A 230,686-nucleotide genomic window follows, 5' to 3' on the forward strand; every position below is an offset into this window, starting at 1 on the left:
GTTTTCAAAGGTCTACATCATTGCCTCGCAGCAACTTTTATATCTTATCAAATCTCCGATAAGATGTCAACTCTTTTTTTGAAAAAGTTTTAAGTTGATGGAACTCGGCAATCCGTTGTTGTGTTTCATAACAACTGTTTCAGTTTATCAGCTTCTTTGTTATTTGTCAACAACTTTTTTGCTGATTCAACAAGTTTTTTCTTCTCTCTGGATGTTATTCTATCCAGCTGTCTGAAAGTCATTGTCTCGTCTTGCGACATGTAATAATATATCAAGTTTCAACGCTTAGGTCAATCAAAATATTGCATTTTTTTCAACTTTTTTCATTACCGATTGTTCGTTATATTTCTTTCTTTATCGTTCGCATTTTCATCTCATTTTTCAGTTTTGTTTCTATTTATAATCGACATTCTAAGGAAAATGCTTTTCACCTACTAAAGTCTTTAACAGCTCTTTTTAATTTAAGATAACCAATCTATATATTTTACTATTTTGGCTTGTCCCAGTTTCGTTATAAAAATAAGGAACTGTGACAAAGTCTACTTTGACCGTCACAATTCCTAAGTTCCATTGCAGCTAATCACTTCTGAAATTAGCAGATTTTTGATTTTTTAACGCATCGTCGGGAATAGAAGTACATCTCTAATTGACTGAGCATCTGTCAACAGCATTACCAAGCGGTCAATACCGATTCCCAGTCCACCGGTTGGCGGCAGGCCATACTCCAAAGCCTCAATGAAGTCTTCATCCACACCATGAGCTTCGTCATTCCCTTGTTCACGCTCTTTTTCCTGATCTTCAAAGCGTTCTCTTTGATCAATCGGATCATTTAGTTCTGTAAACGCGTTGGCAAATTCTTTACCAACAATAAACAGCTCGAAACGGTCAGTAAAGCGAGCATCCTCAGGATTTTTCTTTGCAAGAGGTGATACTTCTACTGGATGACCGTAAATAAATGTAGGCTGCAGCAGTGTTTCTTCTACAAATGTTTCAAAGAACTCATTTAAGATATGACCGACAGTCATATTATCGTTAATTTCTACTTTGTGTTCTTTAGCAAAAGCACGAGCCTCTTCCACGGTCATTTCCTGCCAGAAATCTACACCTGTTTGCGCCTTGATAGCATCTACCATGTGAACACGACGGAACTCGGAGCCTAAGTCTACTTCTTTTCCATCATAGGTAATTGTTGTAGTCTTCAAAACCTTTTCTGCGGCATTCCGAATAATACCTTCAGTTAAATTCATGATGTCTTTAAAATCAGCATAAGCAGTATAAGCTTCCAGCATTGTAAATTCAGGATTATGAGTTGTATCGATTCCTTCATTACGGAATACACGTCCAATTTCATAGACCTTTTCCATTCCCCCAACAATCAGCCGTTTTAAGTGAAGCTCCAAAGCAATACGTAAGTATAAATCTATATCTAGAGCATTATGATGTGTAATAAACGGACGGGCAGCTGCTCCGCCTGCTTCATTATGCAGGACAGGTGTTTCAACTTCTACAAATCCCTGACCGTCTAAATAACGGCGGATTTCACTGATAATTTGACTGCGCTGCATAAAGCGGTCAAAGCTCTCTTTATTGCTAATCAGATCCAAATAGCGTTGGCGGTATCTTTGTTCGATATTCGTTAAACCATGGTATTTATCTGGAAGCGGACGTAAGGATTTAGTCAACAGGACAATTGTCTTCGCCTTAACAGTTACCTCGCCAGTATCTGTTTTCATAATTTGACCTGTCACGCCGAAGAAATCCCCTAAATCAGCATGTTTGAATAGTTCATAGGCCTCATCACCTACTTGGTCTTTTCTTACATAGATTTGAATCTGACCTTCACGATCCTGCAGATGGGCAAACCCGGCCTTACCCTTTCCACGCTTTGTCATCATACGGCCAGCAACGCTTGCTGACAGTTCTTTTTCGTTTAGTTCTTCTTTCGTTTGGGCATCAAATGCTTCATGAAGTTCAGCAGAATTATGGGTACGGTCAAAACGTTTACCGAATGGATCGATTCCTTCTTCACGTAGTTTTTCCATTTTTTCGCGCCGCACAAGCATTTGATCATTCAAATCTGCGACTTGAGATTGTTCTTCAGCCACTTTGTTTCCTCCATTCTTAAATAAACATATACTTATAATGCCACAGCAATTCCAAAAAAAGCAAGCCGAATTTTATATTCGGCTTGAATTAATCGGTTAGACAACTTCTTCAGTTTTTTCTTTATCGATTTTTCCAATAAATGCATCCATCAGATCTACGATTTCTTTTTGTGTATCCGCCTGATTAATGGCTACTTTCACTTTAGCTGCTCTCGGAATCCCTTTTAGGTAATAGGAGGCATGCTGCCTAAATTCTCTGGCCGCTACAAACTCGCCTTTCAAATCAACTAGTCTTTGCAAATGAACCTTGGCGGTTTCTACTTTATCAAACGGCGTTGGTTCTGGAATCAGCTCACCAGTTTCCAAATAATGCTGCGTCCGATGAATCATCCACGGATTGCCTAAAGCAGCTCTGCCTATCATTACCCCATCTGCACCAACGTATTCAAGCATTTTTTTTGCATCTTCCGGCGTACGGACATCCCCATTCCCCATAAAAGGAATCGTCAACTGACTTTTAACTTCCTTAAGAACATCCCAATCTGCTTTTCCTTCGTACATCTGAACACGGGTTCTGCCGTGCATCGCAATAGCCGAAGCACCGCCTTTTTCAGCTGCCAATGCATTATCTACAGCAAAAAGATGCTGCTCATCCCAGCCGGTTCTCATCTTAACAGTTACCGGTAAATCAACAGCTGAAGAAACGGCATGAACCATTTCATAAACCTTATCCGGATCCAGCAGCCAGCGGGCACCTGCTTCGGCTTTAATCACTTTATTCACGGGACAGCCCATATTAATATCAATAATGTCAGCTTCCGTATTCTCTTGGACAAACTGAGCCGCTTCCACCAGCGTCTCTTTATCTCCGCCGAATATTTGTAGGCTTAACGGATGCTCTCTTTCATCTATATACAGCATTTCCAATGTTTTTTTATTTCTAAAATGAATTCCTTTATCACTAATCATCTCACAAACGACTAGTCCTGCACCAAATTCCTTCACAGTAACCCTAAAGGCAGCATTACTGATACCAGCCATTGGTGCAACGACCACTCGGTTAGGAATTTCTACATTTCCGATTTTCCACATCGCTATTCCCCCTGATTGTTCTGTGTATTCCTAATTGCTTCTTCTTTAAGCTCAATTAAATCCTCTTCACTATAATGGTACTTATTTCCACAAAATTGACAAACTGCTTCTGCTCCATGATCTTCTTCAATCATTGCATTGATTTCTTCAAGCCCTACTGCAATAATTGCTGTTCCAAACTTCTCTTTTGAACAATCACATTTGAATTGGACCGGCATTTTTTCGAGAATATCAACCTCGCCTTCTCCTAGTAAGCGTTCAAGAATCTGCTCTGGTGCTTCTCCTTCTTCAAGAAGGCGGGAAATCATCGGAACCTCCGTTAAACGCTGTTCAATAAGGTCAATAGTTTTCTCATCAGCTCCAGGCATTACCTGAATCATAAAACCGCCGGCTGCTTTCACCTGTTCATCGGTATCTACTAGCACACTTAATCCAATAGCTGAGGGTATTTGCTCTGACACAGCCATAAAGTATGTAAAATCCTCACCAATTTCTCCAGATACAATCGGTGTTTGTCCAGAAAAAGTCTCCTTTAAGCCTAAATCCTTAATGACAGTAAAAATCCCTTCAGTCCCGACAGCTCCACGCACATCAATTTTGCCATTGTTATTTAGAGGCAGACTAATATGAGGATTCTTGATATACCCCTTAACATCGCCGCTGCCATTACTATCTACAATAATAGATCCTGCTGGTCCATTTCCCTGAACCTTAACAGTCAATTTATCTTCACCTTTGAGTGTTGCACCCAATAAAAGCGCACCAACCATTGTTCTACCAAGCGCTGCCGTTGAAGCACTCCATGAATCATGTCTTTTCTGCGCCTCTGCAATTGTGTTTGTTGCACAAAGTGCATAGGCTCTAATTGAACCTTTATAACACAGGGCTTTAACTAAATAATCTTCCATTGTTTTACTTCCTCATCTCTTGTGCGTTTTCATTCATTAACAGATAATACTAGGATTTATTCTTTTTTTCAACTAAAGAATTCTAACATTGTAATTATTGAATGCTAGTTTGGAGCACAAACGAAGGCTTAAACGTTTTTTCACGAGTACTCGATTGTGCAGCGAGGTCAAAATAGTTTTTCTAATCTCTTTGCCAACAAAAAGACAGCCGCAGAGGAGCACCTCCGCAGCCGTCTTCCTTCATTCCAGCATAATCTCATTTAATCGTTTACTGATTATCATCCGTATCATCAGAAGATTGATTTTCATCTTTTTTATCAAGCTGAACTTTCTTTTCTGCTTCATCGGCTGCAGTTTTCACTTCTTTCGATTCAGCATCCAGTTCTTGTTTATCTTCATTCACTGCCAGCTTCTCTTCTGCTTGTTTTTGTGCATCTTTTTCTTCCAATGCACGTTTTGCTTCTTCAAAAGTTTGAGCTTTTTCGCTTGGAAACTCAGAAGGTGTTCCAGCAGGCATTTCCCCTGTTTCAAACAATGATTTAATTGCCTTAGCATCCAGAGTTTCATACTCAAGCAGCATTTCAGCAATTAGTTTATGTTTGTCACGATGCGTCTCGATGATTTCGCGCGCTTTTTCGTGGGCTTCAAACAAGATCTTGCGTACTTCCTGATCAATTTCAAAGGCAACTTGTTCAGAGTAAGCTTTTGTCTGACCGTAATCACGACCAACAAAGACCTGATGGTTCCCTTCGTATTGAACTGGGCCAAGCTTGTCGCTCATTCCATATTCAGTAACCATGCTGCGAGCTAAGCCTGTTGCTTGCTCAAAGTCATTAGATGCGCCTGTTGACTGAACATTAAAGACGATTTCTTCTGCTGTACGTCCGCCAAGCAAACCAACTAACTGCTCAAACATATCTTCTTTTGTCATTAGGAATTGATCTTCTTTTGGAAGAGCAATCATGTATCCGCCTGCACGACCGCGAGGGATAATCGTTACCTTATGCACAACACGGGCACGGCTTAGGACTAAACCAACGATTGTATGTCCAGCTTCGTGGTAAGCCACCATTTCCCGTTCTCTCTTGCTGATAACACGGTCCTTTTTAGCAGGTCCGGCGATTACACGATCTTCTGCTTCATCGATATCGGAAGCATCAATCTTCTTCTTGTTTCTACGTGCAGCAACTAGGGCTGCTTCATTCAATACGTTTTCTAAATCTGCACCGGCAAAGCCTGGTGTTTGTTGTGCAACGACTTTCAAATCTACATCATCTGCCAAAGGCTTATTACGAGCATGTACCCGTAAAATAGCTTCACGTCCTTTAACATCCGGACGGCCAACTAAAATCTGGCGGTCAAAACGACCTGGACGAAGCAGTGCTGAATCCAGTACATCTGAACGGTTCGTTGCTGCAATGACGATAACTCCTTCATTGCCGTCAAAACCATCCATTTCTACTAGCAACTGGTTCAGCGTTTGTTCACGTTCATCGTGTCCGCCGCCCATACCAGCTCCACGCTGACGACCAACAGCATCAATTTCATCAATGAAGATAATTGCAGGTGCATTTTTCTTCGCAGTTTCAAATAAATCACGTACACGGCTGGCACCGACCCCTACAAACATCTCTACAAATTCAGAACCAGAGATAGAGTAGAACGGTACACCTGCTTCCCCAGCTACAGCCTTAGCAAGCAAGGTTTTACCAGTTCCGGGAGGTCCTTCCAGCAGAACGCCTGCCGGAATACGTGCACCTAGTTCAACAAATCGGCGCGGATCTTTAAGAAATTCAACAACTTCTACAAGCTCTTGTTTTTCTTCTTCTGCACCGGCTACATCAGTAAAGCGTACACGGCTGGCTGTTTTATCCGCTTCTTTGGCTTTTGACTTACCGAAGTTCATTACTCGGCCGCCGCCACCTCCACCGCCGCCTTGTTGTCCCATCATCATATAGAACATAAAGAACAATAAAATGATTGGCAGGAAGCTAAAGATTAGAGAAATCCATGTTCCGCTTGTTGACTGTTCCTTAACAGTCAGTTTTACTTCTTTTTGCTGCGCAGCATTTTGAATCTCCGTTAAAGTTGTATCTGTCGGCAATACGATGGTTGAGAATCTCTTGGTTGTCACACCAGAAGAGCCCCACAAAGATAAACCGCCTTCGTTTTCAACTTTCTGTTCTTTTTTGTATTCTCCGACTACTTTAAACACACCATTTGTCGGCTGAATTGTCATTGTTTTAATGTCTCCGTCGTTTAACTGCTGATTAAAAGTGGAGTATTCGATATCAGGGGATTGAGAGCCGTTGTTTCCAAAAATAAAGCTTCCAACCATGATCATCGCTAAAATGACTAATACATAATATAGGCCGTTTTTCATGCCGCCACCTTTTTTATTCATGCCTGTCCTCCTAGCATCATTTGTTAACAATTATTAACATGTCTTAGTTTTATCAATTCTGACCTTTATATTGTAACATACCCGTTTCAAAGAGAGATATTAATTTGATTCATAAATTTCCGGTTTAAGAACACCAACGTATGGCAGGTTCCGATATGCCTCAGCATAATCAAGTCCGTAACCGACAACAAACTCATTAGGAATGTTAAAACCGACATAATCTGCGTCGATATCAACAACGCGTCCTTCAGGTTTATCCAAGAACGTAACAATTTTTACAGAAGCCGCTTTTCTATATTTGAATAAATCAACTAGATACGCTAACGTACGTCCGCTGTCAATGATATCTTCCACGATTAAAATGTGGCGACCTTCAACGTTTGTATCCAAATCCTTAACAATTTTCACTTCGCCGGATGAAACAGTTGCATTTCCATAGCTGGAAACATCCATGAAATCCATTTCTAGATTAATATCCATTTCACGAACGACATCAGCAAGGAATGGTACTGCGCCTTTCAGAATACCTACAACTAAAGGTGTTTTTTCTTTGTAGTCCTCTGTCAGCTTTTTCCCAAGCTCAGCTGTTTTTTCAGTGATTTGTTCTTTTGTAATCAAAATATTCTTAATATCCTTCTCTAGCATGATGCTCTCCTCTCAATTTACTCCTTTGTTATGTAAAGGAGCCTGTAGTGTATTTTATCAGTTTCTTGTGGAATACTCAAATAGGAATTTGCAAAACCAGGCACCCAAATCAGCTCCTGATGATTGTTAAAAATCAGCCATGCTTTTTCTCTGAGACTATCGGGAACCTTACGATCGATAAACAAACGGTTTACACGTTTTGTCAGCTTCTCGGTCAATGCAATCCGGTCGCCATTTTTTCTCCGGCGGATGGTCAGCGGGCCCGTTAGCTGACTTGAGACAGCCAGCTCCTTCGTCTGCCATTCTTTGACCTTTTTCGGAAACTCCAACAGCTCATCCGGTGTCTCAAATCCCAGCCATTCAGTTTCAGAAAGGAAGATGCCTTGTCCTTTTTCAAGAAAATAAACCTCTTCTGCAGCTTTCACCTGTGTTCTTTTCCGTAGATAGCCTTGACTATACTCTTTAATAAACAGCCAGTCATTTTCAAACGACAGTTGTTTTTGCGGCGCCTGCCCTGAAACTAAATCAACTAACCTCTCCAGCTGCTCATGCTTTATCTCAACTTTTTCTGGAATTAACGTTTGCTGCAGCAGATTTTGAAAAAAGAAATACTTAAAAGCGCGGCTTTTGTTTTCGAGCATCTTCAGGTCGAACCGCCAGCCATCTTGAATTTCTTGGACACCCTGAGCGTAAACTCCTTTTACAACTTCCTCAATCAGTTCAGCTGCATACTGCACCTGACAGCTGAAATCAGCCGTATGCTTAAGAAATCCGGCATTTTCTTCTTTTAACTTGGGTATTACCTGATGGCGAATCCTATTTCTAAAATACCAGTCAGAAAAATTTGTACTATCTTCAAAATACACAATTCTCCGTTCTTTTGCGATCAGTTTCAGCTCATCTTTAGAAAAAATCAATAAAGGTCGAACTAAACGCCCTTTACCAAAAGACCGGCTGGATTTAATACCAGACATATTCAGTAAGCTGCTTCCCCGTGTTAATTTCATAATAATCGTCTCGGCCAAATCATCTCCATGATGAGCCGTCATTAGCATAGAATACTTGTCACTTCTCATAACCTCTTCAAAAAAATTATATCTGAATGCTCTCGCCTCAGCTTCCATTCCCTGAACAGGCGTTTTGATACCCCACCTTTTACTATAGAAAGGAATCTTTTTTTCTTCGCAAAACCGGCTCAGCCATTCTTCCTCGTCAAAGGATTCTGGTCGAAGCTGATGATTGACATGAGCTACACCGATTACACAGCCGCTTTTTTCAGCTGCTGCCAGCATCAGATGCAGCAATACCATTGAGTCAACGCCTCCTGAAACAGCCAACAGAATCCGTTCGCCCGAATGCCAGAAGCCTTGTTTCAGACCTTCCTGATAAAATCCATCCAGCATCATCCTTCCTCCTCCTGTAATTGGTTCTCTATTTTCCAACATAAAACAAAAGAGCCGGGAAAAATTCCAGACTCTTCTGTCTCAAACAACATAATCGAAATCAGGCAAGTGGATATAAACACTGCTTTTTTTCGAATGATTGCTGTTTTTTCTTCAAAACAGCTGTTTCACAAATTTTTTTTGCTCATTGTCAGATTAATTGCGGCGTCCGCCTCGTCCGCCTCGTTTTCCTTCAGTGTTTCTACGCAAGGAAGACAAACGATCATCACTATCCTTTAAAAAGGAGCTCATCAGCGTGTCAAAATCCTGTTTGCTGTTGTTATTGAAATTATTATTATTCATCGGCTTGTTAAATTGTTTTTTAGGTGCAGAATGATGCCCTCTGTCCTGATTTTCCTGATGATTGCGACGTTGAAAATTACTCTTAGGTGCTTCAGCGTTTTCCTGCGCTTTACGAATAGACAAGCCAATCTTGCCATCGTCTCCTACAGAAGTAACCTTTACTGTCACTTCATCTCCAACAGTTAATATATCATTGATATCTTTAACGAATCCGTTTGATACCTCACTGATATGGACTAAACCAGTCTTCCCTTCACCTAAATCGATAAAGGCCCCAAAATTAGTAATTCCTGACACTTTTCCCGGCAGCTTTGCTCCTACTTCGATTGACATAAAAAATGTGTTCCTCCTATTTTCACCCTATATAATTATATATTCAGCCGTCATCTGATTATTCTTCAGATGATTGAGGCTGTGATTGACTGCTTTCTGCAGTAGACTGCGTTGTCTCTTTGTCTTTATCTCCGCTGAGTGCTGAATTAAATTCCAGACCAGGGTAGATTTGTTCACCTTCTTTAGATAGAAGATAACGGTTTCTGGCTAGCTTAGCAACATAATTTGGATCCTTCAGTAAGGCAACATCCTGATCCAGGCGTCCCAGCTTTTTATCCATTTCTGCTGACTCTGCTGCAACTTCAGATTTTTGCTCTTTAAAAGCATTCAACTCATGATAATCCTTAAGCAGCTCAAAACCGGAAATCGAGAACACTACGACGGCTAATAGAAAAATAACCGCAAGTCGGCGACGTTTAAAAATCAGCTGTTTCTGCTGTTTTTGGAATTCAGCAAACTGTTCTTTGGTATAATCATTGTCCAGCGCAGCAATTTTATTGACGTTTTTATCCTTTTTCTTCATGTTTTCCGCTCACTTTCGTATGTCCGCTTTATTATACCAACATCTTCAAAGGTTGTCTAATCTAAATCGCTGGAATTATCAACTCTTGTTTCAGAAACGATTGTGTACATTTTATCAGCATCTTCTTTTTTCGTTGAATCATGGAGTTCTTTGACTGCAACCTCAAGAATTTTGTTGCCAAAACGAATTTTCACCTGATCGCCTATCTTAACACTACTGGAGGATTTTGCCAAAATCCCATTAATTTGGATTCGGCCTTTATCTGCAACTTCTTTTGCAACTGACCTTCTTTTAATGATACGTGATACTTTCAGAAATTTATCTAAACGCATATTACTCCCTCTTCTTCGTTCTTAAAATTTTCTTGCCAAATGGCAGCATCAGCCATTCACGAACGGTGAACAGCCGCAGCTGAATGACAGCAAACACAAATACTGCCGCGCCCAGCCCAACGCCAATTAGCGCATATAGTAACGCTTGTCCCCGATGATCTGCTACACCAAAGAACAAATTAAGCAGTCCTTGATAACTAATCAGAACTATACTCATTATACCTAAGCTTGCCAATAATTTCTTCAAAAAGTTTCGTTCTGTCCAAAATTGATTCAAGCTGTTGTCAGCTAAAAGAAACAAACAGAACAATGTTCCAGCTAAAGAAAGAATTGTAGAAAGACTAGCTCCCGCCGTTCCCAGCCTTTCTGTCAGACTGGCAGTCGTCAGAAATTTAATCAAAATTCCCAATCCAGCCGCCAGAAACGAGGATTTGAAGCTATTCCGACTTTGCATAATGCTTTGATATGCTTGAATAACCGCCATAAAAACTAATGAAAAAATGTAAATGCCTAATACACCATTTCCTTGATAGTCTTTAAATAGGGCAAAATTGATATACGGCAGCAGTAATACCAGCCCTATGGCTGCAGCCGCAGCAACCGTTGTCGTCAGACGCAAAAACATCTTCGCTGCCTCGACAAACTGCTGCTCCTTTTTAGCAACAAAATATTTAGTTAGCGCTGGTAAAAAAGTTGAGCTTAAAGCCAGTGCCACGACAAGACCAAGTTGTACGAGAGGCTGCCCACGATCATAAACGCCTTTATCAACCTTGGCCGCATGATTAGACAGCCCAGACAGCACTAATGCATTCTTTACAAAAAAGGAATCTGCCAGTTGAAAAATGATTAACAGCGCACTATAAATGGAAACTAGACCACCTTCAATAAATAGACGCTCAAGTAGTTTTTTTCCTTTTGAATCAAGCCGCCAGCGATAGAAATAGTCTGAGCTGCCCGGCTGAATTTTCCGGTCGTAATACCATAGAATAGCTGCCGCTGCAGCACCACCTAAAATTGCACCACCCATTGCGGCTGTTCCTGTTTTATAAATATCCCATGCCAGCATTTTGTAGCAGGCCGCTGCAGCTAAAATGACACCGACGCGAATCAGCTGTTCCAGCACCTGAGAAACAGCACTGGGCGTCATAAGCAGATGCCCCTGAAAGTTTCCCCGATAAAAAGAAAGCACTGGAACCAACACAAAGGTTACCGACACCACTCGGATAAGTGAACCCAGCTGCTTGTCACCCATTAGTCCCGCCAGCCAATCACTGCCGAAGAAAAAGAAGGCAAATGCCAAGAGGCTAAGGACCAGGACATACGGGAACAGCCGCTGAAGTACAGAGCGTTTTTCACTAACGTCCTCCTGCTCTGCAACCACTTTGGAAATAAACTGCGGCAGTCCAGTTAAAGCTAACGTCATCGCTATTCCATAGATTGGATAGACCTGCTGATAGACGTAAAAGCCTTCATCTCCAACTAGATTTTGGAAAGGTACTCGGTAAACCGCACTTAGCAGCTTAGCAATAAAAGACGCAACTGTAAGCATAAGCGCTCCTTGAAGCATCGTACGAATCTCTTTATGAGCCATTCGTTTCCCTCCCTGCTCAATCCTCTTCCAGCATATTTCTCTTTTTATATTTTTCCTGACGCAGCGCTGCAACAAATGCTGATACTTCCTGCAGCCACGCCGCTGATTTCATTCCTTTGTAAAGCTTCAAACGAATACTCATCTTTTCATTGTCAACAGCTAAATCCGCCTTCAGAGAGGTTGCTGACAGAGCTTCAAAAATTTGTTCCACTGTATATGCTTTTGTCCCCGCTTTACTAAGGGTAAAGGTGATATCCTGCTGATGTTTGCGAATCGTTTCCAGCAGTGCCCGGTCGCCGTCCATTTTAATTAGTCCTGTCGTTAGCAGGTAGGCTACTTCATCTGGATACTCGCCAAAGCGATCTAGTAAATCCCCTTCCAGCTCTTCGTACATTTCCATATTTTCCAGTTGTCGAATCCGTTTATAGATTTCAATTTTCTGACGTTCATCCGAGATATACTCATTTGGAAGATACGCATCAATTCCTAAATCAATTTCTACAGATGTTCTCTGATCCACTACTTTCTTTCCTTGCTTTCTGGCCACGGCTTCTTCCAGCATTTGTGAATACATGTCAAACCCAACTGAATCGATAAATCCATGCTGTTGTGCTCCAAGCAAATTCCCGGCTCCTCGAATTGATAAATCCCGCATAGCGATTTTAAACCCTGAGCCCAGCTCAGTAAAGTCCTTAATTGCTTCCAACCGCTTCTCACTGACTTCGTTTAGAATCTTTTGAGGCTCGTACATGAAGTAAGCATAGGCTACCCGATTGCTTCGTCCGACCCGTCCGCGCAGCTGGTATAAGGTAGAAAGTCCCATATAATCCGCGTTTTCTACAAAAAGAGTGTTTGCATTAGGAATGTCTACACCTGTCTCTATAATCGTCGTAGTAACTAAAATATCATATTGTCTCTCGATAAAATCAAACAAGGTGTTCTCCAGTTGAATTTCTGTCATTTGCCCATGAGCATACGCGATTCTGGCCTGCGGCACTAATGCCTGCAGCTCCTCCACCTTCTTTTCAATAGTGTCTACCCTGTTATAGAGATAAAATACCTGTCCGCCGCGTGCCAGCTCCCGCTCTATCCCCTCTCGAATAGCACCTGGATTGCTTTCCATTACATAGGTTTGAATCGGGTAGCGGTTTTCCGGCGGTGTTTCGATAACAGATAAATCCCGGACACCCAGCATAGACATATGGAGTGTTCGGGGAATAGGCGTGGCCGTCAATGTCAATACGTCCACCTGAGCACGAAGCTGCTTCAGCCGTTCCTTATGCTTAACACCAAACCGCTGCTCTTCGTCAATAATCAGTAGTCCTAAATCACTAAAAGCAACATCCTTGGACAAAATCCGATGGGTTCCTACTAAAATATCTACCTGTCCTTTTCTCGCCTGTTCTATCGTTTCATTCTGCTGCTTTTTCGTTCGAAAACGGCTGAGCAGGCCCACTTCTACAGGAAAGCCTTCAAAACGATCTTGAATTGTCTCATAATGCTGCTGTGCCAGAATAGTTGTCGGAACTAGAAATGCAACCTGTTTTCCTGCTGCTATTGCTTTAAACGCTGCCCGCAGTGCTACCTCGGTTTTTCCAAAGCCCACATCCCCTACTAGCAGACGGTCCATCGGCCGACTTTTTTCCATGTCATGCTTGATTTCTGCAGTACTGCGCAGCTGATCTTCTGTTTCAGAGTATGGAAAAGCATCTTCAAATTCCTTTTGATAGCCGTCATCCGGTGGAAAAGCAAATCCTTTTTCTGATTCTCTCACTGCATACAGCTGAATTAAATCGTCTGCAATATCTTCAATTTTAGCAGATACCTTACGTTTCGTTTTCGTCCATTCACTACCGCCAAGCTTGTTGATTTTCGGCGTTTTAGATTCTGCTGCCACAAACTTCTGGATTAGATTCAGCTGTGTAACAGGAATAAACAGCTTGTCATCATTTTGGTATAAAATTGTGATGTAGTCCTGATGAACACCATCGACTTCCAACGTCTCCATACCGATATATTTCCCGATTCCGTGATTCACATGAACAACGTAGTCGCCTTTTTTCAAATCACTGTAGCTCTTTAAGCGTTCTGCATTAGAAATTGTCTGACGGCGAGCCCGCTTTTTAGTAACCGTATGGAAGATTTCCTTTTCCGTGATAACTACCAGCTTTTCCGAAGGCAGTTCAAAGCCGGACTGCAGCTCTCCCAAGACCAGCTGAATACGTCCATCCAGCAGCTGATCTCCGCCAACTGCAGTACTGGAAATATCAAAATCCCGAAACAGACTTTCTACTTTCTGAGCCCGCTCCTTTGTTGGTACAAATACTAACACTGTCTGCTCCTGCTTTTGCCAGCGGTCCATCTCCGCTTTTAGCAAGGGCATTTGCCCGAAAAACTGTTGCATGGACCGATATTGAAAGTTGTGAATCGCCTGAAACCGGAGATTCCCCATTCCTTTTTGGAATAACGAAAAAAAGGTCGCTGCAAACCGCTGCTTACGCAGCTGATCATGGGCGTTGATTCCAAAAGTTTGTTCTGCAAATACCCGATTTTCTTCCAGTTTCAGTGTGTGCCACTCTGCTTCTTCACGACTAATCTCTCTTTCTGTTTCCAGAATCCGAGCATAGTCATCAACTACCAGCAAGCTGTCTTCCGGCAGGTAGTCAAGGATTGTAACTGGCTCCTGATAGAGCATATCTACGTAGTAACGCGCCTGCTCAGTCGGTATTCCAGCTTCCCAGGATGAAATTATTTGACCAAAATACTCTTCTATAAATGTCTTGTCCGTTTGCTCTTTGGTCACAGATAAGCGTTTTTCCAATGCTTCCTGCAGCCGGACAATTCCAGCTTCCAAATCTTCTGCTGAAAAGATAGTATCGGTAACAGGAGATAAAACCACTGATTCTATTGTCTCTACCGAGCGCTGCGTATCTGCTTCAAAATATCTTAAAGAATCAATCTCTACATCAAAAAGCTCAGCCCTGACAGGATACTGAGTATTTAGCGGATATACATCGACAATACTGCCCCGAATACTAAATTCTCCTGGCTTTCCAACTAGAGACTGACGTTCGTAGCCCATTAGCACTAATTCCTGAGCCAGCTTTTCCAGTTCTATTTCTGTTCCTATCTCCCAATGAAGCTGAGCTTCTCTCCATGTCTTCTTGGAGGGTAAATATTTTCTTAGACCAGCAACCGGCACTACCACTATTCCTATTTCATCAGAGGATAAAAAATTCAAGCTTTCGATTCGATCTGCTCTTGCTTCCGGTGATGAAAAAGCCATCTCTGCAGACAGCACTTCATCAACTGGGAATAAATGGACCTCTTCATCTACAAGGAAATTTCTTAAATCTTCTACTAATTGATTCGCATAATATAAATTGGGAACAGCAACGAGCATTTTCTTTTTCTTCTCTTGATATCCACTGACCATCAGCAGCGTTTTAGCTGAACCAGCCAATCCGGTAATCAGCTGCCGCTGATTGCCATCCAGCTTTTCAAACCATTCCTTCACAAGACTGCTTCCGCTTATTCGCTTGATAATATTCATCTCGTTGACCACCTCATTGTTTACTTTCCATTAAATTGGTTCATTGTGTCGACAAAGGTATGTCCTTCGCTAGCATAAATTGCTGCATCTGCCGCTTTTTTGACAGCAATCAAAATATCTTCATGAACAGCTTTGGGGAATTTACTCAGTACATGCTGAACCACCGTTTCATTTCCCTGAGGACGCCCGATTCCGATTTTGATTCGGGAAAATTCATTCGTACCTAAATGAGCAATCAGACTTTTCATCCCGTTATGTCCACCTGGACCGCCTTTTTCCCGCAAACGAATCTTGCCTATTTCTAAATCAAGGTCATCATAAATTACAATTAATTCCTGATTTTCAATACCAAAATAGGTCATCAAAGGTCCTACTGAACGTCCGGATTCATTCATAAACGTCAATGGCTTAACCAGCATGATCTTCTCTGTTCCTATAAAAAATTCTGCAATATCTGCTTCAAATTGATTTTTTTTAAAGACCGCGTTGTAGCGGCTGGCAATTTCATCTACCGTAATAAAACCTACATTATGCTTGGTTTCCTGATATTTACTGCCTGGATTGCCCAATCCTACAATCATTTTCATTCTCTCTATCTCCTTTATCGCTATAAGTGAAGCTGCATGCCAAAAGACGCAGCTACAAACAACGCATGGTTAATTTTTACTTTTTAGTCGTTCAAGAAACGGAGTCTGGGATATAACTAAATTCCCAAACTTTTAGTATGCTTAAAACCGAATAAACGGTGAGAATAGAAACAACTTCTTCGGCAATAAGCAGGTATTTAACAACAATTTGTGGAGCACCAGGTAGGAATCAGTCAACATCGAATGATTTACCTTCGTGTTTCCTGTCATTTTCATAAATCCCTGCTTATTGCTTGAAGCTAACCGTTTCTGTCTCAACCTCAACACAAAATAGCCGAGCAGCATATTTGCGGCTCAGGTTCTGTCTCAATAGTATAACACAGATTTTGCTGTTCCAATATATATGAAAGTTTAAAAAAACAATAAACCTATCCTTCAAGAGACCAAACCTTTGAAAAAACTTAAAAAAACAAGAATAGTGAAATACCGAGCATGTAAGAGCTTGCAATTATAACAGCGATAAAAACTGTACTATTTTAAAGTTAAAATGCGTGACAAAGTTCTTAGACGGTGGTACTATCATTGTAATAAACAAACCTACGAAAGGAATGGTACACATGACTGCAGCTGCAGATAGAAAAGATCACCAAAAAGTTATTTTAGTAGGGGACGGTGCTGTCGGTTCCAGCTATGCTTTTGCTCTTGTTACTCAAAACATCGCTCAGGAAGTTGGTATCATCGATATCAATACGAAAAAGACTGAAGGAGATGCAATGGATCTTTCTCATGCTTTAGCTTTTACTTCTCCTAAAAAGATCTACGCTGCTACGTATGACGACTGTCATGATGCAGATCTTGTTGTACTAACAGCGGGTGCTCCACAAAAACCAGGAGAAACAAGAATTGATTTGGTTCATAAAAACCTGAAAATCAATAAAGAGATTGTAACCCAAATTGTTGACTCTGGTTTTAATGGTATTTTCCTAGTCGCTGCAAATCCAGTAGATATTTTAACTTATTCTACATGGAAGTTCTCAGGTTTTCCAAAAGAACGCGTTATCGGTTCAGGAACTTCACTAGATTCAGCCCGTTTCCGTCAGGCTATCGCTGAACTAGTTGATGTTGATGCACGTAATGTGCATGCCTACATCTTAGGAGAACATGGCGATACAGAATTTCCTGTTTGGTCTCATGCCAATGTTGCCGGTTTGCAAATTTACGAATGGGTGAAAAACAATCCAGATGTCGACGAAGAAGCAATGGTTAATCTGTTTTTCAGTGTTCGTGATGCTGCCTATTCTATTATTGATAAAAAAGGAGCAACCTTCTATGGGATTGCCGTTGCACTAGCACGTATTACTAAAGCAATTTTGGATGACGAAAACTCTGTCTTCCCATTATCCGTGTATTTGGATGGTGAATACGGACAAAATGATATTTTCATCGGTGCTCCAGCAGTCATTAATCGTCAAGGAATTAAACAAGTCATTGAAATTCCGTTGACAGATTCTGAAAAAGACCGGATGAACGCTTCTGCATCAGCACTAAAAGAAGTTATTCAATCCGCTTTTGAAAAGTTTGAAGCTGAAGAAAAATAAACAAAAAAAGTACGCCGGCTGGCGTACTTTTTTCTATTTATTTCACTAAGTATTCCAACATAACATCCATATCTTCTACTGCTACATTTCCTGCATAATTTGGCGTAATTAGAGAAATTCCCCCATTGTTATTATAAAAAACATACATATTCCCTTCAAGATTGATACCATTTCCATCTTCTACCTTTGTTCCCATCACTAGTTCTGTATTCACACTTACCGTACGAATTCCATTTGCACCTTCACTAAAAATTCTAATTGTCTTTGTAGGTATTTGTTGATAGGCTGCTGAATAGACTGTAGTGAACATTGCATCTGGGTTGGCCTGCTCAAAAGTGATTTTCCCATTAGATTCATTGGTAAAATTTACGCCTATCGTTTGCGGAACATTCATTCCTCCATTTGCAAACACAATATTTTGAATAGCTGTAACGGGAACAGTATAAGGATAATCAGCATCAACACTTGAAGCGTCACTTGTAACAGATTCACTTCCTGAAATTGTCTCATCTGTAGCTTTACTAGCTGTTTCTTTCGTAGTAGACCTACTTACAGAGCTGCTATTACTACTTTCTGTTTTTGTCGATTCAGTTTCTTTACTCTTTCCTGAACATCCAGCTAGCAAAACTACAGCAATGCCTATTAATACAAATTTCTTTTTCATTCTTTTGCACCTCCTAATTTTAACCCTTCATCTTCTGTAATGATATTGTAACACAAAAGAAACTCAACAGCAATGTTTTTGTAACATTTTTATTGTATTTTACCACAAAAAAAGAAGGAAGGTGTTTCCTTCCTCCTTCATTTCATAAATAATATGAGTTATAGCTATTTTTAACTTCTTACTTTCAAAGGAATATACATCTCAGTCAAATACTCATTTGGCGGCTGACTTTCATCATTTAAATAATGATAATAAATACCACCTGTTGTTATAAAGTCTTGTTCCGTTATCCAGCTCATCAGCGCTTCCAATGTTGGATCCTGCGCTTCATAGGGACCTCGGTCAATGGTCACTGCCACTGTCTGAACTGGTAAAACAGCAAACACAGCTTCTCCTTTTGCGGAAATAGGGGCAGAAATCTCAAAGCCTATTTCTAAATCGAGTGCACTCAAATCGACATTATGAAAACAGACAATCGGACCGCTGGCAGGCAGTAAACCAGCTTGTTGAATCTGCTTCATCAATTCTTTGATTGTTTCCCCCATAAATTCCGCATATTCTCCAAAAAAGTCAATCGTGCGGCGAATCGCCAGCATCTTTCTTTCCGGCAGCTGTTTCAATGTAATTTCAGCAATTTGCGTCATAGTCATGTACCTCCAAGTATTCTTAATAGCTATACTTTAGCATATGTCCAGCTGCACTATTTGACCGGGAATGCTCTTTTTTAGAATGCTCTGAATGATTCCTTAACGTACTACTCTGTAATTTTATAAATCGTTGTTGAACGAAACGGGACATTCGGCTGAATTTCAATGGTCCCAAAATCTTCAAAGCGTTCTGAACCAGGTGCGGTCTGAGTTTCAAAGGTAATTCCGCCGTGATCTGTTAATTTCTTTCCACGAATCACAGGACCTGCACCATTGAAATTCGCAGTAAATACAACAACTGCTGGGCAATCCGTCAATACCTCTACCTGAACCGCTTCATCTGGACTTGTCAACACTGCGCTAACATGTTCAATCGAAGGTTTATTCAAGAAAAATGGATGGTCAAATCCGCCTACAGCCTTTACTTGATCATCTTGACTATTGAAACTTGTTTCCAGCTTTCTAGCCTTTCTAAAATCAAATGCTGTATCTGTGACTGAGCGCTTTTCTCCCGTTGTAATCACTGCCTCATCAATGCAGGCAAATTGATCAGAATCAATAAACAGCTTATGGTCGTCAATTGCTTGCTCTACATCCCCTGAAAGATTGAAATATACATGATTCGTTGGATTAAACAACGTTAGCTGGTCAGTATGTGCTTCATAATCCACACACCATTCATTGTCTTCTGTTAACGTATAAGAAACTGAAACCATCAATTCACCTGGAAAGCCATGCTCGCCAGCTTTACTTTTTAGAGAGAAAATCACAGTACTTTTCTTTTCCGACTCTTCCAGCTTCGCATCCCAGAGCTTTGCCTCAAAGGAAGGTGCTCCTCCGTGAAGCGTATGCAGCTCATGATCATTTTTATCCGTCTGATAAGTCTGACCACCCAGTGTAAAAGTTCCATCTTTAATCCGCCCAGCTACTCTGCCGATTGTTGCTCCAATATACATATCCTGTGCCAAATATTCCTCAACAGAATCAAACCCTAAGACAATATTTCGTTTTTCTTTTTTTGTAGGTACAAACAAATTAACGATTCTAGCACCAAAATTGGTTACTTCCAGTTGAACACCATTTTCATTTTTTAATGAATACAGAGTTGCTCCCTGTCCAAAGTCTCTTTGTGTAATTTTCATATGTTTTCCTCCTTAATCTGATTCTTTCAAGCCCCTTATTCTCTTTTGGCCAACAGAGAAAGCAGCTCTATATAGCATTCTGATAGCTTCTCTTAGTCAATCACAAGAGATGTAAGCAGTTACACTTTCGATAAATATTTTACTAAATTTTTTACTCAAGAGCAAGGATTGTTCTGTTTTCCTTAAATTGTTTGCTCTACAAAAAGTATGCAGACTGCGCAATTGGCAGCCTGCATACTTTTTATTTAACTATACAGTCCATCTGTCTCATCTTTTGTGACAATATAGATATTCTTCATTTGAGTATAGGCATCCAGCATCGATTTATGCGTCTCCCTGCCGATACCAGATTTCTTATACCCGCCAAATGGTGCACCAGCAGGAAGCTGATTGTATGTGTTGACCCACATCCGGCCTGTCCGTACGCCCCGGGCAACTCTTAGTGCGGTATTAATGTTTTGAGAGAATACTGCGCCGCCTAGACCATAATCAGATTGATTGGCCAGATTGATGACTTCCTCTTCCGTTTTAAATTTGATGACTGTTGCAACAGGACCAAAGATTTCTTCCTGAGCAATACACATAGAGTTAACCGCATCTGCCAATAAAGTTGGCTCTAAAAAGGCGCCCTTATCCAGACCGTCACGTGTTACACGTTTCCCTCCAGTAAGAAGTGTCGCACCTTCCTTTACACCTATATCTACATATTTTAAAATACCTTCCAGCTGATGCTCATTAACCTGAGCACCCATCTGCGTATCTTCTTCCCAAGGAAAACCAACTTTGATTTTTTCAAACTTTGCTTTTAGCTCAGCAACAAAACGGTCATAAATTCCTTCCTGTACAAATACCCGGGAACCTGCACAGCAAACCTGCCCCTGATTAAATAGAATTCCCAGCTGCACACCCTCTAGCGCTCGTTCCCAATTTGCGTCATCAAAGATAATATTGGCCGATTTTCCACCTAGCTCTAATGTCGCAGGAATCAAGCGGTTAGCTGCAGCTTTAGCTACTGTATAACCCACCTCTGTAGATCCTGTAAAGGCTAGCTTGTCAAAGCCCTCATGATCCAGCATGTAATTGCCTGAATCAGAGCCTTTACCTGTAATCAAATTGACTACCCCTTTAGGCAGCACCTGATCGAATAATTTAAATAGTTCCAACAAACTTAATGATGTGGTAGATGATGGATGGATAACTACTGTATTTCCTGCTGCCAAAGCAGGCGCCAGCTTCCACGCGCCCATCAGCAATGGGAAATTCCATGGAATAATTTGACCAACCACACCAATTGGCTCCTTAATAACCAAGGATAACGTATCCTTATCAAACTCTTTAAGGGTTCCTTCTTCTGCACGAATCACACCTGCAAAATAACGGAAGTGATCTGCACTTAGGGGAACATCAATGTTTCTCGTTTCATTGATTGGCTTGCCGTTATCCAATGTTTCAGCCAATGCCAGCCGCTCACTGTTGGCATCAATCAAATCAGCAATTTTCAACAAAAGGCTACTTCTAGTCGCTACATCAACATCCTTCCACGTGGTGAAGGCTTCTTGCGCTGCTGCTACGGCCTGATCTACATCCTCATGTGTTGCATCAACGAATTCTGCCAATGACTCCCCGTTACTTGGGTTATAACTGGTGAGCTTTCTATCTCCCGAACCAGCTGTCCACACACCATTAATGTATAACTGATAATTAGCATCTACTGCTTCCCGAATGTCTATTGTCTTACCCAAAAAAATCCCACCTTTCTTTTTTTGTTTACGCTTTCAATTATAAAGGACTAAATAAAAAAGTAAAGGAAATCTCTAAAAACAGTACATTTCTATCTGTTCTACACATAATTGGTATAGTCTGATTAAACATGAATCCGTAAACAAAAAAATGGGAGAGGTAATTAAATATCCAGACTCTGACTTCTTTAAAATCTGAATAAATGAGAGGTCAGAAGCAACTTTCTCATCATTTCCTATTTTTTTGTAATTGTCTATGACTTTTAATCGCTGTCTGCTGCTCTTTAAATTCTATAAAATAGAAAAATAGCCCGCCTCCTCCAAAAAATAAAACTGCTAGAAAGCTGAGTACTTTATTTCCTGTAAAAATTAACATCAGTGCAGAAGCAGCTGCTAAAATCAGACAAATGACTAAAACAAAGATATCTGAAACTAATTTTCTATAAAGAGAAAAGGCTGTTGGTTCTTTGATACCTTTAGCAGCTTCACTCGTTACCACCGGTGTATCTAAGCTATCAACCAGCGATTCATATTTTGCCGATAAGCTTTCCGAAGAATGATGTGACCACCGATCTCCTCCAATAGTCGTTCCTAGAGGATCATTTTTATCTATCCAGGTAGTTTTTTCACATGAAGAAATTGAATCAAATAGTACTTGAATCTCATTATAGACCTCTGATGCAGAGGTAAAAAAGTTAAGATATTCTATATAGGAAATTTCAATCATTTCATGCTTTTGTGCTTCTTTTTTTATTATCAGTTTAAAATCTTCATATAGCGGCAGCAGTTCAGGATAAAGCTTAGATACGTAGACGGTATGATGGTCAAGATTTTTTTGATACTCATTAAATGACATTCGGGTTACTGCTTGAAACTCCCCGTCTGTCTGCTGCTTTTGGAAAATACTTTCCAACTGCTGATGAATAAGCGGCAACTGGGCATTGCTTAAGCCCATCAGCCAGAATACAGGAAAGGAATTATTTGATTCAAAAATTTGTGTTGCTTCCGAGTTCAAATAACAGCGATTTCCCATACAAATCACCCCACTCACTTTTTGGTAAAGGAAACACCATACGTACTTTCCTGCACCTGATAGTTCAACTCCTCCATCTGCGCAGTATAGCTGTCTATATATTTTTTAAAGAGCTGTTTCAGCTCTAAATAATCCTGCTCTTCCTTGCAAAAAACATCACAGCCCCGGTCATCGTATACATGTAAAAGAATTTTCTTCGTTTCATTCACAAGGATAATTTGATTATCCAGTCTAGTAAAGGTATCGCTATAGGGTTTGAAGTCCTGATAGATTCTTCCCATAACCAGCTTATGGAGCAGCCCAATATTCTCTATCTTGCAGGTTAATATTCTCAAAAAACGCTCTTCAACAGGCAAATTTACATAGTAGTCGTCGCTTATAGCTGTTTTTTTTATGAATTTCATTAGCTGACCTGGCTGATTGATATATTGAATGATTCCTGCTCTGCTCTCATTTTTGAAGACTTCATCCACTAAACGATTCGCTACATTTATTGTTTTCTTTAGCGTTTGCTCATTAATTCTTTTGTAAAAATAGGATAAATTCATTCTAAAATGATAACACTGCTCACCGTTTAATTTTAAGTAAGGCTTTCCATTTGCATACTGAGAGATGTAATTTTCCTGCAGCTGCGTGACTACCTCTTGATAAAGTTCTTTCATACTTATCCGTCCTATCTACGCTTCAATCCATAAGCTTTCTATTGATTTTTCAAAAATAAGGAGATGTGACAACCCTATGTCTCCATCTCCCAAAACCGATTAAACGATCTGCCAACAATCCTGAACGCTGCCATCACAGCCTCTCGTTCTCAATTGTGAATTTCGTATACAGTATGAAAAATACTCAATACTTGTCTAGCAACGTTTCTAAAAACATCTGATTGATAAACAGCCCCGCAGTCCGCTAGATTCAGCTGCTTAGAATCAGTTTTTGCCTGATTAATTCTGATAGAGAATTCCTTTACGTGCCAGCTCTTCCTTGACAGCCTCCACCATTTGCTGGTTTTCACAGCGAATGGTGTGCAGATGAATCCCGCCAGTCAGCTCCGACAATAGGGAGGCACGGCTTTTTTTATAGGCTTTAATAAAATCCCCAACATCTTTCTGCGATTTAATCCGCAGATTGCCCGTCAGTTCCCCGTATATCGGATGCTCCACAATTACATCCAGTACTTCGCCGCCTAATTCAACAATGGCAGTCAGCTCTTCCTCTGTCTGTTCCGGCTGATGCTGACAGGCAATCTTTACTACTAGCCCATTATCATCCTGCTGCTCCAAAAGATAGCCTCTTGCTGTTGCAGTTACCTCCAAACCAGCCGCTCTTAATAAAGCAATATCTCCGACTATAATTTGGCGACTGACCGAAAAACGCTTCGCCAATCGACTGGCACTGACTGGCTTCTCCGCTGTTTTCAGCACTTCCAGAATTTCTGAACGTCTTGTCCCACCGTCCATAGCTTTCACCTCATTTACTACTTGTTAATTTTCCCAGTCTGATACTCTTTGGAAACCGCCATAATTTGCTGATAGGTCTTCAACAAAGCCTCTTTGTACTCTTCCTTTTTCACATAAGAACCGATTTTTTTCAGCACTTCCTGCTCTCTTTTTTCATCCAAAACTGCAGTCCCTTGTTCTTTCTTGATTTCAGCAATTTTCTCTACTGCCTGCATTCGTTTTTCCAGCAGCTCCACCATTTCTCTATCAATAGAATCAATCGCTTTACGCTGTTCTTCCAGACTATTCTGCTTTGTTTCCTCTTCATCAATCCGCTTAATGATTTTAGCAGGATTTCCTCCTACGACACAGTTGTCCGGAACCGATTTAGTAACAACCGCTCCCGCTGCCACAACGACATTATTTCCTAATTCAACACCGGGAACAATCACCACGCCTCCGCCCAGCCAGACATTATCGCCAATGGTAATTGGTTTGCCAAATTCCAACCCGCTGTTCCGTTTGCCTGGATTTAACGGATGAGAAGCTGTGTACAATTGCACATTGGGTCCAAACATACAGTTATCACCAATACGAATTGGACAAATATCGAGGAAAATACTGTTAAAATTCACATAGAAGTTTTTACCAACATGAATATTGAACCCATAATCAAAACTGATTGACGGCTCTACATAAACACTTGTACCCGCTGAACCGAAGGTTTCTTCCACCAGCTGTCTCCTAACTTGACGATCTGTCTCGTTATTAATCAGCTTCATTTGATCTCGTGCATGTCTACGGGCAGCACTTAATTCAGGATCTGCTGCAAAATACAATTCCCCATCAATCATTTTCTGTTTTTCTGATTTAAATGTTTCCATGCTATCCATCCTTTACTTTCCTTCAATTTTATTAAACACATTCATCGCATCGGTTTCTATATAAAAATATTCTCCTCTTAGTCTTACCGGTGTTTGGTTAATCACCAGCAACTTGGCATCGGGGCGAGCATACGCAGCCAAATCACAAAATGGATGTACCTGAAAGCTGGTACCTACAACTACAAGCAGCTCTGCAGCAACTACAGCCTTCACAGCTGCAGAAATCGTCTGATCATCGAAGCCTTCTTCATAAAGGACAATCCCCGGCCTCAGTTGGCCTCCACATCCTTCATGCCTGTCGTTGACTAAATATTGTTCAGCCGATACATGCTGCTTACAACGTTCGCACCAGCAGTCATATAAATTGCCATGGAAATCAATCCGATTCCTGCTGCCGGCTTTTTGGTGCAGCCCATCGATATTTTGCGAGACCACCCAAACTTCTTTTTGTTTCTCCATATCAGCCATCGCCAAATGAATCCGATTAGGCTCTGCATTAGGATGATACAGCCGCTTTACAAAGTCATAAAACTTTTCCGGTTCACGCAGCAGGCAGCTTCGGCTTAATAAATACTCTGGCGCTTCTATTCCTTGATATACGCCTGATAAAGAACGATAATCCGGGATGCCTGAGGCAGTTGAGACCCCTGCACCAGTTAAAAAGGTGATTGCCTTTGATTCTTTCATTATTTGAATGCCGTCTTCCGGGCTAATAATCTTCATAGTTTCCAACTCCTATGCTTTCTATTATAGACGATAATGTCTATTCAATACCAGACTGCAGAGTCATTTGCTCAGTCATTAATAGCTAAAATGACTTGAATATAGTACCTGATAATTCTAACGATCCTAAGCAGCTCACAACTGATTTCCCAGCTGAAAATAGATGACAGCTCACGTTAGCAGTATCCACTCCCACCAGGGGAAGTGGGACTGGCGCTCAAAGACTTGATAGCCAGCATTACACTTTTTGCATTGAACCCGATAATAATCGACATAGGAACTATCAGGGTAAGCCACTGTTTCCAGCAGAAAGACATTTCCGTTTTTTTGCTCATCAACAGGGTTGGACAGCTCATCAAATAAGCAGCAGGAACAGCTCTTGTTTTCCTGATAAAAGCTGATTGTTTTAATCGCTTTATCAACGAAGCGCTGGTTTGGTGCCAGATATCCGCCTAGAGCAACACCCCTTGTTCCTTTTTTTATTTTATCTAAAAAGGGAAGCAGCTTGTTGATTACCTCTTCATCCTGCCCAAAAGAAATGATGGCACAGCTGGCCGCCCAAACCTTTTGAGGATCTTTTGACAGTATATCTTCTAAAATTTCCTGAACCGTTTTTGTACTTTTAATCATTAGTAGATTCCCTCCCTTTTTAGCTTGTATCGAATCGCTCAAAATGAACAGCTTCAATTTCTATTTTAGAAATTTCATTCTCTTGTCTTTAAATCATACCATTTTTCAGTAACATTAGACGCTCTTTTTTTAGCTAGCCTCGCTAAAAGAACGGGGGAAATAAAAAAGGAGCAGCAGGATTTTTTTCCTTCTGCTCCTGATATCGTTAGCCATCATAAAAGCCAAGGACGGCAATTCCAATCATAATCACCAAAATTACAGTGTACTGTTTAACACTAAGCTTTTCCTTTAGAAAAATCCGGCCAAGCAGCACCGAAACAATGCTGTAGGAAGCAATCATCGGTGCTACTATAATTGCATTAGAGGCAATTGCTCCAACATAGAAAAACTGACCTAGCGTTTCAAACAATGCTGCGAGTCCCTTATCTTTTTCTTTAAAGACTAAGACATGTTCTTTTTTTATCAGCTCCAGATAGCCCCACAAGACTAAAGCGACTATCAAGAAGGTTAACTCATAGCTCATATTGGCCTGATCTTCAGGCATAATTTGCTTATACTCCAAATAATAACCATCAAGAAAGGTACCCAATCCGTCAATCACGCAATATAAAATGGGAAAGATAATAGCAGCCGCTCCGATTCGATACTTCTTTTCCACTATGGTTCCCTCTTCTTTGAGTTCTTCATCAAACTCCTGCTTTTCAATAATAGAGAGAAGTAGGATTCCTAGTGAAATTGCTGCAATTGCTCCAAACTGTACCCCATCCATTCTGCCTCCCAACAAAAAATAAGTCAGCAGAGCAGAAACCGCACCAGAAGAATTGCTCACGGGCGAGGATATCGATAATTCAATATAGCGCAGCCCAAAATAGCCAACTGCCATTGACAGGATATACATGAAAGAAACAGGCAGATACAAAAACAGATTTCGCCAATCGTAAGCAATGCCAGCATAAATCACATAATAAAACAAAACGTGAAGCCCCATCACTAAACCAACAATAATCGTTGTCTTGGTTGCACTAAAGCGGTCCTTGACGTTGTTTCCTTTTTTATAAAATAAATCCGCCGATCCCCATGCCAACACAGTAATCAACGCTGGTAAAAACCACATAAAAATCCTCTCCAATCAAACAAACTATCTGAACTCTGCCGCCTTTTTCATTCCCTGACAGCATACTGAGCATAACACCATTACTTTTACAAAATTGACATATCTTAATAAACGTACAGGAAAGAAGTTAAAAGGTCAACGGTGAACCCATTCTTCACATAATAAATAACAACTATTGGAGCTTCAACGGATTGGTTACTGTTGAAAATGACTAGATACGATTTTTCCAAAATAATGCTACCATCTTCTTTCGTATATATTATCCATTAAAGACAAGTCCTATTCAGTGATTCAAAAATTTATCAGCAGACTTTGGATCAGATTCCTCCTTCGTTTAAAAATATTTGAAAAATACCATGATAAAATACGAGCTATCTTATAGATTGAGAAGATATTTGACACCTTTTACGATTCATAGAGAAATCATATTGAGCTTTTTCAGGACTTTGACAAGTAATATAACTATTGAGAATCTATATAAACTTGACGAAAATGCTACTTAACAGCATAAGCAGTTTCAGATAAAAAACTATAAAATCAATACATTCACTACTTCCCTTAAATATTTAGACGGTATTATTGTTGAGAAAAATTCCAAGCAAAAGAAAAAGCTCAGCAGATTTACGTAATGAGTCATTGATAAATTAGTTTTTTACAAAGGAAATAGTACCTATAACTTTTATTCATCTAGCGTTTCAAAGATTCTACCGACAGATGAACATTCAAAAAAATCATAGACTTGCTAATGATTGACCTATAGCAAAGACCATAATTAAAGTATTTATAAAAACAAATTTTATTCATTCTTATTGTCTACCTACTCATTCTTATGATAAGATTTTATCAAAATAAAAAAAGGAGGTCAGTATTATAATGAATGGAGTATCAAGTGATTCAATTGTTGCTAGACAACTAGCAACAGCAATTGCCAGCTCGTTGGATGGTGCCAATAGTGGGGATGCGATTCTCACAGACACAAAAACAACAGTTGCTGGGAATACAAATGCGCAAGACGCAATTCAATCCATGCTAAGTGCTCAAAATAAAATTATCCAAGCAATCGGACAAGCTTCAACTAATCTTCAAACAGTTGCCAGTGAGTTTGAGGCAGCCGATCGAGCAACAAGGCAGTTAATGGCTGCCCACTCTCTCCCATCTCCAATGGGAGGTGAAAAAAAATGACGAATACACTAGAAAAGATCCAACAAGAAGAGTTACAATTAGAACGTGACTTGGAGCAGCTTGAAGATGAAGAAAAGCGGTTAAAACAGCTTGAAGAAGAGTATCATAATTTTTTCCATCACACGTCTTCAATCTATGCTGAAATGGAAGAACAATTTCTTACGAATGACTTTGGTTGGCAGTTAAGATACCAGTCGGAGACTTTACGACAACATAATTTCACTATCTTTTCTGAGTTAGAAGAGGAGCAACAGCGAAAAAGCTTCATTGGAAGATAAACAAAATGATCTTTTCTATCAACGTAAGACTTTGCTTGCTAACGAGGAGGACCAAGCAGATGGGCATTGATATGTTTGTTGGTTCGTCTCAAAGCCAAGCAAGTAGCACCTTAGCAAAAAGTCAATCTGATCAACAGGCTTACCAAACAATGATTCAAGCTTTGCAGCAGTTTGTTGGTGAAAATCGTCTTAATTCTACTGCTTACAACAATGGAAAGGCATTCTACAACACTGTCTTAATTCCACTAGTAAAAGCTGGAATTTTGTTGTCAGAAGCAGTTGGAGAAGCCTGCCAAAAGTTTGTAAAGGATTATCAATCAACTGTAGATAGCGGCGATTTAAAGTCCGATGAGCTTGAGGAAAGAATTCGGCAGCTTGAGTCCCAAATCAACAACTTAGACGTCATTCGTTCTACGATTGAGAGTAAAGATATCGCCGATAATTTTAAAATACGACAACTAAATCAGAATAGTCGTGCTAGAGAACTACTGGTCGATTCAAAAAAAGTTTTACAAGATAAATTGGAAAAACTAAAAACATTTCATGCTAATTCTCCTGAAATTTTTTCTTCTATTTCAGAATTGGAATCTATCGTAAATCAAGGGGCAAGCCAAGCGGGAGCTGCCTGGACAGGCAGCAGCTTTTCGATTCCCAAAGACCTCAGATGGACAACCACCGTTTCAGAAAAATGGCAAATTAGAGCGGATAATATCAAGCAAAAAGAAAAAGAATTTCATGAGAAAAAAATCAAAGAACTTGAGAAATACACTATCTATGCTTGGCCATATGAAGACCCTGTCACAAAAGAAATAAAAGTGAATTGGTTCATTGATAAAGATGGTGTCCGTGTTTTTGATGATGAACTTCAGAATTATGTTGAAAAATACGGCAAAAAATTAGAAGGTATGTATGAAGTTGTAGGCTGGGAAAAAATTTATGAATTAGATTTAGCTGCTCGGCGAAAAGGTAACGGTAAAAACTACTTAACAAAACATCAAGTACCCAAAGGCTGGGAATGGTACAGTCAAGCTGGTGCTCACGTAGAATCTGCTTATTGGATGGCGAATAAGACTGGATTATTAGATTTAGCCTTGCTTGCTGGACTAACCTATGCGGCAAGTAAATCACAAACCAAAGTAACGACCTCCACTAATGTGGCAAATGTTATGGATGACTTAGATGATTTAGCCATTAAGAAAGCCAATAGAAGTAATGTTCCAAAACTTTCTACTTTAACTGAGGCAGAGCAGTTGAAGCTAGCCAATCAATATAAGAAAAAATCTCCAATAAATATTCCAGAAAATGCAAATATAAAAGCTCAATCTAAAAATGGGTATGAACAAATATCTTATAAGTGGAAAGAAAATGGAGAGACAATTGAAGTGCGTTGGCATACTAGAACACCAGGAGCACCAGAAGGACAAGGAAATACATTTGTTGTTGAGAAAAAAATCCATGGAACTCCAGATGGTAAACAAAAGGTACAACAGATAATGGTTGGCAAAGATAAGTGGGTTAGCAAAAATGAGTGGCAAAAAGCAATAACTGATAGAAAAAATGGTGTCAGTACACCTGAACAAGATAAAATGTTAACAGATGGTCACTGGAAAGAATAGAAAGGAATACGATATATGGATAATTATTATGAAGGATTTGAGGGAAACCCTGAAATTGATATTTATACTTTTTCAGAAAATGAAAAAGTGGGTATCGAAATGTGGGATGGATATTTTGATGAAATAATGAGAGCGATACAACCTGTGGATGGTAAATGGCAGTCTTTAGCATATTATTATAATTTAGATGAGGGTTGGTATGATGAAAGTCCTTGGGAAATCCCAAACAATCAAGAAGCATTAAAACAATTTGAATCAATTGATAAATCAACGTTAGGCAAAGTTTCCCAAGATATATTGACAAAAATAATAGAATTATTAAAAAACAATTCAAGTAACAGTATTTTTATAGAATACACATAAAATAAAAAAGGCACTTTACTATCTGATTGACGTCAGTTAGTAAAGCCTAGACTAGTAAGTTAGAACTCACTAATCAAGTTGCCAGTAGCTAACAAAAAACTATCTATAATATATGATACAAAAATCCAAAGAAGTCTCCTACTAAAATGTATAATTTAGATCTCTAAATATGAATTAAAAAACGGTATTAGTGAATGTTCAATCATTGATACCGTTTTTTTGTCTATCATGATAAAATTTAGTGAGGAAACATATACCTATTGAAAGAATGGCTTAGCTACACAGGCTGGGAATGGTACAGTCAAGCTGGTGCTCATGTAGAATCTGCTTATTGGATGGCGAATAAGACTGGATTATTAGATTTAGCCTTGCTTGCTGGACTAACTTATACGGCAAGGAAATCTCAAACCAAAGTAACGACCTCCACTAATGTGGCAAATGTTATGGACGACTTAGATGATTTAGCCATTAAGAAAGCCAATGGGGCTAAATCTAATCCTAAAGAAATTAATATCCATGGAAAACTTAATACAGAGTTAGATGAAGTGGATTTAGTTAACAAAGTTATTTATGAAGATAAGTCTGCTGCTAAACTATACATGGAAAATCCTGATTTTCCTCAAACTGAAAAACAGTGGGCTCAGAAGCATATATTTAAGAAGGGTTCTAACAGATTAGATGCTTTAAACCAAAAAGATATTAGTATATCCGGAGGCGATAGTGGATTGGTTTCTTCCGTTGATGAAATAAAGAATATAAAGGATTATACATTTAGAATTGACGCGGATACTCCAGCACTACGTGAAGCTGTTCAAGAGCAAATTAGCATTTTACAAAAGAAATATCCTGATTATAATTTTAGTGCAATATATGGAGGTAAGAAATAATGTCAGTAGGGCTATTTAAATACGATGGTGATATTTACAACGAAAATTCCAAAGTGATATTGAGTGAGAATATCTCTTCTGAATCTTTTTATGAAAAGTTTTGGGAGAAAGCTATAGCAGAATTAAATATTAAGTATATACAAGACGGAGCAGAATTTAATAAAACTAGTCTAGATATTGTTTTAAAAGAATTGGGTTTATTAAAAGAATGGGCTATAGCGAATCTTCATGGGGAAGACAGAGAATATATGAGAAGTAGGATAGAGAATCTAGAAAAAGTAATTCCAACTGCATTTACTTCAGAACAAGATATATTATATATTTTTTAGAAAATAAAAAGGCACTCAATCACAAGACTGGTAATAAAGTGATCGAGTCTTGATAGTAAGGATTAATCTCACTAATCAAGTTGCCAGTAGCTAACAAAAGCTATAGTTGATAGAATTACATTTATAAAATAGAAGAGTGATTTAATCGTGAAAATAAAATGTTTATGTGGAAATGTGCTTAATGATGAGAATTTGGAAACAACGAATCCTTTAATTATTTTTCCAGAGAACGAGTATTATGATGTGTTAGAGTCAAATCCGAAAACCGTAGAAGAACTTGTGGATAATATGCCTTTAGGGTCAATGTGGGAGTGCAGAGTTTGTGAAAGACTTTTCTATTTTAAAGAAGGAAAATTTAATATTTATAGTTTAGAAAAAGAAGCGTTTGACAGTAATTAAAGATTACTAGATAAATTAAAAAGGCACTCTATCATTCAACGGGAATCGAAAAGATAGAGCCTTGACTAGTAAGCTCGAACTCACTAATCAAGTTGCCAGTAGCTAACAAAAGCTGTCGCTACAGATTGAGAACAAAAATACTTGTGCTGGACATATCTTTTTGTAATCCTGACGAATAGAAGCTACAGATATTCAAACTTTTTTTCATTACCTTTTCATGACAAAGAATAAAGAACGTGATAGAATACTACTGAACAAAGTGAGGTGAAAATTGTGGTCGCATTTATTATTTATTGGGCAGCAATCCTAGTATGTATTGCATGGGGTGTGTTGAGTCTTGGTTTTTCTGTTTTTTATCTATCGCGCAAGGAAAACGGAAATCTTTGGGCTTTTGCTCTATTCAACGTATTAGCAGGTATCGTATTAGCTATTGTATTAGTTATTTATAAAACTTGGGATTTCGATATCACAACGTATTCAAGTCTGATTTATGCTGTTCTAGCATCATATGGTGTGTTAACAGTCCTGCAGGCTATCTTAGGTCGTGAACCGAAAGCACCTGCAAAAGCTTAATAGCAACAAAGAGATTGAGAGGGGTCACTGAAATTGAGTGCCCCCTCTCATTTTTTACTTAGCAAGACTGCTAAACTCCTTTTTCTAATCTATATATTCGTCTTTTTTCCCTTTTATTGTCCATATCTGGTGCGTTCGATTTCATAGATGAATTCCAGATTGTCGTTAACAGCTGCTTTTAACTCAATACCGTGTCCTTGACCATAGGTGTAATCCTCGTTTGTAATCATTACGATACTATCTAAATTCAAATCATAAACAAAGCTTGTTTTCAGAGTTGTTCCATCAGAGTAGATAACCCGGTGCTGCTCCAATTTATTGGTATAATCAGGATGCTCAACCAGCAGCCATTCTTCCGACTCTAGATAAGCTGCCCCGCCCTTCATTTGCTCAAAAAGGGTTATTTCTTCCAAACTAAGCTCAGCCTTTCTTCTGTTGACATAGTAAGGCCCCGGTTCAAAGAGCAGGCCATAGCTGTCAGCCTCAGCTTGAACCTCATCGTGACTGCTATTATGATTTTCTACCATAGTTGTTGTCGGTGCTTCATAGTATAACCCCGGCGGCAGACCTTCTTCTTCAGATGCTTTATCCTGCATCTCCTGATATTTTTCCAGATAGCTAAAGTTATAATCTCCTATTTTTTCAACTGAATTATTAGGTTGTCCTTCTTGTCTCTGTTCCTCTTTACTTGGTTCCGTCGCATTATTTCCCGCTGAGCTAACAGTACTACTTTGTGTCGTGTCATTTTTTTGATTAGCTAAGGAACTTGCAGATGCATACTTGGTAATAAGCATCACACCTGTTCCCCCAACAACAATAATTGAAGCGATATTCAGCAATATACTTCTTTTATTTTTCTTCAATAGGATTTCGATCCTTTCTTTTATAGGATTTTTGGAAAAATGAGGGTGAACCCGCATCATTTTTGCTTCTGAACGATTCCACTTAATGAGTGTATGCGCATACTTCTTTTTAAAATTGTTTCCTAATTTAGCTAGTGTAACTTTGTCACACACGATTTCTAAATCACAGCTATAAAAATAATACATCAGCCAAACCAGCGGATTGAACCAATGCAGCCACAAAACAAACAGCAGACAAATCTTCCTTAAGTTATCCCAGCGCTGAATGTGCACCATTTCATGTGTTAGAACAAGCAGTATGCTCTCTTCATCTGAATACTCAAAGTCAGAAGGAAGCAATATTTTGGGTGAAAGTATTCCTGATGTCATAGGAGAATAAATTCGATCCGATTGCTGAATTTTTAGCGAACGAAACAGTTGCTTCTTATATTTTTTTTCTAAATTACCAATCCTAAGTCCTCCTATAGGAAGAGCTTGCTTAGCAATCTTTTGGCTTCTATAGTAGCCAATGAGAATCAGTAACCCAAAAATTATCAGACCGAGTAAATATAAGCCAAGCAGTAGATGATTCGACGTGATTGCGGTCTTTAATACTGGTTGAGAAACCGCTGCCTGTGTGTGCGTTTTAACTAGCTGAATCGGCTGATTAATTACCTGTCGGATAAGTACAGTCTCCTTGATTGGATTAGCAACGGGCTGGGGAATGCTTACTGTTATAGGAAAAATCAACACAAGGCAGGCTCCTTCCCACAGCATCAAAATAATTTCTCTCGTCATTCGGTTAGCAAGAAATTTTCTGAAGAGCAGGATTAAAAGAATCAGGACTGAGCCATTGATTGTCATAGATAAAATTTTATCCAAAATAATCATTGGTCTTCCTCATCTTTATACTCATTAATCAATTTTTCTAAAAAGTGAACATTCTCCTCAGATAATTTTTTTCCTGACACAAATGCTGCAAAGAAATTATCAATAGATCCATCAAACACATCTTTAATCAGCTCATCTGCTTTTTCCCGTTGAACCTCTTCCTTAGAAATTAACGGAACACAGATATAATGCGGGTCTTTTTTCATTACAATTCCTTTTGAAATGCATTTCTTTATTACTGTATAGGTTGTTGTTTTTTTCCAGCCGACCTTTTCTTCTAAAATCATGGCTATTTCTTTTGCAGTTAGCTCCCCCTCTTGCCAAAGAAGCTTTAGTATCTGCATTTCAGATTCAAATAGCTGCAAGATAACCCCTCCTTTTTATTCTATTGCAATAGAATAATTTCATTCTACTACGATAGAACAAAGTTGTCTACTGAATTTTTCAGCTAATTGCTATAACTCTAAAAATATGCTTCTATGTATCTCTCAAAGACACTCTTCTTCCCTTACTTAACTTTCTCTTAGCAAAACATCTGTCTAAATAGCAAACAAAAAAAGACAAATCCGGCTGTATCAGCGAATTTGTCTTTTTTTCCTGTTTAGTTGCTTCATTTCTTAGTTGTTTTTTATTATCTCCGAGTAGAAACTTTTCCACCTGACAACCAACGGAAAATAACGTAGATGATTGCACATGGGATAAGTAACTTAATTGCAAAGCCGATTAGATTTCCTAAAACACCTAGTAACGAGATACCAATAATAATTACCAGTGCGATAACAAAAATATTTTTAATTGTACTATTGTTTTTATTCATTTTCCTGTCCTCCGTCTATTTGAATTAATCTTACCAGTTTTTCTAATGCCTGACGTCCATCGGAGGTCTGATTATTCTTGGACTTTAGACTGATATCGCATGCTGATGTATTCTCTTTATTTATTGGAATCACATCTTCATTCACTGCAAATAAATATTAATTTAACACCTGCTGATAAGCATAACGTTCACCGTCAGGAACATCCAGTAAAATATTTCCCCGCCATTCAAAGCCCGCCTGCTGAATGACCTTCTGCATAATTTTATTTTGGGGATGGGTATCAATACGGATATCCGTAAACCCTTGAAGTCTGGCGGCTGTGATTAGAAAACGGATAAGACTGACAGCGAAAGCTTTTCCCTGATGCTGGTCACTGACTGCTATTCGATGAATTGACACATAGCGGGGTGCTGTAGTATCCCAGCCTCCTTCCTGAATTTCTTCATACGCCGGATCTTCAGCAGTTAAAAGTGCACCGGTACCAACAATCTCGTCCTCCAACATCAGTACATAACTGACTGTGTCTGACATATCTTTTTTTACTATTTCGCTATTTGGTCCAGTTCCATCCTGCCATTGAGGAATTCCTTGTAACGCTAGGCCCCTTCGTGCGCCTTCAATAATCGCCATGATTTCATCTAAATCAGCGGCTGCTGCCTGTCTCATATACAATTTCATTGCCCATCTCAGCTCCTCTTGTTTATACAGTTTTATTTTACTATACATCCAATCAAAAGAAGTCCGTTTTGCTATTTTTTAGCTCCTAAAATCAATCTAAACTTTAAGGGAGACTTTTCTCTTTAAGTAAAAAAACAAGTATAAGAGAACGCTAACCTGCGTTTTCCTATACTTGCTTTTTGCAGACCAGCGATTAAACAGCTTCCGATGGTTCATCGTTGTCGCTTTCCCCTTGTCCCTGCTGGTTATTATTGTTGCCATATTGCTGAGCTCCGCTAAGATTCCCTAGACTTACATCTAGATAAACGGTAAAGTTCAGCGGAAGGTATTGATTGCGGGCACTCATATCCACCACAGTTCCTTTGGCTTCCGCTGAATCCACATAACGGATTTGGTAATTAATGTTTGCTCCTTTTGACTGAAATTCATCATAAAAAAGTTTTTGTAGATCACCTTCCACAGTACCCCGTAAATCTTTGAGATAAGGCTGTCCGGCAGAGTAAACTACTTTGACAGCAGCTTCATCCTTACTGGTCAGCTCTGTTCCGGCAGCAACACTTTGGGAAACAAGTTGCCCGTAAGACATGTTTTCTGTATAGAGTGTTTTTACTTGAATATTCAGCCCTTCTAACGCAGTGGCTGCATCTTCAAGAGTGTATTGAGCAAAGTCCGGTACAATCATCCCTTTGCCAAGAGAGACCGTTACAGTCATTTTATCTTTTTTAGCAATTTTTTCGTCTTTGGCGATATTCTGAGAAATGACTGTATCCAGTGGAACATCATTCGAGCTGACTTCTTCAAAGATCAAGTCAATCTCATTATTTTTTGCCCAGTTCTCTACCTCCGATTTAGTCTTTTTCGTAAAGTCTGGAACTGTAATGCTCTTTGTATATGTCTCTTTTCCTTTAGAATAATAAAGCTTCAGCTTATCCTTACGACGGTAATTTTCCTTTGTCACTTCACCATTGGTAAATTCCATCCGTAAAGCTTTCCCTGCCGCTTCGGTTTCATGATACTCTTCAATAATCGAGATATTATCTGTTAGCTGCTCTTTGATCCATTTCTCAGCTTCAGACTTAGACATTGCCATAAAATTCGGCAGCGCCAGCTGTTCCTCCGGGTCTGCTCCTAAGCTGGTTGTTAGTTTAAGCTTAGAGCCTTTTTTCACTTTGGCATTTGGTTTAGGATTTTGACCCAGCACCTGATTGGCTGCTGTTTTATTGTCATATTTTTGCTCCAGCTCTATCTTCATACCATTCTCATTAGCCCAGCTTCTGGCTTCTGCAGCTTCCTTACCTGTAAAGTCAGGCAACTTGATATGAGTCATTTGATAGTAGAAAAAAAATCCTAAACCACAGAGGATAATACTTCCCAGAATAATCATCCGTTTTTTCTTATTTTGTTTCTTTTTATAAGTGGGATCAAATTCAGTTTCTTCCTCTTTGCGCCGGCTCCCTACATTTGGTACTGACGGTGGCGGCGATGATCGTTCACTTGATTGAAGCTCCTTTGTTACCCGCTCCCGCAAGGTTGACTGATCAGACGACTGATTTTTTTGCTGACTTCCCGGCTGCTGCTTCCTGTTTGTCTCGGCCCCGTTTCTATTTGCTTCTGGTTTTCTTTCAGAAGCGGTTGACTGCGGTGCTTCTGCAGATCTTTTTTTCTTTTCCGGATCATAATTATCCTTATTGAAGCTTGACAGAAAATCACTCATGCAGCATCAACTCGCCTTGCTTTAAATATAAGGTTTGGTCTGAATGTTTGGCGATTTCATTGGAGTGAGTGACTACTATTACACATTTATTATGAACCTTAGCCAAATCTTTGAAAATATCGATAATTTCCCGTTCCATCCCCTCATCAAGATTTCCCGTAGGCTCATCGGCTAGAATAATATCTACATTAGTCGCTAATGCTCTAGCAATTGCTACACGCTGCTGTTCCCCACCGGAAAGCTGGTTAACCAAACGGTCAGCTTTGGATTTTGTAATGCCAATATAATCCAACAAATTATAGGCAACATCCTTTGGAGAATCCGGCAGCTGATTATCAGTCACTGACATCGCCACCATCACATTTTCCAGAGCAGTCAGATAAGGAACCAAATTGTAGCTTTGGAAAATAATACTGATATCGTCTCTGCGGTAATTTTCGTAGCCAATCTCCTTGATGTTTTTGCCCTTATAAAGAATTTCTCCTGATTTTGGTTCGTCCAATGCACTAATCAGTGATAAAAAAGTCGTTTTTCCTGAACCTGATTGTCCTAAAATTGTATAGAAACGCCCTTGTTCAAATGATGTTGAGGTTTCTTCTAAAATTTTTCTTCTGCGGTCGCCGTCCTGATAAAAATAAGTTACTGCTTTCGTTTCTAAAATTGCCATCGTCATTTCCTCCTACATCATGATTTTCTTGGGATTCAAGCGTAAAATATACATCAGCGGAAGAACTGCAGATGCTAATATGGTTGCCAGTCCTGCTACCAGGAAAGTCACGATATAGCTTAGAGAGAACTTCACTGCATAAGCTTCTGTAATGTCTTCCAGACTGATTGACGGTGTGTTGCCCATTCCCGCAATGTAGACCATGCCGCCATTCGCTGATGAGTTAGCCGTATCGCCCAGCATGTCGCTGCTCAATAATGAATTGGATACCATATCGCCAAGCAGATTGCCCGTAATCAATGAAATGCCCATGGCCAGTATACTGATTGCCAATAATTCGATGACTACTTGAGAAAGAACCCGGTTTCTTCTTTCGCCAAGCGAAAGATAAATACCAAATTCATGTCTCCGGTCTCTAAGGAATAAGACCACAATTAGAGAAATGATGACTAATGTAGCCACAATTGCAATAATAACAACATAGCTTGAAATTTCAGAAAGCTTTTTCATACTTCCGCCAACTTGCTCATATTCATCGGTAGAGGCACTTAGTTTAAAGAATTCAGGAATCAGCGGTTCTGTTTCCTCTTTAAACGCATCTACATCATCTGGATTTTTTAAGATGTAGGTTGGTGTAGCGGCATTCATTGTTTCTTCTGTGTAATCCTCCGTGTAATTGTCCGGAACCAAACGTTTTCCAGAAGCATATTCTAGTGAATTAATCGCTTTAACTGCATTGTTCGGCATATAAATAGTGTTGAACTGATCGGTTGCCATAATTTCACTGTTAATATCCTTTTTCGAGCCGTCATCATTAGCTTTTTTCTCAACCGTTTCAGGCTTAAACAGACCGATAATCTCTACAGGATGATCGTCGCCTTTCATCGCTTCCGACATTCCGCCGTCATCTGTATAGGAATAGTGGTTACCGTCCAACACCATTTGATCGCCCACGCCTACACCATTTTTCTCAGCCAGCTCTTCAGAAATAATAGCAACCGGTTTGTCCCCTTCAATCTCTTCTTTTGTAAAAGTCCGTCCTTCTGTTAGCTTCAGCTTTTTACTGGAGAAATCCGGTGGCGTCTCTAAGTTTGTCCCTTTTAAAAGCACGGCTTTCGGAGCGTTGATTGAAAAAGAGCCGCCCTCCATCTCTAACTCATAGGTCTTTAGATTTTTCACCTGAATGTAACCGCCTGTACTATAGTCATATTCCTTAACATATGGAGAGCTGCCGATTTTTTTTATCTCTTCTTCAGACAGTCCTGTTGGCGCCTGAAAAGAATTACCGGGGTTCTCAGCCATAATTTTTTCGTAATCCAAATCGACAGTTGCGGTTGCCCCTAATTCGCTCTTAATTTTCTTTTCCACATTCTGAGTAGACTGCTGAATCGCAATCGCTCCTGCAATTACATTTCCTAATATGAAAATAACTGCAAATAAAATAATTGATTTTCCTTTTCTTCTGGTGACACTTCGAATGGCACGCTGGAAATAATTCATACGGATTCTCCTTTTTATCTTGACTTGATAAAAGAAAGTCTCCCACGATTTAATCCCCAAACCTCATCTGCATATTTTCCTAAAAACTGTTCCTCTGTCAAAATAACGATACACACATCTTCTTCATCCGCCTGTGTTCTTAAATAGTCCATTAGGCATTCTTGTCTAGGAAAGCCTACTCCTGAAAATAAATGATCCAATACTAAAAGCTTGGGTCTGCAAGCCATTGCTTTTGCAAGGCAATACTTTTTCTGAATAAACAGACTACTTTTTACGAGAGGAATTCCCGCTGACTTTTTGTCAATTCCAAAAGCGGCAAGATAGCTTAGGCACTCTTTTTTTCTTTTTGGCTGCTTGATTATCTGCTGATAGTAGTAAATATTTTCCAGCGGTGAAAATTCAGGAATAAAGTTATCCTGTTGAAACACCGTACCAATCTGATCTACAGCTAGTTCGCCATCGTTCAACAACAGAGAATGATAGCGAAGTTCGCCAGAGGTTGGCTTTTCTAAACCAGCCAATACAGCAGCAAATCCACTTTTTTCTATACCTGAGTCGCTTAAGATTAAATAGACACTGCCGCTTTCCAGCTGAATTGTGATCCTTTCAAATAACGCTTCTGCTTTCTCTGCTAATTGATAGCTCACTTCGGTCATTTTTACAATTTCCATCACTTCAGCTCCCCTTTCAACAGTCGATTCCGCAGTTGAAAACGGCCGATTGTATATAGTCCATAGCCACAGGAAAGCATCAAAGCTGCTAAAAAGAACCAGATTTTTTCTGCTGCAATGGAAACTAGGATCACAGCTTCACTGATTGGTTCATCAACATCTGTGTAAACAACCATCTCTGTACTTAGTGAGAAGCTGCTGCTTCCAGATGCAGCTTTTCCAGCAGCGCTGGTTAACAACAGGTCGCCTATAACAGGTGCTAAAAATAGAGAAAGGACTGTACTGATTAATGCAGCTGCAAGTACCAGTAAAAAATTTTCAACTACGCAAGCAATCAATTGCTTTGCTTTTTTCACTCTCAAGGTAGTCAAGTAGCCAACGGCTGACTGCCGTTTATTTTTCTCCAGCAGTGTCAGCCAATAAAGGCTGATTCCGCCAAATATCGATAAGGTCAATAGATAGCTCTTTGCTTGCTGCAGTCCCTGTTTCAGCCAAACTACTTCGTTGTTGTAGGCTTCTGCGTTGCTTTCTACCAAATATTGATCAGACAAACCTTTTTTCTTCAGTTCAGCTGTAAAATCGGAGAGCTGATTCTTATCCTTCAATAGGTAGACCGCACTCCACTGAACCTCTTTTGAGAGCTGCTGGCTAATTTGAGTCAAAGCCTCTGTTGTTGTGTAGATTTCCTCAATTGCGTAGAGGTTTTCTAATTGTTCATAAATCCCCTTAACAGTCAGTAAAATCTCATGGCCATTGGATTGAAAAACAGCCGTATCGCCTATAGACAGCTTGTTCATCTTACTATAATTGCTGCTGATTAAACACTCATTGTTGCTTAATAAATATGTACCTGCTGTCAGCTTGTTTTTCAATTCCTGTTCCAGCTGTTTTGATTCAAAGCCTAAAAGATTTACTGAATTATACTCGGAAACTACTGTTTCTGCTGGAGTTGTTTCGTTCTCTATGTCTTGTGTAGGTCCAAAGAAAATATTGCCTTCAACCGCAACAGAGGATAAGTAATTCGATTCACCAAACCTTTTCAGCTCTTTAATTGTCAGCTGATTAGCTGCTTCTTTTGTTTTTGGAATGATTAATACCTGTTTGCTATAAGAGCTTCTGCTAACTTCAATTTCTCTATCGAAGCTTTTAAGACTGTCGATAAGACTAAATGCTGCTGTTAAAAGAAAAACCAAAAATAAAAATTTACCAAGTGTGTGTATTTTATTTAGTTTTAGGTTGAAGTATGCATGTTTAAGACTTTGCATAATCGAGGGGTACTCCTTTCTGACTCTTACTTTATCAAATTGATTGTTAACTGAATGTTAACTGTAGAAAAATAGTTCCGGTGAATCACAAGGACTCACCGGTAACGGATGGAAAACTCAAATAGAATGTTGACCCCTGATCTCTTAGGCTCTCAACATAGACTGAACCTCTGCACAAGCTGCAAACATGTTTTACAACAGACAAGCCGATACCGTAACCATCCTGCTTCAGACCGTTCACTCGATACTTATGCTCAAAAATCTGCTGCCTTTTTTCTTCATCTAAGCCATAACCATGATCTTCGATAGCAACAACTATACTATTTTTTTCAGCAGAAACTGAAACATTAACGGCTTGGTTGCAGCCATATTTCACCGCATTATCCAGCAGGTTGGACAGCGCTCGATACAACCAGCGTTCTTTACCGAGAATCTCAAGGGGCTGATCCTCTGCAAATGTAAAATGTAAATCTGGATAAAATTTACGATAGGTGTCGCAAACCTCCGCACAAATCAACGAAACATCCACGATTCCGACTGCTTCATCTTCACTTCCGGCCAAGGTCAGAATATCATCCACCCCATCCGTCAGTCGTGAAAGAAGACGCAAATCATCTTCTGTATCCTCCTGTTGTTCCAGATTTGTTTTTAATACTGCAATTGTATTTTTCTGATCATGGGTCATGTAGCTGCTCAATCGTTTGTAGTCCTCCAGACTAGCTGCATAGTTTTCCCGCAGCGTATCTAGAGCTTTTTGGATGCCATTGTCCAAGTTTTTCAATTGAGAATCTCCATCAATCATCCTCAGCTCTTCAATAATCGAAATGGTCTGTTTGGTTTGAATTCGCTTCAAAATCATCCATAAAATCATTGTGGACAGAATCAATATACCGCAGATAACCCCAACGATTATCGGCAGATTCTGAGAAAAAGACTGAATATAAAAATCATTTAACTCAGCAGTACTGATAATAGATGCCGCATTGACATCTATTACTTCATTTTCTAGTGCACTCACCTGTTCCTGATTACTCATCACATACACGCTGCTCCCTAAAGCCGTTCCTGTGTCTACTGAATTTAAGGATTCCCGCCACATATAAAAGCCGCCGACAATCGCCCCTGTGATAACTAGTGAAAATATACCAATGACTATTCCTATTTTCATGTTCATTCGCATAATTGATACCCCTTCGCTCGAATTGTTTTCAATAATTCCTTACCGGCAGATGCTGCCAGTTGTTTCTTTAGCCTGGCCATATGAACCCGTAGAACAGAGGAAAAGGGATCGAAACTCTCATCATAGATATGCTCGGCAATTTCCTCCATCGAAACAACTGCTGGTGATTTCTGTGCAATATATAATAGAATATCAAACTCTTTTGGCTTCAGTACGACTGTATTGCCCTTAAAGGAAACCTCCCGTTTTACTGTATTGACTAAGAGACCGCCAATTGAAATATTTGGTGACGTTCGGCCGTGAAAACGCCGAACAACTGCCCGGATACGCGCCATCAGCTCTACGAGTTCAAACGGCTTTACTAAATAATCATCTGCTCCGTTATCCAGTCCCTTTGCCCGTTCTTCAATCTCGTGACGGGCAGTGACGATAATAACAGGCGTCTCAACACCTGCTTCCCGTAGAAAAGACAAAACAGACAGTCCATCTTTTCCAGGTAAATTCAAGTCCAGTAAAATGGCATCATATTCTGTAATATAAGCTTTCTCTTCTCCTTCTTCACCTGTAAATGCTAAATCTACTGAAATGTTTTCCTTCACCAAACTTTTTTTTACTGACAGCGCCAGTTCTCGATTATCCTCAACAATTAGAACCCTCATTATAGATTCCTCCCCTAGTTTACTCACATTCATTTAACCAAAAATTAAAAGTGTTTTGTGCCTTTTTACACAAAATCTCTTGATTATTCACAAAAAAATTACAATTACATACTATAGCCAGCAGTCTATAAAACAGTTATTAAAGTATTTCATTTTTTGACAGCAACGTCAATGCATCCTTCTGTTCAAACCTCGAATCTGAAGGTTTATTCCTGATTATCTAAATAAGATAATCAGGAATACAGAGGTTTCAGCAGCAAAAATATTAATAACCCTGCTATTTTTATTTTTCTTTAGTTTTCAGCTTGACACATGAACGTATATTCATATATAATAAGCATGAAGATATGAACGATTATTCATGTAAGTGTAATCATTACTATTTATTAACTGAAAGGATGAGGAATCATGGAACACACACATACAAAAGAACATACACATGAACAAGGCGGCTGCGATCACGAACATAGTCATGGCAATATGCCTGTTGTATTATTTTTTGCAGGATTGGCTGCCTACTTGGCTGCCTTCTTAATTCCTGAAGAAAACCTGCTGCGGACTCTTTTATATATTTTCTCTATGTTGTCAGCGGGGCAGCATGTCATCATCGAAGGCTTTGGCGATACTGTGAAAGACAGCTTGAAGCAGAAGAAGTTTCTGCCTAATGTGCACATCCTTATGACACTTGCTGCGCTGGGGGCATCAATCATTGGGGACTTTGATGAAGGAGCTTTATTAATTTTGATTTTCGCCGGCGCTCATTTCCTTGAAGATTATGCCGAAGGAAAAAGCAAACGGGAAATTACTAACCTTTTAAAGATGAATCCAACTGAAGCACGCCTGATTCAAAAGGATGGGACAACCATTTCCGTTGCTGTGGATACATTAAAAATCGGTGACACGCTTCAGGTCCTGAACGGCGATCAGATTCCAACCGATGGCGTAATTGTTTCAGGAACTTCAGTTGTTGACGAGTCATCCATCAACGGAGAGAGTATACCAAAAGAAAAATCAGCTGGAGACTTCGTATTCGGCAGCACGATAAACGGCAACGGCTCTTTTACAATGGAAGTTACTAAAGATAGTCAAGACACTGTTTTTGCAAAAATTATTCAATTGGTGAAGCAATCTCAAAATAATATGTCTAAAACAGCTACTAAAATCAAGCTATTGGAGCCTAAATATGTCACTGCTGTTTTGATTATTGTTCCTTTATTCATTCTGACAGCACCTTTCATTTTAGGCTGGAGCTGGGAATTAAGCTTTTATCGCGGCATGGTGCTTCTCATTTCAGCTTCTCCCTGTGCACTAGCTGCTAGTGCTGTACCAGCAACACTTTCTGGTATTTCCAATTTAGCAAAGCGCGGGGTACTTTTTAAAGGCGGTTCCTACTTGGCTAATTTAGCAGATATCAAAGCTGTGGCTTTTGATAAAACTGGTACGTTAACTGAAGGAAAACCAGTGGTTACAGATTACTATTTCCATACGGAAAATGCTCAGGTAGAAAAGGACTGGATCCAAATACTCTCTTCTATGGAAAAAACAGCGAACCATCCCTTGGCCGCTGCGATATTGGCTAAATTCCCAGCTGGGAATGATTTATCATTGGAGGTCTCTAATGAAATCGGTAAAGGTTTAACTGCTGAGTATGCTGGTCAAACCTTTAGAGTGGGTAAGCCTGAATTGTTCGAAAATACTCCTGTGATTATCGAAAGAAAAAAAGAACAGTATGCGTTGGAAGGAAAAACCGTTGTCTACTTTGCTGAAAATGCAGAGGTCGTCGGACTGATTGCTATGATGGACGTGCCAAATCAGCAGGCTGAAGAAGTCATTAACTATCTGAAGGCACAAAATATCCATACTACAATGATTACTGGTGATGCAGAAAAAACAGGACAAGCTGTAGGCAAACTTATCGGTATTGATGAAGTTGTCGGCAATGTACTTCCAGAAAACAAATCACAGATTATTAAAGAACAGCAGCAGCAATATGGTATGACTGCCATGCTGGGAGACGGCGTCAATGATGCTCCCGCCCTAGTCGCCGCTGATATCGGCTTTGCGATGGGAGACGGCACTGATATTGCAATTGACGTGGCTGATGCAGTATTAATGAAAAATGATTTGAAAAAGTTCAGCTATGCGCACAAAGTAGCAAAGCGTCTAAATAAAATTGTCTGGCAAAATATCATCTTTTCAATGTTGATTGTTGCCATGCTGGTCATTTTGAATCTTCTAGGAAAGATGGATATCGCTATTGGTGTTATTGCCCATGAAGGCAGTACCTTGCTAGTCATCCTAAATGGTCTGCGCTTGTTGCTTCCAGTAAAAGAATAGAAAAAGCTAAAGAGCCAAACAAAACGGATGATTCGTTTTGTTTGGTTCTTTTCATTCAAATAAACACTACAGAGAAAGTACTGCTTATTGGGTCTCACCTCAACTTAGCTTTTCAGTATAGTATGCTTATTTCCAAGAATATCAACTCTTCGTACTTTATTACCTAACCATTGCAGATAGCTAAACATCACGTAAAGGGCTGCGGTTTGGACAGCTACCGACTTAGAAGCTATTCAATACTTTCAGTATTTCATAACGGTTTTATCTTCGATGACCACCGGTTCTATGACCGCCGCCATGGTTCATTCCATGACCATAGCCTTGTCCCTGAGTAGCTGTTGCCCCTGCTTCAGTGTTGCTGTTTGACTGATCCGTCGTGTTCGGCTGGTTCTGTCCCCAGTTAATACAGGTTCCGTCACAACGGTTGTTATAGTGACCGGTTCCATCACACAAGCCTGCACCTTGAACGTTATTAGCCCAGCCATTCGTTTGCGCTCCTCCGTCATTGACACATGAACCGTCACAGATACCATTTTGATGCAGACTACCATTACAATTTCCTACAGAATTTACGGTTGCTTCAACTGGAATAGTCGCTGTTTGTTCTTCGTCAACTGCACGGCTGCGGGTAAGCGTAACACCTACCTGTTCTCTACAATAAGAAGCTTTTCCAGCCTGAGGTCCTTGCTTCGTTACTCTCCGGATTGTTCCACAGTGCCATTCAGAAATACCCGCTTCAACGACATTGGAAACAGCTTCTGTTTTTGTGGGGATACCACCGGCAATCCCAACTATCAGCATACCCAATATGCCTGAAATCAAGACTTTCTTCCAAAGCTTTTTCACTTTTTTTCACCTCGTTTCTTTCTCTTTTATTAAGTATAAAAAGAAAGTATGGCAAAAATGTGACAAAGTTCCTTTTTCTGACAAATTCGCTGCTACTCTTTTATCGGCAGCCAAATAGTTACCGTCACCTTATTTCCCCCATGAGGGTTCAACTCAATTTGTCCATGATGCCTGAGGACAATTTGTTGACAAATAGCTAAACCTAAGCCAGTTCCCTCTTCCGGCTTTCTATTGCCTCTGTGAAAAGCTTGGAACAGCTCCTCTTTCTTTAAAGCAATATCTGAATTACTTGTTTGATTTTCAAACCTAAAACAAAGCATGTTTTCTTCAGTGCTAATTGATACCTCTATGCTAGAATCTTTTTTCCCGTATTTATGTGCATTATCCAATAAATTCTTAAACAGCTGGACTAAGCGGATGTGATCTCCTTCAAGATAAACTGGCGTTTTCAATCGATTATCTACTACCAGCTGCTGGTTTTTCTCTGCCATTTTTCTGCGGTAGCCTCGAATACTATCTTCAATAACTTCAAGAGGATCAACTATTTCAAAGGTCAAGGAGAATTCAACAGACTGCAAGCGGCTCAATTCCAGCAAATCATTAACTAAATGCTCTAGATAGCCCGCTTCCTTCAATAGCTGGCTGTGATACATTTGTTGTTCCTTCGGAGAAGTTATCAGTTCGTCTGCCAATGCTTCTAAAGAGCTTTTCATCACAGTAACCGGTGTCCGCAATTCATGGGAGATTTGTGAAAGAAATTCTTTTTCACTTTGTTCTTTGTCCTTACGTTCCTGTTCGGCTTTCTCTAACCTTTGACTTAAAATAGACAGCTTATCTGCCAACTCATTTAATTCATCCCCAGTTTTGATTGTCAGCGGCGCGGGATACTCCTCTGCAATTAGTTGCCCTGTGTAATGCTCCATTTCTTTTATGGGAGAAACGAAGCGTTTTGCGAGCTGAACGGATAACAGAATACTTGCTGCTAGAGCAATTAACAAGCTAAACAATAAAATTAAATAGCCATTTATTTGATTTTGATGAATATTGGCAACATCTGAGACAACAACCACTACACCAGCAAGCTGGTTATTTACAAGAATTGGAAACGCACTAGCTACAGATTTCAACTGGAAAAAACCGCCGCTTTTGACTACCTGCTGCTGCTTATCTTGAAGAACCTTTTCGGCCAACGCCCTACTTTCCGGCGACAGCTCTTTCTCAGCAGCTGCACTATTATGATGACCACTACTAGTCAAGCTGTTAAGCTCTGCATCCAAAACCCAGACACTATCACCAGCAATTTGATTGATAAAATTAAGGTAGGCACCATATCCCATCATGGCACCATGCTGATTCCTTCGATTTCCTGTAGATTGGTTGCTCTGATTCTCAGAAAAATAGTCCGTCATTGTTTGCTGAATGATTTCGCCCCTGTGGGTGACCTCTTCTACATGAAGATCTTCTGTCTGCTTTGAAAAAATGACGCTGAATAAAATACCAATAATCACAGTCATCATAATCAGTAGAAAAGAAAACAAGAGCACTAGACGCTTGAAAATTTTCTTTTTCATTGCTCCACCTCTAATGCATAGCCTGCACCCCAAATTGTCTTTATCCGACAAGAGGATGTCCCCTCATTCAGCTTAACCCGCAATCGTTTGATATGACTGTCAACTGTTCGGGGATCACCGAAATAATCCAACCCCCAAACGCTGTCCAATAGATTTTCTCTTGAAAAGACCTTCTTGGGAAATTTAACAAATAACACAAGCAGCTCAAATTCCTTTTTCGTTAATCTCAACCTCTGTTGGCCTATGAAAACTGTCTTTGTATCCAAATCTATCGTAATATTGCCGTAGCAGATTTGTACTTCCTTACTCCCTTTTTCAAAATCAATTCTGCGCAGCAGTGCGTTAATCCGGGCGATGACTTCCTTTGGTGAAAACGGCTTAACAATATAATCATCTGCCCCAATTTCCAGACCTAAAATCCGATCAGCATCTTCTGTTTTTGCGGTAATCATAATAATCGGAGTAATAGATGTCTCCCTTATTTTTTTACAGATACTGTAGCCGTCAACATTAGGCAGCATAATATCCAAAAGGACCAGCTCAAACGTATCCGAATGAAATGCCGCTAGCGCCTCAGCGCCATCATATACATGAACACAGCCGTACCCGGCCTGTGTCAGATACTTTTCCAGTACATCAACAATTTGACGATTGTCCTCAATGATTAATACTTTCTGCATAAATTCTCCTTTAATTGCAAACTTCTCATGCTTTAATTTTTTTTCATCTTATCTAAGTATATAAGAAAGTTCAGCAACTATCAGCACTTTCCCACAAGAAATAGTTTTCATCTCAATTTTTGTACCTTGACTTTCTTATCAAAATAAGGTAACCTTCTACCGACAGACAGTCTATGAAGGAGGCACTCATTATGCGAGTTGTTAAGGATCCAGAAATACGAAAAAATGAAATTTTAGATGCTGCCGAAGAACTTTTTGAAACCCAGGGATTTGATGGAACCAGCACAAATCAGATATTAGAAAAAGTAGGAATTGCCCGCGGTACCCTTTATTATCACTTTAAATCAAAAGAAGATATTATGGATGGGCTGATTCAGCGTTACAACACCCGAATTATGGATAAAGCAAAAAAAGCTGCCGGCGATAAGAAACAGCCTGTTTTTCAGCGAATCCTTCAAGTTATTTTAGCATTAAACGTGAATCAGGATGGTGTCAGGGAACACCTTCACAAACCTCAAAATGCTCTGATGCATCAGAAAATCCAGAAAATGCTGATTAGCAGTGTCACACCAATTCTCGCTGAATTGGCTGAGGAAGGAATTAGCCAGAAGGTGATGGAGAATCCTTACCCATACGAAACGATGGAAATGGTTTTGGTCTACGCCAGCGCTGCCTTTGACGACGATGATACAGTAGCTATGACTGAGGAAGAACGGCTAGTTCGTGCCCATGCGATGGTCTTTAATATCGAACGCCTTTTTGCTGTAAAAGATGAACAGCTCAGTAAGCTTTTAATGCAGATTTTCACTAAATAAACAAGCATAAAGGATGGGATAAGATGAAAACAGCAGTAATTACCAGTAGTGTAGACTTGACAGAGGGCGGCTGTAACGCCTGCGGTATCGTAGAATGTGTTTCCTACACACTTACAATTGATGGCCGGGAAATTCCTTTAGATGAGCTTTCTGTCAGTTCCTTAGTTATGACCGTCGTTTTAAAAAACGGCTTTAAGCAGGAAATGAAAATGGATGTGCTGGATGACTACCTTTCGTTTACTAAAGAAGGTTTTGAAGTGAGTCTATTTGAGGAATACGATGAGTTAACTTATAAAGGACCAGAAAAAGAAATTCGCACACCTGATAGAATCGAAGATACCAAAAAGCTGACGGAAAGAGTCAACGAAATTCTCAAAACTATTTTCCAATTAGATGAGTTAAGCTTTGAGTATTAATCTCACTGACTGAATAAATGAAAAAAGAGCGCACATGTTTTTGTCGGTATACGGGAAAAGCCGGCGGTGACAACTAGGAAAAGGTTTAAAAAATTATTTTTGTTTTTATCCTTATTTCGAAAAGCACTGCTTCTATCCTCTATCGTCCATTCACCTATAAAAAAATAGATGTTCGGAATTTTAATCATGAGGATGGGACAGAAGTGTTTAGTCCCCAGAAATAAGGAAAAATTTACGGAATTGACAGGAAACACGAATGTGAGCCAGTCGATATTGACTGATTCTACCTGGTGTTCTTCAAATTTTGTGACTTTCGGCTTATTTCCGAAGGTCTTGCTCCTGCGGTTACTCGTCGCAGCTAAGTGCTTGGCGCGTGCTACTGCGGTTACTGTATGTGCTACTGCTCCCACCGCTTATCCTACTCACTATACAACTCTTGTTAAAAATTTTATTCCTCACCTGTTCCACTGCTTCGAATTTCTAATTTTATTTTCCCGTTCAGCTGGTGCAAAAGCATATAGCTACATATTGATCCTTATTTCAATGCGATTTTTTGAAAGATTTGCTCACGCTTTTCAGTAAGATGACTGACAGACCAAATTCTTATGATTTTTTGAAAATGAGCAGAAGCCGTCAAACCAGCGGTGCCGCATCATGGTAAGCTTGTTTTAAGGAGGTGCTGATTATGCACGCATGGGAAGCCATACAAAAAACTGTTGACTACATTGAGAAGAATTTGACAACCTCACTGCCTATTGAAGAACTGTCTGAAATAGCTAATCTCTCGCCCTTTTACTATCAGCGGCTTTTTTCCAGACTTGTAAGAAAACCAGTAAAAGAATATATCAAATACCGGCGTTTAGCTGGTGCGGAAAAAATGCTCAAAAACAAACAACTGAGAATCATTGACGTTGCTTTAGAGCTAGGATTTAACAATCATGAAACCTTTACCAGAGCATTTAAAGAAGCTTATAATATGACTCCTGAAGCATACAGAGAGAATCCTGTAATGCTAAACCAGTTTGATAAACCGGATCTTGTCTTGAACTATGTGATGGTTGATGAAGGTGTCCCTCTAATCAGCGATGGTCTAATTTTAGAATTCAACAGAAAAACGCTTGAAAAACCTATTCATTTTCTAGGTTTTGAAGGATATGTACCCATCCAAGGACAAATGCCGAACGGCGAAGCTACAGGAGTGGATATTCCCGGAGAAGTTTGGGGAACCTTCCATAAAAATAAACAAGATATTCCTCGAATTACTAACGGACGGGAGATTGGTGTTGCTTACGCAGGAAATGCTCCTGAAGGACATTTTACTTATTATGCCGGCGCTGAGGTTGGAGAAGATGTCACAGACAGCCGCTTTCAGAGCTGGCAGCTGCCTGCCAGAGACTATATTGTCTGCGGCTTTGAAGCTGAAAACTTTGAGGAGCTTGTCACGGTTGCTATTAATAAAGCCGTTAAATATTGCGGATTTTGGCTGGAGAAACATCATTTGACCATGGAGACCTATTCTCCAGAGCTTTATTATGACAGCTCTCCAGAAGCCTCTTATATGGAATTTTGGCTGCCGGTTATTACACTGGACAAATAATCAACAGCTCTTGCTAAAAACTCCCAGTTCAACTTTATTCTCCAAAGAATGTTTCATTAAGCTTTCTTAATGTAGTGAACTATTTATTCTCACAGCCTATGAGTCAGGAAGCAAGAGATGGGAGAATACAACAAATAGAAGAAACCACCCTTCTAACAAATTATAGTTGGGGTGGTTTCTTTTTTTATCTATTATCGTATTGGTTCTAGCTCTATGTTAGATCGTTCAATAGGTTGTGACAGAAATGGTCAGCTTCAAGCACCAGGTAGGTACTTTTCAGCATCTGTTCTGCTTAAAAGAGCAATCACAGTGATTCTAAGCAATACGGCAGAAATTCTGAAAATGACAGAAAACACGAAGGTAAGCCATTCGGTGTTGACTGATTCCTACCTGGTGTTCCACAAATGTTTGAAAAATACCGGCTTATTGCCGAAGAAATTGCTTCTGCGATTACTCGTCGCAGTTAAGTGTCCGTATGTGTTACTGCCATACCCTTTATTTGATTTCAAGAATACTAAAAGTCTGGGAATTTACTTAGGTCACAGACCATTTCAGTATACTATAGTCTATTTTTAAAGACATACCTTTGAATTACTTTTATTAGCGGGTTAGAAGTAGAAAGAGCACAAGAATGATTATATCTAGCCTCTTTCTACTCATCAGTTCAACATGATAATGAATTGCTTACTTATACATTTCGATTGTTTAGTACTAAATCTTTTGATATTGGTCGGTTAATTATAGGGAAATTACACTACACTCTTTTTTTACCAAAATATATAAGGAAAGCCACTACCAAGAAACAAATTCCCCAAATGATAAAGCTGCTGTTTGATATAATCCCTGTCCTTGGAAGTGTGTTTCTCGTCTGCTGCTTGGTATTGTTTGTCCAATTAGTATTTGAATTTGTTGTGCCAATCGGTGTATTTTTCTTCGCTATTTCTTTCTTGTTTGATTGACTATTTTTTACTTCAAATTTGATTGGTGTTGCATCTAATTGATAGCCAGTTGGTGCTTTCGTCTCAATCAATTCATAGATTCCATCACTAAGACCTTGAATTAAAACTGTTCCAGTTTCATCTGTAACGATTCTCTCTTTGATAACCTCTCCACGTTCATCAACTAGTTTAAATTCAGCATTGGACAATGTCTTACCTGTCTTACTATCAACTTTTTTTAGTAGTATTTCTCCTGTTTCTGCTTTTGTTTTAGGCTGATAGCTATTCTTAAAGACTGGTACTTCTCCTGCTGGTACATTTTTGTATGTGACTTTCGCTTCCAGCTGTCCGCCTTTATCCGCTACTGTTACAGTCGCTTCATAGATTGCTTGGTCATAGCTCATTCCGGTTTCCTTCGTATCCGGAATCACTTCACTGATGGTATATGTGTAGATACCGGCGGTATCATACTTTATCTCATCAAACGCTACTAAGCCTGTACCGTCATTCTTTTTCCTCTGGTTCACACTGTCTTCATTACCAGTCAGTCGGAACTCGAACTCATCTGCTTGCAGCGCGCGACCGCTCAGCTCTTTCTTCGCTTCCAGTTTTGCACTTCCTGCCAGTGCCTTATATTCATTTTTGAAGGTTGGTACTTCTCCTGACGCTACATTTTTGTATGTGACTTTCGCTTCCAGCTGTCCGCCTTTATCCGCTACTGTTACAGTCGCTTCATAGATTGCTTGGTCATAGCTCATTCCGGTTTCCTTCGTATCCGGAATCACTTCACTGATGGTATATGTGTAGATACCGGCGGTATCATACTTTATCTCATCAAACGCTACTAAGCCTATGCCGTTGTTCCTTTTCGTCTGGTTCACACTGTCTTCATTACCAGTCAGTCGGAACTCGAACTCATCTGCTTGCAGCACACGTCCACTCAGTTCTTTCTTCGCTTCCAGTTTTGCAGTTGTTTCAACAACTTTTTTCTTATTTTCCAAACTAAACGTATATTCAACTTGGTTTTTAGAAATAGTAAAATCATGTTGTGCGGCATCTTTTTCGTAGCCATCTGGTGCCTGACTTTCTATGATGGCGTAATCTCCATAACGAAGATTTGAGATAGAGTCAATCTCTGTCCCGTTAATAATGATTTTATCTCCTTTAACTTCTATATCCTGCATTAATAATGTCAACACGCCATTACTGTCTCTACGATACAAATCAAAAAATGCTGAATCTGAAGTTATCAAGTTATTGTTTTCATCAATTTTTCTAAATATTAATGATCCATTTTTACCACTAGAAGTTCCTACTCCATCAGTAGATTTAACAGTTACTACTTTTGTCGTTTCCTCTATTTGAATATCTTTTCCAGAAAGCACTGCCTTATTGCTAATAATCTCATTGTTTCGAATTCCTGGGTCAAGAATCGTTTGATACTCTATAATGTAAGGAGAATCAATCATATCTCCTAATTTGATATTCAATGTTTGTGTTCCTGCAGCGGCATCTAATGTCACCACTGGTTTATCTGCCTCATCAAATACAAGGGCAGCACCATCTTTGACAAAGTTACCAGAAGGATCTTTTTTAGCTTTATAAATGCTAACAATTACATCTTTAGAAGCATCATAAACAAAAGACTGTTCACTGATATTTACAGTATCCGTAACTATTGGATTATGAATAGTATGACTATCCTTGTTCATAACAACTGACCAATTGACCAGACGATGATTTCCACCATCTTGACTGCCGTCTTTATCAATCCAGTCATTCTTCTCGCTCTTTTCAGCAAATCCTTCCACCTTTAATTGATTGCCAATCAAAGTATCCATGAATGCTATGTTTTTGTATTTATAGACATCAGCAGACGCATCCGCTGAGACATAGACTGCAAAAGCCTGCGTGCGTTCACTCAGCAGTGTGATGACTGGTACCCCATTGTCCATTGTAATACCATAGTCCGTCCCCAGCTGCCATTCTTTGTCTAGGCTTTTGACCTTAACACCAGTTGCATCCATTGTTACGTCATAGATTTTAATATCTCGAAGCGTCTGTCCCTCGCCCAATTCTTCTCGTATCGTGGTTCCTATCGGAATTTTAGTTTGCCAGGTATTAAGCAAAACAGTCCAATAAACACTGTCTGTTGGTGCGATTGCTTCAAACGGATTTGGTGCAGGTTTTAATGCATTGGCTACATCATCATTCTTAGCTACATAAGTCCCATATTTCACACCATTATAAGAAAGAGCCAAATCTACCCAAATAGTGCTTTCACTTCCATCAGTATAGGTATTGCCGTCTTCCCCTGTATAAGAAATAGTAACGGAATTGGAAAAGCGGTTTACAGGTAAGCCATCCATCCCTATTATTTGCTCATCCATATGATAGTGAGTTCTATATTTAATCGTAATTGTATCTGTCGTTGATGCGTAACTGTTCAACAATTTAATACGGAATCCTTTTTTATAGGTTGGATCACCAGCTAAAGCTTCTAAAACATAATCCTTCGCAGCACCCATTTCCAAAGTCTTTGTTGTCGTTCCATCATCAGCGGTTACTTCCAAAGTAGATGGGATAAGCTGTAAAGCACTTGGATAAGCACCTTCCAAGGTCTCAAACTTGTCAGTAATTACAGCATTGTTCATTTGGATACGGTTTTCATTGATTTTTACTAGCCAGCCAGCACTATGATCGGTTTGAGTTGAACCGGTACTCAGCTTTTTAACCCCCAGCTTAGAATCAAGCTTCACCGTCTCACCAGCTGATAATTCTTCTCTATTACTGCCATCAATTACTGTAGCATAATTAGGAATTGTCGTATTTGGTCTTACAGGCAAATCAAAGGCTTTTGTTGTATATTTTATCAAGTAAGTTCCTTTATCAACAAAATTCAAAGTAAAATGAACAAGTTCTCCATTCTTTTCTGCATAGTCTCCATTTGTTTGAGCAAGAGACCATTTGTCACTACCAAGAAGATTTCCTGATTCATCATAAATTTCAAGCGTATTTTTCAGTAAATAGTGCAAAGAAATACTTGGATCACTATTTTTCGCATACAACCAATCTTTGAAGCTTCCGCCTGCCTCTGTATATGTGGCTTTAACCTCCCAATTGAAGGTACCTTTATCTAAATCATAAGCAAGGAGACGTTTGTAATTGCTATTGTCGGCATAAGAAACACTGGCTTCACTAGAATTTCCCAAGAAATTATCCCCAGTTATAGTTGCTTTATTAACAAATTCTGTTTTATTTTTATCGGTAACCCTCATTCTGATTTCAAGCTTTACCGGTTCATCTAAAATTTCATTATTTGGGAATGAAAAAGTGATTGTGTTGGCTCCTGTCTGCAGCAGCTGAGTGAAACCAGCTGGAGCACTCACCCACTCCCCATTGCCATTTTGAACAAAAGCACTAGCGTAATGATAGGTCAGACCTTCTGGTAAATAGTCGGTAATGACCACATTTTTTAACGCCTCACGCTTTTCGTTGATAACTATTGTCCAGACTACAGTGTTATCATTATTGATGACACCTGTTTTAACGATATCGGCTTTTACTACAGGAAACACAATGGTAATTTCTTTTCCATCATTATCAGTAATACCGGTTTCGATTGTAACCACTTCCTTTTCTGATGTGATATTCAGCTCTGTGGTCAAATCAATTGTTCCTTGTCGCTCGCTTAGGTTCTCACCTACACTGTTAAAGGTAACTGTCAACAGGCCATTCAAATCGACAGAAAAATTACCCAAAACTTGGTTAGTTGCGTTCTTCAATTCTCCAGAAACCAAATTATGGATAGAGAAATAGTCCGGAAGTTGATAAGTATAATAATCGCCAGCTTTGATTTCTTCCAAATCATCCAAAACCCAGTCAAAATGAATTTTTATATTTGCATCTTTCAAAGCGGGATTACTTGGAGAGAACTCTTGGCCATTAAAATCTGTAATTTTTACATTAGTAAATAACTTTACCCCTCTACTATTTAGATTGGATTCATGAGCTCTAGCTTCTCTCATCTCTAATTGGTCATTGCTTTTTAGTTCTTCTTGTCCATCTATTGATTCTTCTATTAACAGCGAATTTTCTTTAGGGTCTTCACTTTCCTCAGAAGATTTTATTGTCTCTTCATTTACTTGTTTATAATATAACGGCTTCACAACGTTATTCCCAAAATCAACAAACTCTTCTTGCTGATTTTTATCACTTGTGGAAGCAATCAATTCAACTTCACCTTCATAGAAGACTACACTGGAAAAGTCAGGAATCTGTTCATTTTCCTGTGAAGACACGTAATTTTTATTAAGCAAAAAAGATAAGCGCTGATTGGCCACATAATAACTGCCCATATTGTTTGCCAACATCCCGCTTTGTTCACTGAAATACAGGTTCTCCGGTAAAGCTATTCCAATTGTCTGCCCCTGCTCTATCAACCCGGACTTATCCAGAGACCACTTCAGTTTGACATTGATCTGATCTCCTGCATTGATTCGCTGCTGTTGATTGATTTCAGCCCTAGAATAATCGGTCAAGCTAGCCTCATTAATCTGTATGCCTACTCCATCCACTGTTTCTGCTATTGCCTGTATCGGTAGAAAGCCGAGCAGTATGCTCAACACCAATGTTACTGACCATATTTTTCTTATTCTAACCATTACTATCATCCCCTTAAAAAATCATATGTTCACGATAATTCTGTTCCTCTGAACGTGTTCCATAAAGAACAGTACCAGACATTCTAGAAAGCATGTGAATTAACTCTCCTTCTTCTTTTTCGACATCTGGCAGCCAAGCTGGCAGTTGATTGATTTTGTGTTCAAGTGCTGCAAAATAGGCGCGTTCTCCACTTCTTTGATTTTCCTGAACCGTATTCGGCAGTGCTTGCTCATCATCAGACTGCTGTGCCCTTTTCTTTTCAACTACTGCTTCTCGATCACTGTCCATCCCTTGTTTAACATCAGCTTCTTTAGAAGGCTCTTCTTCTATCCGCTCATTTGAAACAATCAATGTATTCCCAGATTCTTCCATATCAAAAACAATGACTTTCTCTTTTTCTGCTAGGCAGGCACTGATTACAGCTTCACTGAAAGATGCTGTAATAGTCGTTTGATGGAAAATCATCGTTGGAAGCACAAAAGCCATCAACACATTCTTATTCATAGCTTTCACCTTTAACCTTTAGTAATATTTTGCCAAACTCTGCCCAATCCTCTGGTGTTGGGGGACGTTTCCAAATAATTTGATGGCACGGAAGTTTATCAATCAAAAAATCTGACAAATACATCTGTGTGCGTGTACTCAAACGCTCTTCATACTGGATATGAGCGCTTTGCAACGATCCTAGCATCATCTTGATATAGTCGTTGTAGTGTTTACCATGTGAAAAATCTATGCAAATATAAACAGCCTCCTCCAGTTTTTCCACAGAAATTTTTGTTATCAAAAAGAAAAGATAATCATAATAAAGCTTATTTTTCTCTTGAGCTGATTCAAACAATTGACGTTGTTCTATCTGCTGGATAAATTGTTGAATCATTTTATCCAGTTTGGGATTAATTTCTTGAAAGTAACGTCTTTGAACTTTTGTTACAAAAGTAGATTCCCTAAAATGATAGTTGAGCCACTTGCGATTGATTGCCAATAATCCCTTTGTTAAGTCGTTATCCTGTAATAAGATATCTATCTCAAAAGAAGAATTTTTTGCGATAAACAGCAGCAGCTCTTCAGTGATCTGTCTAGCCTCTATTTCCTGTTTGCTTTCTAAATAAGTAATCGGTTCATCTAATTCTTCATACAATGTTTTAAGGAATAGAAGCAGATAAGTACGTTCTTTTTCCATAATCCCCTCTTCAAGGGAAAAATGCTTGTTTAGCCATTTTGACAAATAATTCACAAGTTCGCTGTCACCAACTGAAATATACGCATCACTTACAAAGTGCCCATGGCTTAGACGAATTAGCCACAGTTCAATCATAAATCTCAGTTTATGTTCTTTAGTTTTTGGCAATACTAGATTTTTGTAATGAACCAAGTGCTGAAACAGCTCTCTACTCAATTGCTTAATTTCTTCAGGAAACGGATCCTTTAGCCCGTTGAACAACTCATAGTAAATACCGAACAAAAAGCTTCGCAAGCCAAATTCTGATCCGACCAATCTGTTTTTCTTTATCTGAATATTTTCTTCTGACAGCTGATTTTTTAGCTTTTGATACAAGCGATAGGTACTGGAGCGGCTAACATGTAATGCCTCAATCTGCTTATCAAGACTGACTTCCTTCGTTACATAACGATGAAATATCTGAAATGACAAGCTTCGTTCAATAAATAATACACGCATTTTTTTCACTGTTTTGTGAGATAAGTCATGGACTACTATCTCACCCGTATCCATTAAGTCGATTATGTCAGTAAATTGAGCATTATTCATTTCTTCTTTAAGCTCATGAATGTATTTTTCTATCTTATATCGGGAGATTTCCAACAAATCGCAGATTTGATCAAGAGAGCAATAAAAGCTTTTGTTTAACTCTAAATATTGAAGTATGTACCACTTATAGCGATCATCCTCCATCAATAAATCATTTAGTATCATTATTTATTCCCTTCCACTAAAATAGCCTTCTCATCAAATTTATTTCATTATAAATGTTGAGATGGATATTTTAATCCTCTAAATAAGTAATTTTGTCCTGTTTTTTTCTCAATAAAAAAAAACAAAGAGATTTTTATAAAAAAACCCTTAATTATGGTAACATATTCGAAAACATTAGATAGGGCTGTATGCAAAATTAAAGCAGTCTATATAAGAGAAAAAAGGCACATAAACCTTATTTTAAAAAGGTTTATGTGCCAAATAAAATTATTTTATCAATATTTGATTATATTTTGAAAAAAATTGATTTGCAAAGTACGACTTTTTTTAAGCAGAAATAATTTTCTCTGCCTCACTTTTCTCCTTGAGTGTAAAAATAATCGTAGCACACAAGCAATTTTCATCCAAATTAAAAATGAAACTCCATGGTTTCATTAATAGCATAACGAAACCGCTTTCCATTAAAATATTCAAATCAAAAATCGCACCTTAACTTTATCTTTTTAATGTTTTAAGAAAACCATTTTTAATCCATTGATTCCAGTCCAGTATACTTTATGTCTACATTTTCCCCTGACTTGCCAGACATCCCAACGCTGAAATTTTAAAGCACACAAAAAATTAAAACTATCATTTAATATTTTTTATTAGTCAAAAAAATTAGAATAAATATACTAAAAAAAACAGAAAGATGGAACAGAAACGGTTAACTTCAAGCACCAGGTAGGTACTTTTCAGCATCTGTTCTGCTCAAAGAGCAATCACAGTGATTCTAAGCAATACGGCAGAAATTCCGAAAATGACAGGAAACACGAAGGTAAACTATTCGATGTTGGCTGATTCCTATCTGGTGTTTCACAAATGTTTGCTGAATGCCGGCGTATTTCCGAAGAAGTTTCTCCTGCGATTACTCGTCGCAGTTAAGTGTCTGTATGTGTTACTGCCGCACCCTTTATTTGGTTTTAAGCATACTAAAAGAGGTCGAGACAAAAGTGTTTAGCTTCGAGAAATAAGACGAATTATCCGAAAATAGCTTTTCATATTTTTGAGATAGTTCGGCTTATTTCCGAGAACTTCAACTCTTAGTGCTTTTAGCACTTAGAAGTTGATGCTATCGGAACAAAGTGTAGTGAGCTACTTTTGGAACGCCGTTTATTCGGATTTTAGACAAAAAAGAGTTCGGGCATTTACTTATGTCCCAAACTCTCCTAGCTTTTTCTTTGGGATTAAGTAGCTTCATCCCAATACTATTTGTTATAATTTTTTAGTTTCGAATCATGTAATCAAACGCACCTAAAGCAGCTGTTGCTCCTGAACCCATTGAAATAATGATTTGCTTATAGGCACTGTCTGTACAGTCGCCAGCTGCAAACACACCAGGGACATTGGTTGCACCATGTTTATCTACAATGATTTCACCCATTCGTGTACGCTCCAGAGTGTCACCCAACCAGTCAGTATTCGGCACTAAACCAATTAAAATGAAGACTCCTTGAACATCCAGATGAACTTCTTCACCAGTTTCACGGTCAGCATAGCTAATACCGTTTACTTTATCTGTGCCTGTGATTTCCTTCGTTTGAACATTCGTCAGTACAGTGACATTTGGAAGAGAATGCAGACGCTCTTGAAGCACCTTATCTGCTTTTAGCTCTGTCATAAACTCTAATACAGTTACATGTTTAACAAGACCGGCAAGATCAATCGCTGCCTCAATCCCGGAATTTCCGCCGCCGATAACCGCGACATCTTTTCCTTCAAATAATGGACCATCACAGTGCGGGCAGTAAGCCACCCCTTTGTTCTTGAATTCCTGCTCACCAGGAACGCCAACATTCCGCCAGCGGGCACCAGTCGCTAATATCGCTGTTTTACTCTTCAGAACTGCACCATTTTCAAGAGTAACTTCAACAAGCTCTTTTTTCTCTAGTTTAGCTGTACGCTGTGATTTCATAATATCCACAGGATATTCCTTCACATGCTCTTCAACCTGAGCCATCAGCTTAGGTCCCTCTGTATATTTCGTTCCAATTACATTTTCAATTCCTAAAGTTTCCAGCACTTGACCGCCAAATGTTTCAGCAACCAGTCCAGTTCTAATTCCCTTACGTGCAGCGTAGATTGCCGCACTCGCACCAGCAGGTCCGCCACCGATTACCAGTACATCGTATGGCTCTTTATCTTCAAATTCAGAAGCATCTGCCGGACCAGCAGCTTTTTCAAGAATTTGTTCGATTGTCATACGTCCGCTGGAGAATTCTTCACCGTTCAGTAAAACAGTTGGTACAGCCATAATTCCTTTGGCATCAACTTCTTCTTTAAACATTCCGCCTTCAATCATAGTATGGGAAATCTTTGGATTCACCACGCTCATAATATTTAGGGCTTGAACGACATCAGGACAATTGTGGCAGGTCAAGCTGACATATGTCTCAAAATGAAGTTCTTTATCAATTGTTTGAATCTGCTTAATAACACTCTCATCAACCTTAGGCGCTCGTCCGCTAACCTGCAGCAGTGCTAAGACTAAAGAAGTGAATTCATGTCCCAATGGCAGTCCAGCGAATACAACACCGCTCGTTCCCTCTACAGGATCTACAGCAAAGCTCGGTGTCTTTTCAAGCTGTACCTGCTCCATTGTAATCTTTGGAGACATCGATGTAATCTCTTCAACCAGCTCCAGAACCTTTTGTGAATTCTCGTCAGTTCCTACGCTCGCCTTTAAGATAATATCATTCTCCAGCAGCTCAAGGTATTGAGCCAGCTGCCCTTTAATTTCTGCATCTAATCCCATACGTACGCTCCTTAAATTTTTCCTACAAGGTCAAGACTTGGCTTCAGTGTTTCTTCGCCTTCTTTCCATTTTGCCGGGCAAACTTCACCTGGATTTTTGCGAACATATTGTGCAGCTTTGATTTTATCTACTAAAATACTTGCATCACGGCCGATACCGTCCGCATTGATTTCAATTGTTTGAACAACGCCGTCTGGATCGATGATGAATGTTCCACGTTGTGCCAAACCTTCTTCTTCGTCTAAAACATCAAAAATACGAGAAATGTTGTGGTTTGGATCGCCAATCATGATGTATTCGATTTTACCAATAGCATCCGAATGATCATGCCAAGCTTTATGAGTGAAATGAGTGTCTGTTGATACTGAGTAAACCTCAACATCCAGCCCTTTCAATGTGTCATATTGACCCTGCAAATCTTCTAATTCAGTGGGACAAACAAACGTAAAGTCAGCTGGGTAGAAACAAACAACGCTCCATTTACCTTTTAAATCTTCAGACGAGACATCGATAAACTCACCTTTGTGGTACGCTTTTGCTTGAAACTCTTCTACTTCTTTTCCGATTAATGACATATAAAATTCCTCCTAAAAGTAATTAAAATTTTTCTTAAAATAATATCGTGCAATTTCTTCTTGAGGTTTTCAAAATGAAAGTACAATTAAAATTATCAAGGTTATCTTAAAGAAAGTCAAGGAATAATTATAATTGTTAAAAAATTGTAATGATTCTAATCTAACAAGGCAAATCTATTGGTATAGAGGCTTTGTGAAATATTTCTCGATTTCATTTACTACTTAAAATTCTCAATTACTCTATTTTTTTCTCTTTAGTAATTTCTCATGTAGGAGCTGTCAGAACTTAATTGATGGTTAAAATGATGTCTTCTCCAGCTGTTTCAGGTTCTTTGAGAAGTTTTATTCCAAATTGTTTAGGCATTCGAACAAATTCTACATCCTCTTTAAACCCGTACAGCAACCCAGCTGCCGCAGTCAGTAAGCAAGAACAAGTCCAGGAAAAATCGTCTCGTTCAGCTGATATAATAGTCTCAAAGACGACGGTCCGTTTCTCAATAGAATAAATCAGCTTTGGGGAATGCAGCCGGGTTTTTGAGCTCCAAAATAAAACAGTATTTGAGGAACTTTGCAGCAGGTCATAATAGTGCCTGCTGTCTTCAATTAGCGGCTGGCTATGGATAAACTTTCTGTCTTTCACATAAATATAATGGGGATTTTTGTATAGCTGCTTCTCTAATTCAATAAGCAGGTCTTTGTACTTTCCTCGATTGGGGTATGCAGGAGTCAGCATTGGGTTCCCCTCCTTTTCTACTTCTTAACTGTAACAAATTTTCTATCTAAAAGTACATTGTTTATTCAAAAATCTTGAAAAGGATGTGGTAAACCTCTCTGCCTTTTCTTCAAGAAATTGTTTTTCATTTTCATTCATGAAACATGAAAAATCACTGAAACAGCGATTGACTGTTTTTAAACCTTGAAAGTCCGCAGTTTGACTAGTTTTAGTTCTTCAAATATTTTTCTGTCGAGTCAAATTTATAGCGTTCTAGCCTGCTTCATGCCAAAAAAAGCTTCCGAAAAATGATGATTCGGAAACTCTAAAGGAGTGATTTTCTATCAATCAGTTAGACAGCTAAGCAGCATTGTATTTTTTCAGTTTGTTATCTAGGATAGTTACTGCCTTCTGGCGATTTTCCCACATCGAGTCTGTATAGGTATCTAAGGTCAGTTTAATTGATGTATGACCTAAAAGCTTGCTAAGAGTGGCAATATCAACACCTGCCTCTACACAACGGGTCGCGAAGGTATGTCTTAGTACATGAAAATTAACTGACTCCAGACCAGCTTTTTTCAACAGCCGCTTAAATCTGTAATTAATTACCCGAGGTTCAGCAAAGCTGTCTTTACAAGAAACAACATAGATTGATAACGATTGCTTTTTTTTATTCAATAGATAGCGTTTCAAATTTTTTGCCAAAGGAATAGCTCTTATGGAGCTGCCTGTTTTCGGCTGACTAATAATGACCTTGGTTTTGCTTGTCTCACCATCGGAAATCATTATTCTCTGCAGCGTTCGCTTCACTGAAATTATATTATTGTCAAAATCAATATCTTCCCAGCGGAGTGCACTGATTTCACCAATCCGCATCCCTGTCGCTAAAGAGAGAAGAACTGCAGAGCATTCTGCCTCTTTCCACGCTGCTTCCTCAAGCAGACTTTGCTGCTTGCTGGTCAAAGCAGAAACAGCTTTCTTTTGTGTTCTCGGTAAAATAATCCCTAAGCAGGGATCTTTCCTTAGGTAGCCGTCAACGAAGGCTTTGTGGAGGGCTGATTTCAATATATTAACGATAGAATGAATCGTTTTTGCTGAAAATTTTAATGAAATTAAATAATGAATGAATGCTTCTATCGTTGAGGTATTTAGCTCCACTAGCTTGATTTCCCCCATAAAGGGGAATATATGCTTATCCAGCTTGTTACGGTAGTTTGAATACGTAGAGGGTTTGATTTTTTTTGCAGTTAGATAATCCAGCCAATAGTTCAGCCATTCTTTCACAGTCCCTTTATAAAGAATTATATCTTCATCTATATAAGTGTATTCTGCTTTTTTTATCGACAGTTTTTTTCTCAACTCGCCGTATTTTTTTGCATATACATAACCAAAAGTAATTTTCCCCTGATGATCTCTGGCTTTGATATATCGTCCTTCCCAGCGTCCATCCTTACGTTTATATATATTTTCTCCTCTTCTCGCCACAATATACACTCCTCATACAATATTTACCAATTCAATTAACTTCCTATTGATTACTCCTTTTTACCATATTAAGTGTTTCTGCTTCCCACGATACTGAAACTTTTTGATCTTGTCTTTGAAAAAACAAATTTATTATAAAAATATACGTTTTTTATACTGTTTCTCTATAGACAAAACTCAGGTTTTAAGTCGTTCCACACAAGACATTTTTATTTAAACATACCACTTAATCCTCCCATCTTATACGCTTTACTCCTTTATATAATTTATCCTATCTCATTATTATAATTATTTTTTAAAATAAAAAAAACAAGAACTAGTCAAGTTATTTTTTTGAAAAAAATAGCAGGCCGCTTCACTCCAAGAGAATGACACGGTCTGCCGTCAAGCAAATAACTATTCTATTATATTTTTGCTGAGTAAGAGACTGATTCCTAAGAAGATGACACCTGTCAAAAATAGAACCACCACTTCAATCCAGGTTCCTTCTGCAAATGAGAATAAACGGAATATTCCCAGTAGTTCTGCTTTCCCCATCAAATTATAGAGATAATATAAAAACGCCACCATTAAACCAGCGATAGGCTGACGGGTTATTCTATAAACCAATGCGGATAATCCGCCAAGAAAGAGCATCACTGCTAGTCCCCTTACTAGAAAATAAGTAAAAGGAAACGTACTGCTGCCGGCCTTCATAATAAGCAACAGGGAAACCAGCAACAATAAGCCGTACATGATTTCAACGAAAAGTCGAATCAGTACAATCCAGCTGTAGGAGGTTCTTTTGGACCGAATGACGCTTAAAGCCGCATAATCAGTATCTGGAATGTATAAGGGAAGCATCATTAGCATACCGATAAGAGAGAAGCAATATTCAACAACCTTTGCACTGCGGTACACATCCAAATTTTCCATTCCTGCAGCCATAGGTAAAAACAAGAGACTAACAGCCCCGCCAATCATATAGGTAAAATAATGGCAGCGGACAAATACTACAGCTGTTTTAAATGCTTTTTCCAAGGATTCGTCCTCCCTTGCGTTTATAATCAAAAACAAGAATGGTTACTCCGAGAAAAATGATTCCTAATCCGGCATAGAATAAACGATTCCAGATAAGCTCTTGAACAATCTGTTCAAAAACTTCCGGCAGTCCTACCGTATTAAAACGAGGGATTAGCTTCCAGCCTACACTACCGTTCAGTGTATCTGTGCTGGAAAATAGAGCGAAAAACCAAAAAATGATTTGAACAGCGATTGCCGTAATACCGCCAAATAGCTCAGTCATTAAAAAGCCAAGTCCTGTCACAAAAAGAATCGTCGGCAAAGTCCAGCCAATAATATATTGGTAAAACAGCAGCAAACTGCCGGTAGCATTCAATTTATCTGCAATCACTAAGGATTGTACTGCCGGCATCAGACTAATTAGCAGTACAGGAATCAGCAAAAGCAATACCGTACTACTATACCGGCAGCCGACAAGCCGGATTGAAGCAACTAATCTAGAGTAAATAATTGGAGCAGCCTTTGCCCGTCTATCTCTCAATGCTACAGTTGCTGCCAAAAATACCGGAACAATTGCTAAAATAATGCCCAGATAATCACAGACCATCCGTGCATAGGCACCGGTTACCTTGTCCTTTTCTACAATTTTCCGGTACTGCTTACGCGCTTGTTCATAAGTCATCGGTTCTTCTGCATCATTCATATAGCTATTCTTTTCATAAGCAGAACCCTTTCCGATAAACCCACTAACTTCTTGCATGTCCTCCTCAAACTGGGAAAAAGCATGACCTTTGACTAACGGGAAGGTGTAAGAGCTGTTTTCCATGACTGCCTCCCCCGGATTACTTTGTGCTGCGGCCTCTATTTGGGCTGTATAGTCTGCGGCTAGCTCTTCGATTGTTTTTCCAGCTGCTTTTTCAAGTATCGTTCTGATAGTCTGTTCTTCTTTACTATCAAGCTTTACTTCTTTATAGAAACCGAAAGGATAGGCTTGATAGCTCTCTGCCTGATATTCCAGAAATAGAGCTCTGTATGCCTGCTGCTGAATAAGCTCTTTGTTTTCTGTACGAATCATCCCATAAGAACCGTCTTCTCCCGGCTTTGGTTCTTGAATTACCCGCAAGCTCATCCCTATTTGGGTCATAATGAAACCAAAAATCACACCTATAACCAGCCAATAGGTCAGGCTTTTGGCTGTCAGCTTAAGCTCTTTTCCTAATAACTTAATACTCATGGCTGAACACCTGCCCTCTGCTGCAAAATATAAAGGTAGGCATCTTCCAGCGTAGGCGGAACTGCTAGCAGCAAGGGATGCGCCATAATCTTCTCCCGCTCATTTCCAATAAAACGAACTTCAATATTGGCCCCTTCCTGATAAAGATTGATAACCTGGACCTGCTGCTTAATTGCATTAAGCTCTGTTCTTGGAATCCGAACAGTAAAAATATGATTTTCGGCCGTTTCCAACAATTCTGATACAGTACCGGTATAAGTTACCTTCCCTTGATCAATAATAGCCAAATTTTCTGCTACAGCTTCAATATCACTGGCGATATGTGTGGAGAGGATAACAATTCGTTCCGCTGCAATTTCAGCTAATAAATTTCTAAAACGAATCCTTTCTTCCGGGTCTAAGCCAGCTGTTGGTTCATCTACTACCAGTATTTGCGGATCATTCAGCAGCGCCTGAGCAATCCCCAGTCTGCGTTTCATCCCGCCGGACATGGCTTTGACCTTTAGCCTGCGATGAACAGTCAGGTTTACCTGTTCAAGTACAGCCTCTATTCTTTTTTTTCGGACAGGAGTAGCCATATCTGATAAAACGCCTAAATAATCCAGGGCCTCATACGCAGTCAGATTTTGATACATGGAAAAATCCTGCGGCAAATAACCAATTATCGATCGAATTTCTTTTTGCCGTTCAATCGGTATTTCATTCATCGTTATGCTGCCGGATTTGCAGGGAAGCAGTGTTACCAGTGTTTTCATCAGCGTTGACTTACCAGCTCCATTTCTTCCCAGCAAGCCAAACATGCCCTTTTCAATCGTTAGATTCACCGAATGAAGAATTTGCTTCTTCCCATAATATTGATTAAGTCCTTCAATTTTAATACTCATAATTTATCTACGCTCCTTTATTTTCTATTGTTAATAATAGAAAATAAATATCTATAAATTCACTACATGGTATTAAATGCAGCAGATATGACTGCACCGCCGTTAACGCCATTTGACAAGCGAAGAATGCCTCCGTGTTTTTTAGTCAGCGTCTTACAGATAGTCAGCCCCATCCCGAAATGTTCCTGCTTATCTTTTGAATAGTAGGGGGTTGCAGCGTGCTGGATATCTTCTTTTGAAAAGCCTGCTCCATCATCCTGTACAAACAGGTATAAAAAGTCTGCATCAAACTGTATTGTTAGACTTACTATATTTTTTGCAAACCGGTCGGCGTTTGTCAGCAGATTCTCAACAACCTGCATAATCAAGGGAAGATCACAATTAATTTTTTCAGGGAATTGGCTGGAAACTATTAAGCGAAATTCTTTTGTTACTATAGCATTACCAGTTTCCTGAATCGTTTGAATCATTGTTTGTGTATGCTGCTGCCGCTTATTCAAATCTATTTCATCCAGCTTTTGAATCTCCTGCATGGTAAAGGTAAAGTCATTAAGACGCTGGACATTACGCCCAATCTTATCCAAAGAGTCATTCAATGCTTGCTCCGTCAATGTTCCAAGCGGATGGAATTTACGAATCAGCTCCACATTGCTCTGAATAACTGCCAAAGGTGTTCGAACATCATGAGCGAATATTGAATTAAGCTGGCGCTGCTCCTCGTGTGTTCGTATAATCTGCTGCTGGTCCTGAATCAGCTGTACTCTCATCTGATCCAGGCCTGAACAAATCCTTTCAAACTCATCGCCGCTTTTATAGTAGCAGGCGATCGACAAATCTTTACGGCTGATTCCCTCAATCGTTTCATTCATAATAATTAACGGCTGTAGAATTTTGTCCTTGTAAAACTTTCTGCTAATCCAGACAATCGCCAATACAGCATACAGAATAACTGAAAAATGACGAATCAGCTGCAAAATAGTGACTGGCACTACCAGCTGCTGAGGAATCCCGGCATTATGGGAATAAAAAATCATTTCAATATAGCTGTCCATAGAATCTGCTTCATCCAGCAGCAGTTTTTCCCACCCCACACAAATACTAACTGTAACCATATAGGCAAAAACAGCCAGAATAATTCCTGTGAAAATATAAAGGCTCAAGCTGGCTGTCAGTTTTTTATTTGTCAGACGGATTCTCTGAAGCTGCTCATCTAACCAATCCATTTATAGCCCAGCCCCCAAACCGTTTCTATTATTTCTTCCGGATACACCTTTCCTATTTTTGCCCGAATCCGCCGAATATGCTCTGTTATAATGCCGCTGTCGCCTTCTTTATCAAAGCCCCATAAATGTTCATAAATTTGTTCTTTGCTGAATACCTTGCCTTTTCGAAGAGACAGGTACGCAGCGATTTCAAATTCTGTTCTAGTTAAAGGAATTATTTGATTCCGGCAGCGAATCTCTTTTCGCTGATACAGAACAGCTAATTGTCCAAAATAAGCAACCGATTCCTCTCTGCCTCCTCGTGCTTCCCGCCGCAAATGAGCTTGTATTCTTAGTCCTAGCTCCTCCATACTAAACGGCTTCAGCAGATAATCATCCCCTCCGGCAACCAATCCTTCCATCCGACTGGTTTGGTCTACTCTGGCTGAAAGGAAGATAATCGGAACATGGATAACCTCCCGGACAGCTCTGCAAAAATCCAACCCATCCATTTCCGGCATATTGACATCAAGGAGAATTAAATCTGGTTTCTTATTAAGAAGCTGCAGTCCTTCTGCACCATTGCCAGCTGTGTAAACCAGATAACCAGACAACTCAAAATAACGCTTCAAGGTTTCTACTAAATCTATTTCATCATCGATGATTAGAAGCTTTTGCTTCATACGCCCACCTCTTTTTCTTATTGCTGCACATATCTCCTATTATACTGGTCATTTCCCTATACTTTCACTATAAACATGAAAGAAAAGTAAAATTACTGATAGCTAACTTTAGGTATTTCTTTGTCAGCCGCTTTAGCAAATGCTTACAATCCCTTAATGGATATGATAGACTGAAATTATTCAACAAAGAAGAGCGAAACGGTGGATACGCTATGACTGGCAGTTCACAGTATCCATTTCATATAAGAATAAATTTATGATAAATGAGGTGTACAATCCTTGAAACGACAAGAGTTACAAGCTATTTATCCAAACGCCAGCTGGCACACACATCCCGCTGACAATCAAAAATATCTTTCTTTTCCAGATAAAGACGGTTTTCTTTGGATTGAAAAAGAAAAACTAACTGAAAATGAACAAGCCCTATTGAAGCTTTTAACAGCTGAAGCATCTATTGATTTAAATACAGAAAGTCTCTGGTATCAGTTTCTCTTTCAAAAAAAAGATTACAGCAAAACCGGACGTTTTCGGATTATTCAAATTCAAATCCAGTCTCCTGAGGAATTTCAGGCTGATATCTGGAAGGAACATGTTGAAGGAATTTTTTCTAACACTGAAGACTTTTTCTTTTTAACGCCTAATCAGGCCATATTAGTAGAAAAACAAACAAAATACGCGCTTTCAAAAGAAGAACTTGAAGGAATTTTTCTTACCTTAGATGATGACTTCAGCACGCTCAGCCGTTTATTTATTGGACAATTTCACGAGAGCTCAAAAGAATTTCCAAAGCTTTTTGAAGAAGAGCAGGAGATATTTAGAGAAGAGGTTCGGCTAGTTAAACGGAAAAAGGTTTTTGGAATTTCAGATGTTGCCCTTCACTATTTTACAAAAGAGGCATTGGCCAAAAGTGCTCTGACTCAATCGATGAAGGAAGAATGGCATATTGACGAAGAGATGAAGGAGATTATTCAGGCTCTCTGGACAAATCAGGGGAATCTCAGTTCAACAGCCAAAGAATTGTTTATGCACCGTAACACCCTTCAATATCGTCTGGAGAAATTCCAGGAACAAACTGGGATGAATTTAAAAAATACGGATGAGTTAATTCTCTGCTTCCTGCTGCTAAACGACTAGCGCAGATCAGAGGGTTAAGAGCAGACCTGAATGCCGTTAATTCGGTTTTAGAATAGAGAGAGACTGGACTTTAGTAGGTTCCCGTCTCTCTTTTATTTTTCGTCCATGAGGAATATTCCAGTAGTTTATAGCCCTTTATTCCCTTCGTTTTTTGCGCCAAACTATTGTCCTGAAAAACGCTTTCGGCAATATGCCGAAATTTCAGATTGTTTCTTGGGCAAAATACCATTGTTGCAAGACACCGCTTTCATATATACTGAACTCATCAAAATAAGAGAAAAGAGGAACTGTAATGGTAGAAATCGCTTTAAAACACGTTCATAAAAAATATGACAATGCTGAAAAATATTCAGTAACGGACTTTAATTTAGATATCGCTGACCGCGAATTTATTGTATTTGTTGGTCCTTCCGGCTGTGGAAAATCAACAACTCTTCGTATGATTGCCGGACTGGAAGATATTACTGAAGGCGACTTGGTTATTGGCGATAAGGTAATGAATGATGTTGCACCAAAAGACCGTGACATTGCCATGGTTTTCCAGAACTATGCCTTATATCCCCATATGACTGTTTTTGATAATATGGCTTTTGGTTTGAAGCTGCGTAAATATGATAAGGAAGAAATCAGAAAGCGTGTGGAAAATGCTGCAGACATTTTAGGTTTGACAGAATATTTGAAACGTAAACCAGCTGCCTTATCTGGTGGTCAGCGTCAGCGTGTGGCATTGGGACGTGCCATCGTTCGTGATGCAAAAGTCTTCCTGATGGATGAACCACTATCAAACTTAGATGCAAAATTACGTGTTGCCATGCGTGCAGAAATCGCTAAGCTTCACCGCCGTTTAGAAACTACAACTATCTATGTAACCCATGACCAAACCGAAGCGATGACGATGGCAGATAGAATTGTCATTATGAAAGATGGCTTTGTACAGCAAATTGGTTCTCCTAAAGAGGTTTATGACACACCGAATAATGTCTTTGTCGCTGGATTTATCGGTTCTCCAGCTATGAACTTCTTCAACGTAACACTAAATAATGGTGTTATCAGTGATGGTAAAGACTTTAATTTGACACTTCCAGAAGGTCAAAATAAAATGCTTGTTCAAAAAGGCTACGAAGGAAAAGAAGTTGTCTTTGGGATTCGTCCGGAAGATATCCACAGCGAACCAATTGCTTTGGAGGCTGCTCCTGAAACTGTTGTCCGCTCAGAAATCGTTGTATCCGAGCTTCTAGGTGCAGAAACAATGCTGTATACAAAAGTTGGTAATCATGAATTTGTATCCAAAGTTGATGCGCGTGAACTGCACACCCCAGGTGAAATGATTAATCTGGCATTCAACCTTAATAAGAGTCATTTCTTTGATAAATCAACAGAAGAAGTGATTAAATTACCATAGTAAAATTAAAAAAGGGTGTGATATTTGTCAATTTGACAGTGTCACACCCTTTTATGATTGATAGATTCTACAAGAATTTGGCGTCCGTCTAGTAGAAAAGCCTTTATGTCATCCACCATTGAAATTTCAGCATGACAATACCCATGGAAGTATAAAACTATTCTCAGCTGCATTTCTAGACTGGTGCTAATTTATAACAGTAATTTTCTTCAGCAGCTTTTCTATTCGCTTTTTTTGTGCAGTGGTAAGCTCCGGCTTCCTTTTTTCTAAAACGTCAATAAATAGATGCTTATTATGGCTAGATATACAGAGAGCTACTCTCTCACTATGCTGTGCCACTTCTTTCGGACGACAGGTCGATAAATGAGTGAGCAGCAAAGGAAACAGCTCTTTCTCATATTCTTTGTTCACCTTACACAGCTTAGCAAAAACGGATATGCTGTTATCAACAGTAATTACACTGCCATTTTCATAGGCATACAGGACTTTATCAATTTGTTGGTGGATAGCCTCTGCCTTCTCCTCGGCTATAGTAGCAAGTGCGGTCATAGCTCCCCAAACCAAACGATTATTTTTGCTAGCCAAGCAATCTAATAACTCAGATACGTAGGCTGTAATTAACGATGGATTTTGCTCACCGACTTCATACAAAACCTTGATACAATCATTTGCAATGGCCTTTTTCTGCTTCAATCCCTGAACGATTTCAAAAATTCCCTTATCATCCTGATTCTGCACTAATAGCTTTGCTACCTCTACATTTTGAGTTTCGGTCTGTTGATTCAAATTCGATGCTAATTTTTCTATATACATAGTAACCGCCTTTCTACTATTTAATGTATTCTAAGTCAGTAAATTATTGGAAATAGATAAGATAAATAACATTAAATTAATGATTTTTCTATCTCATACGTTCAATGCAGATGCTCTAATCACATCAGGGTGCTCAGCTCTTCTATTGCACTTTGCGTTCCAAAAGGACGTACTGTGACTTATCCTCAATAAATTCACCCCAGTAGCGTTCAGTCACTTTGCCGCTTTGAATAAAAACACCTACACTTGCGGCTCCTCGACGATAGAGCTCTTCCATGATTTCATGAGCAATCCCCAGGCCAACACCTAAATGACTATTTAACACGCCCAAATATGAGAGAATATAGCGCTTCGCTTTTTTCTTTGTCCGCAGAAAGCGAAAGAGCTTGACTGGCGTCATCCTGCCATAGAAGGAATTACCATAATCAGGGATACCGATAAAGAATGCAACCGGCTGTCCTTTATAATAAGCCATTTTTACCATCGATAAATCTAAAACGATTTTGTACCTCGCAAAATAGGCCTGAAAATCTTCTTGAGAAATCTCCTTGAACACTGGAAAATCAGCATACAGCTCAATCAGCAGCTGATAGACCTCGCCAATTACCTGCTCCCACTCCTGTTTTCTCGGCGAAACAATCTGATACCCCTGCTTTATCAGCCGTTGATTGGCACGCAGGTAAGAGCTGGGCTGCTGATTTTTCATCATAGCAGGATAGCTATTTGAAACATACCTCTCCGTAATTTCAAATTGATTCTCCAAAAAGTAATCCAGATAATACGCATGATGATAAGGTTCTGTGATGTAGGGGGCCCGTTCAAAGTGGTTTGTTTTTAACCGGTAGCGAACCCAAAAGGAGCAGTCGACAGGTCCGACAAGCTTTTTTAAGCCTTCTGCTGCAGCTGTTTCAGCTGCCCAATCGAATAGCTGCCGGCTGCAGCTCTTATCTTCTATTGTTTCAAAAAAACCTAAGTACCCAGTGTGGTCATTGGGGTAGATAGTCAAGACACAACGACCGCAGACATTTCCTTGTTTGTCATAAACCAGAAGCTTCCGCAACCGGAAATAGCTGCTTAAAAGATGTGTGCCGCTTAGTAAAGCCTGTTCTTCCTCCATGTCCTGCGTCAGCTGAGCTGATGTGTAGATTTTCTTAGGCAAAGATAGAAAGTCAGTAATTTTTTCTGCTTCAGAATCAAACTCAATTAGCTGATACATTTTCTTTTCCTCCCACTAGAATCTCCCCAGTATTTCCATTCAAGGTGACTAAATCGCCAGTTTTCAGCTGACTGACTGCGTTCTTTACACCAACAACTGACGGAATCTTTAATTCTCTTGAAATAATGGCTGTATGAGAAAGAAGAGAGCCTTTTTCTGCAATAACTCCAGCTGCTTTAGCTAATAAGAAAACCCAGCCAGGATCTGTCATCTTCGTCACTAGAATTTTTCCTTCGCTGTTTGAAACCTCATGAGGGTTTTCTATAACAAGAACCTCAGCAGTTATAATCCCCTCCGAACAGGGGATTCCCCTCAAATCATCTGTTCCATCATCAATCCTTACAGAATTAATCGTCTGTGGATACTTATTAAATTCCTGTTTAGCGTATATTAATCGTGTATATGCAGGCAGCTGCTTAAACTGCTGATACTCCCGTTTCCGCTTCTCAATCCGCTCAAGAAAATTAATTTTCGGTGCTTCTTCTCTGTTTACTTCTTCAAGTTCTTCAATTGTCAGATAGAAAATATCTTCCGGCTGTTTTAAGAGACCTGTATCACTCAAGTTATGGCCCATAACTGTAAATAAGCTGCGCACCATGCCGTATAAACGGCTTCGATTCAGACGGGATATTTCCCGATTTTTTATTCCCAGCATTGCTTTGCTGCTCAGCCGTTCCAGCTTTTTTTGCTGTCGCTGACTAGTCTTCTTTTCTGCTAACAGCCGCACTGCTGTTGCTTCCGATTCTGTCAGTTTTCCCAGTAGCTTTTCTAGTATTTCAGGATTGGCTGCATAGCTCTGCAGCTCCTGAAACAGCTTGAGCGGCTTGGCTCTAAATGTGCCTGTTTCCAGCTTCAGCTCCTCCGGCGAGCGGTCGCCATATAGCTGAATGTATTCTTTAACTGCCAGAAACATTGATGTTTGAGGATTTTTCAAACCAGTTTCAGCCTGATCAGCTGTTTGTATTGAAAATAGCTCTTCGGTTTGTCCACTGTCCACAAGCTTTTGAGCAAGATGCAGAAGCGCCAGCACCGGCTTCATACTTTCCAAATCTGTAATACCGGAAATAAACTCGTTCGTCTGCTGTTCATAATTCTCACTGTTCAGCTTTTTCAACTGACGCTTAAGCAAACCTGTATAAACAAACGCATATAAATCATTCAACAATGTAATATCCCAATCTGCAAGCACCTGATCCTTGATTTCCTGATACAGTACAAAAATTTCCTGATTCGTTAGCTTTGTATGAAATCTGTTCTGAAATAATTCTTCAATTTCAATAAAGGAGCAATTCAATGCAGCCATCCCTTTGGGGATTTTTACTGCTTCACGTACAACCTGGAAATAGGTTCTCAGCCGTTTGTGCAGCGGCATAGCCACCAATCCTTGTGACGGCGCCTCCTCCGTAATTCCCAGCATTTCCTCCCATACCGGAATAATTCTACGGGACATAGGTAAGAAGCTAAGCAGCGTATACCAATTATTGAGCCTGTAATAGACACGGCCATTTACACTTGCCAACATTTCTTCAAAGATATTTTCATAGGCAGCCACAAAACGCCGGTCTGGAACACAGCGCAAAGCCAATCCGCGAAACACACCGAAATAAGCCTGTTTAATAAAAGAAAAGGTTAACGGCAATGTGATTCCCGGATAACTCTCGACAATATTGCTGTTGTCTAATACTATTGGGAAGTCTTTTCCGAATGTTGTAATCGGACGAAGCTGCAGCAGATAAAATTGTTGATTAGAGCAAGTAAATTCTATATCCAGCTCCTGCCCCATTGTTTTTTTTAGTTCCTGCCCAAGCATAATTAATTCTTGAACAGCTGCTTCCTCCAGAAGGGGACCTTCTGCCTGCTGTTCATAATAATACAGCTGATCTGTCGTTTGATAGTAATAGCTAGTTGTATCCACACGATCTTCGACCACTAGATTTCCGGTCCCTTTTCCTACAACGAGTACTGATTCATTCAGCAATCCCTGCGGATTTGCCGTAAACAAAATACCAGAATATTCTCCCGGCACCATCACCTGAATGATGACGTTTACTGAAAAAATCATTGCTTCCAGCTGATAGGCTCTCTCCCTCATATAGCTGAGTACATTTGGCTGAAACTGAGAAACAATACATTGAACGACTGCCTCCGGAATCTCCTGTTCAGCAAGTGAAAGGAAGGAAGCAAACTGACCGGCAAAGGAATCCTCTGTTCCATCTTCTATCATGCCGGATGAACGAACTGCAAATAGAGACTCACCTGGAAAGCGTTTAGAAATCAATTTCGGTAGGTCGTCTAGAATAGCAGTTTCTGACAGCGCTTCTCGAACAATATCCTGAAGCTGTCTACTCGTCTCTTGTAGTGAAGCTGCCGATTCATAATCTATACAGCCAATCAGTCTGCGAATTTTTTCAAATGTTTTTTCCGTGATGCTCTTTTGAAACAGTTCAGCTGAAAGACAACATAAATCGGGTACTCTGTAGCCCATCTTCTGGAGCTGAAAAAGACGTGCAGCTTTTCCGCCAACCTGATGCTCCTGATAGTTTTGATAATCAATTAACATACTCATAAGCGGCCCAGTAGAAGATATCCGATTACTACAAGTATCATCATCGTTTCCAGAATATACGTATAACGCTCTACCTTATCCACAATTTTAAATTGCGTCGGATCAGCAGAGAATTTCCGGCATTGAAGAGTAAACCATAATAAGTTGCCCAGAATCAACAAAACAGCAAAACGGTTTAAGCGATAGGTCAGCAGAATATTCGTTACCACATCTACTGCTGTCAAAATCAGTACAAAACGTGTCGCCTTTTTATAGCCAAAGATTCTTGAATACGTGACATACTCCGTCTCATCCTTTGGCGCACGAATCTTTCTGGAGATTTCCCAAATAAGTGCTGGAAAATATAAAGTAAGCAAAACTAGAAAACTCGTCCAGGAAACCAAAGGCAAGTCATATTTGTAGCAGGTAAAAGAAATAATGTATGCATTCATCACCAGCTGGACAGGATTGTGAGTGACAAGAGCCAGCAGTAAATTTGGCTGAATCTTGCTCTTTTGAAAGAACCAGAGCGACATCAGGGTGCCGTAAATAAACAAGAACGCAAAAAACGGCAGATTGTTCATCCAGATGATGTTGCTGACAACCGCAATAACAATCACTACTACAGCAACCTTGATTAAATCCTGTTTATATACCCTTCCCGACGGCAGCGCCCGATGAGGGAACAGCCTCTGATCAGTTTCATAATCCTTGAAGTCATCAGCAATTCTTAAAATCATTAGAAAAATAAAAATTGTTAGACTGCCGACAATTTCGCCCATGCCAATGGCCAACTGTTCGACCTTTACACCATAGTTCAGCAGCAATAAAAAATAAATCTCGAAAAACATGATAACCCCGACAAATAATCTGGGAATCAGCGGGAACATTTCTTTATAATACGTATTTAATCTAGATAACATTTTTCCCAACTCCAATCTTTTCACCTAATTTTACGGTACATTCTACTCCTCTTTGTGTCCATTGCCATAGCTCCGAATCAACCGTTATCTGTCCTTCTTTGAACAAAAGAATAATTGTTGAGCCGCCATAGCTGAAATAACCTTTTTCTTCCCCGCGGGAAAAGTTTTTTTTCGAATGATTCGTTATGCGCCCAACCAAAAGGGCACCAACCTCTACTTGAACAACCTCGCCAAAATTCTCTGTCGCCAGTACTGTCCATACCCGACTGTTCTCAGCATATACTTCATGAGCAGCTAAGGAGATGGGACTAACTGTGTGCAGCCGCCCTTTGACCTTTTGACTTTCCTTCGTCCGTCCTTCATCGATATAGCAGTAGCGGTGATAATCAGTTACTGTTAGACGAAAAACCAGACAACAGCCCTTGCGGTATTTTTCAGCCAATTGGTCATTTTTCAGCAACGACTGTACCGAATACTGACTATTTTTTACTGTAAATGTCAAATCATCAGTAATAGGATACGCCATTAATCGGGCATCTGCCGGCGCACAAAGCTCTGCCGGCTGTGGGCTGAAGCCTCTAGCTTCCGGTTTGATCCGCCGTGTAAAAAAAGCATCGAAATTTGGATAGTCTTCTTCCTGAAACTCACTCATATCAATTTGGTAGCGTTCAATAAATGGCAGAATTTTCTTTTTTGAACGACGGCTTTTTACCGAAAACGCATAGAATCTTGAGAACAACGGTGTTGAGATAAACAGCTTTAGCAAAATTCGACCGGAAAGTGTCCCGTATAAAAACTTTAGCAGCCCCGCCTGATATTGTCTTTCCTCACGAAGCTGTTTATGCTGTCGGTCATAAATTTGGATTTTATCGCCAGCATTCATGATACAGCGCCTCTAAAGGTTAGAATAAAATACGAAACAAGCACCGCCAACACAGCAAAAAATATATACGCTGCTCCTCGCGGCTTTGGAATTTTTACGTCCAAGACAAATAGAACACCAACACACAAGAACGCCAGAGAACACAGCATATCTCGCAAATCAGGCATAAGCCAACTGCTGATTAACCAAACAAGTGGAAAAATTAGTGCACTGTACGTAACAGGCAGTCCTTGAAAGAAGCTAGGTCTTTCAGTCTCAGAGGCAGTCTTTGCCATTACGTTAAAATGCGCCAGCCGGGTAATTGCTGCTAATGAATAGAAACCAAAAAGAGGAATATGCCACCAAGCATTCAGCCCTGCCATATAAAATAAAACGATAGGAAAGGCCGCAAAATTAATCATATCCCCCAACGAATCAATTTCAACACCAAAGCTTTTTTCATACTCATTTCTTTTAAAGATTGCTGCAAAGCGCCCGTCAAACAAATCACAGATTCCCGCAGCAATCAGGCAAATCAAACTATACTGAATCGCTCCCTTGATTGCCTGAACCATACCAACGATAGATAAAATAATTCCAATATAAGTAATTAACACCGTCTTATTATAACTTCCAATCAACATTGTGTGATACTCCTTTTTAATTATCAAGTATGCGAATTTCTCCTGTTCCTCCATTGATTTCCAGAAGCATACCTGTTTCTATTTTTTGCGTTGCTTCTTTGGCACATACGATACAGGGTACGCCATATTCACGAGCACAAATTGCTGCATGGCACAGGACACCGCCTGTTTCTGTCACAATTCCTTTCAGAATAGCAAATTTACTGGTCCAGCCTGTATCTGTAAACCGGGTAACCAAAATCTCGCCAATCTGCAGCTGATTCATAGATGCAGTATCTTTGATGACACGAGCCCTGCCAGTGACGATTCCCTGATTACAGCCCACTCCTGCAAGTCCATCTCTATCCAGCTGTTTCTCTTCATGAGCTTCTTTCTGATAAACGGAACCGATGTCTCCTGCTGGCTGAAACTGTCGAAAAGAAAGATAGTACGAGCGACCTATTTCCAGATAGTCCTGCAGCTCTTCTTCGCTAATCTTTCCATCAAGAAAGCGAATGATTTCTTCTGTCCTTAAATACCAAATATCCTCCGGCTGTTGAAGTATTCCTTTAACCGTCAAGCTTTCTGCCAGCTTCAGTGTGTATTGGCGAATCAATGCATAATAACGAGTAGAAAAATCCTTGAACTCTTCCCGCCACCACAACAGTGTCCGAATTTGTGTTATTTTTTTGGTCAGCCTTTTCATTTTTCCTGCAGATACTTTTTGAGTCAGTTTTTCTTTTATTGACAGATACGCTTGATATTGCTGCTGATTCGTTGTCTTTGGCGAAAAAGCTTCATCCAGCTGCAACAGGTTTTGAATCTGCTGAACGACAGGCAGCGGCTGCTCCTCATAGGAGGGATAGGCAATATTCAATTCCCGCTCTGAATGATAGCCAAAGGTCAACAAATATTCTGTTACTCGATTTTTTCCCGGAAAATCGCCATCCTTCTGCAAATCGGCAGCGATTTCTTCAGCCGATTCCTGCTGCCAGTATTCCAGAATCGCAGCATCTGCCAGTATTTCTCTGCTGATTGTCCACATGCTCTGATAAGGAAGTGTGTGGGAAATTTCTGAAAGCCCCCCAAGCAGCAGCAAGTATTCCTGATAGTTTAAATATTTCAGCATCTGATCCTTGAATAGCGTCTGCTGTACAGTGTTTAAGTACACCTGCTGAAAATAAGTGACTTCGCTAAATATATAGGTTTCTTCTACTAATTTTTTCCACGTATTGAACAGCTCAGCCTCGTCTTGTATTTCCAGCTTTTCCCGAAAGTCATTGTAAGCCTCCAACAGCTGCTTCCGTTTTTTTGGGGCCTCTTTTAGACAACGGCTAACTTTTCCTTTTTGAGCAATAGCCATACGGATAATCGGCCACAGCAACCCCAGCTGTAAACCAGTCTTCTGACCCGCTCCTGAATAACTTATTTTTATCCCCAACTCATTGTCGAAATCCTTTTCAACATACCCGGGAAATTTTGCCATCGCCTGTTTGACTACTCCTACATTCCAATAAGGGCGTCCATAGCTAAACCGCAGCAGATTCGAAAATTCTTCCTGCTTAAATATTTTACCTGTAACTAAAAAATCTCCCAGCGCCAAATCCCAGACAGAATGATATAGACTCCACATAAAGGGGGTGCAAACCTCAGAAGAAACACCGCCGTCCTGAAAATTGGCGGTTGTCCACTGTCCATGAATTCCTTCAAAGGAATACGAAGTAATCGGTCGAACCTGTAAAAAATGCAGCTGTCCGTCTTTAAGTGCGAATTCAATGTCGCAAGGGTAGCCAAGCCAGCGCTGAACAGCTAGAAAACGGGTGATACACGCCTCCAACTGCATACGTTCCGTTGGTTCTTCCGGACCAGTCAGCCACTCCTTCATCTTCCAGTCATACCGATAAGCAGTTGCGGTGACAAAGCCCCCCACCAGCTGGTCTCCTCTGCCAGCAGCAATCTCCAACACCAATGTTTGATCATTTCCAGTTACCGGATCAAGGGTGAAAGCAACGCCACTGTAGTCAGCAGCGATATATTCCTGAATAATCACAGCCATCGACAGCTCAGAAGCTGCCATTTCCCGATTCAGCAGGTAGCTGAGATTTTCCACACTGAACATCGACTGGTAACACGCCTTGATGCTTGCTAAGACAGCCTCAACACCTTGGATTTCAAGAAAGCTTTCATATTGTCCTGCAAAGCTGGCTGCTTCCAAGTCCTCTTTAATCCCGCTGCTTCTTACAGCATAAGCTGTTTGCTCATCAAGAAATTGCTCTAACTCATCGATGAATGACGTGGAAAAATGAATCAATTGAAGCTGCTGCTGAATAGTCCTACTAATCTCTTCGATGTTGGCAGCAGACAACTGCTCAAGCTGCTGTCGAAGCTGTTGATCAATCCCGTTTTCTTTTATTGTTTTCTCGTATACTGACTGCTCCACAATGATACCTTTAGGAACAGAAAATCCCTGTCGGGTCAACTGGCTCAGCATCGCCCCTTTGGCGCCAGCCTTTTTCTTGTCTACGTTTTGCTCTATCTTTTTTATCATATCGGTCGCCCTCAAAAAATATTCTTTCTTAGATGTAATTTGTAAAGAATCACATTGATTCCTATGTGTGTGAATCCGCCCAAAATGACAAACAAGCTATAAAAAGCTGCGCTCATCGGATACACAAGGGTTAACACCCAAACACAGCCTAACAGGGAATCTATTTGGTCTAATAGAAAGAACAACAACTGAACTTGCCCTTTTGCCGGTTTACCAGGACGAATTCCTGCTCTTCTCTTTAAAAAGCTGTTGGGCAGCTCACAGATTGCATAGGCTGCGCCAAAAGCCAGACCCATTAACAGATTATACGGTACTTGATTTGCATGATACGTATATAAATAATTATGGGCTTCTAAATAGGGAAGCAGCTGATTAAACCAACCCCAGACAAGACCACTGACACTTCCCCAAAGCAGATAACCGCCAAAGCCTTTCCAGGTTTTATTCTCTCCGAACAACCGCTGCCCATCCTTTAATACTTTGCCCTGATCGATTGGTACAGCAGCGTTTTTAAGAATGCTGCTTTTGCACCAGACCATATTTAAAATGCCGGCAAGAATAACCGGCATCAGGGTTATATACATTTGTAAAACAACAACCATGTTTTTCTCCTTTTTTTTGTGATGGCTCAATTTTATCATATCTTAGAGTACTCCACCAAATGTCCGGAAATCTGTGATTACTGCTGAAAACAGCTATTATTTTTTAAATTGGTCAAACTGACGAAAATCAGCGCTTCTTCTTGTGCACTCTACCATTGCCCCTAGACAACGCTTTCATATATACTCAATTCAGTTAGTAATTACGTGTTATCTTGGCTTTAATAACTTTGGGTCCCCTAGACCCTTTCGCTTCGGCGGAGGGTCTGTTTTTAAGTAAATGACGGCAGGCAGCTCGTCTTTTCGGTTGAAAAGATGAGCTGCTTGTTTTTTCTTATCATCAGCAAGAGAAGAAAAAGGGTGATAAGCGGTACATGATTTGCAGTAACCAGCTTTTTCCATAGATATAAAAATCTTGAACGCATTCCTAACTCTATCCCGATACCATAACCTAGAGAAATGTCTTCATCATTTTTAGTTGGAACAAAAAAAGGGTTTGGGACAACGAACTGTCTCCAAACCCTAAAATCGAATAAACGGTGTTCCAGTCGTCCGTGCTTCGACGTTATCAACGTAGTGAGAACCTTAGATAAGCGTGTAGGAACTTAACACTTTACTAAAGTACTAAACGTTAAAGCTCTCGGAAATAAATCGAACCATTTCTAGCTGTTTCTCAAGTTAGAACACTTCTGTCACGCCTTCTCTTTGCCGCCATTTTTCATTAATCCTGGAACAGGCAGTCTTTAGCTACAGTCTATTATAGCCTTGTTTCTCTGACTATAATTCCTCTCCATTTGTTTCAATTACTTTTTTATACCAATAGTAGCTGTCTTTTTTATAACGTGTCAATGAGCCGTCCTGCGTTTCATCCTGATCCACATAAACAAACCCGTAGCGTTTTTGATAGCCATTCAGCCAGCTCAACAAATCAGTATAAGACCATGTGCAATAACCAAGAACGGTCGCTCCATCTGTGATGGCTTCCTGAATGGCACTTACGTGCTGTTTCAAATAGTCGATACGGTATTCATCATGAATAGCCTTATCTTCAGTCAGCTGGTCATATTCACCTAAACCATTCTCAGTAATCAGAATTGGCATCCGGTAACGGCTGGTTAATCGTCTCAAACCAATACGCAATCCTTGAGGATCAATTTCCCAATCCCAGTTTGTTCGTTCAACGAATGGATTTTCTACCCGCTTAAACACGCCAGGTGTTCCAGATTCTTCTGTAGAGCCTTTCTTGCCGGTAGTGTTCATTTTACCCATACCTACACCATCCAGCGGATTAAAGGCTACTGTACTCGTTTGATAATAATTGATGCCGATAAAATCTGGTTTTCCTGCTTTCAGCAGCTCAATATCCCCAGCTTCAATCTCAGGTGCTACGCCCTGTTCAGCCAAATATTTCAAAGCAGCAATTGGATATTCACCAAACACATAGACATCCAGCCAAAGATGAGCATTTAAATCCTCGGCGTCCTCTGAAGCCAGCACATTTTTAGGATCGCTGTTTATCGAATAGTTTGGACCATAAGCAAAGCTCGGTCCAATCATACCCGGCATTTTCAGCTCATGGAATTTACTGATAACTGCTGCATTTGCCAAATTTGCATAGTGGTTCGCCTGATACATCCGTTTAGGATCTTGAACTGCCGGCGGATGACTTGCCATTAGATAACCATGTGTGATAAAAATATTCTGTTCATTCAAACTAACCCAATACTTCACCTTGCCTCTGAAGGCTTCAAATAGAACAGCAGCGTAAGCAGTAAAATCCTCTACAATTTTGCGGGATTCCCAACCCATATATTCATCCTGCAGTGCTTTCGGCAAGTCCCAATGATACAACGTCAATACAGGTTCAATCTCATTTTCCAGCAGCTCATCTACTAAATCAATATAAAACTGCAGACCTGCCTGATTGACTTCTCCCCGACCTTCAGGAAAAATCCGTGTCCATGCTACTGAAAAGCGGTAGGCCTTTAGCCCCTGCTCCTTCATTAAGGCAACATCTTCTTTATAACGGTTGTAATGATCAACAGCCACATCTCCATTTGTGCCTTTAAATGTTTTCCCGGGAATTCGGACAAATTCATCCCAGACAGAAACCCCTTTACCATCGGCTTCCCATGCGCCTTCTACCTGATAGGCAGCTGAAGCTGAGCCCCATAAAAAATCTGTTGGAAATTGATCGAGTTGTTTGTGTTCCACTTACTTGTCCTCCAGTCAGTTGTTTACTCTTTATTCAAATCGAAGGTCAGTTCAGTATTCGTCAGTTCCCCTTGTAAGATTCGTTCTCCTTCATGGATATACACTGTATTATTACCAGATAAGCCTGTGGTCCGAACAACAACAGCTGCTCCTGCTCTGTTTACTTCAATGCTGCCGGCAGCTGCTCCGCTACTGTCCACAAGCTCTTGACTGTGTGTTCCCTCAGATAATTGATAACAATGGATAGCTACTGAATCTGTATAGTCATAAACAACACTCTTCTGATCCTTGCGACCTGTTACCAAAATTGTATCTTCTTTCACCCAGACTGGCAAATGTAAATAGTCATAAGTTTCATTTCGCCACTGACCATTTTCTGATACAACACACAGCTCATTCGTTAACAGCTGCGTCCAACGTCCTTCCGGCAGGTAATAATCCACTTCACCTGTTTCAGTAAACACTGGCGCCACAAGCAGTGAATCCCCAAGAAAATATTGTTTGTCTACAAAATAAGCATTTCTATCCTGTGTATACTCCATGAATAACGGACGCATCATCGGCACGCCGCTTTGAGCAGTATAAACCGCCTGCTGATAGAGATAAGGCATTAAGCTTAATTTTAGTTTAGTAAACGTTCTAGTGACCTCAACTGCTTCTTCATCGTACAGCCAAGGAACTCTGTATTGAATATTGCCATGATAGCGGCTATGAGTAGATAAAAGTCCAAACTGTGTCCATCGTTTGTAAATATCCGCTGAAGCATTTTCTTCAAATCCGCCAATATCATGACTCCAAAAACCAAAGCCAGACAACAGGAACGACAACCCGCCTCTCAGTGTTTCTGTCATTGAGACATATTCTGAAAGGTTATCACCACCCCAATGTACAGGGAATTTTTGGGAGCCGACAGTTCCAGAACGAGCAAAAAGGACGGCTTCATTTTTCCCGCGCTGCTCCTCTAATAAAGAAAAGACGGCTTCATTATATAGATAGCTATAGTAATTATGTGCTTTTTTAGGATCCGATCCGTCAAAATAGACGGCATCTGTCGGAATTCGTTCACCAAAGTCTGTCTTAAAGGAGTCCACTCCCAGCTCCAGCAACTCTGACAAATAGCCTTGATACCACTTCACCGCTTCTGGATTCGTAAAGTCTACGATGCCTTGACCGGCCTGCCACATATCCCATTGCCAAACATTTCCATCTGCTTGCTTCAAAAAGTAGCCATTTTTCCTGCCTTCTTCAAAAAGTGGTGATTTTTGTCCGATATACGGATTAATCCAGACACAAACCTTGATTCCTTTTTCATGAATACGCTGAATCATCCCCTTTGGATCTGGAAACAGCTCATCATCCCATTTGAAATTGCACCACTCAAAGGCCTTCATCCAAAAACAGTCAAAGTGAAAGACTTCCAGCGGAATCCCGCGTTCCAGCATCCCGTCAATAAATGACATGACAGTTTTTTCACTGTAGTCTGTTGTGAAGGATGTAGACAGCCACAAGCCAAAGGACCAAGCCGGCGGCAATGATGGCTTCCCAGTTAGACTGGTATATTTTTCAAGAATGTCTTTTGGTGTAGGTCCGTAAATAATTATATATTCCAAGCTTTGCCCTTCTACACTGAACTGCGCCCGTGAAACATTTTCTGAAGCTATTTCAAAAGAAACCTGCTCAGGATGATTGACAAAAATTCCGTAGCCGTTGCTGCTCATATAAAAAGGAATATTCTTATATGCCTGTTCGCTGCCTGTTCCGCCGTCTTCATTCCAAATATCAATGGTCTGTCCATTTTTAATAAATGGCGTAAAGCGCTCACCTAAACCATAAATCAGCTCATCAATTCCCAAAGAGAGCTGTTCTCTCATATAATGAGTGCCGTCTTTATAAGTGATTTCTCCTTGTGCACCGAATTTCGACTCAGTCAACAGCCTCTCTTCTCCCAAAAAGCGTAACTGAAACTTATCTGATAAGACAGCTTCTGCTTTGATAGAACCCGATTTAAAGCTAATCTTTCCATCTGTTTTTTCAATTACCGGCTGAACATCAGCTGTCTCTAATGTAAATTCCGGACCTGGATTGTTCTGCTCATGATGGACAATTTTTACAGAAATCATATCTTCGCGCGGACTCGTGAGCGTAATCGTGCTCATTCCCATATTCAAAGTATCGCCACGCTGCTCGATTTTTTTATATGGAGCGTACAAAATCAATTGCTTTTCTTTTTCCTGATAGGTAAAAATTTCCTTTGGTGATTGAATTGTATACCCCTCTTTTGTCATCCAATAGCCATTTGTAAATTTCATGGTTGCCCTCCTATTTTACGGCACCGTCCGAAATGCCTTTAATAATATATTTTTGTAGAAACACATAGAGAATAATGATTGGAATAATCGCAATAAATAGGGCTGCCAGCGCCAAATGCCACTGCTTAGAATATTGACCAAAGAAATAGAACATTTTCAGTGGAATCGTGTACATACCTTCTTTATTAATAACTAGAGACGGCAATAGATAGTCATTCCAGAACCAGATTGAGTTCAGTACAATAACAGTTACAGTTGTCGGTTTCAGTAATGGCAGAATAATATGCCAGTAAATCTGAAAACGCGAAGCACCATCAATAGTCGCTGCTTCATCCAATGATTGAGGAATTCCTCTTAGGGCGCCAAAGTAAAGAAAGATTGCCATACTGCTCGCCAAGCCTAGATACATAATAACCAGTCCTGGCCGATTTAACATATTGGCTTTTCCAAAAAATGAAACCAATGGAATCATAATCGCCTGGAATGGGATTAACAAGCCAATCGCAATCACAAAATATAAGCCGTTGCTAAGCTTACTTTTATTTCTTGAAAGGGCATAGGCTGCCATTGACGTACAAATGACAATTACAAAAAGCGACACTGCTGTAATTATTACTGAATTAAGCGCACTTTGAAAGAAATCCAGCTTCTCAAAAGCAATTGGATAGTTTTCTGTTGTAAACTGTTCCGGAACATTCAAAGTGTTTTTGAATATCTCAGATTTTGTCTTAAATGAGTTCACTACAATCAGATAAAAAGGGTACAGCCAGGCAAGCATCAAACAGATCCCTAGAATCTTAATCAACAATGCTTTTCTCTTTTTCTGTTTGATCATAGGTCTACCTCCCGTTTTCTAGTGATACTGATTTGAACAATAGAGATTATAGTAATAATAATCAGGAATATCACAGCCTTTGCTTGTGCATACCCCATATTTCGAACTGCAAATGCTTCGTTGACAATATTCATTGCTACCATCTGTGTAGAATCAAACGGTCCTCCCGCGGTCAATGCTAGATTCTGATCGTAAATTTTAAATGCATTGGATAGTGTCAGAAATAAGCTAACGGTAAATGCCGGGGCAAGCATCGGAAACTTAATCTTCCAGAAAGTTTGCCACGATGTAGCGCCGTCAATTTCCGCCGCTTCAATCATTTCATCTGGAATGTTATTAATAAATGAAATGTAGATAATCATAATGTAGCCGCTCATTTGCCAGACAAAGAGGATAACTAAACCCCAAAAGCCTGTATTAGTCGTGGAGAGCCAGCCTTTAAAAAACTCTATCCCTGTTGCATCTCCAATTGCCGCAAACGCTTTAATAAAAATGAATTGCCAAATAAAACCTAGTATAATCCCACCGATTAGATTCGGCATAAAAAACACTGTACGGAAAACATTATTCAGCTTATCTGCTTTTTGAGTCACCAGTAGTGCCAGTCCCAGTCCAATAATATTTACAAGAACAATCGCAACTACAGAAAATTTGGTTGTAAACCAAATGCTATTTAGAAAACGTTCGTCCTGAAATGCCCTTATATAGTTCTCGATGCCTAAAAATTGGTCAATTTTTATGCCATTCCAATCAGTCATTGAATAGTAAACACCTGTTAATAGCGGTATAAACAACACTACAGCTATCCCCAACAGACTAGGCGCTAGAAATAGCCAGAAGCTTTTTGATCGATTACTCATTATGCAAATCCTCCTCCCGATGCCTATCAATTATTTTTAGTAAGCTGAGCTGTAAAAAACAATGTTCTTTCACAACAGCCCAGTTTACTTAAAATACTAGGCAAACAATTTTACCGAAAAATCAGTTCTTTTCTCTTATTCTCTAGCTAAGCAATCGCTTTTATTATTTACGATCCTCTGCCCAGGCTTCCTTGCCTTTGGTCATCAAATCATCCCATGAGAGATCGCCATTTAGATATTTCTGAAATTCTGGATAAAACTGAGTTTGAGAGTAACCATCTGGGTATTGATTGTGAACCCACGGAACCGTTTTACCCTCAGATACATAGTTGAAAATATCCCGAGATGTTGCATCCTTCAAACTGTCTGAAGAGAAGTTAGTATAAGCAGGAATAAATTCCATTTCATCGGTAATGACTTTCATCGCCGCTTCATCTGTATACATCCACTCCAAAAATTCTTTACTTGCTTCTACAACCTTTTCATCTTTATTTTTATTTACGCCCCAATACCAAGGCGCTCCTGCAGCTATCTTTCCATCTGACTCATCCTTCACATAAAGCGGTAAAATTCCCAATTTATTTTCTACAATTTCTGGGTCTAAACTGTTTAAGGTAGGAATAATCCAATTTCCCTGATGAACGATAGCGACTTGGTCGTTGGCAAAATCTTCTTCTACCGATGTGCTGTAATCTAAAGATAAAATGGGCTGAACATTATATTTGTTAATTAAATCTGTATATTGTTTGAACTGATCACTGTATGAAAAATCAATTGCTTTCGCTTCATACACCTTTTGTACATCATCGTCAAACTCAGGTGCTGTAAAATGAGAACTGTATTGACTGACCACCCAGAATTCTTTTGCACTAAATCCAAAAACAGCTTTCATATCTAAATCGTCTTTTTTGCTGTCAAGCTTTTTCACTGCCGCTTCAAAATCACTGTATGATTTGATTGCATCCACATCAACGCCGGCTTTTTTAAATAGCTCCTTGTTGATTAGAAAGCCATAGCCCTCGATATTCATCGGCAGACCATATACTTTCCCATCTCTTGTCGCACCATCCAAAGTTCCTTCAATAGCTGTATCCGCCAGCTTCGTATCTGTTAAATCGGCTAGACTATCTCCCCATTTATCAACATCTGCTAAACCGCCTAGAAGGAAAACACTTGGCTCATCACCGGAAGAAAATTTAGATTGTAAGGCTGCATTCGCATCTTGTCCGCCGCCTACAGTCGTAACATTGATTTTTACTCCTTCATGACTTTCTTCATATTTCTTTGCCAGCTCGTCTAACTGATCCTTTGTCTCCACTTTAATATTGAAGACATCAATGGTCGTTGTATCTCCGCTGGAACTAGATCCGCCATTCCCACAAGCACCTAATAGCAAACCCGCAGCAGCTAACACAATAGTAGAAAAAATCTTTCTTCGTTTCATTTCGTCTCTCTCCTCTTTGTTATACTAGATAATCATTGAAACGGGACTTAACATACTCCAAATGACTGGACAGCATTTCAATCTCATCATGTTCCAGAGCATAGGAAGTAAGGGTTTCCAAATCTTCGTTGTCAGCAACAATCCTTGCGCCTACTCCTTCTGTATAAGACGCATAACGTTCCTCTTTCAATTTATCGAAGAAACGGTCTTCTTTTAATTTTGCAGCGGCTTTCAACCCGCGAGCAAATGTATCCATACCAGCAATATGAGCTAGAAGCAAATCCTCCATCGCAAAAGACGAGCGGCGAACTTTTGAATCAAAGTTAATTCCCCCTGGCGCTATTCCCCCATTTTCCAAAATTTCATACATCGCAAGCGTAGTATCATAAATATTTGTTGGAAACTCATCTGTATCCCAGCCTAAAAGCATATCTCCCTGATTGGCATCAATAGATCCTAGAGCATCATAACAACGGGCAACAGTCAGCTCATGCTCAAAGGTGTGACCTGCCAAAGTCGCATGATTGGCTTCTAAATTTAGTTTAAAATCATTTTCTAAATCATACTTTTGAATGAATGCCATCGTTGTTGCAGCATCAAAATCATATTGATGTTTTGTTGGTTCTTTTGGCTTTGGCTCAATCAGAAATTGAACCTTATGACCAATTTTTTCTGCATAAGAAACAGCCATTTTAAATAAGCGGGCAATATTATCCTGTTCAAACTTCATATTTGTATTTAACAAAGATTCATATCCCTCACGACCACCCCAAAAGACATAATTCTCGCCACCTAGCTTTTTGCTAATATCCAATCCTTTTTTCACCTGAGCTGCTGAATAGGCAAAGACTTCAGCATTATTAGATGAAGCCGCCCCGTTGACAAAGCGAGGATGAGAAAACATATTTGCGGTATTCCACAACAACTTAATCCCTGTCTGATCCATCTTTTCCTTAATCAAATCAGTAATTTCATCTATATTGCGGAAGAACTCTTCTAATGAGTCGCCCTCCGGCGCAATATCCACATCGTGAAAACAGAAATACTCCACATCCAATTTAGTCAAAAGTTCAAAAAATGCTGCTACTCTGTTTTTAGCCGTCTCCATTGCTGTTTCAGCCGTCCAATCCCGTTGATTGACTGGTTTTCCGAATGGGTCAGAGCCATCTTGAGTCATCGTATGCCAGTAGGCAATCGCAAAGCGCAGCTGTTCTTTCATCGTTTTGCCTAATACCTTTTCCTCTGGATTATAGTGACGGAAAGCAAACATATTTTCTGTTGTTGGTCCTTCGTAACCTACTTTGTCTACCTGTGGAAAGTAACTCATTAACAGATTCCTCCTAAAAATAGCTTGATTTTAGTTAGTTAGCAAGTTAAACTAACTTACATAAAGAATATTAAATCATTGAAAATAAGTTGTCAAGCGCTTTCAAAAATTTTAATATTAACTAAACGAGGTGAACCCATATGATATCTAACAAATATAAGATACGCGAACAAAATGAATCTTTGATTTTAAAAGGAATAATCGATCATAAAAATATTTCCCGTGCTGAGCTGTCTTCTTTAACCGGATTAAATAAAGCTTCTGTCTCATCTATCACCAAAGGACTTTTGGATGATGGTTTAATTTTCGAGACAGGTATCGGCTCTGCTGGTACTCAAGGAGGACGAAAACCGATTATGCTGCAGTTTAACCCCAAAGTAGCGGCAGCTCTTTCTTTTGATATCGGAATTGATTATTTAAAAGGAACACTTGCTTATTTAAACGGTGAAGAAATTACGTTTATTGAAAAAAAACGATTGAACGTTTCAGCAAAAACAGTCATTGCTCTTTTAAAAGAGACCATTACTGCTATTCAAAAAGAAAATCCTGAGGTCTGCTCAACAATTATTGGGATGACCATAGGGATTCATGGGGTGGTTCATAATCATCAAGTCATTTTCACTCCTTACTACGATTTGGATACAATTGATTTACACAAACAGCTTTCCAAAAGCTTTGATTTTCCAATTTTCATCGAAAACGAAGCAAACTTAGCAGCGCTTGGAGAATATGCATTTTCTGATAGTTCTGAGAGTCTGGTAAGCTTAAGCATTCACAGCGGAGTCGGCGGTGGTGTCGTGAACTCCGGGCTCGTTCAAAAAGGGCATCATGGTACAGCTGGAGAAATCGGACACTCTATACTCTTTCCAGATGGAAAAGCCTGCCCGTGCGGTAACAACGGCTGTCTGGAGCAGTATGCTTCCAATACGGTACTTTATGAACAAATTGCTGAAAAAAAACAGCTGGATTATGTAGACAGTGCAGTGGTTCAGTCTTTAATAGACGACTCAGAAATCCAAACCAGGCTGGAACAAAATGCGTTTTGGCTGGCAGTCGGTATTAACAATACTGTAGCACTCTATGACCCTGAGGTTGTTATCATTAACAGCTCAATCTATCGGAAAATTCCATCTTTGTTGACAAAGGTTCGAGATCACTTAACTAGTCGCTTTACGAAGGATATTCGCGTTGAAAATAGTACCTTGGGTAGTCAAGCTCCTTTGTACGGCGGTATCGCACTCTGCTGTCAAAATTTTTTAAACATCCAGCGATTGAAGCTCAAGCATGTTTAAATCGATTTAGCCTCAAAAAGACAATTAGTTTGATCAACTACGCCTATTTTTTTACTAGCACATGTCTGAAAAATAGAGTGGTTTCCGAATGTTTCAGACATGCTTATGGAATTAAGAAAGAAGACACCGCCTATGTGAGACATAAGTGCGTTTTTCTGCCGACAGGTTCCGTAACAATCTCAGAAATATTTACCGCTAGCGTTTTCAGACAGGCTCTAAAAAAATTGATTACGCCATACTTCCTCCTTGGAGAGTCAAGTTAGAACATTACAAAAGTTGTTGTCATTACTTTCAACAGTTCGTGATTCTCTGCTATCTCAAAGCATGAAGTGTGCCCTAAAAGTTGTACGTAGATTACACAGCTATTTAGGAACAGTCCCCATGCTCTCATAGCTACTCAATACTGGATGTGTCCCTGCTCCAACGTTTTTTCGGATTTCATGTGGGTTGAGATAGGTCTCATTGAGTAATGTCCCATTCACCTAAAAGAGCATTTACAAAATAACATTACTTGTTTTTTTTAGCAGCGATGACACCCATCCGTCATGGCTCTTTTTTTCTATTTCAAAAATTCGTAAAAGCGACCAAACGTAGGAAATTCAACCTTTCAAGTGTAGAATATATATTTTTTTAATGTTATACTTTTTTTTATTAGCTAAATATGTTTGAGCGCTTTCGCAAGATTTTTTTATGGGGCTAATCAAGGTTCTATCGGAAATGTTTTGTCTTGAAAACCAACTGGGTGCTGTGCAGCATCAGAGGATGGACAGAACTAGATCCCCATACTTTTAGCATGCTTAACTCCGCATAAAGGGTGAGACAGTAACACACACGGGCACTTAACTGCGACGAGTATCGCAGGAGCACTCGCAAAGCACTTGACTGCGACGAGTAATCGCAGGAGCAACTTCTTCGGCAATATGACGGGATATCCGAAAATTGACAAGAAACGCTTGGAGGAATCGAGTAGCTGTTAACTACTACCTACCTAAAGTTTTTAGTGTGATTTGACTTATCACCGAGGCTGCAGCTTTTAAGACATCGTTTGCTCGGGAAGTAGGAAATAAAGCTAACTTGTTATTACATCCATAAACTACATTTCATTTCTGAGCTTCCTTAAATCGCATAGAGCTTTTCAAACAAAATCGCAAAAAGGAGAAAATAATTATGGCAAAGATAAACAGCAACACACAGGTCGCCCAACAGTTGGCTTCTGAATTATTGAGTGCTCTAGATGTATTAAACACATCAACTTCAATCAATCAGGATGGGCAAACGACGGTCGCTGGGAATGACAGTGCAAAAGAGGCTATTCACGCTGCACAGCAGGCAGTTACTCAGGTCAGCTCAGCCATTGGCAATGCGGCTGCCAATCTGCAAAGCGTAGCCGCAGAATTTGATGCCAAAGATCGGGCAATAAAAAATACCGTTTTCGGCTCCCTTCCCAAACCAGAATCTAGACCAGCATCAGGAGGAATTAAGCTTGATTTCTAAGCAGGAACAGTTAGAACGTGAAGAACGAATCTTATATGAAAAACAGGATGAGCTAGATGCTGCTGGACGGCAGCTGGAAGAGCTGCAAGAAGATTATCTGGAGCAATTCCATTCCTCCAGCCGGCTTTTCGAAGAGCTGAGGGAAAGCTTTCATCAAAATGATTTTGCTTTACTCTTTGAAGACCTTCATACTGATTTTAGACAAGAGCAGCACCATATTCTTGAGGATTTGGAGGATGGTCAGGAAGCCTTGAAGCAGGAACAGACCCAAGCCCAAGAACGATTAGATAAACTCTACTATGAAAAAAGAAAAGTAGAAATGGACACGGAGGACGAAAACGAATGAGTATTGATATGTATCTAGGACCTGCCCGTACACAGTCAGCAGATGTTCAAGCCATGGGTACTGCCCACCAGCAGGGCTATGAAGCAGTGCAAAAAGCGGCTGCCAGCTTTGCGGCAGACCAGATTTTAGAAGCAGCTGCCTATACCTCAGCAAAAGACATGTTTCAAGCGGTAATTCTACCACTGCTTCAAGGAGGACGTCTATTGTCCGAGGCTGTCGCAGAAGCCTGCAAATCCTTCCCAAACAAATATCTTAGTGTGGACAGCGGTGACTTGAAATCCTCAGAGCTGGAAGAAAAAATCCAGCGCCTGAATAATGAAATAAATGCGTATAATGCCATTCGAATTTCTATTGAATCCAAGGACATTGGGGATAATATGAAGCTGAGGCAATTAAATGCTAATCAGAAAGTCATTAATGGTCTGGAAGATGCCAAAACTGAATTGGAGAATAAATTGGAAAAGCTGTTGGAATTCCACGCCAGCTCTCCAGCCCTCTTCGCTGAAATCAGCGAGCTAACCAGCGCTGTCAATCAAGGAGCGGCTGCTTCAAACAGCTCTTGGAATGCTGCAACAGGAACCTTCCAAAAACCCTCCGGATCAAGTATGGATTGGGTCAAGAAAGTCCATAAAATGCAGCAGGTTCGACAGTTGAAAAAGGAACGTTCTGATTTAATCGATAAAATTAATGAGGTTCTTTTATACGATATGGAGCATCCTGAACACGCTCAAAAAACCGATAAATTTTTATCTCCTGTCGATTTTCTAGCACAGGTAGAAATCAAGCACATGATGTATACCGCCGAAGAACCTTATCGGACATTGTGTTTGCGGTATTTAGATCGACTCTCCATTACTGATACAATTTATAAACCAAAGGCTGGAGTTTTCAGTTGGTATGCTGATGGCACACAAGATTTAAAATTTGATTTGAATGGGGATCGCTTTAATAGAGGTGGACAAGGAAAATATTGGATTTTCTTTCATGAGCTGGGCCATGCAATCGATTTTTATTACGGGAGAGATAAGGGTTTATCAGGTTATTATTCTCTATACCATAAGGAAAATGGACTAACACTAGATGATTATAATAAGCTGGATGTACAGAATAACTTGTCACAATCAATTGATGAACTTTTAAAGAACTCCAACTATTCAAATCAGCAAGCAATAAAGCAAGAATTGATGGGAGTATTACTTGACCCAGTTATCAAAGCTGAATCATTAACAGGGGATATAAAAAATATATATGATACTCTTCAAAATAAATATGAATACGAATATTTAAACAGACCTAGCTCTTTTCTTGTTGGTGATATTTATAGTGGAGTAACTAATTTTGATATTAAAGGATTTCATGTAGGCCATACTAAAGACTATTTTTTCGATAGTACGGGAACCCCTCTACATCCAACTGGTACTGAAGGTTTTGGTTCTTATTTCGGTCATCACATGGTAAAAGAACATTTTTCTGAGCAGGCACTCGATACAACTCAAAAATATTTACCTGAATCAACCACTCATATGGACACCATCCTTAATCAGATGAAATAAGGAGGCATAATTTTGAACAAAAAAACTTATACATTTATAATTCTACAATTAATTTTATTATTAACGGGATGTGAGAATGAAAATATGAAACCAGATTTAACAGAAACAACAACTTATAGTTCGCAAAAACACACCACTGAACCTTCAACATATACGTCCACAGATGAAACATTTCCTGAAAGAAAAAGAATGAGTGGTGGAGAAACTTATGACAAGCTCTTTTATCTTCCGGAAACACAAACAAAAAAAACTGTTACTGATATAAGAAAGATTGTTTATAGCGAAAGTGGCTTTATAGATATGTACGAAAATCAGGAATTTTTTGCAGATTTAGAGAATAAAAATATGAACTTATATCCTTATAGGAATGTAGGCGACATAGAACCCGATTGGAATCTAACAGAAAAAGATGTGACAAAAATACACAATATTATTGAAGACAATAATATATTGGACTGGAAAAAAATTTATGGTACTGAGCCTGATCCTGAGCGTACTAGCAATAGTGAAGCCTTTTGGACGTTACTTTTAGTCTTCAACGATGACACCAATCAAATTCATAAAAAGTATTATGGCGACGATTCTCCAATGGAGTATGAAAACTTTATAAAAGAACTCCTCGCCTTCCGTGAAGAAAAGCGTGAGGAATGGCGAAAATCGATTGAATCCGATTAAACATAAGGAGATATATGAATAAAAAGTATTTTTTAATCGTTGTTCTCTTATTGCAACTTGTCGGATGTGAACAAGGAAATACAAAAACAGCCTCATCAGTTGAGATTGCAACTACCTCTAGCTTCCAGACATTTACTACCCGTTCTTCTAGCAGCTCTCAACTAGATGAGACATTGCCAGAAGAACACAGCTTAAGAAATGGTGAAACATATGATAAATTATTGTCCCTTCCAGAGTCCCAAACAAAGAAAACTGTCACTGATATAAGAAAAATTATTTACAAGGAAAGTGGTTTGTATGATATATACACAACTCAAGAATTTTTTGCAGATTTAAAAAATAAAAATATGAACTTATATCCCTTTAGAAACACTGGCGATATAGAACCCGATTGGAATCTAACAGAAAAAGATGTGACAAAAATACACAATATTATTGAAGATAATAATGTATTAGACTGGAAAAAAAGTTATGGTACTGAGCCTGATCCTGAGCGTACTAGCAATAGTGAAGCATTTTGGACGTTACTTTTAGTCTTCAACGATGACACCAATCAAATCCATAAAAAATATTATGGCGACGATTCTCCAATGGAGTATGAAAACTTTATAAAAGAACTCCTCGCCTTTCGCGAAGAAAAGCGTGAGGAATGGCGAAAATCTACTGAATCTGATTAAATACAAGGAGATGTATGAAAAAGAAAAATTTCTTGATTGTTGCTCCCTTATTATTCCTTATAGGCTGCGAGGACAATGGTACGGAACTAAAATCATTAGAATCTACGACAAATAACAGCGCAAAAATTCTTACTACCGAAACTTCATCATCTTTTCCAACGGAAGAGCAACTACCAGAAGAACAGATTCGTTCTGCAAGTGACGGAAATAGCATCAGAGTATTGAGTAATTTACCAGTTTCCGAATTCAAACAAAGCTTAGAATCTGTTAAAAAAATTATTTGCACAAAGACACTATCTCTTTGGACTAGAGAACAAAATGAGGATTTTATTGCTGATTTAAAAAATAAAGAGATGTATCTATATCCCGGAGCAATTGACCGAACAGAACCTGATTGGAAACTTACCGACTCCGATGTTAAAACTCTTCTACAGCTGCTTGAAAACTATCAGATACAAGACTGGGAAACAGAGTACATTGGGACAGATGAACATTCTACAAGCAATAATTCTACAGCTACTGCCGATGGTGGAACCTTCCCATGGACTGTACTACTAGTTTTTGAAGACAACACCATTGAAAAGCATACAGGTTCCAGAACCATGGTTCCTGACAATTTTCATGAGTTTTATGAAGAACTCCTCACCTTTCGTGAAGAAAAGCGTGAGGAATGGCGAAAATCTACTGAATCTGATTAAGTAAAAGGAGATTTATGAATAAGAAGTATATTTTAACTCTGCTTCCTCTCTTATTATTGGGAGGATGCGGACAGGAAAAAGAAGAGTCGAAAACCACAGTAGCTACATCGAGTTCAAGTACTAATGTACAAACTTCGGAGTTTACAATAACCTCAAGTACTGATATATATCCCCTTCCTGATATGGTCTTAAGAGAGGAAGAATATAAAGTATATGAGAAAATAGAGACTTTGCCTTCTGTAGGAGAAAAACAAAACTTAGCAAACCTTTCTATGGTTATCATGATACAACCAGCCCTTATTAAAACAAGAGAATACAATGGAGACTTTGTCGCTGATATACAGAATAAAGATTTCTATTTGTATCCTTGGCAAGTAGAAAGATTTGAACCCGATTCGAACTTATCGACTAATGACATTGAAGAAATAAGAACTATTTTAGAAGATTGTAACGTTCAAAATTGGAAAGAAAGATATGGAGAAGCAACAGACCCTACGACTACTGCTGATATAGGTGTCTGGTATTTATATCTTGTATTCAATGATAACACTATTGAAAGTCACAGTGGCTACTCTCCCGATACTGACGAGCCAGCAGAATTAGACACTCTCCATGAGAAACTAATGGACTTTAGAGATCAAAAAAGGCAAGAATGGCAAAAAGAAAATGCGAATTAAGACACAATATCTAATTAAGATTATAAACAGTTTTCTTATCCTATTTTTTCTATGCTTTTGTGTAGGCTGTGAAAAAGAAAATGCGAACTCCCGATTAACTACGACTACAAGCTCTATAGTTGTTAAAGAACAGCCAGTGAGTTCAACAAGTCAACTTTTTCCTAAACAGATATACAGAAATGATAATTCTGGAGATAACATAGAAGATTTAGAAAAGCTTCCAGTGTCTGAAAAAAAACAAACTATTGAAAATATCCGAATGATTATATGTAAAAAAAGTAATTCATTATGGACTTTGCGGGAAAATGAGGATTTTATTGCTGATTTAGAAAATAAAGAAATGTTTCTTTATCCTGATATTTTTTCAATGGCTATGTATAAACCTGATTGGAAGCTCACTAACTCTGACGTTAAAACTCTTCAACAGCTCCTTAAAGATTATCAGATACAAGAGTGGGAATCAGAATATATCGGGACTACAGAAAATTCGACAAGCAACGACTCCATAACGCCTGCCGATTGTGGTACCTTCCCATGGACTGTACTACTAGTTTTTGAAGACAACACCATTGAAAAGCATACGGGTTCCAGAACCATGGTTCCTGACAATTTCCATGAGTTTTATGAAGAACTCCTCGCCTTTCGTGAAGAAAAGCGTGAAGAATGGCGAAAATTTACTGAATCTGATTAAACACAAGGAGATGTATGAAAAAGAAAGATTTCTTGATTGTTGCTCCCTTATTATTCCTTATAAGCTGCGAGAATCATAGTGCGAAAACAGAATTATTAGAATCAACAATAACGACCAGCTCTCAACTGTTCACTACTGAATCATCCGTTGATTTTTCAACTGAAGAAAAATTGCCAGAATACAAATTATCACAAGGCGGGGAGACCTATACTGATATAATCAGTCTTCCTGAAACACAAACAAAGAAACCAATAAATGAACTACGAAAAATCGTTTATGATCAAAGCGGATGGCATACTGTTTACAATAGCCCAGACTTCTTTGCAGATTTAAAAAATAAAAATATGAATTTATACCCCTATAATAATATAGGACGTATCGAGCCTGATTGGACAATAACAAAAAAAGACGTGTCAAAAATACAAAAAATTATTGAAGATAATAACGTGCAAAATTGGAAAAGAATCTATGGTGTGAAGCCAGACCCTGAACGGACTAGTAATAGTGAAGCCTTTTGGACATTGATTCTGGTTTTTGATGATGATACCATTGAGTTTCATGAAGCATATTATGATGAAGATTCTCCCGAAGAATATGAGAACTTTATAAAAGAACTCCTCGCCTTTCGTGAAGAAAAGCGTGAGGAGTGGCGAAAAACATTGGATTAACCAAAAAGCTGTCCGATTCCTATTTGGGGAATCGGACAGCTTCTTTATTCTGCTAATAATTTCTTTACTGCTTCAAAGGAATACTCTGCTGTCCGTATACCGCTTTGTTTTTGGATGTCTGTTCCAAAGTACAAATGATGGTTTTGCTCCTTCAACATTGGCTGGTCCATATCCGTATCCCCTAGGGCTTTAAAGGATAAGCCTTCAGGCAGCTCTGCTTTTAGCTTGGCTGTGGCTCCTTCCTTTGACAGCTTTGCAGGAAGGAAATACAGCTTCTTATGCTGAAAGTAGCTGGTCCAGCCATAACTGGACAACTCTTCATTTACCTGCTGAATCAGATTTGGCTCCCAAGTCCTTGCGACAACCAGAACACAATAGTAGAGATTATCAATTTCCTTGACCTTCCGAATACTGTCTTGGGGAAGATACCGTTCAATGATCCTTAAAATCTCCCCGTTACTCTCCAGCTCAGGTTTAAGCTCAGCTTTAATCTGTTGGTTCCAATTTAAATCCAACTGCCCGCTTCGATAAAGATTTCCGCCATTGCTGGTTAAAGCAAAGGCGGGTGCCAGTTCCTTAAGCAGAGGTGACAAACGCTCATACTGCTCTGTAGAACGGGTAGTCACAGGAATGAACAAGTGCTTTTCTGACCATTGCTTCAGATAGTCAACTAGCTGTCTCTCCATATAGCCATGACCGCCGTTTGCATAGGTTTCAGCTTCCAAGCATTGGTCTACTGTCAATGATTTCGGCAGTGAATTTTTTGAAAAAAGAAGGGTACCGTCTAAATCACTGAAAACTACTATACTCATATTTCCTTTTCTCCAACCTTTTGGCGAATTAATCCACAACAGGAGTAAGGCATGTTGGTATACTCCTCAATCGGTACATGAAGCTCTTTTGCCAGCATCAGAATATGACGCAAGTCATTGGTTTTTTCCGGATTAATCAACAGCTTTTCAGGGACACGCCGCAGCAAAACTCGAGTCGTTTCGCCAACTCCCGGCTTGATGAAATGGATACTGTCATAGTTGAAATCCGCTTTGATTTGTTCAATCGCTGCCATTCCTGCCCAGCTTGGTACTTCTGCCGGATTCCAAGCAGCTACTGCTGCTTTTATTTCCTGATCAAGCTGCTCTCTGTTCTCTACGTAAGCTGTCATAATCATTTCAATATACACATTCGATAGATCCTGTTCTTCAAACTCTTGATAGTATTTCGCCCCATGGACTTCTCCCGGTTTAATATAGCGCTCGTTCAGCACGGTTCTGCTGACTAGACCTGATACTGTGGAATTCAGGCAGGCACTGGGAATCAGAAAATCTTCTCGTGTTCCGTAAAGTGTTGTACAGTAGCCCGTATCTGCTAAAACGGCTAAGCTTGGAGACAGAGGATATCGCTGGAAATGCGTTTCATTATACTGCTCACAGGCTTCCGTCAGCTCCTTAGTGATTGCTCCCTTACCTGTCCAGCCGTCAATAAACTGGATATCTGCTGTTTCAGATTGCTGGTAAATATAATCCAGCGCAACTTCATCGATCCCCCGGCCGCGGATAATCGAAATAGAATAATGAGGAACATCAACCTGATAGACTAGCTTTAAATAGCGTTTAATTAAAACCCCTATAGGCGTACCTGCTCTTGCCAAGCTCACCAACACCAAATCAGCTAATGTGCTTTGTAAATCACCCTGATGATTTTTCTTTTTTTCGCTGACAATCTGTTCAGCAACAATTCCTACTGACAGAGCAATTCGACTAGCTGATTCTTTCAAGGTTTCTTTAAATAAAGCTACGTATTCTGCGGTTGGCTGATATTCTACCGGCAGCATCTCTGAATAATGAGTACCGCTCTGAATTAATACTTCTCTTTCTGGTGTAGCAATCTCATCCACATACTGACTAATATCCTGAAGTAGAAAAATCACATCATCGTCTGAATAACTTCCTTTTATAAATGGTTTCATCTTTTTAAAACGCTCCCTATAACAGATTGATAGAGACTGCGGGAAACAAGGTCCACAAAATAAAGCTTCGTGCCTCTCACAGTACCTAATATACGATTTAGTTCATTCAAATGCTCTCGACTAACTACCCGCTCAAAAAACACAAAGATGTCCTGATACTGCTTTTCCTCTGCAACGCCATAGACATAGTTCGTGGCTCCAGGCTGCTCAGGACTTGGAAACTGCCGTTTCTGCGAAATAGGATAGCCTTGCTCATTCCGGCTTAAAATAGGACTGCGGGTGGTGGTATGAAATACCACATTGCTGCCCATATAACTGGCAATTTTCATTGGCAAATACATAAATTCACCCGTGCCTAAAACCAGACATTTTCCAGCGCCTGCACGAACAGCCTGCAGCTGCTGACCAATCACTGCCAATGCTTCGTTTTGATTCTGTTCACTAGTTAATCCAAAGCGACCGGTTGCTTTTAAATAGGGGGGCTGCTCAGTCTTAGACGAATCAAACACCTGCTCCATTGAAAATTTCGGCAGCTTCTTCTGCAATGGCTTCTGCAACAATAGACTACTGGAATTACTTTCCGTAAGCAGGGATTCATCTGTTAATCCGATTGGTTGACCAAGCTCTTCCACTTGTCCCTTTAAAAGAGAAACTTCCCGAATCACAATTCCCAGCTCCTGTTCCAAATCCCTAAAAGCTTGCTGATTCGCTTCATTTCGCCAGTCTAAAATTGAAACAATTGTGAATTGCTTTTTGTGAGGAAAAGCCCGTAGAATATCTCGAATAATATTTAAATTTGTCTTCCCGGTGGTTACTTCATCATCAACTAGAATTACCTCGGAATCATCAGCAAAAAACTGGGAGTCATCCCCATATACCCGATGAGCCGTTGCATGGCTGTGCTCTTCTTCAAATGCCAGCAATACCTGCTTTCCAGCTATTTCTTCTCTCGTCGTGTGAATATAACGAGCTGAAGAAGCAAAGCTGTCGAAAAACGCATGACCTAACGCTGTCGCAGTTTCACAAAAACCAATAATAGTGACTGGCCGCTTAAGACTTATCTGAGGCAGTGCCGCTGCTTCAAAGGAAAATTCAGATTGCCTTGCTCGGTCGTTCAGCACTTCTTGAATCAGCGATTGATACTTGTCTATTTGACTACTGTAAACTAGAGCCAGTGCTCGGCCAATCAGTAGTGAGACAGACGGATTAACCGGCAGGTGCTTCCCTAAAACTGGACTGACAAAAAGAAAACTTCGTTTTTTATTAATCCGTGCTGCCATTTGAAACAATGCTTCCGGCTTTAGCTGAAAAGGGTTTTTATCAACTGTAATTTTTACTTTTAGACCTTCAGTTACTGGATACTCCCTTATCTCCATCATGTAGATTCCTCGCTTAAATATTCAGCGATCAATAGATCGACAAATTCTTTTTTATCGTTAAACACACCGTAAATCTGTGCACGAAGTAGTACCTGTTTAGCCCAAAGCAAATGTGGTTTTACCTCATTCATCTTGTTTCCCTGGTCACTTTTAAATACACCAACCTGACCGTTCTTGCTTTCACAAATATGCTTGGCATCAAAATACTCTTCCTTCGGTACAACCAGCTGGCTATTAATTGGCACAATATGGGTTGGATGAATACAGGTCTTACCGTTAATACCGTTAACCTTGTCCAGCATCACTTCTCTGATTAGCCCATCATTGGCATCTGTAATTAGCTCTTTTCTGATTTGCTGCCCATCTTCCCCCAGCTTAACCTTAAAGGGTGTTTCTCTAAGCAACGGCTTCATCATCCGTGGTCGCTTAGTAAAAAACTCCCAAACACAGCCGCTGACAACAAAGCGCCGGTCTAAGGCAAAATAATTCAACACATCTGTCATAAAATCCTTCATCACAGATACATCATAGATTGTCGAATCGATTGTTCTTCTAAGCCCAAAAAGACCACACATATCAGTCGCACCTAAACGGATATTAAGAATTCGCTCTTCAAATTCCGGCTTAGTCAAGACTTCAAACACCTTGTTCAGCTCTTCTTCACGACTTCTTTTACTCATTAACTCTCTAGATTCCAAAATCGGCATCGCCCAGAGCCAAGTCTGGTTCTCCTCTGAAACCTGGATAAGATTTTCTAAATAGGCAGCCATATTCCGGTTATCTGCTTTAGGTAAAGCAAAGCCATCAATGACCTTTATCAAGCTGCTCATTTTTTTACTAAATGATGATAAATGTTCCGGTGTTCTTACTCGAACAAATAGCATCGGAAAGCTGCTTTGCTCCTCTTCAGACAGCTGTGCAATGAATAGCTCCAGCTGCTGCAGCTGCTCGATCAGATTCTGCTCCGCTAACTCAACACTAACATCGCCAATGCTGTCTTCCAAGCATAATACATAGGCCGCAGCTGAATAGCGGGCACTAATAATGTTCTTAGCGATATCTTCTCTGGTTCCCGGCATATATAAAGCAGCCCCCAAAGAATGACCGATTAGCTGCCGTTCTGCTTCCGTATACTGATGATAATCGTTTCTGTGTTTTGTTTTGATGATTTGAGGAGCTTGAAAAAAAATTGCCTCCTCCTGTTTTTTCGACAAAAAATTAAAATGCCGCATAGTTATTCCTCTTTTCTTTCCTTTTATTAAAAACCAACAATGACTGCCCGGCTCTTCTCTCCCGTGAAGATGTAACAACTTCCAGACACTCAATACCTTTTTACTGTTTGAAAACAAGAAGGTATGTATAAAAAACAGGAGGCAGGGCCTCCTGAATCAATCGTTTAAAAGACGAATCAATTACATGTTATGTTTTTTCGCTTCATAATCCTGTTGAAGCTCAAGCAGACGTTTCTTACCTGCTTCTCTTTCTGCCATGTTTTGTGCTTCAATTTGTTTTGTTTCTTCCAGACCATGCATAATTGTACTCCAAGTCTGTTCCATTGTCTCAATCTTAATACTTGGAGATCCAGATAGCTTCGCAATTTCAATACTGTTTTGAGAAATATTCTGTGCATTTTTCATCAGCATTTCATTGGTTCTGTTATCCAGTTCGCTCATTGCTTCTGCTGTCATTTTCTGCTGTTTCGCAGCAACGGCTTGAATCAGTGCACTCTTGAATACTGGAATCGTAATCACAAAGGCTGAATTGATTTTACCAATCAAACGGACATTCCCTTTTTGCAGCATATCAATTTGCGGTCCAGTCTGCAGCGATACCTGCTTCGCCATTTCCAGATCATAAACGCGCTGCTCAACCATTTCCAAAGCAGCAGTCATTTTGCTCAGCTCAATTCCCGCCATTTGGTCGCCGTTGTTTACACGCTCCTGCAGCTGAGGAATTTTATTGTTTCTAAGATCGTCGGCAATCACTTCACCGGCTGCAATGTATTTTTCCAGCTCAAAGTAGTAGCGGATATTTTCATCTGCCAGCTGATTCAGCATCGTTACATTATTTTTCATCTTTGTTTCATACTTTTTGATTTCTGTGTAGACAACTTCAATCTCGCCGCCCATAGTCTGGTACTTCGCCATAATTTGGCTCATTAAATCTTTGCCTTTACCAAAAATTTTATTGAACAAACCTTTGCGTTCTTCAGCAAAATCTTCCGGCTCAAATTTATCCATAATTTTGCCTAGCTTGTCCAGCATAACCGTAGACTTTTGTGTTTCTGCTACACTCATATTATTCAAAATCCGGGAAGAAAACTGCGAAATTCCTTCTGCCGGTTCTTTACCAAATTCTAAAATTGAAATCTGATCTCTGATATCAATATTCTTACTGATGTTGATAACCTCCGGCTCAGTCTTCAGCTGTGCCTTTTGCAGCTCTACCTGTGATAAACGCTGCTCAACATTAATTACCTGAACTTCCTCTAAACCTGTTTCATTTTGATTTTCCATTTTATCCGACTCCTTCTACTTTTTAAATTTATTGAAAATAGATTTAAGGGCACTATTTCCTTTTGCAGCCATCCCGCTTGTCTGGAAGGTTTCTTCAAAGTTCACTTCCTCCAGCCAGTGACTGTCAAATCTTCCATTATCAATATAGAGCTCAATATCATTCTGACCGGTTGGATTATAGACTGCAATATCAAAACCTATTTCGTTCAGCAGCAATAATAATGCCGCATCAGAACGCGTCAATGTTCCACTCATACCGTTATTATAAATCATAATCTTGGGAATATCCTGCGCGTAGTCATACTGCTGCAGCAGCTTCATAATAAACGGCGGCACATTCATTGCCTGAGAGAACAGATACATCTGAACATCTTCTTTTGTTTCTTTACCGTGAGGCAGAAAATGGGCTTTTTTTACATAGCGGCTGATTGCGCTGGCCAACGCCAGCTGCATCCCGTTGGATACTTGACGGTGCTGCCACCAGTTGGCTTCCATCAGTTTTTCAGGATTCAGCGTACCGTCTTTTTTCGCCGCAAACTGATAATGAAACTGCTGATTGCCTTTAATTTCCTGTTTAATCGGAAATTCCTTAATTACCTCAACTAATTCGGTACTTCGTCTAACTTCATAAAAATCATCCCAATACTTTTTCCTGTCCGTTGACACACCTAGAACCTTGGCGAAAATTACAGGAACTTTAACTACCCCTTTTTCTACCTGAAAATTGGGACGGATGAAGGCTTTTTCTTTTCCAATAATTCGAATCTCATCGTAGGTTGTCTGCAGTGTGATGCTTTCCGGCAGATACTCCCTGAGCTGAAACGGCTTCAACAGCAGCGAGCCGTCAGAATTCATAATATTGTTCAGCTCCATCGCTGCTTTTCTAGCAGTTGTAGACTTGCGCATTGGTTTTTCTTTAGGAAACGGCTCCATGTCCATCTCATTCGGGTATTCAAAAACTGATAGATTAACACCCTTCACATCTGCAAAGACATTTTCCTTTTCACTATTGAAAATCAATAAATCAAAGCCTAACAGGTACAGCAGAATTAGGAAATACTGTTCACTTTTCGTCATCTCCCCATACCAGATAACTTTAGGCACTTCCTTGCTCAAATCTGTTTCTCTCAGCCATTTATCGATATAGTTAAAGCCCCATTTGATACAGTCAACAACTACCCGGCGAAAATCAGGATGCATTAAGCCTCCATGGTTCTCGGAAAAGATATTTATTAAATCGATAAATTTCAAGGTCAGATAGCGGTAATACTCCGGATGCTCCCGCAAAGGCAACAGATTGTTCCCCTGCATAAAAGCTACAAACCGGTTTGGCGATAACCCTTTCTGCTCGTTATGTGTATTGAACAGCTTTTGAATTCCTTGAAAAATCTGATTATCTATCTGCTTTTCAAGATTCCCATCCAGAAGATGGATTTTATATTCATCATTATATACCACGTCATAGAGCCACTCTCCATAGCTGAACTCATCCAGCGGAACACCTAAAACGATTCCGACAACCTGAGGGTATGTTAAGGTCTCTTCAGTTTTTTGAAAGCCTGATCTCAGTGATATAGGCGTGATAAATTCTGACTGCCAGTCAATCTCGTTGAGATTCTGCGGAATCGGATGTAATTCCAACACACCATTCACTCCATTTCTATTTTTACATTTTATCTCATTTTTTGTTATAAAAAACTACAACCTAAGCATGATTTTTTGATGTTTTTTTATCAAATAACCCCACTGAAAGTCTTATGTGATATAATCAAAGTATATCCAATCCATACCAACTAATCAACACTTACTTAGGATATTTACGGGTAGATTTTGATTGAGAAATGGGTTGTTTTTTGACAATACTTTAAGGAAAAAGGAGATAAAAAACCAATGGCAATTAACCTATCAAAAGGTCAGAAAATTGATTTGACCAAAACCAACCCGTCATTGAACAATATCACTGTTGGGCTTGGCTGGGATGAAGCTCAGGCTTCCGGCGGCCTCCTTGGCGGCTTGTTTGGTTCTAAACCAGCATCTATTGACTGCGATGCCTCTGTCATTCTACTGCAAGACGACCGCTTCGTAGACAAAAAGGATGTTGTTTATTTTGGTCATTTAAAGAGCACAGATGGTTCAATCGTTCACCAGGGAGATAACCTGACTGGTGCCGGCGACGGAGATGACGAAGTAATCAAGGTTTCACTAAGCAGAGTGAGTCCTAAATACAACAAGATGGTTTTTGTTGTAAACATTTATCAAGCACATAAGCGTAAACAGGATTTCGGAATGATTAAAAATGCCTTCATCCGCATCATGGATGATTCAGGTATGGAAATTGCCCGCTACAACCTGACAGATAACTATCAGGGCATGACTGGACTGGTGGCTGGTGAGCTTTACCGCCACGACAACGAATGGAAGTTTGCGGCAGTCGGCAGCGGGATGAATGTGGCAAATCTATCTGAAATGCTGCAGCGTTATAAATAAATATAAATCTGGAGGTTTTCTAACATGGCAGTTTCATTAGCAAAAGGTCAAAAAGTTGAATTAACAAAAACAAATCCCGGATTAACAAAGGTTCGTGTTGGTTTGGGTTGGGATACAAATAAGTATGACGGACAGAGCGATTTCGATTTAGACGCAGAAGTCTTTTTACTTGGCAGCAATGAGAAAGTAACTAGCGACGCTGATTTCATTTTCTACAATCAGCCGACAAGTACAGACGGAGCTGTTAAGCATATGGGCGATAACCGTACAGGTGAGGGCGAAGGCGATGACGAATCAATCGAAATCGTACTTGGCAACGTGAGTCCATCCATTGAAAAAATTCGTTTCACCGTTACCATTGACAGTGCTGAAGAACGCAACCAAAACTTTGGTCAAGTTTCAAACGCTTTTATCCGAATCCTGAATGCAGATTCTGAAGAAGAACTGATTCGTTATGACTTAGGCGAAGATTTCTCTATTGAAACAGCTATTGTTGTCGGCGAATTATACCGTCACAACGGCGAATGGAAGTTCACAGCAATCGGCAGCGGCTACCAAGGCGGCTTAGCGGCTTTAGGTAGAGATTTTGGTGTAAATATCGGCTAAAAATTCAGCCGCAAAAGAGAGGGAGAATATGATCTATGGCAATTAACTTATCAAAAGGTCAGAAAGTCGACCTGACAAAAACAAACCCTGGTTTAACTAAGACTATTGTTGGTCTAGGCTGGGATATCAATCAGTATGATGGAGGTACAGCTTTTGACTTGGACGCTTCTGCCTTCCTTTTGGACAGCAACGGGAAATGTCTGAACGAAAACAGCTTTATCTTCTATAATAATCTACAATCAGAAGACGGTTCTGTACTCCACACTGGTGACAACCGTACAGGTGAAGGGGATGGCGATGATGAACAAATCAAAATCGACCTTTCCAAAATTTCTCCAGCTGTTGACCGCATTGCAATCACAGTAACGATTGACGATGCCACAGCGAGGAACCAGAACTTTGGTCAGGTTTCAAATGCCTTCGTTCATATTCTAAATGAAGAAACGAACGAGGAAATTCTGAATTTCGACTTAGGCGAAGACTTCTCTGTAGAAACAGCTGTTGTGTTCTGCGAGCTTTATCGTCATAATGGCGAATGGAAGTTTAACGCAATCGGCAGCGGCTACCAAGGCGGCTTAGCGGCATTGGTGCGAGCTTATGGATTGGACGTTCAATAGCATTCGTTTTATACTAAAAGACAAGAGTTAAGATGGAGGTTGTGACAGAGGTGTTCTGCCTCGAGAAATAAAGCGAACCATACGAAAATTGTCAAGAGACACTGGGAAGGAAACACCCAGCTGTTGATTGACACCTAGCGGAGTATCTCCTATTTTCAGTATCGTTTGACTTGTTTTTCGAAAGGCTAGCTCCTAAAACATCGTTTATTCGGTTTTAGGGACTATGAACACACGACTGTCACACCCTCATTCTTTATCTAAATAAGTGCACCCTGTTATTTTTTTGCTTAGCAGTCTAAGAATAATGTTGGGTCACCAGCGGAAAAAGCCCAAACAGTCATCTGATTTGGGTCTTTCAAAAAATCAAAGGAGAGTAATAAGTGAACAAGACATTTACTGGTTTAACATCAGAACAGGTCGAGCAGTCCAAGCGTGAGCATGGGACCAATGCTCTGACCGAGAAACAAGCAGAATCATTTTTTGACAAGCTGAAGGGAAATTTTGATGATCCGATTATCAAAATCCTGATTGTCGCATTAGTTTTAAACTTAGTCTTCGCTTTTCTAGGCTATGCAGAATGGTATGAAGCACTAGGAATTGCCATTGCTGTTTTACTGGCAACATTGATTGGTACTTGGAGTGAATACTCAAATGAGAGTGCCTTCCAAAAATTACAGGAAGATGCCTCAAAAATCGTTGTCAAAGTTTATCGTGATGGACACGTTGTAGAAATCAAAATCGACGATATTGTTCAAGGCGACGAGATTATCCTGCAGACTGGTGATAAAATCCCAGCTGATGGAATCTTGCTGGAGGGTGATCTAAAAGTGGATCAGGCTTCTCTAAATGGAGAATCTGATGAAGCCAAGAAAACACCACTGCCTCAAGGCGGAACCTATGAAGACGGCGATACCTTTGACCAGCACGCATTGTTCCGCGGCGCAGTAATCACCTCAGGTGAAGCTGTTATGAAGGTAACAAAAGTCGGAGATGCCTCTTTCTTTGGTCAAATGGCCTCTGAATTGACTATTGACGAACGTGAATCACCACTAAAATTGAAGTTGGCTGACCTTGCCGACAAGATTTCAAAAGCCGGCTATACTGGCGGTATTTTAATTTTCATCGCCTTTATGATTAACCGTGTACTGGTGCAAAATAACTTTGACGGCGCCTTGATTTCAGAATATTTCTCTCATCTTGGAACAGTCGGAAATGACGTTGTAGAAGCCTTTATTTTAGCTGTAATTATTATTGTTGTTGCTGTTCCAGAAGGCTTGCCAATGATGATTGCCATGGTGCTTTCTCAAAACATGAAAAAAATGCTCCGCAGCAACATTCTTGTCCGTAAATTGGAAGGGATTGAAACAAGCGGAAGCTTGAACATGCTGTTCTCTGATAAAACCGGAACAATTACTAAAGGTAAACTAGATGTTGTATCTTACATTAATGGGGCTAATGATAGCTTTGAAACACTGGGCGATGTTCCTGGTAAACTTCAAAAAATCGTAGGATCAGCCATCGTTAACAACACAAACGCAGTTATTTCAGAAGATAGTAATGGCAATGTATTGATTATCGGTGGGAATCCAACAGAAAAAGCGGTCCTTGCTTTTGCACAGAAAAATGAAAATCTTCATGGAACACTGGAACACGTTTCAGTAATTCCTTTCTCTTCTGCTAGAAAGTTTTCAGCAACTCAGGTAGCCGGTGAATGGAACACAACTCTTATCAAAGGGGCACCGGAAAAAATCCTGCCGAACTGTTCAACTTACTATGATGCAGAAGGCAACAAGCAGCCATTTACCAAGCTGGCTGAATTAGATAATGAAATCAATGAATTGGCTAAACGGTCTATTCGTGTCTTGATCTTAGCAACTACAGAAGAAACAGTTACTGAAGAAGTGCTACCATCTGATTATACGTTAATTGGTATTTTAGCCATTCGTGACGATGTTCGTCCAGAAGCAATCGAAGCGATTGCTGATGTGCATAGTGCCGGAGTTCAGGTGGTTATGATTACTGGTGACCGTAAAGAAACAGCGATTGCGATTGCGAAAGATGCAAAAATTCTGACTGCGGATGATGATGTCGTTCTTACTTCTCAAGAGCTGAATGAAATGCCGGATGAAGAAGTAAAATCTATTTTGCCGAATATTCGCGTTATCGCCCGTGCATTACCAACGGACAAATCCCGTCTAGTACGCTTGTCTCAAGAAATCGGTTTGGTTGTAGGGATGACTGGTGACGGTGTAAACGATAGTCCTGCGTTGAAACGTGCAGATGTCGGCTTTGCAATGGGTAGTGGTACAGAAGTTGCGAAGGAAGCAGGGGATATTGTTATCCTTGATGACAACTTCAAATCTATTGCACAGTCTATCTTATTCGGACGGACAATTTACCGTTCAATCCAGAAGTTCATTGTCTTCCAGCTTACTTTAAACGTAGGTGCATTGCTAATAAGCTTTATCGCACCGTTTATCGGTATTGATCATCCATTGACAATCACTCAAATGCTGTGGGTAAACCTGGTTATGGATACACTGGCAGCACTGGCATTCGGTGCTGAACCAACCTTGAAACGCTACATGAGAGAAAAACCAAAACGCCGTGATGAAAATATTGTTACCCGTTCTATGTTCTCTGCGTTTGCTTTTGAAGGTGTTGTTATTACCTTAATTGGTTTGTGGATGCTGAAAGGCACCTTCTTATCTCAATACTTTACTAGCGGCAGCGGTGACATCGCTCTGTACACAGGATTCTTCTCATTCTTTATCCTGTATGCTGTATTTAACGGCTTCAATGTGAGAACTGAGAAGCTGAACATCTTCGATAATCTAAGTAGAAACAAAATGTTTATCCGTATCATGCTGCTGATTGTCGTTGTACAGATTCTGATGACTTTTGTCGGAGGAGCTATCTTAAGAACCACTCCGTTAAGCATCACTGAATGGGCAATCGTTCTCGGACTATCTGTAGCAGCTATTCCAATTGATATGCTTCGTAAAGTCGTATCAAAAGCGTTGAACAAATAATTATAGATTTGAAAATAAAAAATGCCTGGTGCTGCTAAAAGCACCGGCATTTTTTTCTTTACCGTGAATATGTTTATTACTGATAGCGAATAGATGACTTTTTCACAGATTTAATGTTGCTGGTTCTTTTGATGAACGGCATCCACATATTCGGATGCTCAACCTTGCTGCCAAGAACAACTTTTGAATAGTTTACATTCTCAATTTCCAGATACAATTTAGGAATCTCTCCATTCATATCAACCTTAACCCTATCCCCGTTTAAATCATGGCTGACCAACAACCGATACTCTTTTTCATAAGAATAGAAATCAGATTTAAAAAGAAAGCGAACTTCATCAAACAAGGCGAACAACACATTCAAGACATTTTGCTTATGCTCAGAGCTCAGGTCTGCTGTTTGCAGGTTGATACTTGTTAATATTTCTTTCCAAGCTTCGATAGTTGAGCTGACAGTTTCTTCATTGCTTAAATCTTTATCTAAATAATATGTCTTATAAAGTATTCGGCTTTTCTTCTCAAAATCATCAATTGCATTTTCTTTTATTTCTACAAAGCTCTCCGCTGATTTTTTATCAAGAAAAACAGATTTTTCAAGAATCAGACAGACCCCTTCCCCATCATTTCCATACATGCTCCACATAGGTAAACGATCGATTTCCTCTGTGAAGCAGGTAATAAAGGTGTTGCTGCAGGTCAGCTCATCTGAATTGGCGTACATTGTTTCCAATTCACTGATAACTGTCTCGGTTTCTCCACCATTAAGCAGACTAAACAGGTAGAGCCCTTCCTCCGGATCATTCATGTACTCTGTATTATATAATCGAATTTTTTTGCTCTGATTTTCTGAATCTTCTTCAGTCTTTTCTTTCTGTTTCTCTTCTTTTAATGGTTTATTTTCTAAGATATTGCGCAATGTTCCCAATGAAGTATAGTGAGCAATCTCTTTGCCATTGCAGTCCTCCACTGCATCTCTCAAGAAAATCTGAATTGATTTGTACAACTCTAAAATAGCCAATATAAGCTTATCATCTGCAAAATCTAGGTTTTCAAAAATAAATTTAAACGGAGGCTTCATCAATAACTCTTTATATGGCTCCAAAGAGCTATTTTTATTTAAAATTTCAATCAGGCAGATGCAAACAAATTCTACCATTTTCTTTGTATCAATATCTACATTTAAAAAATTTTTTAATGCTTCTTCATATTTTTTTATATACAAGTAGCTAATACCAAGATTACTGAAAAAAACAGGCTCGTTCGAATTAAGCTGGATGGCTTGTTTATAATTCTTTATAGCCTCAGTAGTATTATTCTCCATAGAATAAGAAGTCGCTAGGCTATTAAAATAACTTGCTTCTGTACTTTTCAGCTGAATAGCCTGCTTATACAAATCTATTGCTTGTTTATAATCACCTATTTCAAACCAGCAATCGCCTAAATTATATAAGTAAGTAGGATTTTCAGAATCCAACTCTAGTGCTTGTAGATACTGCTTTTTCGCTTCATTATGATTTCCTAATGCATCATAAGAAATCCCTAGACTATTAAAATAATCTGCATCTGTATTCTTCAATTCTATTGCTTGTTTAAACATTTTTATTGCTTGTTCATAATTCCTCAAGGAGTTCAAGCAATCGCCTAAATTATATAAGTAAACAGACTTTTCAGAATCCAACTCTAGTGCTTGTAGATACTGCTTTTTCGCTTCATTATGATTTCCTAATGCATCATAAGAAATCCCTAGACTATTAAAATAATCTGCATCTGTATTCTTCAATTCTATTGCTTGTTCAAACATTTTTATCGCTTGTTCATAATTTCCTAAAGAGTTCAAGCAATCGCCTAAATTATACAAGTAAATAGGATTTTCAGAATCCAACTCTAGTGCTTGTAGATACTGCTTTTTTGCTTCATTATAATTTCCTAGTGCATCATAAGAAATCCCTAGATCATTAAAATAATCAGCTTCTGTATTGTTCAACTTTATTGCTTGTTTAAACATTGTTATCGCCTGCTCATAATCTTCTATTTCATGCAAATAATTGCCTAAATCATGAAAATATTTAGATTGCTTGGAATCAAACTTAATAGCTATTAATACGTCATCTATAGCTTCTTGAAACAAGTTCATCTTGTTATACAAGGTACTTCGTACATATCTATATTCAGGATTATTCAAATCTAGTTCAATCAGCTTGTCATATACTTCAATCGCTTTATCATATTCTTTCTCTTCTTCAAATTTTCTCGCCTGCTCCAGATATTCATTTATACTCTCCTCACTCATGAATTCCGCCCCTTTTACTAGATATAAGTTCATTTATTCCAATTATATCATACATATTATTCATCAGTTGATACAGCTTTGTTTTTTTATCTCTCACCCTTCACTTGTCAAGCAGTATTGTTCAGTAGTATAACTAAGAGACAACTATTGAAAAGTCAGGAGAAATAGCAATGAAATTAGCTACATTTAAAGAGCTGCGAAAGCATTTTGATACTGATGAAAAGAGATTCATTAAGGATGGCTACTATCGGCTCAGAGCAGCGGATGAAAGAGTATATGAGCTGGCTTATCTAGAAGCCGGTCCCTGCGGCGACACAACCGTACATCCACAGATTACATTGGAGATAACCAATGATGCGGTTGTCCCTCTTAAACTGCTGGATATGGCCGCCGCCCCTGTTGTTCGCTTTAGTAGAGAAGAAAGTCTTGAAGAATTGGAACAAGCGTTAGACTCGCTGGAAGCTCGCTTTCTTCAAGTGTTGTCTCATTAATGTTAATTTGATATAAGTTAAAGAGAAAAACACCCATCTGAAAATTAGATGGGTGTTTTTCTCTAATACCGCTTTATTGATAAGCGGATAATATTCTTTGATATTCTGCCTGTGCATCATTATCTTGAGAAACCTGAAAGACCTGATTAGGAACAATTGAATGCTGTCCATCAAAACTACCGTCATCCGCAGCTAACCCAAATCCGGAAGAAAAGGCTATCAGGCTTTGACCAACTCCCTTTAACTCATAGACAATCCCATTATCCGCTAATAGATATTTTGATATCTGACCATTAGAATCAGCGGCCTCACTGTATCCAGATGCCGTCGCACTCATATCCGGCACATGACTAATTCCGACTGCTCCATCTAAAGGAATGAAGAAGGCTACACCGCCCACTGCATGAATTTCATAAGCATTATAGCCTGGATTTCCCACTTCCTGTACTTGAATTTTACCGTCTACTGATTCTGCATACCAGTCACCCATTCCTGAAGCACCATGATCGAAATATCTATCGGTTACAGCCATACCGCCTTCTTTGGCCCGTTCCCCAGCCCAGTTCAGAAATTCTTCTGTGATTTTTTGTTTTGTATCTTCTGTCAGCTGAGTAACTTTATATTTTCCCACTACAGCTGTGCTTTCACTCGAATGCTCAGATGCACTTGGGTTTTCTGCACTACCTTCTGATGAAACAGTTTCTTCTGAAGTCGAAGAACTCACCGCAACACTGGATTTACTTGTTGCTTCTGTCGTTGATTCAGAAGACTTTGTATCCTTATTTTGTGTGCCACAAGCGCTCATAACTATTAGCAAACCACCGATTAATATAATGCTCCATTTCTTCTTCATTTCAGTCATCCTTTCTTCATACGCAACGAAATTGTAACACAAAAGAAATCAAATCGCAATAACAAAGAAATGTTTGTCACTCTACTCACTTCTATCTCTTCATTCTTAAACACGAATATTATCAAACCGAAATTTATTATCATTACTAATTTCCACGTAATATTTAAAAAAAATGTTTAAAACATTAAAATTAAACTGGAATTCCCTACCTACTACTCTTAATTTCTTATTGCTTCCCCATAAAACTTTGTGATACACTTATCAATAAAAAATGAATGAGGTGTATGAAAAGGGATGGGCGATTTTTTAAGTACTATTAATGATTATGTCTGGGGAATTCCTATGATCGTACTGATTATGGGTGTTGGGATTTTCCTGACAATAGGTTTAAAAGGGATTCAAATGAGAAAGCTGCCGCTGGCATTGAAATATATGTTCAGCAATGAAGAAGACGGCGAGGGAGATATTTCCAGTTTTGCTGCTCTCTGTACAGCACTGTCCGCAACCATTGGTACTGGGAATATCGTTGGTGTTGCTACTGCAATTGTAGCAGGTGGTCCTGGTGCCTTATTCTGGATGGAGATTGCGGCGTTATTAGGGATGGCTACTAAATATGCCGAAGGGCTGCTTGCTTTAAGATACAGAATATTTGATAAAAACGGCAGTGCTTTAGGCGGTCCATTTTATTACATAGAAAATGGCATGGGCTCAAAATGGCGTTGGTTAGGAAAGCTCTTTGCTCTGTTTGGCTTACTTGCCGGTTTGCTGGGGATTGGTACCTTTACCCAAATCAATGGAATAACTAGTGCAGCACAATCGTTCTTTGATCCGGCCAATCAAAACACCGTTAGCCTTTTTGGGCAAAACTACTCTTGGGCGGTTATTATTGCAGGTGCTATTGTTACACTTGCTACAGCAGTGGTTCTGATTGGCGGAGTAAAGCGGATTGCTCAAGTTGCAGAAGTCATCGTACCAGCAATGATTGTTGTCTATGTAGGTCTTTGTCTATTAATGGTTGTCCTGAATTTTTCAAAATTGCCGATGGCCTTCTCTCAGGTCATTGAAGGAGCCTTCGGTCTGCGGGCTGTGAGCGGCGGAGCTTTAGGTGCAATGATTGTTGCTCTTCAAAAAGGTGTAGCCCGCGGTATCTTTTCAAATGAATCCGGTTTGGGAAGTGCCCCTATTGCAGCGGCAGCGGCCAAAACGAATGAACCGGTTCGACAAGGACTAGTCTCTATGACTGGAACCTTTATTGATACAATTCTCGTTTGTACGATGACTGGTCTGGCAATCATTCTAACTGGAGCCTGGGAGACAGGATTAGACGGAGCAGCGGTGACGATTTATGCCTTTTCAGCTGCGCTGCCGTTCTCTGACGCTGTCTGTTCCTTTTTATTGATGATGTGTCTTTCCTTCTTTGCCTTTACCACAATCATTGGCTGGAACTACTACTCTGAACGCTGTCTGAGCTACTTAACAAACGGCAGTCAGACTGGGGCAAAGATTTTTAGAGTCGTTCATATTTTGGCAATTTTCGCTGGTCCATACATGACGATTTCTGCCGTTTGGACATTAGCTGATATTTTTAACGGATTGATGGCTTTTCCAAACCTAATCGCTCTAATTGTTTTAAGTCCTATCGTTTTCAGAGAAACACGGAGCTTTTTCACCCGTCTTCAAACGGATGGTTCTGTCCTTCCAGTAGAAGAAGCAATCGACGAAGTGGATATAGTTCTTCCAACAGAGCTGGGATTAGAAGAGTAAATAACAAGTTAAAAATGACTGGAGCATTCGTCAAGTAGACGATGTTCCAGTCATTTTATTTCATTGGCTAGGCTAGACGATCTGGCATCATCATCTGTAAGACCCCCCAAACGCCGTTTTGAATTATTAGTTCATCCCGATCTTCTGCCGGTAATACTGTTCGAATGGTATTTTCTTTTCCTTCCAGCACTTTCTTCGTCCAGTGAGGATCAATCAGCAGTGCTCTGCCGACAGCTGCTGCTTCTGCATTTTGAAGAAGCTCTTCTGCCTGTTCACCGGTTCTCACATCTCCAACACCAATCAGCGGCAAACGCCCATTGATTTTCTCATGAACATAATTCAAAATTGATTTTGCCTGAAAGTCTGCTGAAACAGATACTCTCTTATAATCATTTAATGAAAGATGCAGATAATCCAGCGGTTTTTCTGCTAATAAATCAACTAGATACATCGTGTCCTCCAGCTTAATGCCAGGTTCTTCATATTCTTCTGGAGAAAAGCGGTAGCCAACAATAAAGCCGCCGTCTGAAACCTCGTCGACAGCAGCGGTTACTGTGTCCACTAACAGATTGATAAAATGGGTACGTTTCTCAACTGACCCGCCCCACTCATCTGAGCGACGGTTTGAATGAGGAGAAAAGAACTGCTGAATCAAATAGGTATTTGCGCCATGAAGCTCTATTCCGTCAAAGCCTGCTTTTATCGCCCGTAATGCAGCTAGTTTAAAATCTTCAATTATTTGAAGAATCTCTGCATTTTCCAATGCCCTAGGTGTTTCTGCCCCTTCACGTTCAGCAGCAACAGCACTTGGCGCTACCGGCTGTTCTCCGCGAAGAATCTTAGAGTCGGTCATTCTGCCTCCGTGGAAAATCTGCAAAATTGCTTTCGTCCCATTCTGCTTAATAGCTGCAGATAATCTGCTTAGACTAGGAATCATTTCATCGGAAGCAACACTCAGTTCTCCTTCCCAGCCTTTTCCGCCATCCTGTACATTTGCTGCAGCAGTAATAACGGCACCTACTTCACCAGAACGCAAGCGGTAATAATTCAATTCATCCTGCGTCACTACGCCATCATAAAAACTCATTTTAGTGGTCATGGGCGCCATCACAATAGAATTCTTTAAAGTGACACCCCGCTTAAATGTAAGCTGTTTTGTTAAATTAGTCATTTACTTCTCCTTATTCTCTGGTTTATTTGATTGTCTGCAGAGCTTCTTTTATCGGCTGTTCTCCGCTATGCATCAAAATTACTTTTCCAATAGTCTGCACTTCAGTCACTATCTCTGCCAGAACTTCTGCGACATCTTCGATAGAATTTTCTCCTGCTTCAGAAACATCTACGGCTATTTTACCTGTACCCGGTATTTCTCTTAATGTTCCCGGCTGTAAAATTGTATAATCCAAAGCAGTGTTGTTAAGCAACCATGAATCTGAGTAATATTTAGCGATTGTATAATCTAAAATGCTGGCTATCCCTGGTTCTTTCCAGCGTTCAGGAGCTAAGGCAAACATCGAGCTAAGCTGAATATAGCGTTTGACTCCCTTGCTTTCAGCTGCCTTCATTAGTTTAACCGCTCCATCTAAATCTGTTTGAAGCAAGTCTTTCCCTCGAGAACCAGCAACAAAGATTACTGCCTCGGCATCTTTTAGATTTTCAGCTAAGTCCTCAACCGTTTCATGGAGATCTAAAAACACAGCTTGAATATTCTCTGTTTCTTTAATCTGTTCAGTCTTTCTGGCACCAGCGTAAACATAGTGACCTTTACTTTCAAGGACCGAAATCAGCTCTTGTCCGACTCTTCCTGTTGCCCCAGCTACAAATATCTTCATGAATCTATTCTCCTCTCGAATATGTATGCACATACATATAATAACGAATAATAATAACTTCTGCAAAGAAAACGGCCTATCTTTCAATTTGCAGAAGCTAATTGAGCTATTAGAGCAGCTAACGGCTTCTTCTTAATTTCTACAGCCAGCAGCTGATTGACTGTCTGCTCAGCCTTTCCAGCTTTTTCTTCTCCTAGCGGAGTGATACTGATATAGATGCCCCGTTTATCATCTGAACAGATGTGCCGGTTAATCACACCCTGCTCCTTCTCCTCCATTCGACTAACTAGCCGTGAAAGTGCACTTTGGCTCAGCCCCACCTTCTCTTGCAGATCCTGAAGACGCATTTTTTTAGACGGATGTGCAGCTAAAAAATGAAGAACATAGAATTCTTTCAAGGTTAGATTATTTCTATTTTTTAAGCTTGTTTCAAGTGCTCCATCAATAGCTGTCAGTACTTGAGAAAAAAGCAGCCAGTCAGCCAGCAGCTTATTTTCATGCTTTGTCAATGTTCTCTCTCCTTTCATCGTTCAGCTATCTATAAGCCTGCTACATAGATTACAGTTGTTTAAGTACCTCATTATAATCAGTTTTTTCGACTTTTTCAACATCCTGCCTTGTTTAGCTGTGAATAAATCATTAGAGCTGCTTGTTTTTTATTGTTTAAAAATCTCTGTGATTTCTTGCACTGCTTTCCAGTTATCTATACAATTAACTATAGTAATTGCATGACAGCTTCGCTGGATAAAAATGACTGTGTCACCTATATGAAGACATCCAGCAGTAGGATAGCTGAAAGCGGAGCTTATTGAGCCTGCTGCTGTGCATTTATTTGCTATATAACATTTATCTGGTATCTGTACAAATTCACCACTCTGTGTTAAACGCTGCCAGGCTCTCTACTTGAACCAACTGACTAAAAGCAGCTTTTTTAGCCGCTCTACAGAAACAGAATCCAGCACCATCCCCATGTTCTTTACGGGATTTTCTATAGATAAAAGGAGGAAAAATTAGTATGTTGAACACTACCCAGTCAAAAATTAGTCTGCTAATTGATGAAATGGAAAAGGTAATCTTAGGAAAACGAGAGGTTCTCCAATTGACCGTTGCCGCTTTTTTAGCTGGCGGACATGTTCTCTTTGAAGACATCCCCGGTGTTGGAAAGACCATGCTGGTCAAAACTTTGGCAAAAGCCATCCATGGTAAATTTAGTCGGATTCAATTCACACCAGACTTACTACCAAGTGATATTTTAGGTATCACTGTTTACAATACTGCGTCTCAAGCATTCGAATTTCATCCAGGACCAATTTTTACTACGGTTCTTTTAGCTGATGAAATTAATCGGACTACGCCAAGAACCCAGGCTGCGTTATTAGAAGCAATGTCCGAAAGGCATGTGACCATCGATAATCACACCTATACACTGGATGAACATTTCTTTGTTTTAGCTACGCAGAATCCAGTTGATTATGAAGGAACCTATCCTTTACCGGAGGCCCAGCTTGACCGGTTCCTATTCCGCCTTCACATTGGCTATCCTGAGTTTGCAGATGAATTAGAGCTTCTTTTGAACAGGCAGTCAGATCAGCTGGTTTCAATCCGGCAGGTCCTTAATGCAGCTGAAGTTACTCAATTGAAAGCATTAGTCGATGAGGTTTATGTAGACCCGCAGATTGCCCGTTATGCACTGCAGCTGGTTCAAGCAACCAGAGAACATGACAGTATTGCGTTAGGTATCAGCCCTAGAGGTTCTTTAGCATTTATCAAAGCTGCCCGGGCATTTGCTTTGACAGAGGGCAGAACCTTCGTTACGCCGGATGATCTTCAGCGAATCCTGCCGGCTGTTTTTGGTCATCGACTTCTGCTAAAAAACAATCACACAGCTAATGAGGCTCAGATTCAAGAAATTATGGAACAAATACTTAGACGTGTTCCGGTTCCCATTAGGAAACAGCTATGAACGTATACAAGCTAAAAAACAGTTTGCAGCTGCTGATTGTCTGTTTGATTTATGGGCTTCTATTTCTTTACGCAGCTGTTTTCAATAACTCAACTGGCTGGATAGTATTCTTTTTTATGACAGGTTTAGTAATCGCTGATTTTCTCAGTCTAACTTCTACACTTAAAAATATTCGAATGGAAGCAACTGGTGCCATGAATTTTACCGTTAATTATTCTGGAGAGCTGCAGTTGGAAATGTTTGGTTATCGCCCAATCCTGTTTCCTTTGGTATTACTGACTACTGGGTTGATTCCCCTAGAGAAAAATGAAAACTATTCGTTTCCATTTTATTCTGGCAAACCTAAAAAACTGCATTTTGTTTGGCAGCCTGAAAAAAGAGGTGTTTTTCAGAGCCTACCGCTTTTGCTAAGCAGTACAGATTTTCTGATGCTCTTTTCAAAGCAGAGAGAACTATCGGTAGAAGGACCTTTCTTTGTTCTTCCAAAACAACAGAAGGCAGCTGCCGAACAGCTGCTGCAGGAAATTTTGACGCTGCAGCCTCATTTCCGTTCTCCTTTTGGCGACCGGACCTTTGTTATACGCAGCCTACGTCCCCATCATTCCGGCGATCCGCTGGGAATGATTGACTGGAAACAATCCGGCAAACGAAACGAGCTAATAGTAAAAGAGTATGAGACACAGGCAGAGCAAGAGCCGCAGCTGCTTTTTTATGGCGCTCCTTCTCCTTTATTCGAAGAGTTGCTGTCTATCTACTATTCCTTTACAGGGTTATTAGATAAGCAATTAACTAGGACACAAATTCTCTTAGCAGATTATCCTGCTGAAACCTCTTCAGACAAGCTCTTTGCAGTTATCAAGCCGCTTCAAACTGAACAACCCCTGCCGCGGCTTACAAATAAAAAGCTGGTAATTTTTGCTCCTGAATATTCTGAAGAGTTAAATGCTCAGTTGGAAAAGCTCCAGCGAACAAATGAGCTGTTTCTGGTTACATTTAAAGAAGGGCGACTTTGCCTTCAATGGAAAAATGAGGACCGCTTTATTGATACAGAGGAGGTCAGACTATGAAGGAACGGCTAAAGCAAAACTGGTACTCTCCATTGTTAAGCTTTATCATTTTAGCCGCGGCCAGCTTTCCCTTTCTGGATGTTTATCAGCTGGGGCATAGAAGTTTTTTTCTAACGATACTTGCCGCAATCTGTCTTATTACTTTTTTATTCAGACAGTTTGTCATTACTGTTCCGCTGTATCTTTGCTGCTATTTTATCAGCCTGTATATCTATTTTCCTTTGGGACAATCACTCATCCCTGACTGGCCAACAGCTTTTTATCAGGAAATGCTAGTGTCTCACCAGCAAATTCTTGCCGGCGAGCTGAACTATATGCCAAAAACAATAGCTCTTGTCATCATCCTTTTCTTTTTGATTGCTCTTGCTGTACTGCTCATTCACTATGAGCGGATTTGGCTGTCCTGGCTTTTAATTATCGGCTATCATTTATTGTTAACTGTTGTTAATCAAATTCAGTTGGGGATTCCATTACTTATAATTACCTGTGCTTCAATCCTGTTCCATCAGTTGAAACAGCAGACAGTTGCTTTTTCACGTAATAAATTATTCTTATACAGTAGTATTTTACTTTTATTTATAAGCGGGAGTGCCTATTCCATGTATAAATTTTTCCCGCAAGCACAAAGCTTTCTATTCTATCAAACAGCTGCTGTTCGAAATTATGCAAATAGTAAAGGTCTCTACGAACAAATCAATCGGTACGGAACCTCCAGTGCTTCACGCAGTGGATTTGGTGAGGATGACCGGCAGTTAGGCGGTCCTTTAACAGATGATCCCACCATTCTTTTTACAGCTATTCAAAGTAAGCCGCATTACTGGCGTGTGGAAACTAAAAACTACTATACGGGTACTGGCTGGCAAACCTTTACTGAATCCATTGATACTGAAACAGACCCCTCAGCACTTTTAGTGACTGACCCTGAATATCAGGGAATGTTTGCTTCAGAGACGCCCATAACAATGAATATTGATTCTGGTATATCTTACCTGCCGCAGCCCTATGGGAGCTTTCAGCTCTTTTTATCTTCGGGTCAGACAATAGAACGGATTCCGGAAAAAAATCGGATTAATTTTACGTCTCCAGCTACAGAACTATCTTTCGTCTGGCAAGAACCCGCTTATCAGGAAAGCGATCTCCAGCAGGCGAACGAAGGAGTCGCAGACCTACAAAATACCATGCTGCCAACTGCGCTCCCGCGTGTTTATGAGCTAGCGCTTTCCCTTACTCAGAATGAAGAATCGATTTATGACAAGGTTAAGGCAATCGAACAGTATCTAAAAACAGAGGAAACCTTTCAATATTCTAAAACGGACACACCTTTTCTTCCAGAAGGACGGGATTATGTAGACTATTTTCTTTTTGACTCTAAAGTAGGGTACTGTGACAACTTTTCCTCCGCAATGATTGTCATGCTGCGTTCTTTGGGGATTCCCAGCCGCTGGGCTAAAGGCTTTGCCTCCGGCGAAATCACCAGAGAATATCAGGACGGCCGAAAAGAGTTTTCTATCCGCAACAGTCATGCCCATTCATGGCCGGAGGTCTATTTCAAGGGCTACGGCTGGATACCTTTTGAACCTACGCCCAGCTTCAGCAATCCAGAATCGGAAGAAAATACAGCAGCCTCTGAGTCCTCAGAGAGCCCGTCGTCAACCAGCAATTCTTCCTCAACTGAGACCGAAAATACCACGTCCAACAGCACACAACAGGCTGCTGAAGCAGAGAAGGACTCAGCCATTTCTTTTGATGAAATTTGGCGTTCCATTCGACCTTATGCTTTTGGTTTACTTGGACTCTTCCTAGTCATTGGTATTTTCTTGTTAAGAAAGAATTTCTTCCTGCTTCGCTTTAAACTTTATCGAAAAATGAGACCAGCCGATTTCATTGGTGCTTATCAGCATCTGTTAAAACAAGCAGAGAAAAAGCTGGTGCGTAAAGCTGAGGAACCTCTGGCTCCTTATGGACAGCGGCTGGAGCTGACTTATCCATCGCTAGGACACAGCTTCAGTGAGCTAACCGCACTCTATGAACAGACTCTTTACGGAAACAGCGTAGTCAATGCTGGACAATATGATGAGCTGTTGAAGAAAACAGCTCAAATACTGGCTTCGCTAACTTAACTATAGCTTTAAATCTATAAATAGAAGGGTGCCCATTATGTTAAAACAAAAATCAGCCGAAAAAAATGATTATCCCGCTTTAATAGCTCTTTGGGAACGTTCCGTCATTGCCACTCATCATTTTTTATCGGAAGCTGACAGAAATAAGTTGAAAAAGGAAATTCCTTCCTACTTCCCTTTCGTTAAACTTCTTCTATGGTTTAATGAAGAAGAGCTGGTTGGTTTTTCTGGAACTAACGACAACCATTTAGAAATGCTCTTTATTGATCCCAATCATTTTCGTCAAGGATATGGCGGGCAAATTCTACAATACCTAACAATGAAACAATCAGTTGATTCAGTAGACGTTAATAAAGACAATCCGCAGGCAACAGCCTTTTATTTAAAAAATGGCTTTTCCATAATCAGCGAGAGTCCTACTGACGGACAAAACAGAGCTTATCCGATTCTCCACCTGAGAAAGGCTCAATAAATAATGAAGAAAGGTTAGGCGCATATGATCCTGCCCTAACCTTTCTCTTTTATTTCTATAATAAAAATTACTTCTTTTCTTTTGCTGTATTAGCGATTGCCCAACTATGAGATTTACAAATTATTTTCCTTGCATTCACGCAGAACATACTCTTCAAAACTAGTTGGCTTTCTTCCTAATAACCAGGTTAGCACATGACTATTGCCGGCAATGCCGTATTCACTATACGTCTTTGCAAGCTGTTCAAATGTTTTTACGAAGTAGCTGTCATATTTTGCCGTTTCAAAATAGTTGATAATCTGCTGCACTGGAACCTGGTCACAAACTGCCTCTTTTCCAGTAATCCGGTTAAACACTTCTACCATATCTACCGGTGAAAGAAAATCATCCCCGACTAGCTCATAGGTCGCATTTTGATGGCCGGCTTCTGTTAATATCTTAGCTGCTACCGCTCCCACATCAGCAGCATCTACATAGCTAAGCTTCGTTGTTTTTGTGTAAAAACACTGATAAGCATCTGTCTCCCAGACTACGGGAACCAGAAAATTGTGCATATAATGCATAGGCTGAAGGATTGTATAATTCAATCCAGCGGATAATCCCTTATATACCAAATATTCTTCTGCTTTCAACTTCTGAGTATGCTGAGGAAGAGTAGACATAAGCGGGTGTGTAACGGTCATCATCACAAACTGACTAATTTCTGCCCGAACAGCCTCGTCAATAAAATGCATGGCGATTTCCGCTTCATCATAGACAAACATCGGCGGAATATAAAGCACTTGCTCGCAGCCTGCCAGAGCTTTAACAATATCTTCGGCTGAACGTGCATCTCCGACCATCGTTTCAGAAACACCAAGCGCTTTTAATTCTTCTACTTTGGGATTAATATCAAATGCCTTGATTGAAAGTCCTCTATTGACTAATTCAGTGATTATTCTTTTGCCGACATTTCCGGCTGCACCAGTTACAAGTATCATTGCTCTTCCTCCTGTTTTCTTCATATTAATTGACCACTATCCATTTACAAAACAAGCGTTTTGTTATAACAATTTTACCTCAAAAAATAATATCAATACAGTAATAGCTACAGAATGTACTATAAAAAGAGAGAAATTTAATTATTCTCACACGATTTATCCCTCAGCTGAAAATACGTAAAGAGCTATCCGCTCATAGTAACTGGAAAAAGCCTGTCAGATAGACAGAACGCCCTTCTAAAACAAGTATGGGCGTTTATTTTGTGTCGATTTTTTATCTATGTTACGCTTTTTATAGAAAGACAAGGAGGAGAAACTATGGTACGAAATGAATTACCGAACGTTGAAACTCGTCTCTATATCAATGGACAATGGCTAGATGGCTCTGAAGAAGCAAAGTCCGTAATCAATCCTGCTACTGGTGAAACGTTGACAGCTGTTCAGCAAGGCGGCCGAAATGAAACTTTACGTGCAGTCGAAGCTGCTGCCTCTGCTTTTTCTAAATGGTCTAAAACATCGCCAGCTGAACGGGCTGACTTGATGAATAAAGCGGCAGATTTGATTTCTGACGATCAAGAACGTCTGGCAACCATCATGACGATGGAGCAGGGGAAGCCACTACAGCAAGCCACAGCAGAAATTCAAACCAATATTGAAAATCTACGTTGGAACGCCAGCGAAGCTCAACGAATCTACGGGGATATTATTCCTTCTCCCGACGATAAGCAATGGCTTGCTGAAAAGCAGCCGATAGGTGTTGTTGCAGCTATTACGCCTTGGAACTTTCCATCTAATATGATTATCCGCAAAATCGCCCCGGCAATCGCAGCAGGCTGTACAGTAATTTTGAAGCCTTCTTCTGAAACACCACTTTCAGCGCTAGCATTGATGGAGCTTTTCGATAAAGCAGGCTTTCCTGATGGTGTGGTCAATGTTGTTCTGGGAAAATCCAAAATAGTTGGAGAAATTCTTGCTACGTCCGAAGAGATTCAAAAACTAACCTTTACTGGTTCGACTGAGGTAGGAAAGTTATTAAATGAGCAAGCTGCTTCTACACTGAAAAAGGTTTCTATGGAGTTAGGAGGACATGCCCCCTTCATCATTTTTCCTGATGCTGATTTAGACTTGGCAGCGGACAGTCTGATTGCTGCAAAATTTAGAAACAACGGGCAGGTCTGCACCTCGCCAAATCGGATTTTTATTCACGAAGAGATTAAATCTGAAGCAACAAAACTTATTCTTGAAAAAATAAAAGAAGTGACTGTTGGAAATGGATTGGATAACCCCACAACAGGTCCATTAATTAATCAGGGTGGCTTGGATAAAGTCAAAAAGCAGCTGCAGGACGCAGCTGACAAAGGTGCTGACATTCTCTATGGGGGGAGTCAGTTAACAAGTGGTGCCTATGCAGACGGCTTCTTTTTTGAACCTACCATAGTGGATGGAGTTACTACAGACATGGACATCTATTATAAAGAAACCTTTGGTCCGGTCATTCCGCTGATTACTTTTTCCGATGAGGAAGAAGTGATTAAAGCTGCCAATGATACACCTTTTGGTTTAGCTTCTTACTTCTTTGCCGATAACATCCATACCATCACAAATGTCAGTCGAAAACTAGCCTATGGCATGGTTGGCGTGAATGATGTGGACATCTCTAATTCAGCTACCCCCTTCGGCGGTGTGAAGCATTCCGGCTTTGGTAGAGAAAACGGTGCTTACGGTATTGAAGAATATGTTGTTATAAAATTCATTACAATCAAAGCATAATAATGGAGCGCAACAAAACGAACGATTCATTTTGTTGCGCTCTTTAATTTAAAAAAAACTTTTTGGTTCAGCTTACTTCAGATTAGTCATCCTACATTCTGATAGTGAAAAACCACTAGTTCATCATTCGTTTCAAGTAAAGATTGCCGGCTGCCACCTTTACTACTTATTCCACTAATCGCTCTAGTCCCACTCGTTTCTTCCTACAGCTCTGTTTCAAAGGTATATAACCGTTCAATATCAAACGCTAATTTTTGAAACTGAACAAATCGACCTTCGCGGATAAATTCTTTGCCGTCAATAAAAAGCAGCAGCGTTGGTGCTGAAAAAATCTGATATTCAGCAGATACAGCTTTCACCTCTTCACCATCTACTTCCCCCAATTGGATGTCTGGGTATTGTGCCAGCAGCTGTTTCAATTTGGGTAGGACAGAATGACAGACAGAACAATTTTGCTGAGAAACATAAAGGAATGCCCATTTATTCTCTGCAACAAATGAACGAATTTCTTCTATACTATGTAAATTAGCCATATCCATCACTCCTTCAAAGAAATCTTTGACCAATTTTAACCAAATATAGCATAATAGGGTAGGAAAAGACTAGTAAATTGCTTACATCTTTTTCTTGTATTTGATAGTAATTTTTCTCTGAAAAAAGAAAAAGGGAATAATAAAATAATCCCCTTTTCTAACATTAATTATTCAATATAAAACGGTGCATCCGATTCTAGGTTTGTATGAGAGAACTCTGGTTCCCATTCGGTAAAATCAAAGTTTAAATAATGATCTGCTGGTGAGAATACTCTTTGTGATTTATCCAAATGATAGAAGGTCTCCTGTTTATAAATATGGTAACCATATGCAGAACCATTTTCTACATAGTGATTTAATGTCATTACAACAGGCTTATTCTCCGGATGTTCTTGCCCAGAGCTTTGAATAGAAAGATTTAAATCCGCTTTATAGTAATAATTAATGGTCATTCCTCTATTATCCTCAGTAATTTGGAAGGGTTCATCTGTTTCTAAATTAGTATGTGAATATTCTGGTTCCCATTCATTAAAATCAAAATTCAAATAATGCTCCTCTGGATAAAAAGTTCTGCCTTCTTTCAAATTAAAAAAATACTCCTGTTTATATATATAGTACTCTCCCGTATAGCCATCTACATAATGATTAATAGTCATCGTAATTGGTGCTGTCGGCTCTTCCGGATTTCTATTGTTCATATGTCTTAAATTTAAATCAGCGCTATAGAAATAATTGATACTTCTTGTAGAAGCCACCTCATCCTCTGCTTCTGAAATCTGAGATTGGTGATTGATTCCTAATGCAAGCACACCAGTAATTAAACCGGTAACTAAAAATCCCAATTTTAAACTTTTTTTCATTTTTACATCTCCTTTTTTTATAATTACAATAAAATTTTAACATAAATAAAAATCTTATCAATATTTTTTACAATCAAAATTATTAATATTTCAATTCAATTGTGAGCAATATATATTTTTTACTACTACAAGCTTCCTATTTTCAATCGACATTAAACGATTCTCTATTTCTTTACATTTACACAAAATATAACCTTATCAATCTCTGGTATTTATAAACAGCGTCCCTTGTCTTTCCAGCCATTCTATAGTAGAATAATTTTTATTTTCCAGTCATTGCGTTATACTAGACGATATATCTAAGCAATCTAACAGCCGCTTTGCAGGCTGCATTATAAACTAATTCTTATTAAGGGGGGTGATGCTATGATATACGCTACTATATCTTCTTTAACAGCCCAGGATTTTACTCACTAACAAAATACTTTGTTGGAATAATCATTGCCTTTCATCAAGGTATTTTGACCATAGAAATTATTTGAAAGGAACAAACAAATGAACCCAACAATTCAACCATATGAATATAATTACGTGAAAAATCAGGCAGAAACGCTGATAAATACCTATACCTCAGTCAATGATTCTGGGACAGTGAAAACGATTCAGGCATTGGCAATTGGAAAAATCAATGAGCTTTTTCCAGAAGGACAGCCTGAGGTAGATGCTTTTATGGAAAAAATGATGAATATCCGAATAACCCGCAGTCGAATGGAGCGCTATCTTGCTACGCTTAAAGAGCAGGTTATTCCTTTTGATCCGCCTTCTAATCCTCAGCTGACTAAATTGTTTCGAAAAACAAAAAAACTAAAAATTCCAGAATGGTCTGAGCTGGATTTAAGAGATCACACCTATGTAGGCTGGAACGATCCTGGAACACAAAGAAAGTTTATTATCACTCATCAAGGGGATAAGCTAGTTGGTGTTTCCGGCGTCCTTTCTCCTGAAATCATTAAGGGTGCCTGTGCAATTTGTAAAACGATTTCTAATGTCTCACTGTTTTTGGCAACAACCAAAACAGCCAGCGATGGTACGTATACAAAGAAGGGCAACTATATCTGTCACGATAGTGATCAATGCAACCATCAACTGCTGGAAACAGAAGAACTTTCTGCCTTTATTAAAAATGTTCAGGCAGCAAAATAACTAAATCTGTGCATACATTTGCTATTTTCAGCTTTTTAGGCGCATTGTATTCGTCTTAAGGAAAGATACCATAAGCAACGTTTTCCTTCCACAAGCATATAAAAAAACCGGAACGGCCTCAAATACCGTTCCGGTTTTCATTTTTTATTTTGCACGTTTCAGGTAAGTACCTTCTTGTGTATTGATTTCCAGCTTTTCACCTGCTTCAACAAAGTCAGGAACATTCACTACTAAGCCAGTTTCCATTGTTGCTGGTTTACCAGAGCCTGTAACTGTAGCCCCTTTGATTGAAGGCTGTGTTTCAGCTACAGTCAAAATAACTGTAGTCGGCAAAGTAATACCTATTACTTCTGAACCGTAGAACTGAATCTTAACTTCCATATTTTCTAAAAGATATTTTAGCTCTTCATCAATTGCTTCAGTTGGAATTTCATATTGCTCATATGTTTCCATATCCATGAAAATTGCTGTATCGTCCTGGCTGTATAAGTATTGCGCAGGTTTTGTATCGATATGAGCCTTTTTCACCTTATCATCTGGACGCATCGTTGTTTCAGTGGTAGAACCTGAACGCACATCCTTCAGCTTCATACGCATAACTGTATTTCCTTTACCAGGCTTGTGGTGGCTTGCCTCTAATACTTTGATTAATTTACCATCTTGTTCAAATGTCATTCCTGATTTAAGATCACTGATTGCAATCATGGGATGATCCTCCTCTTTTCTAAAAAAATAATCTCCAAATCATTGTAGCAAATTCCCTAACGTTAAGCTAGGAAATAACGGAACAGATCATCAATTTCTCACTTTTTTCTTTTTGCTGCTTGATTTTTTCATTCTAAATATTCTTGATAATCATAGTATGGAGTATAATCAATGTACTCCTCCCGATTCATCACAGCAAATAAGTTATCTGACAAAGGCTCCTCTTTCGTCACGTTGGACAAGAGAACTGCTGTTGACAAATCTGTAGTGTAGGGGAAATGGAGCGTAAGTGTTATCTCCATTTCACTATCTGCCTCTGTAAAATTAATATATTTGTCTGTTTTCTGATTTACATGATAAGGCAATGTACTGCTCTTACCATTTCCATCCTTTATAATTATCTTGTCTTCCAAAAAATCATAAGTTAAATTCTGGTCATTTGTATAGGTTACTTTCCATTCTCCTAAATAGCTTGATTCAGGCAGTATCTCCTTAGTTCGCTCAGAATTATTTTTACAAGAACCTAGAATGATCAACTGAAGAAAACAAAGAACAACCATCCGCTTTTTCATCACTATCCCCCTGTTCTTTTTATACAAATCCTTACCAAATATATGCAGGCTCCTCATTTTGAGTGATTGCTTCAAACAGCTCGTATTCCGGAACTATTTTTTGATTTCCAAAAACTGGGTCTTGAACAAGAGGATAGGGATCATTTATATAATAAAATGCAATTTCTTCACTATTTTTATAAGTGGCATAACCAACTATTAATATCATATGATTCGCTCTAGGTAAATCGGGATATAATTTATTCAAATCCACTGCTGCAAAGCTTGGATAGCCATTATCAATATTATTTTTTATTCTTTTTTTAAATAAATTCTCTCCCTCTTCCGTTTCATTAGCAGCAACTACTTGTACCCGATAGCCTGATTCACCTTCATCCGCTATTTCCTTATCAAATAAATAAGCATTAATCACTTAAACCATCTCAATATATTCTGTACCCGTAACAGAACTCGTTTTCATTTGTTGTGCCACTATTTCTTGCTCAACATCAAAACCAAAACTCTCCAGCAGCATTTGGACAGTTGCTGGTACACAGTAGTAATTTGTCTCTTGTATTCGCTGTCTAATTGGCAAACTTATTTTCCGTTCAATCTCTACGCCCAGCACAGTTTCATATTCGTGTTTTCTCTCATTTGACGTGTCGCTCATTGTACTCTGCTGCTCACTTGTACTGATTTCTTTGCTGGGAATACGATCTCCGTCATCTTTCTCTATCGAGCTTGACGAGCTGACTGCAGGTCTGCCCTCGTTGATTGACGAGCCAATTGTAGCATCAGTTGATTTTCCTGATTCTTTCTTTAGGATTCTTCCTCCTAAAAAGATTAGGAAAATCATGAGAATAACTGCTCCTCCTAAAAACCAGAATTTTCTGTTCCTCTTTTTCATCATAATCCCTCCGTAGTTGTTCAACCAGCCAAACAACTTGTTTATTTCAGAAAAAAAGTTCTCCTCTGCCTTTCTTAGCTAAACCTTCCCAGTGTTCATTCTTTCTTATTACTTTTAAAGTACCCTGTTCTAGCTATTTAGGCAATAGTCTTTCTGTATTTCTCTATACATTCATTCATTTTTCTGTCATTTCTGCTAACTTGACTACAGCCTTATTGGAGATAAGCCTTTACCTTCAACATAATGAGCGTAAAAAATTTGGCAAAGCCTATCATTTTTTTTGATTTTTTATTTTCATTCTACTTACTTTTAAGTATGCAAAAAGCAAACAGTTTTTTATCCACACACGACATCTGATAATCTGCTATAATGATGGGTAAGAACTTTTAGAAGAGGTGTCATTATGCAGTCTGCAGTGATTTTAAAAATCATTTCTCTTGAATCAACCTTTACGACAAGCGAGTATGAAATAAGTCAGTTTGTGATAGAAAATCCTGATTTCGTCATTACAAATACAATTACTACTCTTGCAAGAAAAATCAATACTTCTGAAGCTAGTATTAATCGTTTTTGCAAGAAAATTGGCTATAAGGGATTCAATAAATTTAAAATTGCCTTAGCCCAAAGCAATACACAATTTGACAAGTTTAGCGATGAAGCCGTTGATGAATCCAATCTATTAGAGTACGTCACTCATGATTACCAGAAAATGCTGCTGAATACCTGTGCTTTGCTGGATGAGAAGACAATAGAAGACGCAGCCTCCTCCATTATCCTTTCACGCAAAATATTTATCCTGTCAATTTATACGACATCCTTTATCAGCGATGAATTTGCTTTTAAACTGCGGCAAATTGGTTTGGATGTTACAACCTTGAAGGAATCACTGGAGGCACAACTATCTATTGAAAACATGAACAGTGATTCCCTTTTGATTGCGGTCGTTCCTTCTGTAATCAGCAAGGATGTTATTCCTTTCTTATCGAATATCAAAAAGAAGAATGTTAAAACAATGCTTCTATCGGGAAATGATAATCCTAAAATCAATGATCTTATTGACATAAAGATTATTACACCGGATCATGTCATGGCGAATAATCCGCTAGTTCTCTCAAATTCACCAATGATTTCACTAATTCTTGATATTATCTATGCCACAATTTTGAGAGACAATCGTGGATTGCGGCAGCGTAAGCTAAGCAGCGATACGATTATTAATTCCTTTCAATCTGCGGATTCATCAAAATATGAATGGTAATAAAAAAGGCCGTACTATACGAAAATGGTTGGCACCCATTTTCAATATAGTACGGCCTATCTTTGAATAAGCAGCTTTCGAATCTTCGCTTATTCGGATTTAGGTAGACTAAGAGTCTGAGAATTTATTATTTCCTATTCTCTTTTTTTATTTTTTCAGTTCGCGCAATGCCAAGGCAAAGTTGCCGATTGTTGCACTGCCATTGCCTGGAATAGCTGGATTTATAATATATGTATCCAAATTGGGAACATCTACATACCCATTATTCAGTTCTTTAAAAATGGCACGAACCTTTTCCATCAAGTGATCCTGCTGCATCACTCCACCGCCGAAAATAATCCGTTCCGGTGCAAAATTCAGACGAGTATTAAAAGCCAACTGAGCGATATAGTACGCTTCAATAGCCCAGACATCATGCTCTTCCCCCACCTTTTCACCTCGAAGACCCGTTCTAGCCTGCAGACTTGGTCCCGAGGCTAGCCCCTCCAGACAGTCTGCGCCATGTGAAGGACAGACTCCTTTAAAATCAGCGTCCAGCGGATGACGTTTTACGTAAGCATGCCCCATTTCAGTATGGGTGAAGCCGCCGATAAATTCTCCATTTTGAATTGCGCCACCGCCAATCCCAGTACCTACTGTATAATAAACGCAGGAGTTATCTTCCTGTGCAGCGCCCTTTGTATACTCACCAAAAGCACTTGAATTGACATCTGTTGTCAAAAATACGGGAACATCCAACTGCTTTTTCAGTGCCTTGAGAATGTTAAACCCTCGCCATTCTAATTTAGGAGTAGCTAAAATTTCACCATACTTTTCTGAATTCGGATTCACATCGACAGGGCCAAAAGACCCAATCCCAATTGCAGCAATCTCATAGTTGCTGAAAAACTCAATGGCTTTAGCCATCGTCTCCTCTGGATTTCCTGTTGGAAAAACAGCAGTATCCTGTACCTCAAAGTTCATATTGCCGACTGCACAGACAAACTTCGTTCCTCCAGCTTCAATGCTGCCTAATAACTTACTCATCCTTCTGTCCTCCACTCTCATTTCTAAAGACAAAACGTGTACAAAGTCTATTGAACCTTATACACGATTTCTCTTCTATTCTAATTTAAAAAGCTGCTGTTGTCCTCTATTTCTAGTTACTTTTTTCAACTTTTTCAAAAAGCTTTTTATATTGCTGTTGTTCACTTACAAGCTCAGATTCAGTTATACCTCCTGTTTTAAGCAGATAAATATAGTCATAGCAGCTCGGTAGAAAAGGCAAGTCCAGTGCTTCTTTTGTAAAGCTGTTGGCAGCAATTTCGCTCGTCCGCTGAACCTTCGCCTTCCTTGATAAGCCTAAGAACTGAAAAGATTCGATATTCTCCAACTGATCGGGAACCATTAATCCATGACCATATTCAAGATAATGGAAGAACTCATGCATCAGCACAATATTCTTCATCGCCTCCATCTCCAGTTGGTTAGCTTCAGCTAGTGCTCGGATTGACTGGTCATAGATAAGTACCTGATGATTGCCTTTCCGGTCTGCTTCAAACTGGGCCCTAAAAGTTACCTTAAAAAAACTGCCGTCTCCCTCATCTGTCTTAACAGCAATATTTCTATCAGCTAGTAATTCCTCTGGAGATTTCCCCTTGAACTCTTGCCCTAATTTTCGCCCAATCTCTAGAGCCTCTCGGACATAATAGGGTACTTTTTCATCTGGAATTTTATGGAACAGCAAATCCTGCTTCAACTCTAAATAGCCTAAAAACCCATCAGAAAAATCCATCATATTTTCACCTCTATTTATAAGCGACAGCAATAATTTCCTCATCCGGTTCAAGATTTTCTGTCTCTACATCCATTATAGACGTCAACTGCTCAATTGTCTGCATCCCAGTCAAATCAAGCATTTTTTCTTTATAAAATAGAAATACCTTAGGGATAGTCGCATTGGCGTCTGAATAGATTGTATAGTCATCTACGAAGGACAGGAAATCAGATTCTGTCTGATTTTTCTTGAAAGTCAGATAGTGGGCATTGCTTCGTTTAAAGCGCACTACCCCTTCCCGATCCACTACGCAAACATTATTCTGTTTACTCTTAAACAAGAATTTCTTCTTAACGACTAAAGCATCCATCAAATTCCAGCGGCCAATTTGAGCAATCCTCTGCACTGTATTTCCATCAATACCTAAAGCTTCTGAAGTGATTTGTCTCAGCTCGTCTTCAGTAACATCTGCTGCTCCGAGATTTTTTTGCCTTAGCTCTGTTGCCCCCGTCGCCACTGCTCGAACGATGTTTCGCTGAGAATCAATTTCGATATTGACTTCTACTGTTTCTTCATTGGCACCAGACTGAATAATTTTCTCAATGACATCTGCTCTGATTTTTTTGATATCCTGCTCTGTAGGATTATTAACAGACCGTTCAATCTGTTCCCGTACCATAGCCAGCGCCACACCAATCGTAGAAATATAAGGCGCATTCTTAGCCAGCTTCCATTTATAATTGAAATGTTCTGCCAGTGCAGGTACAACGATAGCTCCGCTGCCGCCGCCGCCAACTAAGGTAATAAAGCTGCGGTCCATCTCATATTCGTCAATGAGTTCATCGATAACCGGCTCCAGCTTTTCCATTGCCAAGCGTACAACTTCTTTAGCTGCTGCTTCTGCCGACATGCCAAGATAAGCACCTAACGCCTCCCAGGCTGCCTGATTACTTTCCCGCTTTCCTTCTGCATAGTCTCCTGCTGGAACATAGCCCAATAGGTTGGCCGCTCCAGCTAATGTATAAGAGTAGGTATTTCCGGTACTGCTTTGAACCACTGCGTATTCATTGGGATCTCCTTCACGAGGGGAGACAAATGCAATAACAGGGTCAGCCAAGTTTTCTTTATCTGTGAAGCATTCATATTCGAGCCCGGCAATGTGGGCACTTCGAGGACCTACATCAATGATTTTCCCACCTTTTGCCCGAATCATACTACCGCCTGCAACTGCCAGCGTCCGAACATCCAATGAACGTAGATAGGTTTTGTGTCCGCCAACCTGAGCGTATTTAATCATTACTTTTCCATTTTTGATGACCGAAATATCCACACTTGTACCGCCAACCTCAAAGAAAATGCCATCGCTGACTTTTTCATACATCAGTGCACCAGCTACACCAGCCGCAAGTCCAGACAGCATAGTTAAAATCGGTCGTTGTCTCACTTCGTTAATGCTCATCACACCGCCGTCACAACGCATAATCATCAGATTGGACTGAATATTAGTATTTAGGACCGCATCCTCTGTCATGTTTGCCGTCTGCATCATCTTGGGAATCAGCGAAGCATTAACTACCGCTGTCCGCGTCCGCATTTTCAAACCGTAAAGCTGAGAAATCTCATGACCGCCTGTCGCATAGAGCTGCATTTCCTGTGCCTTTTTGATCACAGTCAGCTCATTTTCCGGATCATCTACCGAGTAGGCTTCACTGGCCACAACTACTTGGCAGTCATTTCCTACTAATGTGCGGATACCCGCTTCTATCGCTTCATTGTTTAATTTGGCTGAGTCAATGAATAAATGCTCAGAGCTTAGATACTTGTTAGGTGCCAGTTCAATATGCTCAATAGCTGTTTCTTTCTTGGCTGTTCGGGCATCCATTCCTGTGCCCATCCCGATAACTCCAACCTTGGCAACATCACCTTCAAGAAGTGCATTTGTTGCCTGTGTTGTCCCATGAGCTATGAACATTACATCTTCCGGCGCAATCTTATTTTCTGTTAAAAGCTTCTGAATAATTGTAACTATCCCCTGAGCTACGCCCTCTTCATGGGTAGTAGGAATTTTCAATTTTGCAATCACATCATAGGTTTCATTATCAATGGCAACTGCATCTGTAAATGTACCGCCTACGTCAATACCGATTCTTACTTTTTTACTCATACTAATCCCTTCCAACCGTCTCTTAATATAGGAAGAATGAAGATACAATCAATCCAATGACTGTGGATACAGTAATCCAGACAATTGTTTTCTTCAAGACTTCGTTGACATCTGTTTTTGTGAAATCTGATACCCAGACATTATGTGAATTTGTCGGATCACAGACAGCTTGAACATTACTATCTAAGCGCAATGCTACCATTGCTGCTATCGGATTCATACCGCCGGCAACCAGTAAAGAAATAATCCCGCTGCCTAGACCCCAAACATTTAATGGACCGCGATAGATAGCTAACGGCGACAGCAAGCCAAAGACTAGAATAAACATCAGTTGATTTTTAGGAATCATCATGGAAATCGCCGGCTGCAGAATTTGTGAAACTTCAACAGACATTACTGCATTTAAAAGCATCCCGATGCCAATCATCAGACCAGCCGCACCAGCTACATCCTGAATCCCTTCAACAAAGGAGCTGCTGACTACATGAATCGGATTTTTTGGTGTACTTAATAGCAGAGCCGCTGCAATACCAATAATAATGGAAGCAACCAACGGAACTTTAAAGGCAAATACTAAAACGACTGGGATAATTGGTGAAATCAGGGCTATGCTTCGAACCTGTCCATTATTTCTTTGCTTTACAGGCATTGCCCATGCCTTCCGGCGTTTCCCTTGAAACTTGATATAGTAAAATACCATTAAGACAGATACGATGATTAGCGGAACGCCGACCAGCCAGGAATAAGAAGTTACTGTTTCCAGCGGTAACCCTAATACATCAATATAAACTGCTAGTGTTGATACGGAGAAAGTCACTCCTATCCCGTTTGCCAGCAAAAGAATAATCCCGCTGACCATTGGCGACAGACCCGCTGAAATCATAATTGGGATAATAATCGTTCCAACCAAAATAACCATTCCCAAGCCGTTGCTGGCAGCAAAAATAACGGAACATACTGCCAGGAAGGACAAAGCTATCGGCAGGGCTTTATCTCCTGCCATCTCCGCTGCCTTCTTAATGATTGTTTCTGTTACGCCAACTTTGCTTAACACCTTACCGAACAGTGATCCAAAAATCAATCCGGAGATAGCTGTTGACATCCGCATCGAACCAGCTTCCAGAACATCCTTTACAATCGTAAACTGCTCCCCGTCATTCGACATAAACTGAATGCCGGCAATAAAAGATATAGCTATTGCCATAATAGGAAGGGCAAGAATTGTCGGCACCTTCCTCGTCATCATTAAGCCGACCATTACTAAAAACACAAGTAAAATACCAATTAACTGTACTGTTTCCATCTCTTCTCCTCCTATTTTTCGATATAGCTTCCTTGTTTAATTAATGTATCCTGTAATTTCGGAATATCAATTTCCTTTACTGACTGCCCCCATTTAACGGCCTGTGCTGCTGCTGTCCCGGCTGCTTGTCCGATGGCAGTCATTGTCGGCGTCGTGCGGATTGCCGCCTGCGCTTCAAAGGAAGCTGAAACACATCGTCCGGTTACAATCAAATTATCTAACTCATTCGTAATCATGATTTCATAAGGAATTTTATAATAGCTATTGAAGGCATCTCTGTTAAATGCATGATCCTGAAGCTCTTCATTTTGATTACTGTGAACAGATACTGTTCCTTCTCCCTTAGGGTTGTGAATATCAATCGGATAACCGGAATGTGCAATTGCTGTTTGAAAATCTTTATTTTCCAGCACATCTTCATTCGTCAGTGTGTAAACTCCTCTGATTTGTCTGGTGCCTCTAACGCCAACGCTTGGTCCAGTGTAGGCTACCTGGGCCTGCTCAAAGCCGGGAATATTTTTTACAAGGAACCGATAAAGCTCCTCACATTGTTCTCTTCCCAACATTTCCGCCCTTGTCAAGCCTGCAGCAGATACACCGCTTTCATTAATGATTCTAGAAGTATTCATAATGAATTCTCCCGGTGTGCCTGTTTCAAAAAAGAGAATATCCTCTCTTGGAATAGAGATTTCACCATTTTCCTTGGCTCTTTTGAATTCTTCATCAAACCCTACAAATGATAGGATTTCCGTATTTTTCATCACATTGAGATCTCTATTCAGGCGTGGAAATTTTTCCGGTTCAGCCAAAACTGCCTGTCTTAAAGCCTTTGTATCCACACCATAGACCTTCATATTCATTGTCATTGGCTGCATGGCGTTATCTGCTTCTCTACCTAGCTGAAAAGGAATACCGGCCTGTGTTGCTAAATCAGCATCTCCTGAAGCATCAATAAAAACTTTTCCATGAATTCTTGAAATGCCGTCCTTGTTAGAGACAACAAGACTTGTCAACTCCTTCTCTTTTAGCTCAACATCTATCAGGTACGTATGGAAAAGCACGTCGCAGCCAGCTTCCGTTACCATCTCATCCAGCACCATTTTTAAACCCTCTGCAGAAAAAGGCGTAACATAGGAAATATAATTCGTTGAATCCAACACATGTCCTGGCGAGTAGCCCCGCTTCACGAGACGTTGAACCATATCTTCCCCTAATCCTTGAATTACCTGTTTTTCGCCTGCAAAAAATGTCATCATTGGTCCAACACCATTCGCAGTCAACGTTCCGCCAAAATAGCCATTTTGATCAATGATTAGTACCTTCGCTCCATTCTTTGCTGCAGCAATTGCAGCAAAGGCACCAGACATCCCTCCTCCTGCAACAATGACATCGTAAGATTCTTTCAAATCCTTTACATGAATCATCTGAAATTCCTCCTTAATAGGTTAGCGCTTACACACATAATACAATATTTTCAAAAAATGTCAACATTTATGAAAAAAATATTCTTAAATATGCTATACTAATTTTGAAAGGGGCTGACCACATGATCCAGATAAGTAAAGTAAAAGTCACCGAAGACGTTCATTTCATTAGCTTTTCAATAGAAGATGAGTTCTCTGTAACCTTTAGCAATTTAGGGAGTGCTATTTATGGAATAAAATTTTCAGATAAGAACAAAAACTATGAAAATGTGACATTAATACCTGACAATCCGTTGGAATGGATAAAAGAGCGAACCTATTCAGGAGCAGTTGTCGCTCCTTTAGCAGGACGATATCATCCTCGTCATACCAGCCTAGAACAAAATAGAGCCCCGCTGCATTTTCACGGGGGAACAGCGGGTTATGATAAGCAGCTATGGCGATACACCATTCAGCAAACAGAGGATACTGCTCAGCTTATTTTTTCTTTTTCTGATAGGAAAAATCAGTTGGAGGCTGAAGTTTGTTATTCTCTAACATTATCAAAACAGCTGACTATGGAAATCACCGCTCGTACAGAGCGTACAGCTTTTTTTAATCCAACTAATCATATCTATTTTAACTTGAACGGCAATCTCTTTGACTCTGTCGAAAGCCATTCACTTTACCTAGATAGTACAGCTTACTATTTGGAGAATGAGCAAAAACTGATTTCCGGACTTTCATCTATTCCGACCAACAGCCAATGGGATTTTACTCAGCCTACAGGAAAATCACTAAGTAATCTAGCAGCCTACGGTGGTCTGGATACAACGTTTAAACTGGGAGAGAAAAAAGAGGGACTAATTCGGCATAAAAAAAACGGCCGAGCCGTTCGCATTAAAACGACCTTGCCGGCCGCAGTCATTTTCACCTTTAATCAGGAACAACCTGCCTTTAGCATTGACGGGCGCTGTTATCCGAGATATGCAGGTATTACTTTTGAAACACAGCTTCCAGCAAACGATTTAGAAGCTGCTCTAATTACAATAGATAAGCCCTACTACGCCAAAACCAGCTATACTTTTCTTCACATTTGAAAGGTGCAAGTGAGCTGTTTACCGTGTGTTATTCCTCATTTCGTACTATACTGATAATATAAAAACTTGCAATAGAAGCTTTTGCAGGAATTACACAGACAGATACAGGAAAAGAGGGATTTGCATGTCCATTTATGATTTTGAAGCAACACTTGAAAACGGAGAAACCTATTCACTTGACCGCTATAAAGGTCAGCCCCTAATTATTGTAAATACCGCAACAAAATGTGGACTGGCACCTCAGTTTGAACAACTGGAAGAATTATATAAAACGTATAAGAATCAAGGTTTAGTTGTTCTGGGTTTCCCATCCGATCAATTTAAACAAGAGCTTGAAAATGGTCAGGAGGCTGCGGAAGCCTGCCGCCTAACTTATGGAGTAACCTTCCCGATGCATCAGCTGTGCCGGGTAAATGGGAAAGAGGCGTTGCCTCTGTTCAGCTATTTGAAGGAAGAAACGGGCGGTACATTGGGTAGTGCGATAAAATGGAACTTCACCAAATTTCTGGTGAATCAGCAGGGCGAAGTTGTGCAGCGTTATGCACCTCAAACTAATCCGCTAAAAATGACCGCAGATATCGATGCGCTATTGGCTGCAAACTAATCGTTCTAAATCAAAAGCTGAAAGAATAGCGTATAGAAAAATGAGTTGAGGGGATCTTACTCATACTCTTTCTGCATAGGGAACAGGACGTTTTACTCCTATTAATCAGAACAGAATACTAACAAGAAAAACCGTATAAGCCATCTTATTTTCTAGAGAAAACGATGGTTTATACGGTTCCTTTTTCACGTTACATTAATCTAATTCAACTTTTCCAGTATATAGTTGATAATAAACACCTTTTTCAGCTAATAAATCATCATGACTGCCGCGTTCGATGATTCGACCATGGTCCATTACCATAATAACATCCGAATTTTGAATGGTTGACAGACGATGGGCAATCACGAAAACGGTCCGCCCGTTCATCAAACGATCCATCCCCGCCTGAACATGCTTCTCTGTTCTAGTATCAATACTAGAAGTCGCCTCGTCCATAATCATCACCGGCGGATCAGCAATCGCTGCCCGGGCAATAGCTAAAAGCTGGCGCTGCCCTTGTGACAAGCCTTCTCCGTCTCCGGTAATGACTGTATCATATTTATCAGGCAGGTTATTGATAAAGACCTCTGCATTTGCCAGCTGAGCTGCTTCAACAACATCCTCATCACTAGCATCAAGTTTTCCATAACGAATATTTTCTCGAATCGTACCAGTAAACAAGTGTGTATCCTGTAAGACAATCCCTAAAGATCTTCTCAGAGAATGCTTTTTAATTTTCTTGACATTGATTCCATCGTAACGGATTTTTCCTTCCTGAATATCATAAAAACGATTAATCAGGTTGGTAATAGTTGTTTTACCCGCACCAGTTGCACCCACAAAGGCTACTTTCTGACCTGGCTCTGCATAAAGCTGAATATCTTTTAGAACCCTTTTATTTTCTACATAACCAAAGGATACATCTTCAAACCGAACATCCCCTGTCAGCTCTGTATAGGTAACTGTTCCATCTTCATGGGGATGCTTCCAAGCCCATAGTCCCGTCCGGGCTTGGCTTTCTGCTAAGGCGCCGTTCTCCTGACGTGTTACATTAACCAAGGTTACATACCCATCGTCAACTTCTGACTTCTCATCAATTAGCTTGAAGATGCGGTCAGCACCTGCCAGTGCCATGATAACAAAGTTAATTTGCTGAGAGACCTGACTAATCGGCATGTTCAATGACCGGCTTAGCTGCAGGAAGGAAGCAATCATCCCAATCGTTAAGCCTGAAATACCATAGACTGAGAATAACCCGCCGATAATGGCCAGCAGTACATACTGAATATTCAACAGGTTCATCATAATCGGCATTAGACTGTTCGCGTATTTATTGGCCTGTGTGGCACTCTCACGAAGTGATTCATTGATTTCATTGAATTCTTCAATAACCTTCGGCTCATGATTAAAGATTTTAACAACTTTTTGTCCATGCATCATTTCTTCAATATAACCATTTACTTTTCCCAAATCTTTTTGCTGCTTACCAAAGTATCTGCCACTTCGACCGGCAATTGTCCGAATGGTTAGAATCATGATACCTACTGAGACAATCACGATTAACGTCAGCGGAACACTGATTGTGAACATAGCAATAAAGACACTGACAAAGCTGACAACCGCTGCCAGCAGATTAGGAATACTTTGTGAAATCATCTGCCTTAGCGTATCCGTATCATTAGTAAAATGACTCATGATATCTCCATCAGAATTTGAGTCAAAATAACCAATCGGCAGTGTTTCCATATGGGTAAACATCTGATCACGAATTTCTTTTTGTGTTCCTTCACTAATTCGAACCATAATCAGATTATAAAATAGATTGGATAAAATTCCGATGCCATAGATAAAGGCCATTGTTGTAATAGCCTTCAGCAGACCAGAGAAATTTGGATTCGACTGTCCTAAAAGCGGAGTGATATGATCATCAATAACGACCTGTAGGAACAGAGAACCACGTACATTTGCATACGTACTAATCAGGATGAAGGCAATCACTAGAATTAGAAGAAACTTATATTTTTGAAACATATAAGAAAACAGACGGCCTAGTGTTTTCAGCGGCTGTTGTGGTCCGCGTGCACCTTTTTTCGGATTATTCATCATCTTCACCAAATCCTTTCTGCTGAGATTCATACACTTCCTGATAGATCGGATTTGTTTCCAATAGTTCATCGTGTGTGCCGATTGCATTAATCATTCCTTTGTCCATTACAATAATTCTGTCGGAATCCTGAACAGAAGAAACCCGCTGACCAATAATAAAGGTTGTTGTTCCCGGAATTTCTTTTCTCATTCCTTCTCGAATTAACCTATCTGTTTTTGTATCGACAGCACTTGTTGAATCATCCATAATTAGGATTTTAGGCTGCTTCAGCAGTGCTCTGGCAATACATAACCGCTGCTTTTGTCCGCCTGACACATTGTTTCCGCCTTGAGAAAGCATTGTATCGTACTTATCAGGAAACTCCTGAATAAATCCGTCAGCTTGGGCAATTTTACAGACTCTGATGATATCTTCATCGGTAGCATCTTCATTTCCCCAGCGGAGATTTTCTTTAATCGTTCCAGTAAATAGTACATTATTCTGCAGCACCATACTTACCTGATCCCGCAGTGTTTTCAAATCATAGTCCCGAACATCATGACCACCAACCTCAATAACTCCGTTGGTCACGTCATATAATCGGGGAATCAGCTGAACCATAGTCGATTTCGAACTACCTGTTCCACCGACAATCCCGATGACTTCACCAGGCTTGATGCTCATGTCAGCATGCATCAACGCCAGCTTTTCCGGATCGTTGGCATAGCTAAAGCAAACATCTTTAAACGTCACTGATCCATTGGGTACATCGTATAATGGATCTGCATTATTCTTCAAATCACTTTCTTCCGACAGAACCTCTGTGACACGCTCTGCAGAAGTGCGGGCTATAATGACCATAACAAAAACCATGGAAAGCATGTTCAGACTCATCAAAATCTGCATAGTATACGTAAACATACTAATCAATTCTCCTGTTGTCAGCGTACTGCCCACTACAAATTTTGCCCCCAGCCATGAAATCAGCAGCATACAGGTATACACTGCAAACTGCAGCACAGGGTTATTGAAGGCAACTATACTTTGAGCTTTAGAAAAATTCTTGTAGATATCTTTTGATACTGTTTTGAATTTTTTATCTTCGAAGTCTTCTCTCACATAAGATTTTACTACTCGAATTCCTTGTAGATTTTCCTGTACCACATTATTCAAACGGTCGTAAATCCGAAAAACTTTTTCAAAAATCGGATGGGCGAAATAGATGACCAGTGCCAGCCCAATAATCAAAAATGGTACTACCGCTAAATAAATGACAGATAAGTCTTTGTTAATCTTGAAAGCCATCGCTAATGAGAAAATGAAAATCAACGGGCTTCTTACTAACAAACGAATAATCATCTGATAGGCATTTTGAATATTGGTTACATCTGTTGTCATCCGTGTAATCAAACTGGATGTTGAGAACCGGTCAATATTGGAAAATGAGAAGCCTTGAATTTTTTTAAATAAATTGCCTCTCAAATTTTTTGCAAAACCAGCAGACGCTACGGCTGCATAACGGCCGGACATCGCGCCCAAAAACAATGCAATAACTGCACATACGAATAATAACGCGCCATACATCAAAATTGCTTTCGTATCGCCTTTTTCAATACCATTATCAATCATCATCGCCATGACTAAAGGAATAATAATATCTAAGATAACTTCACCAGTCACATAAATCGGAGTGATGATGCTTTCTTTTTTATACTCACCTACATTAGCAAGTAATTTTTTTATCATGTAGTTCGCCTACCTTCCCCAATTTCTATTTTTTTACAATTATCGGATAGCTTTTCCAATAAATTGAAAAATGTTTCAAGCTCTTCTTCAGAAATATCCTGAATCAGCTGTTTATCAAATTTTTCCAGCTTGCAGATATTTTCCTTTACCTTTATCTGACCATTTAGCGTCAAAAAAATAGCCTTCAGACGATTATCATCCTTACAGCTCTGACGTTCAATCAGCTGGCGTTTTTCCATTCTTTGCAGGATACCGCTGGCTGTAGAGCGACGAATATCAAATTCATGCTCAATATCCTTTTGATAAACAGGCTCTTCTTTATGGTTCTTTCTGTCAATGAAATTCAGTATACGCATCTGAATTCCGGAAGAAGGTTCACCGTCTTCCTTTAATAGCTCCGCAACTTTTCGATTCAGCTCATTTGCTACAATTTTGACTCGTAACGCTGTTTTTTTACTCATAATTCATTCCTTCTTAAATAGTTCGTTGCCTAACTATTTTACGACATTCTCTTAGAAAAGGTCAAGGAAAATTTCTGAAAACTTCTTATTCTATTATATTCAACTATTCCACTTTTCATGAGAGCGTTTACTAACAACCATTATTTCATCTTTAATCAATAAAATCAAAGAGTACGCAAGCCTAAATGTTTGACTTAAAAGTAAGTTGGACTATAATATGACTCATCAACTGTTGACTAGTCATTCGTTAAAAAGGAGGAGAAAATGATGGAAAACGCAGCCTACAGTGAAATCTTTTTTCTTCTGAAGCAGGCGGATTTGCACATCACTCATCTGTTTGAATCTCAGATGAACATTAGCTTAACGAGATATGAACTACTGCTGCAGCTGGCAAAAAAAGAAGCTGTTTCTCAACGAATACTGCAGGAAAAGCTAGGGATTGATCAAGCTGCTGTTGCTAGGCATCTGAAAATTCTGGAGGAAAAGAACTATATATCCAGAGAACGAAATCCTGAAAATAACCGGGAAGTCTTAGTGTATCTAACTAGCGAGGGAAAAAGCGTGCTTCATGGGTGCGCAGGAAATAAGTCTGAGCTGATTGATTCCTTATTCCGTGACTATTCGCCAGAGCAAATGTGTTCATTTATCCAGTTTCTTACTGATTTTAACCGTCAGGCAGAAGCTGTTGAAGAAATGATTTCAAAAAAGAAAGGATAAAAAGAAATGACAACTTTTAAAAACAATGATTTTTCAGATTTACTAAAAAACCGCCGTTCTATTCGGGCCTATGATCCAGCGGTCAAAATATCGAAAGAGGAAATGATGGAAATGCTGGCAGAAGCTGCTACTGCTCCCTCTTCAGTTAATATGCAGCCTTGGCGCTTTGTGGTTGTTGAATCACAGGAAGGCAAAGATAAGCTAAAGCCCTTAATCCGTTTTAATACAAATCAAAATGATACTTCTTCAGCAATGATTTTAATTTTTGGTGATTTAGAATGCTATAGCTATGGAAAAGAAATTTATGATACTGCTGTTGATTTAGGAAAAATGCCGGCTGAGGTTCGTGATCAGCAGCTGGCTGCAATTTTACCTTATTATGAAAGCTTTTCTAAAGAAAAAATGAATGATGTTGTAAAAATCGACAGCAGCTTATTAGCAATGCAGTTAATGCTCGTGGCCAGAGCACATGGCTATGATACAAATCCGATTGGCGGCTTTGAAGCAGATCAGCTAGCTGCTGCTTTTGATTTGGATTCTGAACGCTACGTACCGGTTATGATTCTTTCTATTGGTAAGGCTGCTGAAGAAGGCTATGAATCAATCAGATTATCACCTGAGAAATTTACCGACTGGAAATAGGGAGGAAAAGCTATGTCTCTGATTTCAATGCTTTTAGTTGGACTTGTGGCAGTGGAACATTTATATATTTTCTATCTGGAAACACTTGCTACAACTTCAGCAAAAACAGCGCAAACTTTTAATGTAAAAACTGAACAGCTAAGAGATACAACCATCAATACCTTATTGAAAAATCAAGGTGTTTACAATGGCATGCTGGCACTTGGATTGCTCTATAGCATATTTTTCTCCAGCAATCCTCTTGAAATGGCTGCTGTTTTTCTAATCATCATCATTACAGTTGCTATTTACGGCGGATTAACCAGTTCAAAATCAATTATTATCAAACAAGGCGGACCAGCAATTCTGGCGTTGTTTAGTATCTTGCTTCTTAAATAGGCTGTCGAGGAGGCGGGGCGACTCTTTGCCGGCGCTTCTCTACGTATTTATTGTCGAAAAAAGGTTAAAACAAAAGGATGTATCTTAAAAAATTGTACATGAAAAATACAATTTTTTAAGGCACATCCTTTTTGTCACAATCTCATCTTTCATTATTCAACCACGGTCCATTCATTCATCGTTTTCCCGTCAGCATCCTTTAGTTCCAACCAGCCATTGGTTCCGCCGAAATATAAAAACAGACCTAATTCATTCACACTTTTTAAAACAATGTCTTCGGTTGTTTTAAAGTTTTTAATTTTATCCTGATAGTCCGCTCGAAGCTTTTCTCCATATTTCCCACTATAACCTAAAGAACCATCTTTGTTTAGTTCAGGTTCTTTCTTCAATATCGCTCCGGCCTTTAACAGCATCTCATTTCTTTTCTGCCAGAAAACCGTTCCTTTACTTTCCCGAAATGCTACTGTGAACTCTATCTGGCTGACTTCCTTAGTCCAGCGGTGACGTGCTTTCGCAGGCTTCGCCTTTACTTTTTCAGGTTCGACTTTCTTATTTAAAGAAACACCAAATTTTTCTAATACCAGTGAAATTTGTTCCACATAGCTTCTTAATGCCTTTTCATGATTCACAGGAATTTTGATGGTTTCCAGCTCTTCTCCTGAGTAAACGCCGTTCTCTATCGCCACCGTAAGTAAAAACTGTTTTAGATAATCAGGCTCCACATCCCAGACAGGAGGGATGAACAAAATACTTTGATTGTAATCAGTTAAAGCCTGCACTGCTGTTTCAGCAAGACCGATTGAAACGACCGCTTTATCCTTTAATAAAACATAAACTGCAGGTTCGTCTATGACTAATTTCTTTTTAACCTTTTCACTAATGACTATTTTTCCCAGAGCTTCCGGCAGTTGAATACACACCTTTTTTTCTGAAATAATCACTTCCGCTTTAATTTCCATAACCCTGCCTCCTTTTTTCTTTATTATATCTTACTCCGTCAACTGGCTTCTAAAAATATGCTTTTTACAAAAAAAGCTGCTAAACATTTTCCAACATAAACTCTGTAAAAGCTTCACTAGAATCTTTAACAAAATTTACAGGATTGTTCAACAGCTTCGCCTGATAGTTAACTCAATGTTTTTTCAATTAAGGTCATTGCTTGTGAGCGCTGGAGATTAATCTTTCCTGGTGTGTCCTCAACATACGCCTTCATCATCCAAAAGTAATTTTCCAATTCTTCCTTTAAATACACATCATCAGTCTCTTCATAGATTTTTACCGCATCAGGAACAGCGGCAACTCCTAGTGTATAAAAAACACTGACATCTAACTCTGATAAATTCCCTTGCTGATAGTGCTCGTAGTTGTAGTTAATAATCTCTTTACCGCTGTTGCGAAAGCTGAAAAACAACATACAGCTGCCTAATAAAAGGACAATTAGACGCAGGTAGTTAAACTGCTGCCATAACGCTGCGATAAAAACGCAGACACAAACAAACAGCAGCAGCATAAACCACGAAGTATTAAAGCGTAAAACAGTCAATCCGAAAGAATCAATATACAGCTTCATTTTCGCCAATCCCAGTACAACCAGTCCAAGTGTTTCAACACCAATTAGTGTTAGCCCAACTTTGATTCCTTTTGAGTTGCTGCTGAACATATTAATCACACCAAATATAAGAACATTAATCAATGCAACTGCCAGTAGCTGGAAGAAGCCTTCTCTAGCATAATCGGATAAGCTTTGACCAGCAAATGAACCTTTACTGAAGCTAAGATATCCGTAAATTGCAGTTCCGAAAAAGAGCAGATAAATTGAAATAAAGATTGTTAGTATCGTCCAGAACAGAACATCAGGTCCTTTAAGCAGCGGCAGTGCAAAATGACGAACTTGACTCTTTTTCATGTTTCTATAAATACAGAGAAACAGATAAAAGCCAATTGGAACTGCGAAAATAAAGGTAATTAAATTTTCCATAACATTTTCTGAAATACTCCCTACCAGCTGGTAGATAAAATGATCGAACATCGTATCTGCACCTGCCAGTAAGGAAACAACAACTAATACTACCGGCAGCGAGACAGCAATTCCAGCCAGCATATACTTCAAATTCTTATTGCCTTTCCCTATCGACTGATAGATGGAGAAGCTGGCAGAAAAATCTTTCAGAGGCCGCAATAAAAAGCCATCAAGATAGTCAAATATCAGCTGATCATCCAAACGCCCTGTCCTTCTGGAACCAGATAATACTAACACCCAATACATACAGCTCATAAAGAGAAATAGCCCATTTGTTCCCAGCAGCAGCTTATTTTCAAACAGTGAAAATGAGATCCCCAACAATAGATTAAATGCCATAAAGCCGAAATGATACCATTTCATCGTCAGCTTTTGTGATTTACCATAAATAAATACAGCGAGACAAAAAATGCCCGTCAACAACGTTACCCAGACGCCTCCTCGATTCTGTACAATCATTTCCAATGCGAAGAAAGCAATCAAAATACTTACTACACTAAAGATAATGTCCTTCGTTTCAAACTGAAGGGTCGGCTTTGGCTTCTCCTGCAGCTCTTCCTCCAACTCATTTCCATGACCCATTTCCATAAATCATTCATCCTCTCGATACTCCAAGATATCTGCCGGCTGACAATCCAGTGCCCGACATAAGGCTTCCAGCGTGCTAAAACGTATTGCTTTAGCCTTATTATTTTTCAAAATCGAAAGATTAGCTGGTGTTAAATTAATTTTCTCTGCCAGTTCACCGGCACTCATCTTTCGTTTTGCCATCATTACATCAATATTTACAATTATCGGCATTATATTGTAAAATCGTTCTCTTCCTTAATTAAAAGTGCCTGGCAGAACACATTTTTAATTATTCTTACAATAACGCCAACAAAAGCAGCTAGCCCGGCTACAAAAAACCAAGGATAGTAATAGCTTCCTGAAACCAGCAGGAACAAGGCTTCTAAAAAGCACAGCCAGCTAATTCCTCTCAACAGCTTAATATTTTTTTCAGTAAAGGTTTGATTGTTATCAATGTTTTGAATCAGTTGGTACAGCAAAAACAGGATAGCTAAACCTGTTGCCAGACATATCTCCAACGTGAGTATGAAAAACATTCGGTTATCTCTTGAGATGGCATAGTCCGGAATAACAATATCAATAAATACAGATATGAAAACCATAGCCAAAAGAATCAAAAGCCCCAAAATATAGATACACCACGCAGATAGCCGGATTGATTGCTTATCAGTCCAATGCATGCATTATTCCCTCCCTCAGGTACATTTATCATAAGTGACATTTTACTGTTGGTCAATAGATTTTTATTGATAATCGATAAAAATCTATTGTTTTTCAATTACAAAAAAAGATAAAACCCTGTCAAACTGCGGTTTCGTACTAACAAGAATAATTCTTAAAATTTATTAAAGTCCGAAACATATACAAATCCCGCAAAAGATTTTGAAAATGGCAGCAATACCTAAATCTTTTACGGGATTTATATTTTTAGAACAAACTGATATCATCACACTCAACATTCGTATATCTCATGCCTGTTATATCGACTAAGTGAGCATGCTTTAGCATCTCTAGCTTATCCAAGCTTTCCCAGTCCAGCTTAGACCAGTCCCAACTCCCCACATCTGGAATCATGCAGCTTCCTGCTGCAGAAGCACTCAACCGAAACAAGCACTCTTCCTCCTGCCAAAGAGACAAAACAAACGGCATCTCAAAATCCATAATTAGCTTCGTTCCTTCTACGCCCCATGACTTCACCTCAAAACTATCTGTATGGAAAACCTCAGAGCGATTGACTGCCGCCGCTTTTTTCTGATCGACATACTCAAGAGTTTTCAACAGCGGCTTCACACGCTCCAACTCCTCTGCATGCAGCGACACAATCTCCCACAACAATGTCTCTGACAACAGCTCAATCAACATTTTTCTTTCCATTCTTGTCCCTCCATATAACTTTCAAACATTCTATTCCAATAAACACTAGTTCTAACTTTTTTTTATCTGCCGGAAAATACTTTTTTCGCTCCAGTAGATTTCTCGGTATCTTTTGGGAAAGGGCCATTCCTTTTTAGCTCTTTTTCGTATATCGCTGTCCAGCTTTTCCTGTCCGCCCGGCTTCATGTCATAGCGCTCATGTCTGCGTCGCCAAGGCAGCCAATCAAGAAAACCGGAATCATAGTTGAAGGACTCTGTATCCGCAATCTCTTTTCCAGAGCGGCCTTTCAAGTCATAGCTGCTCACCGAGCTATCAATCAGCTGATGCCTAATTCCTGTTACCGCGCCAGCCTGTTCAATAAATACAGGCAAGCCATCTTGGGTTCGAAGCTGGTTCCATTGAGAAATAAATTCACCTGTTTCAACATGAATAATAAATTCAGATAACCCATTAGCAGTTTTCACTTTAGCATTAGCCTGCTTCGCTACTTGGTTTTTCTTATACTTTTTTGAAACAGCTGCCACTTGACTTCGACTCATTCGATTATGAAAACGGGCCGTATCTCTGTAGATAAGTTTTTGTCTCTCTAATCGTGCATAGCTCAGCAGCTTATCATAATCCGTTTCTCCTGTATAATTCGCTCGAATATAAAATAAATTCTGCCGGTCAATATAATGTCGAAGCTGATGAACCATCTGAATTTCCCTTTTACTAGTTCCTTCATCTGCATCTACAAGCAGCCCGGAGGGATACCCTCTCTTGACACACGCAGCCAGCTCCTCTAAAAATTGACTGTGGGGCGCTATACTCAATGAAATCCTATGGGTTCCATACAGTTGCAGCTGATTATGTTCATCCATCCTACTGCCTAGCTGTCGCAGCAGCAGCCGAACTTTTTCCCGATTGCCCTTTTGACTTCCGTAAAATAGCCGGGAATAACCAACTGTCCCTATTTGCCTAGCTTCCAGCTCCAGCTGTTGAATAAGTGTTTCGGCTTCTTCGGGTACTTCTTCGACCTTTTTCTTCAACCAGAAAATACAGGCCCGCAATGCCGGCTCGTCCCAACCATCCTGCTCGATTATTTTTCTTTCTAGTTCAACTAATCTGAAAAGATAGCTGGCGTAGGCTGCTTCAGTCATTTTTATCGGCTTGTACAGCTGATATCGTTCTTCAACCTGCCGACACATTGTATCTAAATCGATAACCGCCACCTTCTCTCCGCAGCTTCAATAGCATCTATATTTATTCTACAACAGGCTCCTGTAGGCTTTTTTTCAAGCCTTATTTAGCCGCACACTACTTTAAAAATTATATCATTTCAGGTAGTCTGTTTCTAGGAACTGGTGTAAAGAAAAAAATCCGAAGTCAACAACACCATCGGATTTCCTCTTTCCCCCGTCGTGCGTTACGCTTCCCGGTGGATTTTTCTTAATAATTCAATATCAATTTTTTTCATTTCATACATAGCCATCGTTGTCTGATAGGCTTTTTCAAAATCAGCAGCATCAAAAAGCTGATTCATATCTTCTGTTACTGTTTGCCAAGCAACACCAAATTTATCCTGCATCCAGCCACAGGGATACTCAGCACCATCTAGAGCAATACGCTGCCACAATCGATCAATTTCCTTCTGATTTTCACAATAAACAAAGAAGGAATTCGCCATTGAAAAGCCAAAGTTATGGGAAACTTCACTATCCATACTATAAAAATGCTGATCATATAGTTGAAATTCCGCTATCTGAATATTGCCATTACTATCCGGCACCCTGGACAAAACTTCCCCCTGACCAAAAGCATCGAACCAATAGGTCATTGCTTCATCCGCTCTTCCATACAGTTCATTAGCAAACAAAAGTGCTGGCGTGATGGTCTGTTTGCCTTTCGCTAGTTTTAATTGCCATGAAAAACCATACCGGTCATTAGTCCAGCCAAAAAGACCAATTCCGGGAAGCTCTGACAGCTCCATTAAAACGTCTCCTTCAGCACTTAACTGCGCCCACAGCTTACGAAGTCCAGCCTCCGTTGCTACCGTCACAACATATGAGACTGCTGGTGTGGGAGTAAAATCAGGTCCGCCATTTAGTAAAAAGAATTCATGACCACCTAGCTCTAAAGTAATTGTCAAAATATCTCCTTTGCTTCCGTGAAGATCATCTACAAAATAGCTGATATTTGTCTGACGGGCATCTTCAAAAACCGATAAATAAAAGTCCGCTGTTTCCTGAGGTTTTTCTTTCAGCCATAAGCAGCTGCCAAATTTATGGGTCATCATGAATCACTCCTTCTTTTCTTTTGATTGTATTAGACATCTCTTGCTGCATACTCCAGTCAAAGCTTGTGCAAGGAAAAATCATATGGATTCACTGAAAATCTTTCACCTTCCCCTAATCGAAAGATGATTTGGGTACAAGGATTCTTACCTTCGTTAAAGATTAGCTAGCCGTTTGAAGACAACCATTCTTCCCGAAGTGCAGACAAACATAATCGGACTCCCCACACACTTCTTATCGTCTGAATCTATTTTCATGCCAAGTGTACCATCTTCTCTATTCTCAACATAATCATCTGTTTCACCGAAAAAATCCAGCTACAGCTCGCCAGCTAAAGGATGATTGCGGCACACCTGTTCCGTTACCCATTCTTCTTTTTATTATCCTTTAATATCCCGCTGACGATAGCCAACAAGACCAACAGCTGTCAACACTGCTGCTGCTCCACAAATTATCAGCAAAGGGAACCAATCCATAGAATCAACTGGTATTCTTGGAATATAGCTAAATACAGAGATACGGTTAACCCACTCAGGAATATTCAGCATATTGCCAAGATAATCAACAAAAAATGAAAAGACCAGATATGCCCAAATCAAGCTGCTCCATTTTGGCAGAAAACCGATTAAACACACACCCATTCCAAGAACAAACCAGATAGCAGGCAGATAAGCAAAACCGGATTGAAGCATCACATTTAAAGCAATTGGTGTCGTCATTACACTACTGGAGGCTATATACAAACCTGTGATTGCTGCTCCCATCATGACTACTGAAGCAACGACAGCTATGATTAAATACCCGCCAAACAGCTGATACCTAGTTATTGCTTTTGAAAATAGCTGCTCTAAACGACCTTTCTTTTCCTCTGAATAAATCTTCAACCCCACACTTAATACAGGAATAGAACTCAAAATAGCAAGAATGACCATTAATACCGTCATAAACTGTTCAGTTAACGAGTAGCTGCTGTTCTTCGGCAGCAGCATAACCAGCATTTCATTTGATTGGAAGAAGCTATCTAAATCACCGAAAAATGAACCATAACTTGCCCCAGCAATCAAAAGAGCAACACCCCAGCTGATTAGTGTGGTCTTCATCAAGCTTAGACTGAAGCCTATCCTGCTTTTCAAAAATCTGCCAGCATGTTTTCGACCAGCTCTTTGAGGAATAAAGCCTGCTTCTAAATCTCGAATACTGTTAAGATAAGCAGCTAAGCCAAATACCAAGAGTGCAAAGACGATACTTAAGACGATCGGAAGCCAGTTATTGTTCACGTAAACCTCAGTCTTATAAACCCAAGCCAAAGGCGACAGCCAGGACAGCTGTTTATTGCTCAAATCTGTAAAACCCCGATAGAGATAAGCGGCACCTAAAATACCTAAGGAAAAACCAACTGTTCCCCGATTGGTTTCTGCCAGCTGAGCAAATACCGCTGTTACAGCAGAGAACACCAAACCCGCACCGGCCAACGCAGCGCCATATAAAATAGAAGCACTCATCGGCAGGGTCTCAATGCCCAGCAGTCCTACACCAACACCATTAGTTCCTGCAATAAAAAAAGAAATAATGACCATTTCTGCAAAAACAGCTATCAAGGTTGCCAAACGTCCAACAGGAAGAGCCCGAATCATTTCCAGCCGGCCATCCTCTTCTTCACCTCTTGTGTGCCTTGCAGTTAGCAGAATCATCATAATTGCCGCTGCAATAGCCATCAGCAAGGTCATCTCATGACCAAACATAGCACCGAGAGTATAATTATCTAAGCTTTCACTTGGGCCAATCATCGCAATCATGGCCGGATTTTTCACTGTCTCAGCCATTACCTGCCGTTCCTCTTGAGTGGAAAACAGCTCTGGAAAGGCTGCCGCTACAGTGATTGATAAACCAGCCAATCCCAACAGCCAGCAGCCAATCTGCCAGCGGTCTCTGCGCAAGTTCAGCCGCAGTAATCTCAGCCAGCCTGAAAAGTAGATGCTCATCTTAACGATCCCCTTCCAGCTTGCCGTCTTTATCCTCATAATGTCTCATAAACAAATCTTCCAGCGTTGGGGGCGTACTTTCTAGTTTAACAACTAAAAAGGGAGCCAAATATGCAATCATTTCACCTAACCGCTCAGAATCGATTTGAAAACTGAATGCTGTTTCTGTTCCGGTAACCTCATGAACACCAGGCTGTTTCGACAGCTCTGGTACAGCCGTTTTAGTTTCTACCTTCAACAAAGTTCTTGTTAGATGCCTCATCTCATTTAAAGAACCCGTTTCTATAATTTTCCCTTCCCGAATTATCGTAATACGATCGCACAACCGTTCTACCTCGGAGAGAATATGGCTGGAAAGCAACACTGTTTTCCCCTGTGCCTTAACTTCCTCTACACATTCCTGAAAAATCCTTTCCATCAGCGGGTCTAAGCCAGAGGTGGGTTCATCAAGGATAAATAAGTCTGCATCACTAGAAAATGCTGCAATTAAAGCCACCTTTTGCCGGTTTCCTTTTGAGTAAGTACGGCATTTTTTGGTTGGGTCCAAATCAAATTTTCTGATTAGTTCTTCCCGTTTCTGCGGATTTGGCCGCCCCTGTAGAGACATAAATAAGTCAATAACCTCACCGCCTGTCAGATTCGGCCACAAGTTTACATCTCCTGGTACATAGGCGAGATTCTTATGAATTTCAACAGTATTTTTCCAAGAATCCTTTGAGAATACACTGGATTCACCAGAGTTCGCTTTAATAATTCCCAACAAGGTTTTAATCGTTGTAGATTTTCCTGCGCCATTTGGACCAATAAAACCAAACACTTCTCCCTGCTTCACCGTTAAACTAACAGATTTTAGCGCCTCAAAATGTCCAAACCGCTTGGTTACATTGGTCATTTCAATAACATTAGTCACGTTTACCCCTCCTGTACTCTTTCATCACTAACACTAACCATTTAATTATGAATTATAATACTATTAATAATTCATAATATACGCCGATTCACTTTTTTTAGCAACAAATTATGTATTCTAATCATTGAAATAATTCAAATAATATTCTATATTAAAATTAAGACTTATCTGGAATCTACAGCAAACGCTAAAGCTTCATGCGGTCTTGAAACAGATTATATCAATAGTAAAGGAGCTGACAGATTAGATGAACGGTTTTGAAAAAAGAAGAAAGCAAAAAGAAGAAAGCATTCTAAAAACAGCTCTCCACCTATTTCTATCTGAGGGGCTCAAAAATACATCCGTGCAGATAATATCAAAACAAGCAGGGGTTTCACCGGTTACAATTTTTAACTATTTTAATTCAAAAGAAAATCTAATAACACAAACCTGCTTTCTTTACTTAAATACTATGTATGAAGATTTTTTTCATATGGTCCATTCTGATAAAGGCTTTGAAGAAAAGATGCATTTTTTGATTTTTACCAAGAATCAGGTTTCTAAAGAAATACATCCTGAATTTTATGAAGCCCTGATGGCCGAATACAGCAAACCGAATAATCCTGCCATGAAGGATTTTTTGAAAAAAGGAACTGATTTGTATCTGCTTTTATTTGAACAGGGCAAAAGGGAAGGGATGATTAGTAAAGATTTATCTGTTCCAGCGCTAATGCTGTACATGCAGTTATTAACTACCTCGATGCAGGACCAAGGCATTTATAACAAAATCCTGCCATATACAGATGAAATCATGGATATGTTTTTATATGGGATTTATGGGAAACGATAATGCCACAACTGATTTTTGAGCCATAAGAATTAACTATGCCTTATGCTTTCATCCTCATTTATTTTGATTGTTTAATTACAATCAGTCAACATAATAAAAGCTTTAGAATTTCCCACACATGAGAGATTCTAAAGCTTTTTGATTTAACTACTCAATCATATAAATTATTGTCTATCTCTGTCGCTGCTTTTTCAAATTCCTGATGACTCGCTTGAACCTTTTTCTCTTTAGACGGAAATGTTTTGTCGAAATCCTCCATCTTTGCTTCATCCGGATACATCGACTCTGAAAAGTGAATGCTGCCGCTAATTCCTGCTAATGCTCCTTCATATAAAGGAAGAGCCATAATTCCTGTATAAAATTTACCGTCAGGCATTGATATATTGTATTTTTTACTGCCGATAAATCCATATGGCTGATAATGATACGGATAGCCGCCAAGGATAATGGCATTAAAGCCCTGTTTTTTCGCCTCGTTAATGGAATGCTCAATCAGCATACGTCCAAACCCTTGTCTATGATATTCCGGTAAAATACTAACCGGACCAAATGAGATGACTGGATATTCCGTCCCATCTTCGGCCACAACCTTCGCCCGAGTATATAAAATACTGCCGATAATTTTATCATCTAATTCAATGACAAAGGACAATTCTGGAATAAAGTCAGCATGTTTGCGAATGTTATGCGCGATATAATGTTCAAAAGCTCCTGGAACATATAAATTCCAAAATGCTTCCCGGGTTATTTCTTCCACAATTCTATAATCTTTTTCTTCTTCAAGTCTGATAGTAACAGCCATCCTTGGTCTACCTCCCAAATCTTTCATTCTTTATTTATTATAAACGGGTATTTTTTTAGTATGAGTGATACAAAAAATTCTTAGTTATTCTTGCGTGGGAAATTGCTTTAAAATAGAAAAAATCTTTTCTATATACTCATTTGGATATTTATTTATATACTCGCAGTGTCCATAACCATTAAAAATCTGAATATCTACATTTCCAGTTTTTTTAATTCTACGGATACTAAATCGTGCGGGTTCTTTACTTCCAAACAGAAAATGAAAATTTTTTTGACTAGTCTTATTCAGAACAAATAAATCATTGCTATAGCAGGCTTCTACTAATCTTTCTATAGTTGATTTTGTCATGGTACTGGTGATTTCCACCATCCTCTCACCTCTCCCGGGGAAAGAAGCTTCAAATTTTTTTGTCATATAATCTGGTTGTTTTCTACTTTTCTTCCATATCTGGAGGAAAATGACTTTAGCTATGGATTTAATCACTTTTCCAAATTTAAAAAAAGGAATACCGTCTAAAATGGTTTGTTTTACTTTAATCGTTGAATCTCTTGAAACACCTAATGCAACAAGTGCACCTAAAGACGAACCCATTATGAACTCTAATTCACAACAATTATACTTAGTTAAGTATTGTACTATTTTGTTAACTTGATCGTTAAGACTAGAAAATTCAGTATTTCCATCATGACCATCTAGCGTAGGTCTAATGACACAGTATTTCTCTTTTAATTTTTCTGCTAAATCATCGAAACAAGTTGAATCGTTTAACATGGCATGGATTAATAATACTTTAGGGGAAGAATATTGACCACTTACGACAAAATCCATTTTTTAACCTCTCTTTCAATCTTTTTTGGTTGAAGATTTCTCAAAATCTTTTTTCAACATTTCAACCGCCTTCTCCTGATAAGTATATCCCATAAGTGAGTAATATAAATCGGTATTTTTTTCATTACTATCTAAATTGTCTAAACATTTTATTGCAAAATCCTGAATATCTTTTGTTGTAACACCTATTTTATCCATCAACATCTCATTCATAAATGACAAACCCATCACTTGAATTTCTAACTCTCGTATTCTATCTTCCAAAATTTTATTCCTCCAATTTATCCTTTTTGTGAATTCTAACGATTTTGTGATTCACTCTTCTTTTCAAATTCTTTCTTAATTATATTTATTAATGCTAAACAAATAATTATAGACAAAAAGTATTCCACTAATGTTTAAACTTTGTTATATTGTAGTAAATACTACACTAAGGAGAACATTATGAGAAAGTTAGAAAAGATTATGAACGTAGTTTTAGACATGTTAGCATTTTCAACAATCTATCTTACTATACTAACTAGTGATATATTCGCTGACAAGCAACCCTTAGTTCTCTGGAATATGCTTTCTACACTTACAGCAATAATGACTTTTATTGCTTCTAATTCACTTATTATTTCTCCTGTTTTCAGAATCCATACAAAGTCATTTAAGGATCTTACTTTAGCATTCCAATGTAATATACTAATTTCTCTGTTTTTCTTTAAATTTATGCCTGAGTCGTTATTGCTTTGTTACATTATTGTACTAGCTATTGGACTCATCTCTGCTTTTTTTGTCCGAATAACTTTTGAACATAATACTCTTCCTGATGAAGACCTAATTTTTTTGAGCCTAGTTAGTATGATTGTATCGCCTTCAATTTATTTTATTTTTTTTGCTCTTCCAATCATACAGAAAATGGATTTTACTTTTATTAGAAGCGAAATTATTTCTCCGCTCATTGTTTTGGCGATTACTACAGCTATAACAAAAATATTCAACTATTTCAAAAATAAATAGTATTTATCAATATCTACCTTCTGAGAAGCCTAACTATTTTCAGCTTCAGGAATTTTTACCGTTCGCTTTTAGAAAAATTGTTTTCTACATCTATTTTTTGAACAACAACCCAACAGCCATCATATTTGAAGTCGTAAATCACGTGCAAACCAAGGACTTCATGAAAAATAACTGGTTGTTTATAAATCTCTTCTTTAATAGCAATATCATAAATAGCAATATCATAATTTTTAATCCCGCTTGTTAACTCAATGTCGAAATCGGATACATCCATTCAAATTCCCCCAGATTAGTTTACTAGCAGCGTTGACAATCACACTTCTATACTCTACTATTAATTCAAATTAACCCCGTTCTCTTCAATAAACTTTTTTGGCTATCTCAGTTTTGAGAGAACCTTTTATTTTCTTAAAAAACGTCTGTTTCTGAGAATATTCACCAAGAGTTATCCTAAATGGTCAAAATGCACTAAGAATCATCCTCTCACAAACGCTCATTTTTGAAAATCCATTATTTTGTGCTTAATATTTATTTGCGGATTTCTCTCAGATAAAAACAGACTGAATTTTTTAATACCAACAGAATAAAAGTATATAATTGTTCTTTCATACGCGGCCCGTTCTTTCAAAAACGATTAACATACTTTATAATTTTGATCGGTGCAGATAGTCACTCAAAATAGATTTTATGATATTGCTTTGATTTTTTCTCGAGAAACGATTAAGAAACTCATCTCATATTATTCATACTAAAAAAACATGAGGTTGCGACAGAAACGGTTAGCATCAAGCACCAAATAAATACTTTTCAGCATCTTAATCTAGGGCATAAACGAAATCCCAGACTTTGGACATCCTTAAAACCGAATAAATGGTATTCCAAAAGCAGCTCCCTCGAAAATAAGCCGGAATATGCGAAAATGTGTATAGCCATTTTCGCATATTCCGGCTTATTGCTTGAAGCACATATCTTTTTCCCTAACCTTCTCTGCTACAGTTCTCAAACAATGACTTAATATCGAACAAGCAATGAGCATTATATTCCTTCATTTTTATTACTCATTGTGAAAAATCATATTTTTTCTACAGCTACCCAAATTTCAACATCCCCCTCTTGGGTATAAACTTCGATATCGGGTGCACCCGCTGCGATATATCCTGTTTCATATCCGCTATTTCGTCCGCGATAGCCGGATGCTGGCATCCATTTACTAAAAATATCTACCTGTACTTGATCCATGTTTTCTCGTGAGCAAGGAAAAACGGCCCACTCAGCAGCAGGAACTGTATACTCCTCCATCCCTTCCGGAACAGGTCTAGATGTTGCGCAGGCAATAAAGTAGTCAAATACTCTGGCATCGTTTGCATCACTGTTATAGACACTTACACCTAGAAGTCCCGAAGGTATGGTATCCATTAGAGTAGCTAGCTGTATCTGCTGTTTCTGCTCCATCACTTCTCCCCAAAAAACAGGGATATCTTTCATGCCTTTTCCCCCTTCTGTAGTGGTTGTCAACTTAACTCCCACAACTCGAAAAGCGTCCATTTTTTCAATTCTGCACTCCATAGCCATTCCTTCTTTCTTTTTTATTAGATTTTTTACAATAAAGCGTATTTCTAAATGCAGTCCAGAAGAAAACTCACAGCTGCTTCAATCTTATCACTATCAACAATGGTCAAATTGTCTGCTGGTGTATGCATTACTGATTCCATAAGCATGAAGATATTTGATGCAGTAACAGCGACTGTTGGAATACCACATCCAGCAAATAACATGTGATCTCCCATCGGCCAAGGATCAATTTGCTCAACATCAGGAAAGTCACGGGCAAAGGAAGAAACAAGCTTCTCAAATTCTTCGCCGCATTCATAAAATGAATAAGAGGTTTTGCTATCCTGCATTCCCAGACCATCTACATTGAAAGCACAGATGAATTTATCTGGTTCCTGCAAATAAGTCGACATGTATGCCTTTTCACCAGGTGTAGAGTAATAATCTTCACCATTGAATAGGACAATTTCAATTTGATATGGAGTTACTATATTGGTTACACTGGAAGCCAGTACTAACAATGCTGCCACCCCGCTGGCATTGTCTAACGCACCTGGTGTATTAGGTTTTGTATCAATGTGTGCAGAAAATGAAATTTTTTGAGGTCCCTCTCCATAATGAGCAATTACATTTTTTCCATTGGATTCTTTACGCTCTGTAAAAAGTTGAAGTTTCGCAAACGTTGCTTCTCGCAAAATGTGGTCACTTTCTCCTTTTACAGCTGCACATGGAATATTGAAATCCCCATCCTGAATGATTGGCACTGCAACATCCGGTAAAAAACTCACCGTTATAATTGCTAATGGTTCCTTTTGCTCTAGCAGCCGAATAATTTCCTGATGCTTTTCGGGATTCCAGAAAGTAAAACTTTTAGGCATAAGCGGTTCTTCACACAGCTCGCCACTCATAATACAAATTTTTCTATGCAGTTCACTTGCTCGCAGACCTTCTATCGTATCCACATATACAATTTCACCTGCTACATCACAAGGTAACGAGTATTCTGCAGCTATGGTTTCTACTACCACACCATCGACCTCTAACCTTGCTCCTTCGTCTTTCCACGCTAGACAAGGAAATTCTTGTAATGTAACTTCAAACCCGATTTTCTCAAGCTCCGCTGCTGCATAGGCTACCGCTGCTTTGTTCGCCTCTGAGCCTGTCGGACGAGCACCAATATCCTCACACAGTCTCTTTAAATGCTTTTGGATCAACTTCTTTTTTACCGTCAATTTCCACACTCCTCTTTAAATATTATTTAAACTGCTTTTTAACCTCTTCAAACTTATCAAAAAGCAGATTTATTGCCATTCTCCTTGATAATTACAACAGTGGAAGCCAATATTTTCCCCAAATGAATAGCCCTAATTTCGATTGCTCTGTTACCTTTTCACCCCTCACCACCTACCATTTTTATACACCTGCTATATTTATCGACCACAACTGTCACAGTTATTTTTCGAAACCTCCTTTTTTAGAACGTTTTACTAATTCCACACGATTAGAAGGCCGTTTTTCCCTGACAACATAGAGAATCTCCGAATCGGCTTATCAGTATCAAAATGAATCATAATTTTGTCATCAATTCATCACGACTGACATTTTTGACTCGGTTATATAGGAAAATGTTCACAAATAGTAGGACAATAAAGTAGACAAGTGACCATCCTAAACTGGCATTCGTTTGGTAACTAATGACTGTAGCTGGCATGAAGAACACGAAACCTAAAAAAGTAGAGTAGTATAGACCTTTTCGGGGAGTTTTAGCTTTCAAACTTAAAATGGTCGATACTAAAACCATACTAAAGCTAGTCGCAAGCCCCACACCGATAAGCAGCACAAGCTGACTGGGCGTGTAAAATAAAAGCTGAGTCCCTTCAATCACAGAAAATAGGTTTGCCGCAATCAGATGAAGTGCTGCAGATACCAACAACATCACGATGGATACAAAGCATGGTACTATCGCTTTGCCCCAAAACAGAGCAGACACCAATACAGGAGTAGAAAGGATTGTCTCTCCAGTATTATAGGCCTTTTCTCCGCCAATCGAATAGGCAATCAAATTGGTAGGTATCCGAGGCATAATCAAAATAAGCAACAGGACAGAATAACTCAAATCATTGAGCCCATACATAAGCCACATTGTTAATTGTAATCCTGCCGGGCATAGGGTAAGTATCCCAAATTGAAATTGCAGCATTTTTAGGCTTTTCAGGTAATGTAGCTCATGGAAAAAAACGGCTTCTACTTGATTACGTATTCGAGAATCTCCCAAATGTTTGCGACCCCTACTTGAAATCGTTATCATTTCATACTTTGACTGTTTCTCAATTTCAATAATCGAAGGTCTGTCTATATGGAGGATTTTCAAAACCGAGTATAGGATGACACCTCCAGATGAACAAAAGAAGCCGATAGAAATCACTAATAGCCCCCTCGGTTGATTGATTTCATGATTCGTTAAAACTGTCAGTAAAATAACGAAAAAGAGCGAAAACACATAGCACAAAATTGTTGGCCTTCTTCCAGCTCGTTGAATTGTTTCTGCTTTTGAGCTACATAAAACGCCATAAAACGCAGCAACCAGTATCACAAATAAGAAGCCGCATAGAATGACTATCCAGCTTACAGGTGTCATTTCTTGAGACGTATCGGAAAAACTGCGAACGATAAAGATACATACTCCCATAGCTCCAGCATATACAAGCGCACAGATGACATTGTACAAGGCTTTACCAAGTAAAAATCCACTGGTAGATAGAGGAGTAGTCATAACAGATTCCAATGTTCCAGCTTCTCGTTCTCCTGCTATACTTTCAGCTGTCCATTGCTTTTGCATAGTAACACACATAAAAACTGCAAGCGTAAACTGCAACGCAAGCTCTTTGAAAAATAAAGGAAATACTCCGCCAATCCCCAGTATGCTTAGACCATAAAATATCAACAATCCCTTGTCTTTGAAAAATAGTTTTCTTTGGGTACGCATTACCGATGATAGAACTTTCATGTTTTCATACCACTTTCCTGTGCCAAATACAGCTTTTCAAGATTAAAAGTGCCATTTTTCTGATAATTCGGATCATTTTCCAGTATGTCGATGTCACCGGTAAAAATATTACGTCCATGTCGAAAGATAATGATTCGATCACATATCTTCTGAACCTCAGAAAGGTTATGGGTGGTGAGTAAAATAGTCGCTCCACTTTCCTTTGCAAGTTTTTTGAGCATCTCACGTAATTCCAAAGTAGCCTCCGGGTCCAAGCCATTAGTGGGTTCATCCAGCATTAGCAGTCGTGGACGATGAAGCATGGCACGGATAAGTGCGGTCTTCTTTTTCATCCCTGTAGAAAACCCCTTGACCGGCAAATCACGCTTGTCAGCAATTCCGAACTGCTCTAAAGCCGAATTGATACGAAGATTCGCTTCGTTGCAAGGCATACCATAAATATCTGCAAAATACATCAAATTATCATAGACTGATAAAGGCTCGTATAACCCAACCTCTTCGCTTAGAACACCACACATCGCGCGTATTTGATCACCATTCTTTCTCGGATCTAGTCCAAATACAGAGATACTCCCTTTATCCTGTCGAACCAGCCCTAACAACATCCGCAGTGTCGTCGTTTTGCCGGCGCCGTTATGTCCAAGAAATGCACATACCTGACCTTCTTGTACAGTTATATCCAACCCATTGATAGCTTTGATATTGCCAAAATTTTTCTCGACCTGGTTCATTTCAATCGATTGCATCAAACTACTCCCTTCCCCAGGTAAAAACAAGTTTTTTATTCAGTAACTGTTTCTACAATGATTTACGTTTTGAGCGGATAATTTACTTATAAGATTGCTGAGTTTAGCGGCTCTTTAGTACGTAGTAGTATAACATAGCAAAAAAAGCAATTTGCAGTAATCGACATAAACAGAGGGGATTCCTGTCATAAACATCCAGCAAAAAGCTTCCTTCATACTTTCCCGTCTCAGACCTGCAAATAAAAAAACAGTTAAGCAACACGAGCTGCTCAACTGAAAAATTTGTTTCTTTTAATAGGTTATTTTTAATTTCGATCATTGAGTACAAAACTAGAAGCTTTACTTGTCCTATAATCTCATAGGAGTGCTTCCTCTAAATGGCTTTTAAACAGATATCTTCTTTTTCCACTACAAAAATAACGTAAATTCCAAGACAAAACGTTGATCCTCAAAGCGATATTGCAAATCACCACTGTATTTTTCTACAATTCGTCGGATTATTTTCATGCCAATACCATGATTTGTATAATCCTTCTTGCGTGTGCTGAGCGTCATTGCTTGACCATCTATGCTATTTTCACACCATAGAACCACTACATTGTTTCGTTTTACCATATCAAGTCTGATATAAGATGCACTATCGCAATGATAACAAGCTTCTAGCGCATTATCTAATATATTTCCTAATAAAGCGGCAAAGTCGGTATCTTCAATTTCGATTTCCCGAGGCAAATTGATATCAAACTCACAGGTAATCCCTGCCTCCTGTGCTTTTTTGCATACGGCAGTCAAAAGCCCATTGATACCAACATGCTCTGTAAAAAAATAACCTTCATTTTCATATAACTGTTCAATCAATGTATTGATTTGTTCACCGGCTCTCTCTATTAATCCGGACTTCATATAGGCATTCATAACAATCAACTGATTCTTGATATCATGTCTGATAGCACGGATTTCATTCTGATGAGCTTCCAATTCTCGATAATGTGCATCACGAAAGCTGTCAAGCTGCCGCTGTAAAGCGTACTTCTGATTTTGCTTATAGTACAGCTCTTGTCGTATATACACCAGCAAAGCAATCACGTTGATGGCCAAAAATATCAAACCGATATAAGAAAAGATATATGAACCGAATTGCAGCAGATAACTGCAGGCTATCATACTTAAAATAGGAACAGTCAGTTCCAACGGATAGGTTCTAGTTGCAACCACCTTAAAATCAAATTTACGATACGTTATCCGAATAACAACTACAAACATAAAACACAAAACACCAGCTAATATGTTGATTAGACTAAACAGTTCACTCTCCAAAGTGATATCACCCATGTTCGTTTGGTAAATGGACAACATAAATGAACTAGCAAGTATTTCAGAAGTAAAGATTGGGATAAAGAAAAGTACTGCCAAAAAAAATTTTTTTCTCATGTTCCCATAAAACGACAGAAGAACGATCGCAATCACAATATACGTATTAGATAAGGCTAAGAGAGCGCGAATAAAGCTGTAAATAGGAAAATTCGTATTCAGAAAAATCCCGATTTGATTTCTGACTGCACCAGTCACTAAAAGAATCAAGATAATCCAGCTAAGCCGCCACTCCTTTTTCCGGACTAAAAAAATGCTGCAGTAAAAATCAAAGGTCCACATTGTAAATGCTCCAAAAGTCACTCCTTGCAAATAATCAAAAAAAACTGCCATATCTTTTTTACACTCCTCGTATGAAGGCGCGATACCCAGAATGGAAGGACGCATGGTATCGTTTGCCGATAGCAATTTTCGTACCTGATTGCAGCTGTACCTGCCAACTCTCCAATAATGCAACCTGCTCCAGATTGACCACAAAAGAATTATGTGCTCGAGCAAAAGGAATCCCTTCCACCTTGCTCATAGTCTCCTTCAGCGAGCCATTATATTCCATTTTTTCCCCATTTGACATATGGATTACTATTTTCCTGCCAAGGCTTTCAAAATATTCGATCTGGGCAAGCGGGACTGAATAAATTCGTTTCCGTAGGGAATACGTATATATCGCTTTTCTTTGCCTTAATAGACGAATGGCAGAATGAAGTGTAGCAATAACAGATTCATCATTTAACGGCTTTACCAAGTAACCAAATGCAAGTACATGAAATGCTTGAGACATCCGTTCCACATGACTAGTGATGAAAATGATCACTGCATCTTTATCCTTCTTACGAATCTGTTCGGCAGTTTTCATACCATCAATCCCCTCCATTTCAATATCTAGCAAATACACCTGAAAAGCATGATTACCACTGTTCAGATGAGCTAAGAGGTGTTCTCCTGAAAGAAATGAATGATAGGAATATTCATAATCTGTGCCTAAAAAAGCAATATCCACCAGATGGGCTAATGCTTCACAAATAATGTGTTGATCATCACAAATTGCAATATGTAATGAAGAATTTTTCTGTTCCATCCTCTATCTCTCCTTCATAGTATTAGTTTCTGTTCTCGTCAATCAAATAACTTCAATAGAAAATAGATAGAATGTTCTCTTAAGTATCAAGAAATCTGTACATAACTAACCGCTTCTGGAAAGCTTGTGAAAACACTTGAATCTCTGTACTCTTTTGGTATTTTTCTACTATGTAAGTATAACATTAACCATATTTACTATCATTCTATTTCTTATTCAAACATTCCTTTCTCGTTGCATATCTTCATTTTTAGAATCGATATTTTGTACTTAAAAATTACACTAAAAAACTTCAACATAAACAGCTTATATCCCATCACTATAACTAAAATGAACCTAAATTATTAACGAGTAAACGATACTTATATTTCCACAGTGTGTGTGACAAATTTTCGTTAACCTTTTTCATAAAGATTTCTCCTAAACTTTTTGATGCGGCGGCTGAGAAAACAACTTCAGCTAAACAGTTTAAGCGGCTTTTTTTACTATCACGCTGGAAGCTCTTTAGAGGGGTGTTTGTCACAATCTTGCATCACATACTAAAAAACCGACTATTCTTCCAATGTTCTCAGAAATAGCCGGTCTCTCCTATGCTTATTTTCTATTCATTTGCCTTCAAGGAGTCAATCATATCAATATGCTTCAGCTTGAAATGCGTGACAAGCATCACGATAATTGTAAAAGAAATGGTTAATACAGCAGAAATCACATAGGCTGGCCAATGAATAACCAGTGGAAAAATCAAATTTTCCATGGATGCCTGACGAATAATAAAGCCGGTCAGTACATACCCAATCCCATATCCAACGACGATTCCCAACAATGTAAAAATAATATTTTCTCTAATAATATACATCGTTACTTCCTTATCAAAGAATCCCAGAACCTTGATTGTGGAGAGTTCTCTAACTCGTTCTGAAATATTTATATTCGTTAAATTATAAAGAACGACAAACGCCAAGGAGCCTGAAAGTACTACAAAAATCAGAACCACCGGATCCAAATTATCAATCATGCCCTTTTGCGTCTCAATTTGACTGGACAGGAAGCTGGTATTCTGTACCTCTTTGGTTTCCAATAGCTTGCCTGCTAAGGTATTTTCTTCTTTTACTGTCATTTTTTTAGTCTTTAAAAGAAAAGCATTTTTTTCAAAGCTCTGACCGACAGCTGTTTCATAGTAGTCTTGAGAAACATAGAGGAAATGGCCCAAATAATTCTGTGTGATTCCAGCAACCTTGATTTTAACAGGTTCCTGATTCTCATCAAAGAAAGTCAGTTCATCGCCTACCTCTACATTAAACAGCTCCGCCAATTTTTCGGAAATGATTCCGCCGCTTTTCGGCAGAGAAAGCTTTTCTCCGGATAAGCTGCTTAAGTGGATATATTTTGAAAAATCAGCTTGATCTCCCGGCACCATCATCGTTACACTTTGTGTCGCTTGTCCTGCTTTTTTTAATTCCAGCAGCTGATTAACAGCCGGCATAAAAGAAGTAATTTTGGCTTCCTTATCAAGCACTGCTTCTACCTCGTCTGTGTTTCCATCGTCTAAGGTGACTACTGCCTGATAATCAATGATTGGACCAAACTGTTTATCAGTTACTGCCTCCAATGAATTCTTAATCCCAAAACCAGCTACCATAAGACCTGTACAACCAGCAATCCCAATAATTGCCATGACCATTCGGGACTTATAGCGGAATAAATTCCGATAGCTTACCTTTTGATTGAAGCTCAGTCTAGACCAGAGAGGAGTGATGTATTCTAGAAAAATTCGTTTACCAGGCTTCGGTGCCTTAGGCTGCAGCAACGCCGATGGACGTTCAGTTAATTCCTTCAGCAGAACGAGCAAAGCAGAGCCTAAAGTTGCAAACAGAAACGCAATACTAGCCTGAATAACAGGCACAGCTTCATAAAAGATATGAACATCTTTAAAATTATACTGATCGCTGGAAAGCTCAAACACGATTCGCGGTAAGGTGTTGGTTCCAACAACAACGCCTAATAGTACACCAATAATCGAGGCTGAAAGTGCATATAAGACATATTTTTTAGAAATCTCAAACTTGCTGTAGCCTAAAGCCTTTAAAGTCCCAATCTCTTTTCGATTTTCCTCTACCATTCGAGTCATCGTGGTGAAGGTAATCAGCGCAGCAATAAAGAAAAAGAAGACGGGAAAGACATCGGCAATAGCTGCGATACGGTCAGAAAGATCGCCGTATCCTTGAAAACCGATATTTTCTGTACGTTGATTATAGAAATAGGTAGGCGTTTTTAATGTCCGAAGTTCCTGCTCACCTTCCGCAACCTTTGCTTCTGCCTGAGTTAGCTCTTCCTGTTGTTCTTCTAAGAGCTTTTTGTTTTCATCCAGCTCATTTTGTCCAGTGATAATTTGCTGTAACGCAGCGGTCTTTTGTTCTTCAGGAAGAGGCAGCTGCTCCAGCTGTTGTTTCTGTTGATCCAGCTCATCTTGTCCAGCTTGAAGCTGAGTTTGCGCATCTGTCAGAGCTGTTCTTCCTTCTGAAATTTTTTCTTTGGCAGGTGTCAGCTCATCTTCAATTAAATTCTGCAGCTCCTTTAGACGGGCTTCAGGTCGACCGGAAAATTTTTTCTCAATCAGCTCCTGATTTTTCTGCATTTGCTCTTTATATTCTTTTTCATAAGTGTTTAACCCTTTAACATTATCAAAGGACAGATATAAAACAGCTTGTATATCCGCTGCAAAATTGGCTTTTGGCACATAGACAAAAAAATCTACATTTCCATCACCAATCGTGGTCATGCCCCGATCAGTCGTGTTGATGAACAATGGGGAATTTACAAAACCAACAATTGTATACTCCTTATTAGTTAGCTGTTCAGAATCATCAATTAAATAATTATCGCCAATTTTATAACCTGATTTTTCAGCCGCACTGTCCAGCACAACTTCTTTATCCACTTGAGGCAGCCGTCCTTTTACGACAACCAGCTGATTTTGTTTTTGCTCTTTATCATAGGAAAAAATCTGCACAACCTCATTTTTTTCGGGTTCTGCGTAGTAAAACTGCTTTCCTGCTTCTACTTCAATTCCAGAAATTCCTTTTAGTCGTTCTTCATCGGCTGCAGTCAATCCGCCAGTGGATAGGATCTGTAAGTCAGATAAGTGCTGCTTTTCGAAATATTGGCTTCCAGAAGTATTCAATACCGGTCCAGTCGTCTTCACTCCCACAAATAGAAGTGTTCCTAGAAAAATAATCAGAATAATCGCAATGAAGCGCCCTCTGGATTTTATTATTTCACGAAAAGCAGCTTTTAGATATGTTTTGTTTTTCATTCCTATTCAGCCCCTTACCAGATAATTTCATCAATCGACATCGGCGAATCATTGGTTTCGATTGAGCGGACTTTCGCATCATTGATGCGAATCACACGATCTGCGATTGGCGCTAATGCGGAATTATGAGTGATGATAAGTACTGTATTTCCTTGTTCTCTACTGGCATTCTGCAACAGCTTCAGGACTTGCTTCCCTGTCTCGAAATCCAGTGCCCCAGTAGGTTCATCGCATAAAAGCAGCTTAGGATTTTTTGCTAAAGCCCGGGCAATAGAAACCCGCTGCTGCTCTCCGCCAGAGAGCTGTGAAGGAAAATTGTTTAGTCGATGAGATAAGCCAACCTGGGCCAGCACCTCTTCCGGGTTTAATGCTGCTGGAGACACCTCTGTGGCCAGCTCCACATTTTCTTTGGCTGTCAGATTAGGCACTAAATTATAAAATTGAAAGACAAAACCGACATCTGTTCTTCGATAAGCTGTCAGCTGCTTATCAGAAAATTGAGCAATATCTGTTCCATCAACGATTACTTGACCTTCATCCGGCGAATCCATCCCGCCTAAAATATTTAAAACTGTTGATTTGCCAGCACCGCTAGGTCCTAAAATAATGGCTAACTCACCTTTTTCAATAGAAAAAGAAAGGTCTTCGTTGGCTACGATTTCCGTTTCCCCCATTTTGTATCGTCGATATTCATTCTTTATTTCAACATAACTCATTTAGGTATCCCTCTTTTAACACATCATGAAATAGACATGATGTTGATTTTTTAACATGATGTTAGTATACTCATTGTGTACTTTTGGAGCAAGCCTCAAATTTTAAAATTTTGTCATTAAATAGACAGATTCGAAAAATATGTTCATATAATTAAGAAGAGAGAGAAGGGATTGACATGGCTGGTACCCCTAATAACCGCCGGACACTATACACAAAAAAAGTCATCCGCAAAGAGTTTCTAGCTTTATTGCAAACCAAAGATTTATCAAGGATTACGGTTAAAGAAATCTGTGAACAAGCAGATGTCAATCGCGGCACCTTCTATAAATATTATTCTGATCCTTATGATTTGTTTCAGCAAATTGAGAACAATTTGATTGAAGAAATTATGAGCAGCATCCAAATCAATGAAAAGGCTCTGGATAGCTGGCTCGTCACTATTTTAACTATTTTAAGTGAAAACAAGGATGCCGTTCGTATTATTCTCAGCGGTAAAAATGAAAGCCGGCTGCTCAGTTCCATACTTGAACGGGTGCGTCCCCAAGCCTTTGAGCAATTTCGGCATATCTTTGCTGACTCCTCTCCTGACAGGCTGGATTTGTACTTCACTTATTTCGTTGACGGAACAATTGGGCTTATCGAAAATTGGCTAAAACGCTATTCTTACCTAACACCTGAGGAAACCTGCACAATGATTCTGACTCTTTTCTCCACAAAGATTCAATAGCATGCGGGGAAGGACTGGCAAACTTTGGTTGTTGATCTTCCCTTTTGACAACATAAAACAGAGAAAAGGATTTTATTAATATCCTTCTCTCTGTTTTCATTAACCTTCAAATAAATGGCGAACTTACCTATACTTCCGCCAATAAGCTTTTATTCTATCAGCAGAAAGCATTATTCCTCAAAAGCTGGTTCCACATATTTTTGGATAAAATCAATGCGGTCCTTGGCTTCCGGCATAAAGAGCGCCGTCATCGCAATCACCAAGTTTTTGCGGGAATTAACATAGATGATATTGCCGCCATCGCCCATTGCTGCGTAGCTATGAGTTGCTTCATCTATTACCCACCACAGGTAGCCGTAAGCCAGATTCGGCTCCAGCCAGCGGCTATGCTCTCTCGTGCTTTCCCCTATCCAGCTGGCTGGTATAATCTGTTGCCCTTCCCAGACACCATCATTTAAATAAAGCTGACCGATTTTTGCCATATCTGTAGTGGTTAACGTCAACCCCCAGCCGGCAGCATTCACTCCAGAAGCATCTGCCACCCAGCCACTGATATTCCGTGCTTCATAAAATGCAAGCTGTTCTTCCTGACTATGAAAAACCACGTCACTTTTTACTGAGATTCCCAAAGGTGCAAACAAAGCTTCCGCTGCAAAACTTCGTACAGATTTTCCAGTTGCTTTTATTAAAATTCCAGTTAAAATATCCGGTCCCACAAGAGGTGTATAGCGAAACGTCCCTTGTGAATCTTGACCGCCTAACAAATCTAAAGAAAATTTCACCCAGCTAGAGCTAGTAAAATACTCTGTATAAGGTTCAGTCTGATGCTTATAAGGTGCAGTCATCGTCATCAACTGCTTCACTGTTATCTGTTGTATTCCTTTTTCCCCGTCCTTAACTACATATTCCGGGAAAAAGTCCAGTACTTTCTGATCGATACTTTTAATGTAACCTCTTTCTACAGCAATGCCAATTAATGCGGAAATAATACTTTTAGTTACAGAAAAAACATGAAGAGAGCTCTCAGCTGTACACTCATTGAAATACTCTTCGTATACATTTTCGTCATTTTTCTGCACAATAATACCTGCTGTATTTCCGTATTCCTGATTGATTAATTCTCTTAAATTTGTTATTTTTTCATGCTTCATCCGAATTCCTCCTTTGATTGAAGGCGCCTTCTCATAAAGCATAACTTCATTAAAAATCCTTTTCAAGAGCTATTTTAAAATAAACTAAAAATATTTTTAGTTTGCTTAACCACGCAGAAAATTACCAAAAAAAACATTTTACAATGTTATAAATCAATTGTTTCCCTTTGACCTACCTCCAATAACTTTTTTATCTCTATCAATTTCTTTATTATTTTCGTTTTCCCAATTGCCCATCAATTAGAGTACCTGCACCAACACCTAGCGTATACGCCAGCATATCCGACCAAAGGAAGCCGTGACCTAAAACCAAACTCCCCAAAGTAGTCGTTCGAATTGTATTGATCCAATCAGCCTGATATAGCTGACTGATTTCAATCAACCAGCAAAAAAGTAGCGCTCCTATAAATAACACGAACCTTCTTTGTTTAGGAAAAAAGACACATCCTATTAAAAAAATCATTAGTGCCCACAGGCTGTCGCCTAAATACTGATTGACAAATGCTGGAAACAGCTGGGAAAAACGCCGTGAAAATAATCCCGCTCCCATCACAAGGAGTACGCCTATGCCGTAATAAATTCTATTTCTTTTAATCATTTATGCAACCTGCCTTTTTTCTTTCTACTCTTAAACTTTACCTTAGATTTAAGCCTTCAACAATCATCTCAATAAATGAGTATTGAATAAAATACAACTAAAAAAGAGCAACAGTCAAAAGCTTACGAAGTGCGTCCCCAGCCAGATTTAAAAATCTAACAATTAGTCCTCACTTCATTTTTCTTTTTGACTATCACTCTCTTAATTACCTTACTTTATTTTTCTTCGTCATCTAAAACTAGACTCTTAGCAATCTAGTTACTGCTCCATTTGCTTTTTCAGCTCATTCCGAACCCGTGTCAATTCTTCTTCTGTAATACGCTGGTAGGAAATTTCGTTCTGCATGAACCCTTCTCCTTTTAACTGATCCTGCTTTACAGCACTAAGAATCGAACGATAATCAAATGCGATGGTTTTCATCTCATCAAAGGTCAAGTCTGTTCTCATATGCTCGCCTAAAGCATCTAGTACATTCCCATATTTGGTAACTCCGGAAATAGTAAGAATCTTCCTCACCAGACCATCAAGCACTTTTCTTTGACGTTCCTGTCTGCCATAATCCCCGTTAGGATCATCATAGCGCATCCTGGAATAGGCCAGCGCCTTATCGCCATTTAAATAGACTTCACCGATATTGAAGCCATAGCCATCTTGAGTAAAGTTTATTGTATTACTGATATGAATGCCGCCTACAGCGTCAACTAAGTCCTTCAGCCCTGCCATATCAATCGAGACATAATGGTCTACTGGAATATCCAGCAGTTTTTCCACCGTAGCCATAGACATGGCTGCTCCGCCAAAAGCATACGCATGATTAATCTTATCTTCCATATCCTTACCGACGATTTCTGTATACGTATCCCTCGGAATGCTGACGATTGTCGTCTGTTTCTGTTTAGGACTGACCGTTACAAGCATCATCGTATCAGACCGCCCCTGATCTACACGATCCTCAGTCCCATTATCAATACCTAGCAGCAGCACCGAAAATGGCTCCTGCTGTTTTAAATCAACTGGTTCTTCACGCTTTGAGCTATCATGCCGTTTCACTTCTTCATAGCTCTTACCTGCGGCCTTTGAAATATCTGAATAAAACTTAGCAGCCAATCCGGCAGTCGAAATAATCAACAGCACAAAAAAGCCAATTAAAATAACAACAATTTTCCCCTTCCTTGTCACTCCATATCCCCCTTAGTTCAATCAAAATTAATAAAAAAACGAGCGTTCTCTCTTATAATTCTACTTTTACCGCCGAAGGAAAGCAATAGCTTCTTAATTAGATATCTCACTAGCCAGATATAAGACTAAAAAATAAATAACATAAAGAAAACAAAATAATCCTCTTGGAAACCTAAGAGGATTATTTTATCTATCTAAAAACTATTTATTTTCGTTTTCAAGAATAATAAAATACTCATATTTTATTTATGCATATTTTTGGAAAAATGCTTTCTTTTTTCTATTACCCACTCAGGATTTATTGATCATTGCAGGCATGACAGCCATAAATACTCAATAATAATCCGTGGTAGGGACATGTAGGATACGCAGCTGCTGACAGAGCACTCTCCTCCTCAAAAGATAACCAAGTAATCTGTTCTATTGTCAGTTCTTCAAGCAAAGCAATTAGCTGATTGACTACAGGAAACAGCAGTTCCTCTGATGGACAATAATCTAAGCTTTTCCAGCCGATTCTTTTTTTTATGCTAGTTACTGCCTGCAGTAAAAAACGTTTATCCTCTTCGAAGGACTGCTCAATCCACGATAGTCCAGAAAGCTTCAACAGAATTGTTCCTAATCCGATGCAGCTTTGATCATTCTCTAAAATGGAAATCGTTAAGCCCTTTTTGGCGGCTGTTTCAGCTAGTGAAAATGCACTTAACCCGAAGGTCGTTAATAAAACAGCTGTGAGGCCATTTGACAGTTGTATGCTTTCTGCTTGATTTTCCGATAAAATGATTAAATTACTCATTCACTAATTCCTCCGGTAATTTCCATACAGACTGGGATCATTTATACGTACACATTTTTCTTTCCAAGCTATCAAAAAGACTAAAAAGAGCAAAGCCCAGCAGTCCTATCATTACAATTCCCGCAAACATTTCTTCGTAATTCATTTTTGTCCATGCACTCAAGATAAGATAGCCTAAGCCAAACGTAGTATTATAATTCTCTGCAAAAAATAAAGCAGCTAAAGAAATACCCGTACTTACTCTAAGACTCGAAATTAAAGCTGGAATCAGCGCTGGAAAAAGCAGCTGCTGAAAAACTTGAAGCTTCGTACTATGGTAGTTTTCCATTACCTGATAATAGCCTGCAGGAATTTGATTCACACTATCTCGGATTGAAACAATCACTTGAATCGATATGATTGAAAAAATCAATAGAACTTTAGACAGATTCCCTAGACCAAAAAAAATCATAAATACAGGTAAAAAAGCGACTTTGGGTAAGGGATATAAAAAATACAGGATGGGGCCGAACAAACGACCGAACCAGCGGCTGCGGCTAAGTAAAATACCTAGAGGAAGACCGACTATCAAAGCAAATAGCAGCGCCACAGAAATTCTAGCTGCACTAGCTCCTGCATGAAGCAGCAACGGCTGTTTTATTTCCCATATTTCTTTCATCACCTGTATAGGTGTTGGTACAGCTCGATTACCTGTTATGACTGCCAGCAGCTGCCACAGCAGACCGATAGAGACAATACCAAATATACTAGTGCCTACTCTTTGCTTGATCATTTTGATCTCCTTATAACTTTTATTTAAGCTTCTATTTTTACTCCTAGCGGCTTTTTTACGAGCTTTAACAACATCCACTCAATCGATTTTAATCAGCACACTTACTATGCGAAACGATAAGAAAGTACCGTAAAAAATCTACATTAGCTATTTACTCTCGATACTTTTGTCATTTGCTATCAGCATTTTTCAAATAAAAAACGATTGCCACATAAAGTGTAATACAGTTTGTTTTAAATCACCAGAATGTTTTAGCAAAAAAGTGTTGAACAGATGCTTACCTAGTTAGTAATTAAATATGTGTGCGTGACCTTCTCAATTTTCATTCTATAATCTAAATACAAATAAATAGTGTTCCAAATCCCCACCCATGCGTTGATAATTAGTGCAGAGCGGGAGTCGTAAACTTCATAACAACTCTTCTGGAAATCGTCGACCTTTTCTCGAACTCCACGGATGAAAAATTTCAAATTGCAGCTGTCAAATCCTTATTTTTATATAAAAAAACTTCCTGAAATGTGACAATCATTTATCGTCTCTTTCAGGAAGCTGTTTACTAAATTAAACAGTATTGAAGGTGTAGCCAAACGTAGTAACCTGTTATAAGGATAGTTTATTTAAAGAAACTATCTATAATCTCCTTAATTTTATCCCCTTGCTTATCTAATAGCAGATGTGCAGGTACTTTTATCTCCGGGATATTTTCATTATTTTCAATCGGCGGAAAAGGCTCTGGAACAACTAATGCATCAACATTTCCAGAGTTTTGAGCTTCTTCCCATTTAAAGGTGATTTCATAGGTATCATCTAAGGCTTCATGAAGCTTTTTTTCTAATTTTGAGGTGTTGGGAATCCCCCCTAAATAATTGACGCTCAACAGCTGCTTAGCATATAAAACAAATGCGATTTTTTTCATTAATAATCCCTCCTAATAATTTTTTACTATTGCAACACTTAGACTTTCTACAAAATCATTTTATTTCATCAAGGATTTCTTGGTTGTCAATCAGCCAACTCTCAAAGCTTTCTTCTGAAAGCCCCTCTGAAGCATCCCATTCAATCTTACTAACGACTTTTTGTTCTTTGTAGATAATAAATGCAGGTGTTTGCATAAACTCGTATTTTTCTTTAAAAGCCAGCCATTTTTCTTTATCCTCTCGCAGATAGGAGCCTTCAACATAGAATAATTTATTTGCCAGCTGATACTCTCTCATTTTCTGCTCCAGAACTGGATAAAAAATCGAGCAATCCGGGCACTCTGCATTACCAATGTAAGCAAATACCAAATCTTCGGAATCAACTTTTTTCTCAAAGGATTGAACAGGGTAAGAAATTAAGTCTTTAAAAATCAAACGATTACTTTGTTCGACTGCCAACTGATCGCTCAGATAATCTGCTTCTGCTCTTTTTTGGCTAAACAAAATACCAAAGGTAATGCCGATTACTGTGAGAATTGTACCGATAAAATACATACTTTTCTTAACTTTATACTCTTCCTTAGTTTTCATTATATAATTCTCTAGGTGCTGCTTTTGGGCCTCCGTTTATTCGAGTTTTAGGAGTAGAAAGAGGTGAAGATTTATTTATACCCGCTCTCATTTTACACAGTAAATTCAACTTTTCAAGAATTTTCTGAGTGTAATACAATAGTTATAGAAATCAACAGAATCTCGCCGGTTGACTAAGTGAAAAACCGGATTTTTATGAACAGATATCCCGTCTCTATCCATAATCAGAATGGTCTCACCTAAAAATGCCGCTTCTTCTATATCATGGGTGACAGTAATCAATGTATTGCCTCTTTTCTTTTGCTCAGACAAAATGAAGCCCTGTGCTCTTTCTTTTGTTTCCTGATCAAGAGAAGAGGTCGGCTCATCCAATAGTAGAAAAGCCGGTTCCGTAATCAATCCTCTAGCCATTGCCGTTCGCTGCTGCTGTCCGCCACTCAACTGTCCGGGAAAGGAGTTAGCAAGGTCCGACAGCTCCAGCTCTTCCAGCAGCTTAGTTACTCTTTTTGTTCGTTCTGCTTTTGATACTTTTTTTAATTTCAAGGGCATTTCAACTGTTTGATAGACTGTCTGCCAAGGGAACAGCTGCAGATCCTGAAAGACAATTTCAATATTGCTTTCGGTAAGTCCATCATACTGAATTGTCCCTGCTAATGGCGTTTCAAACCCTTTCAGCAAAGACAAGAGTGTACTTTTTCCAATACCTGATTTTCCCAGTAAGGCATAGGTCCGACCTTTTTCAAAAGTAAAGGTTAGCTTATCAATCACACGTTTGTCTTTATAATCAAAAACAATTTCTTTTAATTTGATTTCCACGTTCATTCTCCTTTTGTGACTATTCTCACAACAGCTTCTATCTCTTTCTGTGGTATACTATATCCGGTATTATTTTGAAGAAAGTTAGGTGAAGCTAGTGTTTAGAACACTTGTATTCCATGAAGTCCGGCCTGCTGAAGAACTGACAGACAGTCCCCGTCCTATTTTAGTTAGCGATGGCTATCAAGACGCTCTGCCGCTGCCGCTTTTTGATAGTTTACCTCTATTTGAGGAAAAAATGAACTATCTGAAGGAACAAGGCTATCATACCTTAAGTATCGAAGAGGTGAAAGCCTTTTATGAAAAGCAGCAGCCCTTACCGGAAAAATCAGTTTTACTTACATTTGACGATTGCTTCCAATCTCTGAAAGAGCATGCTTATCCTGTACTAAAAAAAGCAGGCTTCAATGCGGTTGTCTTCGCCCCAACCGGCTGGTTATTTGATGAGCCTGCTCCTTATCAGGCAGAAGTCTCGCGGGCATTAAGCAAGCCAGAGCTGGAAGAAATGAAGGATGTGTTCGTTTATGCAAATCATACGAATCATTTTCATCAGCGCAGAGGTCGAGAGCTTTCTAGGCCCATGTGGGAGACACCGGCAGCCTTTGCTGAAGATTTGGCTGAGTGTAATACCTGGGTTGATCTAAAAGATGTCTTTGCTTACCCTTTTGGTTTATATGACCAGACGACTGTTGATTCCTTAAAAAAACTGAATTACACATTAGCATTTACAACAATTCCCGGCATTAATACGGAAGCAACGTCACCATTAGAGCTGCGGCGCGATGTGATTCCGTATACGCTGTCGCTAAATGATTTTAAAAAAATGATGGAAACTAAAGGAGAATAAGCATGAAGAAAATTTTGAGCAGTGCACTCATTCTGCTGAGCTTGGCAGGATTGGCGGCTTGCGGTAATAATGACAAAGACACAGAAGCAAGTACCTCCTCCAGTGCCGCAGAAGCAAAAGTTACCGACCAGACACTGACGATTGGTGTTTTGCCTGCTGAGTCGGCCATTCCGATTATCTTAGCAAAGGAAGAGGGCTTCTTTGAAAAACTGGGCTTAAACGTAGAGATTAGCTCATTCGCTTCACCAAATGACCGTAATGTTGCAATTCAGGCAAAAGAACTGGATGGTACAATCAGTGATGTGATGACGGAGGCAACGTTTAAAAAGAACGGCATCGATATGACTATTACTTCTGATATCTTAGAAGATTTTAAAATCCTGGCCTCTCCCGCTTCCGGTATTACGGATATGAAAGGTCTTAGCGGTAAAAAAGTTACCTTGGTTCCGAATTTTATTTTGGAATATATCATGGATGATTTTGCTAAAATGGATGATTTCACCTATGAAATCGTGGAAATCCCTTCTTTCTCAGCACGTTCTGAAGCTCTGCTGAACAACCAAGTAGACGGCGCTGTGTATACTGAGCCGCAGGCAAGCATGCTGGCGGATCAAGGTGCTATCGTTCTCGGCAGCTCCAAGGCTCAGGGAATTAAAGGTGGAACCATTCAATTTATGGACACCGCATTAAAAGACCGTCCGCAGGATATCGCAGCCTTTTATGAAGGGTACAATCAAGCAATTGACTATATGAATGACCATCAAGCCTCTGAATATGCAGATATTCTATCTGACTATCAATTTCCGGATGCGATGAGTAAATATCTAGATACACAGTCCGAAAAATATCCGTATGCGCAAGAAGTTCCCAAAGACCAGTTTGAGGCAATCATTTCTTGGACAAAGGAAAAAGGGCAGATTGAACAAGATTATACGTATGCTGAGCTGACAGATTTCAGCTACTTAAAACAATAAAAATTTTTAATTGAATGGTGTACCAAAAGCGTTTTTTCCTATTCCAAAGAGGTAGAACACTTCTGGTACACCGTTTGTTAACTATAGGGGATGAGGCAGACAGATGTCTCCCCTTATTTTTTTCAATACTGAAGAACTCTAAAAATAATTCATTTTTTATTTGTTCAACGCTGTTTATTTGCTGTTATTTGCCTAGCCTGCCCACTTACAGCTAAGAGAGCCTTCGAGAAAGCTTAATAACAAACTTATCTGAATAACCAGCAAGCTCGCTGCAATAATCCTCATGGTACAACGGACCTATCATTTGATAGTCTGCTGTTCTGTTCAAAAATTCCGGAACACAGTTCATAATTTCTTCGTTGCTCAGTACATGAAGAATACTGACATAGCTTCCAGCCTGCTTGATATGATTACTCTTCTTTTTACTCACCTTTTGAAAAATAAAGGAATGTTTAGGAACCGCCATCTTTTGTTTCAGTTCCTTCTCTTCAAACAACACCCCATACTGATACCCATAATTCAAATAATTGACGGATACTGGCTGCCCGCTTTTATCTTCTACAAAATAGTATTCCTCTCGTTCAAGCGGTTCTTCAAATAATTGATCCGTTCCGATTGTTCGAAAATGATTGAACCGGTCGGTCATAAATCTCAGCTGCTTATTCATTGCTTTCAATTCTGACAGCTTATTTTCAATAACAAGCTGCTGCTCTTTTAAAAGCTGCGCTTTTTGCTCCATATCCTCAGACTGCAGCATTTCGCGGATTTCTTTCAATGAAAGTCCCAGCTCTTGAAACAGCTTAATCGTACTAACTGTATCGCATTGATACAATCCATAAAAGCGATACCCGTTAACATCAACAAAGGCAGGCGCTAGGAGACCAATCTTTTCATAGTGAAATAGTGTTTTCTTAGATACTCTGCATAGTGTTGAAAACTCTCCAGTAGTATATTTCTCTTTCATTCTTCTCACCTCTTGACTATTCCCTTAGGGTATACCTTATAACTAGTATATCAATAATAAAGCAGGTGAGCGATATGTCAACAACTGAAACAGCTTTAAATAAAAAACTCTTCTTTTTTTCTCTGCCGCTGATTGGCAGTCTGCTGACTCAGCAGCTGTACAGCGCAGCCGATATGGTCATTGTTGGACAGCTTCTAGGTGCAGCTGAACTGGCAGCTGTCGGCAATGCTAGTACGATTGTACTACTCTTCATTGTTATTTCAGGCGGAATCGAACTAGCAGTAGAGATTATCTTCTCCCGTTATCTCGGACAAAAAGATGAACGAAGTCTCGCTAAAGGCACAATGAACATCTTGACCTTTGGACTGCTCCTAGGTATTCTTTTAGCGGTAATCGGTGTTTTTGCCCTGCCTTCTCTTTTTGATTTATTGAAAATTCCGACAGAGCTAATTCCACTAGCAAGAAGCTACAGCCTCATCTATTTACTGGGTGTTCCTTCCATTTACGTTTATGATATTTCCCGGGCAATGCTGATTAGTTTAGGTGAAGCAAATAAAAGTTTTTATCTGATCTTATCTTCTTCACTGTTAAATGTTTTTTTGAATATTTTCTTCCTTCAAGTTCTACATTTAGGCGTTGCTGGCGCTGCCTGGGGAACCATTCTTTCCCAAGGTCTTTTAATGTGTGTTAGTATCCGACTGCTTTATCAAAAATCCCGAAAAAATCCTTATTTTAAATTTAGCTTTGTGCTGGATTTTGCACAGCTAAAAGAATTAAGCCATATCGCCGTTCCATCTATTTTTCAGCAGTTTGTTATTACGGTCTCCTCCATGTTCCTTCAGGCATTTGTTAACCCTTTTGGCAACGAAGTCATCATTGGCTTTATAGCAGTAACGAAGGTATTATCCATTTCTCGAATCGTGATTTCAGGCTTTTCTCAGACTTTGTCCATCTTTTCCGCCCGGATGTTTGCAGGAAAAAAATTGGCGCAGCTTAAACAAACCTATACATTTTTAACTAAGATTTCTCTACTTTATTCGGGTGTTGTCATTATTATTTTTTTCCTCCTTTCCCGTCCCCTTTGTGACTTGTTCTTTGACAGCAGCAGTCATTCAGCCGGATTCCATTTTTTTAGAACCTATTTACTTTTTTCTTCTGGATCACTGCTGATGACCGTTTTCAAATTTATGAATGAAGGTCTTTTGAGAAGCAGTCTACGGATGAAGGAATATCTTCTCTGTAATCTTGGGGATTTACTTATTAAAATTGGCGGAACCTGGCTGCTGCTTCAAGTAGTAAGTACGCAAGCTTTCTGGCTTGGTGAATCATTGGGCAGAGCCTTTTCCATGATTCTCTCCTTCTATCTCATTTTCCGTTTTCAAAAAAATGAGCTTCTACCCTCACAAAAAAAGACAGGTTCGTATTCTGTCGAACCGTAGTTTTTTTATGAGTACCCTATGCTCTTCTGTCTTACAACTACTATGCGCCATAATAATAAATAGGGGCTGTGACATTAGTATGCCTCAGCCCCTTAACAATGGAAGCAGCACTTTAACTGCAGCTAGTAACAGGAGTGTGCCCTTCGGAAATAAGAGCGGCTCCAGGAAGATATCACTCAACCTCTACTCAATTCCCGCACTATACTTCTTGGTAATTTTCTTCTCATCAGTGTTTTTCCTCAAGGCAGAATCCTTCTGTCACTTCCGCATTTTTTCGATACGCCTTTTATTATTTTTGAATGGCCTTAAGGATTAGCTTAGTAATCTCCATCAAAACGACTGCGCCAATTGCCAGCCCTAAACAAATCATGATTTGATTGAATCCAAAATAAGCGGGAATCGCAAAAATTTCTCTTAAGCCAGGCAGCAAAGTCAAACTATATAATCCGCCACAGACCACAATCGCCAGTAGAACCATCTTATTTGAAAACAAACCCGCCTGAAACGCTGTTTGAGTATTTGATCTGGCTGGTAGCGTTTGTAGGGTACGGCTTAAAATTAAGGTTGAAAAAGCCATTGCAACTCCCATCTCTGGGGAATACTGCATTCCCAGCCATTGAGCAGTGATTACGCCGCAGGCAATGATAATTCCCCGATATGCAACTGAAATCAACGTCCCCCCAGCGAAAATACCAGCATTGGGATTGACTGGCTGGCGATTCATAATGGTTGGCTCAGCTTTTTCCATTCCTAATGCAATCGCTGGTAGTGAGTCGTTCACTAGATTAATGAACAGTAGCTGCAGTGCGGTAAATGGATTTACCCAGTTTGCAATTAGTGCGAAGATGATTGCAATAATTGCACCCAGGTTTCCAGCGAACAAGTAAGCAATCGCCTTTTTAATATTATCAAAAACGTTTCTGCCAACCTCCACGGCACTAACAATAGAGGCAAAATTATCATCCGTCAAAATCATCGCTGAGGCATCCTTAGCCACATCTGTTCCTGTACCCATTGCAATCCCGATATCCGCCTGCTTCAATGCGGGCGCGTCATTAACACCATCTCCCGTCATAGCGGAGATATGACCCTGCTGCTGCCAAGCCTGAACAATACGGATTTTATTTTCAGGGGAAACCCGGGCATAGACTGTCACCGATGATAAAATGGCAATCAGCTCTTGTTCACTCAAATCATCCAGCTCAGCACCCGTCAGCGCCCGATCTCCCTCTGAAAAAATACCAATATCCTGTGCAATTGCAACAGCAGTTGTCTTGTGATCACCAGTAATCATGATTGTTTTAATCCCCGCACTTTTGGCATCCTTGACGGCTTGAAAAACTTCTTTCCTAGGCGGATCAATCATTGCCAGCAAGCCGACTAGAATCAAGTCGTTTTCATCAGAAAGCGTAATCGCTTCATTTTTTACCGGTTTATAAGCAAAGGCTAGAACCCGCAATGCCCGCTGAGAGAACTGTTCATTTTGCTGTTGCAGCTGCTGCTTCATCTCAGCTGTCAATGGAACGACTTTCCCATTTAATAAAACCTGGCTGCTGCGTGCAAATACAATATCTGGTCCGCCCTTAGTCATTAATAGCAGTTCTCCATCAATGGTATGAAGTGTAGACATCAGCTTCCGGTCAGAGTCAAACGGCAGTTCTGCCATTCTAGGATAGTTTTCCCGTATTTCCTGATAGGGCTGATTACTCAGCTCACTGAAATCGATTAACGCAGTTTCTGTAGGGTCACCAAGTTTGCTGCCGTCTTCAGCGTAGACTGAATCATTGGCCAGAACACTAATTTCCATCAACCGTTTTTCATCTTCTGACCAACTATCAGGCATTGAATTAAAGGTTCCCGTTTGTCCATTTACTAAGTAATAATCCACCACAGTCATTTTATTTTGAGTCAGTGTTCCTGTTTTATCTGTACAAATAATGCTGGCAGAGCCCAAGGTTTCCACTGCCGGCAGTTTTCGGATAATGGCATTCTTTCTTGCCATAGTCTTCGTTCCAATCGACAGAACAATGGTTACAATAGATTGCAGCGCCTCCGGAATTGCTGCAACCGCAACCGCTACAGCAAACATAAAGGCTTGAACGATATCTTCAGTCATATTGCCTGAGCTATTTCCTAAAAACAAACGAGCCAGCTGAATTCCTAGAATAACAAGCGATAAACCTAGAATTGCCAGACTAAGCTTTTTACTAAAGCCGTCTAATCCTTTTTGCAGAGGGGTTTTCGGTTCAACTGCTGACTGCAGCAGCCCTGCTACTTGGCCAATTTCTGTCCGTCCTCCCGTTGCCGTTACTAAAAACTTTCCTCGTCCATACGTAACAATGGTTCCGCTGTGTACCATGTTTATTCGGTCGCCAATCGGCACATTGCTCTGAATTTCTCTTACTTCTTTTTCAACGGGTACAGATTCACCTGTCAGCATACCTTCATCAATTTTCAAAGCACCCGTTTCCAGCAGCCGTCCATCAGCGGGCACGTAGTCTCCAGCTTCTAAAAGAACCAAATCACCGGTGACTAGCTCTTTTGCCGCCACAGTTTGTTCCTGTCCATCCCTTAATACACGGGCATCAGGAGCCGACAAGCTTTTTAATGCCTCCAGCGATCCCTCTGCTTTCTTTGTTTGAACCACACTAACCACTGAGTTAAGGAGCAGAACAGCAAAGATAACCAATGATTCTACATAAGAGCCCATAACCATTTGAACAACGGCCACAATTAATAGAACAATCACCATCGCATCCTTAAAGGTTTCAAAAAACAGCTGCAGGCTGGATTTCTTTTTTGCCTCTTCCAGCTGATTAAAGCCGTCTTCTTCCAGCTTCAATTTGACCTGAGCTGAAGACAGCCCTTTTTCGCTGCTTTCTGTTTCTTTTAGTAATGTACTCAGACTCTGTCGGTAAGCACTCTTTTGCTCTTGTTTGTCAGTCATTCTAATTCCTCCAATAAAGTAATTGTTTAAACTCTGTACGAATCGATTCCAGCAGTCCTACAATGTTCTCCCCTTTCTAAATCAAAAGAGACCTGAGACAAGTAGTGTTTTACTTGTCTCAGGTCTCACCATTTCATACAATACCAGAAGACCATCTTCATGGTCGACTTACTGTTGATATTATCGCAGCATACTTCTACTGCTGGTTACTCCCCCGAGGGAATCATTCGATTGATAATCAGTTTACCTGAACAGAAATAGTTTTGCAAGTAGTCTGTTTAACAATTTTTCATAAGGTATAAATTTTCCTCTCCATAACAAGCGCTACATCAGAAGATGGGTTAGCCTAAACAGCTTAGGATAATTCCGATTGGTTCACCTGCCAGCGGGAAAATGACTTACTTGGCAGTACTAAAAAGATAAACATAATAATTGGTCCAAAGAACGGTATGATATACAGTAGAATCCACCAGTTGCTCCTGTTCGTATCATGGAGACGGCGTGCCCGAACAGTAAAATTAGCTAGCCAGACAGCAAAAGACAACCCCATAAAAATAAATGCATAAATGTTTAATTTCGTAAACTCCTGCGTATCAAAATTATAATACTGAGTAATATTTGTCAGCAAACCATAAATAAACAACACAAGATAATTCAGTAGCTGCGGCCACCAATATTGCCCTCTAGTCGCTCTGGCATCCATCACTGTGATATTGCTCCAATATTCTTTATATGCCTGTATCATTGTGAATCCCCCCTTGAAAATAACATATCATCATTTTCAAAGGAGCTCAATTAATAGGCTTAACAAGTTTGGACGATAAGTAAATGCCCAACTTTTCTTTCTCTAAAATTCGGTTATTCGTTCCGCTAGCATCACTTTCTAAGTGCTAAAAAAACTAAGCGTTAAAGTTTTGGGAAATGAGATGAACTACCTCAAAAATAGGAGAAGCTCCAGATGTGTATCAATCAGCAGCTACTCGGTTTCCTTGTAGTGTTTCTTGATAATTTTCATATGCGTCTTCTTAGTGCTGAGAAATACAGTTAGAGACGAGCTGATATTGAACAGTACTTGCTTAGTTCCCGGTATGTAACACTTTTGCCTCGTCCTTTATTTGCCTATTCTATTTGGCAATAACGGAGTTAAGGGAGAGCTATAAGAATTTTTTGCTACCCCAAAATTACTTGAACCTTTCTTTCTTTTTTTCCGAAAACAGTTCTCTATAGTTTTTTCTGCATAGAGAACTACAATAATAAGCAACCCCAAACTGTTTCATCCATTACAAATATTTGCCTATTTTTTAGCTAATCCTGCTCACCATGCATTTGGTTAAAGATGAATACAGAAACAATTTCTTCAAAAATAAACTGAAAGGAGCTGTGACATTAGTATGCCTCAGCCCCTTAACACCGGATAAACGATGTTTCAGCTTATTTTTTCATGACTAAACCCTTCCATCCCATTATTGACTTTGGCCAGCTGAGTACTTTTATTCCTTAATAGCGGCTAATTTGATGCTGCAATACTGACTGGTTACCTTCAACAATGGCCCAATCAACAAAATACCAACTAAAGGTCCCAACATTAGTTTGCCTCCTAAAAGCATACCGCTTATAAAACAGATTAAATCAAGCACAATTCGAACTTTGGCTAAATCAATCATTCGCTTGCTACTCAACGCAAAGCACAAAGCAATATAGCTCTCTTTGCCAACATTTGCTGCAGCTGCCATTCCTGATCCGATACCAATAAATGAAACTCCTATAAGTACAAGAAGTAATTTAAAAGGAAAAGCTAGTTCTGGAAAAGCTGCCTGACGAATGACTAAATCTGTGCAAATACTTGTTGCTATTGGATTCAACACAGTTGCCGGCCCCAGCTCCTTCTTATCAATAAAGAAAACCAGTACCAAACAGCAGCTAGTCACTAGTAAAGAAGCTTGTCCAACTGTTAGCGACAGCTTATCAGCTATTCCTTCCCATAATACACCTAATGCATCCGCACCCAAGCCCGTAAGTACACATAATCCTACGCCAATACCGACTATGGAAGATCCGGCTATTGAAACAAAATACCGTATTATTCGCTTCATTAATCTAAATCTGTACCATCAGAAGCAATAACCTTTTTATACCAATAAAAAGAATCTTTTCTGATACGGCGGCATTCTTTCTCATTTTCATCAGTACGGTCAACATAAATTAACCCGTAGCGTTTCTTGTAACCATTGCTTGTAGATAGTAAATCAATTGCCGACCAAGGCATATAACCGATAACCTCTACGCCAATATCCATAGCGCGTTTCGTTGCTTGTATATGCTCTCTTAGATAGTCGATGCGATAGTCGTCGTGAACTTTTTCATCTTCGGTTAATTCATCATAAGCACCAAGCCCATTTTCAGTAATCATAAAAGGAATTTTATAGCGTGTATAAAGGTCACGGTAGACATATTCCAAGCCGATAGGATCGATTGCCCAATCCCAGTCCGTTGTCCGAAGCTCAGGATTTGAGCACATTTGGTAGAAACCGGGATGGGTTTCAAAGCCGGACATTTCGCCTTTTTTACCGCTTAGATTATAGCCCGACCAGCTTCTTTCAGCACCTTCCGGACATGCATGTGCACACTGACTATCATAATAATTGATTGCAAAGAAATCGGAAATATTCTCTGCAAAAAATGCTTCGTCTCCATCTTCTATCTCAGGTGCAAGCCCTGCCTCTTTCAAATAGTTAAGTGCTGCAACATTATAGTACCCCTTAAAGTAGACATCTAGATAATAGGCATTTCTCAAATCATTGGCATTCAATGCTGCCAGCTGATCTTCCGGCTTACAAGTTCTAGCATAAACCGGCGCATACCCTAAGGCAGGTCCAGCCAATCCGCCAGCCTCATGAATATATTTTACTGCTGTTGCCTGTGCTAAGTTCATATGATGATTAATTTGATAACGCAATTGATTATTATTCTGATATTCAGGAAGAACATAACATTTTTGTGTCCAGTACTGGACAATGATACTTTGCTCATTTAGAGTAATCCAATACTTGATGTCATCCTTAAATTCATTCACGACATATTTAGCAAAAATTTCAAAATCCTTAACAACTTCTCTCGAAAGCCAGCCCCCATATTTTTCGACCAACGCCCAAGGCAAGTCATAGTGATACAGCGTAGGTATTGGTTCAATCCCATTTGCTTTCAGTTCAGCAATTAAGTCACGATAAAATTGAACCCCAGCTTCATTTACTTGATCGCCGCCATTTGGAAAAATACGTGTCCAGGCAATGGAAAAACGATAGCTTGTAAAACCCATCTCCTTAAATAAAGCAATGTCTTCTTTATACTTATGATAATGATCACTGGCAACAGAAGCATCAGCAAAGCCGTACATTTCGTGTCGCTCCTTATTAATGATATCTTGCTGAGACAGCCCTTTACCATCTGCTTGTGCTCCGCCCTCCACTTGATAGGCACTAGTTGCTGCTCCCCATAGGAAGTCTTTTGGAAATTCTTTTTTCATTATATTTTCTCCTCATCTTTTTTATAAAAAAACTGAAGGATGAGTCAATAACGGACTGCTTCAGATTTCTGACTATTCTTTAGTCCAACTGGTCAATAAATGTTGTATCACCAATTGTTTCAATTGAATATTTATCGTTCTTATACGTCAGTGTGGTCACACTGCAATTGGCAATTTTTTCGCCTTTATACTCGCCTGGAGCAACTACTTCTAAAAGAATGGGGATCAGCCCTCCAGAAGAGACAACGAGCACATTGCCGCCACCCTTGCGTTGCGCTTCTTCAAGCATTTCTGTCATTACTTTCTCAGCGCGTTCTTCCATTTCACCGTAAGTTTCTGCTGCTTGCTCAGGATCAACCTCAGCGACTTTATCAGCCAACTCCTGCTCTGTCAGTGTTTCCTTTAAAAAATCCCACAATTCATCACTATCTGTCGGATAATCTAACTCTAAGGCTTCGGCTACAGCTATATTCATCGCATCGTTGGATTGACCTTCAAAGCTACCAAAGTTTTTTTCTCTGAAGCCCTTAAGCTCGGTAACTTCAGGCACTTCAGCACTATTTTCATTTAGTATTAATTTAGCGGTATTTTTTTGACGAGCCAAGTCACTAGAAAATGCTGATGAAAATTTAACATCTTTTAGTCCCTCGCCTACTGCTGCTGCTTGAGCCTCACCGGTCTCTGTTAACGGGCTGTCACTATATCCTTGTACCTGATTCATCGTGTTGAACCAGGTTTTTCCATGTCTAACCAGATAAATCCTAATTTCTTCTGTCTTTTCTTCTGTATCTTTTGAGGCAGTTGTTTCTTTTGTAGCAGCACTGCTGCACCCTGCTATTAGAAAAATTGCTGCTATTGCCAGCCAAACTGTTTTTTTCACTTTTATCCCCCTTTACTATAGCTACTCATGTTCTATTACTATTTCAAAAAGATCAATCAATTCACGAGTCATTGTCACCTCGCTGGAAATAGTCATAAGATGATCCTGTGCATGAGTGAATAAGAGACACGGTTCATAACTCTTACCCGCTGCTTCATTTTGAATCACTGCCGTTTGCGATTGATGAGCCAACACGATATTCTTCTTTGCTTCAGTCAAACAAGCTCTTGCACCGACAAAATCTTTCTGTTTCGCACATTGCACTGCTTCCTGTGCCTTTGTCCGACCATTTCCTGCATGTAGAATAATCTGCATAGCTACTGAAATCAATTCATTTTCTTCTTCAACTTGTTTTTTATGTTCCATCTACTTTCACCTCATCAATTTTACGAAATTACTTCTGCACCAGCAGTCACTTCCTGTGTCTGTTCCTTTATTGCTTCTTTCTCAGCTTTTACCTCTTCTGCCAGTAATTCTTTCTCATATACTTTGAAGAATGGATACCAAATGGCTAAATAAATTAGGAACAGTACTATATACCAAATAACAGCTCGAAAATCCTTAGTTAAAATTACACTAGAAACCGGTGCTGGAATTTGTGCAAGCTGCATCAATTCAGACGGGATATTGAGCAGACCGCCTCTCATTGCAAACCAAACGACGCAGCTTCCCACAATTGAATTAATCCACATTGGCATCATCAATAAAGGATTCATAACGATTGGTGTACTGAAAGCAATAGGTTCATTGATATTAAATAGAGATGGACCAATACAGATACGTCCAAGGGTTTTTAATTTTTTTGCTTTGGAAAAACACATTAACAAATTCAAAGTAAGGGTCGCTCCAGTCCCGCCCATCATAATCAGACCAATACTGTAAACTGTCTCATTTGTCACTATATTTAGCGGGCTATTTCCTTGCTGAACAGCTAATGTGTTAGCCGCAATCCCAGCTATAAAAATTGGGTTTTGAATTGCTGACCATAACCATGTAGAAATCCCCATAGAATAGAAAAATGCTGGTATCAATACTAAAAGAATCAGCCCCGGAAGAGATTGTCCAAAGTTCTGTATCGGTTCAAACAAGCTTAAAATTACTTGGAAAATATCAATTTTCATTCCAAATATGAGTGTTGACCACAATGCTAAGCTCAAAAAAATGGGAATGATGTTATTAATCCATTCAATAATAAAGTCCGGAAGCTCGCTGTTTTGAAATAGCTTTAACTTGCTGTAAAAATGAAAAATGACACTGACAACCGCCCCGGTAATCACACCAATTAAAATACCAGTAGGACCAATGCGTCCCATATCATAAACTCCTTCTTCTGATGCAATTGGATGGAGACTCATCATCAGAGAACAAATTGAAACAATTCCAGCAGTAATTGAATACCCGGGATGCTTGAATTTTTCCATGTATTGATTTGCTACCATAAAAGCTGCAATTAATCCAATCATTCCAAAAGAATAATTTGATATGTTTCCAAGATCAGGCAGTTCTTGAATGTATGAACGGAAAACATTGTAGAAAAATACGATTGATCCAGTCATGATGAACGGAATTAACTTTTGCATTGCACTGGAAAGTCCAGCGACAGCAGGCTTTTGTGTTAGAACCTTGGCTTTCGGTGCAAAAGAATTTGCCAGCCAATCCATAAATTTTTTCATTATTGCTCCTCCTTTTCTAAAAAATCAGCCCTTTAACTTCTGAATAGCAAAGTCGATTAGCCCATCACCGTCCAGCATACCGTAAATATCTTGGGGAATAACATCGACCACAACATTGTAAGGCGCTGCCTGCTCTGTCATTTCTTCTTTGAATGCTGCGTAATGTGGACCTAATAATAAAATGTCAATAGAATCTAAATATTGAGCGATTTCACTTTCACTTCGTGCTTCAATAGTTCCAGATATCCCTCTTTTTTTGGCAGCTTTCCTCGTTTTTTGTGCCAAAAAACCACTTGACATTCCCGCACCACAGCAAAGCATCATATTGATTGTTTCCATAATTAATACCTCCCATTTTTCAGCAGCTTTCCGTTTTGACCAGCTGCTTTTCTGTACCTCGATTATTTCTTTTTTCCGGCTTTTTCTCAACTGAACATTTGCACTCCCCTAGTGCAAATTTCTATTTAAAATCGCTTTCATAACAGCTATACTAAATTAAAGATACTTATCAGAAAGGGACTGTCCCAAATGAAAAAAAAGCAGGAACAACTTTTAACTTTTTTACTTCAACAAAAGCAACCTACATCCTCCAGAGTTTTGGCGAATGTTTTAGATGTTTCTATACGGACAGTCAAAAATTATGTTTCTGAGCTAAATCATACTGGCAGTCAACCGTTGATTTTTTCGTCAAATCTTGGCTATACAGTAAACCGCGATTACGCCCGACAGCTGCTTAACAAAAAAAAAGATACAGGGAATTTGCCCCAAACTTATAAAGAGAGAGCCTTCTATATTATAAAAAAAATCCTAATTGATCATCAGCAGCTGGATACATTTGATTTAACAGAAGAATTATATGTCAGCTATTCCACTTTAAAAGGGGATATTTCACGGATGAACAAGTCTTTTGAAAAATATAATGTACGGTTCGCGATAAAAAATGATTTGATTCAAATCAGTGGGGAAGAAAAAGAGAAGCGGCGGTTAATATCATATATTATTTTTGAAGAGATGCCTTATCATTTTATGAATCAGGAGATTTTAAAGCAGAATTTTGCTCCAGAAGATGTGGTTAAGCTATCTATTATTATCCAAGCTACCATGAAGGAATCTAACTACCATCTAAATGATTTTTCCTTCATGAATTTGATGCTCCATCTGCTGATTCTGATAGAATCCGTTCGAAACGGAAAATCTTTGGTTTCCAGAGACTGGTTCAGCTCATGGCTGAGGCAAGATAAAGCACAGCTTGTTACCTGTCTCATTGAAGAGCTGGAAAACTCCTTTGATTTGCAGTTGAATGAACTGGAAAAAGAAGAAATACACATGCTTTTTCAAGCAAATGCCAACTACATTCCATCGAACAACATTAAAGAGCTGGAGCAGATTGCCGGCGCCGATATACTAACTGCGATGAATACAATCCTTCATAATGTCCATCAAACTTTTGGCATCAACTTAAGTAGCGAAAGTTTTATTGTTCCGTTTGCACTACATTTAAGTGGTTTATTCTCAAGAGCAAAACAAGATTCGTTCCTAAAAAATCCGATGTTGGAATCATTAAAAAAGGATTATCCGATTGTGTATGATATTGCTATATTTATTTCTCTACAGCTAAGCGAACATTTTGATATCAAAATTACAGAGGACGAAAGCGCCTATATCGCTTTGCATATTGGTGCAGAATTAGAAGGACAAAAACGGAATTTTTCAAAGATAAGGACTGTTGTTTTATGTCCTAAATACATGAAGCTTGATGAAAAGCTCTATAGCAGGCTTTCACAGCATTTTGGTAATGATTTAAATATTCTAGCTGTTGTTTCTCAGCTCTCTGAAAGCGAGACACTCACTTTTGATTTACTAATTACAACAGTGCCTGTTCCAAAAACCGGAAATTATAAAATACTAAATATTTCTCCATTTTACACGGAAGAACAACGGCTCATGCTTATTAGCGAAATCGCAACTATACGATTAAATCAAAAAAAACAAATTCTAAGCAAAAATTTTGATGCCTACTTTAGTAAAAAATTCTTTTTTACTGATTCTAATGCAGAGCAGCCGGCTGCATTGATTAAGCAGATGTGTCTTTCTCTTGAAACAGAAGGAATTGTTACAGAAGAGTTTTACCCTCACGTTTTGGAAAGAGAAAATGCTTCTTCTACTGCTTTTGACTCAATTGCTATTCCTCATTCAGTTTATATGGATGCAGCAAAAACAACTATTGCTGTTTTAATTAATCCAAATGGGATTAATTGGAATGGACACAAAGTATTTGTGATATTACTGGCAGCTATCAACGACTTGGATAGGCAATGCTTTACAGATATTTATGAAGCACTAGTATCACTTTTCGACTATCCTGAAGTTTACTCAGAGCTTCGTTCCGTAAAGAGTTTTGAGGAATTTCGATTATTCATTCAATCCAAAGCAAAAAAAGGGGGGTGACATTTCTATGTCTTCCCCCTTAAAGCGAAATGAACAGCATTTCATAAGTAGCTTTATAACAAAAAGATAGGTTCGCTAAAAATAGCATAACTTTTCTTATTTCTTCTCAATGCCTCAGATGACTCCACATCTTATTTAACTGCTGATAATTATTTTATTTTTAATACCTCTAAAGTTGCTGCTAGTTGATTAACCGGTACCTGCCCTGGTGCTGATGCCTTCGCCGCTGCACCAAAAGTTGCATCCGAGCCAAACACCTGACCAGATACGCGGCTGACCATTCCTAAAGCACCCATTGACATCGTAATCAGCGGACGATCAGAGTATAAACGCTTCATTTCTTCTGTTGCTGCTAATAAGGTTAGAACATCTGCTGATGTTTGGGGCATCACTGCAATTTTACAGATATCTGCTCCCTTATCCTGCATTGCTCTTAAACGTTTGACAATCTCTGCTTTCTCTGGCGTAGCATCGAAGTCATGGTTACACATCACAACCCTCACGCCTTGCTTGTGTGCTTTATCAATTATGTTTTCAACTTCACGCTCTGGCATGAACAGCTCCACATCCAGCAAGTCTGCTTGCCCCTGTTCAAGTATGTTCGTATAAATAGTAAAGTAATCTGCCTCTGGCAATTCCAGCTCGCCGCCTTCTTTTTTTGTACGGAAAGTAATTAATAACGGTTTATTTAATAGACTGTGTACTTCTTTTGACAGCTGCGCTGCTTTCCCGGCTTCTGTTACTTCTTCATAAAAATCAATACGCCACTCAACAATGTCGCAATCCAGCGCTGCTACCTGTTTTGCTTCATGAATAATCTCTTCTTTTGTTTTTCCAACAAGAGGAACAATTATTTTAGGAGTACCTTCACCAATAACCACATTTCCTACTTTTACTGTCTGCATACGTAAATGCTCCTTTCTACAACAGTGTTAATTCACTTCTGCATTTGTTTGACCAGCTGACAACTCTGCACCTGTACTGCTGGTATCAATAGTTTGACGATAACGGATAAAGATGACGATTGCAAGTAAAAATCCAATCCCGGCAATAATCGTATCAAATAGCATAATTCCCCGCGGATTACTGCTGGCAATTCTTCCGGCAGCTACTGGAATCGCAAAAGAAGCAATACTTCCAAATGTGTAGAAAATTCCAGTAATTGTTCCTTTACCAGCTGGGAACATTTCCCCCATAACAGTTAGTCCCAGCTGCATAACGCCGCCCGCTGCAAAGAAGCCGACAAAGACAGCCCCTACTGTTAGAACCATTGGCGAAGGAAACAGCCACATAGCTGTGATTGAAAGAAACGACATCAGTGTATACGGCAGGACTAGATTGACTGGGCGAACCTTAGCCGCAACAACAGCTGTAACCGCCACACATACTAGAGAACCTGTAGAATAATAAGAGACTAATAATTTCGCTGCATTTTCAGACATCGACGCCACCTCTTCACCATATAGTGAAATATACTGGCTAATCAGATAAAACGTTGCCTGAGAAATAAATCCGTAAATAACAAACGCTACACCTTCAATTTTCATATTCGGTTTACTTTTGAATTTTGTAGCAGTAACCGGTTCTGGTTTAGCAGTACCTTCTGCTTTATTATCAGCATCTGGAAATGGTAATTTCAGCAGGAACACTGCGTTCAGTGCCAATAATAGAATACAAACGATAAAGGACCAGCCAAACCATAAGCCGCTGCTGCCTAAGAAAGCAATAATAAACGGCAGTGCAAACTGACCAATCTGAACAGCCGCTTTAATCAGAACATTGGCAGTTCCAGCTGTTTTAGGAAAGGATTCCATCAGCGCAGGATACGTACCAGAATCCAGACAAGAGTTGGCGATTCCGGCTACTACACCAAAAATCATTGCAACTAGTACGCTTGGGCTGAATAGTATGCCAACAAAGAACAGAACATAAACCAGCATCCCCAAGTACACAAACGGTTTACGGCCAAACTTGTCCGACAGCCAGCCGGAGATCAAAATAGCGACTAGACGGCCAATCCCTAACATTGCTACAACACTGGATACTCCTTCAACATTGGTATTCCACTGAGCGGCCAAGGCATCCTTGTTCTGCATGATAATCAAAACACCCATCCCGTGGACGATGTAGTTGATATAAAGAGCAACCGCTGTAGGCATATATTTGTTTTTCATCTTTTCTCTCCTTAGTCCTTAAATAATAACTCTCTAATATAATCGACAGGCATGTCTTCTCCTGTAAATAGTTTGAAGGCCTCTGCCCCTTGATACAGCATCATACCCAAACCATTGATTACTTTTTTCGCGCCATTATCTTTGGCAAATTTTAATAATTTTGTCTCTTTCGGAATATAAACCACATCGAAAACGACCAAATTTTCATGAATCATTTCTGGATCATTAATTAGGCTTTCCTTTTCCAACGGCTTCATTCCTACGCCTGTTCCATCGATATAAATTGCACTTTCAGCAATTGATTGTTTAAATGCTGCCTGATTCTTTAGAGAGGTTAAGGTTGCAACACAATCAGTATTTTCGTTGATTTTTTTGACCGTTTCTTTGGCATTTTCAAAGGCAGCATCTTCAATATTGAAAATACGCAGCTCCTTCACGCCATCAAGTGCTGCCTGAATAGCAATTGCTGTTCCTGCCCCACCAGCTCCTGTCATCGTTACAATCTGGTCTTTTACCTCTACACCTTCTTCTTTCAATGAACGCATCGCACCTGTACCGTCGGTAATATGCCCGACCAGATGGCCTTTGCCATCCTTATTCACAACGGTATTGACCGCTCCACACAGCTTAGCTGCAGGAGACAGCTCATCCAGATAAGGGATAATTGCCTGTTTGTTTGGCATAGAAACGTTTGAACCGCGAATTCCTAGTGCCCGAATTCCCTGTACTGCATCCTTCAGCTCTTCATTGCCGACTTCAAACGCCAGATACGCGTAATCCAAACCTAGCTTAGCAAAAGCTTCATTATGCATTGTTGGAGACAAGCTGTGTCTGATAGGTGTTGCGATTAAGCTAATTAATAAGGTATGTCCATCCAATCTTTCTGTCATGCTCAGTTCCTCACTTGTTGTTTTATTTTTTAACTGCCAGCAGTGTTGCTGACTGCTGACAGTATATTCCTAGACTACGTGAAATGTCTGTTCCTTGTTTGCAGCTGAGCTTCTACTCATTCTGCGTTCTGCTTTTTCAATTGTTTTTAAGATATCACGGGCTTCTCTGGTTCCTTCCATGATTCGTCTTGCTACCTTGCTATCGCCGATATTAACTAATTCTGTTTCATTTTCCAGTGCATATTGCTGCAGCTCCGGCAGCAGCGGCGCTTCTGCCCGCATCCCCAGACAAACAAAACCTAAATCAAAGAATAATTCTTTTATCTCACCATTCGGCAGCTCTACTGTGAAATGATCTTTGCTTACCTGAGTAAGCTTCGTTGATGTATAAACCTGAACATCATAGTCTCTAACAATTTCCATCATCGCCAGCTTTGTAATCAAATCAAGATCTTTGCCCAGTTCCGGCTGCATCTCTACGATACTCACCTTTTTAGCGCCGCGTTCTGCATAGTACTCAACCACGTCCAGTCCAACAGCTCCGCCGCCAATCACAACTACTTCTTTGCCTTCAAATTCCTGAAAGTTATCCATATTATTCAATAAATCGAAAATGGAAAAGACCTGACGGCTCTCGTCCGCTAACACTTCATGCAGTCCATTAATCGGCGGAAGCAATGGCGTTGCACCAGTGGCATTTACAATAACATCTGGATTGCTTCCATGGATATCCTCCATCGTAAAACGGTGATTCAAATGAATGGTTAGGTTATCCAGCTCCGCACAGCGGTTTTTCAAATAGATAATAAAATCATCAATTCGTTTTTTGTCAGGGAAACGTGCAATTTCATGCCCTAAACCACCTAAATAGCTTTTTTGCTCATACAGTTCGACTTCCACACCAATCTCGGCAGCTGTAGCCGCTGCTTCCAAGCCAGCTGTACCGCCGCCAATGACAACCATTTTCATTGGATTTTCTATCGGCTGTTCCTTGTACTGATCTTCATAGTAAAGGTCAGGGTTAATGGTACAGCGGATAGGACGGGATTTATTGATGCGGTGATCCGCACACCCGATGTTGCAGGAAATACATTTTCTTAACAAGTGCTCCTGACCGCTTTCAACCTTGCTAATCCAGTTTGGCTCAGCAATCAGCCCTCGGCCCATTGCCAATAAGTCAGCGTCGCCATTTTCCAGTATTTCTGCCGCCCGCTTCGGGCTGCGAATATTACCAGAGGTTACAATAATCTTTTCAGGATAGCGCTCTTTCACTGCCTTTGCCATATAAGAACGCCAGCCGTCTTCAAGATTCATCTTATCAATCTGGTACTGTAAATTATCGTTTAAAGCAGCAGAAACATTTAAAATGTCTACGTCATCAACAAAATAGTTTAAAATGTCAATAGAATCCTCTAGTGTATTGCCGCCCTTTAAAAGCTCGTCTGCACTAAAGCGCAGCGAAATTGGGAAGAAGGGCCCTACAGCTTTGCGGACAGCCTCGACAGCCAGCTTGGCAAATCGCGCCCGATTTTCTGCTGTGCCGCCGAATTGATCTGTACGTTTATTGTACAAAGGAGACAAAAACTGACTCAACAGATAAGAATGTCCGGCATGAATCTCCACACAGTCAAAGCCAGCTTTCTGTGCTCTTGCAGCTGCTTCGGCGTATTTATCTATAATGGTATAAATTTCCTCTTCGGTTAGCGGTCTTGGCGCCGGATTACCTGTTTTACTTGGAACATTGGAGGAGGATACAGCCTGTACGCCATTCAGACGCAGCCCATATGCTGAAGCTCCGGCATGATTAATCTGAACAGAGGTAGCAGCGCCATAGGCATGCATCGTTTCATTAAACTTCCATAAACCTGGTATGTACTGGTCATTATCAATTCGAAGCTGGGAAGTTCCATTTGTTCCCATTGGATAGTCAACACAGACATTTTCTAGCGTAATCATCCCTGTGCCGCCCTTGGCTCTTTGTTCGTAGTATGATAAGTGTTCTTTATTAAAGGTTCCGTCCATGTTGGCAAAATTCGTCCCCATAGGCGGCATAATCACTCGATTTTTTAATGTCAGACGCCGAATCGTCAACGGTTCAAAAATTGCTTGATACTTATCCATAGTTGTCCTTCTTTCTTCAAATTCATTGTTTCACAATCTAGTCACCTATAGTTTAATACAGCTATTCCATAAAAACTAATACTTTATTTCCTGATAATTAATCAATTTTTTTTATCAATAATCAAAAAAAAGAAGTGACATTCACATGCCTCCTCCTTTAAAACTTGAATATACAGTGTACCCAAAACTACCTTACTTTCTAAAGAAGTAGTTTTGAGGCATAAGGCGGAACAGCTCTATCACATCCGCCTCAGTTATTCACTTACCTTTATCTGTAATACCTGACCTTCCTTATTCATCGCTTTATACCGAACAGCAATCACTATTGTTGCCCCCAATCCGATTAACGTCAGGACGGCATCGTACCAGAAGACTAGCTGAATATCCTTCTCTGCCATCACTCCAGTTAGGTAGGGCGTAATCATTACGGAAACCGAAGTTGCCAAGGAGTATAAGCTGGTAATCCTTCCTTTTTTCTGCGGAAAAAATTCTAAAATCAGCGCTAGCCCTAGCTGCCAGATACCTCCTGCAGCGAAAACACCTACACAGAGAGCGGCAATTACAACAACAATAAAGCTTGGATATAGATTCATGTAAATAAGCGCTAAAGCGGTAATCCCTGTACAAAAAACCATTAAAGCGGCAATATTAACCCCCTTTTTAACAATTGCAGAGGTTAAAAAAACGGAGACAAAGGAACCGATACTGTAGATACTAACAAAAGTCAGACTGTCCTGCTGATTAGCAATTCCTGTTTGCTCAGCAAAGGTTGGAATCCACAGGATAAAAATATTAAACATTGAAACGGACACAAAAGAGAAGGCCATCAATGCAACCCCATCAATTTTAAAACTGGCTTTTGAGGTACAGAGCTGCTGTGCCTCCACCAGTGTTTCCTCGTCTTTTTGTTTTGACAAATCAATAGTAGACAATGGGGGAAATGCTTGAAACCATAAGAAAATAACATTTAAGAATAAACAAACAATACATAAAACAAACGGCCAGCCGTAATAAAGCTCCTCAGTAATGATGACTCTAGTCATCAGCGGCAGCAGAAACTGTCCCAACGAAATAAAGGCTTTATTCAACACGCTTAATGAGCTGTTGTCTTTCTCGCTGGGGTAAGACTCTACCAGTGTTGGATAGGTACTAGTGTCCAAAAAGGCATTGCTGAAGCCGCCAAACAAGGCAATGACCATCGCAGTTTGATAATTTGTGCTCAGCAGCATACCGGAAAAGAAAATAAAATATGAGAAAATCGCAATCATCACTGTTTTTTTACGTCCAAAGCGGTCAGAAAAATAACCAGAGAAATATAAGCTGATAATTCTGCCCAGTCCAATGGCACTGATAACTAAGGTTACCTGAGCAGTGGAAGCCTGCCATTGCTTCGCCAGTGCTGACATATTCTGGGAAATGATAATCGCTGCCATTCCCTGAAAAATATAATTAAAATACAAGCCTGCAACCAGCGGCAAGTACCGGTGTTTCCCGTTTATAGCCCTTCCTTTTGTGATGTTTTTCACTTTATATCCCACTTTCTTTTTCAATTCCTTTTTATTACATAGGATAACCCATTTTTTTGAAAAATACTAATGCTTTTTTGACCAGCAAATGATAAACTTCATTTATCATTACATAGGAAGTGATCCAATTATGAATCTGAGACATCTTGAATACTTCATCGCTCTTGCTGAATCAGAGCATATGCGCCTAACTGCTGAACAGTTAAATACCTCACAGCCAAACATCAGCCACGCCATTTCCATGCTGGAAGAAGAGCTTGGCGCAAAGCTTTTTGAAAAAAAGGGCCGCAACATCTACCTTACAAGATACGGGAAGCTGTTTTATCAACATGCAGTTTCCGGACTCCAACAACTCTATACAGGAAAACGCCTCATTCAGGAAATGGTGGATCCTCAGACAGGACATATTCAGCTGGGCTTTATTTATACGATGGGGTCTATTTTAGCTCCTCAGCTGACCAAGGATTTTCTAAGTATAGAAGAAAACCACAAAATTCAGTTCAACTTTTCTCAGGGAAACTCTCTTGATATTCTGGAACTGTTGAAAATAGATGAGATTGACATTGCCATCTGCTCCAAGGTCGCTGAAGATCCATCAATACAATTCAACCGTCTGGTCCAGCAGGAAATTGTCGTTGTCGTTCCAAATAAACATCCTCTCGCAGATAAAGATGAGGTTTCCTTAAAGGTCCTAACACAAGAAGCCTTCATCTACTATAATAAGCAAAGCGGCATCCGCCCTTATATTGACGAGGTGTTGGCAGCCCAGCAAATCAAACCGAAGATTGTTTTCGAAGCGGAGGAAGACCATAGTATTCTGGGATTTGTCGGCTGTGATTATGGTATTGCTATTATGCCGGATATTCCTTCAATCTCAGCCTACCCAGTCAAAAAATTACAGATTTCAGATACACTGCTGCCGCGCTATATTTATCTTGCTACAAAAAAAGACCGTAAGATGACACCGGCAGTCCAGCGCTTCTATGATTACTGCCAGCAATCCGCTCAATATCTTATAGAAAATTAAAGCTGAGCTAAAAGTGTTTTGCTTCAAGAAATAAGCCGGACTACACTAAAAATGGTTCCATACACATTTTCAGTGTAGTCCGGCTTATTTTCAAAGAGACAGCTTTGAGACTACCGTTTATTCAGGTTTTAGGAGTAGAAAAAGTTGAAGATTTTTATGTCCCACTCCTGTTCGTCTTACCTACGCTTCTTACAGCCGCCCTCTCACCATTTTATTAAGCCAAACAGATTTTTTCATACCTCTCTGAAAAAGCTGACCTAAAAAATAGACATAATCCCCGTATACTACAACTATAGTTTCTGTTAAACAAATCAAATACACTTCTATTTTTCTATATCGGACAGCAAAGCTATGCTTCCTAGATAGAATAAGTAGGCAGACTATATAAAATTATAGGGGGGAACAAATGATGAAATGGCATAATCTTACAATAGAAAAAACGACACAAGAATTAAACGCAGCAACCACAGGTCTTACGAAGCAGCAAAGGCAACACAAGCTGCAGCAGGAAGGGGAAAATATTCTTAGTGAAAAGAATCAGCTGAAGACCTGGCAGAAAGTCGGAAAGCATTTTACCGATTTACTGATGCTGGTCTTAATGGGCGCTGCTTTTCTCAAGGGAATAACCGGCAGCTATGCAGAAATGGGCATCATCCTTGCAGTAGTTGTTATCAACGGCTTAATCGGCTATTTTCAGGAAAGAAAGGCAGAGGAATCCTTGAACGGTTTAAAGCAAATGATGGGACAAGAGGCCGTCGTATTGTCCGAAGGAGGCCGACAAACCATTCCTTCTACTCAATTAGTTACAGGGGATATTGTTCTGCTCCATGCTGGAGATGTCGTCCCGGCAGATATCCGTATTCTGGAAACCCATGAGCTAATCATCGAGGAATCTGCCTTAACTGGTGAATCTTTACCAGTAGAAAAACAAACCGAGGAATTACCAGCAGATACGCCTTTAGGAGACAGAAGTAATCTGGCTTTTTCAGGCACACTCGTTCAAGCTGGTTCAGGTAAAGGTATCGTAGTAGAGACTGGCGATAAAACTGAGATTGGTCAAATTAATGCTGCACTACAATCCGTACAAAAGCAGACCACACCACTAATTAGAAAAATGAATCAGCTGAACAAACAGATTTTTAAAGGCTTGATTTTCTTTATCTTATTTCTGGTATTCTTTACAACCTTTAGATACGGAATGGATTTGAACCTGATTCTCTCCGCCAGTATTGCCCTGATCGTTGCAGTCATTCCTGAAGGTCTGCCGGCAGTTCTTACCATGATTCTTTCCATGGGCGTCAAGGAAATGGCACAGGAAAAAGCAATTGTTAAAAGTATGCCTGCTGTAGAAACACTCGGTGCGATGACGGTCATCTGCTCAGATAAAACAGGAACACTAACCAAAAATGAAATGACCGTCGTTGACCTGGTATTGCCCAAAGATATGGAAAAAACACAGGCGGAAGCTCAGCTGGCTGCTATTATGAACAACTGTCAGGAGCTAAAGCTCAATGAGGAGCAAACCATTGAAGAGTTGAGCGGCAATCCTACAGAGCTGGCTTTACTGAAATATGCAGACAGCTTTTCAGCTCCTTTACTGGCGAAGCTGGATAAAATTCCCTTTAGTTCTTCCTACAAGTACATGGCCACCCTGCATGAAGCATCAACAGAAAACCATGTTATTTATATCAAAGGCGCACCAGAGGTTCTTCTTCAAAAAGCGGAATTAACCCCTTCAGAAAAAAGCTACTGGGAAAAAGAAGCTGCGGAGATGGCTCAAAATGGCCGCCGGGTTCTTGGCTTAGCTGTAAAATATCTTCCAGTGAATGAGGAGCTTTCCCACGAAAGCCTGGAAAATCTGACGATGGCTGGCTTAACTGGAATTATTGATCCACCGAAGGAGTCAGCCGTACAGGCTGTCAGAGAAAGCCTGCAGGCGGGTATCTCTGTAAAAATGATTACTGGTGACCACAAAGATACCGCTCAAGCCATCGGCAAACAGATTGGACTGCGTCACACCTCGCATGTTTTGGAAGGCAGGGACATTGATCACCTGACCGATGAAGAGCTTCAGAAGCAAGCCACAGCAATCGATATTTTCGCCCGGACAACACCCGAGCATAAGCTGAGAATCGTTACTGCCCTACAGAAAAACGGCGAAGTAGTTGGTATGACAGGTGATGGCGTCAATGATGCCCCTGCTTTAAAAAAGGCAGATATTGGTATTGCTATGGGAATCAAAGGCAGCGAAGTAAGTAAACAAGCAGCAGATATGGTGCTGGCCGATGATAACTTTGCGACAATCACACGGGCTGTTAAGGAAGGCAGACGGATTTTTGATAATCTAAAGAAGACCATCAATTTCTTCCTGCCAACAGCTTTAGCACAAGGATTAATCGTCATTTTTGCCTTAATGGCTAATCGGCCGCTGCCATTGACACCAGTACAGATTTTATGGGTAAATATGGTAACTACCATTACACTTTCATACGCACTAGGTTTTGAGCCGGCACATGAGCAAATCATGAAGCGGATGCCAAGAAATCCAAAGGAGCAAATTCTTTCAGTCTACAGCCTATTCCGTATTGTATATGTTTCTCTGCTCATCACAGTGCCGGCGTATCTGTTAGCTATGCAAGCAGATAGTCTGGCTGTTCAGCAGACCATGCTTCTGCAAAACATCGTTCTGGCACAGGCCTTTTACATGATTAACTGTCGGGAGCTGCTTGACCCGTCTCTTAATAAAAGCCTCTTCAAAAACAGGGCCCTTTTTATCTCTCTTGGCTGTTTAGCATTCTTACAAGGTGCCGTGCTGCTCTTACCAATGGCTCAGCAAATACTAGGCACAACTAGCTTGACCCTCACTCAGCACCTGCCAATTCTACTAAACACTATCGGCATTTTCCTGATAGTTGAAGCAGAAAAGTTTGTTTCTAAGAAAATAGCGAAGAAGAAAAGGAAGGAAGCAGTCGTATAGTCATTCAGAATAAGATAGTACATCCTTGTAGAAAAGAACTTGATATATTCAGCACTTCCCTTTAATAAAGGAAAGAGTTTGAGACAGAAATGGTTAGCTTCAAGCACCAGGTAGGTACTTTTCAGCATCTGTTCTACTTACGTAGGAAGTAATCACAGTGATTCAAAGCAATAAGCAGGAAATTACGAAAATGACAGTCAACATGAAGGTAAACCATTCGATGTTGACGGCTTCCTACCTGGTGCGCCACAAATTTTTGCTAAATTCCGGCTTATTGCCGAAGAATTTGCTCCTGCGGTTACTCGTCGCAGTTAAGTACTTTGCTTGTGCTCCTGCGGTTACTCGTCGCAGTTCAGTGCTCGTATGTATTACTGTCTCACCATTTATTCGGATTTAAGCATACTAAAAGTCTGGGAATTTAGTTATGTCCCAGACTATTTTTCATTTCAAAAAAGCGGTGCTTCTCTTTTTATACAGAATTATCCAAAGCTTATATTCCAAAATGAACAATAATTTTATTTTCTGCTGCTGCAGTTTTTAGAATACTTTCCAGTGTATCCCACTCTTCACCGATAAAATATGCCGCCTGCTCAGATTCATTTCCATGTAAATAATCGGCAATTACTTCAAGAAAATGTTGCGCTATTGCTGGCGTGATAACCGTTATTCCATAGTAGTTAAAGCCTGGTCCAAATTCCTTAGCCGTCTGCCAATACATCTCAATATTCTTAAATACGTTGTAGTTTTCCATAATAAATTGATCTTGAATATCAATCGTTTCATTTCGAAACGCCCAAAAATCTTCATCTTCCGACAGCGTATCCCGCAATGCAAAATTATGAATCAAGCCCCCGTAACTGGGGCTGCCATCCAAATGTAATACCTGCTTTTTATCAGCCAATGCTGCATTCAAAAAGTTCATAAATTTTCTATACTCAGCTTCATTCTCGGCGTTCAACGTCAGAATTGCTTTCAGCCGTTTAATATTTTGCTCGTCCAATACTGTCCCGTAACGACTTAGACCAAAAACCGTTTCATCAGAGGAGTATTCAATGAATTCATCGTTTTTCAGACAAGGTTCTATTTTTTTTATCAGCTTGTCGGAAATTCGGATAAAATCTTCCTCTTTGAAACAGCTACAATCAAAGTGTCCATCATAAAAATGAAATTTGTGATTTAACAATCGCAGTCCTCCTTATTCGTAATATAAGTCAATGCTTCTTTTATCCCCTGTAAAATAACCTTTGAAATAAGCCGCATTTAATTTTTTCAAATATTCTATACTAGCAATTCTTTTTTTTAGAATACTAACCCCATCAGAAACAACATTTTTGATATCATGCATCTCCTCACCGCTCCATGTAGGTACATACTTTTCATCAGATCTGTTAATAGCGGGAAGATTATTCCCATAAAATAATTTTTCGTATATATGATGAAAATTATCCGTTCCTAAAAAAGGGCAAGCTATTGAATTCGAGATATCTAATGAAATATTCCAAAATAAAAGGACTTCTTCACAATCCACATGCTTTAGTCCATTTTCAAGCTGCTTTTCTAAATGTTCAATATTATACGTAGTTACGCCAGTTCCAAGTGATAGTTCCTTCTCTTTCACATATGCTTTCAACTCAATAATACTATCAAATTTAATTAATTTACCTTCTTCACTTATTAACCCATCCGTATCATCTGTATACCACAAACAAAAAAATGAACGGTCTGCAAACTGAAATTCAACAACGTATAACTTTTCCATAATGGGTTCTCCTTATAATTAAACTTAGTCATTCAAAACCTCGTCTTCATCAAAAAATTGTTATCTTAAACTTCGCTGCGCTTTCATTGTTGGAAATAGTATAGTAATCAACTTCCCAGCGATTATTGTATTTATTGATAAAGAACAAATTAAAATAGCTATATTTCACATAAGATATAAAATTATCGATAAAAGTTGTTCTACTTTGAATCGATTGAGAAGCAAGAAAAACTTCTAACTCATATTTATTATTATTCGTATTAAAAGTATGTTTTTTTATAAATATTTTATCTTCTAAAAAAGATTGAACATCAAACTTCATTCCTAAACTTATTTCAAACTCAGTATTACTAATTAAGTCAAAACCTCTCTTTATTTCTGCATCCACAATTTTTACCCCCTATTTTGGTATATACATCCCTCTAGATTCTACTATCTGCCAAGTATATCTACGTTTCCATTTGTCAACTCATATAACTGTTGTTTAAGCTCTTGGGTAAATTGGGCTATGTCTTCCAAAAAGACCCAAAATTTAAACCCTCTATAATACCCAGGATGATTTCCGTCCATATATGCAGCATTAATCCAAAGCTCAGTCGTCACTATATCTTTTTCAAACTGATCTACAGTGTTCATTAATTTCATAGAAAATTCGCCTTCGGTAGCACCACACTCAAACTCTGTATACTTCTCTTCTAAAGACAGATTTGGTCTTCTTTTTTTTTCTTCTACTAAGGAATCAATCGTTTTCAAAAATAGTTTTAGCCCTTCTAGACTAAATGTTGGAGGATACTTAAACATATATATTTCTTCTTCAACCTGCACGCTAAAGTCTATTGGAAACCAATTTAAATAGTCTTCCGCCTCAGGCTCATAATATAAAGATTCATTTTTAAGTAAATCTATTTTCAACTCAATTTGATTGCCTAAATGTCTATTCTTAATTAAAGCCATTTCTTTTTCCCTTTCTTTCTACTATTCACGGCATAGGAATTGTAGAATATCCACCTTGCCTAATCATCATTTTTATAACTTCATCTATATTCGGCAATGTATTTACTACACCGTTTCTAGCATTTCCCCCTATTACTGACATAATGCTCCTTCCATTTTTATCCATAACTACAGCACCATACCTATGTTATCCCAGCTACTTTAACTACTTCTTCTACTTCCTTTTCCAAAAATGGAAGGATTATCTGGCCAAACATTTTTATAATCTCTTTCTTGACAGAATCTTCAATACAGTTATCAAAATTATAAATAACAACTACGATTTCTTGTTCGTGTATCCACTCTAAATCACACATCCAGTCTAGAAAGGCATCTAAACTTCTTACATTGTCCATAGGTAAATCAAATTCTTCAACCATAAGACTAGCAAAATCCTCGATTGCATGAATTTTTTCCCCATTCAATATTGCTACTTTTAGTTTATCCTTATTTAGAATATTAGGTTTTATACCTTCAAATTCTTTTGTTTGTATTTGTATTACTTGATTTTTCATATTTAATCCCCTTGTTTACTCCATAAAAAATAGCGGAAACCAAAATAGATTCACCGATTGACCACCGCACAAACCAACAAGTAGAGCTTATTTTTACTTTCTCGTAAATCAAATCTACGTTAATTTCTGGTTCTTATTGTGTGATGACTTCTATATAAATTTTTTCAAAGGTTAATGAAAAGTTGATAAAACATGTATCTACCTAATTCAATCCTTTTGCACCTATATTAAAAAGTCATCAAGTAATTCATAAAATTTATCAAAGGCTTGCTCTTCTGTAGTACAGTAAAAAATGATAATATCTGACCAATTGTGAGAAGAGTTAATATTGTATTTTTGTTGAATATATTCTTGAAAGCCTTCATAGAAATGACAAGCATTATTTCCTTCTATATCATTTTGCCTATCCATGTATCCATCAAGAAAAGCTTTAAGCAAAGATAATGATTTCTGGCCAAGGTAAATCACTGGCTACTTTCGTATTTCCTCTAATTTATATTTTACAATATCCATAATAAACTCCTCTATTTTCTTATTAACTAATAATATATCTAATCACATTTAAACTATGTAAGTTGAGAAGCCCGATTTTAGATAACTCGGACTTCTCATGACAACCCTAATAAATATCAGAACTAGTTAAGCAATCTTATCTTAAATCAATTCCACCCCAATTTCTGGTTTTTTACGAAACAAATTATATACCAAATCAAAAATTTGCTTTACTAATAATTTTATTTTTACTTTTTAAACTAAAGCAGATAAATAAGGAATCCCTTGATTGTACATAATAGAGACTTCAAAAGATTTTTCTCCTAAAATACATGCTAACAAATCCAGCAATTTATCAGTTCTTTTCTCTTCACTTCGGTCTTCTTTTCTAAGATATAAACTGAAATTGGAAGAAGATACACCATTTGACACAGTTGATAGATTTTCAATTAACTCTAAAACAAATCCTTCCAAGAAATTGATAATAGTTATCGGACTAGTTCTCTTTTTTTGAAATATTTCTGTCAACTGATCAAAATAGACCTGCATCTTTTCTTTATTGCCTAAAGTATTTTGAACATTTCTTTTACAAGAAATTATCTTCAAAACTTCTTTATTTCCTAAATGTTTCTCTAAATATTTAGGAAATATTCTGATTGAACCTGTTATAATGGTATCTATTTTTCCTTGAAGAATTCCCTGAATTTCTTTTATTTCATCCAAAGTTGTTGGATATTCATCTTTTATTTCGTCTTTTTCAATATGAAATTCCGATAGCTTTTTTAAGAATTTATATGTGATTAACTTATCGATATAAATATAGTCACCAGTTAATAATTTATAATATTCATATTTTGACCATTCTCCCAATTCATCTTTACTAATCTCTTTATCCATATAGCGTTGTATTTTTTCCAAAAGTACTTTTGAGTATTCGTTCATAGTTTCACCCTTGCTATTCAAATAATTTAATGTGGAAAAAATTCCTCTATTCCTGATCCGTGATAGTAGTAATCTTTTCCATTAGTCCAGTAGTGCCGCTGATATATTGTTCCATCAGATGCTCCCCGCTTTTCCATTACTTTTACCCATTTCTTAGGGTTTTGTCCTTGAGATTCCAGAAATTTTTTAAAAGAACCACTCGTCACCTTTGATTGTTCTGATTCAATCTCTATCCAATCATTTTGCACATCTTTTAATCCCTTTTTGTAATAATTAGAATTATTGAAGAATTCCCACCTTGACTAGCAAATCCCGCAATAGCTATCGTCCCAGCTACTTGCAATGCTTCTTTTACGGATACTGTGACGGCTCCTTGATTGATTATTACCGAAGTTCCGGAAATTATTGGCGCTAAACTAGATGAAAAGGTCACTGCTGTTGGCGGGTAGAAGAAGGTTACTACCAGCATAAAGGCTAGGCTGCTAAAAATCCGATGCCTTTCCAATCGAGTCCACAGCTAAGCTCTGCTTCATAATATTTGGGACTAACGAACAGTATAGCTAATTCTGTTTAAACTATGTAAATCGAGAAGTCCGATTTCAGATAACTCGGACTTCTCATAGGGCAACCCTAATAAATATCAGAACTAGTTAAGCAATCTTATCTTAAATCAATTCCACCTCAATTTCCGGTTCCCATCGGGTGATGACTTCTATACAATAATTCAAAGTAATTATTAAATAATGTTTCAAATTTAAAATATCGTACATGTCTTTACACTTGTCTTTTACAAATCGTCCAAACTGTCCATCTTCAATTAAATATATAACATTAGAAAAATTATTTACTTTATATTTTGATAGCTCAGACTCATTGTAGAATGTGTTATTGAGCAGTGTCCCCTCATCTAACATCCTTATTGCTGAAACAACACCAAAATCAATTGCTATTCTATGAGTAAAGCTTTCTAATTCAATGTGTAATCCTCTTTGTTCTCCATTATTCAATGATACTTGGTAATTTCCATTGGGTATTTCATTCTTAAATACTTCTTTCCATTTTTCCATAATAAGCCTTCCTAATTGTATCTTATTTTCCAGATATTTTTTTAGAATACGTAATCTCTAATGTCGAACCACCTGTATCACTGCCTCGGCGTAATGAAATTGATATCCCATGTTAATGAACATCAGCACTCGTTAGAGTTTATTTTCTTTACTTGCTAGGTATATCTACGTTTCCATTTGTTAACTCATATCACTGTCACTTACATCTGTTCTTGTCTAATGCAAAACCGTCTCAATATGAATATTTTTAAAATATTTCTCCATATGCTCGATTAATATTTTTGCTATATCTTTGGAATCATATAGTTCACTTATTTCTTCTGTCCAGTGAATAGTCGTTAGTCGGTTCGTTTTTTGACAACTACTTTGATTTATTTCAGATTTGAAATTTCTATTTGAATAAACATTTAACCCGTCTAAAAAAGCCTCAAGATAAAGTAGTATACTTGAAATTTCATCTACGTACATTTTTGGTCTATTCTTCAGCCCATCAAGCCAATTATATATTTTCTTTTTTACTTCATTTGCACTCAATTTACTACAAAATTTAAATTTTTCCATAAAATATTCTTCCGTCACATCAAGTAGAATATTTATTAGTTCTGTATCTGTTTTTTCTTCATTTCTATGCTTAATTTGATTTGTCCAATAATAATTTGTATGAATATTTCCTTTAGACTCAAAGTATTTTGTAATATCTTCCCGTAAATTAAAGGATAGTAACTGATTTATTCCATCAATATACCCTTCAATATAAGTACAGAAGGCAACATATGTTAAATCCCCAATAATGAGTTCTTCAGGTTTATTTCGCAAAATTTGTATTTGGTTTAAGATTGTATTGTTGCTATGCATTATTCTACTCTCCTAATATAATAACTAAATTTCAATACAAGCTTTCAAATGTGTGGCTCTCTCTCCATGTGCCCTAATAACATCGTAGCTGATTTTCTTGGTTGTAGTCTGATATGAGGCGCTAAAATCCCTCATACTCATTTATCAATCTACTAAATAAACATTGAAATTTCTTCTTTTCCCTCCCATCACTACTTCTTCTACTTCCTTTTCCCAAAATGGAAGAATCATCTGGCCAAACATTTTTATAATCTCTTTCTTGCCAGAATCTTCAATACAGTTATCAAAATTATAAATAACAACTACGATTTCTTGTTCGTGTATCCACTCTAAATCACGCATCCAGTCCAAAAAACCATCAAAATTATTGGTATTCTTCATTGGCAAATTAAACTGTCTAATCATTTCTTGTATAAACATTGACTTGCTACATAGCTCTTCTCCATTAAGAATAGCAATTTTTATATTTTTGTTTTTTATCCTAGCATTCTTTAACACAGAAAATTCTTTATTATTGACTTTATATATTTTGTTTTCCATATATATCTACCTTATTTCTAGAGCCTCTAAAAATCCGATGCCTTTCCAATGGAGTCCACAGCTAAGCTCTGCTTCATAATATTTGGGACTAACGAACAACATAGCTAATTATGTTTAAACTATGTAAGTTGAGAAGCCCGATTTCAGATAACTCGGACTTCTCATAGGGCAACCCTAATAAATATCAGAACTCTTTAGATTTTACTTTCTCTACCTACCAGGTATATCTACATCGCCATTCGTTAAATCATACACCTGCTGCTTAAGTTCTTTTACAAATTTAGCTAAATCCCGATTTAATACAATAAAACTAAAGCCAATATCATACCCTGTAGCTTGTTCTGTCATGCTGACTACATTCAACCATAATCTTATATATATGATTTCTTTTTCTATTTCCTCAGAACTATTTTCCAACTCAAACCAAAATTCCCCTTCCGTTGCTCCACAATGATAAGTTTCACGTTCTTTTTCGACAAATGACTGATTCAGCTCTTCGTTTTCTTTTAAAACCTTTTCCAGTGTTCCTATAAAGTACTTCCTCAACGCTTCTAAACTAAAAGTTGGCGTTCTTTTATAGGTATATGAATTTTCGCCGGCTTGTAACTTAAGCTCTACCGGAATCCAATTAAGATACTCTTCATCTTTCGGGTTATAGATAAATGAGCTGTTTTTTACTAGATTAAAATCTAAAATTAAATCGTGTACTTGATATTCATTTACTAATTTAGGCATGTATCTCCCTTTCCCTACCTCATCATTCAATCCTACATCCGAACAATAATCGCTCTTTCATTTGTTGAATCATTTTCTCACTAAAGTCATATTTTCCAAAAATCTCGTTTTACTACTTTTTGTTCATCCATAGCTCTAAATAAATGGAGTTTATAGAACGTAACTTTAGAGACTTCATATTTCTTTACTGTAAATAAAAAAAATATGTTTGGGTATTTTCTATTTCAACCTTCAAATGCTTCATATCCTTTGTTTTAAGTACCCCTTATTTTCAGAATCTTTTTCAATTTCATTAATTCTTATCATTCTTGTATATCTAGACTCTACTATCCCTATTTCTAAAGGAACTACAACAATCTTATCATTTAAATCACCAAAAAAATCATATATACTTAAGTATTCATATCACCGAAAAATCAGTTCACCGCTGAATTTTCCCTGCATTTTTCAACACCCTATTCACCACATAGCGGGCATAGAACATCATCGGATTTGTTTTTAAACATTTAGTTTCTCATTCCTTATTAAATAGGCACTTGCTATGAAATTGCTTATATCACTTCCACTATATGTAAACCAAGAAGCCTGACCTTTTTTTGCCTTAGGCTTCTTGATAGAAATCACACCATTAAATCAATATTATTCTTCTAATAGATCGAACTATCACATATCTTAATATGCAATCGGTTCTATAATTTCAATGTTTTCATTTTTGGCACGTTTCTTAATTATTTGATGAACAATTTCTATAGTTTTTTTATTTCTTTCTAAATAGTCATCCCATATTCCCTCTGAGTTGATTGATTTTATTTCCAACTCCAACAAATCATCAAGCATAATTTGAGTATGCAAATTGTTGATTTTAATTGCATACCCATTCAATAAGGCTTTTTTAATTTCAAATAATTTATGATCATAAATCGCTAAAACACCTTGTTCATTAGAAGTCCTATAAGCTATTTCTTGAGTACGAATATTCGTGTAAATCTCAATAACTAAATAATCTTTTCCTTTAATTAAACTTTCTCTATAATTCTCTAAACAAGTGACTATCATTAATATCCTCTTCAATTTCATGACTAAAACTATGGCTATGCAAATTTGAAATCGTCAAATAAACCTTTATTATTTCTTCATACAACTTCATAATCATAGAAACCATGCTTTAAGTCAATAGAATATTTTCAAAAAATAAATTTATTTTTTAAAGTTATTAATTTGCGAACAAAAAAACAAATAGACCGTACAATCAACAGATTATTTTTACATATAAAAAGAGCTGATTAAAAACAACTATCAGCTCTTGTACCTGTATTTATGCTATTGTCTCCCATGAAAATTACTTCTTTGCTATCAAGAATATGCAGCTGCTAAAAAGCTCATCGCTCCGCTAAATATTCCTCAAGCGCCTTATCTAATTCGTCTTGCCGAGATACCAACAGGGCTTTAATATCGGCAACAGTCATTCCATTGGGATCTGTTTCGGAATCAACCTCTATGGTTGTCTTTACGCCTTCTATGATAGCGCTCCCCTTAAGAACAGTATGGTCATCCAGCAAAACAATCCGCTCTTCATCCTTGTATTGGTGCAAAAATTCAATTATTTCTGCTGTCGTTAAGTAACCAAATGCTTGATGAATGCCTTCACTGTCTACCTCAGAAAAAGACAGTGTGCGGGATTCTACCTGTTTTTCTTCCTTAACAGGTGATAGCTGACTGCTTTCCTGTGAACTCCTTTTAGTTTCAGCAGGAACTGGGCTTTTATTACCTCGAACGAAAACAACAACAATAACGACTACCGCAAGCACCAATATACTCCCTAATCGCTTCTTCATACTAAGTCCTCCTTTTTAAGTAAGTAGTTAAATAAAAGATTCTACAGTTATCATCATAAAAATCTTCAGATAAGTCAATAGCTTTATTTAGGCCTTTTCATTTTTAAATAGGTAAACGTTTGCTGATTTAAAGCAAAAAAAGACTGTGACATTAGTATGCCTCAGTCCCTTAAACCTGGATAAACGGTGTTTCAGAAGTAACTCCTTTGACAATAAGGTGAAAATTCGCAAAAAGTTTGTGGAACATCAGGTAGGAATCAGTCAACAGCGAATGGTTTGCCTTCGTGTTTCCTGTCATTTTCGGAATTTCCGCCTTATTGCTTAGAATCACTGTAATTGCTCTTTGAGCAGAACAGATGATGAAAAGTACCTACTTGGTGCTTGAAGCTAACCACTTTTCATAACCTCTTTATAAATACAAATATTGGACAGCCTCTCTGATTGTCTGCAGCTCATTTTGGGTAGGAACAGAAGAAATATAAATAACTTGCTGGGAATAGTTCTGCTTCAACGGCTGATTGGATAGGATGATATCCGCTGGTTTCATTTGAGACACATCCAGTTCATCTGTATTCAAGGCTTCAACATGTACCCGGCTGCCAATCATATCCTGCAGCTCCTGTAGCAGGAAGCTTTTCCAAGCTGGTTCTCCCTGAAAAATGAAATATGCTGTAATCCGACGCGGAGCTACTGAAAATATCGCTTCCTGTACCAATAAGGTTGCTACACTGACAACATAATCCGAATGAGGCAACCGTTCCAGTAAGCCCTGTTTCTTCATTTCATCGTAAACAGCTTGATAGAGTGCCGGAAAACGTTCCTGACTAAGTAGAAGAATTTCCTGATACTCCAGTAAAAATTTATCAGACAAGCGCTTGGATTCATAGTATTTCAGCAGAAAAAGCACCAGATTGTCCAATAGAGAAGAGTCTGAAAGCTTATTTTGTTGGAAGGCGGAACTAAAACGCTGGATGAATTGCTCACAGCCAATAAACAGTGATTCATAAGCTTCCTTCAGTGTTTCTCTCATCTGGTCAGTCAAAGCATTGTAATTCCAGCTTTCCAAAAAACAAAAGAACGCATAGAAGTGCTCCTGCTCTTTTCCTTTTAGCCGGATTCCTTCCAATTGATACAAGTGCTCTAGCTTTTCCTTATATAGTGTAAAAAGAATATCATCTGTATTAAAGCGAAATTCTTCAATTAGACAGCCCGCCTTGATTCGGATGGTATTAATAAAAAACCAACAGGTTCCAAATATCTGCTCAGTTGATATACCCAGCATCGTTTTATCCAGCTTTGCCAAAAAATCGATATAATGTTTTTCATGAATTGAGTAGTCTTCAAAGAAAAAGCTATCATGAGTAAATGGCACTAGCAGTCGGTGGTAAAATACCCGAATACTGGATTCCTCCCCCACCCATTCAAATGCAGACTGAGAAAGATTAATTTGCAGATGAATACTTTTAAGAGCCTTGTTCAGCTTGCCCACCTGCCGCTTCAAGGTTTCGTAGGATAAGCCTTTATCGTTTAAAAAGGATTGAACAGGTACCTCTTTTACTGTGAGTAATTCTTTTACAATTAAAATACCTATTGAATCCTTCATAAAGAATTCCCATACCTCATTAACGGTCCCTAAATTATCCGATACAAGAGATAGACCCGAATTACCATCTGCCTCCAGCTGCCAGCCTTCCGGCAGTTCCATACGCAGGCTTTGAAGATCATTGAAGACTGTTCGTTCAGAAACCTGCAGTTCCTCAGCCAGCTCTTTGGCTGTCAACTGCTGATGATTGATTAGCTTTTCCAGAATCGTAATCTTTCTTCTGATATCCTTCTCGGTAATCAAGCGTTTAGCCATTGCATACATCGTCTTCCTCCTCATTAGAAAGAGTTTGGGACATAAGTAAATGCCCGAACTCTTCTTTCTCTAAAATCCGAATAAACGGCGTTCCAAAAGTAGCTCTCTCGGAAATAAGCCGAACTATCTCAAAAATATAAAAAGCTATTTTCGGATAATTCGTCTTATTTCTCGAAGCTAAACACTTTTGGCTCAACCTCTCTCAAGCACTTAGTGCTGAAAATCGCTTGCTCGTGAAGCTAGACATTAGCCAAATGCCTCCCTTGCTTTTCCTTGATATTAGTGTGTTTACACCTGTAAATAGCTCTTATTCTCTTTACCAGCAAAAAACAAAAACAGCTGCTCATAAAAAGTATACGTTTTTTTATTCCTTTCCTCAATTAACACCCCTTTGATTATTTTCAATGGTACAATAATAAAAAATGGCTACTGAGTAAAAGGAGGAACTGATGGTCTTCTCATCTATCGAGCTAACCCCAAACAGGCACTATAATCAGACGCTTCGAATCAACGAACAGCTTCTGCCGAAGTTATTGTATAACCTCACTAAGGATGAGGTTATAACTCAGCTGTCTTTCGTCTGGGATCAAAAGCTCTACTCACTTCAAGAAACGAACTACATTCAAAAACAGCTAAGAAATAAAGCCGATGGAAATATTCCGTTATTATTATGTCCAGATGACTGGGATTTTTCCTGCACAATTGTTGTTGTAAAAGTTAAACACTATGCAGACCATACCTGTTGGGAGAAAATCGGCTACGTTAGTCGAGAAAACTATTCTTTTGAAAAAATGATGCGTTCCGGCTATATGGATTATTCCACTTGGACCGCTGGTGATTTTGAAAACTATTCAGAAGACTATTTTTTTAAATCAGCACCCGATATCAAGTGGGATACGCTGTGGTCCCAAGTCTGGCCGGAAGAAGAGCGCCGCAGAATCTGGAATTATCTTCACCCCTTCTTTAATGATGACCACAATATTAGCTGGTTAACTGACTTAAACTGGACCTTTGAACGCTCGTTATACGACCACTTCATTCACCAGGTAACCACACTTTGCCAAAACGATTCCTTATGAAAAGTTAAACAAGCTCATTCAGCGCTCGAGCAATACATGCGAATCAGCCTCATGATAGATGTCTGTCTCATGAGGCTGATTCGTATTTATTCGGTTTTAACGGCTGGCTCATACGATTAACACATTCCCCATTTCAAAAAATGAGCTTTTTAGATTTCCTGCCGTTTAAAAGCAACAATAGTCAGAAGCAGCCCTGCAATGGCAGTTGTACTCACTGACAGCCAAGCTATCCATAACTCGCTTCCGCTTAAATCAATGGCTGTTAGAGAAAATGCCGCAGACCAAGGAATAATGACTGGCCAGCTTCCCGGCAGGCTGACTCCTATTACAGTCAATACAGCCAGCAAGATGCCAACCAAAATGGTGGGGTAGAAGAGCTGTCTCTGTCGAACGCCTATCCAGCCTAGCGGTAGTAAAACGAATGCGATAGTCACCGTAGAAATCAGAAACTTGATTGAAATGTCTGCAAAGCTTAAATCCTGCAGATCAAAAATTTGGCGATAGCCCAGATAAACTACAATAAAGGTAAAGAGATATATTAAGCAGTGCAGCAGGAGCCAGACAATCAGTTTAGCGACAATAATTTTTGTCCGCGGCACTCCTGTAACTAGGAGATTTTTAATGGTTCGATCACTATATTCCCGATGAATCAAGTAACCCAGAACCATTGAGCTGAGAAAGAATATGACTAGGAAATTACTAATCCTCAACATCTCAATCAGCCAGTCTTCTTGATTGATTCGTTCAACTCCGGATGGAAAGGCCACATCTTTTAGTACAGCCAGCAATGTAAATAGGAAGCTGCTGCTGAGACAGACAATAATCAGCGAGTTGCGTTTCAGCTTTAGGAACTCTGTTTTAATGGCTGAGAGCATGCGAATCACCTCCTAAAAGCTGATTGAAATATTCTTCGAGATGGAAGGTTTGATGAGACAATTCAGAGACAGCAATTCCACTTTCTACAAAGATTTTAGTAATTGCAGCCGGATTGATTTCTGCTGCATAGATATGCAGATAATTTTTTCCAGACACCTCGTAATCATGAATGTCCAACCGTTCTTCCAACAAGAACGCTGCTTGTTTTAAATCATTGACTCTAACTTTCAAAAAATCTCTTCGGCTGCTTTTAAGCTCCTCTAAACTGATCTCTTTCACTAAGCGTCCCTTATTCAGGACACCAATCGTATCAGCCATTTGTTCAATTTCAGAAAGAATATGACTGGAAATCAAGATAGTGGTCTTATATTTCTGATTTAGAAATATGAGCATCTCTCTAATCTCCCTGATACCTATCGGATCCAAACCGTTAATCGGCTCGTCCAATATCAAAAGCTCTGGCTCATGGAGTAGGGCTGCCGCAATTCCCAGCCGCTGCTTCATCCCCAGTGAAAAGTGCTGAAACTTCTTTTTCCCGGTTTGATCCAAACGGACATTTCTCAACGTCGTTTCAATAGCACCCTTTTGTGCGACGCCTCTCATTTCAGCAAAAATTTTCAAGTTTTCATAGGCAGTTAAATTTCCGTAAAAGGCTGGCTCTTCAAGCAAGGAACCGGAACGGGTATAGATTTCTCTGTTGTGATGGTTCAACAATTCATCCATAAATACGATAGTTCCAGATGTTTTTCGCTGCAGACCAAGAATCAGCTTCATCAAAGTTGTTTTTCCTGCCCCATTGGGTCCTAATAAACCATAAATTTTTCCAATCGGCAGATGTAGATCCACATGATCTAAAATGAGCTGATTATTTATTTGCTTTGTCAGGTTTTTGGTTTGAAGCATCCATTTGCTCATAATTCTTGCTCCTTTCCTGTTAATTCAAGCATAGCACCTAAATCTTACAGACCTCTTACTCAAATCATAATAAATACTGATTTTAGCTATCTGTATTACCTGAATCCTTGGAAAGGCAAACCTCAAACAAGCTGCCTAAGCCTGCTTCACTAACAGCTTTGATGTCTCCATTCATCCGACTAACCAGCTCCTTAGTAATCGCCAGTCCCAAACCAGAGCTGGAGGCTGAACGAGCCGGATCACATTTATAAAGCTTTTGAAAAATAAACGGTAAATCCTTGGAGGAAATTCCAATACCATTGTCTTGAACGCCCAAATAAACAGTCTTTTCATCTTCTTTTAAATACAGATGCAGCGCTGTAGCCTGACTATGCATTAGGCAATTCTTTAACAGGTTTTCCATTACACGCGTATATGCCAGCTCATCCAGCGACAGATAGACGGCCTCTTCAGGAATATCGATTTGATAGTTTATTTCAGCTTTTTCAAACAAGGGAATCCACTGGGCAGCGATTTCTCTGGTTAGCTCGCCCAAATCAAAAGGTTTTCGTTCTTCCAGCTCAACCGGCGTCTCTTTACTGTCCTCTAGTTTAAACCATAAAAAAATCTGATCTGTCAGCCGCTGCATCTGCTGAGCTTTTTTTAGAATTAAGGGCAGATACTCATTCATCAGCTTTTGCTCATCCAAATATCCTCCTTCCAACGCTTCCAGATAGCCAATCAAAGAAGTCAGCGGTGTTCGAATATCATGGGAAAGATGACTTAAAAAGCTTTTTTGAGACTGTTCAATCTGTTCCAGCTCATAGATCCGCTCATTTTTTTGTGCATTCAATTGATTAATTGAGAAAGCTATATCGGCTAGCTGTTCATTTTCAGCCAGAATAATTTTCTGTTGAGAACTTTTTTCACTGGCTAAATTCGCCAATACACGATTAATTTGTTCCAGCTGCTGGTTCATTTTCCGACGATAGGCTGCAAGATACAGGAGACAACCTACCCCAAGAATCACACCAGCGGCCGCAAGATACATTGTCATATTGGTCAGCTCCCCTCTGGTTTGAACCGGTAGCCAACACCCCAAACCGTTTCTATATACTGTTTATTCTCTGCTTCCTGATTGATTTTTTGGCGAATTCGGCTAATACAGGTCATTACTGTATTATCAGATTCTAAATATTCTTCCTGCCAGACCTGCTGATACAGCTGCTGCTTCGTAAAAACCTGTTCAGGATACTGCAGGAAAAAATGCAGCAGCTTGTATTCAAATTCTGTCAGCTCTAATACACTTTCATTTAATCGAATACGGTGGAATTTGGGCTCAACCTTAAATGCGCCAACTTCCAGCACCTGCGCTGCTGTCTGGCTGTTATTATTAAACTGAGTCGAACGGCGAATTTGAGATTCTACACGGGCAACTAGCTCATGAATACTAAATGGCTTGGTTAAATAATCATCTGCACCCAGCCGAAGACCAGAGACCTTATCTGACTCATGCTCTTTAGCTGTCAGCATTAAAATTGGCACTACACTTTTTTTTCTTATCTCCCTCAATACATCAAAGCCGCTTAGCTTAGGCAGCATTACATCTAGAATAATCAAGGAAAAGTCTTTTTCTTCGGCAAGCGCCAAGCCTGTTTCTCCATCAGCAGCAGAAGTTACCTGATAGCCCTCCGCCTCTAAGCACTGCTCCAATAACCGACATAGCTCACGATCATCATCAATAATTAATATCTTCATTCCAATCCCCCTTACATTGACTAAGACCTAGCTTAAAATTCCACTAAAATCTCTAAAAATACATTTATTTCCTTAATAGTTTCCAAGCAATCCCTAGCTAAAGCTTCTATATACAAAAGCTATCTGTTAAATCGTTTCTAAAAAGGTGATCCTATCATTTTTATCTTCTTAAATACATCTCTTGACTCCATCATAAGAAAAATTAGTCTTTATCACAACAGGCAAAAGACTGAACTTAAGGAGAAACTATTTTATTTCACTATTTTCTGTTCATCTATCCTAGAGAATACGGCATCTATAATCCTAGAGAAATCAACTTTCATAATAGAGGAGCTTCCCTTTTATTTTTGATTGTATTAATTATACTTCTCATTCCATCCTCTGGTTTCTTGATACTTGAAGTTTGGTAGAAATCCCTGCCGATAGCTTCCCAGTACAACTAAAAAAGGAGACTTCTGCTCTCAGAACTCCCCATTGCTAAAATACTATTCATTCGTGTTTACTAGTCTCGTTATTCTATCTTTTTTCATTCTAAAAAAAGATTGCTGCCATTTTTTCTACAAAGCGATCCCGTTGTTCTTTTACCATAAAATCACAGCCAAGCTCCAGACGACTCTGATGTCTTCTTAGAAAAGCTGTCTGCAATACAGTAATGATGATAAAAACAGAAGAATCCATCTTACCATTTTCTGATACAACAGCCGCTAGTTGTTTGATGTTTTCAGCAGTAGCATCCATTTCCTGTGGATTTTTCATGTTTTCTAAAATAGCAATTTCTGAAACTGCTGGATTTTCAAACAAGCTATCTGCAAACTCTTGCCCCCAAAGAACGATACTATCGAAATCTCCAACAGGTAAATTAGCGAATGTAAATTTTTCGCGCTGTTTTTCAGCAAGCCGCTGCAGCCCAATCTCTATTAGCTGGTTTTTTGTTTTAAAGTAATAATTTATGGCCCCTACTGCAACGTTGGCCCGTTCAGCTATCATTCTTGTTGTCACTGTTTTAATATTTCCATCGGATTCCTGAATAAGTGCTATGGCACTTGAAATAATTCGTTCTATTACATCTTCATGAATAGTCATAAGAACCTCCAAAATAGCTGCCTTTTTTCAAACTATCAGCACACAGCTTCATAATTTTTTCAATTTTATTTTCCAGTATTGTCGTTTGTCACACAGGTCTTTTTACGACTTGCTTTCTGAATGCCCTACTTCAGCGGCTAAGCGAATCGGTACCATAATTTCCAATTGACTGTATCCCATGACCTCTGCTGCCTCAGGCGGAGTTGTCACTGTGCAGAGATCGTAATGGTTTTCCCGTTCGTCTAAAACAAACGTTTTACTGTCTACAATATATTGTCTAATTTCACCAAAAACCCGCTGCTCATCTTCAAAGCTATCCGCTTTAGCCAAAGCACAGGCATACAAACCGCCTTCCAGTTCAGTTATTTCCCACGGAGAGACATCCTGCTCAAAATCATCAGGAACGGCATAGTACCAAATCATTGCGTCCTGCTCACGGCCATACATTAAATAGTCTCTGGTATACCATCTATCTTTTCTTTTTTTGTCAAGGGCACTCCAAAAAGAGTCAAAGGCTTCCAGCTTACCTCCTCGCTGAAAAGGTTCTTCATTATATGCGTACCCAGTTGTGACTGCTTTACTCTTAGGCAGTCGAATAATTCTAATTGCTTCCATTCTGCTCATCCTTCTAAAGAAAATTAGTTGAACACCGTTTTGAACGTTGTTCAAAAACAAGTATATGCTACCAGAGATAACCTGTCAATCCAATCCAAAAATCAATTAAAAAGGAAAATACTCACTAATAGATTAATACTTTTTAGCTCTTGTACTTCTAGATACATATAGAAAAAACGCTCATGTCTTGCCTCTTTAGTGTGAGAACAATGCAGTGAGCGTAAAGCTGCTGTATAATTTTTCGATTACGGCGGGTTATCAAATTTCTTCCTGTCTCAACTAATTTTACTTGTAGTTTTTTTCGGGTTTAACGGCACAGTTCAATGAAGGCTTCAAAGTTCGTTTGCTTTGATAATTTCCTAACAAAGCTGCCCTCGTCCAAGATTTTAACCAGCTGACTAAACAGCTCTTCAAAAGAAGTGTCCCGTTCCTCTTTCAGCGCCAGAAGCAGCACTAGTCGGACTCGATTACCACCCCAGTCAATCGGCTTGTCCAGACAGCAGACAGTTACCGCATTTTTCAGCGCACTTCGTTGAATCGCATGGGGAATGGCATAATAATTTCCATAGGAGGTACTGGAAAGCTGTTCACGGCTTAAAACCCGCTCTTCATAGTCTGCTTCGCAGTAACCTAGATTCGTCAGATTCCGACATAAAAAACGAATGACTTCTTCTCTGGTTTTGAAACTCTGAGCAGGAAAAAACAGCTCTTCTTTGAAAAACTTATGTAAAATTGACTCAGAATCCTGCAGCTCATCTAACCGCAGCTGAATTTTTTTTACATCTTCATCACTAAAAAAGGTCCCATACTGATAGACAGGAAGCTTTTTTGGCAAAGTCAGCTCCTCTGTCGTCACTACTAAATCAACATCTTCCATCTCCGCTGTTTCCAAATCGAACACCGAAGATAATTCTAGTAGTTCAATTGAATATTTCGTCATTTTTTTCAGCTTATTCCGCACTAATCTGCGGCTAGCTGCACCATACGGACAAATCAGCAACAGCTTCCTTTTTTTCCCATAACTGATATTTTCCGAAGCCGAAAGAAAATGCAAAGCAATGTAGGCAATCTCATCATCAGGAAAGGTAACATCCAGTGTCTTTTGAATAAATGCTGCTGCGTAAACACTCACATTATAGATGAAAGGAAACTTGTTTTTCATCTCTTCTGTCAATGGATTTGTCAGATATTGTTTTTGAACAGACCGCTTATACAAAGCAGATAAGTGAGTCACTAAATAGTCTTTCATCCGCTCATCAGCAGAAAAATCAATATGAAAATTGAAGGCAACACTCTCTAATAATTGTTGAACAATCTCAGTAAACTGGTGTTCATTTGTCTGCTCTGCCAAAATAAATTTGCCTGAATACAACCGGGCGATATAATACATCTCCTGAGGCGGAATTGTGATTGCCATTTTCTTTTGCAGCTCCTGAGCAAACTGCTCTGCCAGCAGCCGGCTTTTCTCATCGCTTTGCCGCAGCCGATCCGCCTGCACATAGCTTCCTTTACTGATTCTTTCAATTAATACAGCTACATGTAGAATGAATGAAATAGTTGAAAAATCGTTCATAGAAAAGTGATTCTCTTTGTGATAGGTGATAATCAATCTGGATAATGCCTTTAAATCACAAAATTCAAAGTAGTCCGCGTATTTATCTAGACTTAACTTATGATTTTCAATTTCCTGATTAAGAAATATATTAAAAATCTGTCGCTTTTGCTCCTCTTCGCCTTCAATCAATAATTGATTATGCCTACGCACAATACACAGCGTTTCATCTCTTTCGGCAATCACTCGATTGAGGGCTTTAATCATCCGGTCAAGAGTAGACTCACTCATATAAAATTCATCCGCCAGCTCGTAAAAATCTGTTTTCTGAGCATCAATGATTCGATTAAGAACCTCAAACTGAAGGTTTTGAGGCTCCGCTTCTGTTAAAAGCTTATCCAGCTGATGATTGACATCATTTAAAAAGTAGCCTTTGCCGGCCTTTGACTCAATAACCGGCGGCTGAAAAGCCGTATTGATTTGCCTGATATCATTTCGAACTGTTTTTGAGGAAACACCTAAGGCTTTTGAAAGGCTGTCAGCTGTCAGCATTGTCTGATGTTCTTTTAACTGTTGCAGCAGTTCACTTTGTCTCTTAGAAATAGTCATTCAGCTTCCCCCAGTCTGTTTTTTAAGTATAGCATTTACTACCATAAAATAACACATATTCTAAAGATGATTCAATATCTAAAAATGATTCCCTTTAAATTTATTTGACAGAAAAGCATGTTTTTTATAAATAAATTTTATTTTATATAACAAAGAAGAAGGTCAGAATTACTCTAACCTTTCTTCAACGAATCCTCGTCTATCCTTCCGCTTCAACCGATTTCTCTGTGGACTCAGCTTCCAGCGTAACCAGATTTTTTTCATAAATCTTAAGAAACGGATAATACATTAGACCATTCAGTATAATTAATACGAAGACCAAAACGACAGCTCGCCAATCCAAGGTTGATAAAAATGCTCCTATAGGCGCCGGCATCTGCCACGAGAATACTGCGAATGTTTTACCAACAATTCCCCATGACATACACAGATACGTAACTATGCCATTAAAAACAGAAGTAAAAATGAACGGGAAAAAGAAAATTGGATTCAACATCAGCGGAGTCCCAAAGATAATCGGCTCTGAAATACCGAAAATTGAAGGTAGAAACCCGATTTTCCCAACTGTACTCAGCTGCTTGGATTTTGAACGAATCATCAGCAATGACAATGCCAGTACGGAGCCGGAGCCGCCAATAATAACAAAATACGTCCAAAATGGAGTTGTAAAAATATGAGATAAATCTGTGCCTGCCATCTTTTCTGCTGCATTGATTGAAAGGTTGCCATCGCGGATAGGTCCTAAAATCCCTGCTAAAGCGGCATCATGAATTCCAAAGAACCAGAACAGATGAATCAGGAAGATAATTAGAATAGTAAACGGCAAACTGTCAGCCGCTTTAAAGCTCGGTGCCATAATATCATATAAAAACTTAACAGCTGTTGTTTCCATCGAATGAAAGATGATAAAAATCAACGAGAAAAAACTCAATAAAATAAGTCCCGGCACCAGTGCTGCAAAGGTTTCCGACAATGAAGCAGGTACGCTATCCGGCATTTTAATTCTGCCAATATTTTTCTTGCGCATCCAATGATAGCCCTCTACTGTGACGATTGCGACAAAGATGGACAGCAGGATTCCCCGCCCATCAAGAAAGCTGATTTCTACTTCCTTACCGTCCCATCCCAGCTTCAGCGGCTCAAGCACCAGCATCAGAAAGCCAGCAATCGCAAACATCATTGGACGTAAAATATCTTCCTTATAATGACGGCAGAGATAATAGGTAATGCCCACACAGATAAACAGAGACATAGCGCTTAAGGTAACGCCGCTAATCCAGTTCAGCACCATACTATTTTTTTCAGCAAAGTCTGCCCATGCCAGTATAAACCCATTGGTTGTATCTTCAGTCACTGGAGCCGCTTTCAAGATAATCGGAATAGAGCCGAATAATGTAATCGGCAGCATGGACATAAAGGCATCTCTGGTTGCTTTTAAATGGCGTTGCTGGCTTAGCTTATTGGCTAAAGGTGATATATATCGATCCATTTTTTCACTTACTGTACTAAATCCCATCGTTTTATCCTCCTATTAGTTTCTGGATATCTTCATAGACACCTTTTCCGTCCATCATGCCGTATTTAACTGGTGAAATTGCCTGAACTGGTACATCCACGGCTGCTTCAATCTGAGGCATTAAAAAGCGAATCTGCGGACCAATTAGAACTAGGTCAATGTCTGTCAAGTAGTCTTTATACTCCGATTCACTATAGGCACTGACGGAAACGGTGTTGCCAGAGGCTGCTTCTATTTTTTTGGCAAGGATGCCTGTTGACATCCCTGCATTACAAACTAACATAATCTTTTTCATTTCATTCCACTCCCTAGTCAAATTCTCTGCGGCTGATTAGTTTCCCTTGGCTTTCAATCACTTCTTTAAACCAATAATAAGAGGCTTTTGGCTTTCTCTCCTGCTGCTTTTCAAAATCTACAGCAACAATCCCATACCGTTTCTCTACACCATTTTTCCACGAATACAAATCAAATGGCGCCCACGCATAATACCCTCTAACGTCACAGCCTTTATCTATAGCGTTCATAATCGCATTGATATGATCGTTCATAAAAGCAATTCGATAGTCATCGTTGACTCGTTCTACTGTGACATCTTCTCTTACGCCAATCCCATTTTCCGTTACATATAACGGCAGTTTATAGCGGCTGTAAGCTTCAATCAGACCATCTTCCAATCCTTTAGGATAAATTTCCGTATCCCATTCCGTAGTTTCATTGTTCGGGTCTTTTACCTGCTCAAACCAGTTTTTGATTAAAACCTTGCTTTCGCCTTTTTTCCCTGTATGATTAAACCTAAGCTGTGTTTCGCCGCCAGTATAAGGTTTTACCAAGGTTCTCGAATAGTAGTTCAAACCAATAAAGTCGACAGTATTTTCTTTAATAATCTTCAACTCGTCTGCTTTCATGAAGCTAATATCGTGATTTCTGGCAAGCTCTGAAACCAAATCAATAGGAAATTCTCCCAATGCTGCGGTATCCAGTATCCAGTTATTACAATAATTATCGGCATAACGCATCGCTACCTTTGTTTCAATGGTCTCATCAACACCGTTTACAGGCGTATAGCTGTGAACGATGCCAATTCTACCTGGATAGCCGCCTTCTCTAAAGGCTTTCACTCCTAAAGCACTAGCGTACATTACATTATAAGCTGCTGTCATCGTTTTTTGAGTATCTTGATAACCTGGCGGATAATTACCGATTTTATAGCCGTTGACTACAAACCATTTCGGTTCGTTAAAGGTCGTCCAGTTTACAATCTTATCACCAAAGCTTTCATAGCAGACCTTTGCATAATGGGCAAATGCTTCACAGACATCGTGGTTCAGCCAGCCGCCCGTTTCTTCCCAATACTGAGGTAAATCCCAATGATACAACGTTACGAAAGGTTCAATCCCATATTTTTTACAAGCATCCAGTACACGATGATAAAATTCAATTCCCTTCGGATTTATTTCTCCTTCACGATTCTTGATAATTCTAGGCCATGCCAATGAAAAGCGATAAGAATTTTGTCCGCCTTCCTTCATCATGCGAATATC

At 39.2% G+C, this 230,686-nt stretch carries 211 protein-coding genes (1 of these 211 cut by a window edge); 53 read left to right on the plus strand and 158 right to left on the minus strand.

Annotated elements, in window-relative coordinates:
* Positions 1-611 precede the first annotated feature (611 nt).
* The 12 genes from lysS to pth form a co-directional block, all read right to left on the minus strand.
* Positions 612-2,105, minus strand: coding sequence for a lysine--tRNA ligase (lysS, locus tag ACPWSO_RS05350; RefSeq protein ID WP_426081813.1), 1,494 nt, complete (start codon positions 2,103-2,105; stop codon positions 612-614).
* Between the two features lie 96 nt (positions 2,106-2,201).
* Complete coding sequence (gene dusB / locus ACPWSO_RS05355) at positions 2,202-3,197, minus strand: tRNA dihydrouridine synthase DusB (protein WP_426081814.1); 996 nt, start codon at positions 3,195-3,197, stop codon at positions 2,202-2,204.
* A 2-nt stretch (positions 3,198-3,199) separates the two neighbouring features.
* Positions 3,200-4,105, minus strand: a complete 906-nt coding sequence (hslO, locus tag ACPWSO_RS05360) for an Hsp33 family molecular chaperone HslO (protein WP_426081815.1) — start codon at positions 4,103-4,105, stop codon at positions 3,200-3,202.
* 268 nt (positions 4,106-4,373) lie between these two features.
* Positions 4,374-6,509 (minus strand): ATP-dependent zinc metalloprotease FtsH, encoded by a 2,136-nt coding sequence (gene ftsH / locus ACPWSO_RS05365; RefSeq protein WP_426081816.1) that lies wholly within the window; start codon positions 6,507-6,509, stop codon positions 4,374-4,376.
* 99 nt (positions 6,510-6,608) lie between these two features.
* Entirely contained in the window at positions 6,609-7,154 is a 546-nt protein-coding gene (hpt, locus tag ACPWSO_RS05370; RefSeq protein ID WP_426081817.1) for a hypoxanthine phosphoribosyltransferase, read from the minus strand.
* 17 nt (positions 7,155-7,171) lie between these two features.
* The gene (tilS, locus tag ACPWSO_RS05375; RefSeq protein ID WP_426081819.1) at positions 7,172-8,560 is read right to left on the minus strand and encodes a tRNA lysidine(34) synthetase TilS; all 1,389 of its coding nucleotides are present in this window, start codon (positions 8,558-8,560) and stop codon (positions 7,172-7,174) included.
* Between the two features lie 192 nt (positions 8,561-8,752).
* Entirely contained in the window at positions 8,753-9,232 is a 480-nt protein-coding gene (locus ACPWSO_RS05380) for a S1 domain-containing RNA-binding protein (protein ID WP_426081820.1), read from the minus strand.
* A gap of 58 nt (positions 9,233-9,290) precedes the next feature.
* Complete coding sequence (locus tag ACPWSO_RS05385) at positions 9,291-9,755, minus strand: FtsB family cell division protein (protein WP_426081821.1); 465 nt, start codon at positions 9,753-9,755, stop codon at positions 9,291-9,293.
* A 56-nt stretch (positions 9,756-9,811) separates the two neighbouring features.
* Positions 9,812-10,087 carry an RNA-binding S4 domain-containing protein gene (locus ACPWSO_RS05390; protein ID WP_426081822.1) on the minus strand — a complete coding sequence of 92 codons (276 nt, stop codon included), beginning with the start codon at positions 10,085-10,087 and terminating at the stop codon, positions 9,812-9,814.
* A gap of 1 nt (position 10,088) precedes the next feature.
* On the minus strand, positions 10,089-11,678 hold the full coding sequence (locus tag ACPWSO_RS05395) for a putative polysaccharide biosynthesis protein (RefSeq protein WP_426081823.1): 1,590 nt from the start codon (positions 11,676-11,678) through the stop codon (positions 10,089-10,091).
* Between the two features lie 16 nt (positions 11,679-11,694).
* Entirely contained in the window at positions 11,695-15,231 is a 3,537-nt protein-coding gene (gene mfd / locus ACPWSO_RS05400; RefSeq protein WP_426081824.1) for a transcription-repair coupling factor, read from the minus strand.
* A gap of 20 nt (positions 15,232-15,251) precedes the next feature.
* Positions 15,252-15,818, minus strand: coding sequence for an aminoacyl-tRNA hydrolase (gene pth, locus ACPWSO_RS05405; protein ID WP_426081825.1), 567 nt, complete (start codon positions 15,816-15,818; stop codon positions 15,252-15,254).
* Positions 15,819-16,435: 617 nt separating this feature from the next.
* Here pth and ACPWSO_RS05410 point away from each other — a divergent pair.
* The gene (locus tag ACPWSO_RS05410; RefSeq protein ID WP_426081826.1) at positions 16,436-17,416 is read left to right on the plus strand and encodes an L-lactate dehydrogenase; all 981 of its coding nucleotides are present in this window, start codon (positions 16,436-16,438) and stop codon (positions 17,414-17,416) included.
* 37 nt (positions 17,417-17,453) lie between these two features.
* Here ACPWSO_RS05410 and ACPWSO_RS05415 read toward each other — a convergent pair whose 3' ends face one another.
* The 11 genes from ACPWSO_RS05415 to ACPWSO_RS05465 form a co-directional block, all read right to left on the minus strand.
* Positions 17,454-18,080: a hypothetical protein gene (locus ACPWSO_RS05415; protein WP_426081827.1), complete on the minus strand. Its 627-nt coding sequence runs from the start codon at positions 18,078-18,080 to the stop codon at positions 17,454-17,456.
* A gap of 170 nt (positions 18,081-18,250) precedes the next feature.
* The gene (locus tag ACPWSO_RS05420) at positions 18,251-18,724 is read right to left on the minus strand and encodes a GyrI-like domain-containing protein (protein ID WP_426081828.1); all 474 of its coding nucleotides are present in this window, start codon (positions 18,722-18,724) and stop codon (positions 18,251-18,253) included.
* A gap of 110 nt (positions 18,725-18,834) precedes the next feature.
* On the minus strand, positions 18,835-19,869 hold the full coding sequence (locus ACPWSO_RS05425) for an aldose epimerase family protein (RefSeq protein WP_426081829.1): 1,035 nt from the start codon (positions 19,867-19,869) through the stop codon (positions 18,835-18,837).
* A gap of 245 nt (positions 19,870-20,114) precedes the next feature.
* Positions 20,115-21,611 (minus strand): aldehyde dehydrogenase family protein, encoded by a 1,497-nt coding sequence (locus ACPWSO_RS05430; protein WP_426081830.1) that lies wholly within the window; start codon positions 21,609-21,611, stop codon positions 20,115-20,117.
* A gap of 226 nt (positions 21,612-21,837) precedes the next feature.
* Positions 21,838-22,641: a hypothetical protein gene (locus ACPWSO_RS05435; RefSeq protein ID WP_426081831.1), complete on the minus strand. Its 804-nt coding sequence runs from the start codon at positions 22,639-22,641 to the stop codon at positions 21,838-21,840.
* A 14-nt stretch (positions 22,642-22,655) separates the two neighbouring features.
* On the minus strand, positions 22,656-23,303 hold the full coding sequence (locus ACPWSO_RS05440) for a DUF3885 domain-containing protein (RefSeq protein ID WP_426081832.1): 648 nt from the start codon (positions 23,301-23,303) through the stop codon (positions 22,656-22,658).
* 279 nt (positions 23,304-23,582) lie between these two features.
* Positions 23,583-24,098, minus strand: coding sequence for a transcription repressor NadR (locus tag ACPWSO_RS05445; protein WP_426081833.1), 516 nt, complete (start codon positions 24,096-24,098; stop codon positions 23,583-23,585).
* A gap of 17 nt (positions 24,099-24,115) precedes the next feature.
* Positions 24,116-24,961, minus strand: coding sequence for a chorismate mutase (locus ACPWSO_RS05450; RefSeq protein ID WP_426081834.1), 846 nt, complete (start codon positions 24,959-24,961; stop codon positions 24,116-24,118).
* Positions 24,962-24,973: 12 nt separating this feature from the next.
* Positions 24,974-25,684 (minus strand): NAD-dependent protein deacylase, encoded by a 711-nt coding sequence (locus tag ACPWSO_RS05455; RefSeq protein WP_426081835.1) that lies wholly within the window; start codon positions 25,682-25,684, stop codon positions 24,974-24,976.
* Positions 25,685-25,855: 171 nt separating this feature from the next.
* Positions 25,856-26,314: a hypothetical protein gene (locus ACPWSO_RS05460; protein ID WP_426081836.1), complete on the minus strand. Its 459-nt coding sequence runs from the start codon at positions 26,312-26,314 to the stop codon at positions 25,856-25,858.
* Positions 26,315-26,519: 205 nt separating this feature from the next.
* Positions 26,520-27,428: an EamA family transporter gene (locus ACPWSO_RS05465; protein WP_426081837.1), complete on the minus strand. Its 909-nt coding sequence runs from the start codon at positions 27,426-27,428 to the stop codon at positions 26,520-26,522.
* A gap of 873 nt (positions 27,429-28,301) precedes the next feature.
* Here ACPWSO_RS05465 and ACPWSO_RS05470 point away from each other — a divergent pair.
* The 8 genes from ACPWSO_RS05470 (at position 28,302) to ACPWSO_RS05505 (ending at position 33,055) form a co-directional block, all read left to right on the plus strand.
* A complete protein-coding gene (locus tag ACPWSO_RS05470) occupies positions 28,302-28,610 on the plus strand; it encodes a TIGR04197 family type VII secretion effector (protein ID WP_426081838.1) in 309 nt (102 codons plus the stop codon).
* Positions 28,607-28,888, plus strand: coding sequence for a hypothetical protein (locus ACPWSO_RS05475; protein ID WP_426081840.1), 282 nt, complete (start codon positions 28,607-28,609; stop codon positions 28,886-28,888). The genes ACPWSO_RS05470 and ACPWSO_RS05475 overlap by 4 nt, the downstream gene beginning before the upstream one ends.
* Positions 28,889-28,947: 59 nt before the next feature.
* The gene (locus ACPWSO_RS05480; RefSeq protein WP_426081841.1) at positions 28,948-30,504 is read left to right on the plus strand and encodes a hypothetical protein; all 1,557 of its coding nucleotides are present in this window, start codon (positions 28,948-28,950) and stop codon (positions 30,502-30,504) included.
* Positions 30,505-30,519: 15 nt separating this feature from the next.
* Positions 30,520-30,867, plus strand: a complete 348-nt coding sequence (locus ACPWSO_RS05485; RefSeq protein WP_426081842.1) for a hypothetical protein — start codon at positions 30,520-30,522, stop codon at positions 30,865-30,867.
* A gap of 260 nt (positions 30,868-31,127) precedes the next feature.
* Positions 31,128-31,754 (plus strand): hypothetical protein, encoded by a 627-nt coding sequence (locus tag ACPWSO_RS05490; RefSeq protein WP_426081843.1) that lies wholly within the window; start codon positions 31,128-31,130, stop codon positions 31,752-31,754.
* Positions 31,754-32,083 (plus strand): hypothetical protein, encoded by a 330-nt coding sequence (locus ACPWSO_RS05495; RefSeq protein WP_426081844.1) that lies wholly within the window; start codon positions 31,754-31,756, stop codon positions 32,081-32,083. Before ACPWSO_RS05490 ends, ACPWSO_RS05495 begins: the two co-directional genes overlap by 1 nt.
* 147 nt (positions 32,084-32,230) lie before the next feature.
* Positions 32,231-32,482, plus strand: a complete 252-nt coding sequence (locus ACPWSO_RS05500; RefSeq protein WP_426081845.1) for a hypothetical protein — start codon at positions 32,231-32,233, stop codon at positions 32,480-32,482.
* Between the two features lie 273 nt (positions 32,483-32,755).
* Positions 32,756-33,055 carry a hypothetical protein gene (locus ACPWSO_RS05505; RefSeq protein ID WP_426081846.1) on the plus strand — a complete coding sequence of 100 codons (300 nt, stop codon included), beginning with the start codon at positions 32,756-32,758 and terminating at the stop codon, positions 33,053-33,055.
* Between the two features lie 113 nt (positions 33,056-33,168).
* Here ACPWSO_RS05505 and ACPWSO_RS05510 read toward each other — a convergent pair whose 3' ends face one another.
* The 11 genes from ACPWSO_RS05510 to ACPWSO_RS05560 all read right to left on the minus strand — a co-directional run bounded on the left by ACPWSO_RS05510 (position 33,169) and on the right by ACPWSO_RS05560 (position 43,940).
* The gene (locus tag ACPWSO_RS05510) at positions 33,169-34,788 is read right to left on the minus strand and encodes a M56 family metallopeptidase (protein ID WP_426081847.1); all 1,620 of its coding nucleotides are present in this window, start codon (positions 34,786-34,788) and stop codon (positions 33,169-33,171) included.
* The gene (locus ACPWSO_RS05515; protein ID WP_426081848.1) at positions 34,785-35,153 is read right to left on the minus strand and encodes a BlaI/MecI/CopY family transcriptional regulator; all 369 of its coding nucleotides are present in this window, start codon (positions 35,151-35,153) and stop codon (positions 34,785-34,787) included. Before ACPWSO_RS05515 ends, ACPWSO_RS05510 begins: the two co-directional genes overlap by 4 nt.
* 266 nt (positions 35,154-35,419) lie before the next feature.
* A complete protein-coding gene (locus ACPWSO_RS05520; protein WP_426081849.1) occupies positions 35,420-35,605 on the minus strand; it encodes a hypothetical protein in 186 nt (61 codons plus the stop codon).
* A gap of 157 nt (positions 35,606-35,762) precedes the next feature.
* A complete protein-coding gene (locus ACPWSO_RS05525; RefSeq protein ID WP_426081850.1) occupies positions 35,763-36,284 on the minus strand; it encodes a GNAT family N-acetyltransferase in 522 nt (173 codons plus the stop codon).
* 193 nt (positions 36,285-36,477) lie between these two features.
* Positions 36,478-37,998: a PASTA domain-containing protein gene (locus ACPWSO_RS05530; RefSeq protein WP_426081851.1), complete on the minus strand. Its 1,521-nt coding sequence runs from the start codon at positions 37,996-37,998 to the stop codon at positions 36,478-36,480.
* Positions 37,991-38,665, minus strand: coding sequence for an ABC transporter ATP-binding protein (locus ACPWSO_RS05535; RefSeq protein ID WP_426081852.1), 675 nt, complete (start codon positions 38,663-38,665; stop codon positions 37,991-37,993). Before ACPWSO_RS05535 ends, ACPWSO_RS05530 begins: the two co-directional genes overlap by 8 nt.
* Positions 38,666-38,677: 12 nt before the next feature.
* Positions 38,678-40,165, minus strand: a complete 1,488-nt coding sequence (locus ACPWSO_RS05540) for an ABC transporter permease (protein WP_426081853.1) — start codon at positions 40,163-40,165, stop codon at positions 38,678-38,680.
* A gap of 14 nt (positions 40,166-40,179) precedes the next feature.
* Positions 40,180-40,836 carry an ATP-binding cassette domain-containing protein gene (locus tag ACPWSO_RS05545; RefSeq protein WP_426081854.1) on the minus strand — a complete coding sequence of 219 codons (657 nt, stop codon included), beginning with the start codon at positions 40,834-40,836 and terminating at the stop codon, positions 40,180-40,182.
* On the minus strand, positions 40,836-42,101 hold the full coding sequence (locus ACPWSO_RS05550; RefSeq protein WP_426081855.1) for a hypothetical protein: 1,266 nt from the start codon (positions 42,099-42,101) through the stop codon (positions 40,836-40,838). The genes ACPWSO_RS05545 and ACPWSO_RS05550 overlap by 1 nt, the downstream gene beginning before the upstream one ends.
* 85 nt (positions 42,102-42,186) lie before the next feature.
* On the minus strand, positions 42,187-43,281 hold the full coding sequence (locus ACPWSO_RS05555) for a sensor histidine kinase (RefSeq protein WP_426081856.1): 1,095 nt from the start codon (positions 43,279-43,281) through the stop codon (positions 42,187-42,189).
* Positions 43,272-43,940 carry a response regulator transcription factor gene (locus ACPWSO_RS05560; RefSeq protein ID WP_426081857.1) on the minus strand — a complete coding sequence of 223 codons (669 nt, stop codon included), beginning with the start codon at positions 43,938-43,940 and terminating at the stop codon, positions 43,272-43,274. The genes ACPWSO_RS05555 and ACPWSO_RS05560 overlap by 10 nt, the downstream gene beginning before the upstream one ends.
* A 408-nt stretch (positions 43,941-44,348) precedes the next feature.
* On the opposite strand from ACPWSO_RS05560, the gene ACPWSO_RS05565 reads away from it, so the two are divergent.
* Complete coding sequence (locus ACPWSO_RS05565) at positions 44,349-46,277, plus strand: heavy metal translocating P-type ATPase (RefSeq protein ID WP_426081858.1); 1,929 nt, start codon at positions 44,349-44,351, stop codon at positions 46,275-46,277.
* Positions 46,278-46,538: 261 nt separating this feature from the next.
* Here the strand turns inward: ACPWSO_RS05565 and ACPWSO_RS05570 are convergent, their stop codons facing one another.
* From ACPWSO_RS05570 to ACPWSO_RS05580, 3 genes are all read right to left on the minus strand, one after another.
* Entirely contained in the window at positions 46,539-47,123 is a 585-nt protein-coding gene (locus tag ACPWSO_RS05570) for a hypothetical protein (protein WP_426081859.1), read from the minus strand.
* 92 nt (positions 47,124-47,215) lie between these two features.
* Positions 47,216-48,694, minus strand: coding sequence for a sensor histidine kinase (locus ACPWSO_RS05575; protein ID WP_426081860.1), 1,479 nt, complete (start codon positions 48,692-48,694; stop codon positions 47,216-47,218).
* Positions 48,691-49,374, minus strand: a complete 684-nt coding sequence (locus tag ACPWSO_RS05580; RefSeq protein WP_426081861.1) for a response regulator transcription factor — start codon at positions 49,372-49,374, stop codon at positions 48,691-48,693. The genes ACPWSO_RS05575 and ACPWSO_RS05580 overlap by 4 nt, the downstream gene beginning before the upstream one ends.
* Before the next feature lie 191 nt (positions 49,375-49,565).
* Here ACPWSO_RS05580 and ACPWSO_RS05585 point away from each other — a divergent pair, with 191 nt between their 5' ends.
* The 3 genes from ACPWSO_RS05585 to ACPWSO_RS05595 all read left to right on the plus strand — a co-directional run bounded on the left by ACPWSO_RS05585 (position 49,566) and on the right by ACPWSO_RS05595 (position 52,202).
* Positions 49,566-50,189: a TetR/AcrR family transcriptional regulator gene (locus ACPWSO_RS05585; protein ID WP_426081862.1), complete on the plus strand. Its 624-nt coding sequence runs from the start codon at positions 49,566-49,568 to the stop codon at positions 50,187-50,189.
* A gap of 23 nt (positions 50,190-50,212) precedes the next feature.
* Positions 50,213-50,605: a DUF4809 family protein gene (locus ACPWSO_RS05590; RefSeq protein ID WP_426081863.1), complete on the plus strand. Its 393-nt coding sequence runs from the start codon at positions 50,213-50,215 to the stop codon at positions 50,603-50,605.
* Between the two features lie 685 nt (positions 50,606-51,290).
* Entirely contained in the window at positions 51,291-52,202 is a 912-nt protein-coding gene (locus tag ACPWSO_RS05595; RefSeq protein WP_426081864.1) for an AraC family transcriptional regulator, read from the plus strand.
* 754 nt (positions 52,203-52,956) lie between these two features.
* Here ACPWSO_RS05595 and ACPWSO_RS05600 read toward each other — a convergent pair.
* The 12 genes from ACPWSO_RS05600 to ACPWSO_RS05655 form a co-directional block, all read right to left on the minus strand.
* Complete coding sequence (locus ACPWSO_RS05600) at positions 52,957-57,804, minus strand: Spy0128 family protein (RefSeq protein WP_426081865.1); 4,848 nt, start codon at positions 57,802-57,804, stop codon at positions 52,957-52,959.
* Positions 57,805-57,817: 13 nt separating this feature from the next.
* Entirely contained in the window at positions 57,818-58,309 is a 492-nt protein-coding gene (locus ACPWSO_RS05605; protein WP_426081866.1) for a hypothetical protein, read from the minus strand.
* Positions 58,302-59,741, minus strand: coding sequence for a helix-turn-helix domain-containing protein (locus ACPWSO_RS05610; protein WP_426081868.1), 1,440 nt, complete (start codon positions 59,739-59,741; stop codon positions 58,302-58,304). The genes ACPWSO_RS05605 and ACPWSO_RS05610 overlap by 8 nt, the downstream gene beginning before the upstream one ends.
* A 1,264-nt stretch (positions 59,742-61,005) precedes the next feature.
* Positions 61,006-62,535, minus strand: coding sequence for an alkyl hydroperoxide reductase subunit F (gene ahpF, locus ACPWSO_RS05615; protein WP_426081870.1), 1,530 nt, complete (start codon positions 62,533-62,535; stop codon positions 61,006-61,008).
* An 11-nt stretch (positions 62,536-62,546) separates the two neighbouring features.
* Complete coding sequence (gene ahpC, locus ACPWSO_RS05620) at positions 62,547-63,110, minus strand: alkyl hydroperoxide reductase subunit C (RefSeq protein ID WP_426081871.1); 564 nt, start codon at positions 63,108-63,110, stop codon at positions 62,547-62,549.
* A gap of 286 nt (positions 63,111-63,396) precedes the next feature.
* Positions 63,397-63,843, minus strand: a complete 447-nt coding sequence (locus ACPWSO_RS05625) for a hypothetical protein (protein WP_426081872.1) — start codon at positions 63,841-63,843, stop codon at positions 63,397-63,399.
* Positions 63,844-64,182: 339 nt separating this feature from the next.
* Entirely contained in the window at positions 64,183-65,307 is a 1,125-nt protein-coding gene (locus tag ACPWSO_RS05630; protein ID WP_426081873.1) for a tyrosine-type recombinase/integrase, read from the minus strand.
* 396 nt (positions 65,308-65,703) lie between these two features.
* Positions 65,704-66,327 (minus strand): hypothetical protein, encoded by a 624-nt coding sequence (locus ACPWSO_RS05635; RefSeq protein WP_426081874.1) that lies wholly within the window; start codon positions 66,325-66,327, stop codon positions 65,704-65,706.
* Complete coding sequence (locus ACPWSO_RS05640; RefSeq protein ID WP_426081875.1) at positions 66,311-67,543, minus strand: ABC transporter permease; 1,233 nt, start codon at positions 67,541-67,543, stop codon at positions 66,311-66,313. The genes ACPWSO_RS05635 and ACPWSO_RS05640 overlap by 17 nt, the downstream gene beginning before the upstream one ends.
* Complete coding sequence (locus ACPWSO_RS05645) at positions 67,540-68,427, minus strand: ABC transporter ATP-binding protein (RefSeq protein WP_426081876.1); 888 nt, start codon at positions 68,425-68,427, stop codon at positions 67,540-67,542. The genes ACPWSO_RS05640 and ACPWSO_RS05645 overlap by 4 nt, the downstream gene beginning before the upstream one ends.
* 62 nt (positions 68,428-68,489) lie before the next feature.
* Positions 68,490-69,650, minus strand: coding sequence for an ATP-binding protein (locus tag ACPWSO_RS05650; RefSeq protein WP_426081877.1), 1,161 nt, complete (start codon positions 69,648-69,650; stop codon positions 68,490-68,492).
* A complete protein-coding gene (locus ACPWSO_RS05655) occupies positions 69,638-70,312 on the minus strand; it encodes a response regulator transcription factor (RefSeq protein WP_426081878.1) in 675 nt (224 codons plus the stop codon). Before ACPWSO_RS05655 ends, ACPWSO_RS05650 begins: the two co-directional genes overlap by 13 nt.
* A 279-nt stretch (positions 70,313-70,591) precedes the next feature.
* Here ACPWSO_RS05655 and ACPWSO_RS05660 point away from each other — a divergent pair, with 279 nt between their 5' ends.
* Entirely contained in the window at positions 70,592-71,446 is an 855-nt protein-coding gene (locus tag ACPWSO_RS05660; protein WP_426081879.1) for a helix-turn-helix domain-containing protein, read from the plus strand.
* A 292-nt stretch (positions 71,447-71,738) separates the two neighbouring features.
* On the plus strand, positions 71,739-72,848 hold the full coding sequence (locus ACPWSO_RS05665) for an ABC transporter ATP-binding protein (protein ID WP_426081880.1): 1,110 nt from the start codon (positions 71,739-71,741) through the stop codon (positions 72,846-72,848).
* 186 nt (positions 72,849-73,034) lie between these two features.
* On the opposite strand, the gene ACPWSO_RS05670 is transcribed toward ACPWSO_RS05665, so the two are convergent.
* The 14 genes from ACPWSO_RS05670 to xylA form a co-directional block, all read right to left on the minus strand.
* Complete coding sequence (locus ACPWSO_RS05670) at positions 73,035-73,661, minus strand: hypothetical protein (RefSeq protein ID WP_426081881.1); 627 nt, start codon at positions 73,659-73,661, stop codon at positions 73,035-73,037.
* A 142-nt stretch (positions 73,662-73,803) separates the two neighbouring features.
* On the minus strand, positions 73,804-74,877 hold the full coding sequence (locus ACPWSO_RS05675) for a hypothetical protein (protein WP_426081882.1): 1,074 nt from the start codon (positions 74,875-74,877) through the stop codon (positions 73,804-73,806).
* Positions 74,861-77,443 (minus strand): phosphoenolpyruvate synthase, encoded by a 2,583-nt coding sequence (locus tag ACPWSO_RS05680; RefSeq protein ID WP_426081883.1) that lies wholly within the window; start codon positions 77,441-77,443, stop codon positions 74,861-74,863. The genes ACPWSO_RS05675 and ACPWSO_RS05680 overlap by 17 nt, the downstream gene beginning before the upstream one ends.
* Positions 77,440-78,345 carry a prenyltransferase gene (locus ACPWSO_RS05685; protein WP_426081884.1) on the minus strand — a complete coding sequence of 302 codons (906 nt, stop codon included), beginning with the start codon at positions 78,343-78,345 and terminating at the stop codon, positions 77,440-77,442. Before ACPWSO_RS05685 ends, ACPWSO_RS05680 begins: the two co-directional genes overlap by 4 nt.
* Positions 78,335-79,228 carry a phosphatidylserine decarboxylase gene (locus ACPWSO_RS05690; protein ID WP_426081885.1) on the minus strand — a complete coding sequence of 298 codons (894 nt, stop codon included), beginning with the start codon at positions 79,226-79,228 and terminating at the stop codon, positions 78,335-78,337. The genes ACPWSO_RS05685 and ACPWSO_RS05690 overlap by 11 nt, the downstream gene beginning before the upstream one ends.
* Positions 79,225-79,851 (minus strand): CDP-alcohol phosphatidyltransferase family protein, encoded by a 627-nt coding sequence (locus tag ACPWSO_RS05695; protein ID WP_426081886.1) that lies wholly within the window; start codon positions 79,849-79,851, stop codon positions 79,225-79,227. Before ACPWSO_RS05695 ends, ACPWSO_RS05690 begins: the two co-directional genes overlap by 4 nt.
* Positions 79,852-79,867: 16 nt before the next feature.
* Positions 79,868-82,378, minus strand: coding sequence for a PEP/pyruvate-binding domain-containing protein (locus ACPWSO_RS05700; protein WP_426081887.1), 2,511 nt, complete (start codon positions 82,376-82,378; stop codon positions 79,868-79,870).
* Between the two features lie 11 nt (positions 82,379-82,389).
* Positions 82,390-83,019 carry a CDP-archaeol synthase gene (locus ACPWSO_RS05705; protein ID WP_426081889.1) on the minus strand — a complete coding sequence of 210 codons (630 nt, stop codon included), beginning with the start codon at positions 83,017-83,019 and terminating at the stop codon, positions 82,390-82,392.
* A 735-nt stretch (positions 83,020-83,754) separates the two neighbouring features.
* The gene (locus ACPWSO_RS05710) at positions 83,755-85,191 is read right to left on the minus strand and encodes a glycoside hydrolase family 1 protein (protein ID WP_426081890.1); all 1,437 of its coding nucleotides are present in this window, start codon (positions 85,189-85,191) and stop codon (positions 83,755-83,757) included.
* Between the two features lie 23 nt (positions 85,192-85,214).
* Entirely contained in the window at positions 85,215-87,500 is a 2,286-nt protein-coding gene (gene yicI, locus ACPWSO_RS05715) for an alpha-xylosidase (protein WP_426081891.1), read from the minus strand.
* A gap of 10 nt (positions 87,501-87,510) precedes the next feature.
* Positions 87,511-88,335 (minus strand): carbohydrate ABC transporter permease, encoded by an 825-nt coding sequence (locus ACPWSO_RS05720; RefSeq protein ID WP_426081892.1) that lies wholly within the window; start codon positions 88,333-88,335, stop codon positions 87,511-87,513.
* On the minus strand, positions 88,332-89,195 hold the full coding sequence (locus ACPWSO_RS05725) for a carbohydrate ABC transporter permease (RefSeq protein WP_426081894.1): 864 nt from the start codon (positions 89,193-89,195) through the stop codon (positions 88,332-88,334). Before ACPWSO_RS05725 ends, ACPWSO_RS05720 begins: the two co-directional genes overlap by 4 nt.
* Before the next feature lie 163 nt (positions 89,196-89,358).
* The gene (locus ACPWSO_RS05730) at positions 89,359-90,639 is read right to left on the minus strand and encodes an ABC transporter substrate-binding protein (RefSeq protein ID WP_426081895.1); all 1,281 of its coding nucleotides are present in this window, start codon (positions 90,637-90,639) and stop codon (positions 89,359-89,361) included.
* Positions 90,640-90,658: 19 nt separating this feature from the next.
* Complete coding sequence (xylA, locus tag ACPWSO_RS05735) at positions 90,659-91,966, minus strand: xylose isomerase (RefSeq protein WP_426081896.1); 1,308 nt, start codon at positions 91,964-91,966, stop codon at positions 90,659-90,661.
* A 140-nt stretch (positions 91,967-92,106) separates the two neighbouring features.
* Here xylA and ACPWSO_RS05740 point away from each other — a divergent pair, with 140 nt between their 5' ends.
* From ACPWSO_RS05740 to ACPWSO_RS05785, 10 genes are all read left to right on the plus strand, one after another.
* Positions 92,107-93,258, plus strand: a complete 1,152-nt coding sequence (locus ACPWSO_RS05740; protein ID WP_426081897.1) for an ROK family protein — start codon at positions 92,107-92,109, stop codon at positions 93,256-93,258.
* A 1,167-nt stretch (positions 93,259-94,425) separates the two neighbouring features.
* Complete coding sequence (locus ACPWSO_RS05745; protein WP_426081898.1) at positions 94,426-94,752, plus strand: TIGR04197 family type VII secretion effector; 327 nt, start codon at positions 94,426-94,428, stop codon at positions 94,750-94,752.
* A complete protein-coding gene (locus tag ACPWSO_RS05750) occupies positions 94,742-95,098 on the plus strand; it encodes a DUF3958 family protein (protein ID WP_426081900.1) in 357 nt (118 codons plus the stop codon). Before ACPWSO_RS05745 ends, ACPWSO_RS05750 begins: the two co-directional genes overlap by 11 nt.
* Positions 95,095-96,651 carry a hypothetical protein gene (locus tag ACPWSO_RS05755; protein WP_426081901.1) on the plus strand — a complete coding sequence of 519 codons (1,557 nt, stop codon included), beginning with the start codon at positions 95,095-95,097 and terminating at the stop codon, positions 96,649-96,651. The genes ACPWSO_RS05750 and ACPWSO_RS05755 overlap by 4 nt, the downstream gene beginning before the upstream one ends.
* 12 nt (positions 96,652-96,663) lie before the next feature.
* On the plus strand, positions 96,664-97,326 hold the full coding sequence (locus ACPWSO_RS05760; protein ID WP_426081903.1) for a hypothetical protein: 663 nt from the start codon (positions 96,664-96,666) through the stop codon (positions 97,324-97,326).
* A 14-nt stretch (positions 97,327-97,340) separates the two neighbouring features.
* Entirely contained in the window at positions 97,341-98,003 is a 663-nt protein-coding gene (locus ACPWSO_RS05765; protein WP_426081904.1) for a hypothetical protein, read from the plus strand.
* A 14-nt stretch (positions 98,004-98,017) separates the two neighbouring features.
* Entirely contained in the window at positions 98,018-98,701 is a 684-nt protein-coding gene (locus ACPWSO_RS05770; protein ID WP_426081906.1) for a hypothetical protein, read from the plus strand.
* Between the two features lie 14 nt (positions 98,702-98,715).
* A complete protein-coding gene (locus ACPWSO_RS05775; RefSeq protein ID WP_426081907.1) occupies positions 98,716-99,378 on the plus strand; it encodes a hypothetical protein in 663 nt (220 codons plus the stop codon).
* 223 nt (positions 99,379-99,601) lie between these two features.
* Positions 99,602-100,069, plus strand: a complete 468-nt coding sequence (locus ACPWSO_RS05780; protein WP_426081908.1) for a hypothetical protein — start codon at positions 99,602-99,604, stop codon at positions 100,067-100,069.
* A gap of 14 nt (positions 100,070-100,083) precedes the next feature.
* Positions 100,084-100,737 (plus strand): hypothetical protein, encoded by a 654-nt coding sequence (locus ACPWSO_RS05785; protein ID WP_426081909.1) that lies wholly within the window; start codon positions 100,084-100,086, stop codon positions 100,735-100,737.
* A gap of 44 nt (positions 100,738-100,781) precedes the next feature.
* Here the strand turns inward: ACPWSO_RS05785 and ACPWSO_RS05790 are convergent, their stop codons facing one another.
* The 6 genes from ACPWSO_RS05790 to ACPWSO_RS05815 form a co-directional block, all read right to left on the minus strand.
* Positions 100,782-101,549, minus strand: a complete 768-nt coding sequence (locus tag ACPWSO_RS05790) for an HAD family hydrolase (RefSeq protein WP_426081910.1) — start codon at positions 101,547-101,549, stop codon at positions 100,782-100,784.
* Positions 101,546-102,703 carry a cysteine protease StiP family protein gene (locus ACPWSO_RS05795; protein ID WP_426081911.1) on the minus strand — a complete coding sequence of 386 codons (1,158 nt, stop codon included), beginning with the start codon at positions 102,701-102,703 and terminating at the stop codon, positions 101,546-101,548. Before ACPWSO_RS05795 ends, ACPWSO_RS05790 begins: the two co-directional genes overlap by 4 nt.
* Positions 102,700-104,082, minus strand: a complete 1,383-nt coding sequence (locus ACPWSO_RS05800; protein ID WP_426081912.1) for a phosphoribosyltransferase family protein — start codon at positions 104,080-104,082, stop codon at positions 102,700-102,702. The genes ACPWSO_RS05795 and ACPWSO_RS05800 overlap by 4 nt, the downstream gene beginning before the upstream one ends.
* Complete coding sequence (locus tag ACPWSO_RS05805) at positions 104,079-105,314, minus strand: HpcH/HpaI aldolase/citrate lyase family protein (protein WP_426081913.1); 1,236 nt, start codon at positions 105,312-105,314, stop codon at positions 104,079-104,081. Before ACPWSO_RS05805 ends, ACPWSO_RS05800 begins: the two co-directional genes overlap by 4 nt.
* A gap of 180 nt (positions 105,315-105,494) precedes the next feature.
* Complete coding sequence (locus ACPWSO_RS05810) at positions 105,495-106,598, minus strand: toxic anion resistance protein (protein ID WP_426081914.1); 1,104 nt, start codon at positions 106,596-106,598, stop codon at positions 105,495-105,497.
* A 15-nt stretch (positions 106,599-106,613) separates the two neighbouring features.
* Complete coding sequence (locus tag ACPWSO_RS05815) at positions 106,614-108,242, minus strand: YceG family protein (protein ID WP_426081915.1); 1,629 nt, start codon at positions 108,240-108,242, stop codon at positions 106,614-106,616.
* A gap of 246 nt (positions 108,243-108,488) precedes the next feature.
* On the opposite strand from ACPWSO_RS05815, the gene ACPWSO_RS05820 reads away from it, so the two are divergent.
* From ACPWSO_RS05820 to ACPWSO_RS05835, 4 genes are all read left to right on the plus strand, one after another.
* The gene (locus ACPWSO_RS05820) at positions 108,489-109,085 is read left to right on the plus strand and encodes a TerD family protein (protein WP_426081916.1); all 597 of its coding nucleotides are present in this window, start codon (positions 108,489-108,491) and stop codon (positions 109,083-109,085) included.
* 24 nt (positions 109,086-109,109) lie between these two features.
* A complete protein-coding gene (locus ACPWSO_RS05825) occupies positions 109,110-109,691 on the plus strand; it encodes a TerD family protein (protein WP_426081917.1) in 582 nt (193 codons plus the stop codon).
* A 35-nt stretch (positions 109,692-109,726) separates the two neighbouring features.
* On the plus strand, positions 109,727-110,308 hold the full coding sequence (locus tag ACPWSO_RS05830; RefSeq protein WP_426081918.1) for a TerD family protein: 582 nt from the start codon (positions 109,727-109,729) through the stop codon (positions 110,306-110,308).
* Positions 110,309-110,688: 380 nt separating this feature from the next.
* On the plus strand, positions 110,689-113,340 hold the full coding sequence (locus ACPWSO_RS05835; RefSeq protein WP_426081919.1) for a calcium-translocating P-type ATPase, PMCA-type: 2,652 nt from the start codon (positions 110,689-110,691) through the stop codon (positions 113,338-113,340).
* Positions 113,341-113,416: 76 nt separating this feature from the next.
* Here the strand turns inward: ACPWSO_RS05835 and ACPWSO_RS05840 are convergent, their stop codons facing one another.
* Positions 113,417-115,630, minus strand: a complete 2,214-nt coding sequence (locus ACPWSO_RS05840) for a tetratricopeptide repeat protein (protein WP_426081920.1) — start codon at positions 115,628-115,630, stop codon at positions 113,417-113,419.
* A gap of 170 nt (positions 115,631-115,800) precedes the next feature.
* On the opposite strand from ACPWSO_RS05840, the gene ACPWSO_RS05845 reads away from it, so the two are divergent.
* Positions 115,801-116,121, plus strand: a complete 321-nt coding sequence (locus ACPWSO_RS05845) for a hypothetical protein (RefSeq protein WP_426081921.1) — start codon at positions 115,801-115,803, stop codon at positions 116,119-116,121.
* Between the two features lie 73 nt (positions 116,122-116,194).
* On the opposite strand, the gene ACPWSO_RS05850 is transcribed toward ACPWSO_RS05845, so the two are convergent.
* On the minus strand, positions 116,195-116,974 hold the full coding sequence (locus ACPWSO_RS05850; RefSeq protein WP_426081922.1) for a hypothetical protein: 780 nt from the start codon (positions 116,972-116,974) through the stop codon (positions 116,195-116,197).
* Positions 116,975-117,268: 294 nt separating this feature from the next.
* Here ACPWSO_RS05850 and ACPWSO_RS05855 point away from each other — a divergent pair, with 294 nt between their 5' ends.
* Entirely contained in the window at positions 117,269-118,738 is a 1,470-nt protein-coding gene (locus ACPWSO_RS05855) for an alanine/glycine:cation symporter family protein (RefSeq protein ID WP_426081924.1), read from the plus strand.
* Between the two features lie 67 nt (positions 118,739-118,805).
* Here the strand turns inward: ACPWSO_RS05855 and ACPWSO_RS05860 are convergent, their stop codons facing one another.
* The 3 genes from ACPWSO_RS05860 to ACPWSO_RS05870 form a co-directional block, all read right to left on the minus strand.
* On the minus strand, positions 118,806-119,909 hold the full coding sequence (locus tag ACPWSO_RS05860) for an NADH-dependent flavin oxidoreductase (protein ID WP_426081925.1): 1,104 nt from the start codon (positions 119,907-119,909) through the stop codon (positions 118,806-118,808).
* A gap of 22 nt (positions 119,910-119,931) precedes the next feature.
* Positions 119,932-120,570, minus strand: coding sequence for an SDR family oxidoreductase (locus ACPWSO_RS05865; protein ID WP_426081926.1), 639 nt, complete (start codon positions 120,568-120,570; stop codon positions 119,932-119,934).
* Between the two features lie 83 nt (positions 120,571-120,653).
* Complete coding sequence (locus ACPWSO_RS05870; protein WP_426081927.1) at positions 120,654-121,079, minus strand: MarR family winged helix-turn-helix transcriptional regulator; 426 nt, start codon at positions 121,077-121,079, stop codon at positions 120,654-120,656.
* Positions 121,080-121,585: 506 nt separating this feature from the next.
* Between ACPWSO_RS05870 and ACPWSO_RS05875 the strand changes: the two genes are divergently transcribed.
* Genes ACPWSO_RS05875 through ACPWSO_RS05890 form a run of 4 tightly spaced genes read left to right on the plus strand, consistent with a single transcriptional unit; the run spans position 121,586 to position 126,192 of the window.
* Positions 121,586-122,533, plus strand: a complete 948-nt coding sequence (locus ACPWSO_RS05875) for an AAA family ATPase (RefSeq protein WP_426081928.1) — start codon at positions 121,586-121,588, stop codon at positions 122,531-122,533.
* A complete protein-coding gene (locus ACPWSO_RS05880) occupies positions 122,530-123,600 on the plus strand; it encodes a DUF58 domain-containing protein (RefSeq protein WP_426081929.1) in 1,071 nt (356 codons plus the stop codon). Before ACPWSO_RS05875 ends, ACPWSO_RS05880 begins: the two co-directional genes overlap by 4 nt.
* Complete coding sequence (locus ACPWSO_RS05885; protein ID WP_426081931.1) at positions 123,597-125,720, plus strand: DUF4129 domain-containing transglutaminase family protein; 2,124 nt, start codon at positions 123,597-123,599, stop codon at positions 125,718-125,720. Before ACPWSO_RS05880 ends, ACPWSO_RS05885 begins: the two co-directional genes overlap by 4 nt.
* 37 nt (positions 125,721-125,757) lie before the next feature.
* On the plus strand, positions 125,758-126,192 hold the full coding sequence (locus tag ACPWSO_RS05890) for a GNAT family N-acetyltransferase (protein ID WP_426081932.1): 435 nt from the start codon (positions 125,758-125,760) through the stop codon (positions 126,190-126,192).
* Between the two features lie 113 nt (positions 126,193-126,305).
* On the opposite strand, the gene ACPWSO_RS05895 is transcribed toward ACPWSO_RS05890, so the two are convergent.
* Positions 126,306-127,172, minus strand: coding sequence for an NmrA family NAD(P)-binding protein (locus ACPWSO_RS05895; protein ID WP_426081933.1), 867 nt, complete (start codon positions 127,170-127,172; stop codon positions 126,306-126,308).
* Between the two features lie 318 nt (positions 127,173-127,490).
* Between ACPWSO_RS05895 and ACPWSO_RS05900 the strand changes: the two genes are divergently transcribed.
* Positions 127,491-128,942 carry an NAD-dependent succinate-semialdehyde dehydrogenase gene (locus tag ACPWSO_RS05900; protein ID WP_426081934.1) on the plus strand — a complete coding sequence of 484 codons (1,452 nt, stop codon included), beginning with the start codon at positions 127,491-127,493 and terminating at the stop codon, positions 128,940-128,942.
* Positions 128,943-129,145: 203 nt separating this feature from the next.
* Here ACPWSO_RS05900 and ACPWSO_RS05905 read toward each other — a convergent pair whose 3' ends face one another.
* Positions 129,146-129,475 (minus strand): thioredoxin family protein, encoded by a 330-nt coding sequence (locus ACPWSO_RS05905; protein ID WP_426081935.1) that lies wholly within the window; start codon positions 129,473-129,475, stop codon positions 129,146-129,148.
* A gap of 167 nt (positions 129,476-129,642) precedes the next feature.
* Positions 129,643-130,335 (minus strand): hypothetical protein, encoded by a 693-nt coding sequence (locus tag ACPWSO_RS05910; protein WP_426081936.1) that lies wholly within the window; start codon positions 130,333-130,335, stop codon positions 129,643-129,645.
* A 495-nt stretch (positions 130,336-130,830) separates the two neighbouring features.
* Between ACPWSO_RS05910 and ACPWSO_RS05915 the strand changes: the two genes are divergently transcribed.
* Positions 130,831-131,478, plus strand: a complete 648-nt coding sequence (locus tag ACPWSO_RS05915) for a FusB/FusC family EF-G-binding protein (protein WP_426081938.1) — start codon at positions 130,831-130,833, stop codon at positions 131,476-131,478.
* A gap of 144 nt (positions 131,479-131,622) precedes the next feature.
* Here the strand turns inward: ACPWSO_RS05915 and efp are convergent, their stop codons facing one another.
* The 4 genes from efp to ACPWSO_RS05935 form a co-directional block, all read right to left on the minus strand.
* Positions 131,623-132,183 (minus strand): elongation factor P, encoded by a 561-nt coding sequence (gene efp, locus ACPWSO_RS05920; protein ID WP_426081939.1) that lies wholly within the window; start codon positions 132,181-132,183, stop codon positions 131,623-131,625.
* A 128-nt stretch (positions 132,184-132,311) separates the two neighbouring features.
* Positions 132,312-132,755, minus strand: coding sequence for a hypothetical protein (locus ACPWSO_RS05925; RefSeq protein ID WP_426081940.1), 444 nt, complete (start codon positions 132,753-132,755; stop codon positions 132,312-132,314).
* A gap of 31 nt (positions 132,756-132,786) precedes the next feature.
* Positions 132,787-133,167: a hypothetical protein gene (locus ACPWSO_RS05930; RefSeq protein WP_426081941.1), complete on the minus strand. Its 381-nt coding sequence runs from the start codon at positions 133,165-133,167 to the stop codon at positions 132,787-132,789.
* Positions 133,168-133,641: a C39 family peptidase gene (locus tag ACPWSO_RS05935; protein ID WP_426081942.1), complete on the minus strand. Its 474-nt coding sequence runs from the start codon at positions 133,639-133,641 to the stop codon at positions 133,168-133,170.
* Positions 133,642-134,044: 403 nt separating this feature from the next.
* On the opposite strand from ACPWSO_RS05935, the gene ACPWSO_RS05940 reads away from it, so the two are divergent.
* On the plus strand, positions 134,045-134,899 hold the full coding sequence (locus ACPWSO_RS05940; RefSeq protein ID WP_426081943.1) for a MurR/RpiR family transcriptional regulator: 855 nt from the start codon (positions 134,045-134,047) through the stop codon (positions 134,897-134,899).
* Positions 134,900-135,046: 147 nt separating this feature from the next.
* On the opposite strand, the gene scrK is transcribed toward ACPWSO_RS05940, so the two are convergent.
* The 5 genes from scrK to ACPWSO_RS05965 all read right to left on the minus strand — a co-directional run bounded on the left by scrK (position 135,047) and on the right by ACPWSO_RS05965 (position 141,546).
* Entirely contained in the window at positions 135,047-135,925 is an 879-nt protein-coding gene (gene scrK / locus ACPWSO_RS05945) for a fructokinase ScrK (RefSeq protein WP_426081944.1), read from the minus strand.
* Between the two features lie 112 nt (positions 135,926-136,037).
* Positions 136,038-136,676 carry a hypothetical protein gene (locus tag ACPWSO_RS05950; protein ID WP_426081945.1) on the minus strand — a complete coding sequence of 213 codons (639 nt, stop codon included), beginning with the start codon at positions 136,674-136,676 and terminating at the stop codon, positions 136,038-136,040.
* Positions 136,677-136,686: 10 nt separating this feature from the next.
* On the minus strand, positions 136,687-138,819 hold the full coding sequence (locus ACPWSO_RS05955; protein WP_426081946.1) for a hydantoinase/oxoprolinase family protein: 2,133 nt from the start codon (positions 138,817-138,819) through the stop codon (positions 136,687-136,689).
* A gap of 22 nt (positions 138,820-138,841) precedes the next feature.
* Positions 138,842-140,122 (minus strand): citrate transporter, encoded by a 1,281-nt coding sequence (locus ACPWSO_RS05960; protein ID WP_426081947.1) that lies wholly within the window; start codon positions 140,120-140,122, stop codon positions 138,842-138,844.
* Positions 140,123-140,133: 11 nt separating this feature from the next.
* Positions 140,134-141,546, minus strand: coding sequence for an FAD-dependent oxidoreductase (locus tag ACPWSO_RS05965; RefSeq protein ID WP_426081948.1), 1,413 nt, complete (start codon positions 141,544-141,546; stop codon positions 140,134-140,136).
* Between the two features lie 122 nt (positions 141,547-141,668).
* On the opposite strand from ACPWSO_RS05965, the gene ACPWSO_RS05970 reads away from it, so the two are divergent.
* Positions 141,669-142,625, plus strand: a complete 957-nt coding sequence (locus ACPWSO_RS05970) for a hypothetical protein (protein WP_426081949.1) — start codon at positions 141,669-141,671, stop codon at positions 142,623-142,625.
* 124 nt (positions 142,626-142,749) lie between these two features.
* Positions 142,750-143,229, plus strand: coding sequence for a glutathione peroxidase (locus tag ACPWSO_RS05975; protein WP_426081950.1), 480 nt, complete (start codon positions 142,750-142,752; stop codon positions 143,227-143,229).
* 195 nt (positions 143,230-143,424) lie between these two features.
* Here ACPWSO_RS05975 and ACPWSO_RS05980 read toward each other — a convergent pair whose 3' ends face one another.
* Genes ACPWSO_RS05980 through ACPWSO_RS05990 form a run of 3 tightly spaced genes read right to left on the minus strand, consistent with a single transcriptional unit; the run spans position 143,425 to position 147,504 of the window.
* Positions 143,425-145,317 carry an ABC transporter ATP-binding protein gene (locus ACPWSO_RS05980; RefSeq protein WP_426081951.1) on the minus strand — a complete coding sequence of 631 codons (1,893 nt, stop codon included), beginning with the start codon at positions 145,315-145,317 and terminating at the stop codon, positions 143,425-143,427.
* Complete coding sequence (locus ACPWSO_RS05985; protein WP_426081952.1) at positions 145,307-147,043, minus strand: ABC transporter ATP-binding protein; 1,737 nt, start codon at positions 147,041-147,043, stop codon at positions 145,307-145,309. Before ACPWSO_RS05985 ends, ACPWSO_RS05980 begins: the two co-directional genes overlap by 11 nt.
* The gene (locus ACPWSO_RS05990; protein ID WP_426081953.1) at positions 147,040-147,504 is read right to left on the minus strand and encodes a MarR family winged helix-turn-helix transcriptional regulator; all 465 of its coding nucleotides are present in this window, start codon (positions 147,502-147,504) and stop codon (positions 147,040-147,042) included. The genes ACPWSO_RS05985 and ACPWSO_RS05990 overlap by 4 nt, the downstream gene beginning before the upstream one ends.
* 264 nt (positions 147,505-147,768) lie before the next feature.
* Here ACPWSO_RS05990 and ACPWSO_RS05995 point away from each other — a divergent pair, with 264 nt between their 5' ends.
* From ACPWSO_RS05995 to ACPWSO_RS06005, 3 genes are read left to right on the plus strand one after another with little or no spacing between them, the layout of a single operon-like run.
* On the plus strand, positions 147,769-148,221 hold the full coding sequence (locus ACPWSO_RS05995; RefSeq protein WP_426081954.1) for a MarR family winged helix-turn-helix transcriptional regulator: 453 nt from the start codon (positions 147,769-147,771) through the stop codon (positions 148,219-148,221).
* Between the two features lie 6 nt (positions 148,222-148,227).
* Positions 148,228-148,863 carry a nitroreductase family protein gene (locus tag ACPWSO_RS06000; protein WP_426081955.1) on the plus strand — a complete coding sequence of 212 codons (636 nt, stop codon included), beginning with the start codon at positions 148,228-148,230 and terminating at the stop codon, positions 148,861-148,863.
* Between the two features lie 12 nt (positions 148,864-148,875).
* Positions 148,876-149,241: a DUF1304 domain-containing protein gene (locus ACPWSO_RS06005; RefSeq protein ID WP_426081956.1), complete on the plus strand. Its 366-nt coding sequence runs from the start codon at positions 148,876-148,878 to the stop codon at positions 149,239-149,241.
* A gap of 152 nt (positions 149,242-149,393) precedes the next feature.
* On the opposite strand, the gene ACPWSO_RS06010 is transcribed toward ACPWSO_RS06005, so the two are convergent.
* The 9 genes from ACPWSO_RS06010 to ACPWSO_RS06050 all read right to left on the minus strand — a co-directional run bounded on the left by ACPWSO_RS06010 (position 149,394) and on the right by ACPWSO_RS06050 (position 158,371).
* The gene (locus tag ACPWSO_RS06010; protein WP_426081957.1) at positions 149,394-150,200 is read right to left on the minus strand and encodes a hypothetical protein; all 807 of its coding nucleotides are present in this window, start codon (positions 150,198-150,200) and stop codon (positions 149,394-149,396) included.
* A 167-nt stretch (positions 150,201-150,367) separates the two neighbouring features.
* Complete coding sequence (locus ACPWSO_RS06015; RefSeq protein WP_426081958.1) at positions 150,368-151,849, minus strand: DUF4153 domain-containing protein; 1,482 nt, start codon at positions 151,847-151,849, stop codon at positions 150,368-150,370.
* Positions 151,850-151,852: 3 nt separating this feature from the next.
* Positions 151,853-152,062: a helix-turn-helix domain-containing protein gene (locus ACPWSO_RS06020; protein ID WP_426081959.1), complete on the minus strand. Its 210-nt coding sequence runs from the start codon at positions 152,060-152,062 to the stop codon at positions 151,853-151,855.
* Complete coding sequence (locus tag ACPWSO_RS06025) at positions 152,062-152,511, minus strand: DUF2975 domain-containing protein (protein WP_426081960.1); 450 nt, start codon at positions 152,509-152,511, stop codon at positions 152,062-152,064. Before ACPWSO_RS06025 ends, ACPWSO_RS06020 begins: the two co-directional genes overlap by 1 nt.
* Before the next feature lie 247 nt (positions 152,512-152,758).
* The gene (locus ACPWSO_RS06030) at positions 152,759-153,205 is read right to left on the minus strand and encodes a hypothetical protein (protein WP_426081961.1); all 447 of its coding nucleotides are present in this window, start codon (positions 153,203-153,205) and stop codon (positions 152,759-152,761) included.
* Positions 153,206-153,256: 51 nt separating this feature from the next.
* The gene (locus ACPWSO_RS06035) at positions 153,257-154,417 is read right to left on the minus strand and encodes a DUF3114 domain-containing protein (RefSeq protein WP_426081962.1); all 1,161 of its coding nucleotides are present in this window, start codon (positions 154,415-154,417) and stop codon (positions 153,257-153,259) included.
* A gap of 194 nt (positions 154,418-154,611) precedes the next feature.
* The gene (locus ACPWSO_RS06040; protein WP_426081963.1) at positions 154,612-155,478 is read right to left on the minus strand and encodes a VOC family protein; all 867 of its coding nucleotides are present in this window, start codon (positions 155,476-155,478) and stop codon (positions 154,612-154,614) included.
* A gap of 381 nt (positions 155,479-155,859) precedes the next feature.
* Positions 155,860-157,461, minus strand: a complete 1,602-nt coding sequence (locus ACPWSO_RS06045; protein WP_426081964.1) for an ABC transporter permease — start codon at positions 157,459-157,461, stop codon at positions 155,860-155,862.
* A gap of 1 nt (position 157,462) precedes the next feature.
* Positions 157,463-158,371: an ATP-binding cassette domain-containing protein gene (locus ACPWSO_RS06050; RefSeq protein WP_426081965.1), complete on the minus strand. Its 909-nt coding sequence runs from the start codon at positions 158,369-158,371 to the stop codon at positions 157,463-157,465.
* A gap of 247 nt (positions 158,372-158,618) precedes the next feature.
* Between ACPWSO_RS06050 and ACPWSO_RS06055 the strand changes: the two genes are divergently transcribed.
* Positions 158,619-159,200, plus strand: coding sequence for a TetR/AcrR family transcriptional regulator (locus tag ACPWSO_RS06055; protein WP_426081966.1), 582 nt, complete (start codon positions 158,619-158,621; stop codon positions 159,198-159,200).
* A gap of 151 nt (positions 159,201-159,351) precedes the next feature.
* On the opposite strand, the gene ACPWSO_RS06060 is transcribed toward ACPWSO_RS06055, so the two are convergent.
* From ACPWSO_RS06060 to ACPWSO_RS06070, 3 genes are all read right to left on the minus strand, one after another.
* A complete protein-coding gene (locus ACPWSO_RS06060) occupies positions 159,352-160,002 on the minus strand; it encodes a GNAT family N-acetyltransferase (RefSeq protein WP_426081967.1) in 651 nt (216 codons plus the stop codon).
* An 84-nt stretch (positions 160,003-160,086) separates the two neighbouring features.
* Positions 160,087-160,833, minus strand: a complete 747-nt coding sequence (locus ACPWSO_RS06065) for an alpha/beta fold hydrolase (RefSeq protein WP_426081969.1) — start codon at positions 160,831-160,833, stop codon at positions 160,087-160,089.
* Positions 160,834-160,848: 15 nt separating this feature from the next.
* Positions 160,849-161,097 (minus strand): hypothetical protein, encoded by a 249-nt coding sequence (locus ACPWSO_RS06070; protein ID WP_426081970.1) that lies wholly within the window; start codon positions 161,095-161,097, stop codon positions 160,849-160,851.
* Positions 161,098-161,277: 180 nt separating this feature from the next.
* Here ACPWSO_RS06070 and ACPWSO_RS06075 point away from each other — a divergent pair, with 180 nt between their 5' ends.
* Positions 161,278-161,838 carry a hypothetical protein gene (locus ACPWSO_RS06075; RefSeq protein ID WP_426081971.1) on the plus strand — a complete coding sequence of 187 codons (561 nt, stop codon included), beginning with the start codon at positions 161,278-161,280 and terminating at the stop codon, positions 161,836-161,838.
* 55 nt (positions 161,839-161,893) lie between these two features.
* Here the strand turns inward: ACPWSO_RS06075 and ACPWSO_RS06080 are convergent, their stop codons facing one another.
* The 9 genes from ACPWSO_RS06080 to ACPWSO_RS06120 all read right to left on the minus strand — a co-directional run bounded on the left by ACPWSO_RS06080 (position 161,894) and on the right by ACPWSO_RS06120 (position 173,617).
* Positions 161,894-162,112, minus strand: coding sequence for a hypothetical protein (locus tag ACPWSO_RS06080; protein ID WP_426081972.1), 219 nt, complete (start codon positions 162,110-162,112; stop codon positions 161,894-161,896).
* 797 nt (positions 162,113-162,909) lie between these two features.
* A complete protein-coding gene (locus ACPWSO_RS06085) occupies positions 162,910-163,404 on the minus strand; it encodes a GyrI-like domain-containing protein (RefSeq protein WP_426081973.1) in 495 nt (164 codons plus the stop codon).
* A gap of 50 nt (positions 163,405-163,454) precedes the next feature.
* Positions 163,455-164,621, minus strand: a complete 1,167-nt coding sequence (locus ACPWSO_RS06090; RefSeq protein WP_426081974.1) for a M28 family metallopeptidase — start codon at positions 164,619-164,621, stop codon at positions 163,455-163,457.
* A 335-nt stretch (positions 164,622-164,956) separates the two neighbouring features.
* The gene (locus tag ACPWSO_RS06095) at positions 164,957-166,396 is read right to left on the minus strand and encodes a hypothetical protein (protein WP_426081975.1); all 1,440 of its coding nucleotides are present in this window, start codon (positions 166,394-166,396) and stop codon (positions 164,957-164,959) included.
* Entirely contained in the window at positions 166,393-167,142 is a 750-nt protein-coding gene (locus ACPWSO_RS06100) for an ABC transporter ATP-binding protein (RefSeq protein WP_426081976.1), read from the minus strand. The genes ACPWSO_RS06095 and ACPWSO_RS06100 overlap by 4 nt, the downstream gene beginning before the upstream one ends.
* 408 nt (positions 167,143-167,550) lie before the next feature.
* The gene (locus ACPWSO_RS06105) at positions 167,551-168,846 is read right to left on the minus strand and encodes a sensor histidine kinase (RefSeq protein ID WP_426081977.1); all 1,296 of its coding nucleotides are present in this window, start codon (positions 168,844-168,846) and stop codon (positions 167,551-167,553) included.
* Between the two features lie 7 nt (positions 168,847-168,853).
* Entirely contained in the window at positions 168,854-169,588 is a 735-nt protein-coding gene (locus ACPWSO_RS06110) for a LytR/AlgR family response regulator transcription factor (RefSeq protein WP_426081978.1), read from the minus strand.
* Between the two features lie 601 nt (positions 169,589-170,189).
* A complete protein-coding gene (locus ACPWSO_RS06115; RefSeq protein ID WP_426081979.1) occupies positions 170,190-172,901 on the minus strand; it encodes an FtsX-like permease family protein in 2,712 nt (903 codons plus the stop codon).
* A 14-nt stretch (positions 172,902-172,915) separates the two neighbouring features.
* On the minus strand, positions 172,916-173,617 hold the full coding sequence (locus ACPWSO_RS06120) for an ABC transporter ATP-binding protein (RefSeq protein ID WP_426081980.1): 702 nt from the start codon (positions 173,615-173,617) through the stop codon (positions 172,916-172,918).
* Between the two features lie 176 nt (positions 173,618-173,793).
* Here ACPWSO_RS06120 and ACPWSO_RS06125 point away from each other — a divergent pair, with 176 nt between their 5' ends.
* The gene (locus ACPWSO_RS06125) at positions 173,794-174,345 is read left to right on the plus strand and encodes a TetR/AcrR family transcriptional regulator (RefSeq protein ID WP_426081981.1); all 552 of its coding nucleotides are present in this window, start codon (positions 173,794-173,796) and stop codon (positions 174,343-174,345) included.
* Between the two features lie 170 nt (positions 174,346-174,515).
* Here the strand turns inward: ACPWSO_RS06125 and ACPWSO_RS06130 are convergent, their stop codons facing one another.
* From ACPWSO_RS06130 to ACPWSO_RS06165, 8 genes are all read right to left on the minus strand, one after another.
* Positions 174,516-175,496 (minus strand): serine hydrolase domain-containing protein, encoded by a 981-nt coding sequence (locus ACPWSO_RS06130; protein WP_426081982.1) that lies wholly within the window; start codon positions 175,494-175,496, stop codon positions 174,516-174,518.
* A gap of 211 nt (positions 175,497-175,707) precedes the next feature.
* Positions 175,708-176,094, minus strand: coding sequence for a DUF2809 domain-containing protein (locus ACPWSO_RS06135; RefSeq protein WP_426081983.1), 387 nt, complete (start codon positions 176,092-176,094; stop codon positions 175,708-175,710).
* 258 nt (positions 176,095-176,352) lie between these two features.
* Complete coding sequence (locus ACPWSO_RS06140; RefSeq protein WP_426081984.1) at positions 176,353-177,273, minus strand: LCP family protein; 921 nt, start codon at positions 177,271-177,273, stop codon at positions 176,353-176,355.
* A gap of 298 nt (positions 177,274-177,571) precedes the next feature.
* Positions 177,572-178,066 (minus strand): hypothetical protein, encoded by a 495-nt coding sequence (locus ACPWSO_RS06145; protein ID WP_426081985.1) that lies wholly within the window; start codon positions 178,064-178,066, stop codon positions 177,572-177,574.
* Between the two features lie 37 nt (positions 178,067-178,103).
* Complete coding sequence (locus ACPWSO_RS06150; RefSeq protein ID WP_426081987.1) at positions 178,104-178,838, minus strand: ABC transporter permease; 735 nt, start codon at positions 178,836-178,838, stop codon at positions 178,104-178,106.
* A 613-nt stretch (positions 178,839-179,451) separates the two neighbouring features.
* The gene (locus ACPWSO_RS06155) at positions 179,452-179,754 is read right to left on the minus strand and encodes a hypothetical protein (protein ID WP_426081988.1); all 303 of its coding nucleotides are present in this window, start codon (positions 179,752-179,754) and stop codon (positions 179,452-179,454) included.
* A 55-nt stretch (positions 179,755-179,809) separates the two neighbouring features.
* The gene (locus tag ACPWSO_RS06160; RefSeq protein WP_426081989.1) at positions 179,810-180,346 is read right to left on the minus strand and encodes a thioredoxin family protein; all 537 of its coding nucleotides are present in this window, start codon (positions 180,344-180,346) and stop codon (positions 179,810-179,812) included.
* A 105-nt stretch (positions 180,347-180,451) separates the two neighbouring features.
* Complete coding sequence (locus ACPWSO_RS06165) at positions 180,452-181,162, minus strand: ABC transporter ATP-binding protein (RefSeq protein WP_426081990.1); 711 nt, start codon at positions 181,160-181,162, stop codon at positions 180,452-180,454.
* A 97-nt stretch (positions 181,163-181,259) separates the two neighbouring features.
* Here ACPWSO_RS06165 and ACPWSO_RS06170 point away from each other — a divergent pair, with 97 nt between their 5' ends.
* Positions 181,260-182,009, plus strand: a complete 750-nt coding sequence (locus tag ACPWSO_RS06170; protein WP_426082076.1) for a polysaccharide deacetylase family protein — start codon at positions 181,260-181,262, stop codon at positions 182,007-182,009.
* A 2-nt stretch (positions 182,010-182,011) separates the two neighbouring features.
* Positions 182,012-182,983 (plus strand): ABC transporter substrate-binding protein, encoded by a 972-nt coding sequence (locus ACPWSO_RS06175; RefSeq protein WP_426081991.1) that lies wholly within the window; start codon positions 182,012-182,014, stop codon positions 182,981-182,983.
* Between the two features lie 211 nt (positions 182,984-183,194).
* Here the strand turns inward: ACPWSO_RS06175 and ACPWSO_RS06180 are convergent, their stop codons facing one another.
* Positions 183,195-183,947, minus strand: a complete 753-nt coding sequence (locus ACPWSO_RS06180; protein WP_426081993.1) for a MerR family transcriptional regulator — start codon at positions 183,945-183,947, stop codon at positions 183,195-183,197.
* Positions 183,948-184,021: 74 nt separating this feature from the next.
* On the opposite strand from ACPWSO_RS06180, the gene ACPWSO_RS06185 reads away from it, so the two are divergent.
* Positions 184,022-185,386: an MATE family efflux transporter gene (locus ACPWSO_RS06185; protein WP_426081994.1), complete on the plus strand. Its 1,365-nt coding sequence runs from the start codon at positions 184,022-184,024 to the stop codon at positions 185,384-185,386.
* Between the two features lie 289 nt (positions 185,387-185,675).
* Here ACPWSO_RS06185 and ACPWSO_RS06190 read toward each other — a convergent pair whose 3' ends face one another.
* From ACPWSO_RS06190 to ACPWSO_RS06225, 8 genes are all read right to left on the minus strand, one after another.
* Positions 185,676-188,333, minus strand: coding sequence for a cation-translocating P-type ATPase (locus ACPWSO_RS06190; protein WP_426081996.1), 2,658 nt, complete (start codon positions 188,331-188,333; stop codon positions 185,676-185,678).
* Between the two features lie 355 nt (positions 188,334-188,688).
* A complete protein-coding gene (locus ACPWSO_RS06195; protein ID WP_426081997.1) occupies positions 188,689-189,078 on the minus strand; it encodes a DUF805 domain-containing protein in 390 nt (129 codons plus the stop codon).
* A gap of 745 nt (positions 189,079-189,823) precedes the next feature.
* A complete protein-coding gene (locus ACPWSO_RS06200) occupies positions 189,824-190,426 on the minus strand; it encodes a YczE/YyaS/YitT family protein (protein WP_426081998.1) in 603 nt (200 codons plus the stop codon).
* Positions 190,426-191,856 carry a glycoside hydrolase family 1 protein gene (locus ACPWSO_RS06205; RefSeq protein WP_426081999.1) on the minus strand — a complete coding sequence of 477 codons (1,431 nt, stop codon included), beginning with the start codon at positions 191,854-191,856 and terminating at the stop codon, positions 190,426-190,428. Before ACPWSO_RS06205 ends, ACPWSO_RS06200 begins: the two co-directional genes overlap by 1 nt.
* 79 nt (positions 191,857-191,935) lie before the next feature.
* On the minus strand, positions 191,936-192,736 hold the full coding sequence (locus ACPWSO_RS06210; protein ID WP_426082000.1) for a histidine phosphatase family protein: 801 nt from the start codon (positions 192,734-192,736) through the stop codon (positions 191,936-191,938).
* A gap of 21 nt (positions 192,737-192,757) precedes the next feature.
* Complete coding sequence (locus tag ACPWSO_RS06215) at positions 192,758-193,102, minus strand: PTS lactose/cellobiose transporter subunit IIA (protein WP_426082001.1); 345 nt, start codon at positions 193,100-193,102, stop codon at positions 192,758-192,760.
* A 20-nt stretch (positions 193,103-193,122) separates the two neighbouring features.
* Complete coding sequence (locus ACPWSO_RS06220) at positions 193,123-194,409, minus strand: PTS sugar transporter subunit IIC (protein WP_426082002.1); 1,287 nt, start codon at positions 194,407-194,409, stop codon at positions 193,123-193,125.
* 24 nt (positions 194,410-194,433) lie between these two features.
* Entirely contained in the window at positions 194,434-194,748 is a 315-nt protein-coding gene (locus ACPWSO_RS06225; RefSeq protein WP_426082003.1) for a PTS sugar transporter subunit IIB, read from the minus strand.
* Between the two features lie 189 nt (positions 194,749-194,937).
* On the opposite strand from ACPWSO_RS06225, the gene ACPWSO_RS06230 reads away from it, so the two are divergent.
* The gene (locus ACPWSO_RS06230) at positions 194,938-196,857 is read left to right on the plus strand and encodes a BglG family transcription antiterminator (RefSeq protein WP_426082004.1); all 1,920 of its coding nucleotides are present in this window, start codon (positions 194,938-194,940) and stop codon (positions 196,855-196,857) included.
* A gap of 149 nt (positions 196,858-197,006) precedes the next feature.
* Here ACPWSO_RS06230 and aroD read toward each other — a convergent pair whose 3' ends face one another.
* From aroD to ACPWSO_RS06255, 5 genes are all read right to left on the minus strand, one after another.
* The gene (gene aroD, locus ACPWSO_RS06235; RefSeq protein WP_426082005.1) at positions 197,007-197,762 is read right to left on the minus strand and encodes a type I 3-dehydroquinate dehydratase; all 756 of its coding nucleotides are present in this window, start codon (positions 197,760-197,762) and stop codon (positions 197,007-197,009) included.
* A 27-nt stretch (positions 197,763-197,789) separates the two neighbouring features.
* Positions 197,790-199,031: an MFS transporter gene (locus tag ACPWSO_RS06240; RefSeq protein ID WP_426082006.1), complete on the minus strand. Its 1,242-nt coding sequence runs from the start codon at positions 199,029-199,031 to the stop codon at positions 197,790-197,792.
* 11 nt (positions 199,032-199,042) lie between these two features.
* Positions 199,043-199,921 (minus strand): shikimate dehydrogenase, encoded by an 879-nt coding sequence (locus tag ACPWSO_RS06245; protein ID WP_426082007.1) that lies wholly within the window; start codon positions 199,919-199,921, stop codon positions 199,043-199,045.
* Between the two features lie 69 nt (positions 199,922-199,990).
* Positions 199,991-202,042 (minus strand): FAD-dependent oxidoreductase, encoded by a 2,052-nt coding sequence (locus ACPWSO_RS06250; protein ID WP_426082008.1) that lies wholly within the window; start codon positions 202,040-202,042, stop codon positions 199,991-199,993.
* A gap of 254 nt (positions 202,043-202,296) precedes the next feature.
* Positions 202,297-203,568: an MFS transporter gene (locus tag ACPWSO_RS06255; protein ID WP_426082009.1), complete on the minus strand. Its 1,272-nt coding sequence runs from the start codon at positions 203,566-203,568 to the stop codon at positions 202,297-202,299.
* Positions 203,569-203,698: 130 nt separating this feature from the next.
* Between ACPWSO_RS06255 and ACPWSO_RS06260 the strand changes: the two genes are divergently transcribed.
* Both ACPWSO_RS06260 and ACPWSO_RS06265 read left to right on the plus strand, forming a co-directional pair.
* Positions 203,699-204,595 carry a LysR family transcriptional regulator gene (locus ACPWSO_RS06260; protein WP_426082010.1) on the plus strand — a complete coding sequence of 299 codons (897 nt, stop codon included), beginning with the start codon at positions 203,699-203,701 and terminating at the stop codon, positions 204,593-204,595.
* A gap of 409 nt (positions 204,596-205,004) precedes the next feature.
* The gene (locus ACPWSO_RS06265; RefSeq protein ID WP_426082077.1) at positions 205,005-207,572 is read left to right on the plus strand and encodes an HAD-IC family P-type ATPase; all 2,568 of its coding nucleotides are present in this window, start codon (positions 205,005-205,007) and stop codon (positions 207,570-207,572) included.
* Positions 207,573-208,062: 490 nt separating this feature from the next.
* Here the strand turns inward: ACPWSO_RS06265 and ACPWSO_RS06270 are convergent, their stop codons facing one another.
* The 16 genes from ACPWSO_RS06270 to ACPWSO_RS06345 all read right to left on the minus strand — a co-directional run bounded on the left by ACPWSO_RS06270 (position 208,063) and on the right by ACPWSO_RS06345 (position 219,172).
* Entirely contained in the window at positions 208,063-208,755 is a 693-nt protein-coding gene (locus tag ACPWSO_RS06270; protein WP_426082011.1) for a hypothetical protein, read from the minus strand.
* Positions 208,756-208,767: 12 nt separating this feature from the next.
* The gene (locus tag ACPWSO_RS06275) at positions 208,768-209,331 is read right to left on the minus strand and encodes a hypothetical protein (RefSeq protein ID WP_426082012.1); all 564 of its coding nucleotides are present in this window, start codon (positions 209,329-209,331) and stop codon (positions 208,768-208,770) included.
* A 49-nt stretch (positions 209,332-209,380) separates the two neighbouring features.
* Entirely contained in the window at positions 209,381-209,719 is a 339-nt protein-coding gene (locus tag ACPWSO_RS06280) for a hypothetical protein (protein WP_426082013.1), read from the minus strand.
* A gap of 44 nt (positions 209,720-209,763) precedes the next feature.
* Complete coding sequence (locus tag ACPWSO_RS06285; protein ID WP_426082014.1) at positions 209,764-210,285, minus strand: WapI family immunity protein; 522 nt, start codon at positions 210,283-210,285, stop codon at positions 209,764-209,766.
* Between the two features lie 182 nt (positions 210,286-210,467).
* Positions 210,468-210,839, minus strand: coding sequence for a barstar family protein (locus ACPWSO_RS06290; RefSeq protein ID WP_426082015.1), 372 nt, complete (start codon positions 210,837-210,839; stop codon positions 210,468-210,470).
* 222 nt (positions 210,840-211,061) lie between these two features.
* Positions 211,062-211,250 (minus strand): hypothetical protein, encoded by a 189-nt coding sequence (locus ACPWSO_RS06295; protein ID WP_426082016.1) that lies wholly within the window; start codon positions 211,248-211,250, stop codon positions 211,062-211,064.
* A gap of 336 nt (positions 211,251-211,586) precedes the next feature.
* Positions 211,587-212,273 (minus strand): hypothetical protein, encoded by a 687-nt coding sequence (locus tag ACPWSO_RS06300; RefSeq protein ID WP_426082017.1) that lies wholly within the window; start codon positions 212,271-212,273, stop codon positions 211,587-211,589.
* A 26-nt stretch (positions 212,274-212,299) separates the two neighbouring features.
* Positions 212,300-212,521: a hypothetical protein gene (locus ACPWSO_RS06305; RefSeq protein ID WP_426082018.1), complete on the minus strand. Its 222-nt coding sequence runs from the start codon at positions 212,519-212,521 to the stop codon at positions 212,300-212,302.
* A 5-nt stretch (positions 212,522-212,526) separates the two neighbouring features.
* The gene (locus ACPWSO_RS06310; protein ID WP_426082019.1) at positions 212,527-212,778 is read right to left on the minus strand and encodes a hypothetical protein; all 252 of its coding nucleotides are present in this window, start codon (positions 212,776-212,778) and stop codon (positions 212,527-212,529) included.
* A gap of 160 nt (positions 212,779-212,938) precedes the next feature.
* Positions 212,939-213,340, minus strand: a complete 402-nt coding sequence (locus tag ACPWSO_RS06315) for a hypothetical protein (protein WP_426082020.1) — start codon at positions 213,338-213,340, stop codon at positions 212,939-212,941.
* 216 nt (positions 213,341-213,556) lie between these two features.
* Positions 213,557-214,195 (minus strand): hypothetical protein, encoded by a 639-nt coding sequence (locus ACPWSO_RS06320; RefSeq protein ID WP_426082021.1) that lies wholly within the window; start codon positions 214,193-214,195, stop codon positions 213,557-213,559.
* Positions 214,196-214,339: 144 nt separating this feature from the next.
* Entirely contained in the window at positions 214,340-214,735 is a 396-nt protein-coding gene (locus ACPWSO_RS06325) for a barstar family protein (protein ID WP_426082022.1), read from the minus strand.
* Between the two features lie 210 nt (positions 214,736-214,945).
* A complete protein-coding gene (locus ACPWSO_RS06330; protein ID WP_426082023.1) occupies positions 214,946-215,470 on the minus strand; it encodes a WapI family immunity protein in 525 nt (174 codons plus the stop codon).
* Positions 215,471-216,142: 672 nt separating this feature from the next.
* Positions 216,143-216,526, minus strand: coding sequence for a hypothetical protein (locus ACPWSO_RS06335; protein WP_426082025.1), 384 nt, complete (start codon positions 216,524-216,526; stop codon positions 216,143-216,145).
* Positions 216,527-216,849: 323 nt separating this feature from the next.
* Positions 216,850-217,305, minus strand: coding sequence for a hypothetical protein (locus tag ACPWSO_RS06340; protein WP_426082027.1), 456 nt, complete (start codon positions 217,303-217,305; stop codon positions 216,850-216,852).
* Positions 217,306-217,714: 409 nt separating this feature from the next.
* Entirely contained in the window at positions 217,715-219,172 is a 1,458-nt protein-coding gene (locus tag ACPWSO_RS06345) for a helix-turn-helix domain-containing protein (protein WP_426082029.1), read from the minus strand.
* Positions 219,173-219,612: 440 nt separating this feature from the next.
* Between ACPWSO_RS06345 and ACPWSO_RS06350 the strand changes: the two genes are divergently transcribed.
* Positions 219,613-220,242, plus strand: coding sequence for a hypothetical protein (locus tag ACPWSO_RS06350; RefSeq protein ID WP_426082030.1), 630 nt, complete (start codon positions 219,613-219,615; stop codon positions 220,240-220,242).
* Between the two features lie 149 nt (positions 220,243-220,391).
* On the opposite strand, the gene ACPWSO_RS06355 is transcribed toward ACPWSO_RS06350, so the two are convergent.
* The 10 genes from ACPWSO_RS06355 to ACPWSO_RS06400 all read right to left on the minus strand — a co-directional run.
* Positions 220,392-221,117 (minus strand): ABC transporter permease, encoded by a 726-nt coding sequence (locus ACPWSO_RS06355; protein ID WP_426082031.1) that lies wholly within the window; start codon positions 221,115-221,117, stop codon positions 220,392-220,394.
* Entirely contained in the window at positions 221,101-222,033 is a 933-nt protein-coding gene (locus tag ACPWSO_RS06360; protein ID WP_426082032.1) for an ABC transporter ATP-binding protein, read from the minus strand. Before ACPWSO_RS06360 ends, ACPWSO_RS06355 begins: the two co-directional genes overlap by 17 nt.
* Positions 222,034-222,115: 82 nt before the next feature.
* Positions 222,116-223,069: a sensor histidine kinase gene (locus ACPWSO_RS06365; RefSeq protein ID WP_426082033.1), complete on the minus strand. Its 954-nt coding sequence runs from the start codon at positions 223,067-223,069 to the stop codon at positions 222,116-222,118.
* Between the two features lie 5 nt (positions 223,070-223,074).
* Complete coding sequence (locus ACPWSO_RS06370; protein WP_426082034.1) at positions 223,075-223,770, minus strand: response regulator transcription factor; 696 nt, start codon at positions 223,768-223,770, stop codon at positions 223,075-223,077.
* Positions 223,771-224,301: 531 nt separating this feature from the next.
* A complete protein-coding gene (locus ACPWSO_RS06375) occupies positions 224,302-224,853 on the minus strand; it encodes a TetR/AcrR family transcriptional regulator (protein ID WP_426082035.1) in 552 nt (183 codons plus the stop codon).
* Between the two features lie 102 nt (positions 224,854-224,955).
* Entirely contained in the window at positions 224,956-225,468 is a 513-nt protein-coding gene (locus ACPWSO_RS06380; protein ID WP_426082036.1) for a hypothetical protein, read from the minus strand.
* A gap of 307 nt (positions 225,469-225,775) precedes the next feature.
* On the minus strand, positions 225,776-227,629 hold the full coding sequence (locus ACPWSO_RS06385) for a BglG family transcription antiterminator (RefSeq protein ID WP_426082037.1): 1,854 nt from the start codon (positions 227,627-227,629) through the stop codon (positions 225,776-225,778).
* Positions 227,630-227,828: 199 nt separating this feature from the next.
* Positions 227,829-229,145, minus strand: coding sequence for a PTS sugar transporter subunit IIC (locus ACPWSO_RS06390; protein ID WP_426082038.1), 1,317 nt, complete (start codon positions 229,143-229,145; stop codon positions 227,829-227,831).
* Positions 229,146-229,149: 4 nt separating this feature from the next.
* The gene (locus ACPWSO_RS06395) at positions 229,150-229,440 is read right to left on the minus strand and encodes a PTS sugar transporter subunit IIB (protein WP_426082039.1); all 291 of its coding nucleotides are present in this window, start codon (positions 229,438-229,440) and stop codon (positions 229,150-229,152) included.
* 13 nt (positions 229,441-229,453) lie between these two features.
* A protein-coding gene (locus ACPWSO_RS06400) for a glycoside hydrolase family 1 protein (RefSeq protein ID WP_426082040.1) crosses the window boundary here: on the minus strand, positions 229,454-230,686 show its 3' portion. Its footprint extends 162 nt past the window's final position; only the last 1,233 of its 1,395 coding nucleotides appear in the window; the start codon falls outside the window, past its right edge; the stop codon is at positions 229,454-229,456.

Source organism: Enterococcus sp. LJL51 (assembly GCF_049894025.1).
In the GTDB taxonomy this organism is placed as follows: Bacteria; Bacillota; Bacilli; order Lactobacillales; family Enterococcaceae; genus Enterococcus_L.

Bases quoted from the DNA above. Each gene is read 5' to 3' on its own strand.
- ACPWSO_RS06085 (WP_426081973.1), bottom strand. From the start codon at position 163,404: ATGGAGTGCAGAATTGAAAAAATGGACGCTTTTCGAGTTGTGGGAGTT.
- ACPWSO_RS05470 (WP_426081838.1), top strand. From the start codon at position 28,302: ATGAATGGAGTATCAAGTGATTCAATTGTTGCTAGACAACTAGCAACA.
- ACPWSO_RS05545 (WP_426081854.1), bottom strand. From the start codon at position 40,836: ATGGAAATTGTAAAAATGACCGAAGTGAGCTATCAATTAGCAGAGAAA.
- ACPWSO_RS05465 (WP_426081837.1), bottom strand. From the start codon at position 27,428: ATGTGGTTTTTACCAGCGTTGATTACTGTGTTGGCATGGGGATCGGCG.
- ACPWSO_RS05685 (WP_426081884.1), bottom strand. From the start codon at position 78,345: ATGTTATCTAGATTAAATACGTATTATAAAGAAATGTTCCCGCTGATT.
- ACPWSO_RS06065 (WP_426081969.1), bottom strand. From the start codon at position 160,833: ATGGATTTTGTCGTAAGTGGTCAATATTCTTCCCCTAAAGTATTATTA.
- ACPWSO_RS06300 (WP_426082017.1), bottom strand. From the start codon at position 212,273: ATGAACGAATACTCAAAAGTACTTTTGGAAAAAATACAACGCTATATG.
- ACPWSO_RS05555 (WP_426081856.1), bottom strand. From the start codon at position 43,281: ATGCGAATGAACATGAAAATAGGAATAGTCATTGGTATATTTTCACTA.
- ACPWSO_RS05730 (WP_426081895.1), bottom strand. From the start codon at position 90,639: ATGAAACGAAGAAAGATTTTTTCTACTATTGTGTTAGCTGCTGCGGGT.
- ACPWSO_RS05825 (WP_426081917.1), top strand. From the start codon at position 109,110: ATGGCAGTTTCATTAGCAAAAGGTCAAAAAGTTGAATTAACAAAAACA.
- ACPWSO_RS06250 (WP_426082008.1), bottom strand. From the start codon at position 202,042: ATGGATAAGTATCAAGCAATTTTTGAACCGTTGACGATTCGGCGTCTG.
- ACPWSO_RS06190 (WP_426081996.1), bottom strand. From the start codon at position 188,333: ATGACTGACAAACAAGAGCAAAAGAGTGCTTACCGACAGAGTCTGAGT.
- ACPWSO_RS05800 (WP_426081912.1), bottom strand. From the start codon at position 104,082: ATGATGGAGATAAGGGAGTATCCAGTAACTGAAGGTCTAAAAGTAAAA.
- ACPWSO_RS05855 (WP_426081924.1), top strand. From the start codon at position 117,269: ATGGGCGATTTTTTAAGTACTATTAATGATTATGTCTGGGGAATTCCT.
- ACPWSO_RS05755 (WP_426081901.1), top strand. From the start codon at position 95,095: ATGAGTATTGATATGTATCTAGGACCTGCCCGTACACAGTCAGCAGAT.
- ACPWSO_RS06205 (WP_426081999.1), bottom strand. From the start codon at position 191,856: ATGAAAAAAGAATTTCCAAAAGACTTCCTATGGGGAGCAGCAACTAGT.
- ACPWSO_RS05550 (WP_426081855.1), bottom strand. From the start codon at position 42,101: ATGCAAAGTCTTAAACATGCATACTTCAACCTAAAACTAAATAAAATA.
- tilS (WP_426081819.1), bottom strand. From the start codon at position 8,560: ATGATGCTGGATGGATTTTATCAGGAAGGTCTGAAACAAGGCTTCTGG.
- dusB (WP_426081814.1), bottom strand. From the start codon at position 3,197: ATGTGGAAAATCGGAAATGTAGAAATTCCTAACCGAGTGGTCGTTGCA.
- ACPWSO_RS05845 (WP_426081921.1), top strand. From the start codon at position 115,801: ATGAAATTAGCTACATTTAAAGAGCTGCGAAAGCATTTTGATACTGAT.
- ACPWSO_RS05425 (WP_426081829.1), bottom strand. From the start codon at position 19,869: ATGAAAATTACACAAAGAGACTTTGGACAGGGAGCAACTCTGTATTCA.
- ACPWSO_RS06390 (WP_426082038.1), bottom strand. From the start codon at position 229,145: ATGGGATTTAGTACAGTAAGTGAAAAAATGGATCGATATATATCACCT.
- ACPWSO_RS05585 (WP_426081862.1), top strand. From the start codon at position 49,566: ATGCGAGTTGTTAAGGATCCAGAAATACGAAAAAATGAAATTTTAGAT.
- ACPWSO_RS05670 (WP_426081881.1), bottom strand. From the start codon at position 73,661: ATGTATATAGAAAAATTAGCATCGAATTTGAATCAACAGACCGAAACT.
- ACPWSO_RS05625 (WP_426081872.1), bottom strand. From the start codon at position 63,843: ATGCTGACTCCTGCATACCCCAATCGAGGAAAGTACAAAGACCTGCTT.
- ACPWSO_RS05940 (WP_426081943.1), top strand. From the start codon at position 134,045: ATGCAGTCTGCAGTGATTTTAAAAATCATTTCTCTTGAATCAACCTTT.
- ACPWSO_RS05560 (WP_426081857.1), bottom strand. From the start codon at position 43,940: ATGAGGGTTCTAATTGTTGAGGATAATCGAGAACTGGCGCTGTCAGTA.
- ACPWSO_RS05950 (WP_426081945.1), bottom strand. From the start codon at position 136,676: ATGATGGATTTTTCTGATGGGTTTTTAGGCTATTTAGAGTTGAAGCAG.
- ACPWSO_RS05705 (WP_426081889.1), bottom strand. From the start codon at position 83,019: ATGATAAAATTGAGCCATCACAAAAAAAAGGAGAAAAACATGGTTGTT.
- ACPWSO_RS05530 (WP_426081851.1), bottom strand. From the start codon at position 37,998: ATGAGTGATTTTCTGTCAAGCTTCAATAAGGATAATTATGATCCGGAA.
- ACPWSO_RS06380 (WP_426082036.1), bottom strand. From the start codon at position 225,468: ATGGAAGCAATTAGAATTATTCGACTGCCTAAGAGTAAAGCAGTCACA.
- ACPWSO_RS05810 (WP_426081914.1), bottom strand. From the start codon at position 106,598: ATGGAAAATCAAAATGAAACAGGTTTAGAGGAAGTTCAGGTAATTAAT.
- ACPWSO_RS05785 (WP_426081909.1), top strand. From the start codon at position 100,084: ATGAAAAAGAAAGATTTCTTGATTGTTGCTCCCTTATTATTCCTTATA.
- ACPWSO_RS05895 (WP_426081933.1), bottom strand. From the start codon at position 127,172: ATGATACTTGTAACTGGTGCAGCCGGAAATGTCGGCAAAAGAATAATC.
- pth (WP_426081825.1), bottom strand. From the start codon at position 15,818: ATGAAAATGATTGTAGGATTGGGCAATCCAGGCAGTAAATATCAGGAA.
- ACPWSO_RS06340 (WP_426082027.1), bottom strand. From the start codon at position 217,305: ATGAAGAAGCGATTAGGGAGTATATTGGTGCTTGCGGTAGTCGTTATT.
- ACPWSO_RS06145 (WP_426081985.1), bottom strand. From the start codon at position 178,066: ATGAGTAATTTAATCATTTTATCGGAAAATCAAGCAGAAAGCATACAA.
- ACPWSO_RS05795 (WP_426081911.1), bottom strand. From the start codon at position 102,703: ATGAAACCATTTATAAAAGGAAGTTATTCAGACGATGATGTGATTTTT.
- ACPWSO_RS05990 (WP_426081953.1), bottom strand. From the start codon at position 147,504: ATGAGTAAAAAAACAGCGTTACGAGTCAAAATTGTAGCAAATGAGCTG.
- ACPWSO_RS06355 (WP_426082031.1), bottom strand. From the start codon at position 221,117: ATGCTCTCAGCCATTAAAACAGAGTTCCTAAAGCTGAAACGCAACTCG.
- ACPWSO_RS06030 (WP_426081961.1), bottom strand. From the start codon at position 153,205: ATGGAAAGAAAAATGTTGATTGAGCTGTTGTCAGAGACATTGTTGTGG.
- ACPWSO_RS05700 (WP_426081887.1), bottom strand. From the start codon at position 82,378: ATGATAAAAAAGATAGAGCAAAACGTAGACAAGAAAAAGGCTGGCGCC.
- ACPWSO_RS06365 (WP_426082033.1), bottom strand. From the start codon at position 223,069: ATGACAATGTATCTTGCGGCCGCTGGTGTGATTCTTGGGGTAGGTTGT.
- ACPWSO_RS05385 (WP_426081821.1), bottom strand. From the start codon at position 9,755: ATGAAGAAAAAGGATAAAAACGTCAATAAAATTGCTGCGCTGGACAAT.
- ACPWSO_RS06010 (WP_426081957.1), bottom strand. From the start codon at position 150,200: ATGGAAATTAAAGCGGAAGTGATTATTTCAGAAAAAAAGGTGTGTATT.
- ACPWSO_RS06185 (WP_426081994.1), top strand. From the start codon at position 184,022: ATGTCAACAACTGAAACAGCTTTAAATAAAAAACTCTTCTTTTTTTCT.
- ACPWSO_RS05695 (WP_426081886.1), bottom strand. From the start codon at position 79,851: ATGTTGATTGGAAGTTATAATAAGACGGTGTTAATTACTTATATTGGA.
- ACPWSO_RS06060 (WP_426081967.1), bottom strand. From the start codon at position 160,002: ATGGCTGTTACTATCAGACTTGAAGAAGAAAAAGATTATAGAATTGTG.
- ACPWSO_RS06215 (WP_426082001.1), bottom strand. From the start codon at position 193,102: ATGGAACATAAAAAACAAGTTGAAGAAGAAAATGAATTGATTTCAGTA.
- ACPWSO_RS06160 (WP_426081989.1), bottom strand. From the start codon at position 180,346: ATGAAAACTAAGGAAGAGTATAAAGTTAAGAAAAGTATGTATTTTATC.
- ACPWSO_RS05675 (WP_426081882.1), bottom strand. From the start codon at position 74,877: ATGTATCAGCTAATTGAGTTTGATTCTGAAGCAGAAAAAATTACTGAC.
- ACPWSO_RS06275 (WP_426082012.1), bottom strand. From the start codon at position 209,331: ATGGAAAAGTTATACGTTGTTGAATTTCAGTTTGCAGACCGTTCATTT.
- ACPWSO_RS06045 (WP_426081964.1), bottom strand. From the start codon at position 157,461: ATGAGCATCTACTTTTCAGGCTGGCTGAGATTACTGCGGCTGAACTTG.
- ACPWSO_RS05650 (WP_426081877.1), bottom strand. From the start codon at position 69,650: ATGGATTGGTTAGATGAGCAGCTTCAGAGAATCCGTCTGACAAATAAA.
- ACPWSO_RS06175 (WP_426081991.1), top strand. From the start codon at position 182,012: ATGAAGAAAATTTTGAGCAGTGCACTCATTCTGCTGAGCTTGGCAGGA.
- ACPWSO_RS05925 (WP_426081940.1), bottom strand. From the start codon at position 132,755: ATGAAAAAGCGGATGGTTGTTCTTTGTTTTCTTCAGTTGATCATTCTA.
- ACPWSO_RS05415 (WP_426081827.1), bottom strand. From the start codon at position 18,080: ATGAAAAAGAAATTTGTATTAATAGGCATTGCTGTAGTTTTGCTAGCT.
- ACPWSO_RS05875 (WP_426081928.1), top strand. From the start codon at position 121,586: ATGTTGAACACTACCCAGTCAAAAATTAGTCTGCTAATTGATGAAATG.
- ACPWSO_RS05495 (WP_426081844.1), top strand. From the start codon at position 31,754: ATGTCAGTAGGGCTATTTAAATACGATGGTGATATTTACAACGAAAAT.
- ACPWSO_RS05790 (WP_426081910.1), bottom strand. From the start codon at position 101,549: ATGAGTATAGTAGTTTTCAGTGATTTAGACGGTACCCTTCTTTTTTCA.
- ACPWSO_RS06095 (WP_426081975.1), bottom strand. From the start codon at position 166,396: ATGAAAGTTCTATCATCGGTAATGCGTACCCAAAGAAAACTATTTTTC.
- aroD (WP_426082005.1), bottom strand. From the start codon at position 197,762: ATGCAGACAGTAAAAGTAGGAAATGTGGTTATTGGTGAAGGTACTCCT.
- ACPWSO_RS05890 (WP_426081932.1), top strand. From the start codon at position 125,758: ATGTTAAAACAAAAATCAGCCGAAAAAAATGATTATCCCGCTTTAATA.
- ACPWSO_RS05455 (WP_426081835.1), bottom strand. From the start codon at position 25,684: ATGAAGATTATTAGCCCGGAAGACGGCATTCAAATAATGAAAGAATCA.
- ACPWSO_RS05420 (WP_426081828.1), bottom strand. From the start codon at position 18,724: ATGACGCAAATTGCTGAAATTACATTGAAACAGCTGCCGGAAAGAAAG.
- ACPWSO_RS05610 (WP_426081868.1), bottom strand. From the start codon at position 59,741: ATGATACTAAATGATTTATTGATGGAGGATGATCGCTATAAGTGGTAC.
- ACPWSO_RS05840 (WP_426081920.1), bottom strand. From the start codon at position 115,630: ATGAGTGAGGAGAGTATAAATGAATATCTGGAGCAGGCGAGAAAATTT.
- ACPWSO_RS05520 (WP_426081849.1), bottom strand. From the start codon at position 35,605: ATGAATAAAAACAATAGTACAATTAAAAATATTTTTGTTATCGCACTG.
- ACPWSO_RS05435 (WP_426081831.1), bottom strand. From the start codon at position 22,641: ATGGGAAATCGCTGTTATTTGAACTCGGAAGCAACACAAATTTTTGAA.
- ACPWSO_RS06265 (WP_426082077.1), top strand. From the start codon at position 205,005: ATGAAATGGCATAATCTTACAATAGAAAAAACGACACAAGAATTAAAC.
- ACPWSO_RS05885 (WP_426081931.1), top strand. From the start codon at position 123,597: ATGAAGGAACGGCTAAAGCAAAACTGGTACTCTCCATTGTTAAGCTTT.
- hpt (WP_426081817.1), bottom strand. From the start codon at position 7,154: ATGCTAGAGAAGGATATTAAGAATATTTTGATTACAAAAGAACAAATC.
- ACPWSO_RS06005 (WP_426081956.1), top strand. From the start codon at position 148,876: ATGTCTCTGATTTCAATGCTTTTAGTTGGACTTGTGGCAGTGGAACAT.
- ACPWSO_RS05995 (WP_426081954.1), top strand. From the start codon at position 147,769: ATGATGGAAAACGCAGCCTACAGTGAAATCTTTTTTCTTCTGAAGCAG.
- ACPWSO_RS06315 (WP_426082020.1), bottom strand. From the start codon at position 213,340: ATGGAAAAATGGAAAGAAGTATTTAAGAATGAAATACCCAATGGAAAT.
- ACPWSO_RS06105 (WP_426081977.1), bottom strand. From the start codon at position 168,846: ATGGCAGTTTTTTTTGATTATTTGCAAGGAGTGACTTTTGGAGCATTT.
- ACPWSO_RS05935 (WP_426081942.1), bottom strand. From the start codon at position 133,641: ATGAAAAAGAGGAACAGAAAATTCTGGTTTTTAGGAGGAGCAGTTATT.
- ACPWSO_RS06345 (WP_426082029.1), bottom strand. From the start codon at position 219,172: ATGTATGCAATGGCTAAACGCTTGATTACCGAGAAGGATATCAGAAGA.
- ACPWSO_RS06100 (WP_426081976.1), bottom strand. From the start codon at position 167,142: ATGCAATCGATTGAAATGAACCAGGTCGAGAAAAATTTTGGCAATATC.
- ACPWSO_RS05960 (WP_426081947.1), bottom strand. From the start codon at position 140,122: ATGGAAACAGTACAGTTAATTGGTATTTTACTTGTGTTTTTAGTAATG.
- ACPWSO_RS05600 (WP_426081865.1), bottom strand. From the start codon at position 57,804: ATGGTTAGAATAAGAAAAATATGGTCAGTAACATTGGTGTTGAGCATA.
- ahpC (WP_426081871.1), bottom strand. From the start codon at position 63,110: ATGTCATTAATCGGAAAAGAAGTAGAAGAGTTTCAAGCAAAAGCGTAC.
- efp (WP_426081939.1), bottom strand. From the start codon at position 132,183: ATGATTGCAATCAGTGATCTTAAATCAGGAATGACATTTGAACAAGAT.
- ACPWSO_RS06230 (WP_426082004.1), top strand. From the start codon at position 194,938: ATGAAAAAAAAGCAGGAACAACTTTTAACTTTTTTACTTCAACAAAAG.
- ACPWSO_RS05765 (WP_426081904.1), top strand. From the start codon at position 97,341: ATGAATAAAAAGTATTTTTTAATCGTTGTTCTCTTATTGCAACTTGTC.
- ACPWSO_RS05525 (WP_426081850.1), bottom strand. From the start codon at position 36,284: ATGAAATTGTATATGAGACAGGCAGCAGCCGCTGATTTAGATGAAATC.
- ACPWSO_RS06285 (WP_426082014.1), bottom strand. From the start codon at position 210,285: ATGGCTTTAATTAAGAATAGACATTTAGGCAATCAAATTGAGTTGAAA.
- ACPWSO_RS05580 (WP_426081861.1), bottom strand. From the start codon at position 49,374: ATGCAGAAAGTATTAATCATTGAGGACAATCGTCAAATTGTTGATGTA.
- ACPWSO_RS05390 (WP_426081822.1), bottom strand. From the start codon at position 10,087: ATGCGTTTAGATAAATTTCTGAAAGTATCACGTATCATTAAAAGAAGG.
- ACPWSO_RS05450 (WP_426081834.1), bottom strand. From the start codon at position 24,961: ATGGAAACATTTAAATCAGAAAAACAGAAAATGATTGATGGGGAATTG.
- ACPWSO_RS06080 (WP_426081972.1), bottom strand. From the start codon at position 162,112: ATGGATGTATCCGATTTCGACATTGAGTTAACAAGCGGGATTAAAAAT.
- ACPWSO_RS05775 (WP_426081907.1), top strand. From the start codon at position 98,716: ATGAATAAGAAGTATATTTTAACTCTGCTTCCTCTCTTATTATTGGGA.
- ACPWSO_RS05540 (WP_426081853.1), bottom strand. From the start codon at position 40,165: ATGAATTATTTCCAGCGTGCCATTCGAAGTGTCACCAGAAGAAAAGGA.
- ACPWSO_RS05445 (WP_426081833.1), bottom strand. From the start codon at position 24,098: ATGGACGGTGGGACAAGACGTTCAGAAATTCTGGAAGTGCTGAAAACA.
- ACPWSO_RS05440 (WP_426081832.1), bottom strand. From the start codon at position 23,303: ATGAAAGAACTTTATCAAGAGGTAGTCACGCAGCTGCAGGAAAATTAC.
- ACPWSO_RS05640 (WP_426081875.1), bottom strand. From the start codon at position 67,543: ATGAGTATTAAGTTATTAGGAAAAGAGCTTAAGCTGACAGCCAAAAGC.
- ACPWSO_RS05480 (WP_426081841.1), top strand. From the start codon at position 28,948: ATGGGCATTGATATGTTTGTTGGTTCGTCTCAAAGCCAAGCAAGTAGC.
- ACPWSO_RS06330 (WP_426082023.1), bottom strand. From the start codon at position 215,470: ATGCCTAAATTAGTAAATGAATATCAAGTACACGATTTAATTTTAGAT.
- hslO (WP_426081815.1), bottom strand. From the start codon at position 4,105: ATGGAAGATTATTTAGTTAAAGCCCTGTGTTATAAAGGTTCAATTAGA.
- ACPWSO_RS06360 (WP_426082032.1), bottom strand. From the start codon at position 222,033: ATGAGCAAATGGATGCTTCAAACCAAAAACCTGACAAAGCAAATAAAT.
- ACPWSO_RS06000 (WP_426081955.1), top strand. From the start codon at position 148,228: ATGACAACTTTTAAAAACAATGATTTTTCAGATTTACTAAAAAACCGC.
- ACPWSO_RS05565 (WP_426081858.1), top strand. From the start codon at position 44,349: ATGGAACACACACATACAAAAGAACATACACATGAACAAGGCGGCTGC.
- ACPWSO_RS06375 (WP_426082035.1), bottom strand. From the start codon at position 224,853: ATGACTATTCATGAAGATGTAATAGAACGAATTATTTCAAGTGCCATA.
- ACPWSO_RS06055 (WP_426081966.1), top strand. From the start codon at position 158,619: ATGAACGGTTTTGAAAAAAGAAGAAAGCAAAAAGAAGAAAGCATTCTA.
- ACPWSO_RS05590 (WP_426081863.1), top strand. From the start codon at position 50,213: ATGAAAACAGCAGTAATTACCAGTAGTGTAGACTTGACAGAGGGCGGC.
- ACPWSO_RS05985 (WP_426081952.1), bottom strand. From the start codon at position 147,043: ATGATAAAAAAATTACTTGCTAATGTAGGTGAGTATAAAAAAGAAAGC.
- ACPWSO_RS06200 (WP_426081998.1), bottom strand. From the start codon at position 190,426: ATGAAGCGAATAATACGGTATTTTGTTTCAATAGCCGGATCTTCCATA.
- ACPWSO_RS06125 (WP_426081981.1), top strand. From the start codon at position 173,794: ATGGCTGGTACCCCTAATAACCGCCGGACACTATACACAAAAAAAGTC.
- ACPWSO_RS05740 (WP_426081897.1), top strand. From the start codon at position 92,107: ATGATATCTAACAAATATAAGATACGCGAACAAAATGAATCTTTGATT.
- ACPWSO_RS05535 (WP_426081852.1), bottom strand. From the start codon at position 38,665: ATGGCAATTTTAGAAACGAAAGCAGTAACTTATTTTTATCAGGACGGC.
- ACPWSO_RS06290 (WP_426082015.1), bottom strand. From the start codon at position 210,839: ATGAAAAATCAAGTAATACAAATACAAACAAAAGAATTTGAAGGTATA.
- ACPWSO_RS06240 (WP_426082006.1), bottom strand. From the start codon at position 199,031: ATGAAAAACAAATATATGCCTACAGCGGTTGCTCTTTATATCAACTAC.
- ACPWSO_RS06015 (WP_426081958.1), bottom strand. From the start codon at position 151,849: ATGGAAATGGGTCATGGAAATGAGTTGGAGGAAGAGCTGCAGGAGAAG.
- ACPWSO_RS05725 (WP_426081894.1), bottom strand. From the start codon at position 89,195: ATGAGTAATCGATCAAAAAGCTTCTGGCTATTTCTAGCGCCTAGTCTG.
- ACPWSO_RS05880 (WP_426081929.1), top strand. From the start codon at position 122,530: ATGAACGTATACAAGCTAAAAAACAGTTTGCAGCTGCTGATTGTCTGT.
- ACPWSO_RS05975 (WP_426081950.1), top strand. From the start codon at position 142,750: ATGTCCATTTATGATTTTGAAGCAACACTTGAAAACGGAGAAACCTAT.
- ACPWSO_RS06040 (WP_426081963.1), bottom strand. From the start codon at position 155,478: ATGACCCATAAATTTGGCAGCTGCTTATGGCTGAAAGAAAAACCTCAG.
- ACPWSO_RS05965 (WP_426081948.1), bottom strand. From the start codon at position 141,546: ATGATTCATGTAAAGGATTTGAAAGAATCTTACGATGTCATTGTTGCA.
- ACPWSO_RS06220 (WP_426082002.1), bottom strand. From the start codon at position 194,409: ATGAAAAAATTTATGGATTGGCTGGCAAATTCTTTTGCACCGAAAGCC.
- ACPWSO_RS05605 (WP_426081866.1), bottom strand. From the start codon at position 58,309: ATGAATAAGAATGTGTTGATGGCTTTTGTGCTTCCAACGATGATTTTC.
- ACPWSO_RS06350 (WP_426082030.1), top strand. From the start codon at position 219,613: ATGGTCTTCTCATCTATCGAGCTAACCCCAAACAGGCACTATAATCAG.
- ACPWSO_RS05805 (WP_426081913.1), bottom strand. From the start codon at position 105,314: ATGCGGCATTTTAATTTTTTGTCGAAAAAACAGGAGGAGGCAATTTTT.
- ACPWSO_RS05410 (WP_426081826.1), top strand. From the start codon at position 16,436: ATGACTGCAGCTGCAGATAGAAAAGATCACCAAAAAGTTATTTTAGTA.
- ACPWSO_RS06395 (WP_426082039.1), bottom strand. From the start codon at position 229,440: ATGAAAAAGATTATGTTAGTTTGTAATGCAGGGATGTCAACAGGCATC.
- ACPWSO_RS05720 (WP_426081892.1), bottom strand. From the start codon at position 88,335: ATGATCAAACAGAAAAAGAGAAAAGCATTGTTGATTAAGATTCTAGGG.
- ftsH (WP_426081816.1), bottom strand. From the start codon at position 6,509: ATGAATAAAAAAGGTGGCGGCATGAAAAACGGCCTATATTATGTATTA.
- ACPWSO_RS05850 (WP_426081922.1), bottom strand. From the start codon at position 116,974: ATGAAGAAGAAATGGAGCATTATATTAATCGGTGGTTTGCTAATAGTT.
- ACPWSO_RS05380 (WP_426081820.1), bottom strand. From the start codon at position 9,232: ATGTCAATCGAAGTAGGAGCAAAGCTGCCGGGAAAAGTGTCAGGAATT.
- ACPWSO_RS05475 (WP_426081840.1), top strand. From the start codon at position 28,607: ATGACGAATACACTAGAAAAGATCCAACAAGAAGAGTTACAATTAGAA.
- ACPWSO_RS06245 (WP_426082007.1), bottom strand. From the start codon at position 199,921: ATGACAGAAAGATTGGATGGACATACCTTATTAATTAGCTTAATCGCA.
- ACPWSO_RS06385 (WP_426082037.1), bottom strand. From the start codon at position 227,629: ATGACTATTTCTAAGAGACAAAGTGAACTGCTGCAACAGTTAAAAGAA.
- ACPWSO_RS05510 (WP_426081847.1), bottom strand. From the start codon at position 34,788: ATGATTATTTTGGATAAAATTTTATCTATGACAATCAATGGCTCAGTC.
- ACPWSO_RS06370 (WP_426082034.1), bottom strand. From the start codon at position 223,770: ATGAAGATATTAATTATTGATGATGATCGTGAGCTATGTCGGTTATTG.
- ACPWSO_RS05770 (WP_426081906.1), top strand. From the start codon at position 98,018: ATGAAAAAGAAAAATTTCTTGATTGTTGCTCCCTTATTATTCCTTATA.
- ACPWSO_RS06155 (WP_426081988.1), bottom strand. From the start codon at position 179,754: ATGAAAAAAATCGCATTTGTTTTATATGCTAAGCAGCTGTTGAGCGTC.
- mfd (WP_426081824.1), bottom strand. From the start codon at position 15,231: ATGAATATTATCAAGCGAATAAGCGGAAGCAGTCTTGTGAAGGAATGG.
- ACPWSO_RS05910 (WP_426081936.1), bottom strand. From the start codon at position 130,335: ATGAAAAAAAGTTTAAAATTGGGATTTTTAGTTACCGGTTTAATTACT.
- ACPWSO_RS06150 (WP_426081987.1), bottom strand. From the start codon at position 178,838: ATGATCAAGCAAAGAGTAGGCACTAGTATATTTGGTATTGTCTCTATC.
- ACPWSO_RS05575 (WP_426081860.1), bottom strand. From the start codon at position 48,694: ATGAAAAAGAAAATTTTCAAGCGTCTAGTGCTCTTGTTTTCTTTTCTA.
- ACPWSO_RS05460 (WP_426081836.1), bottom strand. From the start codon at position 26,314: ATGATTAAAAGTACAAAAACGGTTCAGGAAATTTTAGAAGATATACTG.
- ACPWSO_RS05745 (WP_426081898.1), top strand. From the start codon at position 94,426: ATGGCAAAGATAAACAGCAACACACAGGTCGCCCAACAGTTGGCTTCT.
- ACPWSO_RS05980 (WP_426081951.1), bottom strand. From the start codon at position 145,317: ATGATGAATAATCCGAAAAAAGGTGCACGCGGACCACAACAGCCGCTG.
- ACPWSO_RS06130 (WP_426081982.1), bottom strand. From the start codon at position 175,496: ATGAAGCATGAAAAAATAACAAATTTAAGAGAATTAATCAATCAGGAA.
- ACPWSO_RS05820 (WP_426081916.1), top strand. From the start codon at position 108,489: ATGGCAATTAACCTATCAAAAGGTCAGAAAATTGATTTGACCAAAACC.
- ACPWSO_RS05830 (WP_426081918.1), top strand. From the start codon at position 109,727: ATGGCAATTAACTTATCAAAAGGTCAGAAAGTCGACCTGACAAAAACA.
- ACPWSO_RS06120 (WP_426081980.1), bottom strand. From the start codon at position 173,617: ATGAGTTATGTTGAAATAAAGAATGAATATCGACGATACAAAATGGGG.
- ACPWSO_RS05395 (WP_426081823.1), bottom strand. From the start codon at position 11,678: ATGGCTCATAAAGAGATTCGTACGATGCTTCAAGGAGCGCTTATGCTT.
- ACPWSO_RS05955 (WP_426081946.1), bottom strand. From the start codon at position 138,819: ATGAGTAAAAAAGTAAGAATCGGTATTGACGTAGGCGGTACATTTACA.
- ACPWSO_RS05900 (WP_426081934.1), top strand. From the start codon at position 127,491: ATGGTACGAAATGAATTACCGAACGTTGAAACTCGTCTCTATATCAAT.
- ACPWSO_RS05905 (WP_426081935.1), bottom strand. From the start codon at position 129,475: ATGGCTAATTTACATAGTATAGAAGAAATTCGTTCATTTGTTGCAGAG.
- ACPWSO_RS05595 (WP_426081864.1), top strand. From the start codon at position 51,291: ATGCACGCATGGGAAGCCATACAAAAAACTGTTGACTACATTGAGAAG.
- ACPWSO_RS06295 (WP_426082016.1), bottom strand. From the start codon at position 211,250: ATGGATAGGCAAAATGATATAGAAGGAAATAATGCTTGTCATTTCTAT.
- ACPWSO_RS05690 (WP_426081885.1), bottom strand. From the start codon at position 79,228: ATGAATGCTGGCGATAAAATCCAAATTTATGACCGACAGCATAAACAG.
- ACPWSO_RS06195 (WP_426081997.1), bottom strand. From the start codon at position 189,078: ATGATACAGGCATATAAAGAATATTGGAGCAATATCACAGTGATGGAT.
- ACPWSO_RS06075 (WP_426081971.1), top strand. From the start codon at position 161,278: ATGAGAAAGTTAGAAAAGATTATGAACGTAGTTTTAGACATGTTAGCA.
- ACPWSO_RS06260 (WP_426082010.1), top strand. From the start codon at position 203,699: ATGAATCTGAGACATCTTGAATACTTCATCGCTCTTGCTGAATCAGAG.
- ACPWSO_RS06020 (WP_426081959.1), bottom strand. From the start codon at position 152,062: ATGCCGATAATTGTAAATATTGATGTAATGATGGCAAAACGAAAGATG.
- scrK (WP_426081944.1), bottom strand. From the start codon at position 135,925: ATGAGTAAGTTATTAGGCAGCATTGAAGCTGGAGGAACGAAGTTTGTC.
- ACPWSO_RS05680 (WP_426081883.1), bottom strand. From the start codon at position 77,443: ATGAGTATGTTAATTGATTATCAAAACTATCAGGAGCATCAGGTTGGC.
- ACPWSO_RS06335 (WP_426082025.1), bottom strand. From the start codon at position 216,526: ATGATAGTCACTTGTTTAGAGAATTATAGAGAAAGTTTAATTAAAGGA.
- ACPWSO_RS05970 (WP_426081949.1), top strand. From the start codon at position 141,669: ATGATCCAGATAAGTAAAGTAAAAGTCACCGAAGACGTTCATTTCATT.
- yicI (WP_426081891.1), bottom strand. From the start codon at position 87,500: ATGAAATTTACAAATGGCTATTGGATGACAAAAGAGGGGTATACAATT.
- ACPWSO_RS06180 (WP_426081993.1), bottom strand. From the start codon at position 183,947: ATGAAAGAGAAATATACTACTGGAGAGTTTTCAACACTATGCAGAGTA.
- ACPWSO_RS05485 (WP_426081842.1), top strand. From the start codon at position 30,520: ATGGATAATTATTATGAAGGATTTGAGGGAAACCCTGAAATTGATATT.
- ACPWSO_RS06135 (WP_426081983.1), bottom strand. From the start codon at position 176,094: ATGATTAAAAGAAATAGAATTTATTACGGCATAGGCGTACTCCTTGTG.
- ACPWSO_RS06025 (WP_426081960.1), bottom strand. From the start codon at position 152,511: ATGCATTGGACTGATAAGCAATCAATCCGGCTATCTGCGTGGTGTATC.
- ACPWSO_RS05865 (WP_426081926.1), bottom strand. From the start codon at position 120,570: ATGAAGATATTTGTAGCTGGGGCAACAGGAAGAGTCGGACAAGAGCTG.
- ahpF (WP_426081870.1), bottom strand. From the start codon at position 62,535: ATGGGATTAGATGCAGAAATTAAAGGGCAGCTGGCTCAATACCTTGAG.
- ACPWSO_RS06325 (WP_426082022.1), bottom strand. From the start codon at position 214,735: ATGGAAAACAAAATATATAAAGTCAATAATAAAGAATTTTCTGTGTTA.
- ACPWSO_RS05915 (WP_426081938.1), top strand. From the start codon at position 130,831: ATGAACCCAACAATTCAACCATATGAATATAATTACGTGAAAAATCAG.
- xylA (WP_426081896.1), bottom strand. From the start codon at position 91,966: ATGAGTTACTTTCCACAGGTAGACAAAGTAGGTTACGAAGGACCAACA.
- ACPWSO_RS06225 (WP_426082003.1), bottom strand. From the start codon at position 194,748: ATGGAAACAATCAATATGATGCTTTGCTGTGGTGCGGGAATGTCAAGT.
- ACPWSO_RS05860 (WP_426081925.1), bottom strand. From the start codon at position 119,909: ATGACTAATTTAACAAAACAGCTTACATTTAAGCGGGGTGTCACTTTA.
- ACPWSO_RS05645 (WP_426081876.1), bottom strand. From the start codon at position 68,427: ATGAGTATTAAAATTGAAGGACTTAATCAATATTATGGGAAGAAGCAA.
- ACPWSO_RS06115 (WP_426081979.1), bottom strand. From the start codon at position 172,901: ATGAAAAACAAAACATATCTAAAAGCTGCTTTTCGTGAAATAATAAAA.
- ACPWSO_RS06320 (WP_426082021.1), bottom strand. From the start codon at position 214,195: ATGCATAGCAACAATACAATCTTAAACCAAATACAAATTTTGCGAAAT.
- ACPWSO_RS05665 (WP_426081880.1), top strand. From the start codon at position 71,739: ATGGTAGAAATCGCTTTAAAACACGTTCATAAAAAATATGACAATGCT.
- ACPWSO_RS06110 (WP_426081978.1), bottom strand. From the start codon at position 169,588: ATGGAACAGAAAAATTCTTCATTACATATTGCAATTTGTGATGATCAA.
- ACPWSO_RS05655 (WP_426081878.1), bottom strand. From the start codon at position 70,312: ATGAAGCAAAAGCTTCTAATCATCGATGATGAAATAGATTTAGTAGAA.